This window comes from Parabacteroides sp. FAFU027 (assembly GCF_022808675.1).
Lineage (GTDB): Bacteria > Bacteroidota > Bacteroidia > Bacteroidales > UBA7332 > CAXXIC01.
Map to the genome: position 1 here is coordinate 115,343 of NZ_JAKZKV010000002.1, position 230,686 is coordinate 346,028.

Here is a 230,686-nt window from a genome sequence, read left to right on the forward strand (position 1 = left end):
AGAGGTCAGCAGATTACACAACAAAGCCACTCCACCACCCAGTATCAGACAAAAAGGGAGCAGTTTCTTATGATTTCCCGTTCCCAGTATCAGTCGGGCAATGTGGGGCACCGCCAGCCCCAGAAAAGAGACCGGTCCGCAAAATGCCGTTGTCACCGCGGTAAGCAATCCACTTATCAACAATATAATGATACGGGTCTGTTTGATTCTCACCCCGAGATTCATCGCATAACGTTCACCCATCAACAGGGCATTGAGCGGTTTCATCTGAAGAAGAGCCGCCAGTATTCCCACTGTAATGCAGGGGATATAAAAACTGATTTGCGAACGGGTCACACTCGAAAAGTCCCCCATTCCCCATAGCATATAGAGAAATACGTTTTCCGCTGAAGAGTAGAAATTAATGAAAGTGATAAACGAAGAGACCAGGTAGCTCACCATAATCCCCACAATCAGCAGCATCAGGTTGCTTTTCAGCCGACCGGCCATATAAAGGATAATATTCAGGACGGCAAATGCGCCCGCAAATGCACCGCTGACAATCAGGAAATGTCCACCCAACCCGATACCGGATAGACTACCCATCGTCCCTCCTGTAAGGAAAACAATCAATGCCACCCCCAGATTGGCGCCTGCACTGATGCCCAGAATGGAGGGATCAGCCAGAGGATTCTGGAAAAGTGTCTGTAAAAGTAATCCGCAAACAGCCAATGCCGCTCCGGTAAATAAGGCGGTCAATGCCTGAGGCAGACGTGAATTGAGAATGATATTTTGCCAGGCAGTCTGGTTTATTTCCTGTCCGGAAAGGACACGTAAGACCGAATCTACAGGAATATGCACCGAACCGAATGTCAGGTTCAGGACAAAAAGGACCGCTGTTATCAGGAATATCGCGATGGCCTTTAATCGAAAAGTGCCATTGTTGAATGTAGCTGTTTGCAATGCGAAATTGGATTGAATTTCCTACATAGGGAAAGAAGCGAGAAGATGAAGCAAAGGAGGCACGTCTGGCATCCGGTGGATTTCATGTTCAAACTTTTATCCCGAAAGTTTAAGCTGAATAGGATTCAATCGACAGGTTTTCCGGCTCGCTTCCCTTTAAGCGCCTTCCCGTCGGTTTCGGACAGTGGCTATTTGGCTTAACGGTTTTGAGTAAAGCTTACGGCTGCGGGTACAGCTCCGGCATTTCACCGGATTCCCTTTTCGGATTGAATGTCAAATCAATGAGCTTACGGCTGCAAAGATAACGGTTTATTTTGGAAGATGCTGAAATTAATCTTTTGTCTCAACAACGGCTGACCGGGCAGAAATACCTGTTTCACCAAGCGCTTCAACCGAGAAAAAGTAGGATGTACCTTTATCCAGTCCTCTCATATTGTAGGAGTTGCTATCATAAACAGTGATGCAATTGTAAAGCTTATCAGATGCGGTCCCGTAATAGATATTGTAGCCGTAAGCATCTTGCTGCGCTTTCCAGGAAATCAGGGCATTGCGGCCATCACGAGACTGGCGTTTTACTTTAAATTGCTTTACCTGTGCCGGTATTTTCCCCTGTGCTTTACCAAACACACGTAAGTCCATCAGTGCAAAATTCCCACTGGCGGTATGAATATTCTCTATTTTCAGATACCGGACGGTTGCAGGCCGAAGCAACTCCACATAATCATGAGGCACATCCAGATCATTATTGCTTTTATCAACAATCAGTGACCACTGGTTTCCATCGGCGGAACCAAAGATTTTATACTGGTGATACGTATCCATAGCTTTTCCAAACTGGTTCGCCTTATGTTCGTAGTAATTCACCTGAATGGCATATACCTGTTTCTCTGTTCCTAAATCCATTGCAAACCATTCTCCCGATTGATTTGATTTAGCTGCCCAATAGGTACGCATATTCTCATCGGCGGCCTTTTCCGGAGTGTAAATGCTATCGGAAGAGGATGCCCAGACCTTTTTGTGCAACGAAAGCAACATCCATCCGGCAAAATTTCCCCGTTGATGATCTTCACCCGAAACAGGGGTGACAGTCGGGTAATCACCAAATGCAGTATTGGCATACATAATCCCGTCTCTGTCAAACCCTGACGGATAAAGGCCGATACGACGCTCGAAGGTTTCCCGCAAGGACAACATACAGGTGGCTATATGCCAGTAGTTTCCATGATAGTCCCTGAAAGTACCGCCATGCCCTGCTCCCAGTACAAAACCACCGGGTTTATAGGAAAAGGGATTATGTTTTTGGTAAACAAAAGGCCCCAACGGATTATCGGAAACATAGACACCATCGGCATATACTTTAAATTCTGTGCCGGGCGCCCCATACTGCAAATAGTATTTATTGTTGTATTTGGTCATAAAAGCACCTTCGGTAAAGGGCTTCAATGAAACAGAATCATCGTTGTTCATCCCGAACCGCTCCCATCCATGCTGCTCGGGATGCAGGATATAAAGGTCACGAATAATGCTTTTGGGCCTGAATGTTGCAGGATCGTATTCCACCCCTTTGATCGGAAATTCATTACTCGATCCGTAATAGAGATAGAGTCGTTTATCGTCGTCCCGGAACATGTAAGGATCCCAATGCGGCAATAATGCCGTTTCGGTCAGATGCTTCCACCTTCCTGTCCTGGGATCGGTGGTGTACCATACCGGAAGTTCATTATATGTCGATCCCAACATCACCATAGTATCTCCCATCACCGTTACAGACGGGGCACATTGGTCATCATCGAATGGCTTCCGTTGGAACGCACTACATATATATTGCCATTGGGTAAGATTTTTAGAAACATAATAACCGGATTGATTTGTGCAAAAGAGATAATATTCCCCTTTGTACGGTACAATCAGGGGATCAGCTGTTGAACGACAGGATATTTGTTTTCTGGTCGGGAAATAATACTCAAACAGATAACTTATATTGACCGGATTGCAATAGGTATGAGGATGGTCATTATTGGGATCAAACCATGAAGTAGCAATCGCCGGAGTCCGTTCAATCGGTTTGAGCGGTTGCTCTGATTTGAGTGTTACATCCATCTGTGTCTGATTGTCCTGAAGAGCCAACTCGAGCCACGACTTTCCGGGGTAATAAAATATCAGGGCCTTGTTATGCGGCGCAATGGTTATCGAATAGTTTCCCTGCGAATCTGAGTTTGCCGACACAACATCCCCCTTTATCATTATCCTGACATCTGACAACGCCCGCCCAGCCTCATCGGTAATCCGTCCATTTAAGCGGTAAGTTTGGACTACCGGAATATGATACTCTGAGATTTGCCCCTTTACCGTCTTGGTACTGGGTTCCGTCTGTGCAAAAGACAGATACGGCATTAGCGCAATCAAACATATACTTGCTTTCATGATACTGCATATTTATTGGCTCTATAACGTTTTGTGTGGGTAAATATCTATTCAGCCCTCCTTTAGGGAAAGAATTTCCCTAAAGGATTTCGTGGGATAATTTATGATAAACTCTATCTAAATAATTTTAGCCACGAATGCACGAATTAAAACACAGCATATAACCTTTTGTAGATCAGGCAAAATGGATATCGTAGTTTCACGAATCTTTTTTCATTACTGAAAAAAGAAAAGACACATTCCTTATTCGTGGATTCGTGGCTAAATAATTATGATTGTTTAAGCCTTTAAAATATACCCATACAAACCATTATAGAGCCTATTTATTATTTACATTAACCCGGCCATTATTGACAGAAACTACTTCAACCAGTTAACTTTCGCGACCTTGACATCCCTGGAATTTGTTCCTATCTGAATCTCAAATTCTCCACTTTCCCAGTCGTATTGCAATTCGTTATTGTAAAACTTCAGGTCATCCGGGGTAATATCAAAAGTCACTGTTTTGCTTTCACCCGCTTTGAAGTCTATTTTGCGGAATCCTTTCAGCTCTTTCACCGGTCGGGTATTACTTCCCTCCACATTGCGAATATAAAGCTGCACCACTTCCTCGCCGTCATATTTACCGGTATTGGTAATCGTCACACTGGCTTTCAGCGTTTGATTTCCTCGCAGCTCATTTGCATTTAATGAAATGTCTCCGTATTGAAATGTAGTATAGCTTAATCCGTACCCGAATGGATACAGCGGGGTATTGCATTCATCCAGATAATTGGAACGGAATTTCTCAAACCGGCAATTGTCTCTCGCATCATCACTTAATGGGCGACCAGTATTTTTGTAATTATAGTAAATAGGAATCTGCCCCACGCTTCGTGGAAAAGTGACCGGTAATTTGCCTGACGGATTAACTTTTCCGAATAAAACATCAGAGACTGCATACCCGGCTTCGCTTCCCGGAAACCAGACATTCAGGATCGCATCGGCCAACTCTTTTTCCTGATTCAATACCAACGGCCGACCTGTAAACAGTACCAGAACCACTGGTTTCCCGGTCTTCTTTAACTCTACTAAAAGGTCCCTTTGAGATTGAGGCACATCAATGCGGGTACGCGAGCTGCATTCGCCGCTCATTTCAGAGGACTCACCCAATGCTGCCACAATCACATCGGCCTGCCGGGCCATAGACAATGCCTCTTGCAGAATAAGCTCCTTAGGTCGGTTATCCCGATAGGTGTTTTTCCCAAACATAGCTGAACGAGACTCCAATTCGGCATCATATTCGAAGTTACACCCTTTTGCACTGAGAATCCTCACCTCCTTACCCACCGTTTCCTGCAATCCTTTGAGCAGGGATATTGCTTCTGAGTGCCGGGCAGCCACGCTCCAGGTACCGGGCATATTCTCGGGATTGTTGGCCAGAGGTCCAATCAGGGCAATGGTACCAGACTTCCTGAGCGGAAGTGTTTGCTGCTTATTTTCCATAAGCACCATCGACCGGGCAGCAATGTTTCGGGCGGCTTCACGGTTTGCCAGATTGTATATTTCTCTCTTTCCTCGTTCTGCATCACAATATTTATAGGGATTGTCAAACAGGCCTAATCTGTATTTGGCCTCCAGGACACGACGTACGGCCCGGTCTATTTCAGATTGGGTAACCCTGCCTTCATCCAGCGACTTTTGCAAGGTTGTAAGGAATCCTTCACCCACCATATCCATATCGATTCCGGCATTCAGGGCTCTTGCCGATACCTTTTGTAAATTACCTATTCCATGGGCAATCATCTCATTGATACCTGTATAATCCGTAACAACAAATCCACCAAACCCCCACTGGTTACGAAGGACCTCGGTCTGCAACCAACGGTTTGCCGTAGCCGGGATACCGTCAACTTCGTTGAATGATGCCATCACCGTACCCACGCCGGCATCTACCGCAGCTTTATAAGGTGGAAAATATTCATTGTACATACGCACCCGGCTCATGTCAACCGTATTATAGTCACGTCCGGCTTCGGCTGCTCCATACAGGGCATAATGCTTGACGCAAGCCATCATCGTATTGTTTTGAGCCAGATCATCGCCCTGATACCCATGCACCATAGCTTTGGCAATCTGACTGCCAAGGTAAGCATCTTCGCCCGAGCCTTCGGCGATACGGCCCCAGCGCGGATCACGGGCAATATCAACCATAGGAGAAAATGTCCAGTTGATTCCGTCGGAAGTTGCTTCATTGGCAGCTATCCGGGCCGACTGTTCAATCAGGGTCATATCCCACGAAGAAGCCAGTCCGAGTGGTATTGGGAAATTGGTTACATAACCGTGAATGACATCCATGCCAAAAAGCAGAGGAATCTTCAGTCGGCTCTTTTCGACTGCAACGCGTTGTATGGCCGCAATCTTTTCAACACCCTTGATATTAAAAAGCCCACCGACTTTACTCTCTTCCACTTTTTTGCCGATATCGGAGCTTTGGGCCTGCCCGGTTGTAAAATCCCCGGCAGAAGGCAGGTTTAACTGGCCCAGTTTCTCCGTCAGCGTCATTTGGGAGATTAGATTGGTAATGAACTGATCCATCTTCGGATCGGATTTGAAATAAAGTGATTTGTCAGGCAATGTTGCCAGCAGGTAAGACTGCTTCGTTTGTTTGACTGGCTGTTTCTTATTCTTCGGACTTACGGCCTGCAATTGGTATAATGCACAAAGCATCATGATGGAAACGAAAATCTTTTTCATGGTTCATCAATAGTTTTAAGGTTGGCACCCTATAAGTTGATAATATTATATTCTAATGTAAAAGCTATGTCGTAAAATGAATTCCGGTCATCATCACACCCACATTCCTAGTAACTAAATCCTAATCGGGTCAGTCCAGTTCGGATATCGCTGTTTTGCATAAATAGATTCCAAAGCAAAGCACTCCGGTAATTTTCAATCATCACCACCACAGGCCCCTGGTCAATGGCAAGGTAAGAATCGGCAAACCAGGGCTGGCTCAGGCAAAATGCATCCTTAAAGCCATATTCCCCCCACAACCTATCACCCAGCGTATAGTAGAAAAAATGTAAGGCGCGCATACTTTCTGCAGGCGTGTACGGAAATGATGACAAAGCTGCTGTCGGGGCAATTACTCCCACATCGTTGTTGGGTGACGATGCATTATATCCGTCAGGAACATCACTGGCGGTCAATCCCCAGCAACCGGAGCTGTATCCCCAGTATCCAAGTGGATTATCCACACAATAGAAGTGGTTTATCCTGGAATGAGCCACATTCTGGATCCAATAACCGGCATAGGTATCTGACAAATTTCTCGGATCAAGTCCCAGGAAGGAATAATGGGCAAAAAACAGAGGCCCGCCCCGGTTCTCACCTAACGGCAGGAGGGTATTGTAAAATATTCTTCCGTTACGGATATTTCCATTCTGAGCCCAGCCATTGTCATAAACCGCTTTTGCAATGGGAAAAGTCGGGGAAGAGGCTGCCAGCACATAGGCAATAAGCCCTTCGTTCCAACCGGTAATGGGCATATTCATCGCCCAACCGTAATCCGGAGACCAATGCCAGTAAAGCCGGTTCTGTCCATTTTGCTGAAACCAGGTCCATTCGACATTATGCCACAACTTCTGAATGGTGTCGCACATGTTTTTTTCAGTCTGAGATCCGTTTTTGAAATACTCCCTGACAGTTAGCAATCCCTGCATGAGAAAAGAGGTTTCAATCAGGTCGGCCCCATTATCTTTCGTACTGAATGGCTGTACCTTTCCTGTCGTCCCGTTAAGCCAATGAGGAAATGCTCCGTGAAATTTATCTGCCTTTTCGTTCAGAAATGTCACTATTTGGTTGAGTAAACCGAACCCCTGCCCCCGGGAGATAAATCCCCGCTCAATGGCCACTAGGGTAGCCATCAGGCCAAACCCACTCCCCCCGGTGGTAACTATATCTCCCGATCCCAAACGTTCGCGGGCCAGTCCTGACACCGGATGGGCATAGTTGTAAAAATATTTGTAAGTCTGGCGTTGTACCAGAGACAGTAGAGCATCGTCAGTAATCGTCTCATATTTTGGTGTGCTATCAATACCGGCAACCAGCTTCGCCTGAAAAGACGAAGCAACACTGCCTCCCAGATAATCACCCTTCAATATACTAAAGTCATAGGCAGTAAGAGCTTGCGGCCGTGATTCCGTTGTCAGGATCAGTGTCTTATTGTCAATTCCCCGACGATATGTATAATTATTGCCGAGTGTTCCCGAAAAAGAGACATAACCGGTATTCATTTCCGACAGCTCAATAGCAGACGAAAATACAATCCTGATCACGACAGGAGTGAGAGCAACTCCGGCTACTACTGAGTTATCTGAAATCCTGGCATTATTAATAAACAGGCTGTCAACGTACAATCGTGCCGGTTCCGAAGTTCCATTTTTGCTGCATGACCACCCTATCACAGCCAGAACCCCCAACGTTATGTAAATTAAATTCCGCATTATCTCTGCAATTGAAAACCGGAAGAGGGTTCCATGACCATTCCTCCGGTTTTCATCTTTTGAGTTGGTTACGCCTTTTACTGACCGTTATACATATTGTTTATTTCTGTCTGGGTAAGAGCCCTGTTGAATAATCTTAGATCATCCATTAAGCTGTTGTCAGACAAATGATCCCATCCTGTAAAGCGTGGCGCACCTGACATTATAGAAAGAATATCGCATCCGGTCCAGTCAACTCCGGTAAAACTACCCTGACTGACTACCTGACCATTGATATAGACAGCGCACTTTGTGGCCGAAATCGTAAATGCCAGGTGTATCCAACCGGTGGTAGTCGCCGTATCAACATCAGCAGCACTACCTCCGTCAAACCAGCTGTCTGCGCTACCGCTTCCTACGTTAAGTTTGAAACGCTGCTTTCCGGATGCATTTTCCCGGAAGAAACGGAATCCCGCATTCCTGTTGTTCATCGCTGTCGGGGCTGTCGCGTCTGGCGGACCAATAACCAAAATACCTGCACGGTCTGGCGTTGCATTTAACTTGTACCAGAAAGCGGCACTGAATTCACTTCCGGTCAGACCGGTAGTCGGATAGGTCAGGTAAGCACCGGTCGCTCCGGCATAAGCCTGACCGGTCCGTCCGTCAGCCAAACCCGGTGAGCCTACCATTGTGGCATTTTTACTACTGATCAGCTCTTTGTAATTCCCGTCAAACGGCATATAGAACGTCTCTCCGGTATATTTGGGCACATAAGGAGAGTCATAGGTTATGATATTTTGAATTTCAGCCTGAGAGAGCGCTTTATTGAAAATTCTCAACTCATCATAATAGCTATTATCTGATTTGTGATCCCAGTAAGAGAAGTTGGGTGCTCCTGATGCAATAGACATCATATCACAGTTAGCCCAGCTGATAGCACTTGAAGGCACTGACGTGGCTACCGCTCCGTTGATATAAACTACGCACTGGGTTGACGAAACAGTGAATGCCAGGTGAACCCAATCATTGGTTGGGAGCGTAATTGTTCCGCCATCATTCCAGGTTTCTCCTGTACCGGTACCCACATTGAGTTTAAACCGTTGGGAGGTGGCACTTCCTTCGCGGAAAAAGCGCAATCCGCTGGTTCTGACTTCTCCGGGAGGACTTATCGAGATAATACCAGCACGATCAGGCGAAGAATTGGGTTTATACCAGAAGGCTGCACTAAACTCTGCATTTTTCAGTCCAACTGCCGGAAATGTCAGATAAGAGTCTGTGGCTCCGGCATAAGCATTCAATCCCTTGAACGCGACACCGGCAAATCCCGGATTTCCGACCTTGGTCGCTGTCTGAAAACTAACCCGTTCCATATAATCGCCATCAAAAGGCATATAGAATATCTCTCCGGCAAAGACAGGTGTGTAAGGTGGTTTTTTCTCAAAATTAATTGTCTTATTTGTCACCTTTCCTGTAAGATCAGTGGCTTTTATGGTCAATACATGGACTCCATTGGTCAAATGGTCATAAAGGTATTCTTTCACGGCACGCCGATAGTCTTTAAATCCGCGGTAACCGATAAGTTTCGTTCCATCCATAATCACTGATATGGAATCCAGCTCGATATCATCCGTTACTTCAAACTGGATATTAATCGACGTGATCAGTTCGGGTACTTGTATCTTGGTTCCCTCTGTTGGATATTTCAGGGTAACAACAGGTGCATTTTCGTCAGCCCCGGGAGCAACCGGGGTGATAGGGTCTATGCCCTCATTACACGATGCAATCAGCAATGAGAACAACGCACTGATGGTTATATATCTAAACAATTTCATGGCATCTCATTTTTAAATGATTAAATCAAAACTCACTTTTTCAGAACCGGTAGCAGGTCAACCTGATTCTGTGGATAAGGCAGGAATATCTTGCTTTCGGCAAATGTGCGTCCGTCGTAGCTCAGTTCAGCATATTTACCTAATCTGACCATATCGTAGTAGCGTGTTCCCCACTCCATTGCCAGTTCTGCATATTTTTCATCCATCACCTGAGCATTTGTGACTGTTGACAAAGCCGGCATACCGGCTCTTGTCCTTACCGCATTGACTGCCTGAACGGCAGTCATCGCCGAACTGGATGCTCCTTGGGTTAATGCTTCGGCATGCATAAGCAATATTTCGGCATAACGGATACAGGTGAAATTTTTGTTGGTACCGTAATCGGTACGTCCCGGTGTCAGATCAACGGAAGGCAAATAGTGTTTTCCGCTGGCAAACATTGCCCTGGCATAGTCATTAATCCGGTCACCCGAACGGGTCGTATTTGAAATCCACGACGGAAGTGTAGCATATTTGGCATCTTTCTGAAGTTCGGCAATTCCTCTGTTTGTGAAAAGCACACTGGTTTCGAGACGAACCGTTTCGTTACGGTCAATCATAAACTTGATGTACTTCAGGCTCGGCTCGTAGAATCCCCAGCCATCACTGGCTCCGGTAACCTTAGGAGTCCATCCCTGCGGACCAAAGAAGGCAAACAGGTAACTTTTGACATCACCCGAACTTTTCCCGAAATCGGAATATTGAAGTTCAAGCAGATTTTCGTTATTGAGCTTTCCTTTCAACTTAAAGAGTTCGTAAAAATCCGACTCAAGGCTGAATTTTCCGGAACTAATAATCTGAGATGTTGCATCTGCCACAGTCTGGTATTTTTTCAGTTCAAGATTCGCAAGGGCTTTTATGGCCAATGCTGTATATTTGGTAACACCTCCTTTGATATCGGTCCGTTGGTTAGGGCGCATATCCGGCAGAAGGGGAATCGCCTCATCCATCTGATCAGAGATAAACTGCATGACCTGGTCTTTGCCCGGGGGAGTCGATACCAACAGCTCTGACGGATCAGACGTCTGCGGAGTAAATACAGCACCCCAAACCCGTGACAACTGGAACAACAGGAAAGCCCGAAGCGTCTTGGCTTCAGCAATATACTGATCGGCAAGCGCTTTGTCGGCAGTGCCGGTCGCTTTTGCTTTATACTGATTTATCTGTTCAATCGCAGAGTTGAATGTGAATATATCCTTGTATTCATTTTCCCATACCGAATTATACATCCAATAATCCTTATTGTAATTGTACTTATCTGTTTCGGCAAAATCCTGCTGGTCACCGAGTCCACCGGCATTCACATCATCTCCACGTACCGATATAAGTGGAAACTCTTCCCATCCCCTAACATAGAACTCGGCATAAGAACCTATAAGAGGTAATATCATATTACCGGTATTGGAATAATCGGTCTCTTCGGTAAAAGCCTTATTTTCGGCCGGTTCGTTCAGCAAATGATTACACGCTGTCGAAGTCGTTAACAACAAGACTACCACAGCTATCTTGATATAATTGATACTTTTCATGATTGCTTTGGTGTTTAGAATTTAACATTAAGCCCAATTGTATAAACAGCAGGTATCGGATAGGTTTGCCTGTCGATACCATCCGCCACTTCCGGATTGAATCCGTTATACTTAAACACTGTCAGTGGACGATCGGCCGTCAATGCTATCCGTGTTTCAGGTATCGGTGTACCCATTACTTTCTTGTTTTTGAGTGTGTAAGCCAGTTGTATATTCTGAATCCTGAAGAAGGAACCATCCTCTACAAAATAATTGCTCATCTTTTGATTCCAGCCCCGTCTCAATCCTGAAGAAGAGGGATATTTATTAGATGTACCTTCACCATGCCAACGGTTGATGGCAAGGTCTGCATCCATATTCTGATCATTGGTCCAGATAACCTCCCCACGTTTACGGTTGAGAATCTTATTACCACTTTGGCCCATCATATTAGCCGAAAGTTCGATATTTTTATAGGATACTCCCAGATTGAATCCGTAGGTAAATGAGGGGAAATAAGAACCCAGGATCACCCGGTCATCATCATCTATCTTTCCGTCTTTATTTTGGTCCTTATACTTGAAATCTCCCGGTACCAGTCCGTTTGCCACGGCTATAGGATCGGCCTGTATTTCGGCATTATTTTGATAAACACCTATTACTTCGCGTCCATAAAAAGCTAATAGCGGTTCGCCTACGATAGAGCGTTGACGGAATTCGGCCGATCCACCGTCAATATAGGGCTGTCCGTAAAGGTCCCGCACTTCATTCTTCAGTGTTGCAATATTTGCACCGATATTATACCCGATTCCATTAACCAGTTTGTCATTCCAACCAAGAGCCAGCTCTAGACCCGAGTTTCTGATTACCCCCACATTCTTAATCACAGTTCCACCGATTGCGGGAATAGTAACACTGATTGCAGCATTTTTGGTATCACGGACGTAATAATCGGCATCCACAGATAACCGGTTTTTAAGAAGTTTAGAGGTTATCCCTACATTCGTTTCTTCTGTAAGTTCCCATTTTAGGGATGAAAATGTATTGGCTGTTGTCGTTCCTGAAACCAGGACATTATTTATGGCAGTGGTGACCACCGAAGTAGTCGTTGCCCCGTCGCTGGCCTGAATTTTATCATTTCCCAAACGACCCCATCCGACACGCAACTTGAGGTAATCGATTGTCTTATTATCTTTCAGGAAATCTTCCTGCGATAATACCCAACCGGCACCCACTGTAGGGAAATACCCCCACTTTTGCTGGTATTTAGAGCTTCCGTCTGCTCTTATGGTACCATACAGCAGATATTTATCGCTGAAATTGTAGGATACTCTTCCAAAATAAGACATTCCGTATTGCCGGGTACCTTCATCGCTGACTCCATCTACCGGTTTGGTTTCGGACTGGCTGATATACCAGGCTTGCTCCTGATCAATCGGGAAGTTCAATCCTTTTGCACTAAGCTTGTTATAAGCCTCATCCCTGAATGAGCTTCCGGCCATGGCAGTCAGGTTATGCTCTCCGAATTTATTGGTATAGGTCAATATGTTATCCCATATCTGATTAGAATAAGTCAGTGAATTTTTCACCAGAGTGGCATCTACCCTCTGGAATCCGAGACTGATATAATACGGAAGATCAACATAGCGCTCATCCTGAGAGGTGAAGCTGTGATTATATGTTGATTTGAATGTTAAATGCTTTGGTATCAGGTCTAAGTTTACATAGAAATTGGCCAGCATTTTTTTTGTCTTAATCCGGTTTTCACTAAACCGGAGGGTGGGCATCGGATTCTGTCCGCTTCGATAACCCAGGTCCTGTGCACTGGCAAATTTAACCGGTGTTGCATTTACATTCAACTCATCATAAACCGGCAGAATGGGTACCGCCCAATAAGCGAGACTCCAGGCATCAGATTCTTCATCAAACTTTGTGGCATTACTGAAGATCATGTTACCACCAATGGTAAAGCGGTCAGTCGCTTTGTAATCGATCTTCGAACGAAGATTAAAGCGTTCATACTGGTTCTTCATATCCAGTATCCCCTTCTGAGCAAAGTAATTGGCTCCGACCGAATAAGAGGCTTTCTGGTCTCCTCCGGTAACATTCAGGCTATGATTCTGTATCGGTGCGACACGTAATATTTCTTTATACCAATCCGTGTTTACATCCGGTACATTAGGATTTATACGGCTGCGACCGTATCGCTGCATCGCACTCAGGATATAACCGGCATCAGCTGACGAACCAGACTCAAGCGCCATGGTGGTATATTGTTCTGCATTTGCCATTTTCAACACATTCTGAGCAACCTGCACCCCATAATATCCATCGTATGAAATCTCACTCTTTTGATTGTAGGTACCGGATCTGGTCTCTATCAGCACCACTCCGTTGGCTGCACGGACCCCATAAATTGCTGATGCCGATGCATCCTTCAGCACGGAGATGGAAGCAATGTCTGATGAGTTCAGAAAATCGATGTTATCGAAGAATACACCATCTACTACATACAACGGATTTTCATTTCCTTTTCCGGGATATGACCCTATCCCCCGTACGCGGATAGTTGGAGATCCTCCCGGTGCACCGCTGCTTACGACTTGTAATCCTGCAACTTTTCCCTGTAGTGCCTGCATGGCCTGTCCGGCTGGTGTTTTAATCAGCTCATCGGATTTAATGGTCGAAATTGCTGACGTCAGGTCTTTGACCTTTTGGGTACCATAACCGACCACCAGCACTTCTCCTAAGCCATGAGTTGTACTTTCAAGGAAAACATTGACCACAGAACGGCCGTTTAAAGCCTGCGATACAGAGGTCATTCCCACATACGAAAATACAAGTGTAGCATCCGATGGCACATTAGCCAATGAATAGTTTCCATTGTAATCCGTTACTGTACCTGTCGTAGTGCCTTTCACCACAACAGTCACTCCAATCAACGTCTCTTTAGTTGCGTTGTCTTTCACAGAACCCGATACGGTAATCAGTTTCTGGGCGAATGAAGATATGCAGCCCGCCAATATAATCAGCAAGACTAGCCCAATCCTTTTTTCCATAGTGAACTTGATTTAGGGTATTAGTTTTTGTAGTAAAATCCCAGAGATGAAAGCCCTTTCTTTATTTCATCATTCTGCATAAATAGTTTCCAGAGAAGTTCTGACCGGTAGTTCTCTATCATAACGGCCGTTGGGCCCTGATCGATGGCCAGATAAGAGTGAACGACCTGTTGTCCGTCAACAAGCGAGAGATTAAATGCGTCGTAAAATCCATACGGGCCGAATATCCGGTCCCCGAGTTGCTCATAGAAGTACCGGTAAACCGGCAATACCAGTTCGGGGGTATAGGGTAATGAGGATAAAGCTGCCGTTGGTGATATCGTCCCGTTTTCATCGTTCGTGCCGGGATGGTGGGAGGTATAACCGACCAAAGGATCATCGGAAGAGGTAAATCCCCAGCAATTAGCACCATATTCCTTCCATTTTTTCGGATTATCCAGGGCATAAGCCCGGTGAATAAGGACATGCGCCCGGTTTCTCTCCCAATAGTCGGCATACTTATCCTTAAGTCCTTTCGGGTTTAGTCCGAGGAAAGAATAATGTGTAAAAAACAATGGACCTCCCAGTTCCATACCCAGGGGGAGTCGTATTCCGTAATATGTTTTACCATTAAGGAAATAGTCCGATTTTGTATAACAGGCATGATAAACGTCAGGGCGGATCGGATAGGTTGGGGACGATGCAGCCAGGATATAGGTAATGAGCGTTTCATCAAAGCCCTTAATGCGGTGATTCATCTTCCAGCCCCAGTTTTTAGACCAGTGCCAGTATAGAGAATCGGTATCCCGGGTGTACCAGTTCCACTCTACACTTTTCCAGAGCTTATTGATCCGGTATGATAGATCCTGTTCTTCATCATTGCCCGCTTTAAAATATTGCCGGGCAGTCAGAAGCCCCTGCATTAGAAATGCAGTTTCGACCAGATCTCCGCCGTCATCATAGCGGCTGAAGCTAAACGGAGCAGCCGTGTTACCGTTATACCAATGTGCCCAGGCTCCATGAAAACGTTCGGCCCGTTCAAGGAAAGTTACGATTTGTTGTATCTTCAGGAAAACCTTTTCGCGGGGATAGTAATTTCGTTCGGCTGCAGCTATCAGCGCCATTATTCCAAACCCGGTACCGCCTGTGGTCACAATATCCCCATGAGGATCATTACTCCGTTCCCGGGCCATACCGCAGTCGGGGTGTGACAACTCCATAAAGTAACGGGTAGTATATCGCTGCACCATATCGAGCAATTCACTATCATTCATCCTCCGGGTGGTAGCTTCAACCTGAAACTTCTCAGCATCAGGGTTCGACACCGACATCCCTTTGGGCATAATTCTAAAGAGAAGTTTGCTGTTTTGCTCCTTGTTTTTCAGAAAACAGAGATATTCCTTCCCTGATGTTTCTCCATGCTTTCGGAAATGCTTTCCATCATCAGCCGAAACATAAATTTCATAGATAAAAGCATGAGGATTGTCAATCATTAGCTCAACATGGCTCTGATATCCCCGGGCTTGTAGTTTTCCCGGAATGGCAAACCGCACCTGCCCACATACAACGACCAGAGGGATAACTAATCCCAACAGTAAGTAAAAGTAAAACTTCTTCATAAACTGACTTGTATTTCAAAAGAAACAGAAGCTTAGCTCATGAAGTTGCCACCTGCAATTCTACTTTGAAATGAGCATTTATTCTATTTCTCCAACCAAAAATCCCAGCAAAGCCCCATAGATTAACAAATTACAATACCGGGGCAAAATAGTAAAGACCTAAAAAAGAAACAACACAATCAGAAAGAAATCTTGTACTATAACAACACTCAAATACATATTGTTTTTTTAACGGATTAGGATGATCCGAAAATTCATAACTTAAAGGCTCTTATTTTACAAACCAAAGGCAGTACTTAAACAGATAGTGAGAAGATCGTTACTAGATATTCAGAATAGATTCGGGAAATTAGAAAGAGGAAAAAGTCAAAAAGAGGAGCTGAAATTACACAAAAAAAGCGGCTCCCTTTTTAAAGGAAACCGCCTGTGGGTGGGAGACGGGGCTCGAACCCGCGACCTTCGGAACCACAATCCGACGCTCTAACCAACTGAGCTACAACCACCGTTTTTGCTTTTGCGTTGCAAAGATAAGAAGGTTTTCTTACCCCTGCAAGCAATCAGCCTGTTTTTTTACTTATAAATCTCTTTTTTGCCCGCCAGCAGGGTGTTTTTGAGCAATGACACGATGGTCATCGGTCCTACTCCACCCGGTACAGGAGTGATATATGAGCATTTAGGCGCCACTTCGTCAAACTTCACATCACCGGTCAGTTTGAAGCCCGATTTAGTTTGGGTAGATGGCACACGGGTAGTACCCACGTCGATTACCACGGCTCCTTCTTTCACCATTTCGCCTTTGAGGAATTCAGGCACACCGAGGGCTGCTATGATAATGTCGGCTTTCAGGCACTGCTCTTTCAGGTCAGCCGAATAACTGTGGCAAACCGTTACAGTTGCATTACCCGGATTCGTTTTTTGCATCATCAGGTTAGCCACAGGTTTACCCACGATGTTGCTTCGACCCAATACCACGCAATGTTTACCTTTGGTATCAATATTGTAACGTTTCAGCAACTCCATAATGCCTGCCGGTGTAGCCGAGACGAAACAAGGCAGACCGATAGACATACGTCCCACGTTGATCGGGTGGAAACCGTCCACGTCTTTGCGGTAGTCGATCGCTTCGATTACTTTCTGCTCGTTGATGTGTTTTGGCAAAGGCAACTGAACGATGAATCCGTCAATATCGGGATCGTTGTTCAGCTCATCCACTTTTTGAAGCAATTCCGCTTCTGTGATCGTATCTTCAAAACGAACCAAGGTAGAGTTGAAACCAACCTGTTCGCACGCTTTTACTTTGTGGGCAACGTAAGTCTCGCTTCCGCCGTCGTGACCAACCAGGATAGCTGCCAGGTGAGGAATCTTGCCTCCCGCTGCCTTGATTGCCGCTACCTCTTGTGCAATCTCCTGCTTAACCTGATCTGAAATTGCTTTTCCGTCGATTAATTGCATGTTGTTTGTATTTAAGCTAATAAACCTCCAAGGTTTTAAAAACCTTGGAGGTTTAGCGTTTATTATAAATATTATCGTCTCATTTTACGCATCAAAGCAGGGTTGCTCTGTGCTTTGGTGACCATGTGCATCATCTTGCGGGTTTCCTCAAACTGTTTCAGCAGACGGTTCACCTCCTGAATATCCGTACCGCTACCCTTAGCGATGCGCTGACGGCGGCTTCCATTCAGGATTTGCGGGTTTTCACGCTCTTTCGGAGTCATCGAGTAAATAATGGCCTCCACGCTTTTAAAAGCGTTATCATCGATATCCACGTCTTTTATCGCTTTTCCCACACCCGGAATCATCGAAGCCAGGTCTTTGATGTTACCCATCTTCTTGATCTGTTGGATCTGGCTCAGGAAGTCGTTGAAGTCAAACTGATTCTTTGCAATTTTCTTTTGCAGACGGCGTGCCTCTTCTTCATCGTACTGGTCTTGCGCCCGTTCCACAAGTGAAACGATATCACCCATTCCGAGGATACGGTCAGCCATACGTTCAGGGTGGAATACATCCAGCGCTTCCATCTTCTCTCCGGTACCGACAAACTTGATCGGCTTGTTTACCACATTACGGATAGAAAGCGCAGCACCACCACGGGTATCACCATCAAGCTTGGTCAGCACAACCCCGTCGAAGTCCAGACGGTCGTTAAATTCTTTCGCCGTATTTACGGCATCCTGACCGGTCATGGAGTCAACCACAAACAGGATTTCATCCGGTGTAATCGCCGCTTTCACCGCTGCAATCTCGGTCATCATCTGCTCATCGATTGCCAGACGACCGGCGGTATCGACAATCACCAGGTCATGACCGTTGGCTTTGGCATATTGGATAGCCGCTTTGGCAATCGCCACGGCATCTTTGTTTTCTTCTTCAGCGTAAACCGGAACTTCAATCTGCGCACCCAATACTTTCAACTGCTCAATCGCCGCCGGGCGGTAGATGTCACAAGCCACAAGCAACGGATTTTTGCTGCGTTTTGACTTCAACAATTTCGCCAGTTTACCGGAGAAGGTCGTTTTACCCGAACCCTGAAGACCTGCCATCAGGATCACCGCCGGTTTGCCTTTGATGTTAACGTCTACACTCGTTCCACCCATAAGCATAGCCAACTCATCGTGAACGATCTTGACCAGCATCTGACCGGGTTTCACCGCAGTAAGCACATTCTGTCCGAGCGCCTTTTCTTTTACCGTATCGGTGAATGTTTTGGCAACTTTATAGTTTACGTCGGCATCCAGCAGGGCGCGGCGCACATCTTTCAGCGTTTCGGCAACATTGATTTCGGTGATTTTTCCTTCACCCTTGAGTATTTTAAATGACCGTTCTAGTCTGTCACTCAGATTTTCAAACATAATCGTTTATCAGTTAGTCTATTTTGGAGGGCAAAGGTAAGAAATTTTCGGGAAAAAGAAAGCTTCCCGGACACCATGAAAAACAGGCATCGGGGAAGCTTTTACATATATCATCCAATCCCCCTTTGGAGGATTAAACGGCTCTTTAATATTGCTCTTTCTCGTTCGGGAAGTCTGACGATTTCACATCTTCCACATACTGGCTGACCGCCTTCGTGATGATCTCGGCAAGATTGGCATAACGGCGAAGGAACCGGGGTGAAAAATGCTGTGTTAGTCCCAGCATATCGTGCATCACCAGTACCTGTCCGTCCACACCGCCTCCGGCACCGATACCGATGATCGGAATGGTCAGCTCCTGGGCAACACGGGCAGCCAGATCTGCCGGTATTTTTTCGAGAACGATCGCAAAGCAACCCATCTCTTGCAGCAAACGTGCGTCTTCAATCAGCTTGTTCGCCTCGCTACCATCTTTTGCACGAACGGTATATGTACCGTATTTATTAATGGACTGCGGCATTAACCCCAGGTGTCCCATCACTGGAATACCAGCGCTGAGAATGCGCTCCACAGACTCACGAATCTCTGCTCCACCTTCCAGTTTCACACATTCGGCATGTGTTTCTTTCATGATGCGAATGGCTGATGCCAGCGCCTCTATCGAGTTCCCCTGATAGGTTCCAAAGGGCAAATCCACCACTACTAAAGCACGCTTTACTGCCCGCACTACTGATTTTCCGTGATAGATCATTTGATCCAGCGTCATCGGAAGCGTGGTCACATTTCCCGCCATTACATTGGAGGCAGAATCACCCACCAATATCACGTCCATACCTGCCGCATCAATCAGACGGGCCATTGAGTAGTCATAAGCTGTAAGCATCGAAATCTTTTCGCCTCTCTTCTTCATTTCGATCAGGCGATGGGTGGTCACTTTGCGTGTATCCTCTGCGTAAGTTGACATAGGGTTGCGTGTTTGGTTAAACGGGGGTAAAGGTAGAAATTATCTTGGTGAAAAAACGGGGTATTGAGGAATATTTTCTGTAATGAAAAAATAAGAGCACCTGCATTTCTTTGTAAAACAGACACAGGACACCCGCTCACCCATTGAATATCTGACGACTAACGATTCCGTCGCCAGTTATAGGGATAACACCTATCCCGGGGAATATTATTGACAACAATAGCCACCACAAAAAGAATGAGCACGCCCGACATCACCGGCGATAGTATATAACCGTACCCCAGCGCCTTCACCTTTTCCGTTCCGATATTGGCAATCAGGGCTGTGGCTCCACCGGGGGGATGCATTGTCTTGGTGATCTGCATCGCCACGATGGACAATGAAACCGCCAGGGCTGCTGCCAGCCAGAGTTGACCGGGTACAAGTTTATGAATACTCACCCCGATCACAGCCGAAATCAGATGTCCGAAAATAAGGTTACGCGGTTGAGCCAACGGACTATTGGTTGCACCAAACACCAACACAGCCGATGCGCCGAAGGAGCCAATAAGAAAAACATTATCAACCTGCCCCAACTGCTTCCCCTGGATAAACCCAATCGCAGAAATGCCGATAAACGCTCCGATAAAAGTCCACAGGTGATCGATCGGCTCCAGTATTGTTTGCCGGTAAAACACGTATGAGGTCATCCGGTAAGCTTTTTTGATTCTTCTCTTCATATACAATTTTATTCTAGCAACAATCTTCCGACTCTATCCCGGCAACATCTTATTGCACACGGAATAAAGCCAGAAGATTTATTGTTTATAGCGGCAATCCACTGCGTTTAATAGCAGAAGAGCTAGTGTTAGTTCGATCTCTGATTACCGGCAACTAACCCCACCGGTCATATTTCATTTCTTTTCAATACTCCATCCTCCTTTCAGTCCGAAGATGAACCAGGCTACTGCCACGGTTCCCAATCCAAAGAGGGTATCTCCAAACACACGGAGCCATTTGAATGTCACAATGTCTGGTTGGGTCATAAACTCGGCAGAACGCGCAAACCACAATCCTTTGTTTACACTGGCTATCGTCTGTAGTAATCCGACAGGCAAAACACTGATCAACACCATCGCTGCCAAGCCGAAATTGATGGCCCAGAATCCGAACCGAATCCACTTATCTTTCCAGACTGACTCGGTATCCATATCCCTCAACACGAAAAGCATCAACCCGATACCCAGCATACCATACACACCAAAGAGAGCTGTGTGTCCATGCACAGGAGTGGTATTCAGCCCCTGCATGTAGTAAAGAGCAATCGGCGGATTGATCAGAAACCCAAAAATACCGGCTCCGACCAGATTCCAGAAGGCTACGGAGATAAAGCAATAAATCGGCCATTTGTATTTTCTGATCCAGGTAGAACTCTGACTGATCTTTACATTATCCCAGGCCTCATTCCCCATCAAAACCAGTGGTACCACTTCCAGAGCACTAAATGTGGCACCGATAGCCATGACGGATGTTGGTGTTCCGGAGAAATAGAGGTGGTGAAACGTGCCAAGAATACCTCCTGACAGGAAGATGATCGTTGAAAACAAGACCGATGAGGTTGCTGTATTCACCTTAATCAGCTTCATCCTGACAAAAAGGAAAGAGATAATCACCACGGCAAACACCTCAAAGAAGCCTTCTACCCAAAGGTGAACTACCCACCAGCGCCAGTATTCGGCTATCGCCAGATTGGTTTGACGGCCCCACATCAATCCCGCTCCGTAGAAAGAGGCTATTGCAATGGCCGAAATAAGGAACATTACCAGTAGGCTACGACTCTCATCTTTGCGGCGCAATACCGGCCAGATAGCCCGCCCCATCAATGCCAGCCAGATAAACAGGCCTACAAACAGGAACAATTGCCAGAAACGTCCCAGATCCACATACTCATACCCCTGGTGTCCGAACCAGAAGTTCTGAACAAAGCCCAGTCTCTGCATCACTCCGTACCACTGTCCCAGCAACGACCCGACCACAATGATCAGCAGGGCTATAAACAGTAAGTCAACACCCAGCTTCTGATATTTGGGTTCGTGCCCCGATATCGCCGGCGCGTAATAGAGTCCTGTAGCCAGCCACGAGGTAGCAATCCAGAAAATAGCAATCTGCACGTGCCAGGTGCGGGTGATAGAATAAGGCAGCCATTCGGAGAGGGGAATGCCGTACAAAGCCTGTCCCTCTACCGTATAGTGAGCAGTGACCACACCCAGTACTATCTGTACGACAAACAGTGCGGAAACAATCCAGAAGTATTTCAGTGTCGCTTTCTGTGAAGGAGTCTGCGTCTGATTTCCGACAGGATTTTCCGATAGGATTTCAGACTCTTCCTGACGGTTGCGGGCATAGTACCATACCATAATACCGATACCGGCCAACAGGACAATCACACTAAAACCGGTCCACAGAATTAATGATCCGGTCGGACGGTTACCCACCAGTTCTTCCGATGGCCAGTTATTGGTGTAGGTGATTTCGCGTCCCGGACGATTGGTCACGCATGCCCAGGCAGTCCAGAAAAAGAACGCATTCATTTTGCGCACCCGCTCCGGGTCTTTTAGTTGGTTAACCGGAATAGCATAAGCATCACGCAGCTTATCCATGGCCGGATCATTGGTGAACAGACGACTGTAAAAGTCACTGTTACTGACAATAGCATCAGCCCGAAGATCAGAGATCGTCAGAATTCTAGTTTGGGGATTGTAGCTGTTGGTTCTTAAATCATTCTGAAGCAATACTTTCAATGAGGCTTTCTGGTCTTCCGGAAGCTGGTCGTATTTTTGATTCGCACGCTTCATTGCCAGAGCGTCAAGCATGAACATAGCCTCCTTATGCAACCAATCGGCACTCCAGTCAGGAGCCTGGTATGCACCGTGCCCCCACACCGTTCCGACTTCCTGCCCGCCCATTGATTGCCAGACATTCTGTCCGTCTTTAATATCAGCTCCCGTGAAAAGGGTTTTCCCCGAAGCTGTTACAACCTTTTCGGGAACAGGTGGCGCTTGCCGGTAAATCTCACTACCATAATAGAGTAATACTCCGAATGAAATCACAATCACTGCGATAAATCCAAACCAAAGGTTCTTTGTCTTCATCTTCATTGCTGTTTTTAAGGTTATTAATTATGGGCACAAAAGGCTGTAGCAGAGCCACTAAAAACGGAACAAAATGGTTGCACAAATACCTGCGACCGTTTTGTTTCGTAATTTTAAATGGGTTGACTATTTCAAAGTTATTTCAGGCATGTCAAAGGTACCGGCAAGCCAGGCTTTCGATTTTCGCAATCGAATTTTCGGCGTTATATTCACTATCCAGCTGTTGTTCCACTGCGGCAAACTGCTCCAGCAGCCCAGCCTGCTCTTCTGTGGTAAAGGCCTGGTCAGCCATGCGGAAGAGGATATTATTTTCCTTGCCGATATGGCTTTGCAGCAATTGGGCGTAACCAGCCAGATTCTGGTAGATGTCATTGATCGCACCGCTCTCTCCTCCACGGAGGCGTGCAATACCGTCCGCCATACCCTTAACGTAGTTACGACCCTGCACATGCTCATGCAGCATCACTGCCACCGGCCCCTGCACAGGAGAGAAGCCCTTCTCCCCCATTTTCGGGAAAAGCAGATCTTCTTCTTTCGCATGGTGGAAGCCGTCCGCAAACTTTCGGATCAGGTTTACCACCAGTTCAAAGTCCTCAATATTGGTGCTTTGCTTCATCACCATAGCTGCCATGATATCCGTTAGTCGAAGAATATAGACATGGTCATTTTCAAGATTTTGCGTTGCTGTTGTCATAATTGATCTAATGGATTAAATAACGTGAGTGTATACACAATTCGCAAAGAAAACTACTCAAAAAACAGGGAATATCTTGATAAACAGGCTAACACACTGAAGGGCTGAACTATCATCAGCCCAACGGCAACGTCTTGGTGGGGAAGAGTCATCCGCCACAGCACACGTCCTAAACGGACAATATAACAGATTCGGTTTTTATATTGTTCTTTCAGATCGAAAACTAAGAGATAGCAACTACGAAAAAAAGCCGCTGAACAACAGCCTTCCACACCTGTAGTTGAATTAGAATGGAATGAACGGATAGAAAAAACGCCACTACACCGAAACTATCTTCCAGAATCCACCCCGAAGGGACAAGCACAAATTCCAAACTGCCTAAAAACTGCCGAGGGAGGAGCCCCATCTATAAAAGAGCCAATACCGTACGGCAATCTATGGGCGAGCGAGCGAGTTTTTTTAGGCTATGTTTTTTTGTTACTTTTTTGCGCCAAAAAAGTAAGAAGAGAAAAGCACCACTACGCACTAAACAGAAGTTCAGTCTTACACCTCAGCAAAAAAAGCTAACAGACTCGCACACAACCAACTCCCCTCCTTCGGAGGGGCCGGGGGAGGTCTCTTTACCCTTTCGCCAAAGCCACAGCCTTCGGATACAAAATATTATTCTCCAGATGCACATGGATATGCAGGTCATCCTCAAACTGCTCCAGCAGCTTAAACGTCACCTTATAGGTATTGCAGGCGTCTTCCGGAAGATGATATCCGTGAGTGATATAATTTATCCGGTCCATTGCACCACCGGCAAACTCGTGCTCACCGGTCATTCGGCTGATTTCTGAAATGATAATCGTCTTCGCCTCTGCCGAACCACTCTTCAACGCCTCCTTAATTGCCGGGAAAAGTACTTCCTCCTCATTCTTCAGGTGTTGCTGTAGCTCCTTATTGATTTGAGCAAAGAGATTCATCACCTCATTCAGTTCCGGATGGTTCAGGCCATGCACCACCGCTATTTTCTCTGTGTATTCCACCAGGTCAGGCAATGTGCGCAATACGTACTGGTGGTGCGTATTAACGATATAATCAGCCAGAAAACCCAGGTTCCAGTGTTTAAAGTCATGAGATTCCGATGGCAATGACGATCTTAAAGCTTCCAGTTCGGTACGAAGTTCGTCAATGTTGATCCGTTTGCCCTTGCAGGCCTTTTCCAGGGTCTGGTTTCCACCGCAGCAGAAATCAATACCCGCTTTTTTGAAAATGGCAGCCGCCCTGAAATCATCAGCGACAATCTGTCCTATTGTTACTTTGTTGAATGTTTGAATAGTCATAATCATTCCGTTTTAGAGAGAAAAAAATACTTATAAAAACCTGTTTATATATTCTGATATAACATAGCCGCACTCAAATGAACAGCTATAACAGAATATAAATCACCTAATCCCACCCCGAAGGGACAAACACAAATTCCAAACCGCCGAAAAACTGCCGAGTGAGGAGCCCCATCTGCAAATATCCCTATGCGGTACGGCAATCTATGGGCGAGCGAGCGAGTTTTTTTCGGCTATGTTTTTTGTTACTTTTTTGCGCCAAAAAAGTAAAGAGAAAAGGACAACCGATCGCGTCAATGCAACTGTTACGAGCTCCTCTCAATTATTCAAAAGATAAGTTTTTCAATATACGCCAGCCCTACCAGGTGCGCAACGTTGGCGTTCAGCGGCTTCATCCCGATAGCTATCCGGACGCTTGACCCGCAATCAATACGCCCACAAAATCTATGAATCCAACATCCCCGCTCCTTAAGAGATTACAGAGGTAAACTCAAATTCACCGACCGCCTCTTTCTCCCGATCCCAGTGGCTTTCGGAATCAGGAGTATAGAGAGCATTGGTCAGATACATAAATCAAATCATTACACTTAACCTTTACGCCGGTAAAAGTACAAACATTTCATCAGAAGACAAAAAGGTCTTTTTGTTATTTAACGGATTAATCCTATATTTGTACTCAGATAACGATTTAGCCTATGTTTAATAAGGAAACAGAATACGCTCTGCGCAGCCTTGTATATATACAACACCAAAACTACAAGGAATTGCGCCCGGGAATTGAAGAAATTTCGAAAGAAATAGAAGCACCTAAAGCTTTCACAGCCAAAATACTCCAACGTATGGTACGGATGGGATTCGTCCGGTCAGTCAAAGGCAAAGGTGGCGGATTTGAATTTGACACCAATAAACCGGACCTTTCATTAAAAGAACTGATCATTGCGGTGGAGGGTGACGAAATCTTCTACGGATGCGGTTTCGGACTCTCCTCCTGTAGTTGTGAGAGCCCCTGCCCGCTGCATGAGAAGTACGGTCCTATCCGCGATGCAATCAATAAACTGGTAAGCGAAGAGACGATACAGAGCCTGGCACACAAGAGTATGCCCGGCCTGCGTAACCCTTTAACGGAACTATCAGGAGTATAGTCCAATAGCATCGTTTCCTCAACCCGAAACCGGAAACAGCCCGCCTGCTTTATCTTTTTCTGACTATCTCCATACACGCCACTTTTCTGGCACTGGCACGGATATAACACACAACTTATACTAAGCAAAAAGCCTGCAAATCATAATAATGAAATGCAGGCTTTCTTGTTTTGTCGTTCTGTTATCGTTCAGATTAATTGCTCAGCTGTCCATGATCTCTATCTGCTACATAACTTAATGTAGCCAGCACATCCTCTTCTGTCAATTCCGGATAATCTTCAATAGTCTCTGCAATAGACATCCCCGAAGCCAACCATTCCAATATATCACATACCGTAATCCTCATCCCCCGGATACAAGCTTTTCCCCCTCTTTTTCCCGGCTCTATAGTAATTATATGTTTATAGTCAATCATCGTTTCTGATATTAACAACTAAAAATGAACCCTTTACGAGAGAATAAAAATATGGAAACATGTCACTCAGAGAGAGAGATAAGAAAGTATCTCTGCACAGGCACTCCCTGTTACTTTTGATAAAAAACCACCCCTACTCTTTCAATATGCTGTATCAGGTTTGGGTTTTCAATCTGAAAAAAAACGGATATGTCAAACTTATATGGCAATAATAAATCATCAAGTTCCCCCTCGATGATTTGTAGAATCGTCAGGGTCAGATTTGCCCCTTGTAACGTAAGATCAATATCTGAAGCCGGCTTAAATGTCCCTTTTGCACGAGACCCATATAAAACGGCCCGATCCACTTCAGGATGAAGAGCTAAAACAGCTCTGATACCAGCAATGTCATTCTCGCTCAATCCAAATTCCATGATACATCAAAATAATCGGAGTTGATCGTTTTCCTTTTTTTCCTCCATTTTACGATAAAACTCGACAAATGCAGGATAATACTCTTTTAGAATTTTACCATAAATCTCAGAGGCAACGGACTCATTATAGGTATGGGAGGTTTTATTCCGGCTACCGATCATATCCATCCAAACTTGCCCGTTTACAATCAGTTTCAGCTGGAAGGCTTCCCGTGTAGCATCTCTTGAGCCTCCGACATTAGGATTGCCCTGATATTCGGCATAATCCTTCATGACATTCCATGCCAGCTCATGAGTATATTCAAATCGTTGAATCAAGGCCTCCCTGACCATTTCATCCAGTACGACTTCAATATCGTCATCATCGATAGGGCTATCTTCTGGCATAAAGTTATGACCGATATACTCAACAGCCTGTTTCAGTTTATTCAAGGCTTTTACATAATTGGAAAACCGTTGTTCCCACCTTATATCCTGTTCCATAATTATTTCTGATGAATATTTTCTTTGACGAAGATAAGAAATTTGTTTACATATCCGGGCCATTCGTCATCTTATTCCAGTTCCATTTATTAAGTGTCATGATGAAGCCCACGCTCAGATGGAAAGTATCAAACAACCGTTTTCCTTTAAACTCCTGGGGGAAGGGTTTGACCAATTGCACCTGAAACTTAATATCACCGTTTCCTCCCCGTAGGGTAAGGGCCGGTTCTACCAGCAAATACCGCTTATCGCGGGCAATCTGGATTAACCGGGAGTACTCCTCCATCGCGGTTGGCAGATTCTGACTTACCTTCGAATAATTCAATTTTGAAATGCGGGTGGAAATGGCTATTTCAAAGCTTTTTGACACATACCCCAGATTGGGCTGGAGAAACATCCGCATGGCAGTGATATCCGAGATATAGGTTCCATTCTGGTACTGATTGTGCTGATAATACCCACCCAGTCCGCCGTAAGTCTCAAATACCATCGACTTGCCCACGCGCGAATAAAAACCCAGGGCACCATGAAACGTCGTTCCGCCCGACTCTTCAAAAAGTGCTTTTTCACTACCCATCCCCATCACTCCGACCGAAGCCGACAGGTAATCCAGGATGGAATAAGCCCCCTGCATCTCTGCATTATAGGTACCTTCCCCGCAACCGACCCCTCCTGACACTTTGAGGTCTCCTTTTTGGGTAAACAGCGGTACATTCTGAGTCTCAGCCAGATAATAATAGTGGGTACATCCGCTCTGCATAAGAGCGACACCCAGGGTCAGAATACAAATACAATTCTTCATGGCGTATTTTTTAGAATGACTTCTTACCTGTTCTTCTGGCTTCCTTTGGGAAATACAAGAATAAGACCGGCGCTGATATGGAAGGTATCAAACAGCCTTTTCCCATTCACTCTATTCGGAAGTGTCTTTACAATTTGAATCTGGACTTTCTGGTATTCAGAACCTCCCCGCAGAGTAAGAGCAGGCTCAAAAACAACAAAGTTCTTTCCCATTGCTATTTGTCGCAACCGGTTATACTCATCCGTTCCCGGAGCAGCCCGGTTTTCGACTTTGGTAAAACTCCACTGTGCTATACGGGTAGAAAGAGCGAACTCAAAATTCGGAGCTACATAACCCAGGTTAGGTTGAAAAAAGAGATTCATGGCATTGATATCCGAAATATCATCATACTTACTCAAGGCATAATCCGGATTATACCTGGGATACCTGGAGTATGCACCAATTCCGCCATAGGTTTCAAACACGATGGATTCACTGAATGATTTGTAAAAGCCCAACGCTACGTCAAAAGTCACACCGTCAGGTTGAATAAACTGGTCATTCTTCTTACCGCCCATACCCGAAAAAGCACCTGAAATACTCAAATGATCCAACATCGAATAAGCACATTGTACCTCTCCGACATAATTCTCTTTATCGAGACCGGCACTTGCCAATACTTTGACATCCCCTTTCTGTGTAAACAGAGGCACGCTCTGTGTGGCCGGCATATAGTAATCAAACGCACATCCACTCAGGAGCAAAACAACTCCTAAAGCCCCAATAGCAACATTATTCTTCATGGCAGAAAAGTCCTGTTTTTATTGATTTATCCGTCGCGGAAAGTAGTTGTACAATTATAACAAACAGGAAGATAAATCGGACAAAAAACATTACGCATATCAGGAGTTCCGGCTGATATCCATTCTTTTTCCGTCAATCCGCGGCTATAATATATTTACCGGAAAGGAGTAGTAATAAGTGGAAATCCCCCTATAACGACAACAGCCCACCGCGTATATGCAGTAGGCTGTTGTCATTTGGCGAATGCCGATTATTTTCTCTTTTTCTTTTTCAGTTGCTCAGTAAGGTGGATATTTTCACGGAGATATTCAAAATCCACTCCCAGCTTATCAAACTTGTCGTTGTGCTTGTCAAACTTTTTCAGCTGGTGCTCCAACTGGCCAATCCAGTCATCCGGATGCGGAACCTCTTCTTCCGGTTTCTTAAAGCGCGCATAGATCAGCTTCAGGGTAAAGAACACTACAGGGATAGCAAACATTATGATCAATCCGCTATTGGATTGATTACTAAACCAATTCACTATATTAAGCCACATATCAGATATATTTATGTTATTGTATGGTTGTTTTTCGCGGCAAATATAGCAAGTTATTCGGTTTTGCGAGGGAATTCTTCAACGTAATCTGTCGGGAAAATGCCATTTGGCGGGCATTTCAGCTCGTGGGAACAATATTTAATCCCTAAACGGAAGTTCTTCCTCCTCACCGTTGGGGAGGGTGGGGTTTGTAACCGTTATCTGGTAAGGTGGTGGAGAAGAAGGTCGTCCCGTGGTGGAACTGGCGGTAGGGTAAAATGAATCTCCCCCATGCGATCCCAAACGCAAGGGGGATACTTGAATTGTATATAGATATCATCTATTTAATCTTCACCTGCATTAATTGAGTTAATGACACCGTAAATGGTATTCCAGCTAATTTACGAGGATTTTTTTGTTTTCTCTCAAGGTTTTTATACTCATCTAGTTCTTTAAATTTCCATTCAAATGCACCCAAATCAAGAGTGTTAACTTTCTCGATATCAATTACTAAACACTCTTCCTCATGAGGATCTGGATAACCAAGTTCAGTAAGTCGTCGTTTTGAATAAACATTAGGCCCTTTGCTTATAATTTTAAATACGTCCTTTGCTTTACCATTTCTTCTTAAAATGAGATATTTTGCTTTTACAGTTGTTTCATCTATTATCAGAGAGCCATCTCTATCATTCATTCTAAAATTATATTTTCCTCTATCTTTATACCATTTTAAATGAATATCAGATTTACAATACCCAATTATAACATAGGTTTCATCTGGTATTAAACCTCTGTTTTCACCAATAGTTTCGGGTAAAGATTCTTCTAATTTATTGGGGTTTTTATCCTGATAAATATCGAAGACTTTATAGGCTATTTTTTCTCTTTGCGACGCCCTGTTAATAAAGTGATCAATCACTTCCAAAACAAAAGCCTTCAATTCTTTAATACCATCATCAGTTTTTGAAGGATGAACAGGAAAAGCACCCAAACCGGGAATAATTTCATGAAATCCTTTTTTTCGTAAAGACTTATCTCCAGGGTAAAGGACGTATGCACCGCCAGTTCTGCGAATAGCATCTTTATAAGCATGCATCTTAAGTAGATCAGCATTTTTATAATTACCTTTTCTGTTTTCTTCTTTTTCTTCGTTTAGATAAGACTGCTGAATTACTTCGATTAAGTATTGATATTCTTCGCCTTTGATATTCCCGAGTTCTTCATTGTCAATTTGCTCCCAGAAAAAACTTAAAAGAGATAATTCGTTCTCATTTTTATATTTAGCATATCCTTTCTCTGTTAATAGCTTAGAAATATAAAACCAATCAAATTCGTCTAAATCAGATCTCTGAACGACGCATAATTCAGTTGCGTTATTCTGATACTTTGCTTCATTCACGATCTCTCTTAGGTTTGAGACTTTATACTTTGCATCAAAATGAATATGCACTATAAGCTCTTGCCTTTCCGCTTCACATTCAGAAATACCAAATGGCCAGACAGATAAAGTATAATCCGGTCGCATTGCACCAACCCAACTACCCGGTTCCGGATATTTTCGTCCTCCTGTGAATGGTCGGTTATAACTAAATCGGATATTTAGTTTCCTCGATTTTGAATTATAAACGCCCTCAATCGCTGTATGGTATCCTTGTTTCAACTGCAAATTAAGACCATCATCTGTTGGTTTTATCAAATCATGAACATGCTTAGGATCAATTTGAAAAACCGATTTAAATAAATCCAGTAGTTTAAAAAACAGCCAGTATTCATAAAGGGTAGCAATATCTTTTTTTCCTCCTTGATATACATTCTCACCTCCTTTCCAAACCAACTTTGCTGCCAGGTCAAACATCAGCCAGACTTTTAATATCTCTCTGTAACCTTCTTTTCTTTGCAAAACAGGACTATTTAATTTCAGCGTTGAGGGCCTGGATATTTCTTTAAAAACAGAGTGATGCAAGAACGACTCTAGTTTTATTACAAGTAATCCGGATTCATGATATAGCCTGCTCCCAGGTGCTGACACTCTATTAATGCCTGCACAAAATTGCAAAAAGGTTTCAAGCACATACTTTACAAAACGATTTTCAGGAGTATCAACAGTATCTGATTTTCTAACAGTTGAAATTTTATCAGGTAACGTTTTTAAACCCTGCGATCTTAAATAGGAATTTTCTCGCAATGAATATCTCCTACTTCTGCTTATCAGTTCTCTTATATTACTATTGTTGAAACGATTGATTTTACAAATATCTGTCAACTCAGTAGTCTCTCTCCATCGTGTAACAGGTGCAGAAACAACCCTATGCACAGACTCGGAGAATTCATCTGTAAAAATTATTGATTTTATAAACGCAAACCTCTGATAGAGGGTTTGGTTATCATTTTCATAATCTATCTCAAAATGGTGATAAACCGGAGAATTTGCCTGCATTAGCAAATCAGTACATTTTTCCGTAATCAATGCAAGCATATCACGATAATGGTTCCGATAACCTGTTTTTACCGACTGAACTTCAAACTCAATAAAACCAACCTCTATATCGCTTTTATAAACAGGCAAAGACAAAGTGCCAACATATATATTGGGCGCTATTGTTCCTCGGAATTGTTTTCGTGAATGAGGTTGAACTATCTGGTCTTTTTCGAATGAAAATTCCGGAAAGTTAAATTCATAGTCGTAAGTAAATCCTTCTTTTAACTGATATCGAGCCTCTCCGTATTCTTTTGCATCGTCCTTATCATCAAGAGTATTACCATATCTGGAGTCAATTGTTAAGATTAACCCCTCCTCAATGGCATCAAGGTTTATTTGTAGGCTATCATTCATTTTTATGCTTCTGCATAACTTGTAAATCCGTTTTCGATGACCCTATTATACATAAGAGAAATCTTTTCAAGAGATATTGGATATTTTACTCCATTCTCTTCTTTAAATTCGAATTCATCAACGTTAAAAACCAGACTTTCAACATCACTAATCTTCGTTTCATCAACACAAAATTCACCAAGCTTAATCAAAACCTTTCGAAGCTTATTTCTGGACCCATGTAGTTTTGGAAGCAGCTTCTGCATAATTGCTATATCAATCTTATTATCAACAGAAAGACTTTGATCAATAACACCTAATTGATTAATCAATCTGATAATTTCGGAAGCACTTCTGTATCCAAATTCTGCCCCATTCTTTTTCAACTCATCAAAAAAAACCGCTAATGTGCCTGTGATAGTATTAACCGGCTTTTCGAATTCGGTTATTTTAGACATCTCCAGAAAACTTTCAGCCATTGAAATGCCCTTTGATTTAAGATTAGCCATGTTTAAAGTTTTATATTCTTCCAGAAAAGCCCTAATATCCTTTCCTTTAATACGAAACTCGATAACATTGGCACGGTCAAGCACCTTAGGGCTGAACATATAAGTGGTTTCATCTATATTTACAGTTCCAACAATAAATAAATTATCAGGTAATCGAAGCTTTGAATTGATCCCCTCAATTTCTTTTCCTGTATACAAGGATATTTCTGTTTTTGATTCCATTACACTTAAGAAATCAGCAAAATATCTCTCCACGTGGCTTAGATTCATTTCATCCAAAATCAGGAAATAGGGCAACTTAGAATTTTCTTTTGCTTTTATAATTAAATCTAAAGCTTCAGGTTTAATATATTCATCAGGATTGAGTGCATTTGGGTACCCAAGCAATGGCTCGCGATTGGTCCAGTCAGCTCCTACAGGTAACAGACAGTACTGATCTTCATGTTGACATATCCATTGAGCAAAAGCTTGAACTAATTTAGTTTTCCCAGAACCGGATAATCCTGTAAGAATAACAAAGGGCTTGGAAAGAAGAGAAGAAATGAATCGGGTAATTAATTTATCTTCGTCAGAGAATATTAAACCTGCATTCTTCGCATACTCCGCAAACTCATCACGGCTAAATTTTTCTTTTTTTATATTTTGCATTCCTTGGGGGATTGGAAATGAAAAAGTCTGATTATAAATACTAATAAGATTGTCCAGATCTTCTTTAATTTCCTCTTCATTGATAGCCTCTTGTGTATTATAAACTTTATATACAAATGAATTTCCAAATTTTTCAGGACGCCCCAGGCTCTTCTGAATAAAATATGTTTCAATTGTTATTGAATCACTATTAATACCCCAATGCTTTTTGGGCATTTCTGATTCAGAGACCCCATAAGATAGAATTAACAAGTTGCAATTCTTGTAATATAAAAACACTGGGTAAATTCCATTCTTTACTTTCTGATCATAGCCTAAATAGGCTATCCATGGAACAGGTGTTGCTCGTCCTTTCCCAAAACTTATATCAATATTCAATCCATTATAAGACTTCTTATTTCTATTAATAAACTCGCTAGCCTCCTTAGTAGTCCCTTTTCCTGTAATTTGAGAATTGGCAATTGAGATAAACTCATTGATATTTAGTTGTAATGAATCTTGTTCGGTTGAATTTATATTTTCACAAATAGTATTCCATTTATTTTCCAAAAAACTACCAATGACAATTTGGTCTACGTTATTTATGTAAACAAACCAAACATCCCCTCCGCTTGGCTTAAATCCTGATTCTGCGGACAAATACAATCTTAATTCATTATTATCTTTTTTGGGATAAACAAGATTCAACTTAATTCTTTCCATTTTTGGATATACAAGAAATTCTTTTGAAGCCATTTCGGAATTAGCAGAAGCTTTCCCAATGAGAATATTTTCCGATCCAAAGTAATTCGCCACAACCTCTTTTTCTTCTTCATCAAGGGTTATCTGCGAACTTCTATGCTCATCATTAGTCACAATAGAGTAAGCCCCTTTTTTCGAATTGAATATCTTGTTATGTGTTTCGCTAAATATCATTTGATAATAGTATTAATCTAAATGTTTCATAATCTCTTTTGCTATTGCTTCAATTACTGGCACTGATACAGAATTCCCAAATTGATGATATGCCGCTGCATTACTGTCTGGTAATAAAAACTCTTTCGGAAACCCCTGTAATCTGGCACATTCTAGGGGCGTAAGTTTGCGGGGGTTCTTACCCTCCTGAGGTATAAGGCATTCTTTGCCATCTTTCCCATATCTTGCAACTAATGTCTTAGATGGTTTATTCAGATCTGCCAGATTTGCTGTGAATCCAGTTCCTCTTTCCAGATTTCTTTTTGTTCTGTTGATATGTCCTTCCCAAAGTTTATCTGAGATTGTATATTCGTCTGAAACGTTTTCTTCTAAATAATCTTTTAATCTTTTAGGCTCACCATCGAATTCAGGAAACTTAAATTCAGTAATACTGCTACGAAAACAAACCATATAAAATCTTTGTCTACTTTGTGGAACAAGTTTTTCAGCGTTAATTATCGTACTGAAACATGTATACCCCAAATCTTCCATCGTATTTTTAACTGTTTTAAAAGTATCTCCCTTGTCATGTCGTTGAAAATTCTTTACATTTTCAAGAAAAACTACATCAGGCTGTTTTATCTCTACTATCCGGGCAATATCAAAGAATAAATTTCCTTTTACTTCATCGAGAAACCCATGCACTTGCCCCAAATATGTTCTTGCAGAAACTCCTGCTAAACTAAACGGTTGACATGGAAAACCAGCTGCTAGTACATTATGATCAGGAATAAGTTTATTAAGTTCTTCATCAGACACTTCCGGTCCGGTAAAATGTTTTATATCTCCGAACGGATATTCTCCAAAGTTTTTTTCATATGTATACTTTACAGCATTATCAATTTCCGATGAAAAAACACATTTACCACCTAATTTTTGTAATGCTATTCTAAATCCGCCTATACCTGCAAACAAATCAATAAATTTAAAGGTTGGATTCTCAGGTGGAGGAAATGGAACATCCCATTCAATTTCATTAAAATCGATTTCGTTTAAAATCTTTTCTTCGATTCTTTTAGATATGTAATTGATTGCTTGCTCATTATAGATCTTTAACGAGTCATTTCTGCAGTTATGCAAGTAGTGTGTAATAAATGCATTCTCAGCTATAAACTTCTTGTTTTTATTGATGCTTAAAACCTCTTTTAAATAAGAGTATTTGATCATATTTTTTGATTCAATATTTGTAACCATTTAAACTTTCAACTAATTGCATTAAGGTGTCATTTCTATTGGTAGACTTTATTTCACACTCCCAGATTACAATAACATGATATCCTGCGTCTTTAAGTAGAGTGTGATTTTTCAAATCATTCTCTTTATTCTTTTCGATTTTGTTTTTCCACCACTCTATTCTCGTTTTGGGAAGTCTGAAATATTTGCAGTTTTCGTGACCATGCCAGAAACAACCATTGATAAAAATGACCGTTTTGTATTTGGGTAATACGATATCTGGTTTACCTGGGAGCTTCTTATCATTGAGCCTATACCTGAATCCATTGGCAAACAGGAATTTCCGGACCAATATTTCCGGCTTGGTATCCTTGTTTTTGATACGGCTCATGTTGTAGCTCCGGGTTGCTTTGTCGTGAACATCTGCCATCTGACTTTAATCCTTTTTCGTATCTTCTTTTTCCGCAAACAAGGGGTGATCAAAAAACTCTGCAAGTGTAAGATCAAATGCCTTGGCTATTTTCTCCAGAATTGTAATTGTAGCATTGCGATTTCCTCTTTCTATTCCAGCAATATAACTACGATCCATTTCTGCTTCAAAGGACAGATCCTTCTGAGTAATAGCTCTTTGCTCACGTAATTCTTTGACTCTTCGACCTATTTTTTCTTTCACATTCATAGCATACAAAGCTCACGATTTGTAGACTATATTTCAAAGACTATGAGTAACATATTGTTATATATTGTAAATTTGAGGAAATAAACATTTTCAGATTTGCGCAAATATCCTAACTTGGAAAAGTTTTAATCACGAACAAATTACATCACACGTAATTTTAAAATCACAGTAATGATCAGTGGAGAATATTTAACTGAGAAGATAGAGTTGGAAGATGATTTTCAATGGATAGTAGCATTTGAAATTATGAAATACGTCAAATCCCATTTCGAAAATCCGGGATTAATATCCATCGCACAAAAAATCACCAAGCGATATGCAGGGCACACTGTAGAGACGCAAGATTTTGCGTCTCATTAACAGCATCAATCCCCCCCTGTTTTACATTCACCCCCACACAACAACAAAAAACATGGAACAACAACACACCGATAATATCAGCCCAAAATACCTGTTGCAAATATCAGAACCGCCGGAAGGCTCTCTCTTCTCTATCGCAACAGAAGAATACAAACTAATGAATGCGACTTTTGTAGAAGCGATGATGCGCATAACGCAAATTGTATCAACAGGAGTATTTATGCCCGATGACTTATTATGGTTCAGGGAAACAGAATTGTATTACTATGATCTGAATATTGACTCCTATGAGACAGAGCAACACGGTGATGAGCTGAAGAAACTGATCCTGAAGGCAACGCTGACAGAAGCGTACGAAATGGCCATTCAGTTTTTTGACAATCCGGTCACCAGCTATTGGACGAACAAACTGGAAGAGTACAAAGTCCATTTCATTCGACTGGAAGGGTGTTCCACCTTTATGCTAGAATTCATAGACAAGTTGAAAGCCGAGCTGGAAAATTTCTGCAAAGATTATCAATTCATCGTTTTAAAAGAAGATTTTTTTCCCGTCATGGAATTTCTGAACTTCCATGAAGTGGCAAGTCTGGCTGAGAAAGAGACCGATCTGCAAAAACAGAAACAGATCTATGTAGATGCCATTGTGGAATCCGGGATGGTAGCGCTTAGGATTGAGATGGACGAAGAGGAACAGAAAAAGTATGAGAAATTAATCAGAAAATGCAACAATGCCATTGAGATTATTGACTTCCATCTACAGCACACTCCCCCGGCCCCACTCCAACCGGAAGATATCCCTACTGAAAAATCAAAAAACACGGTGGAATTCACCACCCGTCGCCAGGTGCTCGCCATGTACTACCTGTTGAATGAACTGGACAAATCCACCCACCAGATCGACCGCACTGTCAAGGCCCGGTTTATCGAATTCCTGACCGGAAAGAATTACGACAGTATCTACAAGACATTGTCCGATCCGCTAAAAGGATTGGAAAAAGATAATAATCAGAACGCTATCAAAGATATGGAATACGTCAAATCCCATTTTGAAAACCTGGGATTAAAGACCATCGTCCAGAAAATCACCAAAGATATGCAGGGCACACTGTAGAGACGCAAGATTTTGCGTCTCTTTTTTTCATCCGTACAATTTATTATCCACCTGATTCTGATCCTGCACGATCCAATTTGACATTCATCTGATTTACAACCAAATAAAACCAGGGTAAAATTCCCTTGATCTGGGTTAAGAGACGCATAATCATGCGTCTCTACGCATACCACCTCTAACATTTAGGGATACCCATAGGGATACCTACCCCATTTTCCTCCCCCTACATTTGCATCATCATCAACACGGCGCCGCTCCCGGGCAGCGTCATAAAAAAACGATACGATGCAAACAAAACAACATTTACCAAACCAGACCATCCGGCTGACATTTTGCTACAAAATCGAAGCAGAAACCAACCTGCACTTATCGCGTCCACCTCCACGGACACTCCGGTGATCCTCTAGGGACACTCTAGGGATGCTCTAGGGACGAAATTTCCGGTTTTGATCATTTCCCAAAAAACTTCAATTATCAAAATGACAGACAAACAAATATTTTCAAAACATTTTAATAGCGAATATTATGGCTAAGTTCTTTTCAACCACGTTCGGTGAAATCTCCGGACGTCACGGCAACGCAGTAGCTGCCGTAACCAAAGAGGGTAAATGCATCCTCAAAGTTTTCAGAGCTCCATCCAATCCCAATACGGACAAGCAGCTGGCACAGCGCTCCAAATTCGGGATGGTCAACAGCGAACTCTGTAAGTTACAAAACCTCTTTTCCATAACCTTTGGTTACAAGGAGGGAAAAAGCAGAGCGGTTTCCTTGGCCTTGGCCAATGCTATAACCGGTGATTACCCTGATTACGCCATCGACATCAGCAAGCTGACCTTTTCGGAAGGCAATGTCACCCCGACCGGGTCAACGACGGCTGAAAAAGTAGAAGGTTCTAAGGTGAAGATAACCTGGGACACAACCACCTCCCTGCAAGAAGATGTAATGGACGGGGTAAATCTGATCTTTATGAATTCTGATTCGAAGCTCACCATTCTAAAGCAGAATGTAACCCTTCGCCCCAACGGTTCTTTCGAGGTCGAACTCCCGGCTGTATGGATTGGGGCTGAAATCCATTGCTGGATCTATTTTTCCAATCCGGCAGGAAATACAACCTCCAACAGCCAGTACATCTCGTTGCTACAGCTCTAGTGGGGTATCTTAAGTGGAGGTGCGACTTTGAGTCGCACTTCCACTACCCTTCCGGGTTGTAATAAGCTTCAGTATAGGTTGAGTATAGGTTTACTTTAGGTATATTTTGTACTGAAATGAAATCAATACGGAGGTGACACTGATATAATATAGTCTTTACAAAGAATATATCAAAGTAGTCTTATACCAGTATTATATATGTATTATATCTATATTATTCAATAATCAACTTATACTAAACCTATAATCAACCATAGGGAAACGTAGAGGCTAATATCCGGTAGAATGCTATTCTTTCTCAGACCTGACAGGTTTTGAAAACCTGTCAGGTCTGAATTAAAACCCCGACAACCGATTAAGCAATCCGAACCCCTAAAAACACATTTATTCTCTATGTAACTCTGCAATACTGCTTTATAGTTTTATAAAACCCATTGCTTTTCAACCGGATTCCCCTAATTTTGCAGCAAATCAGACCTAACAGGTTTCAAAAACCTGTTAGGTCTTTAGAATAATCCCCAACATCATGGATACCCAATTAGCCCCTAAAAAAGACTATTGCCTGCCGATGCATACGGCAGAACACATATTAAACCAGACCATGGTGCGCATGTTTGGCTGCACCCGTTCAGTAAACGCGCACATCGAAAAAAAGAAAAGCAAATGCGACTACTACCTGCAGGAAGCTCCGACTGAAACGCAGATGCAGGAGGTGGAGCGCATTGTCAATGAAGAAATCGCCAAACATCACCCCGTCACCATCGAGTTTATGACTAAAGAAGATGCCGCAAAGATTGTCGATCTGAGCAAGCTTCCCGAGGAGTCGGGCGACACCGTTCGCGTGATCAAAGTAGGCGATTACGATGCCTGCGCCTGCATAGGACTGCATGTGGAAAACACCTCCGAAATAGGCACATTCAAGATGCTCAATTACGACTTCGAAGAGGGTCGTTTGCGGCTACGTTTTAAAATCCTGAATCTAAATTAAACTATGTGAATACCAGCGACTTCCCACTTTTTTATTCAAACCAAAACGTTATATTTGTAAAGCCTGAATTACAATCTAAGACCTTAACCCTTTACAATTTTCGTTTTTACCATGAAGTCGCTTTTGCTTGTTCTAATTTCATTCTTTTTGCTCATCCTTTTGATGGCGGCCTGCAACCAGGAACCAACCATAGAAGGCCGATGGATTTTCCAACGTGTTGAAAACGGGAATCTGTCTCCAGCCCTGTCTTACGAATTTCTGAACGGTGATTTACTACAGGGGGAATCCTCCAAATGCTTCACTAATATGTCCTCTATCGGAAAATATACCTTCATGGGCAACATGCTTGAGGTAAAATCACAAACGGGTATCAACATGCGGTTGATCGCCCTGACCGACAACGAAGCGATTTTTGATATAAAAGACAGCACAAACGCAACAGGAAGAGTCGTATATAGCCGTCCGTAAAAGGCTTGCAAACGACATTGCATCTTACTGAATATTACGATATTGATAAAAAACGTTTTCATTCGCCCCTGAATGAAAACGTTTTTTGTTTGGGTGTGATAAATTTCGTTACTTTGCAGCTTAATTCAGACCGATAAAACAATCAGATTTACGACTTGAAGACTTTGGCTTATACACTGAGTCCGATTCACCGAATGCTTTGTTAGAAGCTACTTTTCAGACAAGGCTGTTATGGTTCTTTACCAGTGCCCCTAAATCCCCTGAAGGGGACTTATAGAGCATGCAGGTCATTGTCGGAATCAAAAATTACAGCCTTTTATCGCAGAATATTTCTATTTTCCACTGCTGAAAAAGTCCCCTTTAGGGGATTTAGGGGCGGTAAACTGAAAACATAACAATCCAACTGCCCCCGGGGATTAGGGGGGCTTTAATTCGAAACATAAAACTAAGAAATGGGAAAAGTTTTAATCATTGGCGCCGGCGGTGTCGGCACTGTTGTTGTGCACAAAGTAGCACAAAACCCGGATGTTTTTACTGAAATCATGCTGGCCAGCCGCACCAAATCAAAATGCGACGCCATTGCTGCCGACGTAAAAAAACGTACCGGTGTGGAAATCAAAACCGCACAGGTGGACGCCGACATCGTACCTGAACTGGTTAAACTGTTTAATGAATTCAAACCGGAAATCGTAATCAACGTGGCTCTGCCTTACCAGGATCTTACCATCATGGATGCTTGTCTGGAAGCGGGAGTCAACTACCTCGATACAGCCAACTACGAACCGATCGACGAAGCGAAATTCGAATACAGCTGGCAATGGGCGTACAAAGAGCGCTTTGAGAAAGCCGGCCTGACCGCTATCCTCGGTTGCGGTTTCGACCCGGGCGTATCAGGCGTATATACCGCTTACGCTGCCAAACACCACTTCGACGAAATGCATTACCTCGACATCGTGGACTGCAACGCCGGAGACCACGGTAAAGCGTTTGCTACCAACTTCAACCCGGAAATCAACATCCGCGAGGTGACCCAGAAAGGTCGCTACTGGGAGAATGGCGCATGGGTAACCACTGAGCCGCACGAAATCCACCAGCCGATCAACTATCCGAACATCGGCCCGAAAGAGTCGTATGTGATCTATCACGAAGAGCTGGAGTCGTTGGTGAAAAACTACCCGACCATCAAACGTGCCCGTTTCTGGATGACATTCGGACAGGAGTACCTGACTCATCTGCGCGTGATCCAGAACATCGGTATGGCGAGCATTGAGCCAATTATCTACAACGGTGTGGAGATCGTTCCTATCCAGTTCCTGAAAGCCGTATTGCCTAACCCGGGTGAGCTGGGTGAAAACTACACCGGCGAAACCTCAATCGGTTGCCGCATCAAAGGTATCAAAGACGGTCAGGAAAAAACTTACTACGTGTACAATAACTGTAGCCACCAGGCTGCTTATGACGAAACAGGCGCTCAGGGCGTAAGCTACACTACCGGTGTACCTGCCATGATTGGTGCGATGATGTTCCTCAAAGGCGAATGGCGCAAAGCGGGTGTGTACAACGTGGAAGAGTTTAACCCGGATCCGTTCATGGAGGCATTGAACGTACACGGATTGCCCTGGCATGAAGTACACGGACTTGATCTGGAAGTGTAATCAATCATTTTATCATACGAAAAGCGTCCTTTGGGGCGCTTTTTTTTGTTTGAAACAATCGCTGCATCGCACAATATACAACTTTCCCCTTTCCCGTTCTGCAAACTTTATCTAATTTTGCGCCCTTTACCACACATAAAAAACCAAATCACACACAACAATACATTATGATCAGCAAACATTCCGCCATTTACTCTTTGCTTATTCTGACATTTCTTTTAACCACCGGATGTGCTCACCAAATTGTAAGGAGCGGCTACACGGTCAACAAGTCAGAGTATCGCAACTGTACAATTGAGATCAAAAAAAACGTAATAAAAACAGATAATCTGACTCAGTTGGGAATAATAAAGCTGGGAGATTCGGGTTTTTCTCTAAGCTGCAGTGAAGATGAGGCTATCAAAATACTCAAGAAAGAGGGCTGCGCACTTAACGCTGATCTGATCAATATCACAGAGGAAAAACATCCGGACCTATGGAGTAGCTGCTATCGTTGTACAGCTGTATTCTACAAATACAAAACAGACACTACAACACCTCTTAAAACAGCAACCAAAGATACAATCCTTAAGGCTCCCATTAAAGACGTAGTGCAGGAATCCATTCAAAATCATCAGAAACCGGGACTCTCTAAATCCGCTGTATTTAATAAATTCACACTGGGGACTAACCTGGGTTTCGCTCAAAGACTGGCTCCACTTCCCAAAGACATCTCCGCTATCCAGAAAGATTTCTACAGCACGCTTAAACGGGGACTTCTATACAGCCTGGATGCAACATACTTCTTCAACGAACAATATGGAATCGGGATCAAGCATGCCGGATTTAACTCTTCGAATAGCCTGGACAATGTATCAATGTCTCTGAATAATTACACTACCTATGGAAAACTAAAGGAAGAAACTACAATTTCATTCACAGGCCCTATCCTTACATTTACAAGTATGCGCAGACCTATGATGGGTTATTTTAGTATGTCAGCCGGCCTGGGGTATTTAAAATATACAGAGGGAATTACAATCCTGAACAACAATACCGAAAAAGCATCTCTTAACGGCTCGACACTGGGTACTTACGTTGACCTGGGATACTATTTTCCGCTATCAGAATATTTCTATCTGGGGGCACAGGCTTCGCTTATACAGGGAGCTCTGTATTCTGAGAAACAAACCGACTTCAAAGGATTTACCAAAACTATCAAATTTGAGAATTCTGATTTTGAAAACCTGACACATCTTGACTTATCTGTCGGATTACGTTATTGTTGGTAAGCCCTCCGTAGAGACTAAAACAGCAACAAGAAAGACGGACTACCAACTTTATCAAAAGGGTTCGATAAAATCCAAACAGGCTCTAAAATAGAATCTCACTATAATTTAAAAGCAATTAATTACTCACCGGATATTTACACAAAAAAAACATTTGTATCTTTGCGTAGATATAGAGAACACAATAGCGATTAGCCTATTTCTTTTAAAAGGGAATATTACACGGAATCTTTTACACCATTAAAGTCCAATGTTTCAAGAGCTAAGCAAAAACACCTCCAGCCATTTATCTGATCATATTTTCAATACACTCTTTGACAATATGCCTCTGCCTTTGGTTTTATCAAAGTTGGAAACAGGTGAGATAATCCGGACAAATCGCTTTTTCCGCGAAACTTTTAACCTGGAAGAGAGCGAGGTTGTCAGTAAAACCAGCACGGAACTCGGCATCTGGAAAGATTCAAACCGTGACACCTTTATGCGCCGGTTAATCCGGGAGCAAAATGTGAACGGCTTCGAACTGGATTTTAAAAACCTCAAAGGCGAAGATATCCACACCCTGATCAATGCTACTCTCCTGGAAATGAACGGACAGAAGCTGTTGCTCACAATGGCAATAGATATTACCCACCGAAAGAGAAGCGAAAAAGCATTGCGCTTAAGTGAGGAAAAATTCCGCTCCCTGTTTGAAGACAGTCCGGGCGCCATCGCCATTCTCAATCTTGACACGACCATTGCGGAAGTCAATGATGTATATTGCAGAATCTCAGGCTATAGCAGAGAGGAGCTCATCGGCATGAGCTGGACAGAACAAATCCCCGCTGATGAGCTTGACCGGTTGAAGGAGTATAACCGGAGACGATTAGTAGATCCTCAGGATGCGCCATCCGAATATGAATTAACCTTTTACAATAAAGCCGGCGAACGAAAATACGGCATAATGAATGTATCGTATTTGCCTGACAGTGAAATCATCATCACCACATTCGTGGATATTACTCAACGCAAATATGAAGAAATCAAACTGGAACAACACCGGCTTGAGCTGAAGGAGCATATTGAACAGAAAAACAAAGACCTCACCCTCCGGCTGTTGCAATTAGCTAACACCAACGATGCAGCAGTACGTCTGAGCAAAAAGCTCAAACAACTTCGTCTTAAGATATCAACAGAAGACAATGCTCTCCTCGAAGATATGGACTCGCTTATCCTGGAAATGGAAAAGAACCAACAATCCATTATCTGGAAGAATCTGAATAACCACCTGGATTCTTCCCGCCCTCAATTTTCATCAGTACTCTTAGCAAACCATCCGAATCTCACCCCGGCAGAGATTAAACTTTGCGCACTACTCTCTCTTAACATCAACACCAAGGAGATTGCAATGATCACCAACCAGACCTACGACAGCATCAGGGTTTCGCGTACCCGACTCCGTAAAAAACTGGGGCTGACCAATGAAGACAATCTGGTGGCCTACCTCCTTAGTATTTAGACCCACACTTCTGATTCAGACCTATACCTTCTCATTCTCATTGAAAAAGATTACCCAACTCTTTCTTGCTTCCTTATTGCTTCCCCAAAAACTATTATTTGTAATGATTTCAAATATACCTTTGTAGGGTAATTTAGAGAAGGGATAATTAAGTGAAACATTAAGAGTCCCCAAACTTTTTGCTATTCCAGCAGTGCATTTTTTAGGGTGAATTAAATTTCGGGCAAATACAAAATCAAATAACGACTTTGGTCTATACTTCCGTTTTCAAACAAAAGGATGTATAGCAATTGATGTTTTTATTCGTAAAGAGCATTAAGAGTATCTTGTTCATTCAAATAATTCGATATAATAGTCATCTGGTTTAAACATAACGTTGAGAGATATGAAAAAATTCCTATTACTCTTTCTTTCCTTTTTAGCGATAATCGCTCAGGTGAGGGCTGCATCGGTTACGTTCTCCAAGATTTATCAGGGAACGGGAACCGGTTATAAAATTTCCAGTCCTAATATTGATATTACAACTCCAACTCCGGCGACAACCATTAAATTTACATCTGCCAATCCTGCTGATGTTTTGTTCTCCGGGAATGACGTTGCAGGACAGCTTACCTTCACAAGTGGAGGTTCATATTATGTGTACAACGGTGTTATATCCCGTAAAGTATCAGGTAATCCGGCAAATGCTTGCTATTTCGCCGAAACCACAGCACTGGGCAATAATACAGAAACTGGCAAAGCATTTTTTATTATCTTACCGGGATTTGAAAGTAGTTTTACGAACAACTCTAGTGTCAGTACAAACTCTGCACCAATGTCTGGTGACTTAAATACGATTCAGGCCAGCCAGCAAGCAAATGTAGCACCTGTAATCACCTCTAATGGAGGAGGAACTACTGCCTCAGTTTCTATAACAGAAAACACCACCAGCGTAACAACAGTAACAGCCAGCGATACTGAAAACGGCACATTAACCTACGCGATTTCAGGAGGATCAGATGCTTCAAAATTTACCATAAACTCATCTACGGGGGTATTAACACTTAATACAGCTCCGAACTTTGAAAATCCTATTGATGCCGGGGCAAATAACGTTTATGATGTCCAGGTTACTGCAACAGACCCTCTTGGGGCAACAGACATTCAGGATATAGCAGTTACTGTAACTAACGTAAACGACAACTCTCCTGTATTTACAAGCGCCTCTTCATTTTCGGTTTTACAAGGATCAACAACTGTGGCGACAATACGTTCTACCGATGCTGACGCAGGAGATGCGCTCACTTACTCCATTTCAGGGGGAGCCAATGCGGCACTCTTTAGTATCAACGCATCAACCGGCGCATTGACTTTTAACAGTGCAGCGGTAAACGGCTCCTACATTGTAATTGTGCAAGTATCAGACGGTGTGCATACTACTAATCAAACTATTACTGTAACCGTTTCGGATACAGACACAACGCCCCCTACATTAACAATCACCAATACAGGTGGAGTGCTGGCTACTAACGAGACTTGTACGCTTTATTTCCAGTTTAGCGAACAGGTGCAGAATTTCACACTCAGTGATATTTCTGTAACCGGTGGAACATTAGGTTCTACCTTAACTCAAAGTCCGACAGATCCGACACTCTATACAGTTCAATTTACCAAAAACAGTTCAGCCGTAGCTACGACTGTTAGTGTAGCAGCTGCCAGCTATCAGGATATGAGCAACAACAATGGCCAAGCGGCTTCATTGACACTGAACTATGATGTTGTAGCCCCTTCGGTGCTTTCGATAACGGCAAATGCCTCTATGATCTATAACACCACCCAGATTGTTACATTTACATTCAGTGAAAATCCGGGCAGTACTTTTGCTAAAGAGGATATTTCGGTGACTAACGGGTCTTTTTCAAACCTGCAACAAAGCGGTACGGATCCTACGGTTTGGACGGCGACTCTTCTGGCTACCAGTTCTGTAATTGGCCCCTCCTTTTACGTAAGCGGACAAAGCTATACTGACCTGGCGGGTAATGCCGGAGCAGCTTCAGGCTCAAAATCGATTACACTCGCCGAGCCATCTATTGACCTGAAAAATGACGCAACCAATGACACCGGTACGTCATCATCTGACAACATCACAACAAATAGGAAACCGATTATCACAGGTAACGGACCGGCTGGAGGAACTGCTACTATTTTGGTATTTGACCCCATCACATCGCCTGCAACCATCTATACCTATACATTAACAATACCGACCGGTGATATTTGGTCTTTGGATCTTTCATCAGCCCAGGTAAAATCAGGCACAATCGCTTTTCCGTCAAGCGGTCTATCAGCAGGGAATGTAGGCTTAACAATCACAGTGAGCACAAAAGGTAATAATGATATAAGTGCTTATAGTAGCTTTACGATTGACCTGACCGCGCCAGCAGCTCCAACCGTTACGAATCTAAGCACAAGTAATCAGACTCCAACCATTTCCGGTACAGTTACAATTGCGGCAACAGACGTGTTTTCAGTGACCGTAAACGGAGTTACTTATACATATGGTGGAGGCAACCTGACTTATGAAAATAACTCTCACACATGGGCGTTAACCATTCCTAATGCCAACACATTGGCATTAGGAAGCTATACAGTTACAGCTACATTATCCGATGCTGCCGGAAATACAGCGCAAGGTACCGGTTCAATGGTGATTGGCACCAACTCATGGACTGGAACAGGCTCCTGGGCAACTCCGGCAAACTGGTCAACAGGAATTACGCCTTCTTCAGTCTCTAAGACGGTAGTAACCAGTGGTACTCTGACTATCGATCAGGATGTCACAGTCAGTAGCCTGACTTTGAATTCCGGAGCAAACCTGACTCTTTCATCAGGAAAAAAACTGACAGTTACCGGTGATTTCGTGATTAAAGGAGACGGTTCATTTGTAGATCAGGGAGGCACTCTGGTAGTAACCGGATCAACAAAAGTAATGAAAGGAATGACTCATGGCAGAAACTGGTACATCTCCAGCCCGGTCTCCGCAGCTCAAAGCAGTGTGGTAACCACATTATCGGGAACAAACCATTTGTGGATATACGATGAACCTAATGTTGTCTGGAACGAAATCACAAATACAACTACTCCTTTTGGAGTCATGACCGGATACATCGTAAATACAAGTGTTGCCGACACCGTGGTATTTACCGGTGGTTCATTGAATACAGGCCCCCTTTCATTGACTATTAACCGTACAGAAAACGGCAAAAGCAAACGTGGATTTAACCTGGTGGGTAATCCATATATTTCCAGTGTGGACTGGAGTAAGGCAACTAAAACCAACCTCACATCTACTGTCTGGTATCGTTCAAGAAACATGAGCAGCACATACGTATTTGACACATATAATGCTCTTGCTGGCGTAGGGACGAACAACAACCAATACGGTGCTGTCACAAAATATATCCCACCGATGCAGGCTTTCTGGGTGAGAGTTGATGCAGGGGCTACAACAGGTTCTCTTGGGTTCGACAACTCCATGCGTACTCACAATACAACCAATTTCCTACGTAGTGCTCAGGTAATAGACAATCAGGCAGTCCGGCTACAGGTTACCAATGGAGCTAGCATTGACGAATCCGTGCTGGTCTTCAATTCTAATTTCTCTGACAGTTTCGATGATTCGGACTCTCCGAAAATGACAAATGACAACGCTTCTATCCCAGAAATATGCACAGTGTCAGGAAGTGATCAAATGGTAATCAATTGTATGAACAGCGATTTCACCAGCAAGGAAATACCATTGGGATTCAAGACGGGGAAAGCCGGGTCATTTACAATCAATGCTCCCGAGATTACCAATATCGACCCAAGCACCTCGATTTTCCTGTATGACAAACAATTAAATACAACCCAGGACCTGTCTAACGGTGAATCCTATACGTTCACATCTGCCATTGCAAATACGACCTCACGCTTCTCTATTTTAATGAGTAAGGTAACGACAGGTCTCTCTCAGGTTCGTAATGACCTGGCGGCATCAATATCGGAAGTGAACGGTCAGATAAAGGTGACCATTAAAGATCAGTCTGTTCATAAAGGCGATATCGCAATCTTCAACACCTTAGGTCAACAGCTGACCTCTGTTGCAACTACCGGAGAAACAACGATAGTTGACGCCGCACTGACACCAGGTATCTATCTGATAACCGTTAAAGCAGATGGAAAAACCACAACAAAAAAACTGGCATTTAAATAACAAACCAACAGACGAGATTTCATGGTATTTTTGTAAGCAATACCGATAACTATCGGCAACAAGTTTGACCAACGCAAAAATATTATAGAGAGATAAAAATAATAGATAATAGCCTCAAGCACCCAAAAGCATTATTCACCACCTCAGATTGATTAAGTGGATATTGATAAGGAGATATCAGTGATTGTGGCAACTGATCTGGTGATCGGGCCCGGTGAAGGGCGGAGATGCCAGCAATGAACTCCCCGGACTTCTTCCACAACGCCCCATACAAATCCGACCTCGGATAATTCAAAGAGGATGCCCCCATAGGGCATCCTCTCTTCATACAGCGTGTTCTGCCCATTTGGATAATTTTTAAAGACTAGTTTATTCGCAACTATCCAGCCACATTATTTTGCTAAAAATCAATCAGTTGACAACTTCACACCTAATAAAATTGATCTGAAAATATTGATTTCACACAATGCAACGATCAAAATGACTCAACATGCGCCTTGTTTTGCTACTTATTATGCTATTTAGGCATATAATGCCAATAAAAGCGGCTGAGTAGTTACGTTTATTCTTTATTGCACTCATGTTCTAAGTTTCAATTTCAGAGTAGATTGCAAAGACTTCGAATGTGAGAAAATGAGAGAGGGTATCTTTTGGGGACACCCTCTCTCATTTTCTATAAAGAGCCAGACCAACGTAGGGAATTAAAACTATCGGTCCCCCCCGGAGGGCATATACATTGGCAACAAATAAAAAAAACAGCTAGCATCCAACAACTCTATCCTTTTTTTGTAAATTCGCAACCGCATTTTAAACATTAAAATGCGGTTTATTATCGGCTATTCTTATCAAATTGTGCTCCTCCGAATAAACCATCAAAATCAGTATATAATAGTTAAGCTTTTTATTCAACACATGACTGGCTTATTATTGACTACAATTTCAAATATTAAAGAGATAACAGAAATTGAACAAAGATATTTTTAAGGCCTCTATACTTCGTATGGAAGAAGTTGGTGTATTACACCCCAATATTTGAGATAAATAATTTTATGTGATATAAAAACAATCCTTTTAGTTTTATGCGCAACTTGAAGTATTTAACCTTTTTAGTACCATTTCTATTAATACCCATTTCATCGATAACAGGTCAAACAACAATATTCTCTGAAGATTTTGGCCAACATACGACCAGGGTTACTTGTCCATATACACCAACAGGAAACAACTGCTATGTTTTTGCCGATCCCAATACTCCGGATAACCCGGCAACAACCACACCTTCTAATTACAATGGGAATGAACATATTTATGCCAATGAGATTGAAAACAGCTATTATGCCGTTATCGCTCCGGCAAATATTTACACGACATACGCATCAGGATATTCTAAACAGTATCAGTTGTGGAAAACAAATATCGCTGATCATACAGGTAATACCAACGGAGCTGTAATAGCTGTCAATGCGGGAACAACCTATGCTTCGATATACAAGCGTGCGGTACCCCTTTCGGCAGGCAAGACGTATCGGTTTTCTTTTTGGCTTTATGTTGTAAATCCCTCTGCAAACCTGAATGTTAATATTATAAGCCCATCCGGTAATTCAAAAGTTGCATCCAAATCTGCCACAGGTACTCTATCGTCAGCAAGTAGTGCATGGGTGCAATACTCTGTTGATTTCAACCTTCCGACAGGTTACACAAATGGCACCTATTACCTGGACGTGTCAAACAATCTTATATCTGACGCAGGCAACGACTTTTACATTGACGACCTGCTTTTTCAGGAAGTCACCAACGGCAACTCGCCTGTGACAATTGCCAACCCTGCCCCTGAGCCTATAGCCGGAGCAGACGTAAGCTCCAGTAATACTATCTCTATTTTGACGAATGACAAGTTGTCAAACGGAACAACCACCGCAACAAAATCTAATTCGACTGTAAAATTATTAGTCCCATTAAGAGCAAATGTCTCGACTGATGGGAATACGGTCTATGTACACACTGAAGGAAATTGGGTATATAATAATAACAATGGGACACTAACTTTCACTCCAAACAGCGGATTTACAGGAGATCCTACTCCGATTGAATATACAATCACGGAAAATAGCACATCTTTCACATCTGCCCCGGCAACAGTAACTGTTACTTATACCACACACCCGACCGCCGTGGCTGATACAATCCCTGTCGTTTCCGGGTCAGCAACAACTCTGAATATTCTGGCAAACGATAAAAAATCGAACGGTAATACCCCATCTGCGAGTGAGGTTACAGTCCCTTTAATTGATAAATATGGAATTATTCAAACCGGGTCTTCTATCACCGTAATCGGGGAAGGTACATGGGCTTATGATTCCAATACCGGCACATTAACATTTTCACCAGAATCTGGATTCACCGGCTGTCCAACTCCGATTTCTTATAAAATTACTCAAAGTGGGTATTCATCAGCACCGGTTGTAGTGACGCCATTTGTCTTCTCCGTCGCGGCACAGAGCACCGACAAATCAACTCCGACTATTACCGGATCGGTAACTAAAGCTACTACAGATCAATACTCTGTTGTTGTCAATGGCATCACCTACACATACGGCGATGGCAATCTTACTTACAATAGACCCAACAATACCTGGGCCTTAACGATTCCTTCTGCCAGGGCACTGGATCCAGGCTGCTATACAGTGACGGCAATCTTAGGGAACAATCAGACCACAGGAACCCTGACAATTGTTCCCAACTCGTGGACAGGAACAGGCACCTGGGGTACTTCGGCATACTGGTCAACGCACTCTGCCCCGTCAACAAATTCGACGGTAGTAGTCACTAGCGGTACCCTGACCATTGATCAGGATGTTACGATCAAGGAGCTTACCCTGAACTCCATAGCAAATCTTACGCTTGCAGCAGGGAAAACATTGACCATTAATGGCGATTTCATCGTGAAAGGTGATGGATCTTTCGTGGATCAAGGGGGAACTCTGACTGTAAACGGCACATCAAAAGTGATAAAAGGTATGGTACACGGGAAAAACTGGTATATCTCCAGCCCGCTTTCTGCTGCACAAAGCGGTGTGATAACCTCTCTGTCAGGGACTAATCACCTGTGGAAATATAATGAACCGAATGTAGCCTGGGATGAAATTACAAACGCCACGACTCCTTTTGGAATTATGACTGGCTACATTATAAATACAAGTGCAATTGACACCGTCGTATTTACAGGTGGCACATTTAATACCGGAGCTTATACAATGAACATCTACCGTACGGAGAACGGAAAAGCTAAACGGGGCTTTAACCTGGTCGGTAATCCATACATCTCCAGTATTGACTGGAATAAGGCAACAACGACCAACCTGAACCTGATTCCTACCATCTGGTATCGCGCCAAAAACACGAGCAACAAATATGTATTCGACACTTACAATTCCGGTGTGGGAACGAATAACAACGGTTACGCAGCTGTAACGAATTATATCCCGCCTATGCAGGCTTTCTGGGTTAGAGTACAGGATGGAGCTTCAACTGGTAGTCTTAGCTTCGACAACTCTATGCGTACACATATTACTAACAATTTCTTACGTAGAGCGCAAGAAACAGACAACCAGATACTCCGCTTACAGGTTTCAAACGGTTCGAGCATTGACCAATCCATCCTGGTCTTCAATCCGGAGTATTCCGACAGCTTCGATAGTTCGGACTCGCCTAAAATAACGAACGACAATGCTGCTATTCCGGAAATATACACTGTGGCAGGAAGCGAGCAATTGGTTATTAATTGCATGAACAGCTCTTTCTCCAGCAAGGAAACACCACTGGGATTCAAAACAGGGAAAGCTGGATCATTTACAATCAATGCTCCTGAGATTTCCAACATCGACCCCAACACCTCGATTTTCCTGTATGACAAACAGCTAAATACAACACAGGACTTGTCTAACGGTGAATCTTATACGTTCACATCTGCCATCGCAAATACGACCTCACGCTTCTCTATTTTAATGAGTAAGGTAACGACAGGTCTCTCCCTGGTTCGCAATGACCTGGCTGCATCAATTTCGGAGGAGAACGGCAAGATAAAAGTAACCATCAAAGATCCGTCTGTTCATAAAGGCGATATATCTATTTCCAACATTTTAGGGCAACAGCTGACCTCTGTTGCAACTACCGGAGAAACAACGATAGTTGACGCCGCACTTTCACCCGGTATCTATCTGATAACCGTTAAAGCAGATGGAAAAACCACAACAAAAAAATTGTCATTTAAATAACAAACCAACAAACGAGATTTTATGTTATTTTTGTAAGCAATACCGATCACTATCGGCGAGATGTTTGACCAACGCAAAAAATATTATTGAGAAATGAAAATCATAGATTCAGAAAAGTCAAAAGCGCCAAAAAGGCCTTATTCTCCACCATTGATTGGAGAAGTAAAAATAGATAATGAAATCTCGGTGATTATGGTATCCAATCCGGTAATCGGGCCTGGGGAGGGAAAAGTAATGAACACCCCGGATTTCTTCAACAACGACCCATACAAATCCAACCTCGGATAATTCAGAGCGATAGTACCAAACCGGCATTCTCGCTTTTTTTGTACTGAACATAAAACAGCATACCAAAAAGACGCCTAACGCTTAAGGATTTATAATCAAAATCCCCTGCATTACGGCGTCTTTGCGCTGATACCATTTACTTAAATCTCCACATGAATGCGGAACGAGAAGATATTTACAGGCCCCTGGCGGTCTTTATTATAACCCGGATTCAGTAATAACTGGTAGGTTCCGGTCAGGAAGATATTCTTGCTCAATGCCGCCGAATAGTACAGCTCGGTCAGTTGCTCCCGGCCATAATTCAAATAGCCGTCACCCAGCATGAATCCTTTACCACCTGCTTTCAGATAATCCTGGTGCGGCTTTGATAAGCCGGAATTGACATACGCGATACCGAAGTTATCATCCGGACGGCTCCATTTAATCCCATCAAAAGAAAAACCTGCACTCAGGGTATTATCAATCTCTGTAAATGCCCAGGTCTCAGTCTTGCCGTCATTCCATCCCGCGCGGGCAAAACAGCCGATAAAGTCAGTCAGTTCCTGTTCAGCATTCAGGGTAAAACCGTATTTAATACGTCCATCCTTGTGAGTCTGATCTATATCCGGATTCGTCGGATTTTGCACAAGACTTTCGCGGTAGCTTCCTGCGTGGGTTTTGCTGACAAAGCCCAACACTCTTACAGCTCCGGGACGGTTTATCAGGTTGTATCGGTGTGTGTACTCGATGGACTGGGAGATGGATTTGGCAATATTCCAGTTCATATCCGAACCGTTAGGATCCTTGGGAAGCAAAGATGCTGCATAACGCAACTCATTCGTTGGCGTTACATATTCCAGCACCATACTCGGAGTATAACCGCGTGTATTCGCCGGATAGTCCCATGCGCCATTATCCATCAGAGACCAGGCCATAAACTGAGTACGAGGATCATGGCTGTATTTGTTATCGTCAAAATAATCCGCGATACCAATTTTACCCAACGTCATGGACAAATACTTTTCCGGGGCTTTACCGCCCAGTTGGTTTTGATCGCTCTGCTGATATACCATTTTATCGCTGAGCGCAAATAGCTGACGGTAGAAGAAACGTGCCACATAAAGCTTCGGTGCAGGATCTCCTACCCGGAAAGTCTCGCCATTGGTCGCATCTCCAACACCCAACGCTCCGGTTAACCCGGAACCACCGGCAATCTCGGGATTAAAGAACAATGAAGCGCCTTTCCACAATTTTGCTCCTAAGAAAAAGGTAGATGTCAGGGATGTCTGTGACTCTTTTGTAGGTAAAAGGCTGTTATCACCACTATATTTCACGGAGAACTTCGGCTTGTTTTGACTAATCACCGTCGTTTGCGCATGGAAAGAAAAGAGCTCTTCCTTAAGCGTATCTGCCTGTTGTGCGATCGCAGTTGTAGCACTTAACAACAATGGAAGAATAAAGAGTTTGGGTTGTTTCATATACAAATCGTTTTAGATGAATTACAGGGTTAATTTACCAGTGCAAAATAAGCCTGATTATAAAAAAGCCACAATCCCCAAAAGTAGGGAAATATCATCAAATCCTTCCCTAATTTTGATTACATCTATATAACACAAAAAAGCCCCCGGAAAACTCCGGAGGCTTCTCATTATATTGAAAAAAGAGATTACACTCTGTCAGCGCTACCCAATACGTTTTGGATTTTCGCTTTGTAAAGGTTTTTGAGGTTGTCACGAGCAACACCTAAGTATTTACGTGGGTCAAACTCTTCTGGTTTAGTAGCCAATACTTCGCGTACAGCTGCAGTCATCGCGATACGACCGTCAGAGTCGATGTTGATTTTGCAAACTGCAGAAGAAGCTGCTTTACGCAATTGCTCTTCAGGAATACCTACTGCATCTTTCATTGCACCACCGTATTTGTTGATGATAGCAACCTGATCTTGCGGTACTGAAGAAGCACCGTGAAGTACGATAGGGAATCCAGGAATACGTTTTTCGATTTCTTCAAGGATATCGAAACGCAATGGAGGTGGGATCAGGATACCATCTTCGTTACGGGTACATTGTGCAGGAGTAAATTTGTTAGCTCCGTGAGAAGTACCGATAGAGATAGCCAATGAGTCAACACCGGTTCTTTTTACGAACTCTTCTACCTCTTCAGGTTGAGTATATGTGTGGTGTTCAGCTACTACGTCATCTTCAACACCTGCCAATACACCAAGTTCGCCTTCTACAGTCACACCGTGAGCGTGAGCGTATTCAACTACTTTTTTAGTCAATTCGATGTTTTCTTCGAATGAGTAGTGTGAACCGTCGATCATTACTGAAGAGAAACCTGAATCGATACAGCTTTTGCAAAGCTCGAAGCTGTCACCGTGGTCAAGGTGAAGAGCGATAGGCACTTCGCAACCCAATTCTTTTGCATACTCAACAGCTCCTTGCGCCATGAAACGAAGCAAAGTTGAGTTAGCATATTTACGTGCACCGCTTGAAACCTGAAGGATAACCGGTGATTTAGTTTCTACTGCTGCACTTACAATTGCCTGCAATTGCTCAAGGTTATTGAAGTTGAAAGCAGGAATAGCATATTTGCCTTCAATTGCTTTAGCGAACATTTCTTTAGTGTTCGACAAGCCTAAGTCTTTGTAGCTTACCATTAAATTGAGTTTTTAGAGTTAGAAATAATGTGCCGCAAAGGTAGTCATTTTCATTCTAATAATAAACCTCTTTTATCTTGTAAAATGATAGTTAAGCCGACAACCTGACACTTATTTTTGTGCAAATTGTGATTTTTTCAATCGCAAGGGGGCAAACAATTTCATTTTAAAGCTTGTTTTTTAGCATGCACACTTTATCTCTATTACAGGTAAATGCCCGCAATGGACATCTATGTCTGAGATAATCAAGAATTAAAACAATCGTCCGAGCAGAGGGACGAACCTATTCCTAAACTTTAATAAAAACGATTATGGGTAAAATTTCAGAGGTAGTAAAACCCGGTGTAGTTACCGGTCAGGACCTGCAATTTATTTTCAAAGTAGCTAAAAAACAAGGCTTCGCCATTCCCGCAGTGAATGTAGTTGGTTCATCTACTGTTAATGCGATCATGGAATCAGCGAAACTGGTCAATGCTCCGGTGATGATACAATTCTCAAACGGCGGCGCGGCATACAATGCCGGCAAAGGTCTGAAACTTGAAGGCCAGCAGGCAGCGATACTCGGCGCTATTGCCGGAGCTAAACATATCCACACGCTGGCAGAGGCTTACGGAGTACACGTCATCCTCCACACCGACCATGCAGCAAAGAAACTACTTCCCTGGATTGACGGACTGCTGAATGCCAGCGAAAAGCATTTTGCCGAAACAGGGAAACCATTGTTCAGTTCTCATATGCTGGACCTTTCGGAAGAGCCGATCGAAGAGAACATCGAAATCAGCAAACGTTATCTGGAGCGCATGAGCAAGATGGGCATGACCCTCGAAATCGAGCTGGGCATTACCGGCGGTGAGGAGGATGGTGTGGACAACAGCGGTGTGGATAACAGCCTGCTCTACACCCAGCCGGAAGATGTCTATTACGCATACAAAGAGTTGAGCAAAGTCTCTCCAAACTTTACCATCGCGGCATCATTTGGCAATGTGCATGGAGTGTACAAACCGGGTAACGTGAAACTGTCTCCGATTATCCTGAAAAACTCACAGGATTACATCCGGGAGAAAGAGGGCATTGCAGATGCTCATCCGGTAAGCTTTGTCTTCCACGGTGGTTCGGGTTCGACCCACGAAGAAATCCGTGAGGCCATCAGCTACGGTGTGGTAAAAATGAACATCGACACCGATACCCAATGGGCATACTGGGATGGTGTTCGTGCGTTTGAAGCGGCTAACCGTGGTTACCTGCAAGGCCAGATCGGTAATCCGGAAGGTGACGAGAAACCAAACAAGAAATACTACGACCCTCGCGTCTGGTTACGCAAAGGTGAAGAGTCATTGATTGCCCGACTTAAAGTGGCTTTTGAAGATCTCAATGCTGTAAATAGCATCTGATTTTAGGGAAATAAAAGCGAAGCCGTTTCGGGAAGCTCCGGAGCGGCTTTGTGATAAGTTTAAACAAAAGATCTCCTTATTGAGTTGTCTCTTTTCTGTCCGAAAGCTGTTTTACCAAAAACAACATCCACAATGCAGCTGCCAGACTAACCACCCCATAAACCGGATCAATATGTTCCATCGACTTCTCAATATCTGGGGAAATAACTTTATTGTACGCACTAAAAGTCATCAACACCACCATCGCATTATTAACAACATGGACAATGATGGATGGCCAAAGCGAACGGCTCCACACAGCCAGATAGCCAAGCAAAAGGCCTAACGCCAATCGAGGCAGAAAGGAGTAAAACTCCATGTGGATAAAAGCAAAGACAAATGCCGTAATCCAGACCGCAATATGAACCCGTCTCAGCGAATCAATCATCAGATTCTGAATCACCCCGCGAAAAAGAAGTTCTTCAAAAATACCCGGCAGGAAAGCCATCAACAGGATATTCAGCAATAACACTCCGTATGAATGAGTCTGCATGACCAGATTCATCGTATCGGAGGCTTGTTTTTCACTGCTCTTCATCCATTGCTCCAGTCCGGCCAAAGATTGAGGTAGTACCAGATGACTGTTCCATTCACCCAACAAGGAGATAAATCCCTGACCAAGCACCATTGCCAACAAGGCAAACAAAACAATCCCTCCGGTAGTCGGTTTATTGATTTGCAGAAATGACAATCCCTGACCTGGTTTGTATGTCCGCGCTACCCATAACACCGGAAATCCGAACGTTAGCGGAGTGGAAAGAACAAACATCCATCGTACGTATTCAGCCGTAACTGGCGCCTGATGAAAAAGGATTTCACCAAACGGTGCATTCAGCTTTGCGGCAAAAAAGATGAGCGCAAAAGCAATCAGATATCCGGTAAAAAGGCCGCCCAACATCAGTAAAAACGCCTTCATCGGATTGCCGTTAATGGGTATATATAATTTCATTCGTATGTGAATTATCTAACTTCAATGATATAAGATGCCGTCTGGCATGGCTCTGCTCCTATCTCCCACGGACGCACATATTCAAATTTCAGGGTGTCGATGCCTTTATCTGTCCCTTTAAACTTAAAGGTTTGTGTACCACCGCCACCAACGAAACCATTTTTTGGTTTTCTATCCGGTGTGAAAATATCAGCAACGCTATCAGCCAGCTCCCGTTCGTCACGATGAACTATCACCCAGTGGTAACCCGTGGTAGGATTGGATTTTAAATCAATTTTAAACACTTCGCCCTTGCGGACTATGTAATCGGATGGTGTAGCCTCATGCTTCACCGTTGCCTGACAAGCAGTAAGCAGAGCAACAGCCAATCCGGCAAAAATCAAACTCTTCATTTCAACGTTTTATTCAGGAAAGGAACAATATAGGTCATCGCCGTATCCAGCCAGGGATGGAATAACCAGAAAGTATGCGGGGTATCAGGAATCTGATGCACCTCGTTATAAATTCTCAGTTGGTTCAGTTTATTCACCATGTCATTTTGCCCGGCGTGGAAACGGGCCTGGGCGCTATTGACAAACAGGAACGGAGCGGTGTGCTTATTCACCCGGTGCAAGGCTGATGCCTCATTCCAAAGCGCAGAGTTTTCTTTTGCAGAAACTCCAAACCAGAGCGTTGCAGCAGAGGTTTTACCCGGCTGGTCCTGTCCTTCGCTCGATTCGGGATGCAGGAATGCCAGCACACCGTCCACATCCACGACCGCCTGTACCCGGTCAGAATATTTCTTGTAAAGCTCATTCTGATATTTGGCAAAAGGCTCATTTACACTTCCGATTAATGACGCCAATTGGCCACCGGCAGAAGTACCCATAATTGCCACTTTGTCAGGATTGAGCCCGTATGTTTTCGCATTTGCCCTGACCCATCGTATGGCAGCCTTTACATCCTGAATAGCAGCCGGATATCTGGCCTCCATCGAAAGACGGTATTCCACACAGACTGTAGCAAAACCATTGCGGGAAAGTTCGTATGCCATCGGACGGTCCATATTCTTCTCCCCCGAACGCCAGCCTCCTGCATGGACAATCACCACCACGGGAACCTTTTTACTCACACCTTTAGGCCTGACAAGGTCAAGATGCATCTCCCTTTTTCCATATTTTGCATAGACGACGTCGTTATTTATCTGAAGTTTTTCAGTGTTGCCTACATCTGCCAACGTAATTGCCTGATATTTTTTGCTGTGTTTTTTCCACTCGTTTTGGGCTGAATAGGAACTATCGACGGGAATATCGGGATGCAGGCGATAATGTTGGGCTAAAGCCGGAAAGATCAGTGAAAGCCCGCTAAAAAAAGCCAGGAGAAATCGTTTCATTCGGTACTCAAATTTGAGAACAAAAGTACACAATTTGATTTTTAATGAAAGAGAAATCAGGACAAGAAAAGCTGAGAATAACCACATTCCCGAAAAACGCTCTAATTTTGCAACAAATTCTCACCTGATGCAACCAACAACTAAACAAGTCTGGATAGACAATCTCCGGGCACTGGCTACTATCGGTGTCGTACTCCTTCATTCCTCAGGCGACACGGTGCTTTTATTCGGAAAAATCCCTGCCGGAGACTGGTGGATAGGTGACATCTACAGCGGTGCGGTGCGATACAGCGTGCCCATTTTCATTATGCTTACCGGAGTTTTATTGCTGGGCAAAGAGTATAGCCTCGGGGTCTTTTTCAGAAAAAGATTTACCCGTGTGCTCACGCCATTTCTCTTCTGGAGCCTGATTTACATTGCTTTTGACTTTTGGGATAAGGCAAAAAACGGCGAAAATATCCTGAGCTTCGACAGCCTTGACTACATTCTGGAAAAACTGCAATATGGAGCTTCGTTTCATTTCTGGTACATCTACATGCTTATAGGGCTTTATCTTTTCATCCCTATTCTGGGGAAATGGGCCCGGAATTGCACTGAAAAAGAGATGCTTTATTTCCTTGGCATCTGGCTGTGTGCCGTTGTATTGGAACAACCCTACTTTTCAGATTTCCATATGGAAATCGACATCGCCAACTTCTCGGGACGCATGGGATATCTGGTATTGGGGTATTACCTGGCCAACAAAAGCATTAAACCGAAAACCAATAATATCGTTGCCGCAACCTGCATCATCATTGGTATAGTTATCACGATTATCGGCACAGGTATGATTTCATTTGGAGAAAAGTCATTTAATGAAATGCTGTATGAAAATCTTTCTCCTAATGTGATACTTTTCACCATAGGAGTATTCCTCTTTTTCCGCAAACTGGAAATTACAAATCCTCTTGTCATTAAACTCCGCAATGTTATCAGCAAATACAGCTTCGGAATCTATCTGGTACACATGCTTGTCCTGAGATATCTGGTCGAAATAAATATCCATTGGAATACTGTTCACCCGGGACTGTTAATCCCCGTACTGGCACTGCTTTGCTTAACCATTTCGACTGCAATTATTTATGGTCTGAATAAACTGCCATACGGAAAATATTTTGCGGGATAAAAGCAAAATTCTCACTATCAGCAAAAAAAAGGACAAAACGTTTGCATTTTTAATTCAGACCCTTTACATTTGCAACAAATTCAATCACAAAACGAATATGAATCTTACAGTAGTAAACAAATTTTGGTGGTGGCGCTTACAACTTCAACGGTCGTGAGTCGCTATTTCTTTGTCCAAATTTGCCAACTACTATAAAGCAAAATATAAACAAAAGCCTGTCGCACTCACGACAGGCTTTTTTTATTCCCATTTCTCAAAAAAGAATGATTATCAAAATATACAACATATGAGCTACAACGTAAACGAAGAAGGTTATTATGGCGAATTCGGAGGAGCCTATATCCCCGAAATCCTTTATCAAAATGTAGAGAAATTGCGCAAGTCGTATCTGGAAGTGATGAGCGACCCGACGTTTCAGGAAGAATTCCAGCAACTGTTGCGCGACTATGTAGGCCGCCCTACTCCTCTCTACCTTACCCGCCGTCTTTCAGAAAAATACGGAGCAAAAATCTACCTCAAGCGCGAAGACCTCAACCACACCGGCGCTCACAAAATCAACAACACCATCGGACAAATCCTATTAGCCCGCAGAATGGGTAAAACCCGTATCATTGCTGAGACCGGAGCCGGTCAGCACGGTGTGGCAACAGCTACTGTTTGTGCGTTGATGAACATGGAGTGCGTGGTCTATATGGGAGCGACCGACGTAGCACGCCAGAAACTGAACGTACAAAAGATGGAGATGCTCGGCGCTAAGGTATTCCCGGTACAAAGCGGTAATAAAACGCTGAAAGATGCAACCAACGAAGCGATTCGTGACTGGTGCAGCAACCCTTCGAATACACATTATATTATCGGTTCAACCGTAGGACCACACCCTTACCCTGATATGGTGGCACGTTTCCAATCCATCATCAGCGAGGAAATCAAAAAACAGTTGCTTGAAAAAGAGGGCCGTGATTACCCTGACTACCTCATAGCATGTGTGGGCGGAGGTAGTAACGCTGCCGGAACATATTTCCACTACCTGAGCGATGACCGTGTGAAAATCATCTCGGCAGAAGCTGCTGGTTTGGGTATTGAAACCGGCGAAACTGCTGCCACCATTCACCTCGGTCGTAAAGGGATTATCCACGGTAGCCAAACGTTACTGATGCAAACCGAAGATGGTCAGATTATTGAGCCATATTCGATTTCTGCCGGACTCGACTATCCGGGTATCGGACCCATGCACGCTCACCTTGCTCAAAGCGGTCGCGCCGAAGTTTTGGCCATTACCGACGACGAGGCTATTGACGCAGCATTCGAACTGACAGCTCTGGAAGGTATCATTCCGGCCATCGAATCGTCACACGCACTGGCTGTTTTGGGTAAAAAGAAATTCAAAGTGGATGATGTGGTAGTGATTACACTATCCGGCCGTGGCGACAAGGATATGGAAACATACGTTTCCTTGTTCGAAAGCCGCCAGGGAAAATAAGCAAATTTGAAGATTTGAGAATTTGAAAATGATGCGCCGCATCGCAATCAAAAACTGCTAAAGACAAAAACAATGCAATACAAAATAAACACCCGCTGCCAAACGCTTTTGGCTGACCTTCAGACTCCGGTGAGCCTGTACCTGAAGGTGCGAGACATTTTCCCCGAGTCGGCATTGCTCGAAAGTACTGACTTTCACGTGGTGGACAACCGGTACTCGTTTATCGGCATCAAGCCGCTGGCGAAATTTACCGCTGAAAAGGGAACGGTTTACCAACAATATCCGGATGGAACAATCCAGACTATTTCCTTGTCAGAAGATAATTCACTGCCTGTTTTACTGGAAAATTTCGTACATCAGTTTGACGTAAACTACGAAAATAACCCGACCGGTATTAACGGATTCTTCGGATATACCGGATATGATTCCGTTCAACATTTTGAAAATGTATCGATTAACAAACCGGGCGTAACTCAAAGCGATGCACCGGAGATGGTTTACATTTTCTACAAATACATCATCGTGGTCAACCACTTCAAAAACGAAATGGTGATTGTCGAAAATATTCCTGCCGGTGGCGAAAGCGAAATGGAGGAGCTGGTTTCGATGATTGACAGCCGTAATTTCCCAGTTTATTCGTTTGAAGCGGAAGGTGACATCACCTCTCCTATCACGGATGACGAATATATGGAAATGGTGGACAAAGGCGTGAAACACTGCAAACGCGGCGATGTGTTCCAGATTGTTCTTTCACGCCGTTTTGAGCAAAAATTCAAAGGCGACGATTTCACCGTTTACCGCGCTTTACGTTCGGTAAATCCATCTCCTTACCTCTTCTATTTTGATTTCGGTTCGTTCCGTATCTTCGGTTCTTCTCCTGAAACCCACCTCAAGATGGAAGGCGACAAAGCGACTATCGACCCGATTGCGGGAACATTCCGTCGCACCGGCGACGACCAGAAAGACCAGGAGCTGGCTGAACAATTGCTGAAAGACCCGAAAGAAAACGCCGAGCACGTAATGCTCGTTGACCTGGCCCGTAACGACCTGAGCCGCAACTGTTCGAAGGTTCATGTAGAGTCATACAAAGAAATCCAGTTCTACTCACACGTGATCCACATGGTATCACGCGTATCTGGAACCATTGACGAAGGCGCTAACCGCATCAAGCTTTTTGCCGACACTTTCCCGGCAGGTACTCTTTCAGGAGCGCCGAAAGTTCGTGCGATGCAGCTCATCGACGACATCGAGAAGCATGCGCGTGGTTTCTACGGAGGTTGCATCGGTTACATAGGATTCAACGGTGACTTCAACCAGGCCATTACCATCCGTTCCTTCCTGAGCAAAAACAATACGCTGCACTTCCAGGCTGGAGCGGGTATTGTATCCAAATCAGTTCGTGAAAATGAATTGCAGGAGGTGAATAACAAACTGGGAGCGCTGAATAAGGCGGTGCTGCTGGCTTCAACCATCAAATAAGTAAAAATATATTTGAGTCATGGCTTTTGTATTGGAACAAGTAGTCCCATGGGGTAGAAATCTGGAAGAATACCGGTCGATGTTCTCTCTTTCTAAAGCTGATTTGGATAAAAAGATAATTAGCTTCGGTGACGGTCCGGCGAGCTTCAATGCTGAAATGCACTCCTTAGGCAATCGAATCGTCTCTATTGACCCGATTTATCAGTTTTCTGAAATTCAGCTTAAAACGCAGTTTGTAAAATCCAGGGAAATTGTACTGGAACAGACACGTAATAATACGGAGAACTTTATCTGGAAAAACATCAGAAGCATAGAAGAACTTGAGCACATCCGAAGCGGGGCAATGGACAGATTTCTTGAAGATTATCCATTGGGTAAACAACAAGGTCGATACATTCATCACGAATTGCCGGAGCAATTAAATATTCAGGATTCAACATTCGATATAGGGCTGAGTTCGCATTTTCTGGTCCTTTACGACCAGTTAGGATTAGACTTTCACATCAAATCGATTCAGGAAATGCTCAGGATTTGTAAAGAAATCCGGATATTTCCGTTACTCAATCTGGATGCTAAAAAGTCAACCGTTCTGGATGCTATTCTCGATTTCTTTTCAGAAGAATACGACACACGGATACAACCGGTGGATTACGAGTTCCAGAAAGGTGGAAACGAAATGTTGACTATCAGGAGAAAACAACAGCAATAACTCAAAAGGAAACAGAATTTGTTCGTAAAAATAAAAACATAACAACATGAAGATATTAGTTTTTGATAATTACGATTCATTTACCTACAATCTGGTACATGCGTTGAAGAGCTTCAACATCGCCGAGATTGAGGTATACAGAAATGATAAGATCGCACTCGAAGATGTCGCGAAATACGATAAGATCGTGCTCTCTCCCGGTCCGGGAATACCATCAGAAGCGGGTTTGCTGCTACCATTAATCAAGCAATATGCTCCGACCAAATGCATCCTGGGTATTTGCCTGGGACATCAGGCAATCGGTGAAGCGTTTGGTGGCGAACTGATAAACCTGGAAGATGTTTACCACGGTGTGGCTACAAATGTTGACATTGTCGCGGAAGATATCCTATTCGCAGGTATGTCGAAACAGATTGAGGTAGGTCGTTACCACTCCTGGATTGTGAGCAACAATAATCTGCCGGACTGCTTCGAGGTAACAGCCGTAGATGCAAATGGACAAATCATGGCCATGCACCATAAAGAGTATGACGTGCGCGGGGTACAATTCCATCCGGAATCGGTACTGACTCCGGAAGGATTAAAGATGCTGAAAAACTGGATTGAGGCGTAGGACAACCCCACCCCATCCCTCCCCGAAGGGAAGGGAGTCGAACTCTGCAAATTATTGATTTGCAACAACAATAAATAAACCCATTAACTAAAAGCCCCTCCTTCGGAGGGTCCCGATAACTATCGGGAGGGGAGGTCTCTTTATGAAACAACTACTATACCATCTTTTCGACCATAACACCCTTGACCGCGAACAGGCGCGTCAGGTACTGCTCCGCATGGCGAAAGGGGAATACAATGAAAGTCAGATTGCGGCGTTTATCACCGTCTTTCTGATGCGGAGTATCAGCATCGAAGAGCTTTCGGGCTTCCGCGATGCATTGCTGGAAATGCGTGTGCCGGTTGACCTGGCGGAATACAATGCCGTGGACATCGTCGGCACCGGCGGTGACAACAAAAACACCTTCAACATCTCTACTGCTGCTTGTTTTACAGTTGCAGGAGCCGGTTACAACGTGGTGAAACACGGTAACTACGGTGCAACCTCGGTAAGTGGCGCGTCAAACGTGATTGAACACCACGGTGTGAAATTCACCCAGGATATCGATGTGATGCGCCGTTCGCTGGATGAGTGTCACATGGCTTATCTGCACGCTCCGTTTTTTAACCCGGCAATGAAAACCGTTGCTCCGGTGCGTAAGGCATTGGGGGTACGTACCTTCTTCAATATGCTGGGTCCGTTGGTCAATCCGTCTATGCCTAAACGTCAGGTATTGGGCGTATTCAACCTGAAACTGGCGCGTCTTTACCACTACCTGTACCAACAAACCGATACACAGTTTACCATTGTGAACAGTCTGGACGGTTACGATGAAATCTCGTTGACTGACAATTTCAAAGTAATCAACCGTTCGGGTGAATGTGTCCTTACTCCGGAAGAGCTGGGCTTTACCCGTTGCTCCGAGCCGGATTTATTCGGGGGCGATACAGTGGAAGCTGCAGCTAAAATATTCGACAACGTTCTGGAAAACAAAGCTACCGAAGCACAAATCAATGCGGTGGTCATCAATGCTGCATATTCCATCCAGACCTGTGCGCCTGAAAAGAGCATCGAGGCCTGCATCGCCGAAGCGCGAGAATCGATTGAAAGTGGCAAAGCAAAAGCTGCCTTTAAAAAGTTTGTTGAGATTAATAGTTAAATGAATGCATAGTCGCTGAGTCTCCAGGTATTCCTTTGCATCTTCGCGACTTCGCGTTTAAAACAAAAGAGAATGAACATCTTAGAAAAAATCATAGCCAATAAGCGCATCGAGATTGCGGCACACAAAGAGGTGCAATCTCCTGCCGAATTAGCCAAATTGTGCGAAACGGCCCGCACCTGCTATTCGTTCAAACAAGCACTGACCAGCTCAGAAGTCAGTATCATTGCCGAGTTTAAGCGTAAATCCCCTTCCAAAGGCTTTATCAAGGAAGGTGCGAAAATAGAAGACATCGTGCCCGGATACGCTCAAAACGGAGCGGCAACCATCTCGGTACTGACCGACATGAACTTCTTCGGCGGTGAGTTGAAGGATTTGCAGGAAGCCCGTAGATTGGTAGATTTACTTGGACTGAAAACTCCTCTTCTACGGAAAGATTTTATTGTGGACGAATACCAGATTATGCAAGCCAAAGTGATGGGAGCCGATGTTATCTTGTTGATTGCAGCAGCACTTTCGGTTTTCGAAACCAAGACTCTTGCTAAAGCGGCTCACGCCCTTGGGTTGGAAGTATTGCTTGAAATTCACAATGATGCGGAACTTGGACACATCAACGAATTCGTTGACGTGGTGGGTGTAAACAACCGTAACCTTAGCACTTTCGTCACCGATATCCAGACTTCATTTGACCTGAGTGAAAAGATTCCTCACGGCATCGTGAGAATCTCAGAAAGTGGCATATCAGAGCCTGCAACTGTACGTGAGTTGCGTAATGCTGGTTTTGAAGGCTTCCTGATGGGAGAAAACTTTATGAAACAGGCTGACCCGGCTCAGGCATTGGCTGACTTTATTGCTCAGGTAAAAGTAAAAAGATGAAAATCAAAGTATGCGGGATGAAATATCCCGAAAACATATCGGAAGTCATTGCCCTGAAACCTGATATGATGGGATTTATCTTCTACCCCAAATCACCTCGTTATGCGGAGCCGTTGGATAAGGAGTTTATGCTTTCATTTCCCCGAAACGTGTTGAAAATCGGCGTATTTGTCAATGAAGAACTGGATGATATGCTGGAGGTGGTAAAGAAATACAACCTCAACGGTGTACAACTTCACGGGGCGGAATCGGAAGATATGTGCTACACCTTCAGACAAGCCGGCCTTTTGACTCTGAAAGCCTTTTCCATAGCTGAACCGGCTGATTTTGACAAAACGGAGGATTACGAAGGCACTTGCGACCTTTACGTTTTCGACACTAAAACACCCCAACACGGCGGGTCGGGCAAGAAATTCGACTGGAGTATTCTTTCAGCTTATCAGGGCAATACCCCTTTTCTGCTGAGTGGCGGTATCGGTCCGGATGACGCAGAAGCCATCAAGGCGGTGAATCACCCGATGTTGCGCGGTGTGGACCTCAACAGCCGTTTCGAAACCGAACCGGGGCGCAAGGATGCCTCTCGCTTAGAATCGTTTTTTCAGGAAATCGTAAATTGTAAATGATTAAATAGTAAATCAAAGATATGAATCGCATTGAATCATTATTCCAACAAAAACCGAAAGGAATCTTCTCGGTTTATTTCACTGCCGGATATCCGACATTTGACAGCACACGCGAAGTAATCCGCGAACTAGTAGCTCAGGGTACTGACCTGATTGAAGTGGGAATCCCCTTCTCTGACCCTATGGCAGACGGTCCGGTTATTCAAAAAAGCAGTACTGTTGCTCTTGAAAACGGCATGACGTTGCGCAAACTTTTCGACCAACTGAGAGGCATCCGTGCCGAAATCCACATCCCGCTGGTGATGATGGGTTACCTCAACCCGGTTATGCAGATGGGTATCGAAGAATTCTGCAAAAACTGCCACGAAGTGGGAATCGATGGTGTCATTATCCCAGACCTTCCCTTCAACGACTATATGGCTAATTATAAACCGATTGCCGACAAATACGGCGTGAAGTTTATCATGCTGATTACGCCTGAAACTTCGGAGGAGCGCATCCGCCTGATTGATAAAAACACATCAGGATTCATCTACATGGTTTCATCGGCTTCAACCACCGGAGCTCAAAGCTCATTCGGTGATGAGAAACAAGATTACTTCCGCCGCATTGATGCTATGGGACTGAAGAATCCTCGTCTGATTGGCTTCGGCATTTCCAACAAAGCAACACTGGAGGCCGCTCAATCAAATGCCAGCGGCGCTATCATCGGTAGCGCATTCATCAACTGTATTGCCCAGACCAACAGCGTCAAAGAGGCTGTTTCATTGTTAATGGAGAAGATGAAAAGCTGATTTTGTATTCTCACAAAACATCTATAAAGCAAGAAGAGGATTTCGTTGAAAAACGGGATCCTTTTCTTGCTTTATGACAATAGTTTAATCTGGATTTCGTTAAACATATAATAACAACATAGGCTGCAAAAACTATTTGTAAAACATAAAATAAAGCCCTTACAAAAGTCTTGTTTATTAAATCACACGACTTATATTTGCATTCGCTAAAGCGTTGAAAAAACATACTCTTCTAAATAAGAAAGAGAGTTTTTGCGTTTCAATGCTCTGACAACTGATGATGATGAACCTTTCAATATTTACCTAAACGTAAAATCTTTTAGTACGATGATGACACGCAGAGAATTGAACCAGTACAACATGCAGCAGAAGCTTGCAGCATTCCTAAATCGCAATCTGGATAAGATTAAGGATAATCCGTCTATTATTGCCGGTTTGCACAAATTATCCGTGTATAACTTTGATATTTATGCATTGGAGAACACGCATGCAGGAAATGAAAGTGCCTGGGAAAAAGCGCTTAAGATTAAAAGAATGATTAAAGACTGCCGCATACTGCTGAGTGAATGCATGGATATGCTGATGTTGCCATTCCAGATTACACACCCCGATTTCTACAAAGAATATGTAAACAACCGGGTGGTTGCACACCAAACGCATCATATTCATTCGATGCAGACAGTTGCCGTTTAAGCATATAATATTTTCAGGAGATGCACAAGGCGTCTCCTGGAAACTCTACTGAGTATTTTTTGAATATCTTTCCGGAATTATTGACATGATGAACCTTGCTCTTTGTGTCTCTTTCAGGGCTATACCTACGCTTTTCAATACCTTTTTTCTTCCTCTTCGAATATTCCTAACAACAGAATATAATCCAACGTTTTTTGCGAAAGTATTTTTCCGCTTGTAACGTATTCATTAGTTACAATTATAAAGCAATAAACCGTTTCTATAGTGGCTCTCAGAGGTACTCAACAATGAAAGGGATATCTACGATCATCTGCTCGTAATATCCCTTTCATTATTCTATGTATATTCCGATTATAATTCCCTGATAAAAGCCCAACGGCGTTTATGAACTTTACTCTCAAAGTATTCCCATTGAGCCAGCGCCTTATCGTTGTCAGCCAACATGGGGTTACTTTCGGCATATTTAACACCATGCTTCCGGCAATTCACATGGATATCATTCATGATTATGGAATTGACCCCCTTATTCTGGTAATCGGGCCGGACCCCAATCAGTAGCAGGTCAATTACCGGATTCTTCATTTTTAAGTCCTTCAGCAGGTAAATGAATCCGAACGGAAAGAGTTTTCCCTGCATTTTCTGAAGCGCTTTGGATAAGGAGGGCATTACCACCCCCAATCCGATGAGCTCATCGCTTTCATCTACGACCAGGGTCAGGAAGTCCAGATTCAGCATCGAGATATACATCTTGATGTAATAGTCGATCTGTTTCTCGCTAAGGGGAGTGGAACCGTACAGCGGGCTGTAACACACGTTGATCAGTTCAAAAAACTTCTTGCCATATCCTTCTTTGATCAGTTGTCTGGTACTTGAAAACTTCAGGACGCGCAGGTTGAATTTTTTCGTAACAATGTCAGCTATCCTGTTGAGTTTCTCGTGAAGAGTTTCGGGGATGGTGATTAAATGTTCCAGCCATTCCGCATCTTTGCGGTAGCCGCGCTTTTCCAAATGCACCGGGTAATAAGGATAATTGTAGATGGTGGCCATTGTGCCAAGTTGATCGTAACCCTCTACCAACATGCCTTCCTGATCGAGATCGGTAAAGCCGAGCGGACCATGGATATGAGTCATTCCTTTGGCTTTTACCCACTCTTCGGCGGTTTTGAGCAGCGCGGATGAAACCTCTTCGTCATCAATGAAATCTATAAAGCCGAAGCGGCCGTTCTTTTCATTCCACTTTTCATTCGCCCGATGGTTAATCATCGCCGCAATACGACCGACGATTTTCTCTTCCTTATAGGCCATAAAGCATTGGGCTTCACAAAATTCAAAGGCGGGATTCTTCTTTGGGTCGAGAGTTCCCATTTCGTCCATATAAAGCGGAGGAATGGCGTAAGGGTTATTTTTATAGAGATCAATTCTGAATTTGACAAATTGCTTCAGCTCTTTTTTGCTGTTTACCGGACGTATTTCTAAGGCCATGAATGATTGTTTAAGGTGTAAAAGTAGCCTTTTTGTTCTAATCAAAAAGCATTTTTCTCCTTTTACCGGAAAACAAAAAGCTCCGAAAGCTGGACGAATCCTGACTTAACGGAGCTTTTTACTCTCAAAACAATAAAACTATGTGGTTACATGTCATTGCCGTTCATGATATCGGTATCACCGTTCTCACGCTGTTTGGTTGGTTTCTTCTTCTGTAAGCTCTGGCTTCCGAAGTTGTAGGTCAGGTTGATACCAAACATGCGTCCACCAAACTGGCTGACAGTGTAGTCATTGTAGTTGCTACCCCAGGTACGAACACGGTTTTTGCGAGAGTTGAGCAGGTCACGTACCATCACATTGACGATAAACTTGCGATTGAAGAAGGTCTTGCGCAATCCGGCATCCATATCCCAGCTTGGCAGGCTTTCTCCCTGCACAATGTTACGTTTTGACTGGTATCCGCCGGTCAACTGCCCCATTAATCCCCCCGGCAGTCCCATATTAACCATCATGCGGGCGTTCCAGGCAAAGCTTTCGGTGCCTTTGTAGTAGGTGTCGGCGTAGGTAAATCCGTCCAGCTGATTGTAGAACATATTCAACGTAGAGGTTACGTCAATGAACTTCATGAATCGGTCTTTCAGGATAAACTCGCAACCCGCTGCCTGTGAGTTGGTGATATTCTGCGAGGTGCTGAATTTTACCGACTTATTGTTGATATACTCCACGTAACTCACCGACTGGATTACATCGGAAGTATTGCGGTAGTAGATGGATGATGAAAGCGAATGGTTTTCCCAGGTCTTGATATGGTTCAGTTCCAACGAATTGGAATATTCCGGAGTCAGGTTAGGATTACCGTAACTGATATTTAACGAGTCGGAAACGTTGCGGTACGGATTCATAATGCGACCGTTGGGACGGTTGATACGACGGGTGTAGTTCAACTGCAGCTCGTTGCCATTGCCAAGTGTGTAATTCACAAAAAGACTCGGGTAAATGCCCGGATAAGTCTTGTTGAATGTAGTGGTTGAATCATTATTGTACTTGTCGTAATTCACCGCCGTATTTTTCATCACGTTGTACTCCCCACGCAAGCCGGCCTGATAGCTGAGTTTGCTGATTTTACCCGCATAGGTAATGTAGAGGGAGTTTCTGTTGTCACGTCCTGAATATTCATTGTTTAGCTCATACTGAGGTTTGCGGGTTACGAGTAAGGTTTGCAGCTCCGCGCTGGTCGGGCTGCTTCGTTTGTTGAATTCCCCTTTATAGCCCGCTTCCAGTTTGCTGTTTTCGTTGATCGGGTAGGTATAGTCCATCTGCACTTCCACTTCGCGGCGTTTGTTATCGCTGTTGATCCATTGGGTCAAAACCGGATTTGTAATAGTGTTATGAACGGCATCCATTTGATACATGGTCGAGTTGTTGCCAAAATTCATGCCGTTATACTCTACTGTTGATCGGATTTCGTGTCCCTTCTGGTTGAATTTGTGGGTATAATCAAGCATCGCGTTAAACATGCCGTGGTTACCGTCGCCATCCGAATATCGGCTATATTGATTGTTTAAAACCTCATTCAGATGTGATTCATAAGCGACATTCGAACGGTTATAACGGTCAGAAGTCATAAACATGCCACTTACTCCGATATCATTCTTATCATCCGCATGGTAAGTCACGCCGGCTCGGGAAAACACACCGTAGCCACCCATTTTTGAGTTGTTGTCCGTCACCAGATTGGTGGTGTCACCGTTAGGCTTCCAGGTATTCCGGTTGCCATCCGACCACATTTTAAATTCGTTTTTGCGGAAACCGACATTGGCATAAGCATCCCATTTAGGGCTTGTGTAGTTGATGTTGAATGCGGAGTTGATCCCTTTAAAGGTATCACCACCCACGGAAACACTTCCGTAATATCCGGCTTTGCGGTCTTTTTTCAACACTATGTTGATAATACCGGCAGAGCCATCCGGGCTGAATTTGGAAGAGGGGTTGGTGATCACTTCGATGCGCTCGATGCTTTCTGCCGGCATCTGTTGTAGTATTTGCGCCTGGTTGTCAGCACTCAATCCGGAAGGACGCCCATTGATCCAGATGGTTACGTTTTGATCATTGCGCAGCGATACATTTCCTTCCACATCTACCTGCACTGATGGGATGTTTTTCAGGATTTCAGAAGCAGAAGCTCCTGCTGCAGCCAGATTCTGATCCACGTTGAAGACTTTGCGGTCGATTTCAAAACGCATTTGCGATTTCTGCCCTTCAATTTTCACCTCTTTAAGGTTGTGGGAGTTTTCAGTAAGTGCAATTGAGCCCAGTGTCAGTTCCGGCCGTTTAGCGTCGATGATTATCGGAAGTTCCAGTTGAGAATATCCCACAAACGTGGCTTTCAGCAGATATTTACCCATAGGGATATTCAGAAAATTGAAGTTTCCACCGGATGCAGTTGAAGCTCCTTTTACCATTTTGTTTGTGGTTGCGTTGAAAAGCACAACGTTGACATAGTCCAGTCCGGCTTTTGTCTTGCTGTCCACCAGTTTACCGGTGACACTACCGGCTTGCGCTATTATTGCCAACAGTAATACCAGGCTCAATAGCAAAGATCTCTTTGTTTTCATTCAAATGATTATTCTTAAAATGATAGGTTCACACTTAAAAAACTAATTCCCTGCATTTTGATTTGAAAAAAATGCAGGGAATTGTTTGACGTGATACCTCATATATGGTTTAAAGGATGAGGTTATTTTAGCGTTTTTTGGGGAAATAACAGTTCAGACTATTGATTGAGTTTTTTAATCCGGTTCATCCGTTCCTTTTTCAGTTGTGAAATGTTGATTTTTTGTAAGCGGTAATAGGCTTCCACCGGGATATTCACATGAATTTTCCCTTTATTGAACGGAACGACCCCTTTATAGGAAAATATCAGCTTGTTGTATTTAGTCTCAAAATAGGCGTCGCCCTTCGTGCGGGTCGGACGGGTAAAGCGCAATGGTTTTCCCACTACGGATATTTTCTCCTTAGCCTCGGTGAATCGTTGCGGGCGGATGAAGAAGGTAACACTGGTATCGCCCGGCATAATACCTGAAAGCACCAGTACTCCTTCGGCGCATTTCATGTAGGAAATATTCGATTGCTTGTAAACGGCAATCCGGCAATCGCGGGTTTCCTGCTGGTCTTTTAACCGTTTATCCACTTTCGAAAATTGGAACAGATAGGTCACTTTTCCCTGATAGGCACCGTAAAGATTATCGATGGGTTCCTGTTTACGGAAGCGGTTGCAGCCGGCAAGCACAATCAGCATTAAGGCGGGGATGAGCAGTTTTGTTTTCATAATTCTCAGTAGGTATGGAAATATAGGACAGAAAAACGGCTGCGAAGTTAGCAACTGTTTTGAAAATCACAATCATTCCTTTCGCTCTGAATGAAAAACTCTTTTCATGACAGATTGTTTTCTATGGTATCGGTCAAACATTCAACAACCTTCAACCATGAAAAAAAACGATCATCCGGAATTTGTCGGAATCCCCAAACTGAAGAGAAAACACCACCAACAGATTGTCGAATTTGAACATTGGGCCAGAGCTGAAGACTGGCAGAAATTTCACATCTCGCACTACGATTGGTGGGCCTTCCCTATCGACAAACCGAGTCGGCTCGGTTTTGCCTATACTGTATTTGAGGATGAGATTAATGAGTTAAAACAGGATCCGGTTTTTATGCAGGAACTGGTCTTGGGCGCAGAATTGCTATTGCGTTCATGGGGCTGGGACCTGAAGCGCAGCAGTCACATCGACCATCCACTACCGGATCAGGACTGGCAGAACTGGCCCATCCGCCTGCACAAATGTGCGAGCTCACTCCTGTTATTCGGATTTCAACCGGAGTTTGAGTCGGTGCGGAAGTTTGCGCGGGGACTGATTCACGAGGGCGTAAGCTTTGCTTATTCGGGCAAGGACCTGAGTGAGCTTTTTCGCTGATTTTTCCCGAAAAAGCGTGTTCCGGCTGTGTGGAATATGCCATAATTTGATATATTTGTTACTGAAAATACACCGGACACACAGTGTCTGAGAAATGATATAACCTTAAAAGAAAAATATTATGTTTGGTCTGAGAGAACAGGAAGTCAGGGTCGTTAAGGAGGTTCTGGCAAAATACGATGCAGTGCAGGAAGCCCTGGTATTCGGCACACGCGCAAAAAATGACTGCAAATGCAGTTCAGTGGTGCAAATTGCCATTAAAGGCGAGAATGTCACCCAGTCATTAGCCTATGATATTGCTTATGACCTCAATGAAGAGACGCTGATCCCCTATTGTTTTGAGGTCATTTGCTACAATTTACTCAAGGAGGAACGCCTGAAAGATGCAATAGAACAGGAAGGTATCTCTTTTTATGAGAAGAAATAAAAGAGACTATATCTCACAAAAACGGGACATTCGGCATAAGCGGATGTCCCGTTTTCAGTATTATGGAGCAATGGTACTTGTTTGATTGGAATTGTCAGGCTCCCCGTTGTGAGCAATGGGAGATTGGGCAAAATATTCCCACTTGTTGGCTGGGAATTTTTTAGCGAAAGAGTTCCAGAGAAAAACTCCGGCAGTAATTAGTGTGAGTCCTCCCAGTGAGAATGCGCCCCCATTTAAGAACATAACGGATTTGGTATATTTCTCCATTCCTTTGGTATTGGTATTTAGCCCTAATCCCATAGCTAAGAAATAAGACCCTTCAATCCCAAGTGCTGTTCCACTGACAGTCATTACACCGCTGGATACTTGTGCATAAACAGCTTTTGTTCGAATCAGAATCACATTATCAAGATAGACCGAATCTTTCCCAACAAGAAGCAAAGGATTGTGGCATTGAGCCGAATCACACTTGATGGAGAGGATGCCCTTGTGCGACTTTTTTGAGCCATCCGTCAGCTTGACCATTTTCCCCTCGGGGATAAAGATAATCTTTCCGGTCTTGTAGTTCTTCAGGATAAGCAGGTCATATTGGCTGAATCCTTTTGCAGAAAAGGTAATAAGGATTACAAGTAAAATGGCTTTCATGACAGCATGTAGTGTAAGGATAGGTGGTTTAGGTTTAACTCATTATTGTATAGAACAATATGGGCTATCGAAAGGTTGCTGTCTGAAAACCTCTTTTAATATTACCAGCTGATCTTTACAGATACTTTTTGATTCGGCTTAGTCCATTTCGGAGATTGGTTAAGCAGTTTTTCGATCTCGGATTTGGCTTTCTCACAAGTGAATTTTGAGAACTTATATCCGGATGGTCGTCCGTTATCGTTGATGGTAAATTCAACCGTTACGCTTGATTCCATCTCATCGCAAAGGCCTTTTTCGGCTTTGTTCCTACAATATTCCAGGAACTCTTTTTTACCGAATGAAGTTGAATGGATAGTTCCTTTTTTCAATTTACTTGAACCATAACCGACCACAACTACGTCATTAAACGAATCTCGGTTTTGATTCAGGGTTATAATTTTTTCTTTATCGGGCACAACTGTTATTTCTTTTGAATCATATCCTATGTAATTGGCTGTCAGATTCAACGAATCGCTATCCTTTACGGTTAATGCGAACTTACCGTCTCTATCGGTTATGGCTTGCTTTTTGTCCTTTTTGTCAATTAAATAGGCACCCACCAATGGCGCTCCGGATTCATCTACTACTTTGCCCTTTATGACGACTGGTTTTTCTGCCTGAACTACCGGCGGCATTACCACTACATCATCCGTACCTTTATCGAAGTTGACAGCACCAACAGCAGCAGTGGATTCCATGACCTTATCCTGTGTTACCATCTCCTCCTCTTCATTCACCTGGTCGTCGGGCTTGATGACAGGCGGGGTGAATCGCTTTGTCTGTTTTTGTTGCTCTGCTTCCCTGACGATTTCTTCCGGTTTATTCACAGACGGATGGGAAGGTTTTGCCTTTTGGGTAGTGGCTACGACCGGTGCGTTTTTATCACTGTTTTGGAAAATGAAATAACTGCCCAGCCCAATCAGCAAAAGTACCGTAGCAGCTACCGACCAGTTGATAATCAGTTGTCGGCGTCTCTTCGCAGAAGCCCGGTGCATGATATTTTGTTCCAGTCGCTCCAATGCATCAGCATGGTTGCCCGGGACGGAATCAAAACCATCCAACGCCTCCTGCAGGAACGGGTCGCTCATGGCATCTCGCTCCAGCCGGTGGGCATCCTTGCCCCGCTTGTCGCCCTGTATGTAGTGTTTGATTCTCATCTCAATGATTTAATACTTTGACCATGCAGATTTTGAGGTTCCGCTTCCCGTTCTGGATGTAACTTTTCACTTTATTCAATGCAAATCCGGTCAGTTCAACCACATCGGCATACGAGCACTCCTCGAAGAAGAAATGGACAATGCACCGCTTTTGTTCTTCTGGCAAGGTCTTCAGGCAATAATTGAGCGCGGTTTCTTTTTCGATATTTTCATTGATATCTAATAGATGCTCGAAGTGGTCGGTTTCCACAACCTTCTCGCTAATTTCTTCGAAAGTAAAGGGTTGATGTTTTCGCAGGATTTGCAGGCAATGGTTTTTCGCCACGCTGTAGAGCCACGTTTTGAAGTTCGCAATATCATAGTTACAGACTTTTACCGAAAGCTCTTCGTAAATCTGCATTACGGCATCCTCGGCATCTTCCTGATGTTGCAGGTATTTCAGGCAGAGACCATACACGAGCGGGATATATCGGGAGTAAAGTTGTCCCAACATCACCTGTTCTGACGAATTCCGATAGTGTATCACTAAATCTTCGTCGCTAAGGTCGCTGTATGTATGCCTGATCTTCAAATTAAAGTATGCTGCTTTTGATGAGTTAAAAGCCTAAGTATATCGAAAAATTATAGCCACGAATACACAAATAAAATAGTATCCCCGCTTTTTCAATTTTGAAAAAGGATTTGGGCGAATTCGATTCAATTTATTTTACCAATTAGTTGTATTATTAATTCGTGAATTCGTGGCTCCTATTACACGAATTTTAGATGAGAAAAGTCTTTTCTCATCTAAAACAAAACACAATGCAACCAGTAATCTTCGCCCGATTGAAAATTATTTCCACAAAAATAGAAATTCTTTTATGGAATTTCGGAAGTCGCCGCATCTATTGAGAAAACGATTTCTAATCCATTAAATTCTATAGTATGCAAACGAAAGTAGTAAAGGCAATATCCGTTATTGCTATTTTGTTGTCAGCCGTTTTTGTATTTGCCCAAAGTACAACCGAAAAGTTGGTGGTATCGGGTAGAGTAACTGATGCCCAATCGGGGCGTGCCATTGCCGGTGTGGTAGTGACGGTGAAGGGTACACAAGCCCAGACCCGGACAAATGCAGGTGGTATTTATACCATCTCGGTAAGAAAAGGCAGAATTCTTCTATTTACCAGTCGGGGCTATCAACGAAAAGAGGTTCGGGTAACAAGCACCCGTTGTGATGTAGCCCTGAAACGCAGTATTGCATTGAAGCCGGATGAGCAGGTGAATGAAGAAGAGGAAATGGTCACTCAGGACAGAGTGATGGAATCCACCGCAGCGGTCGGTGCCGTTAACTTTGACAAGGGTACCGATGAAGTAGTAGTGGTCGGTTATGGAACTAAATGCAAACGCTTCTGCCCACCGGTGATAAAAGCCGACGAGCAGGTGAATGACGAGGAATATGCTGCAACACCCGAGAACCGCTTCAAGGATGCAAAACATGAGCCACTTTCCACCTTCTCGCTTGATGTGGATGCCGCAGCTTATGGTAACGCCCGTCGCATGATAAATATGGGACAAAAACCGGAAAAGGCAAGCGTGCGTATCGAGGAGTTTATCAACTATTTCTCCTACAATTATCCCGCACCCAATGGGAATCATCCGGTGAATATCCTGACCGAATCGCAGCCTTGTCCGTGGGCTAAAGACCACCTGTTAGTACGCATCGGAGTAAAGGCGAAAGAGATTCCGTCTGCCAGTTTGCCCGCTTCCAACTTTGTGTTTCTGGTGGATGTGTCCGGTTCGATGGACGAGCCCAACAAGCTGCCGTTGGTCAAATCTTCGCTCAAACTGCTGGCCAATAACCTCCGTGACAAGGACCGGGTTTCGATAGTCGTCTATGCCGGTGCTGCCGGAGTGGTGTTGCCTTCGACATCGGGAGGTGATAAGCAAAAAATCCTCGAATCTTTGAATAACCTTCAAGCCGGTGGCTCCACAGCCGGAGGTGCGGGCATTCAACTGGCTTACGGTATTGCAGAAAAGAACTTCATCAAAGGAGGAAACAACCGTGTGATACTCTGTACCGACGGCGATTTTAACGTGGGAGTTTCGTCAGAAGGCGGACTCGAAAACCTGATTTCGGAAAAACGCCAGTCTGGTATTTATCTGACAGTGTTAGGTTATGGCATGGGCAACTACAAGGATAACAAACTCCAGATACTGGCCCAGAAAGGTAACGGCAATCACGCTTACATCGACAATATTCAGGAGGCCAACCGGGTTCTTGTCAATGAATTCGGCTCAACAATGTATGCCGTGGCCAAGGATGTGAAGATTCAGGTGGAGTTTAATCCGGCGTATGTGAATGCCTATCGCCTGGTGGGTTACGAAAGTCGATTACTTAACAAGGAGGATTTTAACGACGATACCAAGGATGCGGGCGAACTGGGTGCCGGCCACACCGTGACTGCATTTTACGAAATCATCCCCGTGGGAGTGAAGAATAACTACGGTGGCGTGGATGACCTGAAATACCAAAAGTCAACCACCAAACCGACTCAAACCGGTGCGGCCAATAACGAACTGATGACCGTCAAGCTGCGCTACAAACCCATCGACAGCAATACAAGCCAGAAGATGGAACAGCCGGTATTGGTCAGCGATAAAGGCAAAACGATGAGTGAAGATTACGCTTTTGCATCCGCAGTAGCGATGTTTGGCCAGCTGCTGAAAAACTCCGACTTCAAAGGAGATGCGACTTACCAACAGGCCATCGACCTTGCCCGTAAAGGTATGGGTGAAGACCGTCAGGGTTACCGTCACGAGTTTATCCGACTGGTGGAAGCGGTGAAGTCGATGGGGGAATGATTTCAATATATGGATTGAACGCCAGAGTGCTAATATGCAAGGTTTATATATTTTGCATATTAGCACTTTTGTAAATAATAAATGGTGGAATTGTGAATTTCTTATTCGTAGGATGATATTATTCTGTAGAAACCACCCCGCCCACACAGGGTGAAGACCCTCAAAGAAACATCAGAGGTTTTGTAGTCTTTTAAAAGAACCGGATCCACTGATATTTTCAGCTCTCTTCCAGTCAGGTCGCCAATAGTAACGGTTGTTGGAGTCCTCTTTTTCGTTAACATCTTTCTGGTACATATTGAGCCGGATGCCGTCCCAGTTTTCTCCCTGTTGGGACTTGATATAGCTGATAGGAATAGCGACTTCCGTAATATAGCCATCATTGTCAGTAATGCTGACAGCTTGCAACTCTTCCGGTAATGTTTTTCCGAAAGGCTCCTTTCTTTCGAGCTGCATTTCTTGTATTGTCCGCCCCGGCGATATGCCTATCTGAAGAAATTTTGTCCAGGGAGAAAGCCCCCGGTTTAACGACCGTACGGGCTCTTTCCGGGCATCACAAAATATGACAATCCGGTCTCTCTTTTTATATCCGTCTGTGCTATCGAGAGAGACCGATCGATCAAAGACTTTTACGGCTATATAGAGGAATTTATCATCATATTTGAGGTCGAAACGGTATCGCTTGCAGGTGTCTGTTTTACTTGAGTAGCTATATTTCAGGTGATCCCAGTCATTGAGTTTTCCGTCAATAGCTACTTTGTTTGTTGTTTCGCTGAGAGGGTAATTTTCATGGTTGTTGTAATCAAAGCTCTTTATTTTGATAGAAGCTCTGGCTTTCCCACTGCTCATTTGAAGATTTGTTATTCCGGCTGATCTGGGTGAAATAGCTCCGGTTATATTGTCATCCATAAAAGCAATTTCTGTGTTTTCGACAGAATACGCGGGACTAATGGCATTGGTTCTGTATCCGTTTGTGTATTGAAGGTCGAGAAGCAGGCAGGCATTTTCACCAAGTGATTCGATATCGATAGGCTCGGTAGTTGTTTCCAAAACATTTTTAATAGAAGCACTGACGAATGCCGGTTTCTTTTTTCTCAGGAAAAAATAGAGCATATTTCGCATTTGGCTGTTGCATGATGGAATGTCATGGAGTCCCCCATATACATGTGTATATGCTAAGTTCTGATCTTCTTTCCATCCCTTTTCTTTGAGAAAATGAGCCGCCAGTCTGGCTTCATTCCACATATCGGGCATATTAACATCTGAAGACATGATCCAATACCGGGATTTAGATTTCGTGTATTTTTCATTGGCCATTTTTCCGAGCAAAAGTTTATTGTCCCACCACAGAGCCGGACTCATGCATCCTGCCATACCAAAGGTCTCGGGGTGCATCCAGGCCAGCCATGCCGCCGCCAGTCCGCCGTAAGAATGACCCGCAATGCCGGTAAACTTCGCGGCTTTCATGGTTCGGAATGTGGAGTCGATGTGAGGCTTCAGGACCCGGGAAATAAAGCCGTAGTATTTTTCAAGATCGCCGCCCGATTCATCACTCAGTTGACCTTTGGTCGGTGTCAGATCTTTCGTGCGATGACCGTTATCGTGCATGGCTACCAGTATGGCCGGATAGATCAGCCCTTCTTTTAGCAATTCATCATGATAGAAATCGGCAGACATCTTATCCTTGTCATTTTGAGGGCCTGAAAGCACTCTCTTCCCATCGAAGAAGTAGATCACACGGTATCTTTCCTTGCTTTTATAATAATCAGGAGGTAGAACAATCCGGATATTTCTTGTTCCGTCAAAAATGCCATTGTCGGAAAAATTCCTGAGCTCGATCAGCCTGTTTTCTTGTTGGGTATTTAGGGCATTATTGGAAGTTGCTGGAGGTTTTTGTGTGCTGACACTTTTTTTCAGACTTTGAGCATTAGCCGGGTTGGCTATATGGGTAATCTGAATCTTGCTTTGTTGCAATTGGGAAGATAACTGATTCAGATTGAATAGAAGAATAGAGATTAAGAGTGTTTTAATTCTCATGATAGATGTTTTTAAGCAGAGTTTTCTTTACTGTTTAATGGATTTCCAGGTCACAATTTCTTTCTGGTTCATTAATATCAGCCCCGAGGTTTTAATTATCATACTCTAAGGTATCATGGTTGTTTTTCGGATCAGACCAATCCACTTTCTTTGTCGGATCAATGCCGTTGATGTATTTCTCGATATTGGTATAGCCATCACCGTTACAGTCTTTGACAGCATCGGAAGCATCTTTCGGGTTTAATCCGTATTTTATTTCCCATTTATCGGGCATGCCGTCGTTATCGGTATCTTTCGGCGCTTTTGTGCTTTTATATTTCGGATATCCGCCTACCTGGGCAATGTCGGTGATGATTCCCTGTTTATAAGAATCTTTAGGTAATCGACGATTTTTGAACTGAGGTTTTCCATCCTCTTTATATTTATGGTTGTAAACCACCTTTCCGGTCCGAACCTGTTTTATTACACGGATATCTACCGGATCACGTTTGGGGAGTGTGGCTCCGGCATTTGCCAATACATAATCAAATACTTTATCTGATGGAAGAATAGTTATGTGAGGCATCGGAAAAGGCTTGTCCCATTTTATGTCAGCTAAATATTTACCGGCATTGGGTAGATCCTCTATTTGTACGCCTCCATCCCAGTTATCCTGTGTTATATTCGGATAACCCTCCATGATATTGCCGTTGACATAACAGCGGCCGAATACCTTGTCGGGAAGTTTGCTTCGAACAGCATCGGGTCTTAGTATCCGATGGCCAGCCGGTGCATCTTTCGGCGTTTGCGGTCCTGGCTTAAAGTAATTGTTGATGATATTGTACCGGGTGCGAGAGTCTCCACCATCGACGGTTCGTGTTACCCAGTTATATATAACATTGTTTGTGAAATTAAAAGTGTCACACCAGACAACAGTCGGATTACGACCGGTATTACAAGCCCAGAGGTTGCGCATATATGTGCAATTGCGACCTCCTAATGTGCTGCCAAATCCATGATTCCAGGTATCCAGCGCTTCTGAGAATATAGAGTTCTGGATAGTGATATTTACAGAATATTTTTCTTCATTGCGTCTGCTGATGCTGTCGTAATATATATGGTTATATACAGTCATGATTTCGTCCAATCCCCAACTGGCCGATACATGGTCAAAGATGATATTTCCATAGGGTTTGCCTCCAATTGCATTGTCGCGGCGAGCCAGGTTTGTATCGCCACGTCGGAAACGCATGTGACGGATTATGACATCGTGGGTATCTATCCAGAAGGATTCTCCTGCTACGCAAATCCCATCACCCGGAGCGGTTTGTCCGGCTATGGTAATATAGGGGGCTCTCACCATAATCGGGCTTTTTAACCTGATTATGCCTGAGACTTTAAAAACAATTATACGAGCTCCTCCCTGTTCACAGGCATTACGTAATGAGCCGGGGCCATCGTCGGCCAAACTGGAGACTATAATAACACGACCACCACGACCTCCCAGAGTAAACGCGCCACCTCCTTCGGCGCCTGGAAATGCCGGGATTTTAGCTTGCATAAAATCGTCGGGGGAACCGGCCCACGGTACATATGGACGACCGCTTTGGGCCTCTTTTTGGACAATAGGATAAGCAATGTTGTTCCATATAGAATCGGAACGACGGGTAGCAGCCTCCAATATAGCATTTGCTTTTTGCAGATCTTCTTTGGGGACGTCGGGATATTGTGCAAATGCAGACTGTACAACAAGCATAAGTATCAGCAATCCAATAGAACGGATTCTTTTTTTCATAATAGGTATCAGATTTAATGTGTAATAGATTCTTCGGGTCTTGGAATACAAAATTGATATTATTCACAGAAATCCAGGTATAATAATTGTTGGAAAATAGGTTTGTATTACTCTTCGATAATTTGAGTGATGAAAAGAGACCATTTACTTGCTAAAAAATATCCTTCATGAGTTTGTACGGCTGGGGAGACGGTGAAGTCGATGGGGGAATGCTTCGTAATTTGGATAAAGTGAATGAAAAACACACGGTATCTGCATCTGGCAAGGAGCCGGGTGTCTCATTTATTGCCTTCCACAGCTTCATCTTGGGACATCTTACCTTCATTTACACAAGAAACCCGTTATACTCCCACCTTTTACTGCTCCGGCTGATATTTTCCGGAATGAAATGGTAGGTTAAATGAAGTGGAGATAGAATTATATGAGTCTGATCAGAGGTTGTAACTCAGGATTGGAATGTTATTCCCGGTAAATTTGGTGTTTGTTCCTTATTTCTGGGTATCTATATTGTATAAATATATCACCATAATCTGATAGTATAAATATTCAAATATAATTATAGTATCAGATTATGATATATATGAATGCCAAATAGATTAATAATATCAGATTCAGATAATAGAGATAAATTAATATATTTGTATAATCAATATCTGTTTTCATCAATAACTCATATTGCCATGGAGAACAAGACTAAAATCCTATCGCTAGCATTTCAGAAAATGCCAAACGGGACCCATAACGTGTTTATGCATCTTGTAAACGATTTGCTGAAGGATAAAAACTTCCCATCAGCGGGGTATGAAGCCCTGCTCGAATCTTTCAACCTGGCGTTGCAGGCTGAGGATGCTGCAATCGGCGTGCGGCGCAAGAGCGAACTCACTGCAGAACTGGTGAAACTGAACATTCGCAGGGAAGAAATCTACTCGGGACTCTATCACCACTACCAGAGCTCCCTGCTCCACTATGATGACGAGGTGCGCGAGGCAGCGAAACGGATGGAGCCTATCATGATTAGCATTGCTGAAATGCATAGCACCTCCAATATTAAACGCAATGGGCTCATTTATAAGGTTACCTATAACTTGCGTAAGCAGGAGGATACCGTCAGGATATTGGCGCTCTCCGGATGGCTTGACGCGCTGGATGAGGCAAATGCCCGGTTTGACCAGGTTACAACGAAGCGTTTCAGCGAAATGGTTAACAAGGGAAACGGCAATGTCCTTAGCACACGCAAGGTGACCGACGAGGCATACCGGGCGATTGTCGTTCGGGTAAATGCCCAGATTATATTTGACGGTACTGAAACGATTGAAACGTTTGTTCGCCGGCTCAATTATTTAATCACTAAAGAGAAAAAGAGGATTGCCATTCGGGACGGTATCCGGAGGCATAAGAAGGAGAAGGCGAAAGCGAAGATGGATAGTCAGGCAAGTGAAAGTCAGACTGCATAGCCGGTTGCTGATCACGCGTCAAGCGGCATGTAACTGCCTAAAAAGAAAATACCTGACAGGTTTTCAAAACCTGTCAGGTATTTTCTTTTTAGTACGAATGCACATAGCAGGCCACCAGCAGAATAGCCAGCACGAAAGCGATGGCGAGGGGCTTCCAGATTCTCCGGTGTTCGTTGTATTTGGACGGGGGAAAGCCCATTTTGTGATAGACCTCTGCCAGAATGTATCCGCCCACAATGTTGATGGCATACATCCAGCCGCTGGATGGCTTATCAATGACATTCATCACTACACAGGCGGTCGCTGTAAAGAGAATGGAGGTCAGTAATGAGACGTAAGCGGCCTTTTTCTTACCGACATTTTTAAGGTCATGCATCAGCATCACGCCACCAAACAGTGGGGTCATCAGGACTGAAAATCCCCAGATGGTTCTTTTGGAATAGATTTTGGGGATGTTATTGGTTGTTTTTTTCTCCTTTATAGCTGTCATTCGTGTGATTTTTTGGAGCTGCAAAAATAGTAATTTGGAGAGGATAATACCAGAAGAAAATACCTGATAGGTTTTCAAAACCTGTCAGGTATGGGCGACTCAATTAATTAGTTTAAATGTTTTCGTTTGAGTAAATATAGCAAGCAAGAAATAATCCTGTTAGAGCGATAGCTATAATTAGAGGCTTCCATATTTTCTTGTATTCATACTCTTCAGCATTAGGAAAATGCTTTTTAAAGACGACTTCTGAAAGAACCACTCCGCCGATCATATTGCATAAATAGGAGATGGAATTACTCTTTGCTTCTATACTATTCACGACAACAATCGTGAAAAGAGTAAAAGCAAGGGATATCAGTAAGGCCAAATATGCCTGCTTCTTTTTACCAACATCTTTTAGATTTTGCATAAGCAAAACTCCTGCAAAAATCGGTGTCATGAAAATTGAAAATCCCCAAATAGCTCTTTTAGAATAGATGCTGATTTTGTTTTCTGTTGTTTCTTCCGGTGCAAATGCCTCAACGTTTAATTTATCCTCCATGATATGTTTATAAGATTGATTAATGTTTCCTTTCTGCAAATGTAGGTATTTTGTGATAAACGAAAAGAGCTAACAGGTTTTGAAATCCTGTTAGCTCTTTTCAAAATATTATTTCTTAGGCATCACCTTATCCCATCCCGGAGGATTTACCCCCATCAGATTCTTCACAAAGAAGTCGTAACGTTTGTGCTCACCGTAGTCGCCACCCATCGTGTGGTTGGTACCGGGAAGAACGACCAGCTCGAAATCTTTATTCGCCTTGATCAGCGCATTGCACACCTGCATGGTGGAAGCCGGATCCACGTTATCGTCCACTTCACCCACCACCAACATCAGCGGACGGTTGAGGCGGTAAGCATTATCCACATTCGAACATTCGGAGTACTCCTTGCCAATCGGATAACTCATCCACTGTTCGTTCCACCAGATTTTATCCATGCGGTTGTCGTGGCATCCGCAGGAAGAGTAAGCCGCTTTGTAGTGTTCGGGGTGGAAAAGCACAGCGCCCATCGCCTCTTGTCCTCCGGCAGAGGCGCCGAAGATACCGATGCGTGCAGTGTCGACAAACGAATATTTGGTCGCCAGTGCGTTGGTCCAGGCAATGCGGTCGGGGAATCCGGCATCTTTCAGGTTTTTGTAGCAAACCTCTTCGAAGGCTTTCGAGCGGAACGATGTTCCCATCCCGTCCAGTTGGACCATGACGAAGCCCAGCTCTGAAATCGCAGATAAATTGCGGTTATACGAGATAAAGGTCTTCGGTGTATATTGGCTACCCGGACCGGCATAGATATATTCGATGATGGGATATTTTTTGCTTGGGTCAAAGTTGGTCGGGCGGTAAATAATCCCCCAGATGTCGGTCTTTCCGTCACGTCCTTTGGCCACGAAAGGCTCAGGTGCAATCCAGCCCGCTTTGAGCAGTTCGGTGATGTCTGCTTTTTCCAGCGGCATCGCTACTTTGCCATCCTGAGCATCGCGCAGCACAGCCACCGGAGCTTTATTGACCAAAGAATAAACATCTACCAGATATTTCTTGTCTTCCGAAAACCAGGCCTGGTGCATCCCCTCTTCGGGAGTCAGACAGGTAAGCCCCGTTCCGTCAAACTTAATGCGGTAGTAGCGGATCAGGTAAGGGTCTTCATTCGGAACCATACCGTTGGCACTGAAGGTAATCTCACGTTTGGCTTCGTTCACGTCAAGTACCTCGCGCACATACCATTCCCCTTTGGTGATTTGGTTTTTCACCTCACCCGACTGGCGGTCGTAAAGGTAAAGGTGGTTCCAGTTGTCGCGCTCACTCATCCAGATGATCTCATTGGTCTTATCCAGATTCTTGCGGAAGTAACGGTTGTAGTTGACAAAGGTCTTGCTGGTTTCGTTGATGACGGTGCGCACCTTGCCGGTTTCGGCCGACATCTCCAGCACGCGATAAGCCTGATGGCCACGCTGGTTGTATTCGAAGGTCACAGACTTACTATCGGGATTCCAGTCGAAACCGCGCAGGTCAAACTGGCTGTTGAACAGGTCATTCGAAGCCTCAAGCTGTTTGCCATCGGTCACGTCGAAAATATGCGGACATTTCACGGGAAGCGCATCGCCCGGTTTGAAGTAGTCGCGTTTCTGTAATTTTGGCTGGAACTGATCGGCTGGCGACGATTCCACAAAGTAGATGAAATGCTTCTCCGCCGGACGGACTTTCATTGCCGCCACCTTTTTCGAGTCGGGTGACCAGGATATGTAAGCCGAGTAATATTCGCCATTAGAGCCGTCATTGCTCAATGCCTTCTCTTTCCCCGTGGCATTTTCCTTTACATAGACATTGTAGTTTTTGATAAATGCAGTCTGTTTGCCGTCGGGAGATTGTACAGGAGCGCCTTCGCGTTCGTCGTCTCCGGCAGCCCAATAGTTCTGCTTCGGAGGCTCCACTTTGCCCAGGTTCTTCAGCTTATTTGATTTTTGCAAATAGAGCCATTTGGTATCGTTGAAGGTGAATTGCAACGAGTCGGCACCTTTATTTACCTGAAGCGATTGCAGCCATAACTGTTTCGCATCCGCAGTTTTGCCTGAAGCTGTTGAAAGCGCTTTGGCCAGAGCGGTATGGTCAAAAAGCTCTTTGCGGGTTTTCTTTTCGGCGTCGGTGATCACGTACACCTTGCCCTGCGGCGTGTTGCGCACATACCAGAACCGATGCGTACTGGCAATCCATTGCGGGTTTACATCGGAGTAAAATACTTTGTCCTTGAATTTATCCCGGAGGGAAAAGGCACACTGGTAATCTTCTACCGTGCCCTGCGCATAGAGCGTAGCGCCCAGTAACCACACGTTTAGCGATAGCGCTAAGATTTTCTTCATAGCTATTCTTATTGTCTTGTGTATAGAATTTCTTGTTAGCAAAATTAGAGATAAGCCAATATTGAAAGGGGGAATAATCAGTCTAATTGGATGAAAAAAAGTCGCCCAATGAATAGGCGACCTTTCCTCTATAATTAAAATGCGATTATTCTACTTCCCATTCGAAGATTCCTGCGGAGTTCTTCTCCGGCAATTTTACTTCCAGTTTCAGGGCTTTGGTGGTGACGGCTTTGAAGGTCACGTCGTTGCCCATCCCTTTTTCGGTACCGTATTGTGAAGGATTTTCTACCGGCTTCCACTCTCCATTTTTATCCTTGTAGTAGATGGTCCACGACTGAGGGATGCGGCATCCTCCCCATGGAGCGTCGTCAAACCAATATACGGTGGAACGGCTAACTGTTTTTTCTACCGGGAAGTCGTAAGAGATCCATTCTGTTGTGCCTTCCTTCGGCCACCAGTGGTAATAAGGTACTGTGCGGTCGTTTTCATCTTTAGGAACCAATCCGTCATTGATGGCAGAGATGGCTTTTACTTTGTAAGAAGCATCAATTTTGCATTCCGAAGCCAAAGTTGGAGGCATCACCGGACGGGTAGCCCGCAATTCATTAGGCAACCAGACCGCCATTTCACCACTTCCCCGGTGAGCCCACGCATAGTAAGGAATCAGGGTGAGCTTCACGTCTTTTGCCGCGATTTTGCCCTGGGCATCGTAGCTCAGTATCTGCGCATCGGTCTTGATTTCATTGATTCCATAAAGCAAATCAGCTTTATGTTCTACTGTGAATGACGGCTTTTTATTCAGCACTACGTTCAACACGCTGAAGTCGTTATCGGGCCATTCGGCGCAATAAACCAGCGGTCCGCGTTCTACTGCCACTTTACCCTGGTCATCCTGTACCAGTGGATGTGCTTTTACAGTTCGTGGTTCCATATCGAAGTGAACTTCTACTACGTCGCCCTTCTTCCAGCCGCGGTTGATGGTGAAATAACCTTTCTCGATTTTGGAATCAACCGCTTTACCATTTACTTTGATGGTGTATCCCAATGTCTTTTTATCGGAATAGCTGTACAGGTTGCCCGGAACTGCCTGACCTGTTACCCAACCGGGGATACGGATTTTCAGGTTGAGGTTTTGTTTGCCTTTCGGAGCTACCTCGATTTTGATATTTCCATCCCAGGGATAGCTGGTCGATTGTTTCATCTCAACGGTTTTGCCATTGACTTTAACGTCGGAATGGTTTGCCATAAAGAGATTGACATAGATATCATTGTTATTCACCGCGTAAATATATCCCGGTACGGAAGGGATAAAGCGGCAGATGTTTGACGGGCAACAGGCACAACCAAACCAGGGTTGGCGTTGGTGCTGTCCGATGGATTCAAGTGGGTTTGGATAAAAGAATCCTCCGCCATCCAGCGAAACGCCTGAAATCAGGCCGTTGTACAGGGTGCGTTCCAGCACATCGAAATATTTGGCGTCACCGTGCAACAGGAAGAGGCGGTAGTTGAGGTAAACGTTTCCGATAGCCGCACAGGTCTCGCAGTAGGCCGACATATTCGGCAGTTCATAATTACTCCCGAATGCTTCACCATTGTTTGTCGCTCCGATACCACCGGTGATATAGAGTTTCTTGTTGACAATATTACTCCAGATTTTGTCGATGGCGTTGATATAATCTTTGTCTCCGGTCAGTGCCGCTACTTCGGCCATTCCGGTGTACATATAGGCTGCGCGAACAGCATGTCCTACGGCTTCATCCTGTTCGATTACCGGTTTGTGTGATTGGTTGTATTCGGTATGCGTACTGGTTTTTCCTTTGTTGTCAAGGAAGAACTTAGCCAGGTCAAGGTATTTCTTATTCCCAGTTACGACATAGAGTTTCGCCAGTGCCATCTCGGCAATCTGGTGACCGGGAACCACTTTCACCTGACCCGGTTTTTCGCCGATCTCACGCACGGCGCAATCGGCATATTTGATGGCAATGTCCAGAAAGTTCCGTTTACCGGTAGCCTGAAAGTGCGCAATGGCACCTTCGATCATGTGGCCGAGGTTATACAGCTCATGGCTCAGGTCTTCCTCTTTTTCCCAGCGTTTGCTTCCCACCCACTCGTGCGGGTGTTTCGGATTCATGGTGCGGTAGGTGTATAAATAACCGTCTGGCTCCTGCGCTTTGGCTACAATAGCCAGCACACTATCGATATAATGATCCAGTTTTTTATCGGGATAAGTTTGCATCAGGTAGCTTGCCCCTTCAATGGTTTTATATACATCGGTATCGTCGAAGGTAAATCCCTCTTCTTTGTAGCTGTCACTCGGATGGGCAGCTTTGACAAAGTTCTCGTATCGTCCGGTCTCTTCGCATTTGCGGAAAGCCAACGGGATGGTTACCTCGCGGCTGGCTTTGAGGCGCTGTCCCCAGAAAGCATCCGTCACCTTCACTGCTGTAAAGGGCACCGGGGTGATGGGGTAAGTTGCACTCTTTTTTATCTGGGCCTGCGCACCGATGGTGAGACAAAGCAGACCTGTCAATAGGTGTTTTCTCATAGTTATTATTGATGTGTGTTTTGAATGATAGTTTCTGCGTTTAATTCTTTTACAAAGAAATAGTTTCCATCGGATTTACAGGTGGAAATATGTCTCAATAAGGAAGGTATTTTCGCCATCATCTGTAAATTGATATTCAATTATATTGCTGAATAATGACTTTCGGTCCTCTTTTTGGCTCAGTTGACTTCTTCAGCGTCAGCACCTCTTCCTGACTAATAGCCTTATCATACAGCCGGATGTTAGCGATGTAACCGGAAAAGTTTTCCGACGGCTCACCCGATGCTCCGATCAGGATATCTCCTTTTTCCACAAAAAGGGAGATAGGCGACTGGGTATTCAGTTTACCATCGACATAGACATTTTCCAGCATGCCGTCAAAGGTAAGTACAATGTGGTGCCATTTGCCTTTCGCCGGAACTTCCCTGTAGGGCAAATCGACCGCACCGTCACCGTGAGCCACAGCCCCGTAATGACCGGTTCCGTACATCAATGCGGAATAGGAAGATTGCAGCATGTTTTCGCGGGAAGTCCATGTTATCAGACATTCACCCGGTCCGATTTCCTGATTATATACCCAGGCCGAAACGGTATAAGGCGAATTCCAGTCGAGGCTGGCCGGTGCTTTTTTCGAAAGCTTCAGAAAACTTTCCCCATTGAACCCAATGGCTTTGACACTGTCGATCCATTCGACCGAAGGAGCGCCGTTTATTTCAAATTTCCCGCCCAAAGTACCCCGGTTAGGAACCTGAGAATAGAGGGTTCCGTAGTTCAGCGTATTGGCATCAAGATTTACCAACAGGCTTTTGGTACTTGTTGCACCGAGTGCATTCTCTTTCGGTGTGTTCTGAAATGAAGGGACGTCAAATAATTTATCATACACTTTGATATTCCATACTGCAGCCAGCATGCCCGATTTCTCCGTACCGGTTACCGTCAGCCTTACGTAACGGGCTTTCGTATCGTTGTCATCAATCATCGGACTTCCGCAACGGCGGTTATTGATCCGATCGCTGAAGATACTCCAGTTTGTATTGTCAATTGATACCTCGATTTTATATTGGTAGTAGAAGGTCGGATACTCAAACTGAGTCATTACCCGTTTTACGGATTTTACTCTTCCCAGGTCGATGGTCAGCGATTGCGGCATATCGGCAGAGGCGGCTTTCCATAGCGTGCCGTTGTTGTTATCCACTGCGTTTTCAGGTTTGTAGATATAGTCGTAATCACCGTTGCTATAGGCCGTTTTCTTTGAGATCAAAAGGTAGGAAGAGCTGGCATTGACTTTCGCCTGATATGCTAAATCGGAAACTGTAGCCCTATTTTTTCCCTGCAAACTGATGCCTGCATGTGTCGGAACCACCTTCTCAATCGTTTCATCGTCGGAGAATACCAGCTTATCGACACACACCTGTCTGAACTCTCCGTTAGTACTGTGCGGATTGTCATGGCGGTGATAAACAATATAGTAATCGTTTCCTTCTTTGAGAATAGAATGGTGACCGGGGCCATCAATCGTCCCATCATTATTGGTCACGAGTATCGGGCTGTTTTTGCCCGGACGGAACGGTCCTTCGGGGCTGTCGCTCACCGAATAATGTACGGCATAAGAGCTTAACCGGCAATCTCCAGACGAGTACATCAGGAAATATTTCCCATTCCTTTTGATGGGATACGATGCTTCGAAAGCTTTTGGAACCTGCTCAATAGGAATGAAGCCTGCTTTCTGAATGGAAAACATATCCTTCGAATCTATTTTGGCAAATCCTATTCCACCGAAAGAGGTACACCAGGTTCCGAAATAAGAATAGACCGAACCATCGTCATCCACGAGATACTGGGCATCGAGAGCGGGTAGATCTTTCTTTGATGTGCCAGCTGGAATGACCGCTTTCCCTTCATTGATGGGGGTAAATGGTCCCATCGGCGAATCGGAAACATACCCGTAAATGTTGCATCCCGCTTCACAGTTCCCCATAAAATAGTAATATTTGCCGTTGGGCGCCTGGAATACATCGGGAGCCCAACAGTTATTGAGTCCTTCAGGGATTTGAAGTTTCAGTTCGTAGTTATACCAGTTGACGAAGTCTTTACTGATCCACACCTGCGGAGTCCCCGAGGCCAGTTTGATACCGTCGGTAGTGGCGTAGATGTAATAAGTATCACCAAACTTCTTTACTGACGGGTCGGCAAAGTAGCCGGGAAGGAGGGGATTGCCTGTTTTATTGGTTGAGGGCTTCTCCTTCCCGTTGACAGAACAGAATGTTCCACCCAACATAAGGGATAAAGCCAGGAGCTTGATCTTGTTCATATATTTAAATCCAGATTATCGTATTTACCTATTTCGTCCCTACCGGATAATTTGCAATTACGGTTGTCATATAGCTGACCCGGTTGGACAACCACTGATGCAAATGCAAAGTCTCCGTTTGAAAATTCTTGTCAATCGGCCAACGGGAAGCATTACGCACCAATGCTCCGGCGATTGCGTCTCCATAACTTTGGGTAGTTTCCCAATACCCGGTCATGATTTTGTCTTTTATAGCTAGCCATCGGGTTTTGTATTCGCTGACAAATCTCTTGCTTTTAAACAAATCGGTAAAAAAAGAAGGGACTGCATATCCTTTGGTATGATTGACAGGATCTGTTCCCAGTACAAGTTCCGTATAACTGGTGAAATAGTTGTGTCCGGTGTACATGGTCGACCAATCAAAATCGAATCCCGCGTCAAAATCCCACAGCGGACCCATTGTCCAGCGACCATCTTTGTCTTTGTAAAGGTAAATGCTGCGGGGAGCATCTACTTCCACGTTATAAACCAGTTCCTGGATCAGCATATAATCAATAAAAGACGGGATATTTAAGACTTTCTCTACGCTATTGTAATCGGCACTTTTGATTGCTGTTTCCAGTTGAGCAAATTCGGTTCGGATTGTTGTCAACTGCGTCGTCGATGTAATATCCGGACTTTTGACACATACCGGCATTTGATAGACCGATGACCAGAAGTTGTCTCCTGCGTCAGGGCTCAGGTCAGGTCCGTCATCGGCGTCAAGTGAAAGCAAAACGCCGTCATTCGAATCAATTGCCACACGATTACTGCCCAGTTCTACCTGTTCTGTAAACATGTAAAGTCCGATATAGTCTCCATTCAGGGTTACTTCAACATATCTGACATGATTAGTGAATGGCATTCCCAGTCCTTGTCCGGTTGTGAAAACAAAGGTATTCATCAAATGGGTCGGATCCCGATAATTTGCCAGTAAAACCCAATCCTTTTCCGATTTTAAGCCAAGCATTTCAGCCTTATCATTCAGCTTTATCCGGTACGGCTTTTTGGGATACCAGAGCCAGCTTGAATTTCCTCTTCCCCTGATTTTTCCGTTGCCTGAATAATTCCAGCTTTTATTGTCTGATTTTACCGTAATCGAGCAATTGACATAAGTCTCCTTCGAATTCACCGGTGCCGCGTTCTCAGTCGTGATATTAATCTGAGCAACCAATAGACTGTCTGTCTGGAGGGACGTTGTCTGGGCATCCGGTTCGACAGGCTCATTTGATTTGGAACAACTGAAAAGGATTGCCAGTCCCAATATCATCGGTAGAAGGTATGGTTTCATCAATTCCTTTTGTTGATTAGGGTGACACATGAAGCGGCCTGCCTGAGGGATTCATGTGTCTGCCCCGGTTGATTTACTTTTATTTTATTGTCACATTAAAGACAAATGTCACCTGATATTGCTTACTATTCTTAGTGTAAACAAATGCTTCCTTCACGGTGTATTTGTCTCCGGCTTTGCTCTTGCCCGGGTATTGACCGATAGTAAATTCAAAATTGTTGGATGCAAATTCGTTGAATAATCTACTGTCATTGTCTTTTCCCCAGCTGGTTACATTGCCCGAACTGTCGAACCAGAAGCCCAGTCCGTTAGCGGTGGTGTTGTAGTTGAGCGAACCGTTTGACTCGACGGCGGCAAAAGCGATTTTGCCCTCCTGTGGTGTGGCTTTTGCATTGAGCAAGGCACCTGCGATTGCCGAAGGCTGCAGTACTAATGCCTGGGCCACTTTGGCGATGTCCCCGTTCGTGTTCAGATTGACTGTAGTCCCTGAGTAAGCGGCTGCATCAGCGGCAAATGAGAGATTATAGGTCAATGTCAGGTCTTTCGGAGTATCATTTGGATTAATGGTAATATTCCCCAAAAGGTCGGTATTTGTAAATTTAACCGTGTAAGGCCACTGATCATCGTTGCTCTCTTTTTCATCCCATGCACTGGGCAAATAAGATGACGGAGCTCCGAGTACAACAAACCAAAGTTTAACGCAACCTGCCGGAACGGTGAATTCCACATTGGCAGAAGTTTTCCGGTTCATATCGCTATAAACGCGCTGGCCATTGCTCAGTAAGGCTACATAGCCATATCTCCATCCGGCACGAGTGAGTGACGTGCTGTTATATTTGGTCGTTGTCAGCGTTTTTCCCTCTTCGGAATATTGGCCCGGGTCACCGGGTGCCAGAGCTGATCCTGGAGTTAATGCGGTAAAGGCCGTGGAAACAACGGTTCCGGCTGCCGGAACGTTCAGCGGAATAACATTGTAACCGGTTGTTCCCGGACATCTAGCATAAGCCACCTGATAAGTTCCATCGGTCAACTGATAGAATTTGTAGGTATGTTTGCCAATGTAGTTCGCTCCGTTTGAGCGGATGGCATCGAGATCCCAGGTAACGAAACGGGTAGCCGCTTCATACATCTCAGCATTCAACTGATCAACGGTCAGGTTATTCAGGCGCATGTAAGTCTGAATCGGATCTTCAGGACTTTTTGACTCCCTCCAGATTCTTCCGATAAAATCAATACCCCGCTTTTGAGCCCAGTAATAGTGAATAAAATAGCTAGCATAACGCTGCCATTCATGGCAAATGTGACGGTGGTAATTATCGGTATATACGGAAAAATTATAGGAATCAAAAGCCTGAGTAGGATACGATTGGTATGACTGCCATTGAGCGGTTTGTTCCCAGAAAGCATTACCTCCATTACCCCCAAAACCATATCGAAATCCCGTTGTTAAATCATCGGGACTTCCTGACGCGATCGCATCAGCATACACCTGATACTGGAAACTGTGGCCGATCTCATGAGCGATAACAGATCCCACCGGTTTACAGGTTGCCGGATTAACCCACAATCCTCCAATCACATTATCGTAGCCGCCACCGTAAGCTGCCCATTCGGTTTGATACAAGAGGTAGATTTGCATTTTATACTTGTCAAGGTTTGATTTTCCTTTACCGACCTCGGCAAATTTCAGTGTATTGACATTGACAGCATAATATTCTTCCTCTTTTTTCAGCATATCATCCACATCAATCCGCATGGCTTCAGGTACGGTGCTGGCATTAGGATCACTGCCGAAACCCGCTTCCCAGAATACAAAGAAATGCTCGGATTGTTTGCTCCGCACAAACGACCACTTACTGTCGCTACGAAGCACATCCATATTCTTCATTTCCTGAGGCTTGTAGTATTTGTTGTAGTCTTTTACATCAGATGGCTTAAGAATGACCACAGCCCCGGAATCCGTTTTCACTGTGTCTTTTTTAGCCAGAGTGGGCTCATCAACGCCAGTCTTACAACCTACAAAAGTCAGGGAAAAGACTCCTACAAATAAGAACGAAAAGAGAAATGAAAGGCATAAGCCGGGAAATCCCGGCTTATGTGATATTGATTTTAATTTAAATAACCTCATAACCAGTCTGCTATAATTAAGGCGCTGTTACTTTGAAGGTGATATTGAATGCCACGGAACCACCGTTGTATGTGGCAATCAGTTTGGTTGTCACCGTTGAGCCTGCCACTCCATTGTCCGGGTGATTACCTCCGTAGAGATACAACTCGGTCTCGCTGTGTCCGAGGCTGCACCATACCTGGCTGTCAGCCCATCCGGCAGCAGTACCATCCGCTTTAAGCCAGTAGCCCGGAGCGTCTGCTGTATATGTAGGAGCTGTTTCGCTCACGGCTCCCTGATAGAGTTTCAAATCACCGGCAACAATAGCCTGGTGGATCTGGTAAGTGGTCTTTTTGAACGCATCACGTAGTAGTTCCTTGACATCCACTTTTACCATAGCATAGTCGTTGCTGTAAGGCTTGGTCATTTCGATTGTTTTTTCAACAGCTTTAGGATCACCAGCTGGAGCCGTTTCCGGATCCTGGTATGCTTTTACGTTGACCTTGATTTTCAGCATCACGATCTTATTATTAGCCAACATGCCGTATTGGATAGTCACTGATTGTCCGCCTTTCAGGTGTCCGGGGAACTGACCAATTCCGATCATGTTTTCTGAGAGATCCCCATATGAAGAGTAAACGCTGGCATTATCCCCCCAGGCTCCGGCAAAGCCGTTCATGTCGTACCAGAATCCTTTTGGAGGAGCGGTACATTCCTGGTTGTATGAGCCATCTTCGTTAACAGCGATAAATTTCACATCTGCCAGGGAGGTCACGCCTAAATCGGATTTAGCCTGAGTAGCATTGAACTGAACAGAATCCATGTCGTATGTGCTTCTGGCCAGAACATCCATCGTCAGATCCTGTGTGCGAACGACAGGTGCTGTGATTTTTCCGGCCGCTTTAGCGTTGATTGTGATGACAACAGCCACACGTTTTTCGTTGTATTTCAGACATTCGATGATTTTTACCGTTTGTCCGTCCGTTAAATGTGACGGATATTGACCAATGTTGAATTTTCCCTCCTCGGTATTGAACTCAGCAAATACCATGGCTGATTCGCCCCATTTGGTTGTGTTGCCGTCGGCATCCCACCAGTGGCCCCAGGGAGAGTTGGTATTGGTGGCTGTTCCGTTGTCGGCATGAGTAACCCCCTCGATGGCGAAGCCTTTGATTTCGGGAGCACCGGCTGTGCCTTCTATACCGGCTAAAAGTTCTTCATTGGTAATACCAAAAAGTTTGGCAATTCTATCGACATCGATGGCCAGTGCTGCACCATCGTAAGATGTTTTACTGATTGTAACATCCAGCGAATATTCGAGAATCAGATTGGCATTGATATGTGTTCTTTCAGCCTCCCGAATGGAATCCTGCCGGGCTATTTCAGCTTTTTCCTCGTCAGTTAAAAAGTGCAGGCTACTGAAGTCTATGTTGTCCCCGCAACTGGCAAGTCCTGTCATCAACAGTGACAGAAATGCGATATATAAATATATTTTCTTCATGGTGTAAAGCTTGTTTAAGTGACCGGATGTCTGACCGTTTGCGAGGCAAACATCCGGCTTTGAAGTTTATATCTTAATTCGAACTGTTTGAATATCCGGCGTTCTGTTTCAGCGAGATATTCGCATCCAGAGCCGATTTGGGAATCGGGAAATAGTTCCAGTGAGTTTCGGTGGTGGCATCTTTGCAAAACCACGATTTGCCGTTGAATACGTTACGTCCGTCACTCATTTTGAAGCGGATCAGATCCTGACGGCGGTGGTGTTCGCCCACAAACTCCCAAGCCAGATCGTCCAGCAGACCGCCTAACTGGATGTCAGCTCCTCCTTCTGTTGTGCTAATGTATGAGGCGGGATCCCAGTTGGCAAATCCCTCGCTGGTATATTCGCGGTGACCGTAATTGTAGCGGCTTCCCCCTTTCAACTGGGCAACGGTGCGAACGGCTTTTGCCGCAGAGCTGAATGAGCGTTTGCGTACTTCGGTTACCAGATCGGCTGCGACTTGCTCGTCACGACCGAGGCGCAACAGACATTCGGCTTTGATAAACATGGCATCTGCCAGGCGGAAGAAGGCCACATCATTACCGTATGTACCTCCGTCTCCGGCTACGATTTCACTTTTCACAAAACGATACCCCTCCTGCTGGTAAGCTCCCGGATTATCGATAGAGTGAACCTTCAACGAATAGTTTAACACACCTTGTCCCGCCCAGTCGTCGGCAGAGAATGCAATCGGGTCACCGGACTGAGGAATGGTTTTACCACTGGCATCTTTCGTCGCCATGCGTTGTACTCCTCCTGCCCAGGTATATCCAAGGCGGTTGTCGCCCTCTTCGTAACTTTCAATAAACTGAGGTACGGCACAGCTACCATTCCAGGGGGAACCTTCATAACCGTAAGCTGCAGCACCGGCTCCTGGCAAACATTTATTTACCAGATAATTGTGAGATGCGTTCTTTTTGTCAAGAGGTAAAGCAAAGATAACCTCCGGTGAGGTCGAAATATTCTCTTTAAAATTGTCCTGATAATTAGGAGCCAGAGAATAACCTCCGTTTGCAATCACTTCATTTACCTCGGCAAGCGCTTTTTCATAATATTGCGTATCGTTCTTACCGAAATAGGTATTGTAGTTCAGGTAAAGTTTAGCCAATGCCATGCAGGCCGCATAACGGTTAGGATATCCGAATACCTTTTCCGTGCCGAGATCGTCCTTGATCGCATTCAGCTCGCTCACGCAGAAGTTGAAAATCGAATCGGCGTCAACCTGTTTGGGCAGGTAGCCTTTAGGGAGATTCTGGGTGGTTTCCAATGGAACGTTGCGGAAAGCGTCAAGCAGAACATAGTAATTCATCGCACGCAGGAAGCGCATCTGAGCCTGGTTGTTTCCGGTTTTGGGCAATACGTCCAAACATTTGTTGGTGTATCCGATACCCACGTAAGCATAGTGCCACAATCCTTCGATGTGTCCCAGGGTGTAATTCCAGCTGTGTTTGTGCATGTTGACGTAAAGGTCGCCCCAACCGATACCGATTCGTTTCGGAGTCATATAGGTATCGGCGCACTCCTCATTCAGGTCGAAGTAACCGTTCCATCCCCAGTAAAGGAAACGGAACTGGGCATATGCCTCACCCATCATGGAGCCTACCACTCCGGGGTCGTTAACATCAATGGTTTCATCAGTCAGTACATCGTACACATTCTCTTTCAGATCAGTACAGGCGCTGAAGGCCAGAACCGAACTAACCGCAAGGCTAAGTATGGAATATTTTAATAGTTTCATGATATTCAGAGTATTAGAAGTTTACAGAAAGACCTACGGTATAGGAACGAATGGTCGGATATTTGTCACGATCGTCAATACCGGGGGCCTTGAAAAAGTTAGAGACCTCAGGGTCAAGTCCGGAATAACCGGTGATACAGAAGAGGTTCTGACCTGATACATAGATCCTTGGATTCTGGATGTATTTTTTCATAGAAGCCGAGGTTGGAATGGTATATCCCAATGTTGCGCTGGTCAGTTTGATAAAATCACCGTTTTCAATATAGTCACTCCAAACGCCTTGTGACATAGAGTTGGAGAGTTTTACCATTTTTTGTTTCCCGGTAGATTCGTCAATTACCGCAGCACCTGAAGCATCAACTGCACCATACATTTTAGCCGCTGATTTCAAACGGTTATATGCGATAGAGTTGTTTTCGTAGAAGGCGCGCTGAACATTCAGAATCTGGAATCCAAACTGACCTGTAAATTGCAGGCTCAGGTCAAATCCTTTGTAACGGAAGGTGTTGTTCCATCCGGCATATACCTGAGGAAGACCGTTACCCAGGCGTTGACGGTTGGTTTGTTCGTTGTATTTGGTGTCAAACTCTTTGGCTACCCAGCCTCCGTTACCATCGGATACCTGTACCCACACAAATCCATCTTTGCTTACACCGGCTGATTTTAATCCCCAGAAATCTCCCATACGGTGGCCGACTTCCATGCAGTGCGTTGGTACTGAAATCGGATCACTTACGCCTCCTTCTTCTTTAAAATTGTCAGTTTCGTACAAATCATTTGATAAGCTCAACAATTTGTTTTCGTTGTGAGAAAGCGTCAATGTGGTGTTCCATTCAAAATTGCGGGTTCTTACCGGAATGGCATTTATCATTACCTCGATACCGTTGTTGCGCATTTGTCCGACGTTGGCCAGTGTAGTTTCGTACATATTCGGTGGTACTGGAACTGCATAGAAATAAAGCAGATCGACCGTTTTCTTGGTATAAAGATCTACAGAACCGCTCAACCGGGAATTCAAAACAGCCCAGTCGAATCCCAGGTTCCACTCGCGGGTAGTTTCCCATTTCAAATCGGGATTCGGATTTTGAGCCACTTTTAATGAAGGTGTCCATACGCCATCTTTACTTAGGTGCTTACCATACGTGTCGTAGTCGAAGGTTGTCAATGATTGGTAAGAGTCATTTGGAATTACTCCGGTGACACCGTAACCCAAACGGAACTTCGCATTGTTCAACCAGTTAAAGCCTTTCATGAACTTCTCATTACTCATGGTCCATCCCAGAGAGGCCGAAGGGAAATTTCCCCATTGGTAATTGTATCCAAACTTGGAAGAACCTTCATGACGCAGGCTGAACATCGCATTGTAACGATCGTCGTAGCCATAGGTGACGCGACCGAAGAACCCGATCAGCCGATTGTCGTTTTTGTACGAATTCATGCTTGCCGAATGATCCTTATCGGTCAGATAAGTTCCCTGTACCAGATTGTTGTAGAGGTAAGATTCTGATGGAAAATTGGAGTTTCCGGCAGAGAATCCATCATATACATTATATAGGTAGCTATATCCGGCAAGTGCAGAAATACGGTTTTTTTCGATAGTGAAATTGTATTTTGAGGTCAACTCCATATTTTCGCTGCGACCGTTGGATGAGGATTTAGTAGCCGTTCCGCGTATTTTGGTAACGGCATGTGTTTCATCCAGATATTTACTCTGTGAATAAAACTGACCGGTATAGTAATTTTCGGAAGTCGCCTCGTCTTTTTTCAGAGATAACATCAGGTTGGTTTGCCATCCTTTGATCGGTTCAAGAGTGATATTTCCGGTCAGTCGGGCGTAGCTCGAACGGGTATCGCCGATCAGTTCATTCTGGATGGCAACAGGGTTGTAATACTGGAATCTGTCGAACTCTTCATGATAGGTTCCGTCCGCATTGTACACCGGCGATGAAGGATTGCGGATTAACGCCTGGCGATAGACATACGCATTGTCGTTGTTGGCATGCTTGTGAGTACCATAGAGCACATTAACGTTGAACTTCAACATATCATTCAGGGCATATTGGTTCAGGTCAAGCTGAGCTTTCAGGTTTTGGCGGTCGCTTTTTCGCATGATACCTACTTCATCCGTATAGGTGATGTTGGAAGAATAGGATGAGGTTTTAGATCCTCCTTCCAGACTCAGCGAGTGGTTTTGTGTAAAACCGGCTTTGCGGGTGACCGCTTTCAGCCAATCGGTGTCGTATCCATCATACGGGAAGTTGGTCCGGGCGTAGATGATGTCATTGGTATTCATGAAATCAGCAGTCTTGTACCATTCTGACAAAGAGGCATAACTGGTATAGGTAACGCGTGATGGAGTATCGCGTTTCCCTCCTTTGGTGGTAATCAGAATAACACCGTTAGCCCCACGGGTACCATAAATGGCTGCAGCCGATGCATCTTTTAATACGTCGATGGAGGCAACATTCTCGGGAGCTACAGAGGTCAGTGAACCCTCAATACCATCCACCAAAATGAGCGGTGTGACATTCCCATTGATCGTCGTAATACCACGAAGCATGATGCTGGAAGTGGCATTCGGGTCACCCGATGATTTAACGATGCTCAAACCGGCAATCTTACCTTTTACCAGTTCGGCAGCATCACCCACTTTACCCTGGATAAAGTCTTCTGCTTTCACACTGGCAACGGCGCTGGTTACATCACCTTTTTTCTGGGTACCGTAACCGATCACCACCACCTCATCAATGAGTTTGGTATTTTCTCTCAACGTTATACTCAGGTTCTGGGCTTTGCCGGTTACCACTTCCTGGGAGATATATCCCATAAAGGAGAATACCAGAACAGATTTTGGGCTGACCTGAAGCTTGAATTTACCATTGATGTCCGTAATCGTTCCGTTTGTGGAGCCTTTTACCACGATATTTACACCAGGCAGGCTTTCTCCTTTGTCGCTGACAACCCTACCTGTGATCGTCACTGAGTTTTGCTGGCTTACCGTTACTGCTGCGTTTCCGGTGGGAGCAGCCCATATTTGGCTGATACCAACTCCGGAGGTCAGAAGTACACATGCCGCAACTTTTAACAAGCCTTCGCTGAGAAAGCCATTGGAGCTAAAATTTACTTTCATGTTTTTACTGATTTAGGAATTTAAGGTGTTTATTTTGATAAACTCGTTTAGTCTTGTTGTGTCAGTCAGCTAATCCGACAGTTCCGGTTAACCCTATAACCGGGTAACTGCCGAAGAAGCACAAACTAACGATGATGAAAAAGCACAGTATATGTTACCTATTGACTGTCAGTTAACTTTCCACTCCAGTACACCTCCGGATTCGCCTTTTTGAAGTTTGGCTACAATTTTCAGTCCGGTTGTTTTTACGGGGGTAAAGTTTAGTTTGTTGTAGCAATCTTTCAGGGTGGTGTATTTTTCAGCGGTTTGGACCTCTTTCCACTCCTCCCCGTCTTTGTAATAGAGTTTCCAGCTCTCGGGTATTCTGAAATCGCCATCGTAGTGGTCAAGGTCAAGCCAGTACACCTGGACGTTTGACACCGTTTCCGGTTGTTCGAATGCGTATTCGATAGATTCCTCGGATCCTTTCTTCAACCACCAGTAGTGGTAGGGTTTGGAGATGTCGTTTGAGCTTTTAGGTTCCCATTGGTCGTTAAATCCGTAACCGTTAACCGAAGTTGCCTTTGATGCGATAGTAGGTTCGGGAACCGGACGGGCATAGTTTGCAGAAGCCGGAATCCATACCGCCATTTCGTCACTACCGCGGTTGTCCCAGGTAGAGTAAGGGATGGCCATGAATGGAACCTCTTTTTCGGTTAGCTTATCAGCGTTGTCTTTCGCTACTTCGATGGCAGTTCCGCTAAGAGTTCCCACACCGTTCAGCAAATCTTTCTGATAACGGAATTCCATTTTCGCATTTTCAGGAATGTATTTGTTGAAAATATGCTTGTCGCCCTGATCCCAACCTTCAAGGCAATACATAATCGGACCGCGCTCAATGGCCAGTTTACCCTGATCGTCTTTCGCTTCGGGATTAGCCTGAATGCGGCGAACCGGCATCGGCAACTTCAATTCAATCACATCTCCGCTTTTCCAGTTACGGGAAACGACAGCATATCCGTTTTGAGCAGTTGAGGCGATTTTTTTGCCATTTACCCAAATCTGGTAATTAACTCCGGCCTTTTGGGTGAATTTGTAAAGGCCTGATGGAACCGGTTCGTCTTTCGCCCAACCCGGAATGCGAAGTTTGATGGCGAAGTTGCCCGGTTTCAGCGGTTTTACCGAAATCTTCACATCACCGTCCCATGGATACTGGCTGGTTTGGTTCAGTTGTACGGTGTTGGTTGCAGTCTTGATTTTGCTATTGCTTTGTACATAAAGATTTACCAGAATATCATTGGCTTGGGTAGCATAAGCATAGCCCGGAGCAGAAGCCATAAATCGGGTGATATTCCCCGGACAGCAGGCGCATCCAAACCACGGCTGGCGGTCGTGCTGGCCCATTGACTCCAGCGGATTGTCGTAGAAGAATTTATTTCCGCTCAGGGATACGCCGGAGATCACACCGTTGTACAATGCGCGTTCGAGCACGTCGATGTATTTCGCGTCGCCGGTAGCCAGAAACATACGTTCGTTCCAATATACATTGGCGATGGCGGCACAGGTCTCGCAATATGCGGTATGGTTGTACAGTTCATAGTTCGGGCCAAAACCTTCGCCTTGTGCTCTCGAACCTATTCCTCCGGTGATGAACATCTTCTTACTCACCATATTTTCCCAGATACGGGTCAACGCATCGAAATAGGCTTTGTCGTTGGTCAATGCAGCTACGTCAGCTACTCCGGAATAGAGGTATCCTGCTCTCACGGCATGCCCTTTGATTTCGTCCTGTTTCAGGATGGGCATGTGATCCTGACTGTATTCGCTGAGGCGGTGACCATCAGTTCCACGCCCTGTCTCTTCCACGAAATATTTCGCCAGGTCAAGATAGCGTTTGGTTCCGGTCACTTTATAAAGTTTTGCCAATGCCATTTCCACAATCGGGTGGCCTGACGGACGGTGAATCTGTCCTTCATTCGGACCAAAAACCTTACAGATCAGATCGGCATTTTTGATAGCAATATTGAGGAACGTTCTTTTTCCGGTAGCCTGAAAATGGGCGATTGCCGCTTCGTACATGTGTCCGCAATTGTACAGTTCGTGGCTGTTGATCTTTTCCCAGCGGGCGTTTCCCCACCAGCCGGAGAGACGGGTACATTTGTTGGTCACGCAGGTGGTCAGGTAGCCGTCCGGTTCCTGAGCCGCACCTATCAGATTGATTACGCTATCAAGGTATGCATCCAGCTTTTTGTCGTATTTTACAGCTAAAGAATATGAGGCGCCTTCAATGATTTTATACGGGTCAGTATCGTCAAACGAGAAGTCGCCTTTGTGTTCGCCTTTGATTAGTTTTCCGGCTAAGGCGAAATTGTCGAAGCGTCCGTTTTTCTCGCACTCTTTGAATGCGGAAGGAATAGAAACAGTACGGTTGATTTCGATGCGTGGCGCCCAGAAGTTGTCGGTAAAATGCACCTGGGTGAACGGCACCTGTTTAATCGGTTGCGCCGGTTTATTGACAGCTGAAGCGGTGGTAAAGAGTCCCACTGCCGTACAAATAATGATTGAAGAAAGAGTATGTCTCATGGTGAAAAATTAGAATGCGATTGTCTTTGCGACTGCATTGCAAATATACTTTCTGAGCTGGCGAATGGGTAAAACTATCGTCTAAATGAGTAGTAAAATAGTCTATCGGGGATATTTGTTATATTCAGCATAATTGACTATATCACAGCCATATAGCCGCAACAAGTGGATTCTGCTTTCTTATTCTGGATGATTTTTGCAGGGATGATCTTGCTTTTTCCGCTCATGCTGAGTTAGAAATCCACTTACTCCGGATAATGGTTTCGGTTATCAATATTGACGTACGAAGTTTTCATCGGTTTCATATTAGATTCCACAACGAATAACCGATGGTATCATGCATAGCCAGAAGTCTCGGAATGACTTCTGATAGGTCTGTGAAAATCGGTTTGTTTTGCGCAGACTCATTAATAGATTCCTTCGATGTTCTCTTTAGGGTGAGTATAGGTTTACTTTACAGTAAAATAGTGATATCACAGAGATAAAATAGTGATGTAATAGTAATAAAATACTCTTTATAATGACTATTTTATCTCTGTGTTACCTCAGTGTCAAATTATTCTTATTAAAATAAGAACCTAAAGTAGACCTATATACAACCTTTAATCAACCGTAGTACAACCCGGAGAATTTCTGCCATTATTTACTATTGTGCGAATGAGTGGCTTGTTTGTTGAATAGAATTGGACATAGAGACGCTTTGGCGGGTAATTATTATTGAAAAGATTGGTTTTGTGTGGAGGAATTGGTAGGTTTGTGAAGTGCTGTGTATTCATCGGATGACTCAAAGTCATCCGATGAATCAACGATAAAATCCTGGCTGTACTGACCCCGGTTTCTGCTCAGACGGTTTCGCTAATTCCTAATGTAGTACATTTGACGGAACGATGGAGCTTTTTTACGCTAAGGCAAAGCCAGAAGATTTATTTTTATCACGTCGAAAGCAGAGCCTGTCGCCGAACGGGAGCTTGAGCGCAATCAAATAAAACAATGTACTTACAGACAAATTATCAAACGCTTTATGAAATCAAAATTAGTCGTACTTCTTTTTATTTTACCCTTGTTTTTAACTAACTGCAAAGATGAAGAACTCAAAATTCTATCAGGAACAAGCTGGATATCTACAGATTCAAAATATACTCTTATTTTTGAGGATGATGCCAATTGTAAACTTTCCTACTTAGATGAAGTAAATACCCCAATAAATATCTTTTACATTTACACATATGAATACCCTAATTTGAAAATGAATGTTTCAGCTTTAACCGGTTATTCGTCTTATAATGGAACAGTCAAAGGCAGTAAAATAACCTTATCAAGCCAAAACACAACCTACTCCCCAATAAGTCCTAACATTACCTTCGTAAAACAATAGAGAATTAAATTATTTTCTAGTTCAAATTTTTTCAACGCGACAAGCGTTTCGAAGCGCACACCGAACAGCGGCTTCACACCGCTTGTCGGATTTAGAACCTCTCCTGCCGCAAGAATGTAAAGTAACTCTTGGTTCAAGTTTTCAAAACCTGTACTGTACCTAAAATATAAGCAGCTTATAACTGCGACAACAACAAAAAGCCGTTTAACCAGTGATTAAACGGCTTTTGTTATTCCTTCAATCAACTTCTCCAAAGGTTGAAACGCTGGAAATGTTGGCAAATACAACGAACATCTGATAAACGAATCTTGCGGTACTCTATGAGCAAACCGGGGTGCAGTTCAAGTTGATGGTTCTTCTTATAACGGTGTAACTTATAGCCACTATCTCTGGCCGGGTATTTTTACTTTAGCATGACATCCAAATACACCGAATGGCGGCCATAAGTTTCGTAGAATGGTTTAAAAACCACACCATCGATCGTAAATTGCAATTGTTCAGGGTTGCCTGATATTGATTTGCTTATATCGTTTGCATCAAGGGTAATTTTGCGCCAGTCTTTACGAGGGGTAGGTTCCTGTGCTGCCAGTAAAACCGGGCCATAAAACAAACTTGCAATGTTTTGCTGATCCATCACCGGTTCCAGGTAAAAGTGGAAAGGCATACGCAACTCAATTTTATCGCCATCGCTCCATTTACGGCTCAAGGTTAAATAACTTCCCGGCTCGGCGTAAACTTTCTCGGGTTTACCGTTAATCGTTACAAAAAAGCCCTTGGTTGCCCAATGTGGCACGCGCACTTTCAGGTCAAACGTGCCTTTGCCTTTAATCGTTAATAGCGTATGGTCTTCTTTCGGGAAAGCGGTTGTTTGTGTAACGGTGATGTTCTTTTCAGTCCAGTGTAAGGTTGATGGAATAAAAAGGTTTACGTACAAAGCCTGATTGTTAGTGCTTCTGAAATAAATAGAGTTTTGAAATTTGGTATTGCTTTCGAGCGCTGTACCGTTACAACAGGTAAAACCTTTCATGTCGTCGTTTCCAAACTGTTTAACCGAACCCGGTCTGAGAGGTACATGATAGGTATTTGCCGGTGTACTGTCGGCTACCGAAGCCAAAATATGGTTATAAAGCCCGCGTTCGTAATAATCCATTAATTCAGCGTGTTGCTCAAACTGAAAAAGGTCGCTGGACAATTTGAGCAGGTTGTAGGTCGCGCAAGTTTCGTTCTGTCCGCCTTCAGAGAAGCCGTTTTCGTAAAGTGTCGCGGGCTGACTGATATAACATTCGGCATTTGCCGGGTTACGCGCACCGGCAACTCCTCCAATACTGTACATATAATCATTTATTGACATGTACCAGAAATTATCAGCAATATTGAAGTATTCCGGAGCATGTGAGTCACGATACATTTCAAGTGCCCCAATAATTTGAGGAATGTGTTGGTTAGCGTGCAGACCACGGAACGTGTCAACATTTTTGGCCAACCCATGCGAATGTTCAGCATTGCCATAGAAAACCCTGATATTGTCGAACATCTTTGCAACTTCCATATAGCGTGGTTCGTTGGTTAATCTTGACAGTCGGGCCATAGCTTCGTTCATGCCCCCAAACTCGCCTGCTATGTATTTGTTCCACATGCTGATAAGTGTTTGATCAGGAAGCTGGCTTAATCGGGCATAAACCCAGTCGCCCATGCCTTTAACTATTTCCAAAGCCTTTTCGTTACCACTGACTTCATATATATCCATAAGACCGGCCAGTATTTTGTGCAAAGTATAGTAGGGCGCCCAAATCCGGGTATTATCGCCACCATAACTGGCTCCTTTTTCCAACATAATAAACTGATCGGGCGGATAGGCGCTGATAAATCCTTTACCCCAATTCCAGTAATCGGTGCGGATTCCATCCATACTCAAATCGGAGTTGTAACCTGACTTACCCGGCCCCGGAGGCACGGCTTTGGGATCCGGGACACATGCACCACCAGGGATTTGAGGTTGTCCGGATAATTTTGATAATTCGTAGAGGCAATTGACCATGTGCTTCATTTTGTTGGCAAAATTAGCCTGAAGCGATGGATCATAACCGGTACCCGCATAGGCCTGTGCTATCGCACTAAGATAGTGCCCCGTGGCATGACCGCGCAATTTGCAATCCTGGCTATCCCATACACCAAGCGGTTCGGCTCCTTTCGGCTGTTTCTGTCCAAAGGCATTGCGGAACATATAAAGGAAATCATCGGGGTTGGAACCAGCAAGACCTTTCAGGAATTTATCGCGGTTCTCGATAAATTTAGAACTGTGGTTATGACTGTCGGAATTTAATGTTACCTGGCTAAGTTTGAAAGGTTCCAGCGTTCGGCCGGGCTTTGCCATTTCTTTTGCATCTTTAATTATAACTGTAACCCTGGGTTGCAAGTTAGTGCCGGGTACTTTCCCGGAAATGGTATAAGTGCCGGGAGTCAGCACCTGACTGTTATCTGTAGGTGACGGCCATATAACCCTAACTTTTGGTCCATTAAAGTTATTCCGATAAACACCTTTTATGTAACGGGGCAATCGAGGCAGAATTCCTACTACAGTTTCGACCCGAATATCAGGAACGCTTTCGAGGTAAGCATTATACAACTGAGGAGTATTTCCCGGAAAGCCGGGCAAATTGCTGACCTTTTCATCATCAGTCCTGACTGCGCCTTCAGTTTTTAAAGCATTTTGGTAAATTCGCGCCACCTGCATTTCTGTTAATGGAACCCTGTAAAGCCTGAAATCGTGCAAACTGGCATTTAGCCAGATATTCTCCTTCGCAGCTGATTTTCCTATGTAAAGTTTATTTTTGTCGCTTGCTTTATAATCGAAAAGCTGACTTAACTCAACATTTACATTCTTTGTTTCACAAACAAGTTTTCCGTTTAGATACGTACTCAAAGTTTTTGAAGGCACATCAATAACCACGGCTATATGATTCCATTTATTAATGGACAAAGCGGCTGAACTGGCTGTGTAAGTATTTAATTTTGTCGTCACCTGAGCCAGGAAACCTGCTTTTTCCCTCGTCCCAACCGGGGCAACCATAAAATGCGAATTAAAGTCTTTCCCGAAATCGAAAAGAAGCTGACCGCTTTTTGCCGAGCGTAAGAAAACCCAACCGGTAAGACTTAGCGATTCTTCGCCTGATACTGATTTTCCCGGCAAGGTTATAAAAGCCTTTTTATCGCCTGATAGCGAAAGAACATTTCCGAATAGTTCGTCATGGATAAATTTATAATTTGTACCCTGAAGGGTGCCATGTAAGGTGTTTCGTGACAGGTCCTTAACATCTCCGTTAAAAGAATAACGTGAGATTAGGCTGGTTTCGCCAATTCCATCCAGAATTTGATCGCCGTTTTGAGCCCTTATAACCGAAGGAATCAGGCAGAAACTAAGTAATACTGCAAAGTACAGCTTTAATGCTTTCATCATATATTAGATATTAAATAAATGGATAATAAATCACTCCCTGGTCTATATCAACAGGTTTACTCATGCACCTTGTTACTGATCGGAATATCTATTTCTGCAAAATATTTCAGCAACAGGTTGTACATTTCGGGATCGTATTTTTTGAGCTTCTCCCTGCGGTTGATGGAGTTGTGTACACCATTTGGCGTTTCGGAATAGCGGTTGCAATTGAAGAAGGACTGGACTGCTTCTGCAAAATATTCTTCCTTGTTGCTCAAAGCGTAGGTCTTTTCCCATAATCCTTTTTCGATAGCATGTTTCATCACGGTCTCCAATTCGTTGTTGAAATTGGGATTTACCCCAACAATCCCGACCATATGGAAAATATGAGCGAATTCATGAATCAGGATATTTTCACCTTCATATTTATCACCGGAAAGGCAAATCAGATTCTCTTCGCCGCAACTGCAACTGAAGTCATCTTCGGGTGAGCCGCCAAAGCCGCGTGCGCGTTTATTCCAGTATGCAATGCTGTCGGGGCTGTTGCAGATGTGGGCATATTCCGGTAGCTCGCACACCTGTTCATTTGCGCCGATAACCATTACGCGACACCCTTTTCCGATCATATAACGGGCAATGTCTTTCCGCTTCGACAACATTCCCATAATGATTTCGCGGGCTTTGTAAAGCGCCTTGTCACTTACCTGATGTGAGCTGACGACAGGCATTCCTCCCGCGTCGAGGTATTTTTTATAAAAGGGATAGAGGTGAAGCGATTGGGGGACTGCGGTTACTTTATCGCCGTTAAGTTCCGTCAGACGAATGGCAAAACCTCCGCCAGAAGCCAGATGAAGTTTCAATGTGGAATCTGACGTTACGGTGAGGATTTCACGTTGGTAATCTGAAGCCTGTTTGTTGGCATTGATGCCGTCGCTGAATATCTCGGCCTGGTATTTTATACCCTTTTTGAGGAAATCCAGAGTCAATGCAATATCCCGTTCGGTCCAGTTGGTTAATGCACCGACTGTCCATTCTTTATCTTTTCTGCGGGCCGAAACGATGTATTCCCCTAATTTTCCCTGCAAGATTTTCGTTTCATCGGTTACGTTAGGCAGGCTGGCAATGAATGAGGTACATTCCTGTTCCTTTTGGTAAATGGTCGGATTGTCGGCCAGCATGGTCAGCGGTGAATCGAACACAATATAGGTTGCCAGTTGGTGGCAACGGGTTCCCTGACTCAACGGATTGGAGTAAATGGGCTTGAAGTCACTTTTGGTACTGTTGCGCATGGCGCCCGGCGTATAATCGACCGGACCGGCCATCAACCGGATGAATGGGAATGTCACATCGTAGGTTGGCATATCCACCTCCGGTGTACTCCATTTCATCTCCTCCATGCCAAATACACTTTCGAAGTTGATGATATTCGGATAGGTGCGGTTCAGTCCGGTCGGTTTGTAGAAACCATGCAGGTCGAGTGTCAGTTTGTATCTGGCGGTCATTTCGGCAATACGATAGGTCATTTGCACCGCCTTCTGGTCGTCACGATCGAGGAAATCGACTTTAAAGCCTTTGATCCCCATTTCGGAGTACTTTTTACATGCCGCTTCTAACTGGCTGTCCAGTACGTTGAACACCGTCCAGAGGATGATGCCCACGTTTTTACTTTTGGCATACGAAATAAGTTCGGGCAGATTAATCTCCGGAATCACGGTCAGCATATCGCCGCTTGACGGTTTGTACCACCCTTCGTCCAGAATGACATATTCGAGTCCGTTTTGCGATGCAAACTCGATGTAATGCTTGTAGGTTTCGGTATTGATGCCGGCTTTGAAGTTCACGCCGGAAATACCCCAGTCGTTCCACCATTCCCAAGCCGATTTACCGCCTTTTACCCAGGAGAAATCTTTAATGCGGGGGGGAGAAGCCAGTGCATACACCAGATTGTTGACCGGCATTTCGGTATCATTTCGGGTGATGGCTAATACTCTCCACGGAAACTCTCTTGTTCCACTGGTTTGGGCAATGAAGTTGGCTCTTTCGGTCACATACTCCTGTTTCCGCCAAGCGTTTTGTGCCACCTTGGACGGTAGCGGGGCGAATAGTCCTTTGAATCCCGTTTTTCCTTCAGATTGAATAAACATGCCGGGATAATCTTCCAGATCCGACTCGGTGATGGTCAGTTTTTTCCCTTTCAAAAGATCAACGGTGAGAGGCAGGAACGCCGGCAAGGTCTGATTGGTCTGAGTCAGCGGTTTTACCTCGTAGGTGCTTTGGAACGCCATGGCAAACGGATCTTTTTTGCCGGTCGAATGAGGCATATAGCTGGTGTAATCTTTGTCAAAGTTGAATTCCGCCAGCTCGTCTTTGATGCTGATGTTTCCGCCCATTGTCGTGAAGAACCGGTATGCTACTCCTTCGTCATAGGCCCGGAATATCACGCCGTAATTTCCCTTGAAGGTGATTTTTAGTTCGTTGTATTGGGTGGTGAAGGACGCGAAACGGTAGTTTGTGGCGTTGATGGTCTCTTTTGCAGAGCGAGTGGCTACACTTACCTTGTGAGGATTTTTGCCTAATGCAGCTCCGTTTTCCAACGTCATTCCGATAGCTGAGGGAGCCAGGATGATTTGTCCGCCATCCTTCACAGAGTAGGTCAGCTGGTTACCTGTGTTGACTGCTACCCGTAGTTTCCCATCGGGTGATTTGAGGGATAATGTCTCTGCTGATACTGTAGCTGAAATGCCGATGAACAGGCTTATGAGGAATATTTGTAGTCTGGTGTTGTGTGTCATACTTGTGCTGATTATTAGTCAACTGACTTTTTTGTTGCCGCCCCTAAATCCCCTGAAGGGGACTTTTGCAGCAGTAGGTATTTGGAGATATTATGTAATAAAAGGACTATGATTATTCAGATTCTGATAATGTACTGCACTCTCTATAAGTCCCCTTTAGGGGAACCAACGGTCATCGACCGAAGGGAGATAATTAGGGGCGGAAAAAGCAAAGAATCTTGAACCTTTTGTGAGTTTCTATCTTTTCGGAGAAAGCCTTACCATCAATACCCCATGAGCCGGAATGGCCGCTTTGGTGAATGATGCCGTTGTTCCGATATACTTGTGCTTCCACAAGTCGCGAATAGTATATTCTTTTTTGTGAATGTTGACCTGAGTCGCGAAGTAAATAGTCTGCTTTTTCCAGTCATAATTGAGATTCCAGACATTATCGGTACGGTTGAGGAAGCAGACGGCCAGCTCGCCGTTAGCCAATGGTTTAGCCCATATTTCCTGTTCGCCCATGTCCATAAAGCGGCGGGCCTGTTCGCCCAGACTATCCTGGTCCACAGCGATAACTTCTTTGTTTGTCAGAATCTCGTGGCTTGTCTTGTCCATCGAACGAAGATCATTACCCGCCATAAGCGGTGCCGCCAGCATCGCCCACATCGAAAAGTGCGTAATGTATTCATCGTGCGTCATACCGCCGTTGCCTACTTCGAGCATTTCGGCATCGTTCCAGTGACCGGGACCGGCATAAGGATAAAGGTCGGCTAGTACGTCGATAATGTCAAGGACTCCCACACCGCCCCAGTCGAACTTACAGCGGTAGCAATCGCGTATATCGGCCGTAGTACGCCAGAGTTGTCCTACACCTTTGCCCCATTTCCACGGCTGGCTTTCACCCCACTCACAAATACTAAATACAATCGGTCTGCCGCACGCCTTCAGGGCATCGCTCATCGTGCGATAAGCCGCTTCTGCGTTTTGTCCCTCATTGGAACACCAGTCGTATTTGAGATAGTCAACGCCCCATTCCGCATACTGTCGGGCATCCTGAAACTGGTATCCCCGGCTGCCCGGCTTTCCCTGACAGGTGAGTGAACCGGCACAAGAGTAAATCCCCAACTTCAACCCTTTGCTGTGTATGTAATCGGCCAGACTTTTTATTCCATTCGGAAAGTTTTTCGGGTCGGCGATGATGTTTCCTTTTTCGTCACGGCCCACCTGCCAGCAGTCGTCGATAACGATGTATTGGTATCCGGCCTCTTTCATGCCAGAAGAGATCATCGCATCGGCGGTTTCCTTTAACAGGGCTTCGTTGACATTGCATCCGAATTTATTCCAGCTATTCCATCCCATGGGAGGTGTAGCGGCCAGACTCAGAAAAGCGGAGTCCTGTTTGCTCTTTTGTTCGCCGAAGAACATCTGTGCCTTGGCCAGACCGGATAGAAGACAAAAGGCTAATACGAAAATGTGTTTTTTATCCATAGTGTGTTGGGAAAGTGAATAGACTTTGGTTTTTGATTGCGAATTAATAGATTACCCGTCATTGAGGATTGAATAATCGTCTATTTATATAGCAGAATAGTCCAATGCTGATTTTGCTGCATTTAAATACAACCTATTGGATAACAGTGCGATGTGGCTAATTTCTGGACTTTTCTATTGCGAATCTGGAAGATTCTGCCGGTCATTTCTAAATAAAAGTATTAATATTGTATTCTGCTAATTGAATGGACCTGTTACCTAACCAGATATTGAATTCCATGAGAAACAAAACCCTGTTCCTGCTAATCACTCTCATCTCCTTTTGTACAGAATGGATAACGGCCGGTGAGTTCCGTTTCCGTCATTACCGGGCAGAAGATGGACTTTCCTATAATTCGGTCAGAAGCATCCTGCAGGATCGTCAGGGTTTTATGTGGATTGGCACGGAAGACGGACTGAACCGCTTTGATGGATACTCCTTCAAGGAATTCAGAAGTAAACAACTGAATGGAAGCTCCTTAGGAAGCAATTATATCAGTACTTTGCTCGAAGACGAAAAAGGAATCATCTATATCGGCACGGACGAAGGAATTTATACTTACGATCCCGCAACCGAAAAGTTTACCCGTTTAAATGCAAAGACATCCGGTGGGGTTATCATTTCCTCGACAATCAATAATATGGTTCTGGATAAATCCGGAAATCTCTGGGTGGCGACTTACGGACAGGGAATCTTTAGCTACCATCTCTCTACCGGAAAACTACAGCAATACCTTTGGACTTCGCACAACTCCGGGCGAATGAAATCAGACCTGATTAACTGCATTTTTGCCGACCGCGCCAACCGCATATGGGCCGGACAAAAAGGAACGAATACTTCGCTGATGTTGTTTAACGCCAAAACAAACCGGTTTGATATTTTCCCGTTTGCCGTTGAGGGCGATGATTCGTACTCCTCGATCTACCGGATCTATGAAGATTCATACAGAAACCTCTGGTTGGGCACTTGGGATCGGGGTATTTACAAACTGGATAGTAAATTGCACAAAGCTGTAAGCTATCTTTCGCCGAAATCACAGGCCGGGATATTACACGTTCATGAAATGTGTGAATACAGTCCGGGAGAGCTGTTGGTGGGATCGGATGACGGACTGAGCTTATTCAATACCCGCACGTTGAGTCACCGGTTGTTTACCGCAAGAGAGACTGACCCCACTTCGCTTTCCGATAAATTCATTTATCCGATCTATAAGGACCGGGAAGGTGGTCTCTGGGTGGGTACTTACTACGGCGGTGTCAATTATGTTTCCCCTACGAGCGGGATTTTCGAGCGTTACACTCATTCCGGTTTTGTCAATTCGGTGAATGGGAATGTCATTGGCGGATTTACCGAAGATAAAGCCGGAAACATCTGGATTGCGTCGGATGATGGCGGACTCAACCGGCTCGACAAGCAGACCGGTCGTTTTACGGCTTATATGCCAAAGCCCGGTAGCAACAGCATTTCCTATTACAATGTACATGCGCTCTGCTGGGATAATGATAAACTCTGGATTGGTACCTATTCCGGCGGATTGAATGTTTTTGACACCCGTACCGGTCAGTTTGCGCACTACAGAGATGAGTACAACAATCCGAAATCACTTGATGGCAGCAGTATTTATGCCATATTCAAAGACCGCGCCCAACGTATGTGGGTGGCAAGTATGTCCGGCCTGAATCTCTATAACCGTGCGGAGGACAATTTCACCCGGGTGAAGGACCTCGGTGCGACTACCATTGATATCGAGCAGGATGCACAGGGGAGGCTATGGTTTGGAACCTGGGGGAAAGGGGTATTCTGCTTTGACGAACAGAAACGCCAATGGCGCAGTTATCTCAGTCGGCCAGAAGATACGACTTCGCTTCCCGGAAACCAGATCAATTGCATGTTGATGGATCGTAAAGCGAAGCTTTGGGTGGGAACGACCAACGGTCTGTGCCGTTATGATGAAGCGAAGAATCGTTTTATCCGCATTCACCTGAATATTCCGAGCAATACTATCTGTTCGGTGATTGAAGATAATGACCAGTTATGGATCACGACTTCGAAAGGGTTGGTCAGGTACAATCCCAAAACCGGTTTTTGTCAGGTGTTTACCCAAAGTGATGGTTTGCTGAGCGACCAGTTTATTGCGAATTCCGGATTTAAGAGTTCCAACGGTAAAATATACATCGGTACGGCCAATGGCTTCAATGCCTTTTATCCGAATAATATTGCGCAGAACAAATATGTTCCTCCGGTAGCCATTACCCGGCTGGAGATCTTCAATAAAGCTGTTGCAGTCGGAGAAGAGGGACCTTTGCCCAAAGCCATTCAGTCGATGAAGCGGATTGATCTGTCATACAAAGACAATGTGTTCAGTCTCGACTTTGTGGGGTTGAGCTACAACACTCCCGAAAAGAATAAATATGCTTACAAGCTGGAAGGCTTTGACAAAGACTGGAACTATGTGACCAACCAACACAAAGCGACCTATACCAACCTGCCTGCCGGAACCTATACCTTCCGGGTAAAAGCCTGTAACAATGACGGCGTTTGGAATGAAGAAGGCACTTCTCTGGAGATTGTCATCCATCCGCCTTTCTGGCTGACTCCCGTATTCAAGTTGTTCTACGTACTGCTTTTCATCGGACTGATGGTGTGGCTGGCCAAATCGTGGATGAAGCGTACCGAACGGAAGCACAAGGAAAAGATTGACCAACTGAGCCGGGAAAAGGAGGCCGAGCTGTACAATGCGAAGATCAGCTTCTTCACCACTATCGCCCACGAAATACGTACTCCGGTATCGTTGATTATCGGGCCGTTGGAGAAGATTATGGCCACCGCAGCCAATCTCCCGGAGGTGATGCGGAAGGATCTGAATATCATTGACCGCAACAGTCAGCGCCTGCTTTTGCTGGTAAATCAACTGCTCGATTTCCGGAAAGTGGAACAGGGCGTGCTTGCTCTGACTTTTATTCGCCGGAATGTGCCGGAATTGCTGCGCAGTACGTTTGACCGTTTTCATCCGTTGATTGAGCAGAAGGGAATCGAGTTTGTTTACGATTGTCAGAATCCGGATCTGGAGGCCGATATTGATCAGGAAGCATTGACCAAGATTGTCAGCAATCTGCTTTCGAATGCCATGAAGTATGCAAAAGGTAAGATTGTTATGTCCTGCTTCCTTGGGGCGGAGCGTTTTGAAATATTGGTGACAGATGATGGACAGGGCATTCCTGATGCAGAGAAGGAGAAGATCTTCCTGCCTTTCTATCAGGTATCATCGGGCGTGAAACCCGGTACGGGGATTGGCCTTTCGTTGGTGAAAAGTCTTGTCGATGCACACAGCGGACAGATTTCGGTAACCGATGCCTTTCCTGCCGGAACCTGCTTTACCGTCTCGTTGCCGTTGATGAATGATGCGGTCGTATCAGGCGATGTGGTACCAGAAACCTCTACCTTTGATGAACCTGAACTGCACGATGTTTTGCCGACAGATTATATTGATTCGCCCGATTCTAAAACCAAAGAAAAGCCGTTGCTGCTGATCGTGGAAGATAATCCCGAAATGCGTGGCTTCCTGCAGGATAGTTTCTCGTCGGACTATTCCGTAATTACGGCAGAAGATGGTCGCGATGGTCTTGACAAACTAAAAAACAGCGAGGTAAGCCTGATCATTAGTGACCTGATGATGCCAAATATGGATGGGTTGGAGTTTTGCTCGGCACTGCGGTCAAATATCCTGACGAGTCACATTCCTGTGGTGTTGCTTACGGCCAAAACCGACCTCGGCACCAAGATTGATGGAATGAATAGCGGGGCGGATGCTTATGTAGAAAAGCCTTTCTCTATTCGCTTCCTCAAGGCGCAAATCCGCAACCTGATTGAGTCAAGGAAAACCCTTCGCCGCAAATATTCCGAGATGCCTTTTGTGCCGCTCAATACGATTGCGGGGAATAAAGCGGACGAGAACTTCCTCTCTAAGCTGAATGCCCTGATTGAGAATAATATTTCCAATCCGGATTTCTCCGTTGAGTTACTGGCCGAAGAACTTGCGATCAGTCGTTCTGGTCTTTTTGCCAAAATCAAGACGCTTGCCGGCGTTACACCGAATGAACTGATGCAGGTAGTCCGCCTTAAAAAAGCAGCCGAACTTCTTTCGGAAAATAAATACCGCATCAATGAGATTGCTTACATGGTGGGTTTCAACAATCCGTCCTACTTTACCAAATGTTTCCAGAAGCAGTTTGGCGTAAGACCGGGAGAGTTTTTGAATAAGAATTTGGAGTCGTAGGCGTGGCTCTTCTTTTTGCACAAAAAGTCCCAATCATTTATCGGTTGCTGATAATTGATTGGGACTTATCATTTGGAGATATGAATTGGGGCTACATAGAATCTCCTTTTTAGGTCATCTTGCGTCAAAAATATTATAAAAAGATATCTTTTGTTACTTCCCATCTATATGGTCTGTAAATCGTCTTTAATGTCTTGAGCTCTTTAAGGTCAAGTTTATGCCACTCAGGGACAGGAGTTTGTTTTGATTCATTATTCCATTTCGTCAACGACCATCTTTTCGTGAGGAAATTATAGCTGTATTCTTCGAAGTCTAAAGTTGATCTGTTAAAGATAGTATTTTCTGCTCCGATAAGCACAAACTCATTGTTTTGATATCTGAATTTATATGTTGTCTGATTTACATCCCAGCTTCCAATCCAATAAAACAATCTGAACTTAATATTCAGGATCCCTTTTTCGATGTATAATGAGTCAAAAGGATCATCCATTTGAGGAGTATCATGACAAAGTATAAATGTCTCCGATTTCTCTCGAAGTTTGAATCCATTAGTCATTTTGTCCCGAAAAAGAATCAATAGCATTCTGGGCTGTATGGTGACGATTTCATTTATGCCCTCTTCTTCCCTTTTGATTTTGACACTATCCCTGTGCTGAATAACCAATGCACAATCGTTTTGCAGGTCTTTATTCAAATCGCCTTCCGAAATTTTCAATATCTCCCATCCGTTGGGAATAAAATCTGCGATTTTTCTACCTTCCTGTTTGATATTGGGATAAGAAAACGTTTGTCCGGATGCAATTCCGAAGCATAAGAACAACAAGAACGAGACTAAGACTTTCATACAATCCTGATTAATGCCTATTCATTATCTTCTACCCTTTACAATCCTCTCCTTGTAAATCCAGATATGCGACTCCTCATCATGTAAGTCATCCTTTACAGATTGCTTGCTCTCTTCCCCGAGCAACAAACCATCTAAGTATGGGGAAGTCAGGAACCGGTAAATCACTTCCTGTTCGGTTTCGACAAATTGCATCTCACCTTCGAGGGGCAATTTATCGTGATTGGCATTGATCAGGCAAATAATCAACTGACCTTCCAGTTCATTGAACCAGACATGATAGTTCATATCAATGCTCAACGGGCTGTTCAATAGCTGGTTTTGCACCGAAGTTTTGATTCTCGCGAGTGATGCGAGTATTTCTTCAGTAGAAATTTCTTTCGCCACCTCCGAAGTTGTAGTCAGAGTCAGGGTATTATGGTAGATTTCTTTCGCTGTCTGGTCGGTTTTGTCCGTCAGAAACAGGTCGGCCATCTCAAACACCGAAAGATTATTGAAAAGTGTTTGTTTATCAGACATAGCAGGATAGATTTGAGGATAGGAACACTGTAACTGTGATATTTATATCAAATGATTACCTGCAAATTAAAACAATATATTCCGGAATTCTTCATATCGAATTAAGAATATTTGATAAATAAGAGGATTGTGGACTTAGTTGCACTAATTCTCTCAGGAATAAGAGTTTCAGGTATCAAAATGATAGTCAGTTTTTGGGGAATAAATTGCTTTTGCTTGAGAAATCTTCGCCTTTGCTTGACGAAATTCTTTCATTGCTTGATGATATTCCTTCATTGTTTGATGAAAATTCCTGATTGCTTAGCGAAATTCATCAATTGCTTGACGAAAATTCTTCATTGCTTGAGTGCACTTCTTCAATTGCTTGACAATCTTCTTCAATTGTTTGATGAAATTCGTGTATTGTTATTCATATAACCTGTATATTTTTATCAGAATTGATACTTTTGAGGCACAAAAAAACCTGACTTAGGGACATTTTCAGTCAGGTTTTTCGGGCTTACAGGAGCTTTATTGCTTCTTCTACTGTATGTACAGGCAATTGGCACGTCTTGTTATGGCAAACGTAAATCGTTGTTTCTCCATCCGATATTCGATCTTTGAGTAAAGGCAGGTTCTCGCTGTCGCCTCCGGCAAATATCACATTCGGAAGATATCGTTTTTGTAGTTCCAATGCAGTCCCGATGGTATTTTTCCCGGTAATGACCACTTCGCAGGTCGGATGGGTGAGCTTCCCTGCCAGCATCGCCCAGTTGGCATAATAGATTCCACCCTGTAGAAACTGTTCTCCCACGGTAAGCAACATCTCTTGCGCACGCGATGAATATTCCGGCAAGTCATAGAGAGCACCAAGTCTCAACAATACGTGGGCAAATGCCGAGTTTGACGATACGATGACATTGTCGGCAACTTCCATTTTTCGGGTAAACAGGGTATTTGATTCATCGGAGGTGTAATAGAAAAGCGGACTTTCAGCCGATGCGAAATGTTCCAACACCTGTTCTGCCTGATAGCGACTTTGTTCCAGCCAATGGATGTCAAAAGTGACCTGGTAAAGGTCAATCCAGGCCGCAGCCAACAGTGCATAGTCATCAAGAAACGCTTCCACTGTAGCTTCGCCATTTTTATAATTCCGGTAAAGACGACCTTCCCTGAGCATCTTTTCTTCCAGAAAACCTGCCAGCAGTAATGCTTTGTGCAAATATTCTGTTTTGCCCAACGCCTTGTAGGCATCGACGTATCCCGTTAGCACTAACGCATTCCAGGCAGTCAGAATTTTATCATCCGTGGTGGGCCGGATGCGCTTACTCCGTTCATACAGTAGAAACCCGTTTGTGCGCTCCAATAGTTCGTTGAAAGATGCCGGATCAATGCCATTTTCTCTGGCAAAGTCAGATGGCAGGTCATGATAATGCAGGATGTTTTTTCCCTTCTCCCAGTTTCCTTCCTCGAAGATGTGGTAAAAATCAGCCATCAGCCCGGCTGTCTCCGGATCAACAGCATTATCGAACTCCGTTTTTGTCCAGACATAAAATTTCCCCTCTTCGTGTTCGCTGTCTGCGTCGATGGACGAGTAATATCCTCCTTCCGGACTCAACAACTCCCTTTCCAGAAATGCAATGGTTTGTTCCACCACTTTGGCATAGCTTTTCCGATGGCCATTCTGATAAGCGTGGGAATAGAGGCTGATTAGTTGGGCATTGTCATACAGCATTTTTTCGAAATGCGGCACTAACCAATTTTCATCAGTCGAATATCGTGCAAATCCCCCACCTATCTGGTCATAGATTCCACCTCTTTTCATCGCGTTCAGTGTTGTGCGTACTGCCTCCAGAGCCTTTTCATTTCCCGTCTGGGAATGATATTGCAGCATAAATTCCCATCCTACGGGCATCATAAACTTGGGGGCACCTTTCGTTCCTCCCTGCTCAAAATCGACATGTGACAGCATATGGGCAAATGCCTTATCGTAGTCTGCTTTTGACAAGACTGACATCGTATTTTCCGCCATTTCAAAGGGATTCATACTAATTCCGGTTGACAATGAAATGGCAGCATCGACTATCCGCCGGTAATCGGTATGATAGAGATTGGCCAGTTGTTGTAAAAGACTGCTCCATTGCGTTGGATGGAAGTAGGTAGCGGCATAAAAAGGTCTTCCGTCTGGCAACGCAAAGGCATTGAGCGGCCATCCTCCTCTTCCGCTCACCAGTTGTGCCGCTTCCATATAGATTTGGTCAATGTCGGGGCGCTCTTCCCGATCCACTTTGATGCAGACGAAGTGCCTATTCATGATCTCCGCTATCGTTGCATCGGAAAACGACTCATGTGCCATCACATGACACCAGTGACATGCCGCATACCCGATGCTGATGAGTAACGGTTTATTTTCGTTTTTGGCCTTTGCCAGTGCCTCTTCGCCCCATTCGTACCAGTCCACCGGGTTGTTGGCGTGCTGTTGCAGGTAAGGGCTGCGGGCTTTTGATAATCTGTTTAGGTTTTGTGCTTCCATAGACTAAGAAACAATCAGCCAGGGGTTTTGGTTTGTGCAATAAGAATAGACTGTTTTGTTTAGAAAACAATTTCTACCATGAATTTATCTGCTGATAGTATCATCTGATATTATCAGCAGATAAATAACCGGATTGTTTTAATTACATTTGTGAAGTTCAAACCAAATTACAACGCTATGTTATCGGAAGATATCAGATAGAAACAACGCTTTCAGAATTTTGAAAAATCGCTTCATTATCTGGAAGAAGCCTTATCAATTGCAGCTCCTGATATTATTCAGCGTGCCGGATTGATTCAGTTTTTTGAACTCAGTTTCGAATTAGGCTGGAAAGTGTTGAAAGATTATCTGGAAGAACAAGGATTTGCAGATGTCAAATCACCCCGCGCTGCAATTAAGAAGGCTTTCGAAACCGAACTGATTACAGATGGACACACCTGGCTTCAGGCATTGGAAGACCGGAATCTCACAACACAGACATATGATGAAGAGACTGTGTTGGAAGTCGAACATCTGATCCGCAATATTTATTATCCTTTACTGAAAGAGTTAGATACAGAACTTCACCGGAAATTGTAATTATGTTTGGACTTAAAGAATCTGATATCCTGGCAATCCGGGAAATCTTATCCCGTTATCCTGAAGTTGAACATGCTTATGTCTTTGGAAGCCGTGTAAAAGGTAATTATCGTAACGGAAGTGATGTTGATATTGCTCTTAAAGGCGAAACCCTTACTTACAGCATAGTTTCAACGATAAGTTTCTCTCTGAATGAAGAGACTATTATGCCTTATCACTTTGATGTGTTGAATTATCACACTATCAGAAACGAGCAATTAACAGAACACATTGACCGGGTGGGTGTTTGCTTTTATACCAGAGCTGGAAATGAATGATATCACTCATTAACCACACAGATGACACTGATGCTTTGTAACACAGATAATCACGGATTAGAAAAATATGAGTCCATCCGTCTTATCCATCCCATCTGTGTGCCAATCAGTCCGCTATTTCAATCTCCTTCAACCATTTTCCCGGAATTTTCCCATTATTTTTCTACATTTGCACTCTAAATCTTCAAAAGAATTATGTCAGAAAAATTATTTTCAGAACTTCCATATAAAGTGGCCGATATGAGTCTGGCCGATTTCGGAAGAAAAGAGATCGAATTGGCTGAGGTAGAGATGCCCGGCCTGATGGCTTTGCGCGAAAAATTCGGCAAGGAGAAACCATTGAAAGGCGCTCGTATCATGGGATCACTCCACATGACCATCCAGACTGCCGTATTGATCGAAACCCTCGTAGAACTTGGCGCTGAAGTGCGTTGGGTGAGCTGTAATATTTATTCGACTCAGGATCACGCTGCGGCTGCGATCGCTGCTGCCGGTATCCCCGTTTACGCATGGAAAGGTGAAACACTGGAAGAATACTGGTGGTGTACCCTTCAGGCATTGCGTTTCCCGGGCGGTAAAGGTCCTAATGTGATCGTGGACGATGGAGGTGATGCGACCATGATGATTCACGTAGGATATGAAGCTGAGAAAAATGCTGCCATACTGGACAAAGTAGCCGGTGGAGAAGACGAAGCGGAACTTTACAAAATCCTCAAAAACGTTCTCAAAGAAAATAATACCATCTGGTCATCTATGTTGCCGGAAATCCGTGGTGTATCTGAAGAGACTACCACCGGAGTTCACCGCTTGTACCAGATGATGCAGGAAGGCAAACTGTTGTTCCCTGCCTTCAATGTAAATGACTCGGTTACCAAATCAAAATTCGATAACCTGTACGGTTGCCGCGAGTCGTTGGCTGACGGTATCAAGCGCGCTACCGACATTATGCTGGCAGGTAAAGTGGTGGTTGTATGCGGATACGGTGATGTGGGTAAAGGCTGCGCAAACTCTATGCGTTCATACGGTGCCCGCGTAATCGTAACCGAGATTGACCCGATCTGCGCATTGCAGGCTGCTATGGAAGGTTACCGCGTAACTACTGTGGAAGAGGCGCTGGCAGAAGGTGATATCTACGTGACCACTACCGGTAACTGCGACATCATTACCATCGACCACATGGCTAAGATGAAAGACAACGCTATTGTTTGTAACATCGGCCACTTCGACAATGAAATTCAGGTTGAAAAACTGAAACAATATCCGGGAATCAAAGCCCGCAACATCAAACCTCAGGTTGATCAATATTTCTTCCCCGAAGGTCACTCAATTATCCTGTTGGCAGACGGACGCTTAGTGAACCTCGGCTGTGCAACCGGCCACCCATCGTTTGTGATGAGTAACTCGTTTACCAACCAGACTCTGGCTCAGATTGAACTTTTCACCAACAACTATGCAACCGGCGTTTACGTGTTGCCTAAGAAGCTGGATGAAGAGGTGGCTCGCCTGCACCTGGAAAAAATCGGTGTGAAACTGACTACCCTGACTGAAAAACAGGCTGCATACCTGGGCATCTCGGCAGATGGTCCGTACAAACCCGAACATTACCGTTATTAATTTCTGGTAGAAATTGAAAGCAAAGAGACACAAAGATGGTTTTGCATTAAATAAATTGATGCTTTACCTGCTTTGTGTCTCTTTCTTGTTTTCACGGTAGTATAATTTGCTAATCTTCAAATTCTCAAATTTTCAAATTATAATTAATTCCATGAATAAGATTGATTTCAAAAAACTATGGCCTTATCTGGCGGCTATTGTGGTTTTTATGGTGATATCGATCGGCTATTTCGGCTCCGATATTATCGATGGTAAGGTTTTGTTCCAGGGGGATACCCGCCAGGGACTTGCCAACGGTCATGAGATAGGTGAATATTTTGCCAAAAGCGGCGAAGTAACCCGTTGGACCGGAACCGTATTCAGCGGTATGCCTACTTACCAGATGTCTCCCAACTTTGGTTCGGCTAACCTTTTCCGCAACGTGACCCAGTTGCTGATGCTTTATCTTCCATCACCGGCGAGTCTCATTTTCCTGATGCTGATCGGCTTTTTTATTCTGCTGAAATCGTTGCGTGTTCGCACCGATTTATCCGTATTGGGAGCTATTGCCTGGACTTTCTCCTCTTATTTTTTCATTATCATTGAAGCCGGACACATCTGGAAATTTGCCACATTAGCTTATGTACCACCTGTAATCGGTGGCGTGATACTGGCTTATCGAGGACGTTACTGGCTGGGCGGTGTGATTGCTGCTCTGTTTGTGGCTTTGCAGGTATTGTCAAACCACGTGCAGATGTCTTACTACTTTATGTTCGTCATCGCTGCATTGGTGGTTTCTTTCTTTGTGGAAGCCATTCGACAGAAAGAGTTGCCCCGTTTCTTCAAAGCTACCGTTACGTTGCTCATTGCTGCAGTTATCGGTGTTTGTATCAACCTTTCCAACCTGTATCATACCTATGAGTACAGTAAGCAGACGATCCGTGGAAAAGCTGAACTGACACACTCGGCTCCTAAAACTGCTCAGGCTCAAGCTCAGAATCCTGCAAATCCCGCTGGCCAGAATGCCACAACAGCTAATCAGACAGCATCGGGATTAGAGCGTGATTATATCGTACAATGGAGTTATGGTAAAGGTGAGACCTGGTCATTGTTGATTCCAAACGTAAAAGGTGGAGCTACAGGTGCTCTTGGTCAAAATGAAATCGCTAAGGATAAGCTTAATTCACAATATGCAGAAATGCTTTCCCAACAAAACCAATATTGGGGTGACCAGCCGTTTACATCAGGTCCGGTGTATGTCGGTGCATTTGTTTTAGCTTTGTTTATCTTCGGTCTTTTTGTGGTCGAAGGTACGCTTGCTTGGCCATTATTTGTGGTAACAGCCCTCTCTATTTTCCTTTCCTGGGGAAAAAACATGATGTGGTTTACCAATATCTTCCTCGACTACATGCCAATGTACAATAAGTTCCGTGCCGTATCGTCTATTCTGGTAATCGCTGAATTTACGATACCGTTACTGGCTGTATTGGCACTGAAGAAGATTATCGAGAAACCGTCTATCCTTCTTGAAAATAAGAAGGCGACCTATACTTCATTGGGGTTGACTGCCGGTATTTCTTTGATTTTTGCATTGATGCCAACCGTGTTCTTTGATTTTCTGAGTCAGCAAGAGGTGGAAAGCATTTTACCGCAGGTGAATATGAATCCGCAATTGGCACCAGTGGTCGAAAACCTGAAATCGGTGCGAGAAGCTATATTCACAGCAGATGCATGGAGGAGTTTTATCGTCGTATTGGTGGGAGCGGTAATCATGTTCCTGTTTGCGAAAGATAAAATCAAAAGCGGTCTTATGGTGGGTCTTATCGCCCTGCTTTGCCTGATCGATATGGGTGGTGTAAACAAACGTTACCTGAACAGTGAAAAGTTCATGTATCCGCGAGAAATCAGTAATCCTTTCCCGAAAACAGCTGCCGATGAGCAAATCCTTCAGGATAAAGATCCGGATTTCCGTGTTTTCAACATGACGGTTGATCCATTCAATGATGCTACAACTTCTTATTATCACAAATCGGTGGGCGGTTACCATGCTGCTAAATTACGCCGTTATCAGGATATGATTGACTTCCACCTGACTCCGGAGTTCATGCGTATGCAGCATTACAAAACCTTCCAGGATTTTGTGGATAAAAAGGATAGCATCCCTGTATTGAATATGCTGAATACGAAGTATTTTATTCTGGGAACTCAGCAAGGTCAGGTAGCTGTGCCTAATCCGGGAGCGATGGGTAATGCCTGGTTTGTCAGCGAATTGAAGTGGGTGAACAATGCCGATGAGGAGATTGATGCCCTTAACAACTTCAATCCGGTAAAAACAGCTATTGTGGATAAACGATTTGAGAATGTTCTGCCTAAAACCACAGCAGCTCATGACTCAACTTCTACTGTAAAGCTGACCTCTTATGCGCCGAATAAACTGGTATATAAGTCTCATTCAGCAACTCCGGGTGTAGCCGTATTCAGTGAAGTTTACTATCCGGGTTGGAAAGCAACAGTTGATGGCAAAGAGGTGGAAATCGGACGTGTAAACTACATCCTCCGTGCTCTTCAATTGACTGGCGGTGACCACGAGATTGTATTCACATTTATCCCTAAAACTATCACCCTGACTGAAACAGTCGCTTATGCTGCAATGGCTATTTTGCTACTGGGAGTCGTAGGTTATATATTCTTAGGGCGTAAAAAAGAACAAGAGTAAGCTCGTCTATGGATAATATCAAGATCCGGCATTCTTAATTATAGAAATGTCGGATCTTTTTATTTCTGGATGTTCAGATCATTTATTAAGCTATCTCTATGGGCCTTTTCTTCAGAGGCAATAGTTATAAGCACTCCTTTTATATGATCATTGTCAGTTATATTCGCAAGATCAAGATACATTTTGCAGGCCTGTTCTTCTGCTTTGATTGCTTCGTAAATAACCTCATTCAAATCTGACACCTCTTCAGAATGGTAAATCTCAGTTTGATCTAAATCTATTATCAGATTAATTTCCTTATCACCCAAAAGTTCTTGCTCAAGGACATTTGACAGGATTGCTTTATGTCTTATTTCATCTGTGGCAAGTTGCTCCCACAGAGTCCTCTTCTCATAGTTGGTTGTTGATTGCGCTTGCTGTGTATAATATCTTATTGCGTTCTGTTCTTCACTAATGGCGAAGCGGAGAACATCAGAAATTGTATCAAATGTTATTTTTTTCATGAGGTATTTTTTTTGCGGGTTATTATGCTACGCGAACGACCGAATTTGTGATATATTAACCATGATACGGAGAGATTGGTTTCTCAGGCTCAAACTAAATATTTATTTTTGTTTTTTCCAAGTATTCTCAATGGATTTATTCCTAAAAACGAGAATATGGCTTTTATAAGGGTTATTTTTTTTTGAGTAATTTTTGGGGATCACGTTTTAAGCCTTACCGACAAGGGTATAAAATAATAGAGAAGCTGCCCCTTTAATTTAGAGAGATAGATGATAAAAATAGTAGTGTGTGACGAAGAATTGATTTTCGTGAAAATGCTTAAGCAGGAATTAGACAAGTATGGATATGATGTTTCAGTAACAACAGATGGTTATCAGTGCATGGACTTGATCAGAACAAAGATGCCAGATGTGTTGGTGACAGATTTGTTTGTGCCTCGCCTGAATAGTCTTGAACTTATATCAAAGGTCAGAGAGATAAAACAGAATATCGCGATCCTGGTTTATGCTGATATTCGCTCTGAGAAAGTCATTGATCAGGTATTTCGTTTGGGGGTAAAAGATTTCGTTTACAAACCGGTTGATCCTGACCGCCTAATCTGGAGAATCAAAACCATTATTAACCGAAAGTAAATAGAACTATGATTACTCACAGGCGGATGATGGCATCTTCGTTTTTTCTGGCTTTTATTCTTTTCTTTATTCTTGTTATTCGGATTGATGAATGGCTTGTTTCCCCTATCCAATCATCCGGCATAGGTTTTCTGACACCTATTCATTCTCTTTGTAAGAGCTTTATTTCTCAATCTGCTGATTTAAGGGAAGAAAGCGGCTCGATATTTAGATTTTTATTTCCATACCTAATTGTCATGGCTATTTTGAGTAGTATGAGTATTGTACTACTTTTTTTGGCTGTCATAAATATGCGATTGTTCTCTAAGGTTCGCGCTCGGAGACGTCAGAATTATACCGATGAAGTTCAAAAATACATCCTTCAGTATATTGATAACAGAGATAAAATTGCAGTAGCTGAATTAAAAAAACTCCCCCCTAAAATTGTTACTGTACAAATTTTTTTACTCTACAGAAGTATTATCGGCAAGAAGTCCCAACAGCTCATAAGACTATTTTATGAGTTGGATTGTAACAAATTTGTTTTAAAAAAATCAGGGAGTATTTTTTGGAGTAACAGACTTCGGTATTTGCCGATAGCATCAGCCATGCAGATTACAGCTGCCAAAGAATATGCCCGACAAACCATTGATTGCTACATGCCATTAGTACGAAATGAGGCGGAAATGGCCTTTTTTTATCTGGATAAATATCATTCTCTGGATTTTCTGAAAAACTTTAACCGGGTACTTTCAGAATGGCACCAACTGCATATCTACAATCTGATAGTTCGGAAATCTATTCCACCTCCCGACTTTTCTGTTTTTTATACAGAGAAAAATGATTCTGTCGTAGCATTTGCTTTACAAATGACGCGTTTGTTCAGACAAAAAAATAACGCAGATCTGGTGATCCCCTACCTGCGTCATACGAAAGACTTTGTTCGGAAACAGGCCATACTGACTTTGCGGGATTTTGAAATGAACGAAGCTGTTCCCAATTTAATTGACATTTACGGGAAAGAAGAACCCAGACTTAAAATCGAGATTATACGCACACTTGCATTTTTGAGTACAAACGAAGCGATGGAGTTCCTGGTTAATGAAATGGCGAACCCCGATAAAATGATTCGCATTGAAATTATCCAGAGTCTGGATCATCACCTTCGTTCCCAGTTGCTTAATACGATTGAAAACTTTGACGGCCTTGAGGAGATAGTAAGACATATTTCTGACGGACACATTTTGTAATGGCTATGGTAAGTACCTTCCTGGATTCTTTTTTTATCAGTTTTTCGATAGTAATCTATTCCATCTATTTTCTGATGGGATTATTATCGATGTATAAGCTTGTACACTATAATAAGACCAACAAGATGGTGGATTACAGTGTTCTGCTTTCATCGCCCTATGCACCTGGCATCTCCGTTTTGGCTCCGGCATACAATGAGAGTAAAACTATAATTGATAATATCAAAGCCTTGTTAGCCATACAATACGGTGACTTTGAGGTGATAATTATTAATGACGGGAGTAAAGATGATTCTCTGGAAAAAGTAATCCGGGAATACCAGTTAGAGAAAGTTGATTATGTGGTGAATTATCGGATTCCAACCAAACAGATAAGGGGAATTTACCGCTCGACTAACCGGGCTTATCATTTTCTGACGGTTATAGATAAAGAAAACGGAGGTAAGGCTGATTCTCTCAATGCGGGTATAAACATTTCGCGCCACGAGCTATTTGTGGCCATAGATGTAGATTCAGTCCTTATTCCTGATGCATTACTGAAACTGGTAAAGCCTTTCCTTCAAACTGAACATGAACGTGTATTGGCTACGGGAGGCGCTATCCGTGTCGCGAACTCTTGTCATCTTGAAAATGGACACCTGATTGATATTGAGGTTCCCAAAAACTTGTGGGCAAAATTTCAGGTAATTGAATATACCCGCGCTTTCCTTATAGGGCGCATTGCCTTGAGTAAGGTCAATGGATTAATGCTTATTTCGGGAGCTTTAGGCCTTTTCGATAAAGATATTGTGATAAACTGCGGGGGATATAACCGTAACACGGTGGGTGAAGACATGGAACTTATTGTGAGAATGCGAAAATATGCATATGAGCATAAAATCCGCCATCGGGTAGAGTATATTCCGGATCCTTTGTGCTGGACAGAGGTTCCTTCAACCCTAAAGGTTCTCAAACGTCAGCGTAACCGGTGGGCAAGGGGGGTAATGGATACTTTGTATTTTCATAAAGATGTTTTCTTAAACAGGAAACATGGAGTGATGGGGCTCGTAGCGTATCCCTATTATCTGTTTCTTGAATGGATGACGCCGATTCTTGAAAGCATCGGAATAACTTACGTTATATTTCTGTTTATTATTGGCCAGTTAAACTGGAAGTTTTTGTGCCTTTTTTTTGCATTAGGATATCTCTTTTCCGTTGCTTTTTCATGTACTGCTCTTTTATTTGAGGAGATAACTTTTCATCGTTATGATAAAGTCCGGCATCAGCTTAAGCTCTTTTTGATCCCTTTTGTTGAGCCTCTTATTTTTCATCCATTGAATGTTTATTGGTCCATTTTGGGGAACATCTCTTATTTCAAAGGCGAAAAAGGATGGGGAAATATGGAGCGAACCGGATTTTCCTCTAGTAAAAAGAAATCAAACATATAAATAATCGTGATTAAGAAAGATGGTCGGTTTACAGAAGCAATTTTACGTTCTAAACCGATATCTTATACTTAAACAACTTCATATAAAATGGACAGGCACAAGGTTTGCTTCAATACGGATATCCGTTTAAGCGAACCTCAATTGTAACTTCCTCAACAAATAATCTTCTGTAATGAAGTCAAACATTAATCCTCAAATCTCTAAAAATAGTCTGGTTAGCTTACTGGAGAGTTTCTCGACAAATATGGTAATTCTTTTTGTTTTCATTTTAGCACTGAGAATCTATGAATTTACCGGTAGTCGGTTTAATATTGGGCTGAAAGATAACCTTGTACCGGTTTTTAGAACAGCGCTTTGTTTTGATTTGTGTTTTTACTCAACGTTTGGAGTGTTTTTGTTGGTAGCCTCATGTTTGATGAATTATTTTGCTCCAAAGATTTCAAGAATCTTACTTGTTCTAGTCCCTGTTGTTATCAGCGTCTGTCATTTATTGCTTGTAAAATATTTTTCTGTTGCTCTTAATCCGTTAGGAGCAGATGCTTATCATTACTCTTTCGGAGAAATAAAGCAAACTTTAAGCGCAGCCATAAGCGTGTGGGGTATAGCCAGCCTTTTATTGAGTGTCTCTGTGATTATAGCTGCATTTGTTTACATACCCCGTTATAAGCGGGTAACTTCAAACTTCAGCATTGGATTGCCTATTCTCTGTATCCTTTTCTTTTTGTTTGGCATTTCTAAGAGTATGGTTGTAAGCGATTTTGGATCGGAATACAACAATAACTTACTGACCAATAAATCTTCATATTTTTATGCCGCTTCATTTGACTATTTTTTCCATTCAGGGAATAATTCAGACATTAGTCTTGACGCTAAATATTCAGATGGGAAAATCGAAAATGATTTTACATATAAAGATCCCGGGAAATATGCCTTTATGCATGTCGATAGCACAAAAGATGTATTTTCTTCATATATTCGGAAAAGCGAAACGGCTCCCGATTACGTCTTTATTATTGTCGAAGGATTAGGACGTGCTTTTTCAAACGATAATTCTTATTTGCAGAGTTTTACCCCATTCCTTGATTCTTTATCGCGGCACAGTCTTTATTGGGAAAATTGTTTGAGTACTGCAGGGCGTACATTTGAGGCGTTACCTTCTATTTTAGGGTCATTACCTTATGGATCAAACGGGTTTGCCGAATCAGGCAATCAAATGCCATCCCATTTGAGTCTTATGCGAATACTTGCTGACAATGGCTACCAGTCATCATTTTATTATGGCGGAGATTCAAAATTTGACAACATGAATCTATTCCTGAAGCAACAGAAGATCAGTCACATCTATGATCAGTATAATTTTGACAGTTCGTATAAAAAGCTGCCATCAAATTCAACGGCTTCTTCGTGGGGATATGGAGATTCGGAATTATTCAGATTTTACCTCAGTAATCTGGATCAACAACCGAAAAACAAGCCCAGAGTCAGTGTTTTGCTAACGCTTGCGACACACAATCCATTCCTGGTGAACGATCAGAAGCGATATAATGCTCTATTTGAAAAAAGAATACAGGAATTGAAACTTGATGCATCCTCTGTAAAACAGCACAGGGAGTACAAACCACAGTATGCGAGTATCTTGTATGCAGACGACGCATTGCGCTGTTTTTTCAGAAACTATTCATTAAAGCCTTCATTTAAAAATACGATCTTTATCATTACCGGAGATCACCGGATGCCGGATATTCCGCTTAGCACAAAGATTGACAGATATCATGTTCCTTTAATTGTTTATAGTCCGTTATTGAAACAAGCTTCGAAATTTCCGGCAGTAGTTTCTCATCTGGATATTTCCCCTACTATTTTAACTTTTCAAAAAAAGCAGTATCGTATTAAGGCCCCATCTCTTGTGAGTTGGCTGGGAGCCGGACTTGATACCGCGCATTTCTTTAGAAATAGAAACAATTATCCGCTGATGCAGACCAAAGAGGGAGTAAATGAATTCATTTCGGGGGATTATATGTTGAGCGCCGGTAAAGTCTTTAAACTTTCGGAGAATATGGGGCTTAAACCTGTTAAAGATGTAATCCAGTCAGATAAGTTGCAGCGTTTACTCAATCAGTTTATTCTGCGAAATAAAGAAATGATAGATCAAAAAACATTATTACCTGAAAACCTATTGAAGCAATATTGATAGCTTTTCGTTACCAGAAACCGTTGTATTCGCTACTAAACATGTCATTCTATGAATATATTCAGCTATAATCGAAGTAAATATTATGGATTAATCCTCTCCTGTATTGCAATATTCTATTGTTCCGTAGGCTTTGCTCAGCAACAGTTTAATTCAGATGAGCTGTTTCAGCAAGCAAGAGATGCAGCCTTCAACAAAAAAGATTATCCACTTGCTATCAGGTTGTCACGTCAGGCATTGCAATTAAGTCCTCAGTATAACGATATCCGCACTTTTCTGGGACGTATTTATACCTGGAGTGGGAAGATCGATAGTGCAAGGATTGAATTACAGACTGTATTAAAGTTAAATCCTGATTATGAAGACGCAGCTTCGGCCTTAGCTGACCTGGAATACTGGAACGACAATTATACCGATGCTTTAACTTATTGTAATCAGGGGTTGCAATATCATCCGGAGTCCTCAAGCTTGCTGATTAAAAAGATCAAAATACTAAAAGCTGATAAAAAATACATCCAGGCTTATCAAGTGGCTCAGGCAATCCTGCAAAAAGACCCTTCAAATCTGGATGCAAGATCACTAATCGTTGATATTGGTGATGCAGCGGCGCTAAATAAAGTCGGTGTCGGATATGATTTTACGTGGTTTGATAAAGGATATGGAGATTATCTTCACAAATCCCCCTGGCATATATTTAATGTTGATTATACCCGCTTCACATCAATAGGTTCGGTAACAGGCAGGATAAATCGTGGTGAACGGTTCGGAAAGACTGCCTTTCAGGGGGAAATAGATGCGTATCCTCATCTAATGAAGGATTTATATGCATACACTAATATCGGCTTTTCAGACATGACATCGGTATTTCCCCGATTCAGAATGGGAGCTTCTTTGTATGGAATATTGCCCAAAAGTTTTGAAGCTGAATTAGGCTTCCGGCATTTAAAGTTTGGTAGCTCTGCGTGGATCTATGTCGTCGGACTCTCGAAATATTATAGAAACTTTTGGTTCAACGGCCGGGTAACCCTTGTGCCCGACCAAAAGAGTCTTTCTCATTCCTACACCGGAACTATGCGTTATTACTTTGGTGGAACAGATGATTATTTTTACGGAAGTGTGGGGTATGGCCTTTCTCCTGACAACGAAAACGTAGTGCTTGCCTTTAATAAAGAATCCGTTAATCTGGTTTCAAAAAAAGTATCTGTCGGATATAAACGAAGCATCAGGAAGTTAAATATCATATCCGTATCAGCTTCCTGGTTGAATGAGGAATATATTGCCGGACAAAAAGGGAATCAACTGAACATGTCAATTTCTTACCAGAAAAGGTTTTAGTGTAATCTTGATTGAGTAACTACCAGAATTTACAATTACAATACTTAAGCTCAATAATGAACTTCCCATCTATGTATTTACAGATAACGTCCTGACGGTATTACAACTTTTATGGTTTATATCCAATGAGACGGAATATCGTTATTCATGCCAGCCGGGAGGCTGGCTTTTACCAATGACGAAAGCAGAGCTTTCGCCAAACTACCTCCACCAGCCTACAATCAACGAGGGCAGATTTCAAGCCATAAATTCCTGAACATTTTACTTTGGGTAATGTTACAACTTAACACACGCAATAGTCTTATTTACAGAATCTAATCATTTAAATTCAAAGGCCATGAACATTACAGTTTTAGGTACAGGAATGGTTGGTCAGACCGTGTCAAAGCGCCTCGTGGAGTTGGGACATAAAGTGACTATGGGTACCCGCAATCCGGACGCGACTCTTTCCCGGACAGAACCTGACCGGATGACAGGTATCACTTTTTCTGAATGGCACAAGGCAAATCCGCAAGTCTGCCTGGTGACCTTTTCCGAATCGGTAAAAGGAGCGGATTTGATCATAAATGCGACAAGTGGGATTGCTTCACTGGAAGTGTTAGAGCTGGCTGGTGAGGCCGCAATGGATGGAAAAGTATTGCTGGATATTTCGAATCCACTTGATTTTTCTAAAGGGTTGCCCCCCTCTTTGTTTGTTTGCAATACGGATTCATTGGGAGAACAGATCCAGAACCGATTCCCCGGTCTTAAAGTGGTCAAGAGCCTGAATACGATGAATGTATATATTCAAATGAACCCCGGTTTACTTCCCGGTGACCACAATGTCTTTGTGAGTGGAAACGACCAGGAAGCGAAAGCGATGGTGAAGGAACTTTTGATCTCAATTGGCTGGAGAGAACAAACCATAATTGATCTGGGCGATATCACTTCTACCCGGGGAACGGAGATGTTGCTTCCCATCTGGGTGAGATTGTGGAGCACGTTCGGCGATATCAATTTCAACTTTCATATCCAACGGGCTAAATGATTCTATTTCACAGAGAACAGAAGACACAATCCTGACCAGAAATAAAGTTCTAAGATTGGTTATTCCTACACAAGAAAGCAGCTTCAGATATTCACTTTTTGCTGAAACTGCTTTCTTGTTTTTGCTGCAGCGACTCTTGCCAGCCTGGAGGCTGGCTTTTACCAATGACGAAAGCAGAGCTTTCGCCAAACTACCTCCACAAGCCTACGATCAACGAGGGGAAGTTACCAGTAGAATAATTGATTGTCAAATTTAATTTGATAATTGTCATCTTCATCACAATTTAGCTTAATGTGAATTTTACGATGGCCTAACAAGCAATAGGATTCTTTTTTATTCCAAAGATATACCATCTTTTTTCTTGAATCAATCGCATTGATTTCAATTGTTGAGATTTGGGTAAGGTTATTATCGATACAAATTGGTAAGTTATCAACCTTGATTAAGGGACAATATTTTCCCTTATATGCAATAAGTCCCTCAATTCTAATCAATAATTCATAATTATTTAAGTTATAACGTTTATCATTATGGGTTACATAAAACTCAAGAGGCTCATAAACAGTCTTATTACATCTCCCAGAATATTCATTTAAATCCAGGTCCTTTAATGGAAAAGAATAAGCAGAAGGTGCTAAACTTTTTTTTGAATTACAATCTGAAAGAAATATCATAAATAATAATGTAACGACCACCAAACAATATTTATTCATATCATACATATTTCAGGGTTTAAAGATAAAAAGACCTTGAGGAACTCCGTAAGGTGTATCACCCCCTGTTGCCCGTAGCCTATCGAAACCTCCACAAACTCAAAAAACCGCAGTCAGCCGTTCGGCGACAGGCTCCACCTTCGTCGTCAGAAAATCAAGGCCTCCTGGCCTTACCTTAGTGTAAGAATCAACTTCAAAATCCATCAACCTAACACACCAAGCCTTTTGATTTCATGACCGACTTTCAAAAATAACATTTCTTTCCGGAAGAAAACTCAACTACCGATATGAACGAAGGAGCGGGGCACTGAAAAATGCAAGGGAGCCACTGAAAAACGCTCCGGAGTCACTCCGAAATGCGACAGCGGCACTGAAAAATGGATGGTCGGCACTGAAAAATGCGAGAGCGGCACTCCGAAATGCGTGGGAGACACTGAAAAACGCGACAGCGGCACTGAAAAATGCGAGGGAGAGTGACTCCCGGGCATTTTTCAGTGCCGCTATTGGTTAATGGATTGAAGATGGTTTATTTCTTAATCACCTTCGTGGTCGATGTGCCTTCTTTAGCAATCACGCTGATGGTGTACACGCCGGTTACACACTGACCGATGTCGATGCTGAAGCGGGTAACCGATTTATCTTTGGCTAGGACCTGTACAGCCTGTCCGCGGCTGTCATTGACCATTACGATGTAACCTTGGCAAACGGATCGTTGATGGTTACATAGACGATGCCTTTGGTCGGATTCGGATAAAGCGATACACGCTTACTATCGGCTTTCACGTAAGGAACGCCACTGCCGCCTGTGTTCTTCACCCAAACCGTAATCTGGTCAGCCGGAGAATCGGCTTTACCGTCATTGACCACCAGGGTAAAGGTATATTCCGTATCCTTATCCACCATTGGTGCTGTGAAGACCGGTTTAGCCACATTGGTAGCGCTCAGGGTAATACCTGCCGGAGCCGTCCATTTGTAGGTAAATGTATCGCCATCCGGATCACTCACCCGTACCTCCGGATATACCATAAAAAGTTGCGGAACCGTTGGGGCGGAATTGTATTCCGCCCCCTTAGTTACTAATAGGATTTTCAATCCGACAACAAACTATTCCGCTATAAAATTAAGCTTTTTAGCAATGGTTCAAATGTTCTGCTTATTTGTTTTCGGAATTTCAAATTCCTATAATAATGGAAAGGCGGATAACACATCCGCTTTGACCATACATCATTTTTCAACAACGGTTATACATTCGGTGTGACGAAGGCGGGTTTGTAACCCGTACCATCTGTTTTGAGCAGTTTGCAACTGCGATAGCGAAACAAAAGAGGTTCTATGTGTGAAGTTTGCAACTTCAAAAACAGTCACAGACTGTTTAAATAAAAAGCGCGGGTTGCAAACCCGCGCTAAGAGGGGGGGCTGATTTTGTTGTACAGTTTATTTACAGTACCTGATTTTCTATCAACCGCTTTCCATTGTTCTGTCTTTTCAATATTTAGAGGACAATGAAATACTTATTGACTATTCGTATTTCAACGCATCCGCCGGATTGCAAACCGACGCCTTATAGCTTTGCCAGCTTACCGTAAGCACGGTAATGAAAAGCGTAACCAACCCCGCAATCGCAAATATCCACCAACTGATGTCGGTATGGTAGGCGAAATCCTGCAACCATTTATTCATCATCCAATACACGAGCGGACAGGCAATGACGAAGGCAATGGCCGTCCAACGCAGGAAGTTGCGGTTAATAAACAGCATTACTTCCGACACCTGTGCGCCATTGACCTTGCGTATGCCTATCTCCTTCTTCTTCTGGTTGATGTAATGCAGCAACAATCCGTACAGACCGAGACAGGCAATGGATAGCGACAGGATGGTGAGCAGGATATAGAATTTTCCAAAACGTACTTCGGAGAAATACTGTCGGTTAAACAATTCGTCGGCAAAGAAATAGTTAAACGGATCTTCTGGAAAATGCCGTTTATATATCTTCTGCAATTGGGCAACCGCCTCCTGCATGTTCGGGTTATTTACACGAATGGAATAGAATCCAAACTCGTAGGGGTGGTCATTGTTCCAAACCATCGGATAAACAGGCTTGTGCAACCCCTCGTTGTGAAAATCGGCCACCACGCCAATAATTTCGACAGGCTTCCGGTTGTCGCCGGTGGGTACGATTTGTTTGCCTATGGCATCCTGAGCATTGGCAAAACCCAACTTTCGGGCAGAGCTCTCGTTTATCAATATTTTATTGGCATTATTGGCCGGAGTGACGGAAAAATTTTGCCCGGCCAGCAACTTCAACGAATAGGTGTTAATAAAACCATCGTCGGCATTGTTGGTGCAGAAAACCGCGCCCGGCTGAACTCCTGCATCCGGACGGACGAACTCACCCGAGCTCCAACGCGGTTCCTGTCCCGGAACGTTCATGGTCGCAGTTGCAGCGATAAAATGAGGATCGGAAAGCACCTCATTGCGAAACGCAAGGAACTTCGTTCTTCGTCCTTCGCCCTGAATGTTGGTCGATGCCGGACCGCTTAAGATTAGCACGCGGTCGATTTTCATACCCAACTGGTAGTTCTGCATAAAGCGTATCTGCTTAAACACGATAATCGTTCCGCTGATAAAAACAATGGAAATAACCAGTTGCGCTATAACCAGACCTTTCTTGAAACCGCTTTTGCCTTTCACTTCCTTGCGTCCGGTGAACGCTCCCATCCGAAAAATGCTTACCGAAGTATAAATGCTTGAAAACACAATTCCGGAGAGGCACGCAAGCGCCAGAAAGAATGCGATTTTCCCGCCCGGAATATAGGCATGACCAAGCGGCAGGCTGAAAAAATGCGCAAATGGTATCATCAAAACCAGATATAGCCCATACGCCAGAATTACAGCCACAACATTGATAATAAAACTTTCGACAAACGATTGCAGCCAAATATGAAAGCGCGAAGCCCCGATGAGCTTCCGGATCAGGATTTCGTGCGTACGCTTTACCGACTGGGCCGTTGAGAGGTTCACAAAGTTTATCCATGCGATGAGCAAAGTGAGCAGCCCCACAATAAGCAGGTTGACCAGCGATTTGGGATTGGTACCGGCTCCGAACTCGCTCTGCAACCCGCGAAGGAAGTGCAGGTCGGGCAATGGCTGAAGCTTGAAATGAGCGGTTTTTCCCTCCTTTTTCAGGAATGCCATGTGACGGTCCACAAAACCGTTGATACCGGCTTCGGCCTCTGCTGCAGAAACGCCAGGTTTCAGGCGGATATAATTCCACCAGCCCGGCCAGTTCCAGTCACCCTGTTCGCCTATCCACTTATAATACACAAACGTATTGATCGATATAAAATATTCGGCATCGAGGTGCGTGTTCGAAGGCAAATCGGCAAAAACGCCGGTTACCTCCACGGGCATCCCCTCATTCACTTTAATGATTTTACCCACCGGGCTTTCGTTGCCAAAAAGGGCTTTGGCCTTGCTGGCAGACAATACTCCCGTAAGCGGTTTTTTGAAATCGGCCTTGCCCTGCAACATGGTGAGCGGAAAAACCTTCTCAAAACCTGCGTCCACCCAGAGTACGTTCTGGTCGCTATACCCAATCACGCCGTTGCGGATAAGGCAACGTTCAAGGTAAGTGAGCGTGTTAGCTTCTACGCCGGGCAGTTCCTGCTTTAGCGCGAAGTACATCTGTCGGGGAGTCTGGGCGCCTTCGTAGGTACTTACACCATCTTTGGTCATTGACATGTTGATACGATACACCCGCTCGCTGCCGTCAAAAAAACGGTCGTACGATGTTTCGTAAATGAGGTAATGAAGGATAAACAGAAAGGCAGTCAGCCCAATGGTCAGCCCCAGGATATTGATGAGGCTCACGCTCCTGTTTTTCAATAGGCTTCGGAAAGCTGTAATAAAATAGATTCTAAACATGTCAATTAGTTATTTACATTGCCAATGCGGTTTATTATGTACTCAGTTACAATCCTCAATGACCCATTCTTATCGTTTCGTTTGTCGGAGATTGAATTTTTCTACTACTTTGTATAAACACTTATTAAAAAACTCGGAGAACCGCTAGAATCCAATCGTTTTATTATCCAAAACATCCTTGAAAAGAGTAATCCCGGGGAAAACTTGCTTCAATTGCTCTACTTTCTTTGACCATTCCCCATACAGGCTTGGAGGCAAATGCATGACAACGATGTGTCGGGGATTTATTGTCTTTTTCAGGTAATCCAAATCCGTTTTGCCATTATTCAACAGCTCGTAATAGACAAAAGCCACATCTACGGGTTCTTTCCATTGCCCGTTTTTTGCCATGTAATCTTTGAACTGCTCCATTTTCGTATCGCCCGAATGAAAAATCCCGACCCCATCCATATGGATATAAAACCCGATATTTTTCATATATTGCTCTATATCAATACCATCCTCGAAATACGGCATGTGCTTTAGCCCGAGAGCCTTCACCGTTACATCGTCAATCGTAAGCTTGATGCTTTTATTCGTTTCGGGTGTGAGCTCGCAAAATTGTTTTTTCAATTTGACAAACCGAAACTGTTCCCCGTCGATAAATACGAGTGTTGGCTTCGTGGTTATCAGTTTCACCGAAGGGAATTTGCTTAAATAGTCGTTCATCAGTTTCGAATCGGAATGATCCTTGTGATAATGGGTTATAAAGCAAAAGTTTACACTGTCGAACGGAGCTTCCGCATTCATTATTTGACTCAATGTTTCCTTTGTTGGAGTTGCAAAATACCCGTATCCGTCTGTAAACAAAGCATCAATTAATATTTTGTGATGCTTTGTTTTAATCATAAATCCGTCATTCGCAATATAGGTGACATGCAAATCTCTTGTTTTGGTTTGTGAAAATATTGAACCAAAGCCAATAGCCGAAGCCAAAATCAGTACAAAAATCTTTTTCATCCTTTTATCTTGTTTGTATTTTAAATACGACTGCAATATTGTTCGGAATTCTGTTTGGTTTTCGAATTACCAGCGATTCCGGATTTTGCTCCCACGATAGTTTTTCGTTGCTGCCAAGCATTTCAATATTCTTGATTTTTAATGCCCCGCCGTTTTTCGCTAGCGATTTGAGCGAAATATTTTCAGCGGGAACTCCCATCACGGTTGCATAAACCACATTCCCTTTCCGCGCGAAGCGAATATCTTTACTGTTCAATTTAGCATTACCTTCATTGAAACCCTCTACCACCTTCGATCCGGCAGCTTCGACCGAAGGCCCTTCTCCGTACACATTCCATGGGCGTGTATCGAAAATGCTTTCTTTGTTTACATCCATCCAGGCAGCTATGCCATCGAGTATGACCACTTCTTTATCATCAATGGAGCCATCGCCCCGAACAGGAATATTCAGCAACATATTTCCGTTCTTGCTCACAATATCCACCAACATGCGGATGACGGTTGCTGCCGATTTGTAACGGTTCTGTTCGTAAAAAGCCCTGTTGTAATGCCAGTCGCCAATGCAGGTACAGGTTTGCCAGGGGGCGGATTCTATTTTGTTGGTAGCGCCACGTTCCACATCCCAGACCAAACATTTTTTCTGTTCAGCGGTTAGTTTTTTACCAAACAAAACACCTTCGAGCTTACCTTTGTGGGTGGCCATGTTATGGTTATAAAAATGGGTGGCAAGTTTCAGCCCGGCATCGCTTATCTGATACAGCGGCAAACCGTCGTCATCGAAATAAAGCAAATCGGGATTAAACTGGTTGATCAAATCCATTGTCCGGTTATAAAACTTTTCGCAATATTTTTGAGAGGGAATTGACGCCCCATTTTCCCAGTCCCATTGTCTTCTCCATGTTTTAGTTGCTTCATCAAATACTGGCTTCCAAATGCTTTCGATGTTGTCGTTTCCTGCACTCAACGGATGGTTTTGTTCGTAAAGTTCCTGCGGGTCAAGCCCTTCCCACCAAGTTCCCTTGCCATCGGCTTTAGTCAGTTTGCCATCATAGGGAATACCTGCAAATTCTCCTTTTTTATCTGACCACTGAGAAGTTTCGAACCACGTCCACGTATGTGCGGCATGGACACTCAATCCAAACGGAAGCCCCTGGTTTTTAGCCGCTTTTGCCCAGCCGGCAATAATATCCTTTCCGGGGCCTACGCGCAGGGTATTCCATTCCTGATATTTGCTGTTCCACATGTCGAGGTTATCGTGGTGGTTGGCCATGGCAAAAAAGTATTGCGCCCCCACTCGTTTATATAGTGCCACAAGCTTATCGGGTTCCCAATTCTGACCTTTCCAGTTATGAATTACATCTTTAAAACCCACTTTTGAGGGATGCCCATAATGCGTAACAAACCATTTATACTCATCGCTTCCTTCGTTATACATAAATCGGGCAAACCAATCGCCTTGCTCTGCCTGACATGCAGGCCCCCAATGCGCCCAAATCCCAAATTTGGCGTTGCGAAACCACTCCGGAACCTTGTATTGACTGAGCGATTGCCATGTCGGTTCGAATTTGCCCTTAGCAACCGGCTCGCTATCCGTTTGCACGATTATAGGCTTGTTTTCTTGTGCTTGCAGACAAAATGATGACAAAACACAAATAATGCTCAATAATTTAGTTTTCATGATATCGATTCTTAGTTTTATATTACTGATTTCCAATCCATAAACCATTGTTGGCGTTTGTGATTTCATTGTCATCAAAAAGTTTATTGAAAAGGCAGATAATTTATATCCGTAAAATCGACTTTACACCCTTTCCCTGTAGGAGATTGAGCACAGAGTCCAATTTGCAGGCTTTCAGTTTTATTTAACCTAAAGGAACGTATTGGAAGCCATCCTTTCCCTTCTTCTAAATAACTAAGCGTAAATGTATTACCCTTCGTAGATCCTGTAATTCTGAAATAAACCTCGTTATTATTGACAGGCATCGAATTGCAATCGTCGGCAACGTCATTGCAGACAACTGATACAACCCTTGGCTGACCTTTGAAATCGGCCTCAAAACAGAATTTCGCAAAGTGCGTGCTGTCATTGAATATCATCAAGACACCCGCATCCCATTTCGATTTAAAGGCCGGCTTGATTTTTGCCGAAAGTGTAAAACCCGAATCCGGTGTGAATACCAACCTCGGCGACCGGTTCGTTTTAAAACCGCCATCCGGCGATATAAACAGATCGGTGTAAGCCGGCGCAGCAATCTGGATGGAGTTTTCACTCAATACCTTATAGTCCTGCGCCTTATTCTCGAAGTGCATCGTGTAAGGAACAGACGACATTTTAACCTCTTGTGCATGAACGTATGCCGCACAAACCACTGTGAGCAGACATAACAAAAACAGTTTTCTCATAATATGTCATTTTATTTAATTGTATAATTGTATTTTATTTCCTAACCAAGAATTCAAAAAAAGAATAGAACTGATATGAGACTGATATTTGTGATTCTGGCATCGCAGATTATAGATCGATTCGGAAAAAATTCAACGTAGTTGAATTCAAATCCGTTTTCAAATCCGCTATATCAGCGAAAATCAGCGTTCTATTCATATTTGTAAATTTCACACCTGAAAGTTTTTCACTGCATAACGAAATGCTCCAAAACCCGCTGGCTCTCTTCGCTCATAATCTTTCCGTCGAAAAGGTTGATAACGCGGTGTGCAAAGGTGGCGTCGCGGTCGGAGTGCGTAACCATTATGATGGTAGCGCCCTCTTTGTTGAGTTCAGAGAGGAGCTTCATCACTTCGAGTCCGTTTTTCGAGTCGAGGTTACCAGTCGGTTCATCCGCCAGTATCAGTTTTGGGTTAGCCACCACGGCACGGGCAATAGCCACGCGTTGCTGCTGTCCGCCCGAGAGCTGCTGCGGAAAATGGTGCTTGCGGTGGCCAATCTTCATGCGTTCGAGAGCCGCTTCTACCTTCGCCTTGCGTTCTGCCGCCTTCATATTCAGGTAAATAAGAGGAAGTTCTACGTTTTCATAAACGTTCAGCTCGTCGATCAAATTAAAACTCTGGAAAACGAAGCCGATATTCCCTTTGCGGATGTTTGTCCGCTGGCGCTCGCGCATGTTGGCAACCTCGGTGTTGTCGAAAAGGTAACTGCCCGATGAGGGGTTATCCAACATGCCCAGTATGCTGAGCAGGGTCGACTTCCCGCACCCCGATGGCCCCATAATGGCCGTAAACTCGCCCTTTTTTACGTGCAGGCTTACGTTGTCTAACGCTGTGGTTTCCACTTCTTCTGTGCGGAATACACGTGAAAGTTGATTGATTCGGATCATAGTTGTTGTTTTTAGTTTTTAGTTACGAGTTACAAGTTATTAGTTACGAGTAGACGAGCAATCATCCTCTGCGGTTCTCTGCCACAAACTCTGCGACCTCTGCGGTTGATTAAGTTATGAGTTACGAGTAATATTCTCACTCATAGCGGAGTGATTCAATGGGATTGCGAACTGCAATGCAGTAAGTTTGCCATCCCACGGTAAGTAAAGCAATGAAAAAGGTCAATAGGCCGGACAACACAAATACCCACCAGCTAAGTTCGGTTCTGTAAGCAAAATTCTGAAGCCAATGGTCAGTCAGAAACCATGCCACTGGGCTTGCAATGACAAATGCGATGAGTACCCATTTCACCAAATCTTTGTTTAACAAGATCATTACTTCGTCCACCCTTGCACCGTTCACTTTTCTGATGCCGATCTCTTTGGTTCGGCTTTCGGCCGTTAGCCGAGCCATGGCAAAGAGCCCCATACAAGCAATAAAAATGGCCAGTATCGAAAAGAAGGCATACAGGTGTTGAAACTTAATGTCCTCTTCATACTGGGCATTAAAATTATCGTCCAATAAAGAGAGCAAACAGGGTTCTTGCGGATAGATCTGATTCCAGCAGTTCTTAATTTTCTGCATGGTGGTTTTCATATTTTCGGGAGATATTTTAATGCAATAATACCCCACTTCCCTGTTCCATCTCAGACTTTTGAAAAACACTATCGGCTCAATAGCATCCTTCAACGAAAGATGGTGATAGTTGTCCACCACCCCAACGATTCGGTAAGTATTTTTTTGTATGGTAACTAATGAATTAACCGCCGATTGCGGGTTTTGAAAACCCAACTTTACACAAGCCTGTTTGTTGATAATTACTTCGTTGGCATCATAACCGGAAGCAAACGGAAAGTTTGTTCCTGCGAGCATTTTTATCGAGAAAAAGTCAACGAAATTCTGGTCGATACTGATTAACGAGAAGTTGGCTTTTGTGCTCTCTTTGCCAATCAGGCTGACTTCGTTGCTTTTTCTTTCAAAAGCTTTTCCGGGAACCGTTTCAGCCGTAGTAAAGGCTTTAACCTCCGGAATCCGCCTCAGCTCATCCCTGAAAGAAGCCAGCTTTTCCGCACGGGCAGGTTTTTTAATCATGGTCATCGGAGAAAATGAAACCAATGTCTGATCCAGATTTATACCAAGCGACTGGTTTTGCATGAACTGCACTTGTTTAAAAATAAAACCGGTAGCGATAATCAAAAATATGGATGTCGCCAACTGGAATACCACCAGTATTTCTCTCGAAAACAGGCTTCTTCGCCCTAATATTGTTTTTTGCTTGAAGCTAATGGATGGTTGCGGTTTATAAATCTGTAAAAATGGATAAAGAGCTGAAACAAAAGCGCCAATCAATACTAATATGGCGGTTATTCCCCCTAAATACAGAAAGCTTACCTGAGAAATGTCAAATCCGGCAACATGCAATCCGTTCTTAAACAACGAGACAACAATAGCCAAACTGATTGCTCCGGCAACGGCGTGAAGGAGCAATATTTCTATGGCATGCAGCAGCATGACATCCCTTTTTCCTGCCCCTATTACCCGCCGGATATTGTCTTTCGACGCTTGTTTCAAATAATCGGATATCGACAGGTTCATGAAATTAAGCCACGAGATAATCATGATGAGCAATCCTATCACTAGGCAGGCCATCACCCTGAACTTGCTTCCGTTTGTCATGATTTCTCCTTCGAGGTGCGAGTTCAGGTGAATATCGCCCACCGGCTGAAAAATCAGTTTCACCACTTCTCCGGCATCGGTTATATGCTTGATTGCCGGTTTTATGACTTGTGCATACTTCGCTTCCACATTTTTAATGTCGGCATCCGGTTTCAGGCGCATATAGGTATAGCTCCATGCACCTCCCCAGTCTCCGTTAGACTCGCCATTTTTAATCTCCCCGATTTTGCTATCGTCCAATATGCCAGTTTCGTTGTTGAAATTATTCATGTAATAGAAAAGCGATTTCAATTGAATAATCATATCCGCCTGTATATGGCTTTTTGGGGGGAAATCGTCGAATACGGCGCTCACAAAAAACTCCCAGCCCTCGTTAAGCTTGAATTTCTTGTTCAGCGGATTTACGTTTCCGAAAAGCTTTTGAGCCATAGAGCGACTCAATGCAGCGCCGTGAATATCGGAGAAAATATACTTCGGGTTTTCGGATAAAATCGGACGCTGAAACACCTTGAAGAACGAAGTGTCGGAATAAAACATATTGATGTTCTGAAAGCTGTTTTCGCCGGCAAAAACAGTAATTACATCTTTCGCAATATTGGTTGTAGCCTCTATTTCGGGAAGCTGGTTGCGCAACGTTGGGCCTACCGCGCTATAATTCATGGCCGTGTTTTGGGTTATGATACCATTACCCGATTGGGAAAGTGCCACCCTGTACATCCGGTCGTGTGTCGGCCAGGACTGGTCGTAGCTCTCCTCCGACCGAATCCACGATAACAGGAATAAAAAAGCAACCATACTGATGGTAAGCCCCGACAAATTGACAATGGCATTGACCTTATTTTTTAAGATCTTTCGAAAAACAGATTTTAGTAATATGTTCATTTTGCTATTTATTAAATTATATTGCGATAAATCTAATTGTAGATCCGCTCGTAACTTGTAATTCGCAACTACCCCAGCTATTTTAATACCAGCTTATCATTTTTGCCAAACAGGTCGTATCCCGAGGTGACTACTTTTTCTCCCGGACGCAAGCCTTCAAGTACCTCGTAACTGCGCGGATTTTGGCGACCTATGCGGATGTTGCGCTTTACAGCGGTTTTTCCATCGGCTGCCAGCACATAAATCCATTGTCCGCCGGTGGATTGATAAAAGCTTCCCCGGGGAATCATGATGGCTTGCTGGGTTTCGCCCAATTGCAGCCCCACATTATAACTTTGTCCGGCACGAATATTTCCCGGCAATTTTCCGGAGAAGAACAGATCGACCTCAAACCGGCCATCGCGGACTTCGGGGTATACTTTGCCTACCTCCATCTGAAGAGTATCCGTTTCGCGGCTCACATAAGCGGTAAGCCCCTTACGGACACGGTCGATGTAATGCTCGTCGATTTTGGCCTTGATTTTAAAGGACGTAAGCACATTGATCTGGCCTATTCGTTGCCCCACCGAAATCGCTTGCCCTGGTTTGGCATTCAAAAGCGCCAACTGCCCATCTACAGGCGCCTTAACGTTAAGATTCTCCTGCCGCTGATAGATCAGTTCGAGGTTTCGCTGCATACTCGCAAGGTTCTGGCTTATTTTTTCCACCTGATTGCTGCGAAATATCGAGTCCTGAAGGTAGCGTTTCTGCATCAACTTTTCCATTTTTTGAGAAAGTTCGTAATCTTCTTTTGACCGAAGATAATCTTCGCGCGATATAAGTTCGTCGGCATACAACGCTTTATTTTGTTCTGCCTTTCGTTTTTTTTGCTGCACATCGACATCGAGGTTAAGCAGTTCGCGTTGCAGGGTCAGTTTCTGCTGTTCCATGTTGATGCGGGTTTCGCGAAGGAAATTCGATTTCTCTGCCAGTTGGGCTTCGCTTTCGAGAATGCTCAGGTTGAGATTAATATTGGTAAGGCGCAGAATCACATCGCCTTGGCGCACCATGTTTCCCTCTTCGATACAAATCTCTTTCACCGTGCCACTTTCAATGGCATCCAGATACATATACATAATAGGCTCGACAACTCCTACTACCTGTATATAATCCTGAAACATTCCGTTTGTAACCGGATCTATGGTAACCTTATCTTTTTCGATGCGAAAGGTGTCTGATTTGTCGCGAAGAGCCATAAACAATATCAGGCCAATAGTCAGCAAAACCGGAATTGCGATTTTCAGATGTTTCGGTTTTATCCGGCGTTTATCTTCTATTATTCTGTCCATAATCTTGATAGTTTTTTTACTTTTATTAATCCCGAAAGAACTACCACGTCATCATGCTTCCCGTTTGATAAAACCGGAGGTTCGCCTGCATGATATAAGTCTGCATCCGGGTGCGCAAAACCTCGCTCTGTGCCTTAGCCAGATTATTTTTCGACTCGTAGTATTCCATGATGTTTGCCAATCCCTTTTCCCGTTTTTTGCGTACCGCTTCAAAAGCTATTTTTTCGCTTTCGGTTTTCTTCTTTGCTGCCTGATATTCCTTTAAAGCGGCTTCGTAGTCCCGATTCGCCTGCTGTATTTCATAATTCAGTGATTTCAGTCCATCACTCAATCTGTTTTTCGCCTGTTGCAATTCTATCTTTGCGATGTGTACACTGTTTCGGCGGCTAAAACCATCAAACAGGGGAATCCGCAACGAAAGGCCATAGTTTAACCGCCTGTTGCCTTTCAGCTGCTCCGAAAATCCTGCCACATTACCGTTTTCGTTCACAACAGATTGGTAATAACCACTGTACCAACCACCGTAAAGGCTCAGTTGGGGAGAATAGGATGCCCGCTCTATCCGCACACTCCGCCGCGCAGCCTCGTAACGGTTGTTCAGGATTTTTATCTGCGGAAGCACATCGGCAGCGGTATTTAAGAGATTGTCGCCTGTTAATGGAAGGTCGGCCACGGCCTCTTCCGTCAAATCGGATATATGCAAGTCCGAATCTGCCGGAAAGTTCATCAACTTTCGCAACGTAAACTCCGATTTTTGCACTGCATTCCGGCAGCGGAGCAATTGGTATTCGTCGTTTGCCAGCCGGGCTTGCACTTCGTAACGGTCGCTTCCCGCTGCCCGGCCAATTTCTGTCTTTTTCTGTACAGTTTCATACTCTTTTTTCGAGAGCTCATATTGCTCCAACTGTACTTCGGCCAGCCCCAGATTAAGCAGATGGGCTGTATATGCTTCCAAAACACTGTACATCAGCTCATTTTGCTTTTGCTTTAAAGCCTCTTGCTCCGAGCGGAGGTTAAATTGCTCAAAGGCTACACGGTTAACCTGCCTGAAACCATCGAAAAGCAGCATGCTTCCGCTCAGATACCAGTCATTCGAAAACAGGTTATTCACAACATAAGTGTTGGTGGTTGCATCTAACGTCTTTCCATTATTAATTTCATAAGAGGAACCGGTACTAATACGGGGCAAAAAACTTTGCGTGGCATTTTGCATGGTTACGCGCTGCTTATCAACATCAAGCTTACTGTTTTGAAGCACCAAATTATGGCTCAATGCATATTCGGCACATTGGTGATAGGTGAGTGCCTCCTGCGCCCGCATCATCATTGATGTTCCACATAAAATCAATATTACAAACCAATGCTTCATAGATAGTTTACTATTTTATCAAATATCTGGCAAATGTCATGCCAAAACATATATATATTTGACAAACAGCTATTTAAAAGCAGCAAGTATTATTCGGTCTGTCAAAATACTTGACACCCAATTGTCAAATATTTTGACAGACCGAATAACAAATCAAAAAATTTCATAGCTTTGAATTGTCATACATTGCTAAGATTGTTCGAGGACAAAAGGTGCAGCGCACCCAAAATATTTGTAGAATAATTAATCGCAAGAAGACGTTAAGGTGCAGCGCACCGATGATATAACAAAAAAAACTATGAATCCCGGAAAAATCCTTGTTGTCGATGACAATAAAAGTGCGTTAAGCGCGCTCAATATGCTATTGCAATTCGAGTTCAAGACGGTAGTTACCCTCTCGTCGCCCAACCAGATTGTGGCGGAGATGCAGAAAACCGATTTCGACATCGTATTGCTCGACATGAATTTTAAGTCCGGGATAAATACCGGAAACGAAGGGATTTACTGGCTCGATAACATTAAAAAAGCTTATCCCGATGTAGAAGTAATTATGATTACAGCCTATGGTGAGGTAGAGCTGGCCGTAAAAGCGATTAAACACGGCGCAACCGATTTTATATTAAAACCTTGGGAAAACGAAAAGCTGCTGGCGACATTGCATTCGGCCATGCGCCTGCGCTCTTCGGGCAAAGAAATCGCAACATTGAAACAGCGCGAGCAGAGCCTTAAGAATGAATTGAATCCAGAACCGTGCGAACTCTTATGCTCCTCGCCGGTCATGCAACAAGTGTTGCGAACCATCGACAAGGTGGCCCGCACCGACGCCAACGTGCTGATAACCGGAGAGAACGGCACCGGGAAAGAGGTGATTGCCCGGGAGATACATTTACGATCTAACCGCAGTAAAGAGCTGATGGTGACGGTGGACATGGGAGCCGTTCACGAACACCTGTTCGAAAGCGAGCTCTTCGGCCATAAAAAAGGGGCTTTTACCGATGCCCGGGACGACCGCACCGGAAAATTCGTATTGGCCAATCGCGGAACGCTTTTCCTCGATGAGATTGCAAACCTGCCCCTGCCTTCGCAGTCCAAACTGCTGGTCGCGCTGCAAAACCGGGCGATTGTTCCACTTGGCGCCAATCAGCCTGTCCCAATAGACATTCGCCTGATTACGGCCACCAATGCCAATCTCGACGCTTTGGTCGAAAAACAGTTGTTTCGTCAGGATTTGCTTTACCGCATCAATACCATCCGCATCGAGGTGCCGCCCTTGCGCGAACGGGGTGACGACATCGAGCTGCTGGCCGGCTTCTTCCTCAAACGGTTTGCGAAGAAATACCAAAAGCCAAACCTGCGGCTCAACCCGCAGATCATCCGAAAACTGATGAAGTACCCGTGGCCGGGAAACGTACGCGAACTCCAGCACACCATCGAAAAGGCGGTCATTCTTTGCGAAGGCGAAAATCTGTCTCCCGACGATTTCAACCTTCGCTGCCCGGTCGGCACCTCATCGGCTCCCCTTACGCTCGAAGCTTTGGAGCGGCAACTGATTGAAGCGGCCATGGATCGGCATAATGGAAATCTGTCGGCCGCAGCCTCCGAACTGGGCATTTCGCGTCAAACGCTTTACAATAAAATAAGCCGCTATGGACATTAAAGCATTCAACCTCAATATCGTCCTGCGCATCACTTTTGTGGCTCTGCTCGCGGCAGGATTAATCCTTTCCGTTTTTTACAAGCAGGTTTTTGCTGCGGTTATCTGCGCGCTGCTTCTGCTGTGGACGGTTTTCAGCCTGGTTTATTATATAAATGGAGTAAACCGCAAATTGGCCTATTTCTTCGATGCCATCCGAAACGAAGACTCCACGCTGAAGTTTCCCGAAACCATCCGCAATAAAGCCATCAACGACCTGCACCGGAGCCTCAATCGCATCAACAGCTACATCGCCGGTATAAAGCTAAAAAACGAAGAGAACGAGCGCTTCCTCAACGAACTGATGCAAAGTTCGGCCACGGGGCTGATGGCGATTGACGAGAAAGGCTATGTGGAACAGATTAATCAGGCGGCGCTGATGATCATCGGATTGCCACATCTGGTGCATATCGACCTGCTCCGTCAAAAAAACGAACCTCTGTTTAACGTTATCGTACAACTCTCTTCCGGAAAAACCCAAATCCTCAAACTCGCCGATAATAACGGGATCCGCCAGATTTCGATCAAAGCGGCGCAGTTGCGATTTGCCGAACGCCAATACCGCATATTTTCGATGACCGACATCCGCACAGAGCTGGAGGAAAACGAACTCGATACGTGGCAAAAACTCATCAGCGTGCTCACCCACGAGATGATGAACTCGCTGGCTCCCATCACCTCACTGAGCAATACGCTCGGCCGTTTTTTTATCCGCGAAGGGAAAACGGTCACTCCCGAAGGGCTCACTTCGAAGGATATTGAACAAACCATACACGGACTCTCTGTGATTGAAGAACGCGGCAAAGGGCTGCTGCATTTTGTGGATAATTACCGGAAACTGACCCGTATTCCACGTCCGGTTTTTACCCCGATAAATATTGATGGTTGGTTTCACCGTATGACCATGCTGATGAGGCCCCGGCTGGAAGATGGAAAGATTAACTTCAGCATTCAACGCGCCGAGCAGCTTGTCGATTTCCCCGGCGACGAGAAGCTTCTTTCGCAGGTACTTATAAACCTTTTCAACAATGCAATAGATGCCCTCGGCGAAACGTCGGATCGTCGAATTGTATTACATACCACCATTAATCCGCAGGGTAAATTCTGCATTCACCTTACGGATAACGGCCCGGGCATCAGTCCCGACAATCTTGATAAGATTTTCGTACCCTTCTTCACCACAAAAGAAAACGGGTCGGGCATAGGGCTGAGCCTTTCGCGCCAGGTTATGCATTTGCACGGCGGTTTCATTACTGCGCATTCTACTTCTGATAAAACTACCTTTACATTAACCTTTTGAAAGGATGTGTTATTTTCATGGAAGTAAGACAACTGATTAAAAAAACGCCCAGAAGATGAATGAAATGTAAATATGATGAAAGTCCTACAGATGGAATTATGTTTGACAAATTTAGGTTTCCATTGCTACTGGCTTTTTACATCGAATTTGAATGATTTTCCAGTTGGCATCACCTTCAAGCCGGTAAACTTCAGTGCAGTTCCATTTATGTACGGATGTGCCAACAAAAGAATTGAGATTGTAGGTGAGAACAGCCATATCCTTTACAGATTGTACAAGAGGATTGAGCATTTCGTATTTATCGACATGTATTTTGCTACGAATACTTTCGTACAAGTTGGTTACTTTTTCGAGGCCATCAAGACGCTACTCAATAAACGGATCGAAATACACGATATCGTTTGCATAAATGCTCTGAGAGTATCGCCATATACTCGGAGAAATTCATCCCGCTTTTCTCATCCATTGCCCCCTCATCAATTGTTCGGACACTCATTTCGCCACTTTTAAGCGGCGAAATAACGGTGAGCGCCGATTTGTTTGTAGAATAGGGAGTTGCTCTGTATAATAAATACAATCATCCACCAGTCTATCATCATATCGATAAAACCTTTTATATCGTCGGCAAATCTTATCAGGTTGTATAGTTTTATTGTTCAACAGAAATAAATGATTGATATTTGCAATTGAAATAACATGTTGCTAATACCTTAGTTAAGTCAAATAGGGAGTGAATGTATGAAACGTAAAGCAATTATCTATCTCCATCTTTTCACATGGCTTTTTGCGGCTTTTATCAATATAAACAACTTCAATCAACTGGCAAAGCCGGAAATGTTGTTGTCTTATGTAATCAGTTTGCTGTTTCTGTCCATAGGGTTTTACCTGTTCTATTTTTTTATTGTACCGGCATTTCTTCTGAAAAAGAAATTTACCGATTTTTTTATCCTGGCGGCATTGGCTGTACTTATCCTTCCTTTTTTCGGATATACGGCTTTGCTGCTTAACAAAGCCATATTTAATAGATCGTTCGAAAATTTCTACGACATCTATTCATTAAAGATGCATCTCAGTGGAACTGTCGCCATGATTTTTTCGGCTTCGTTCGGATCTTTTTTCAGGGTTATCATCAATTGGTTTGATGCTTTAAACCATAAAGAAATGCTGGAAAAACAAAATCTGGAAAGTGAACTGGCCCTGCTCAAAAGCAAGGTCAATCCTCACTTTCTGTTCAATACCATCAATAATATCGATGTGCTGATTTATCAGGATCCTGACAAAGCCTCCAATGCGCTCCTTAAATTGTCCGAGATTATGCGCTATATGTCTTATGAAACGGTATCGGAATATATTGATCTTTCTAAGGAGATCGGCTATATAGAAAATCTGGTCGAACTTTACCGGCTAAGGATAAAGGATCCGCAACTGATAAAGCTTGATATGCAGGGTGACACTTCAAACCTGAAAATAGCACCTGCTATCTTTATTCCATTTATCGAAAATGCCTTTAAATATTCCACCTTTCAGGGGCCAAATTCCGGTTTCACCATTCGTTTTAAGACAATAGGGAATTGGGTACATTTCGTCATCACCAACTATTTCGAAGAAAAAACGGTCGTGCAAAAATCCCAACAAGGAGGTACTGGTATCATGAATGTAAAGCGACGCCTTGCTATCATCTACCCAGACAGGCATTTGCTGAAAATCACTGAATCACAAGGCCAATTTATGGTTGAACTCAATATCGATACCCATGCCAATTAAATGTATTGCCATTGACGACGAACCCCTTGCTCTTGCCAAAGTAAGGATGTTTGTGGAAAAAACCCCAGGTTTGCAATTGTTGCAAACGTTTGACAATGCGTTGGATGCTATGTTTTTCATTAAACAAAATGTCGTGGATTTAATATTCCTCGACATTCAGATGGAACAGCTTACCGGCATCCAGTTCCTCGAAGCCATTAACCTTGAAGCTCAGGTTATCATTACTTCTGCTTACGAAGAATTTGCGTTGAAAGGATTCGATCTTAATGTGACTGACTACCTGCTTAAGCCCTATTCGTTCGAACGTTTTGTTCAGGCTGTTGATAAAGTGCTGGGAAAATCCCGCTCAAAAGTGGCCGAACCTGTATCGACTTCTCAGGAGTGTATCTTTATCAAAACAGAGTATCGGCTGGAACGGGTTGATCTGAGTGATATTATCTATATTGAAGGGATGAAAGATTACCTGCAGATCGTAACAGATTCGCGTAAAATCATGACTTTGCAAAGCTTTAAAAATATGGAAGAAATGCTTCCATCGTCGAGATTTCAACGCATACACAAGTCTTTTCTGATAGCCATCAATAAAATTGAAAGTATTGAGCATAACCGGGTGAAAATTAACAACCGGCTACTTCCCATAAGCCAGACCTATAGAAGCTCATTTCTCAAAACCATTGAGAATAAATTACCGCCAAAGTATAATCCGGAATAATTTGTAGAAAAGCCTGATTTATTATAACTGATAACTCCTAAAGATTACCCGGGAACACTTGGGCGGGTATTTCATTGTCCATATCCAGGATTGTTTCATTCTGAAAAATATAATCACCCCCTTAAATCTTAAATTATGAACACAAAAAACATCTTCGTTCGCTCTGGTGACTATCTGGCACTGGGATTAATGTTCTTGGCTTCGGTAATACTGAGAGGATTATCGAATTTTAGCTCTGAACTTCCTTGCGGCATTGATGGTATGTATTACCCCTTGCAGGTTCGTCACTTTATGGAAACAGGCGCTCTGGGATTTCAGGATATGCCCCTGACTTTTTGGATTGAAGCCCTGGCTGCTAAGATTATTTTGATTTGCACAACTCTCTCTGCTGACGAATCAGTTATTTTGGCATGCAAACTGACCAATGTTATTTTACCCTCTTTAATTGTTGTCCCAGTATTTTATCTTATTCGGTCATTAATTGAAAATCGGAGCTTTAGCTTCTTCATTCTTGTGCTTCTGGCTTTCTCGGTTTTAAACCCTACTATACTTGTATTGTTGGGGGTTGATTTCCACAAAAACGCATTTGGAATATTATTTCTGTACTCCACCCTTTATTTTTTTCGAAGCTATCTGATAAACAGCAAAGTTTATTTCCTGATGCTTTCTGCTCTTTTTGCACTAATGACAGTTCTCACCCACTTCGGATGTTTTTCAGCTTTACTCATATTCTTCATTCTGCTCATAATGGTTTTTGCTATCGACTATATGAGGAATTTAACGAAAACAGGCAGAATTCAGAGAGAAAGCAGAACAGTCCTATGGGTAACAGGACTTATTGTTGTTGCCCTTCCTTTGCTTGTATTCTACTTTGACACTCAACGTTTCGAGCACATGAGCAATGTGTTGGGAAATTTCCTCTTGTCGCTGAAGAATTCCGTACTTGTTGTTTTAGTGAAAGGCGAACCCTTTTTAAGCGGACCCCGGTTGGCATTTTTTGTTATTCTAAATATTCTGAGTATTTTGTCAGTTGTTGTCTATTTTAGGATACGGAAATGTCTTACCAAAAACGAACGAAAAATCCTATTGGTTATCGTTCTTTGGTACATATGTTTAACAAGCCCTCTGCTTCCTCGTGATATTTATGAGCGATTATTGTTTATTGCGTTAGTCCCCTTGTCTATCATTCTTATATATGCGCTTTATCATCTCCCCCGTAAGACCGCTATGACTACTGCTGTTGTTTTTTCATTGTTTATCCTGCTCACAGTGGCTACCTTGCCCAAACGTTATCCCGTTTTATCCGTGCAACAGCTAAACGAGCTGTCCGATCTCAGCAGATTTATAAAACACCCGGCAAAAACCATTATCATCACCCAACATGGACTGGAGTGGTGGACTGCCTGGACATTACGAACAAAAGTAGGACTACCCTCCGGACTTAAACAAACGGAAATACCCAACTATGCCGATGTGTTTTTTCTGATTCCCTCAAAAGAACAAGATATTTCTATCCCCAAATCATCAAGCCTAATCTCGAATGGTCAGTATTTCAGCTTGTACAAAATCAGTCAAAGCATACCGAAAGAAGAAGAGCAGCTTGTTTCAAATTAATCCTGCACACATTTACTAATTCAGGGCTTTATATACAGACGATTTTACTCCCGTCCCTCCGGATATACCGTAGAAAGTTGCGGAACCGTCAGGGCGGAAACAGCGTTCAGCATAGCTAATTGTATTCCGGCCCCTTAGTTACTAAAAGGATTTATAATCCGACAACCAACTTATTCCGCTATAAAAATAAGCATTTTAGCAACGCATCAAATGTTCTGTCTATTTGTTTTCGGAATGCAATTCCTTATAGCACAGGAAAGGCGGAATGCAATTCCGCCTTAACCATACATCACTATTCTACGGTTTCATATCCGGTGCGACAGGAGCCATAACCTCTTTCTAAAAATGAATTCTTAAAAGAAATGCTATCAGCATTACGTTGGATATGATGAGCTTCTATTAATTCTAGCTGATGTTCAATATTATCAAGAACATCAGCTATTTTCATACTATCTACTGTAATATTCTCAACGAACTCAAACCTAACTGACATATCACCCAATACAAAGTGAAAGAGTTTTAAATTTGATACAAACCCCTGATTCTTCATTAGTTTACATTTTAAAGTTCGTCAAACAGAATTCCCAATTTGTCTTCTACAACAGAGCAAAAGATTAACAGCCAATAAAGCACCTAATTTATATAAAAACGCCAACATATAGAGTAACAATCTAAACTATAAGCCATTAAACAAAAACGGTTGATTCAGACAATCTACAGCTATCTTTCATTTTCTTATAAATCTACCAATCAATCGTAAAAATCATAACAGCAAAAGAGAAATACAGTATCAAGGTTATTACAGTCAACGCAAAATATATCTTAAGTATATTTCGTTCTTTATCTGTGATAGACTTGCTATACTTAAAGGTCTTATATATATAATACATATCCTTGAAACCCGCGAGATTTTCGTATTTATCTGCAGAGTTTCTCTTCATGATGTCTAGGATCTTATTGCGCATTGTAACTAAGTACACATTAAACACGAACATCATCGAGAAAACAATCATTATTATCAACATAATTTCAAACTAAATACAGGGTCAATGTCCATAAGTTGAAAAATAAATAAATTTATCATTGAATTCAGGGAGAGGGGCGGTAATTGTGAATATATGAGGTATGAAAAAGCCCGCGCCTACACCAAGGTTTAGACCGATGCCATTCGTTTCTTTTGATGAAAAAAAGCCGCCACTACTGAGCAATCCTTTAAATATTGGAAGAGTAATACCTTGTCCCTCCGGATATACCGTATAAAATTGCGGAACCGTCGGTGGGATTTGCAATCCCACCTCTTAAATACTATCAGGATTTGTTATCCGACAATCAACTAAACCACCATCACTTTCAGCAATCCCGGACTTCCCGCATAATCAATCGCCGAGCTATACCGGTAATCTTCGGGGCGATTAACCAGTTCAGCCGTAACGGGATTATTGTGGATATAATTCAGCTTCTGATCAAAGTAATCTACCAGAAATATCTCCTGATGATCATTCCCTTCCTGCCAGAATCGATAGTTCTTGATCTTCTTATCGTTACGACCGGAATATTCGAAGCGATTAAGCATCCACTCACGACGACTTTCCTGCGAATCCGTCTGCAAGGTACGAAGAATCTCCTTACTCGTAAACTTCTTGAAATCCCGCATAATATCCGATACCTTGTCATCGCCTTCCGAGCCTACAATCATGTGCAAATGATTCGACATCAACACCCATGCATAAATGATCAATCCCTTTTCAGTCTGGCAATATCGTAATGAATCCATGATGATATGCTTGTATCTTGGTCTGGTGAATATATCTACCCAGTCCACTACCGTGTCGGTAGTAAACCAGACTTCTCCGGTGATTCTGTTGGCTATGTTCATTGGTATTTCTTTTTCAGATTATAAATCTTCATAGTATAAAGAAGGTGGGATTGCAAATCCCACCAACGGTTCCGCAACTTTCTGCGGCTTCATATCCGGTGGGACGGGTGCTATACGCAATCCAATGCTCGCTCACCCTCGCTTGACAGCCTTGTATCAAATTTCTGTGCGTCAGTACGCTAACTTTGCTGATGGCTTCTTTCAGATTCGTCCTCACGGATGACACCCTTGCCATTCGCTAACACTTCCTTTCAACGCGGCATGTACAGGGACTTGCACCCTGCAAGTAGAAGAACCATGCCCGACATACTTACTGGAAAGGCGGATCACAGGTCCGCCTTGACCAACATCACCTTTCTACGGCTTCATATCCGGCGGGACGGGGGCGATACTTTGCAAGCCGGGAGGCTTGCTTTTAGCAATGACGAAGCGAGACGCTTCGCCAAACGACCGCGCTACGGTTTTGGCACGCTACTGGCAACGGGGTGGAACCTTCGCCAAACTGCCTAACGATCTAACTACGGTTATCGCATGCTACTGGCAACAGGGTGTACTGCCACTTGGAGGTCGCTCCTGAGGTAAAGACCCTTCCGGGGTAAGTATGCGCTTGAGTACTCCATTTTCGTAAATATAGCTACCGCAATAATCAGTCTTCGAGGTGAGCGCAATCAGGCTGGTATTTTCAGTCGTTGAGCCAATTAGAATAAACACCTGGGGGGTCGATGTCAGGTAGCGTGCCTGGTGAAATCATCTCTGCTTTAAATTAATTACACCAATAACCTTTAATCCATGATTCAAATCACCATCAGGATCTAGCTTATAAATACCGACTACTATATTCCGATCCGATGTTTCTTTACTTAAACCAACAACCCCATACAGGTCTCTAAGATTATCTACAAAACAAGAATCACCTAACTTCATTATCCAATTATCACCATAGTTATCACTATTGTAAAAAAACTTATTATCTAATCTTATGTCCAGCAATAAAGTCTTATATAAAGAATCTGAGCTATCAAAGACTTCTGATTTATAAAAACAAAGCTTCTCTAACCAGGCATTATCAATTGTCATTTTCAAAGAATCAGAGTTAGTTCTAACTTTTACCGAATACGCCTTAATATATGTTTTATGCACTTTAGACTCCTTTAACGACATGGAAAATTCCCGATCTTTTCGTTCATATCTTGATAAACTACAAGAGAAAATACCTATAAATAATATTGGAATTATAAATTGAAATATACGTCTCATAATAGTTCTATTTAACAGTTATGGCAATATTGGGATTCTGCTGTATCCATGAATTGATTAACATGCTAGCCTCAGACCAAGTCTCAGTCTTATTTTCATCCCCGTTCGGCGACAGGCTCTGCCTTCGTCGTCACAAAATCAAGGCCTCCTGGCCTTACCTTAGTGTAAGAATCCTCTTCAAAATTGATCAACCTCACACACTAGGCCTTTTGATTTCATGACCGACCTTCAAAAATAACATTTCTTTCCGGAAGAAAACTCAACGACCGATAAGAACGGAGGAGCGGGGCACTGAAAAATGCAAGGGAGCCACTGAAAAACGCTCCGGAGTCACTCCGAAATGCGACAGCGGCACTGAAAAATGGATGGTCGGCGCTGAAAAACGCGACAGCGGCACTGAAAAATGCGAGGGAGAGTGACTCCCACGCATTTTTCAGTGCCGCTATTGGATAATTGATTGATGTTGATTTATTCCTTAATCACCTTCGTGGTCGATGTGCCTTCTTTGGCAATCACGCTGATGGTGTAAACGCCGGTTACACACTGACCGATGTCGATGCTGAAGCGGGTGACCGATTTATCTTTGGCAATTACTTGCACGGTCTGTCCGCGGCTGTCATACACCATCACAACGTACCCTTCGGCAAACGGTTCGTTGATGGTGACATAGACGATGCCTTTGGTCGGATTAGGATAGAGGGATACACGCTTACTATCCGCCTTCACGTAAGGAACGCCGCTGCCGCCTGTATTTTTCACCAACACCGTGATCTGGTCAGCCGGAGAATCGGCTTTGCCATCATTAACCACCAGCGTAAAGGTATATTCCGTATCCTTATCAACCATCGGTGCGGTAAAGACCGGTTTAGCCACATTCGCAGCGCTCAGGGTAATGCCTGCCGGAGCCGTCCATTTGTAGGTAAACGTATCGCCATCCGGATCACTGGAGGCCGAGCCATTGAGCGTAACCAATTCGCCTTCGTTGACCGTCTGGTCAGGACCGGCATTGGCCACCGGAGCCTTATTGGGCTGAATGATCCACTCGGCTATCGCACTGACTGCACCCTCTTTTCCGCTCAGGTATTTCCGCAAAGCAGTCAGATCAGCCGTCAGCGTGTAGGTACCGCCCACGCCTTGCACGGCCTGACGGATGCCTTTCACGGCATAGACCTTATCCGAAATCTTCACGATAGAGAGCGGCGCCGTGCTGACAACTATGCCATTGGCTTTCAGGGTCAGGTATTGTTTTAGCTGGTCATCAGCCAACAGTTTATCGGAGAATTCCAGTACTAGCGAATCGGGCTGCAATACCTGCGAAGTCGAAGGCACATTCGTCCATTGGGCCGACAACGCGATATTATCAATCGAAATATCGAGCGTCGTGATGGACTGGTTCGACAAGGTATCGAGACAATAGACTTCGAGCTCCATATTACTACTGTTACTCAGACTCACCGGCAGGATTAACTGACCGGTACCGACATTGGCGGTGTCTTTGAGCAAGGTCAATGTGCCATAGGAATTCTGATACAACTGAATCCTGGATTTCGGTGCATTTACCATCATGATAACTGACAGATTCGGAGTTGCCGTGATGGCGTCCGTAGCGGAATAACCCATATCCGGAGCAATGTGCAGGTTGGTTACGGCAGGAGGAGCCGTCCGGTTGACCGTCCATTTCTGTTCTACCGTACCGGAAGCAACATTACCTGCCGAATCTGCAATACCGTCCATTTTCACTTTCAGGATATAGTTGCCTTCGTAATAGGTCAGTAACCTGAACTGGGTGAAAAGGAAGGTTGTGCTGTTGACCTGCGTCAGATTGAGTTGTGACAACGGTTGTCTTACACCATCTTTCCACAATTCGATGGATGAAAGGCCGAAGCCAATGACCGGTTCGGTAAACCGGACCTCAACCTCTGTAGCGTGTTGGGCATCGAATCCGCCGGTGCTTCTGCGCAGTATCTGTGAAACAGCCGGTGCGTGCGTATCGACTCTCCACTGCACGGATTGCGGCAGTACGCCTGAAACATTGTCCTGAGACTTGATTTTAGTCAAATCGACCGTCAGCTTGTAAGTCGCATCGGCAGACAGGAAGCTGCTCAGTCCGGATATCTTAAACAGTTTGCTTTGCGTATCCATCGTGGTGATGGTAACCGTTCCGGTAATTGGCACGCCATCTTTTGTCCAGGTAAAGCGGTCACCCGTCAGCGTCGAGGTGTTGATTGGCACCGTAAACCGCACAATGAGGTAATCAATAGGTGTACCAACTCCATTAGCGGGCAGTCCGGTAAACTCTACAATCGCCGGTGTATGGGCATATTGCGTCCATCCCACCTTGAATCCCTCTGTACCGGAGACGCCGGAGGTATCTTTGATACCGGCTGCCTGGATGGTCAGTACATAGAATCCGTCACCAATGGTCTTCGTAGTCAGGTCAACGTCAAAGGTGGTCGGACTGGTCTGTGTCACCGTCACCGTATTATCCATGATATTATCGCCGCCCTGCAGTGACAAGTTCATGTCTTCGTAGGTGAATGTAGCCGGATCAATCGGTTTGTTGAAAGTCACTGTAACTGTGGTTACCGGAGTTGTGGTTACAGCCACCGGTATATTGTCCACCTTAATGACTTTCGGCGGGTTCTGTTCTTTCAGGGTAAACAGAAGTTTGTATTTCACCTGTAAAATAGCAGAGAAGTCATCCACGAAATGAAGCATATTTTCATAAACCGGATCCTTACCGTCAGGCAAGGTTACAAAGGTTTGCCAAACGTTATCGAGCGGAATAACCTGGTTGTCAGATTCACGGATAACGCTCACCAGTTTGTACCTGCCGCCGGTCGGATCACTGATCTTCGCATAGTTCCAGCCAAGCAGGAATGGAGTTACGGTCAGTTCTCCTTCATAATTTGTAGCATTGATATTGCCGGTTATTGAAACGGATTTGGCCGGATGCACATCGAGCGTAGTTCCATTTGACAGGTAAATAATATCCGGTGTTTCACTGGCATCCTGGACTTCATTGACCAGGAAATCGTTGATACCGTCTTCCATCGTATAGACGCGGATGCTCTTGATCAATTCGTGAAGCGTTGCCCCGCTCACCAGGCTCAGGTCAGGATTGCCAAAACTATTCAGGTGGGTTAACTTCGTTTCGTAGGAGACAAAGTGACCAAGCAGTGTGCTGGTAAACCACCATTCACCAATGGCCGTGCTCTTTGGCGCAATGTTGCCAAAGTCAATATTGGTAACTTCCAACTGGCGCTCCTGACCATTCAGATTCGAAGCAATCAGAGCAAACTTGATCGCCAGTCCTTTTTCATTATCCACAATCACCGGTTGAGCCGATTCCACTTTTACGCTCTTCGCCGTACCGTAACCGTTATTCTGAATCATCAATGCCAGTTCAGCCGGAACAATCGGCTCGATGGTCGGCGTCAACGGATCATCGCCCAGAATATCCCGCTGCATGAAGTAATGCAGCCAGAGATCCGGACTCGGGTGAACCTCAAGCGTTACCGGATACAATACCCGTGTGACGGTGGTTCCGCTAAACGGATCGAGGTATGAGAACGATCCTCCGAAGGAATAGCTCTTGGCAACAGTCGGTGCGGCGCCCTTTTCAGGGATAAACTGAATGGTCGCGCTACCTTTCTGACCAGCACCCAGTTCCCCTGTTCCGTCTATTCCGGTCAGGATATCGAGCGCTTTGGTATTGATCTGGAAGAGATCATTGGCCAGATTGCCGTTTTCATCCTTCACCTCAAGATTCAGCTTAACCTCTTTCATCGCTGTCGTGGTATTGCCATTCGAAATGGTCAATGTTCCGTCGAAGGCTTCACGTGTCATGGTCAGCTTTTGGGAAATCTGGATTGTGACGGAAGCACAGACGGATTTCCGTCCGCTTTCAATCTGATCCTGAGTAGTGGCCCAGGCATCTGAAAGCATATCGAATATTCCTTCGTAACCACGCTTGTTGGCATAACGGCTGGCGGAATCCAGTTTAGAGATATAGACTTTTAATTTTACTTTGTCAATAATATCAGGATATTCATCATTAGGCGAATAGATCTGCTTATTCCAGGCGATCAGTGAATTATTCCATCTGGAAGTAAACCGGTCAACATCATCAGAGGTAATGTCAGTTCCCTGCATCTTTTGATTGATCCGGGATATGTCTTCCGGCAGGAATGATCTGGTTTGCCGGATAAACGAGTCAACCGCATTGATAAAATCATGAGTATTCACCCTTGAACGCCATTCCCAATTGCCCATTATTTCTCCGGAAATACTATCCAATGCCTCGTAACCATAGATGTAATAAGTCAGGTCCTGCATGGATTGTTTCAGGATTGGAGGCATTTTTTGAAGCGCCGCCACATTCGTCATCGCATTGATATCATCAACCACCATCGCCGATTTTACAAATACAGGAGGATCCTGATAGCATTCCCAGGCAGTCCTGATCAGGCCGTACAAACAACCTATTTCAGATAAGTCAATTACTAACCCTGCTGCGGTCATTGCACAATCAGCGACGTCCTTCAATGCGATATCCATATCTGCCAGACTTAACAGACATCCAATGATACCGGCGCCATTCGTGATAACCGGGCCTAATGCCGGGATGCAGCCAATAGCAGTCAGGCCCAAAGACATCAGACAGTTGTCGCACTCTGCCGTAGGAGCTGTAACCGGGATCGCACTACCGGAAGCACCGGTAGGCCAACCTCCACCACCGCCATAAGAAGGATCACCGACAGGACCACCTCCACCGGGCAGACTGATTGAACCGGTATAAGTACATTCACGTCCGGTAAATGTGATTCCCTTATCGGAGCGGTGCCATTTCTTGTCCGGACCACACTGGAATCCATAGATGGTATAAACGACGTCATGGCAGTTAAGCGCCTCTTCAGTAGATTCCGCAGAGCGTAATCCACTGACCGGATTGGGTGAATAGCCAGCCCGTCGCTTCATCACTACCGGAACCTGAATAGACTGCTGTGCCAGTAAATTCATCGTCGTGAAGTTGGTGACAAACTCATATTCCGGATCATTCGGGAAGTTGAGCTGCACGTCGGTTGCCGTAATCAGGCCTTTATTGGTCAGAGTCACCATGAAAGTATAGGTTTCGTCATTGACCAATTGAGGCATTTCAGATGGCATTTCAATCACAACGACCGGTACAGGCACACTGGTTTCGTACTGCATGATCAGGTCAATCTTGTACTGATCCTGAATCTCCGTAGGCACGACTTCCCAGGTATAAGAGATGGCCTGGAAGCTGAGATAGGCCGTAGCCGTATTTTCCCGTCCCGGGTCAATGGTAACGATATTCTGGTAAGTATCGTGCTTAGTGGCCTCAACGGTCAGGCGGTAATTACCTTCCGGCAGGCTGTCCACTTTAAACAGGCCATCGGCATCGGTAAATCCTTCCGCTAAAATTACCCCGCTGAACGGGTGACGTACTACGACATGCGCTCCACTCAGGTGTGGTGCACTTTCAGTGAAATAGGTGTATTCGTCCACCGCATCCACTTTCAGGCTACCGGTGGCTTCCGATACCGCTTCGAGTTTGTAAGGAATGGATAGCCCCAGGCCATTGGAACAGTTTACCGCAATATTTCCGGTAATCGGAGTATTAAGCGGAACATCCGTAGGTGTCAGCTTCAGGGTTACCTTCACGGTATCCCACGGCAGAATATTCGAAATGGTATCCGCACTGACCAGACTCATATAGGAGACATTCGGCAGAGTAATCCATGTTTTACCCGCTTCGCCCGCGCCACTGTTATAGACCAACAATTCGTAATAACGTGATTTGTCCTTGGTCATGGTGGTGTTGATGCTGACAGGTAGCGCATTCAATTGGGCCTCAACAGCCTGGCAATAGTAATAAGCCGGGAACTGGGTCGAAGCGCCTTCATTGCTTTCAATGGTCAGGTAGATTTTCTTGTAATCTTTGCCCGTTGTGATCTCCGTACCTTTAACTGTAAAGTTGATCAATACTGAACCGGCGCCCGGAAGCGTCTTCACAGTATCGAAGGTCATTGTACATCCCGCAGGCAGGAAGTCCGGTTTCACAATCAGGTTGGTCAGGGCAACATTGCTGCTGTTGTTGATCTGGATAGTACCGGTCAGCGACAGATTCTTCTTCGTTACCCAAATGAGATAGTCGGAAGTCGCCCGTTTCATTCCCAGGATGTCAAATGCATCCTGTTCGGTACTCAATCCTTGTCCGGGATAGCAGGCGCCTACGCTGAAGTGTCCCGCTTCATTGAAAAGAGGCGTAAACTGGATCTGGTATTTACCCTGATCATCGGTCGTTGCCGAAAGCTGACGGCGTGTGCCGTTACAAAGCAGATAGACATCCACATTGACATTCGCAGCCGGTTTGGCATTCAGTTTCGTTGCCGTTCCGTGAATGGTAACCGGGAGGTTTTGCAGGAAAACGGTCTGATCGACAATCGCCGTCGCGCTGTATTCGGGAGCAATCTCGATGGCAAGCGGTTGCGACGTATTATTCGTATAAACCAGTTCGGTAACAATATTATCCGGATTGGCTTTGGCTATGATCTTATAGGTTCCGGTCTTGCCCGGCATTTTCAGGTTAAATACAAACCGGAGCGAATCACCTGTTGGAATACCGTTCGGAGCGGTGTAGTAACCCAGTAAATCATCATTACCATCCACATAATCGTCTTTGGATAAATAGAAATTGACGATGGTTCCCGGAGGTGCATTCAGGTAACCGACATTTTGCAGATAACCGGAAATCTGAATGGAACTGTCCGTCACAGCCTTGCTTTGGCTCAAGGCAACATGGGCAAAGGCGTAATCCGGTTTGTTCAAATCGGTTACGTACAGATAGCAATAACCGGAGGCATAACCGGGTGTGCTTACCTCAAAGGTTACCATCTGATTACCATCCTGAACGCCATCGTTTAATGTACTTATCGGTACAGATACGGAAGTTTGCCCGGCGGTAATAACAGCCGATGTCTGCATACTGACCTCTGTCGGATCATTGTATTTAATCGTTATGGGCAAATCATTTGTCGGAGGTGTATTTCGGGAAATGGTCAGGGTTCCGGCATTTACCTTGCCTTCGTAAAGCGAGGCCGGATTAGCTGAAGCGCTCAGTGACGGACCGTCATTATCGACAACCACCAGATCCTGCTGCACGATGCCGCCATTTTCGGCAGAGGTATTGCAACTACAGGAAGAGAGATAAATGGAACCTTTGATGGTCACTTTCCGGTTGCCATCCACCAGATTATTGTCGATTACGCCGATGTTGAATTTTACTTCGCTTACCCCTTTATTCAGGGAAATGGAGCCCGGCAGAATCAGTGTATTGCTTAGAGACGGAGTCAGATTCACTGTAATCACGCCATCCCCTTTCATCCGTTTAATCACGCCATAGGTGGCATAAATACCGGCAGATTCCTGTACGGTATCCATCAGCAACTTGAATTCCACTTCAGGCAAATCATTATCCGTAATAAATGCGGTGTCTTTGCCCGAAACGTAACCATAGGCGCTTACCGTCAGTATCGCATTGTCGTTCAATTCGGCCACCTGGTCATCGGTCACATACACCGGAACGACTATTGATGCCTGATTAGCCGGTATCTCGGCATGGTTATCAAAGCTCCATTGCGACGGTTTGTCCGTGGACACAGACAGCGTCAAAGGCGAAGAGGTAACCAGGTTCCGCGTGATGGTCAGTTGCAGGTTATCCCCTTCAACTGCCGTTTTCTTACTTAATTTCGCGGTGATGACGGTCGCCTCGTTATCGGTGATTTGCAGTCGGGTTGTATCCCCTCCAAAACCAGATGCAGCCACGGATATGGATACATTCCGCGTGCCATCCACCAGCAAATTATCAATTGCTTTCAGGTAGAAAACGGCAGACGAGTTATTGGCCGGAATGGTCACCGTGGCCGGAATGGTGATTTGTCCGGTCGGAGCAACCGTGACATTCGCCGTCATGTCGGCATCGTACTCCCCGCTTCGGGTCACTATACAACGGACATCATCGGTCGAACTTTCAATCAATGAACCGGTGGCTATTTCGAGGAAAAGCCGCTTGCCAACATTGACATAGTTGGCCGATACCGCCTTGTTATTGGCATCGTTACCGCTATGTTCGATCAGCGTGGAAGAAGGGAAGAGCTCGATCTCAACTTTAGCATCTCCAGAGAAACGAAGGGCTTCCGGCAATTTGAATTTCGCGGTCCGGGTGATGGTCTCTCCTACCGCCAGGTCACGGGTTACCGTGATGTAGGTCGGATTCAGATACGCCCTCACACCCGTAGTCGAAATCAATGAAATCCGTTCCGTCCATCCGCCCAACGCCGCGGCGTTACCGATGTTGCCGACTTTCCAGGTAATCTGCAAAGAGTCACCCGGTGTGGCTGTAGCCGATGCCGCTATATCTTTCACCAGAATATCCGGGAAAGGTTTGAGCTCGACGGTAATCGGATTGATTGCCCTGAGTTGGTTGTTATTTTCGGAAAGCTCGGTCACCGAACCGGAATTATCGGCCCTCACCCACAGGTAATATTTCCCGCTGTATTCGGCCGGAACGCTCACCAGATAGGATTGGGTATAGGTACCATTGACTGCCAGCGGCCCCATGTTGTATTTGGCCACCATGTAGTTCATGCCGGAATTCCCCGTCGAGTCGGTTGACATATAGACGGCATCCGTCCAGAGGCTGCTTCCGGTGGTCGTTTGTCCTATATTTTTAACGGTAAATGTAAGCGTGAAGGCGCTTCCGGATTCCACACTGGCCGGCATCTGCACATCGGTCACTGTCAAATCGGGAATCGGTCGTACCGAGAAGCTTTGCACATCGCTTTCGGCAGTCGAACACTCATTGACGGAAACCAGTTTCCAGTTGAATGTTTTTCCGGGAGCAAGGTTATACAGCCAGGTGCTTGTGCCATAAATATAACTGTAGTACGGGGTTGTCGGCATTGTCGTGCCCTGTTCCCACAAATAGAGACTGTAATATTTGGCATTCAAAGCCGGCTGCCAGTAAAGGTCAACCGTCGAATTGAGGTTTTGCTTGCCGTTTTCCGGCAACAAACCGGTCGCCTTCACACAAGGGTTACACTCAGTGGTGACATTTCCGGAATAGGTCAGGGCAAGCAACGACTCGTTACAAAGTACATTCTGGATGTTCACGGAATTGACGCCACTGTTAATGGCTTTCATATATACTTTACACAAAATCCCCGTACCGGTAATTCCTGTACCGGATGCAAATGAAACCTTTACAAGATTTGCTTGTGCGTTATTCTGAACCGAGATATTATAATCTCCGGTAATGGCAGCTGCTTTAATGCCTTCGAGGCTGCTGTTGAATGCCAGTTCAAAACTACCGGAATAGATCATTGTACCCGGTGCAATTTCAATTTTTATGGGTAAATAAAAACTATCCTGCGGAGATGTATTGGTGGAAATGACACTTAGTTTAACAGCGCGGACGTCAATGTTTCCGTAGGTATAGTTCTTATACCCTTTGCTATCGGTTACGAATGCCCGTGTGGTTCCCGGACCGACAGCAGTAACCAGACCGGCACCCGTGGTTGTCGCCACAGCGGTATTCACAGTTTGGAAAGTATAAGGAGGAGTACCGCTGTAACCGTAAAGTTGCATGGTTTCTCCCACAAACAAGGTTTGGTAGTCGGGATAAATATCCGGTTTGGGGATGGAAGAGCAGTTGATTATCCCGTAATTCAGTGACATGGCCGGTGAGCCTTCGTTCAGATAGCTCACCGATGAAATATTCTGAATGTAGGTATAACCGCCCTGTATTGCCCTGAATCTGAGGTAAAACATATTGCCTTTACCCGACAGGGCCGATGCTCCTGCTCCGGCAATCACCAGGGTACCGGCAGTATTGCTGTTTACCGTAGGGATACTCCAGGATTTCATCACCGTACCCACGGAGTCAATCCCCAGATATTCGAGATAATTGGAGTTATAGTTTAATCCGAATTTGAAGGCATAGATTCCCCGTCCCGTCAGGACCGAATCGGCCCGTACAGCAACGTTGAAGGTATCGTTCTCCACCGGATTTTTACTTGCAACGCTGAATCCGACAGTCTGCGCCGTCAGATTGCTGTACGAAAATAGCTGGACGCAAATTATCCACAGGATAACCGCCAGCGAGTGTTTATGGTTGGTTTTCATCGTAGTAGCATTTTAATGTTATCAATCTTTACCCAAATGCTAAACCGGAAAGTATGGACAAACGGGGTCCATTACTTTCCACGCGGTTTGGCTACTTTATCAGCACCTTTTTATCGGTTGAGATTTCATTAGAATGCAGACGGATGATATATACACCCTGCGGATGTGTACCTATGGCAGACAATGGGATAAAGACATTCTTCATTCCCGGAGCCAGCTCTTTTATCAAGGTTGAATAAACAACTTTACCTGTGATATCAGTCAATTGAACACTCAGGTTATTAACGGATTCCGGCTGGCTAAAGCCGATGCAAACGGCATTTTCCTGTACCGTGATGGTCGGTTCATTGGCTATCGAAGTCGATTGCAATCCGGTAGCGACCTTCAGGCTGTTGACTGTCACCGGAGTAACTGTCGCCAGATTGGTTTCATTGGCCAGGCCGGATGCCAGGTCAATCGTCGATTCGCTGATTTGCGCATTCTTCAGGGCAAATTCAAGATAAATCGGCTCATTCTGCAAATTCAAATCATAGGCAGAGGCCATGGAAACCGCAATCTCTCCGTTGCCGGTATTTTCACTTTTTGCAAATGAGAATTCGGTTGAACATTTACCTGCTTCGATATTTACCAGGCTGATGTGCTCCGGATTAAAGGCAAATTTCAGATCCAGTGACCTTACGTTTAGGCCGGTAGTAAGCTGTACCGGTATGGTAAAGGTTCCTTTTCCGGCATTCAGCATAATATCGCTGAATGAAACGGAGGCGTTATCGGCAATGACAGCGCTTTTGAGTGCGCTCTTTTCAAACCAGTTGATCAGGCCGACATTGTATTGCAGAATCATGGAAGCATCATAAGATGTGACGAATTTGTTTCCACTGACATCGGCTACGCCAATCTGCTTGGGAGTCAATATAATATTGGATACTAAATATTGCAGAATCAACGATGCGTCGTAAGGATTGATGGTGCCATTGATACTGACGTCGCCAAGTTCGGGCTTGACCACCTGAGTGAGGTAAGGTGTAAAGACGACATTATCCGAAACGCGTTCTCCTGTACCGGTAGGATTGGAGGTATGTTTCGGGCCGGTGGCACTGTTCCACCAGCAGTTGGTTGCAGTCACAGTATTCGAAGTGGACAGGTTTTGGACAGCATAACCGCTGTTTGGATCAGTCCCGCTAAAGTCACAATTACTAATGATGGGCAATGAAGTATTGTTACATTTAATTCCGTTATACCCATTTATAAAACGGCAATTCTGAATAGTGGGTGATGCATTATCCATATTAACGGCTGACCTCGAGTTGTAATAGGAGGCATATCTGAAAATGCAGTTTTGCAAAACACAATTGACATCAATGGCCTCGTTGTAGAAATAAATTCCCTGCCAGGCATTATTCCACGGACCATTTGTATCGCCATTGTTGTAGGTATCTCCACCATAGAAATCATCCCGGTCGGAAGTAAATACAATTACGCTATCCACGGTACTTCCACCCACAGCCATCAATCCGTTTCTGACGTCGAGGTAACCATAGTCATTAAATTTGCAGATTACACCCGGATTAATAGTCAGTTTTGCGCCTGTACCCACGGTATAGTTTCGGAAAATGTAAGGTATATTGGTAATGCCGCCAAAGTCCCTTTTGGCGAGAGTTGCATCCTGTGTAAGCGTTTCATCATTTACCCGGATTCCTCTTCCCGTCGTACCTGAGATAGTGTTGCCGACTGTCGATTTCGGATAGGTCAGTAGCGAGGTATTAAACGGATAGGCTATGTTGTTGAATGCACAGTTATCAATAGCCGGCGCACTGTTTCCAACCAACGAAATACCGATCTGGCCGGAATTTTCAAAAGCACAGTTTTTAATTGTCGGAGAAGCATTATTCAACTGTATCGGAGTTGTGGTGGAATACCGGAAAATGGCATGATCGATGGTGCTGGAATCGTTTGAAGCATCATAAAAAACAAAGTAACCTCCGTTACTGTTATAGCCTCCCTGTCCGTTCTGCTGGCTGTCTTTCGGATTGCCATATGCATCATCTTCCACAGTAGTAAATACGACCGGTTTTTCAACTGTCCCCTGTATATTCAGTTTTCCATAAATTTCCCAGCGGCCCGGCCCTTTAAAGGTCAGTCCGGCCGGTATCGTCAACTGGTCATTGACGGTCAGTGTATTATCATACCACAAATAGGTAATCGGATTGTATCCGGCAAAATTGCGAACGGGAACCGTACCGCTAACCGTTCCGGCCCTTAGTTTAATCGCAATATCCGCCACATTGGCCAGGGTATTGTTTCCCGTAAATGTCGGGTTGGCAAACATATCCATATAGAGCGGTTCCCAACCGATATTTTGGATGGCACAATCTTTTATTTCGGGATTGGCATTTCCGAAAATACCGATTCCGCATCGGGCGGAGAAATTGACCTTAACCGAATCAAGGAGTACCCGGCAATCGTAAATGCCTATCGGCGCATAAGTGTACCCGCTATTATAAGCATCTCCACTGTATTTGATTTCACAGTTGCGGAGGATATTTTCAGTATCGCTGGCGGTTCCGGTAAATACCAGTCCCATCCAGTCGTCATTTCCGGGGACAGAACCGGTTCCGTCATTATTGGTGTCTCCCCAGGCTGAGTCATCGCGTATCGAGGTGAATGTGATTTTATCATTTTTTGTACCAATGGCTTTCAGGGCTCCATTGACCCAGATTCCGCTATTCCAGTAACTCTGAAATTTCAGGATTACCCCGGGAGCAATGTTCATTACATTCCCCGGATCAATGGTAATCTGATGTGTCAGGATATAGGGCAAATTGGTATATCCGGCAAAATTCATCTTTTTCAGTGTGGGAGAATCATTTTCCACGCCATCCAGTTCTATCCCGATATATCCTACATTAGTCAACGTATTTCCCGATATATCAGGTGTTCCCGTACTCAACTGGTAGCCGATGGGGTATTGAGGAACATTGATAAAACTGTTGTTGGTTACCTTTGCATTTTTACTAAACCAGACAGCGTTGTAAGTATTTTTGATTTCGCATTTGTTCACCACGTTGGAGTTCTTCACATAAATCCCCCAGTTTCCGGAGTTATAACCGATATAGTTGAACTTCCAGTTTTCCAGTCTCGACTCGGCTGTACTGTACAAGGCTATCCGACCGCCATCGCTGTAGTTGATGGTTTGAGTCCCGTTATTCTGTGAGTCTGCCGGATTGCCATAATTATCATCGGCAATGTGAGTGAAAATGATTGGTTCGAGTGCCGTTCCGATACCGGTTATTACACCGTTTCCTGTTATCATGGAGTTATAGTTACGGCATTTGATCACAACCCCCGGATCTATAGTCAGCGAGGCAGTATCAAGTACGGTCGTAATATCGTAGAGGCAATAGGAGATATTATTTATCCCGATAAAGGATAGCTTTTTCAGTTGGGCTTTATCCGTAACCGAGGTTCCACCACGTAGCCCGATCGCCCTGATTTCAGAACTATTGAATTGAATCGAGTCATTGATAAAAACGGGATTCGCATTCATATCCATCAATACATTGAATACCTCCCCGGCAGTTGTAATTGAAGGTCCCAGATAACAATTAGAGATAACCGGTTTGCTATATCCGTCAATGTGCAGGTTAAAGGCATTCCCTACAAACCGGCAGCTGTCAATGGTCGGTGATGCATTTTCGATTTCCATCGCATTGTACCATTCGTAGTAGTTGTAATTGGCATTGCGGATGATACAATTTCTCAATATACAGGCCGTATCAATGGCACTGTTATGAATATTCATTCCCAGCCAATAGCTGGAAGCTGGTGTCTTTTCAAATATGATCGGTTTATCTTTTGTACCCAAAGCCTTTATTTTACCATACACCTGAATTTCGGTATTGGCAATCTGCAAATCAACACCCGGATCCATTTTCAGGGTTCCGGTTGCACGCACCTGGATACTGTTGTCATTATAGTAGGGATATCCGAAGTTTTTCAGCCAAAACAGCTCATTCACCTCACTGAAATCAATATCGACATAGTCATAGGTATTATTTGAAAAATCGAGATTGGTCCCCGGATTAATCGTTCCCGCTCCGTAATAGGTAATCGGGAAGTTGGTATTTGAAATCTTTGTCTTATCTATGTTTAATGTACCCAGATTACTGATGCGTATTGTCCCGCTCAGGTTACTTATGATACAGCTGTTCAGCGTCATCTGCCCTTTCCGCACATAAAGGTTCGAGGCATATTCCACCGTACAGCTGGTCAGGTTTACATTTCCGGTCTCATAGTATTCGTAAGAGACATAGATCCCGTCATAAAAGCCTTTGGCGGTACTACCATTGGCGGTAAAGGTTGCTCCGGTGGCATTGAGCGTTCCCCTCACATGCAGATAGACTCCGCCGTTAAACTTTACCGTCACTCCTGATTGTACAGTCAGTGTAACTCCGGAATTTACGTCTATACTATTCGTGATGATGTAGGGACTGCCAGCGGTAGTCCAGGTCGTGTTGCTCGCAATGCTCGAGCTTACAGTTGTTTGAGCCAATAGCGCCAGACTATTCATCATTGCGCACAAAAGGAGAAGCGTAAACTTTTTCATGGCAATAGTTATTTGGTTTAGGTTGATTATGTTCAGAGAAATAGTTAAGCTGAAAAATCGTATTGCAGCAGGGTTAGGTTATAAATCAATTTGACAAATAAATCCTTGATGCAAAAGAGAAAGAACCGGACTCAGTAAGTATCGTTGGGGAAAAGCAATTCAGAAAAAAGCCGAAATGGCGCTGTGTGAATTAATAATCCTAACAGAAAAAGGAACAAAGGTGGACGTTTTACACAAACATCAGGTTCAGGTTAATCACTTCAAAGCCTCGCAATGTAAATTCGTTTCATAAAAACACGTAGGCTATAATTAAACAAACTTCCCCCCTTCACTTGTTCATACCCGATTACGATTTTCACCTTTCATAAATATCTTGTCAAAGTACTGAGTATCTACCGTTTTATGTTTGTCAGGATGTCTTAACCATTATTATTCTGAGGAACTTTATTCAAATCCGTAACTTTGCAACGTCTTAATAATTACAAGGAAATGAAGAATATTTGTGCGCTTTTTGATATGGACGGCGTATTACTTGATACGGAGTCACAATACGATATATTCTGGCACTCGATGGGCGAGAAATACGACCTGGGCATCGAGAAGTTTGAGAAGAAAATCAAGGGAACCACACTGGTTTCTATTCTTACAAAATACTTTTCTCACCTGCCGGAGTCGGAGCACGATCTGATCAAACAATCGTTGCTTGACTTTGAAAAAAACATGACCTACTCCGATATTCCGGGTGTGATGAACTTCATCAACGAACTGAAAGAAAACAACATCAAGGTAGGGATGGTGACCAGTTCTGACGATGAGAAACTCTCGGCTGTTTTCAAGCAACGTGCCGGATTCGACAAGATGTTCGACACCATCGTTTCGGCCAACCGCATTACGCAAGGCAAACCTCACCCCATGTGCTACCTGTCGGCTGCTAAGGATCTCGGTATTGATCCGGAGAACTGCTACGTATTCGAAGATGCTCTGTCCGGAATTCAGGCAGGCACTGATGCCGGTATGACTGTCATCGGTCTGGCTACGACCAATCCGGCAGAAGTGATTCAGGATAAGGTTTCCAAAGTTATTCCCCATTTTGAGGATTTCTCTGTGGAAGAGATGAAAGCAATATAACCAATCCGATAACCACTCCTTTATATATTTAGCAAAGCGGCTTCAGCTTGATTCTGAGGTCGCTTTTTCATTTTATTCATAATAAACTGTCGAATCAGTACCTTTTAATGTTGAACCTTGTTTTCCCGGAGACATTTGTCCAAAAACGCCCAATCTTCATGACTTTCGTAAAAAAGCTCTATCTTTGCGCTCCAACTTTGAAAAATATGGCAGTAACTATTCGTCCGGTTAACAGTAAGAGCGAACTTAAACAGTTTGTAAAATTCAGAATTGACCTCTACAAAGAGAATCCCTACGCTATCCCGCCATTGTATATGGATGAAATGGGAACGCTTGACCCAAAGAAAAATCCGGCTTTTGAATTTTGTGAAGCACAATGTTTCCTGGCTTACCGTGATGGTAAAATCGTGGGGCGTATTGCCGCCTTTATTAATCACAAAGCGAATGAGACCTGGAAGGAAAAGAACGGACGATTCGGATTCATTGACTTTATCGACGATGAAGAGGTATCTTCTGCCCTGCTCAAAGCTGCCGAAGATTGGGTAAAAGCCAAAGGGATGAACCACCTGCACGGTCCGCTCGGATTCACCGACTTTGACCAGGAAGGTATGTTGGTGGAAGGTTTCGACCAGTTGGGTACAATGGCCACCATCTACAACTACCCCTATTATCCGCAACACATAGAAAAGCTGGGGTATCGGAAAGACGCCGACTGGGTGGAATTCAAAATCTACATCCCAGACTCGATTCCCGATAAGCACAAACGTATTTCTGAAATCGTGATGAAGAAATACAATCTTCGTATCCTCAAGCATACCAGCCCAAAAAAGCTGATCAAAGAGGGTTACGGAAATAAAATTTTCGAGCTGGTAAATAATTCATACAGCCACCTTTACGGTTTTACACCTTTATCAACCAAACAGATCGACTACTACATCAAGATGTATCTCTCGATGTTGAAGCTGGAATTCCTGACATTGATTGTGGATGAAAATGATGATCTTATTGCCTTTGGTGTGGCTATGCCCTCTCTCTCTAAAGCGCTTCAAAAGGCACAGGGCAAGCTCTTCCCGTTCGGATTTATCCATATCCTTAAAGCGTTGAAAGTGAAAAACCCGATAGTAGATTTGCTATTGATTGCGGTTCGTCCCGACTATCAGAGCAAGGGTGTAAATGCGCTGATGTTTTACGACCTGATCCCTCACTTCAAAAACGCGGGTGTCGTTTATGCCGAAAGTAATCCGGAGCTCGTGGAAAACGAAAAAGTGCAGTCGCAGTGGGAATATTTCAAATTCGAACAACACAAACGCCGTCGCGCCTTTATCAAAGACCTAAAATAAATTGCCAATATAATAAGATGGATTAGCAACATCTGTTATGAAAACGCGGACCACTCGGTTCGCGTTTTTTTGTTATGTGTCACCCCTTGAGTTGGCGATTCACTCCACCAGCAAAAAAGCAAAGCGGGTAATCTCCGTCATCTTATCGCTGAACTCATTAATCTGCATCCCGGTGTTCTTCACAGTTTGGAAAACATCCACCGCCATAGCTTCGGGACTGGGCTTTGCACGGTGCTTATTGTGACAGCCGATGCGATTATGGGAACATTTCTTACACGAATTGCAGCAGGTATGATTGAGCAGGAAGGCTTTTACGAATCCTTTGCGGAACACCATCCGTTCAAGATCAAGCAACCGGGTTGTCATCAGTTCCGACCATTCCGCCTGCTTAAAGTCATTATCTGGGCCAATCTCTTTCCGCAATTTAATGATCAGGCCACTGCTGTATTCATTGAAAAACGCACGGCAATCTTCCACAGAAGGGGTATTTGGCGGACAGGCCCCCAACCCGTAATCGGGACAGCCAAAGGTACACTTCATGCGCACCCATTGTGCAACTACGATTTCTTTTGGATTCATCCAGCAATATTCGGTAAAACCTTGCTGGGAGAGGAGGGTTTGGATTTGGGTGTGGGGCATAAGGATCTTTAATGATTGATATCTATTGTATTGGAATTGCTAGTCAAAAACTCTCTTTGTTTTTCAAAGATACCGTCTCTCCACTTTATCACAATATCCAAAAGCCATTTCACAGTCGAAATATCCTCATTTAATAAAGACAGTCCCTCTAAAATCAAAGTATCCTCATATCTTTCATCTCTTTTTTTAGAATACCTCAAAAGATTCAATTTGTCTAATACTACATTGGTTTTTCGTGTAATGAACCTTCATCATGGCTGTGCTTAAAGTAATTCGCAAGTGCGATTATTAAACGTATCTGATTGATTTCATTTACAATAGGCATTGAGCCTAAATCATAATATTCGTGCTTCTTTGTATATCCTAGAAACTTTGCTTCTAGAAAATCCACACAGCATTTATTGATATAATTCTGAAGACTTAATAAAGCAACTCCATAAATCAACTCTGTTTCTTCTCTGAAAAAATCTCCATCATACCAATTAAACTCATTCAATTTTGATTCAAATATTTTGAGAGAGTTATCAAATCCTTCAAATAAACCTTCTAAGCCTTCAATTCTAATATCCGGTTCAAACCAATAACGAAGTTTTTGTTGTGTTTCCATAGTTGTAGGTATTTTGATTAAGTCTCCTATTCTATTCAAATAAAGATTCTGTAGAATGATGTTCGATTTACAAATATACCCAAACCCATGAGCAAAAACAATCCCTATATTATGCAATATACATTCACCTGACAAAGTGTCTTCCCCTCTGACTCTCATGAAAATCAACCTGACAAAGTTAGAAAAGGCTCCGACACTCATAGAAATCAGTCTGACACTCATAGAAATCGTGTTTACAGTCATCGAAATGATCCTGGCACTCATAGAAAGGGCTCCGACACTCATAGAAATCGGTCTGACAATCATAGAAAGGGCTTTGACAGACATCGAAATCATGTTGACACACATAGAAATCACACCGGCAGAAATGGTGGTTTTCCCTGCTCAAAAAGCACCTATTCCTACCCTTCCCGAGAAAAACAAGACATAATCTCAGATCCTGCTGATAAAGCCCCTCTCCACTCCCGTTTTCATCCCCTTTTTTCCTTGATTTACAGTTGATATTTTTCTTATCTTTGCGTGATTAAAGCGCTACATTCTATGGACGAAATTCTAAACAAGCCTCAAACCGAATATATTGAAGATGATATTAAGACCCTTGACTGGCAGGAGCACATCCGCCGCCGTCCGGGGATGTATATCGGTAAGCTGGGGGACGGTACTTATTCTGACGACGGTATCTATGTATTGTTGAAAGAAGTACTCGACAACTCGGTGGACGAATTCATGATGGGTAACGGTAAAACCATTGACGTTCAGATTGCTGACGGTGTGGTAAAAGTACGTGACTACGGTCGCGGTATTCCCCTCGGAAAGGTCGTTGACGTCTCTTCCAAAATGAATACCGGAGCCAAATACGACTCCAAAGCCTTTAAGAAATCGGTAGGTCTTAACGGGGTCGGTATCAAGGCGGTGAATGCGCTTTCCACCCGTTTCTTCATCAGCAGCCACCGTGAAGGTGAAATGAAAAGCGTGGTGTACACCGCCGGTCAGATTGTGGAGGAGTTTCCATTGGCCTCAACCACCGAAGCCAACGGTACCTACATCGAGTTTGAACCGGACAACACCATTTTCAAAGACTTCAAATACAAGGACGAATATGTGGAAGGATTGTTGAAAAACTACGTCTTCCTCAACTCCGGCCTCACCATCGTCTATAATGGCAAACGCTACTTTTCCAAGAACGGATTGGTCGATTTGCTCAACGAATACATGACTTCCGAACCGTTGTACCCCATCATTCACCTGAAGGGAGAAGATATCGAAGTCGTGATCACCCACGCCAACCAAAACGGCGAAGAGTATTACTCCTTCGTCAACGGTCAGCACACCACCCAGGGCGGTACGCACCTGACAGCCTTCAAGGAGGCGGTATCGCGCACCATCAAGGAGTTTTACAACAAAGGCTTCGAATACGGGGATATCCGCAACGGTCTGGTGGCCGCCATCAGCGTAAAGGTGGAGGAGCCGGTCTTCGAATCACAGACCAAGACCAAGCTGGGCTCCAAAGACATTGGTCCTGATGGCCCTACCGTCGCGAAATTCGTAGGCGATTTCCTTAAAAAGGAGCTGGACAACTTCCTGCACAAAAACGGGGAAACGGCAGACATCTTGCTTCACAAAATCCAGGAGTCGGAGAAAGAGCGCAAGGCCATGGCCGGCATCACCAAGATTGCCCGCGAACGCGCGAAGAAGGCCAACCTTCACAACCGCAAACTCCGCGATTGTCGCTTCCACTTCAATGATGTCAAAGGGGAAAAAGGGGAATACTCCAGCATCTTCATCACCGAGGGAGACTCGGCGAGTGGTTCCATTACCAAAAGCCGGGATGTGGAAACACAGGCGGTATTCAGCTTGAAAGGAAAACCCTTGAACACCTTCGGCCTGACCAAAAAGGTGGTTTACGAGAATGAAGAGTTCAACCTCCTGCAGTCAGCGCTCAATATCGAAGAAGGCCTTGACGGACTCCGCTACAACAAGGTGATTATCGCTACCGATGCCGACGTGGACGGTATGCATATCCGCCTGTTGCTGATTACCTTCTTCCTCAACTTCTTCCCGGAACTGATAAAAAAAGGGCACGTTTACATCCTGCAAACGCCTCTGTTCCGCGTTCGGAATAAAAAAGAGACCTTCTATTGCTACTCCGAAGAAGAGCGACTGAATGCCCTCAGCAAACTGGGTGCGAATCCCGAGATCACCCGATTCAAAGGTTTGGGAGAGATTTCGCCCGATGAGTTTAAACACTTTATCGGACAGGACATGCGTCTCGACCCCGTTTCGTTGAAAAAAGAGGACCTTGTGAAAGAACTTCTCGAGTTCTATATGGGAAAAAACACCATGGAACGACAAAACTTTATTATTGATAATCTGGTTGTAGAAGAAGACGTTGTTTAATAAATCTGCGGAAGCTTTTCCAAAGTTTGAAACTTTGGAAAAGCTTTTACTTTTTTCAACCACAATCCATCATTCATGCCAAAAAAAATTGCAGTTTTCCCGGGCACATTCGACCCTTTCACCACCGGTCACGAAGCTTTGGTTCGCCGGGGATTGACTTTTCTTGATGAAATAATCATTGCCATCGGTGTCAATGAATCGAAAAAGACCTGGCAGTCACTCGATGAACGCCTCAAAACTATTTCCCGAATCTATGCCGACGAGCCTCGCGTAAAAGTAATTCCCTACGACGGACTTACCATTGACTTTGCCGTTGAACATAATGCCAAAATCATCCTCCGTGGTATCCGCTCCACGACCGACCTGGAATACGAAAAGCTAATGGCCGACGTCAATCGCAAGGTTTCCGGTATTGAAACCGTTCTGCTGATTACCGAACCCGAATTTGCCCATATCAGCTCATCAGTCGTTCGCGAACTTCAGCGTTACGGAAAAGACATCAGTCAGTTCCTTCCCTGATTTACACAGACTTTACATAAACAAAATATTTATACCAAGCATGAAACGCACCTTTATCACTCTGGCATTGCTACTCGCCATCTCCATTTGCGGAATGGCTCAATCCCAATCGGCAGCGATGCGCAAACTATCCATGACGGAATATGCCATTCAGAATCTATACGTAGATAAGCTGGACGAGAATAAACTGACCGAAGATGTCATCGAGGCCATACTCAAGAAGCTGGACCCACACTCTTCATACATGAACGTGGAAGAGACAAAGCAAATGAATGAACCCCTCCAGGGAAACTTTGAAGGTGTCGGCATTCAGTTTAATATGCTGAACGATACGTTATTTGTCATCCAGACCATTCCGGGGGGACCATCAGAGAAAGTAGGCATCATGGCCGGTGACCGTATTATTATGGTCAATGACACTTTAGTGGCCGGCGTGAAGATGAAAAACACCGACATCATGAAGCGTCTGCGGGGCAAAAAAGGCTCTATCGCAGCTGTTAAGGTACTTCGCCGCGGAGTGAACGGACTGGTTGAATTCCGCATCGTTCGGGATAAGATACCCATTTACAGCCTGGATGCCTCCTATATGGTGGACAAAAATACCGGTTACATCAAAATCAACAAGTTTGCTGCCACAACCTACGATGAGTTCCTCAAAGCAATGAGAGACCTCAGAAAAAAAGGGATGAAGAATCTTATTCTTGACCTCGAAGACAACGGAGGCGGATACCTGACTGCTGCTACCAACATGGCCGATGAGTTCCTCAAAGACGACCAGTTGATCGTTTACACGCAAGGTTACCACCAGTCAAGAGATGAAAGCATCGCTACAAAAAAAGGTGAATTTGAGACCGGCAAACTGGTGGTGATGATTGATGAAAACACGGCATCGGCCAGTGAGATTGTCAGCGGAGCTATCCAGGATTGGGACCGCGGAGTGATTGTGGGCCGCCGCAGCTTTGGTAAAGGATTGGTTCAGCGCCCCATTCCTCTGCCTGACGGTTCTATGATACGTCTGACAGTGGCACGTTATTATACTCCTTCAGGCCGCTGCATCCAGAAGTCTTATGAAGATGGAATCGATAAGTATAAAAAAGACCTGATTGACCGTTACAACAAAGGCGAACTGGTTCACGCAGACAGCATCCACTTCCCAGATTCACTCAAAGCATTCACCAAAATCAATCGCCGCATTGTATATGGTGGTGGTGGTATTATGCCTGACTACTTTGTGCCAATGGATACTGCACGCTACACCGTATTCTACATCAATCTGGTGGCTAAAGGCATTCTGAACAAATACTGCATCAGCTATTTTGATGACCATCGCAATGAGTTCAAGGAGAAATATCCAACTTTCGAAGCCTTCGACAAAGGATTTAACGTGACCGATGAGATGATTGACCAGTTGCTTACCGAAGCAAAAAAAGACAAGGTTGTTCCCAACGATACCGCTTACGCTAAGAACAAGTTACGCACCGAGGTCGAACTCAAAGCCACACTGACTAAAGATCTGGGCTATACTCCTTCTGACGAAGTGGTTAAATACATGTTGAAAGATATGCAGGCCAAACTTAATGACAAAGCGGAGAAAGACGAAATGATTAAAACCAAGCCGTTGCTCCAGAACCAGATTAAGGCGTTGATTGCCCGCGACCTGTTCGATATGACTGCCTATTTCCGCGTTATCAACAGTGACAGCGACAGCTTTAAGAAAGCAGTGGAAATCATCAACAACGAAAAACAATACAACAAACTGCTGAAGAAATTGTAATTGCACGTAGAGACGCAAGATTTTGCGTCTCTATCCAAATATGCAAAAAAATGAGCCATTCCGTAGTTAGCGGGATGGCTCATTTCTTTTAGTAATCAGAAATATTGTCTCATATAACCTTTACACTACTCCCCCCCATTTTATGTAATTACAATTACACCAAACACCCAAAATAGACTATTTTGTAATTACGTTTACACAAACAACACAAGTCAACCTGTATTGTAAGTATAATTACACAAAACCAAAAAGCGGAAACCTGAGACTCAAACCTCATGTTTCCGCTTTTTCTTTCTAGTAAAGACGTGGCATGCCGCGTCTCTACATTCGTATGTTATCAGAAACTCTGCATATCACACAACCGTTTGTAGTATCCATCCAGTTCAATCAACTCGTCATGGCGGCCACGCTCCACGATTTCACCTTCATGCATTACACAAATCAGATCGGCATTCTTAATCGTGGAAAGACGGTGAGCAATCACTATAGAAGTACGGTTACGCATCAGGTTCTCGATCGCATCTTGCACCAAACGTTCCGATTCGGTATCCAGCGCTGATGTTGCTTCGTCCAAAATCAGGATTGGTGGGTTTTTCAGAATTGCACGCGCAATACTCAGGCGTTGGCGTTGGCCTCCCGAAAGCTTACAGCCACGGTCACCGATGTTGGTTTCGTAACCTTGCTCAGAGGAAACGATAAACTCGTGTGCATTGGCAATCTTCGCAGCCTCGATGACTTGCTCCATAGTTGCATTTTCCACCCCGAAAGCAATGTTATTGAAGAAGGAATCATTAAACAGAATTGCCTCCTGATTCACATTCCCCATCTGCGCTCGCAGGTCATGGATACGATATTGACGGATATCATTTCCATCCAGGTAAATGCCACCCTCCACAACATCGTAGAAACGGGGAATCAAATCCACCATGGTCGATTTCCCTGAACCGGACTGACCTACCAAAGCGATTGATTTACCTTTTGGAATCTCAAGATTGATATTCTTCAAGACCCATTCGCTGTTGTATCTGAAGTACATGTTTCTGAACTCGATTTTTTCAGAAAACTCTTTTAACTCAAGCGGTTGTACCGGATCTTTGATTTCATTTTCCGCCTTCAGGATCTTGTCGATTCGTTCCATCGAAGCCATCCCTTTCTGGATAGAATATGCTGCTTTTGACAGATCTTTGGCCGGATTGATAATGCTATAAAAGATAACCAGATAATAAATAAAGGTAGCAGCATCAATGCTACTGGAATGATTAAGAATCAGCAATCCTCCGAACCAAAGTAAAATCGCAATGGTGATAGTGCCCAGAAATTCACTCATCGGGTGAGCCATGGACTGTCGGCGGTTGATTTTTACCGTCGTTTTACGGAAGAGATTATTCTGGTGGTCAAAACGGATTTTAATTTTCTCTTCAGCATTGAAAGCTTTGATAATACGCAATCCGCCAAGAGTCTCTTCGAGTTGTGCCATCAGTTCGCCCCACTGGTTCTGACCTTCCAGCGATTTACGCTTCAGCTTTTTCCCTACCTGCCCCATGATGTATCCGCTTACCGGCAACAGGGCAAATACGAACAAAGTCAATTGCCAGCTAATTAAAAACATAGTAATCAGGTAAAAGATAATGTAAACCGGGTTTTTGAACACCATGTCAATAGAGCTCATTACCGAGTTTTCCACCTCATTGACGTCTCCACTCATCCGGGCTATAATATCCCCTTTTCGCTCATTCGAAAAGAAACCGATATGCAATCCGGTGATTCGACTAAAAATTGAATTCCGGATATCCCGTACCACACCAGTACGCAACGGAATCATATTGTATAGCGCCATATAGGCTGTCCCGGTTTTCAGTAAAGTCATGAAAATAAGCAGTACTCCAAGCAGCATCAATACATATCCGCCACCGTGTGTTTGCATCATATCGGTAACATAGAAATAGAAGTTGTTGATAAACTTGTCTTTAAACGAGCCGACACTGTCCCAGGCGACAAAATGATATTTGCTTTTATTGATTCCAAACAGGATTTGCAGAATTGGAATAATCAATCCAAAAGAAAAGATACTGAATACAGCCGAAAGGATATTGTTGAAAATATTGAGGAACAAGTACTTTTTATACGGCGGCACCAGCCGGAGCATTACCTTAATAAACTCTTTCATGCGTGGGGTTTACAGTTGTTTAATAGTTTGATTTATCTGTGAAAATCAGTCGCATCAATGTCATCTGTGTCTCTGCTTTATCACATCGAAAAGCCGACAAAATTAGGAAATTAAATCGACTTAGCTAAAGAGGTGACGGATTTAGGATGAGATATAAGATTTATAAACGCAAAGGCGCCAAAGCGCAAGGTTTTTTCCCAATGTAAAAGAGAGAACCTTTGCGTCTTAGCGCCTTGGTATTAAATCAAATATTACAGCTTGGCAAATGCCTGTTCGAGGTCGTCCTTAATATCGTCGATGTGCTCCAAACCGACTGACAGACGAAGCAAATCGGGGAATACACCCGCAGCAGCCTGTTCCTCTTCGCTCATCTGCTGATGGGTTGTGCTTGCCGGATGGGTAATCAGGGTGCGGACATCGCCCACATTCACCAAATGGCTGATCAGGTCGAGACTTTCCACTACACGGATTGTATTTTCCAGACCGCCTTTCACGCGGAAACAAAGCACTGCACCGAAACCATTGGTCAGGTATTTCTTCGCCATATCGTGGTACGGATGGCTTTCCAGTCCGGGGTAACTGACCGAACTCACTTTCGGGTGCTGCTCCAGCCATTTGGCCAGCTCCATAGCATTTTCGCAAATCTTATTTACACGAACGGAAAGTGTCTCCAGTCCCTGAATCAACATAAAGGAATTGAACGGACTGATAGCAGGACCCAAATCACGCAATCCCTCTACACGGGCACGGATGATGTAGGCAATGTTGCCGAATCTTTCCCAGAAAACCAATCCATGATAACCTTCCGACGGCTCGGTGAATTGCGGGAATTTGCCATTGCCCCAGTTGTAGTTGCCGCCATCCACGATGATACCGCCCATGCTGGTCCCGTGACCGCCAATCCATTTGGTAGCCGACTCCACCACGATATTCGCCCCCCATTTTATCGGTTGGGAAAGATAACCGCCGCAACCAAAGGTGTTATCTACAATCAATGGCAGGTCATATTTGCGGGCCAACGCCACCACTTTCTCAAAATCGGGTATGTTGAAATAGGGATTTCCGATGTTTTCGGTATAAAGCGCTTTGGTGTTTTCGTCAATCAGCTTCTCCATCTCTTCAGCGGAGTCGTTTTTGGCGAAACGGGCTTCAATTCCCATCCGTTTGAATGAGACCTTAAACTGGTTAAAAGTTCCACCGTATAAGTAAGGTGAAGAAACGAAGTTATCACCCACCGTCAGGATATTATTCAAAGCAATAAACTGCGCCGAGTGACCCGATGCCACCGCCAGGGCAGCCACACCGCCTTCGAGTGCCGCCATTCGTTGCTCAAACACATCGGTAGTCGGGTTCATCAATCGGGTATAGATGTTGCCGAACTCGTTCAGCTCAAACAAATCCGCTCCATGCTTGGCACTGTTAAAGGTATAAGCTGTAGTTTGGTAAATGGGCACTGCGCGGGAGTTGGTGGTTTTATCCGCTTTCTGATATCCGGCATGTACCTGAAGGGTTTCAAATCTGAATTTCTTTTCTGACATAGTAATGTGTATTTGATGTTGGAATGTTATCGTGAATAGATATCAGATACAAAAATAGGATTAAATTGGGTTGGTTATTCCCCATCGTCCGGTTTTCATCGTTTATATCAGTAGTCCCGAGATTTTAAGTCGCAGACTCACGATAAAGATTAGACACAAAACCGATGGTATGAACACATTCTGATATTTATCATCCCTGTTTCATCGGAATAATTTAGACATTCTACCGCTCCCCTTTCCTATACCTGTCCCTATACTTGAATATAGGTTGATTATAGGTAATTCTAAGGTTATCTCATGGATATCCCATAGATAACCTATATTATATAATTATATGGGATATCTATGGAGAAAATATGAGTAAAGGAAAAGACTATCTATATTAAATCTTATTGAAAGGTATAATCAACCTATAAGCAAACCTTGAAGAAGCCGTTCAATTAATGCCACATTTGAAGAGTAAAAAAGAAAGCGTTCCATTTTAGAATGGAGGCACTCCACCTTAGCCAACCACAAACGATTCGAATGGAGGATATATGCTGATAAGACTGAAAAAGAAGATATGGCCTCCGGTTATCCACTGGTGCCAGATATTGGAATAGAATCGGGAAAGGTAAATGCGACAGGTTAAATGGGGAAGATGAAACAAACCGGAACGAGAAGAATACAGAAGATGCTCTCAGAGGGTAAAACGGTTGTGTTGCTTTTGCGAAATAGTGATTTGATGACTTGAAGTCATCCAGTCACTTACGTCTGTAATATTTTCTATACGGGATAGCATTTACCTTCTTCTGCCAGCACGCCGTTCGGCGAATGGCTCTGCCTTCGTCGTCATAAAATCAAGGCCTCCGGCCTTACTGTTAAGGTAAAAGAATTCCATAACCCTCTGGCTATGCCATCACCCTACTGATGTTGTTTTCGGATCGGAACTCAAAAACAACAAAACTACATGAGTTATCACACTTATTCACACCGCTGAAATAGCAGCGGCTCCAATCTTATTGACTGAAGCCGCCTTCTTTTTTTTTCACTTAGCGATACATTGCCAGCCTGGAGGCTGGCTTTTAGTAATGCCGATAGCAGAGCTATCACCAAACTACTTAACTGCGGTTACACCTTTCGCCGAATCGGGGGAACTATGTTTGACAAATGTATGTTTCCATTGCTCCTGGCTTTTCATATCGCATTTAAGATAAGTACAAAGGAGAAAGGAATGTCAACTTTGGAATTATCTCAAGAATTTGAATTACGCCAAAAAACTTGCTGGGTGTTTAAATGGAAAATACAACAAACTATGACCAGCAGTAAGCTTCATCCAATCAGCGGATTAGTCCATGTGGATTAATTCTACATCGGTGGAGAGGAAGAAGGTAAACGAGGTCGAAGAAGAGGAGACAAAAAGCTCGTTATAGTCGTTTTGGAAATAGTACCAGACGGAGTTGGACATGCTTATGCGCAATGTATCGACAATGCTTCTGCCAATTCATTCAAACCTTTCTTTGAAACATACATTAGCAAAAAGCTACTATCCCAATCTCCAACAAGTAAAATCTGAAAATGGAAAGAGCTTTCAAGATATACATATCCACATTATGAATCTCAAAGGTTGGCTTAGAGGAATTCATCACCATTGTAGCAAAAAAAGGCTTCAAGGATACCTGGATGAGTACCACTTTAGGTACAATAGACGCTCAAATATGGAGAGAATCTTTGATTTACTCATAAAAAGAATGGTCTTAAAGATTCTATACGTTTATAATCAATAAATTAACCAGGGCGGTCTAAACGCTTATACCAATACAACTATTCTCTCCTTTTTATTTGTATTTTCTTATCGCTAACTCAGGTTATTATTCCGTTCGTGCTTCCCGTGGTAAAACGGCCATTGAATCTGTTTTTCCCAATGGGCTTCTCAAATCCATTTTATCCACAGATTGTTGGGTCTCTTACTTCGGGATGAAGGTTGAGAACCATCAAATCTGTACGGCTAATTTGCTGCGTGAACTCATTTACCTTAAAGAGCATTATCCGCAATAAGACTGGGCTTCAAGATTCTCCGCTTTAATAAAAAATCAACCACAAGGTCAGTGGATTCTTCAAATCCCTCTTCGGTGCAAATCTTTTCGCTCAAATACGCTCTATTTGTGAAACGACTAAGAAAAATCGACAACCTCCTTTCTTTGCCTTTTCTGTCGTGGCTGCTAAATATGCGGTTTATTGATAAATAACTATTGTAAATCAACAAAATTTGACCGTCTAGAACCACATTTGATACCTATTTTTGTGATGTATATATTCGCAACCAGAATAGACAAATCGAAAAAACAATGCTTCAATATCGTTTTTGTAAACGTATCGGGTAAAGCGGGATAAATCCAGTTCTTTGTGGAAGTTCATAAAATCAAACTTCAGTTCAAATTGCTGACGAAATCGTTGTTCTCCGTATTTACTATATCGTTCCATCTGAAGGAAATTCACGCGTTGCGGTATCACTAAATAAAGCATAAGAACCTTTATCATAAAATCACTTCTCCATTTATTGAGCTTAAGAGATTTATTTAATGTGCTTGATATAACAGAAGGATATTACTTATGAATCTGAAAGATCACGACTTTAAGTATTGGTGGTGCAATCCTTAAAGATGCTGATTTCAAGGGGATAAGCATCTTTTTTAAACAACTTATTTCACTGTATATCAAATAGACAACAAAAAGCTTAACGAAGTATTGGTTATACATTCAATTCAGTACATTAATATCAACCTTTTTAAATCATTAGATTATGAAAAAAACTTTACTCTTTTTTGGAATGTTGGCATGGGGGGCTATGTCAATGAATGCGCAAATAACAAAAAGCAGCCTTTGGGCTCCGACGTCGGACGCTACCGCCGCCTATCTAAATGGAGGTAATTATAAGAATACCGTTCAGGCAGGGGTTACCATTACGGTTTTGGACAATGGTTTTCCAGACTATAGTAAGACATCTCCCGTGTTCCCTACCGACTACAAGTTTCCGCAGTGGGACCTTCTGTGGCATTTTAACAACCTGAAGGATAATATAAATAACACTGATCCCTCAGACGATGTACTTACTTCTTATTTTAAAATCTCAAATTCTGCTTTTACTGATACCTTATTTTGGGTAGCTAGTGCAACTGACCCGTTGGTGCCTTATAATAAAACAATTGCTTCATCACATTTGCCTACCAGAAATGGAATTTTCTTTGGCGGCGTCGATGCGACAGGAGGAAAACATGCTTTTGGTTTAATAAATGGTAAAGACTGGGGCCGTCTTCAGAGTTACCAAGGAGGAGGAAACGCCGTACTTGTGGAATCTGTGAGCGACTTTATAAGTTTGCTGAATTGGGGTAAAGTGATTAAAGAACGTACTCGTTCCGGATCTGGCACAACTGCTTCCCCATACGTATATGGAACAACTACATATTCAACTAATTTCCTTGTAGCTGATTCTGCATCGGCATTTGGGCTGAAGATAGGTGAAAATAATAACGCACTCGCGTTTTACCCTGGTAAGTTTGACAAAACTGACCTGCGTATGGCTTTTCAATTTGATTCTTCACGTGTAAGTTCCGATATTACATTCAAACTATTGCAAGTAGATAAGGGAACGTCAGGTAAGAACATGACCTATAAAATGGTGGTATCTATTGAGCCGCGGACAAGTACTTATGGATTTATAAATATAGGTGCAAAATTATTTGTTACTCCCACCGGATGCGACAAGACAGATAGTACATTGTTAGGCGAATTAGGACCTAAACGCTATGTTATTGATAATATTTTTGAAGCGCAGGGCGGTGCCAGTGATATGACTGCTGCAACCACCATTAGCGTGCTTGATAAAATTAAAACAAAAAATCCTGCGTTTACGATTGACGATTTCTCAAAGAAACGTATTATTGTTTCAATCATTGGTGTTGCAAGCGAACCAGCAGCACAAGGCACTCACCATCCGATCATTGCCTTGGACGATATACATGTTAGTTATTGGATTGATTGGTATAAATACAAAAACAAAGGTCTCTATACCGGTATCGCTGAAAACGTTATTTCTTCAACTGACATTATCGGTTTAACCGGTCAAATAAAAATTTCCGGCGCACTTGAAGCTGGTGATGTTTATAATATTACAGGACAAAAAGTCGCATCTTTCGGTCGTGACAACCAAGTTATTTCTGTCCCTGCAGGTGTTTATCTTGTAAAAGAACAGGGTCAACCCGCAGTGAAGGTTTGTGTAAAATAATTCATATAAATGCCAAGAAGAGGGTGTCCCATAAGGATGCCCTCTCTTATTATTATCCCAATCGAAGTCATTGTAATCAGCTCGGAAATTAGCAACTTAGAGCATGAGGACAACAAAGAATAAACAAGTCTTTAAAGATTATCCACAGGGTCAAAGCACGCTGTTCCCGAAATCACTGATAAAATAAAAGAAGGGACCCTGTTTGTCTGATCAATACAATAGTTGATCAATTATTATATCCTTAGGTTTAAAAACTGATAAAGGAAGCGGAACAAGCAGTTATCATCTCCGTATGTTGCTTAAAGTGCTCTTTTTGCATACCTGAACAACTCTTACTCTTGTCGCAAAATAGCGACAGCCCTTGAAGAGGATATCCTCTCTATGTGGCTTTCCGGTAATTAAACCCTGGTTCGCCGTAGCCTGCATCAAAATTCACACCAACATCAAGAAACTGCAGTCTGCCGTTCGGCGAATGGCTATGCCTTCGTCGTCATAAAACCAAGGCCTCCGGCTCTACCTTAACGTTAAATATCGACACCAAAATATTTGAATTCCCGAACGACCTTCAAAAATAACCATTCCTTTCCGATTATCCTGCCTCACCACCCACATTATACTTGTGCAATCGCTGACTTATTACTGAAACCACATTCCTGTTTTTATTGTCGCTTACTTACTGCGAACCGGACCTCTGTTTATAATTCGCAGTTCCACTATAAAAATCGAACATAACACGGCAGTCTGAAGACATTTTGCCCACCCTTTCCTATACCTTTCCCTATACTTGAATATAGGTTGATTATAGGTTATCCCATGGATATCTATGGATATCTATGGTGAATGTATGAGTAAAAGAAAGGACTAGCTATATTAAACCTTATTGCAAGTTATAACCAACCTATAAGCAATCCTTGAAGAAACCGTTGAATTAATGCCACATTTGAAGAGTAAAAAAGAAAGCATTCCTTTTTTAGAATGAATGCGCTCCGCATTTGCCAACTGTAAACGATTCGAATGGAGGATGAATGCCGATAAGACTGAAAAGGAAGATATGCCTCCGGTTATTCACTGGTGCCAAATATTGGAATAGAATTGGGAAAGGTAAATACAACAGGGGAAATGGGGACGGCGAAACAGACCGAAACGAGAAGAATACAGAAGATGCTCTCAGAGGGTAAAACGGTTATGTTGCTTTTGCGAAATAGTGATTGGATGACTTGAAGCCATCCAGTCACTTACGTCTGCAATATTTTCTATATGGGATAGCATTTAGCTTCCTCTGCCAGCACCGTTTCGGGGAAAATCGTTTTAGCCTCTTCGAGCAAGACATTCAAGTCATTGTACCGAGCAGAAAAGTGGCCGATGACGAGTTTTTTCACCTGGGCAGCCTGGGCTATTTTTGCAGCCTGTAAAGCGGTGGAGTGCATGGTCTGTTTTGCACGGGCTTTCTCCTTTTCCAGAAAAGTGGCTTCGTGGAAAAGCAAATCGACACCCTCGATAATCGGAACAATGGACTTGTGGTAAGTAGTATCTGAGCAATAAGCATATTTGCGCGTAGGCTCAGCCGGTCGGGTCAGATTATCGTTGGGGATAACCGTTCCATCCTCACGCACGAAGTCAGCGCCATCCTTCAGGCGGTTCATATCTCTTACAGGAACCTGATAAAAGTCGGTCATCTCACGGATAATATGGCGTGGACGGGGTTTCTCTTCGAATAGGAATCCACAAGTAGGCACACGGTGCTTCAGGGGAATGGAATAGACCCGCAGCGAACGTTCTTCCAGAATCAGCTCGTGTTTCTGCGGGGCAATGGGATTGAAGATGACTTTATAGGGAAGCTCGGCACAAAAATAATCGAGCAGCGGACGAAAGACTTTTTCAGCATCGGGATGGGCATGCACCACCAGTTCACCGGTACGGTCCAGCAAGCCGAGCGTAGAGATTAAACCCATCAATCCGAAACAATGATCACCGTGCAAATGTGAGAGAAAAATGTGGCTGAGCCGGCTGAACTTCAGTTGCATCTTGCGCAATTGCGTCTGCGCCCCTTCGCCACAATCTATCATAAAGAGATTATCGCGGAAATTCACCACCTGCGAGGTGGGATTGAAGCGGGTGGTGGGCAAAGCCGAGCCGGTACCCAATATATTGAGGTCAAATTTTTCCATGTGTCAGGATTTTTCAGAAACAATACTGGTAATCTCTCCGTCTGCCAGCAAGGTGGTCAGCGCATCTCCAACGGTCAGTTCGCCAGAAGAACGAACCGCTTTACCCTCTTTCAGGGTAATGGAATAGCCTTTCTTCAAAATGGTTTCAGGGGACGAAAGTCGGATAATCTGCTCAGCCAGATGGAGCTTTTGCTGCTCTTTCTCGATACGGCGATTAATAGCCAATGCAATCTGTTGCTCCAGTTCGGGTAAATGCTTCTGCTGAAGGGTCAGTACATTCTGGGTAAAGAGCGGCAACTGGCTTTCGAAGCGGTTAAGCTTGAGGTGTTCATTTTGCAAATGCCTGCTGGTCGATAACGAGAGGTAATGCGAAAGGTTTTGCAGACGATAGGTTTCGTTCAGGATACGCTGGCTCGCCTTATTCAGGATAAAATCCTGTGCCGAAAGCAAGTCATCCTCCTGCTCCTCCATGCGTGAAAGCAGAAATTCAGCCACCGCGGTAGGCGTCTTCATACGGGTATGCGCCACCATGTCAAGCACCGATTCATCACGATCGTGTCCAATGCCGGTAATCACGGGTAAGGAAAATTCAGCCGCCCGCTTAGCTATGGCATAGCTATCAAAGCAACCCAATTCAGAGACCGCTCCTCCACCGCGGATAATCACCACGGCATCGAAGTGCTCCCGATATTTTTCAATTTTGGAAAATGCAGATAAGATGGATGCCTCGGATTGGGCTCCCTGCATCAGGGCAGGAAAAAGTTTTGGATAAAAAACGAACCCGTGACTGTTTTTCAGAAGCTGGTCGGTAAAGTCACCAAACCCGGCCGCCGTAGCCGAAGAGATCACGGCAATGCGTTGCGTCACATCAGGAAGTTCCAGGGCTTTATTATTTTCAAAAATGCCCTCTTCTTTCAGCCGTTTGATGATCTCCAACCGCTGGCGCATCATGTCACCCACCGTATAGGAGGGATCAATGTCAAGCACCGTCAGACTGGGACCATAGACTTCATGGAAATCGACATTAACTTTTACCATCACCTTAATGCCACTGGTAAAAGGTTGTCCCGTCTCCTCCTCAAAATACGGTTTTATTACCCGGAAGGTATTTGCCCAAATGTTGCCGCGCATTTTAGCAATAATATTACCACTGCGGCTATCCTTCTCTACAAACTCTACATAGCAATGTCCCGGCCCGGAAGTCCGCACCTCACTCAGTTCGGCACGCACCCAGTAACTATCGGGAAAACATTCCCGCAGCGCTAGCTTGATCAGGTTATTTAGTTCGACAAGGGAGAGGATATCGTTCATTTGAGCACTTTAGTCATGAAACGGAAGTTCTTGTTTTCGATGCAGACAATATACATTCCTTTAGGCAGGCGATTGGTATTCAACAATTTTTCCGTTCCGTTAAATTTATCACACAATGCCATTTGCCCCCAGGCAGTATAAAGGTGGGTAGTATAGAGGCTATCACTCAATGGCAGATTCTTAATACAAAGACTTTTAGAGGGTTTAAAAAAGACCTCTATGTTTTCGGACAATACCGGAGGAAGTCCCTGAATGGTACTCAGGTACGCCCCCATGTAATCGGGAACGCCATAACCGTAACGGTTATCGGGCTGTTTAAAGAAAGAAGAGTTTCTACGAATCAGGTCTATAAGTTCTTTATTGGTCAGTTTCGGTAACGCCTGCCACAGGCAAGCAGTCAGTCCCGTAGTCAGCGGAGCCGAGAAAGAGGTTCCGTTAGAAGTGGTCAGCGCACCATTCTGGTCAATCAGGTATGTGCCCTCTCCTACTGCCACCACATCCGGTTTGACACGGTTATCGGCGGTATAGCCCAGCGAACTGAAGGCTGCAATTTGTGACGAACTATTGATAGCTCCAACGGTCAGCACATCGCGTGCATCTGCCGGTGCATTGATTTTTTCCCAGGGCTTATTCCCTTCATTCCCGGCACTGATTACGACCAGTATCCCTTTATCAGCTGCTTTCTGCGCTTCCCGTGAAATAAAGATGGTCTTTCCATCGAGCTGCTCATGGGTATGATTCATCGAAGCCACATCGAACGTGGAATATCCCAGCGAGGTATTAATCAAATCCACACCCACACTATCGGCAAATTCTGCAGCAGCCGCCCAGTAATCCTCCTCCACAGGAAACTCCGAACTTGAATCTTCTGAACGCAGCAACCAGAAGGAGGCTTTGGGAGCCGAGCCTATAAAACGAAATGAATCCACTGCAGCCATGACCGAAAGCACCATTTCGCCATGACGGTCACCGGTGAATAGATTCCCTTCAGGCTGCACAAAGTCTTTTGTGCCTAATATTTGAGTCTTACTGAGGGAAGTAACAGCATTTGCATTCAAAAATCCGGCATCAATCACAGCGATGGTCATACCCTCGCCCCGGTAATTGGCATTGTGCAGAAGATTGCCGTTGCTGATTTTTATCTGTTCAAAACCATAGCCATACTCATCCATGGTGGAAGTAGCCTTTTGCTGGTCTTCAAAGCTCTCGTTTCGGAGTGACAGTTTCTGCGAACCGGTCTGTCCTACCCATACCCACTCTGTCGCAGTCACACAGGGAAGATTGCGGACTAGTTGTATCAGGCTACTGTCATTTGAGGACACAACAACACTGTTCATCCATTTACTTTTGGACACAACTTTTGCTCCCGTTCCCCTGATTTGACTAAGATACAGTTCAGAAACAGGCAAATCGGTTGAGTCAATCGCTATATTCTGCTTGACTCTTCGTTCTATGGACTTTCGGGAAAGAAAACTTTCAGGATTTACAATGCTGAAGAGAGAGCCGTTTTTGTCTTTAAGCCAAACTCTGAACTTATATTCTGTCTGTGAAAATGCAATCAGCGAGAAAAAAATGAAGAGTAGACAAACTCCTTTTTTCATTATCAGGTATAAAAATCAATTGAAAGAAAACTATTTACTCACAAACATAGCATATTTTTTCGTGAAAATCACCTCTTGCGTACACTATTATAACAAACAGTCCGAAACACTGTCTCTATGAAGGGAAATATCTTTGTCAATTCCGGGTTCACTAAAGCGGTACACTTTAATTGGCTAAATACCTGCAATGATATATACAACAACAATAAGCCAACACACGCATCCCGTAATACACTCAGCAACTACCGGACTGACGAAAGTATAAATATAGCAGGGAAACACCTCTATACAGATGGCTTAGTGATTTACAACAATCACACTTATCTGTACCCACCCATCTATCAAATCATTTTGTCATGAAACAAAACATTTCAATTACATTTTGAAAACCCACAGCAACATAAATCTCACACACATTCAACGCATCACTTTTATCCACACAGTAACGCTGAACAAAACAGGAACCAAACATGTTGTATTAACATGTTGCACAACACACCAATATCAACTACATAAAGCGCCAAATATGCCGTAAAACATATTTGTCTGTTTGTGTTTTTTATTTTTTAACCCACCATGTAGTATAAATGTAACAAACACACTTTATCTTTGCAGTGTAATTAGAAAGCAAAGTCAATTACAAACGAAGGCAGATAATCTGCAATCAGTACTTTTAAGTAATGGAAAGCACTGATAAAATGTCAAACTAAAATTTATGATTATGAAACTTACAAAATTGTTCGTAGTGTTAGCCGCTCTCAGTGTAACAGTAGCAGCTAAAAGTGAAGAAAGAGCTGAAAAAGCTTTAGATGTAAAAACTTCTCTTCGGGGAGTGTCAGTAGCAAAAGCTAAATACACGCTGATTAACTTCTGGTCAAACAGTGATGCTGCCTCAAAAGCAAGCGTGGCAAGCCTGGCAAAAGAGCTGAAAAACGCTAAAACCGCTAAAATCGAGATGGTAGCCGTTGCATTTGAACCATTGAAACTGGCTTACGAAACCAGCGATATCGCTAAAGACGATGTGTACGGAGATGCTTACAAAACTTACAAAGTCCGCAAAAGCCTGAGCAACTACCTGGTTGACGCAAGCGGTAAAGTAGTAGCAAGAGACCTTACACCGGAAAGTTTAGCTTTCTATATCAATGAAGTAAAGTAACCTTTAAATCCACATGTATGGAACCTTATAATCAAACAAACACAAAATTAAAGGAGCTGTTCTCAAGAAAATAGATGAACAGCTCTTTTTTTTGCCCTAAAGTCAACGAATTCAAACTTTCCTGCAACATTTCCCCTCCAAACTGCGTCTTCATTTATATCACTTTACCATAAAAATGAAGACCATGAAAAAAATTCTATTTCTCACAATTCTACTCATTACAGGATTACACCTCCAATCCTGCGACAAAAACAGCAACAAGTCAAACCCGACACCGAATATCCGGGAAATGCGTGCCGGTGAGAAAGCGGTTATTTCATCTTCTAACCGGTTTTGCTTCGATTACTTCAAACTGCTATCAGCAGCTAAAAAAGATACCAACGTGACGTTTTCCCCGATTAGCGCACATGCCGCGCTGAGCATGCTGATCAACGGAGCCGACGGAACCACCAAACAGGAAATCAAGGACGCCCTGCGTATATCAACCATGAGCGACCCGGAAATCAATGAATCTTTCAAAAGCCTGAAAGAGTACCTTCTTCAGGTAGATAACAGCGTTACACTGAATATAGCCAATTCCGTCTGGGCCAGACTGGAGCTCCATATCAAAAGCTCTTTTGCCAATACACTCCGAAACTTCTACAGCGCTGAAGTGCAGTCCCTCGATTTTTCAGGTACCGGAGCGGTAAAAACAATCAACAATTGGGTAAGCAACCAGACAAAAGGCAAAATTCCCACCATCATTGACGACCAGAAAATTGCATCGGATGTAGTTATGTATTTGTTGAATGCCGTCTATTTTAAATCAGACTGGAAGACAAAGTTTGATAAAGCAAAAACACAAAAGGCAGGTTTCACTAAAGATGACGGAAGCGTCATTCAGGTGGATATGATGCAGAGCGAAAAGATGGAGGCCTGGATGTATTATGACAACTCGGTACAATTCATCGATATTCCGTTTGGCAATGGAGGATATTCATTCACAGTAATCATGCCAAACGGGGCAAAAACGCTGGATGAATTTATCGGCGAATTCGACAATGATAAACTTCAGACTATCTTAGCGAAAGAACCTGCTGCAAGCAGCGAGCCGCGCTATGTTTCCCTGAAAATGCCGAAGTTTAATTTTTCATTCAACCGTGACATGAATGATCTGCTCAAGACAATGGGCATGAAAAGAGCTTTCACGGACACAGCCGAACTCCCGAGCCTTTTTGAGGAACAACTCCCTTTGTCCGTCTCCAAAGTGAAACAAAAAACATTCGTGCAGATTGATGAAAACGGAGGAGAAGCCGCGGCTGTTACCTCTGTGGAAATCACAGTCACTTCTGTAGGCCCGGGATTTATCACCGTTGACCGACCGTTTTTATTCCTGATCCGGGAAAAGAACAGCAACACAATATTATTCATTGGAAAAGTACATCATCCTGTGTTTCAATAGCCCTTAAAACAACATTGGCCAGCGGAATCCTCTGGCCAATGTTGTTTTTTGAATATGTTTAAAGCTTACTTTTCATATCAATCTCGACAGACACAGTTTTATCGCCACGCAATAAAATCATACGCATCGGCCTTTTCGAGCTCACTTCAAACATTCCTTTTATCTCATTGATATCCGTATCAAAACCTCTCTTTCCATTTACCTCCAGTATGCGGTCTCCTTTTTGCACACCCGCCTTCTCCGCCGGAGAGTTTGCCCACACGTACAATACTTCAGACAATCGCAACAAAGGATCCATCTGCACTAACTCAATGCCGGCAATATTATAGGACCATCCATCACTAAACCTCGCATTCGGTCTGACATACAACGTATTGTCCGGCTCATTGAAAATAAGATTAAACCGGCTCAATATCTGACTCCCAATTGTCCCGTCCCGTTGCGACTCGGTAAAAACATCTGCAATTGAAGTGGAATCCGGGAAAGAGACGACCGGATTAAAGATGACCGCACTGCCAATTTTAATCCGCGGAATACGACCTATAAATCCGGTAATCTCACCATTCAATCCCTGACCGATAAAGCCATGGATCGAGCTCTTCGGCAGGGCAACAGGCGATACACCATAAGCCCGAAACCAGGCCGCCAGTTCAGCCCCGGTATCGACGAGCATCTTTACTGTTTTGGTGTGCCCCGAGGGATCAACCACCTGTATATGCACAAACATTTTCAACCCCTCAACGTCCAATTCCAGCGGTGAATATTTTTTGGGTGCTATGAAGCCTTCATCTTCATAAAACACAATGCGGCGACGGTCATAATTAATCTCCACGACATGCCCCTGAAAAAAATCAGAGCCAATCAATCCGTTTATTTTAGTACCGGTATGCCTGGAAAGATTGAACACATCTTCAGCCAGCACATATAAAGACTGATTTTGCAACCTGATTTTTCCGATATCAATATCATTTCCCGTACTGGTAAAAGCCTGTAACTGATTACCAACACCCAATCCTTTCAGGAACACATTTTGCGAATAATTGAGCGACACACTATCCTTAGCAGTCAGTTCTGTAATCAATGTGGAGCGAATTCCGGAATCCAGAATCAGGTTAAGAGGAGATGATTTATTGATTCTGGCTTTTATTACAATATACGAGCCCACCACTTCGAATGGTATTGAAGCGATTTTTTTGGATTTCCCCGAAATTTCTATTTGCGGAATTAACATCCAGAATGACAGAAGAATCACAGCAAACTTCATCTGTAAATGGATTCATGGTAAATTCTGTATAAATAGAATAGAAATGAGAGTTTGTTTGTTCATTGTCAGCTAATTTCAAATCAATGCAAACGCATCATGAATATACTCCCGGCTTTCGACATTCGCTTTTTACGGACCGCCGATGGAGTCTTACCATAGATTAACAGAGTATCCGATTAAGGAAAAATGATTTGATCTATATTTGTAATGAGCATTAAATGAAAGACACCTCTGATTGAAATAGAATGTTGTTATAAACATATCATTCGACTTGGTGTTTATACCCTATCGAAAATACACACTTTCACAGCATGAAATTTACCCCCGAAAAATACAACATTTCCGACGAGCCGATGAAACCGTTCATCGACCCGGCTGAAATAGAAACATATCTTCAAAACGAAAAGCCGGACAAAAGCCGCGTCAGGGAAATCATCGCCAAATCATTAGCCAAAAACAGACTGACACTGGCAGAAACTGCCGCACTGCTAAATGCCGACGAACCGGATATGATTGAGGAAATCAAGCAAGGCGCCCGCGAACTCAAGCAGCAGATCTACGGAAATCGTATTGTTCTTTTTGCCCCTTTGTATATTGGAAGTAAATGCTCGAATAACTGCTCCTACTGCGGATTCCGCGTTTCAAACAAAGAGACTGTCCGCGTAACGCTGGGCGACCAGGAGATTATCAACGAAATTGAAGCGTTGGAGGATAACGGCCAGAAACGACTAATCCTGGTTTACGGTGAACACAAAGACTACAGTCCTGAATACATCGCCCACACCGTAAAGGTGGCCTACAGTGTCAAAAAAGGCAACGGTGAAATTCGCCGGGTCAATATCAATGCTGCCCCGATGGAGATTGAAGGCTTTATGGTGGTCAAAGAGGCGGGCATTGGTACGTACCAGATTTTCCAGGAAACCTATCATCCCGAAGCTTACAAAATGTACCATATCGGTGGCAAGAAGTCGGACTACAACTACCGCCTGACTTCGCTTGACCGGGCGATGGAAGCCGGGATTGACGATGTGGGAATCGGCGCGCTGTTTGGTCTGTACGACTGGAAATACGAAATTATGGCGCTGGTGCGCCACACCAACCACCTCGAAGCGTGCTATAACGTCGGCCCACACACCATCTCTTTTCCCCGTATCAAAGATGCCAACAACCTGAAGCTGGGTGATAAATATTTCGTTAGCGATGAAGATTTTGCCCGGTTAATTGCTATCTTGCGACTGGCCGTACCCTATACCGGCATGATACTCACGGCCCGCGAACCGGTGGCATTGCGCAATGAGCTCCTGCAATTCGGCGTCTCGCAAATCGATGGCGGCACCAAACTCGAACTGGGCAGCTATGCCTCTGTGGAAGAGATACCTCAAGACCTGCGCCGCGAGCAGTTCCGCATCAACGACAGCCGCTCCCTGGGTGAGATTGTGGAGGAATTACTCGAACAGGATATGCTGCCCTCCTTCTGCACCTCGTGTTATCGTATGGGACGCACGGGAGAGCATTTTATGGAATTCTCCGTTCCGGGATTTATCAAACGCTTCTGTACGCCCAATGCTATCCTGACTCTGGCGGAATACCTCACCGATTATGCCAAACCGGAAATTGCCGAAAAGGGATGGGCGGTGATTCGGAAAAATATGGAATCGCTGGAACCAAAGATGGAGGAGGAGTTGAAAGAAAGACTGGAGCGGATAAAATCGGGAGAACGGGATTTATACTTCTAGAACCTCACCCCTGCCCCCTCCGAAGGAGGGGGAGCAAGACGCAAGCGATGAAAAAAGCTCAATTATTGAACCTTATAAATACACCCGCATCTCTTCCCCCTCCCCTTTGGGGAGGTCCCGAATAACTATCGGGAGGGGTGGGGTCCTTATTGTTATGAAAGGAAAAGACTTAAAACCGCATATCGGCATTTTTGGCCGACGGAATCTGGGCAAAAGCTCATTGATCAACCTGCTCTCGGGCCAGGATGTAGCTATCGTGTCGGAACAGGCAGGTACGACAACCGACCCTGTGAAGAAATCGGTAGAGATTTTCGGAATCGGTCCGGCTATCCTCGTGGACACCGCCGGGATCGACGACGAAGGAACATTGGGAGCAAAACGGGTAGAGCGCACCAAACAAGTACTGCCAACACTTGATGCTGCCTTGGTGGTAATGGCGCATAACTCATTTAACACAGAAGAGATTGAGCTCATTGAACAACTCAACAACTTCAGTGTCCCTTACGTGATTCTGCACCAGAAAAGCGACCTGGAAGAGCTCCAAACCGAGACTCTGAAGAAAATCCGCGCAGTGACTGAAGCTCCGGTCATCGAGACTAACACCATCGACCTCACCATGCGGGACAAAATCATCGAAGCGCTCAAACCGGTCATTCCGACCACTGCATTTGTAAAGCCACAACTGCTCGAAGGTTTGATTAAACCGAAAGATGTGGTGCTGCTGGTGACCCCGATTGACCTCGCGGCACCGGAAGGTCGCATGATTCTGCCTCAGGTGATGGCCCTGCGCGATGTGCTTGACCATGATGCGATTTGCGTGACGGTGAAAGAAACTGAACTGGAGGATTTTCTGAAAACAGGTATCCGTCCGGCATTGGTCATCACAGACAGCCAGGCCTTTGGACTGGTATCCAGGATAGTCCCGAAAGATATTCCGCTAACCGGATTCAGCATTGTCTTTGCCCGGTTTAAAGGTGATTTCGCCAACTTCATGAAAGGAACTGTCAAGCTGTCGCACCTCAACGACGGAGATAAGATCCTCATCCTCGAATCCTGTACCCATCAGGTCACCTGCGATGATATTGGCCGGGTGAAACTTCCGCGCTGGATTCGTGAGTTTTCGAAGAAAAACGTGGAGTTTGATGTTGTTTCCGGAAATGCACCGCTTCCGCAAGACCTGAGCCAATACGCGCTGGTACTGCAATGCGGCGGTTGCATGGTCACCCGTAAACAAATTATCAACCGACTGAAGATGGCTACCGACAAGGGCGTTGCCGTGACCAACTACGGCATGGCCATTGCTTATCTGCACGGTATTTTCGACCGGGTGACGGCTCCATTTGCCCATATCAACGAATAAACAAATAGCCTATTTTCACCACAGAGCTCCACAGAGCAAGACACGGAGAACCACAGAGAAATTAAAATCAACTCTGTGGTTCTCTGTAAAAAACCTCCGTGTCACTCTGTGATAAGGATTCTACCCTATAAAATGATTGAAACAATTCTCCAAAAAGGGACCTTCACCCGCGAGGACCTAATTGAACTCCTCAACGCGGAGGGCGAAGAGCGCCAGCTGCTGCTCCGACGTGCCGCCGAAGTCAAAGAGGCGGAAGTGGGCAACGTGGTCTATCTGCGGGGGCTGATTGAGTTCTCCAACCGATGCGCAAAAAATTGCCTCTACTGCGGCATCCGGTACGACAACAAATCGGTGCATCGCTATTCGGTTTCGGATGAGGAGATTCTGGAAGCGGCGAAATACGCTTACGGGCAGCGGTTCGGCTCCATCGTGTTGCAATCCGGTGAAATCGTCAGCCCTGTATTTACAGAACATGTGGAACGACTTCTACAGGAGATTAAAAAGTTATCCGACGGGGAACTGGGCATTACACTTTCCTGCGGCGAACAGAGTGAAGAGACTTATCGCCGGTGGTTTAAGGCCGGAGCGCACCGTTACCTGTTGCGCATCGAAAGTTCGACGCCGGAGTTATACGCAAAAATTCACCCGAATGATGAAAATCACAGTTATCAACACCGTGTGGATTGTCTGATGTTGCTCAATAAAATCGGCTACCAAGTGGGAACCGGAGTAATGGTGGGGCTGCCATTCCAAACGGTCGAACATCTGGCCAATGATTTGCTCTTTATGCGGGATCTGGACATCGACATGTGCGGTATGGGGCCATACATCGAACATCAGGAGACTCCGCTATATGCCTACAAAGAGACTCTTTGGCCGTTACAAAAGCGTTTTGACATGACGCAAAATATGGTGGCCATCCTCCGCATCATGATGAAGGATATCAACATCGCAGCGACCACCGCATTGCAGGCGATTGATAAGCTGGGAAGGGAAAAAGTGATCCGCACCGGAGCCAACATCATCATGCCCAATATCACTCCCGGCATTTACCGAAATGATTACAAGCTCTATGAAAATAAGCCCTGCACCGATGAAAATGCCGACGATTGCACCCGGTGCATCGAAGTGCGGGTAAAACTGGCGGATAACGAAGTGGGATTTGCCGAATGGGGGGACTCGAAACACTATAAGAAGAAAAAACGGAAGTAAATGTGATTTACTTCCGTTTTTTTGTTGAATCAAACACCTGACAGGTTTTAAAAAACCTGTCAGGTGTAAAACAGCAACTATTCTTCAATAATCTGAAATCCCAGTTTCCCGAGCAGCTCCTTCTCTTTTCCTACAGCCCCTATTACCTGATAAGCTTTAGGTTCGCGACGGAGGTAGTAATTATCGCGGAATGAAACGAACATGCCCGGGTCTTCCTTGAGACGGCGGGAATCGAGTTCGATATCATACGTTTTCAGGATGGCTTCCTCTATGCGGTAATTGACATTTTCACGCAGGTCAATAAGCGGATGAGGCGCAGCTGGAGGAACGATGCTGCTGATATCAATCGGCACATCGAAGAATTCCGATACATTTTCCAACGTAATGCGGGTCGCATTGAGCTTTCCGTCAGTTGAGAATCCTGCAATGTGCGGCGTTGCCAGAATGGCCTCCTTCAGCAATTCGCGGTTAATCTCCGGTTCATTTTCCCAACAATCAATAATAACACCTTCCACCAGGCTACATTTCAGGGCATGCAGCAACGCCGTTTCATCAATAATCCCTCCCCGGGCCGTATTGATGATGTATGGGTGTTTTTTCAACTGGTGGAAGAAATATTCGTTTGCCAAATGAAAGGTCTGGAACTCTCCCGCACGCACCATCGGGGTGTGAAAAGTGATGATGTCCGCTTCATTGGCGATTGTTTCCAAATCGACAAAACCATCCTTGCCCTCTTTGCGGGCACGGGGCGGGTCGTTGAGCAAGACACGCATGCCCAGCGCTTCGCACACACGGGCTACGCGGGTCCCGATATTACCGACACCGATGATACCAATGGTTTTTCCTTCGAGTTTGATGCGGGTCTTAGAAAGATGCATCAGAGTAGCCAGAATGTACTGGGTAACAGAATCGGCATTACATGCCGGAGCATTTTCCCACTCGATGTGATGAGCGGCACAATATTCACGGTCGATGTGGTCGAAACCGATATTGGCCGTACCGATAAACTCCACCGCACTACCTTCGAGCAGTTCACGGTTACACTTGGTGGGGGTTCGAACCAACAAGACGTTGGCATCCTTTATCGTATCGCGGTTAAATCCTTTGGCGGGAAGGTAGGTCACCTCCGCATAATTCTCGATGAGTCCTTTGAGCGCCGGAATTTTGTCATCCGCGGCGATGATGAGTTTCTTCATTATTTTAGGTTTTTATTGACCTCAAACAACGGCCTGTCTCCCCGTCATTCTCTTACCTGTCATGTCATTGTCTATAGATTAAACAAACTCCCTGGGGAGATGTTTTTCGCTTTTTTCAGTAGTTTGAAAAAATGTAGATATTCCCTGTTATCCCTTCTGCGTCAGGCGACCAAAGAGTTCTTCAAGGGTGAATTCCTTTCTTGTCAGAGTGAGGATTACCCATCCTTTTTCGACGGAGGTACGGAACAATGATTCGCGGATATCACTCTCCGCGGTGAGGCGATAGTATTTTCCGGAAACCTTTTCCACATTAATCACATCAGCCAAAGACTCCAGCTCTTCCACCGAAACTTCATTCAGAAACTCCACATCAATGCTCTGACGATTGGCACCGGTACGAAGCAGACGTTCGGTCAGGTCGTCGGCCACGATTTTTCCATCATTGATAATAATGGTGCGCTCGCACATAGCGGCAGCCTCTTGCAGGATGTGCGTGGAGAGGATAACGGTCTTCTCACGGCCCAGTTCGCGGATGAAGTTGCGGATTTCAATCAACTGGTTCGGGTCGAGACCGGTAGTAGGTTCATCCAGGATGAGTACTTCGGGGTCGTGCATCAACGCCTGGGCAAGTCCCACACGCTGTCGGTAACCTTTGGAAAGCTGGCCGATTTTCTTGGTTTGCTCTTTCGTCAGGCCCGTCTGTTCGATCAATTGGTCGATGCGTTGTTTTGCGTCTCCCTTCATTGGATAAAATCCGGCCGCAAACTCTAAATATTCACGCACGTACATATCGGGGTAAAGCGGGTTATTCTCGGGCAAATACCCAATCAGTCGCTTAACGGCCATCGGGTCGGTTGAGACATCTATCCCGCACACTTTAGCAGTACCTTCATCAGCAGCCAGCAGTCCGGTGATGATCTTCATCGTAGTAGATTTACCGGCACCGTTAGGCCCCAGGAAAGCGACCACCTCCCCTTTCGGGATGTCAAATCCGACGGAATGTAAGACCTGACGCTCGTCGTAGCTTTTGGATATATTATTGAGTTGAATGGACATGAATTTTACTTTAATGATTTAAGAAAATGGCACGCGGTTGACACAGATGCGACTGATTGGCACGGATTTTTTTCTCCAATATCGAAAAAGACTTCCGGAGCGAGACTTTCGGGAACCTTCGAAAGCTATCTGCATGCGTGCATTGCAAAACTACACAATGATTTTAAGAAACGGGAAAGTAGAGCAAAGGAAAATAGCAGAGTGAATCAGGTTTTTGTTTACCCCGGAGTTTATTCAATTCACCCCGGTCCAAAATATGGCTCCCCCAACGCAAATTATAGCAGACCCGATACAAAATAAAGTAACCCCGAAGTGAATTAAGGCGGCCCCAACACAAAATATAGCAGCTCTGATCCCAATTAAAGAAAGCGCAAAGCATAATAAAGCAACGTCGATGCGAATAAAAGCTTCACGGGAGTAAAATAAATAGATAACGATGGAATTTACCAACCTGAAAAGACAAAAAAAAGGGCCGCAGTGAAGGGTTATAAAACTGCGGCCCGGAAAACAATCAGCTACGACGGCAATCGCGTGATTGCATAGGGAAAATAGGTCTTTCCTCTAGTTATATGCGCGGAATTCCAATCCCGATACCTGATTGTACTGTACGCTCGATGCGCCAAAGAGCGATTTGATGTAACTTTTTGCCTTGGCAGCCACATCGACCAGCCCGGTTTCATCGGTATAAAGGAGTTGATTCCGTTGTAAGCGGGCATTCTTGAGATTCGCCTCGGAAGAGACCACATCTGAGTTCAATGCTTTCAACCTAGCGAGCAAAGTATTCAAAGCCTCCGTTTTCAGTTCAGCTTCATTGGGGTTAAATCCTGCTGCAACAAGCAGTTTTATCAGTTTGTCAAGGTTGTCAATCCGGTTGTCAAAACTTGTCTGGGCAGCCGAGATTTCATTCACCTCTTTGCCGGCAGCAATCAGGGCCGCTTTTTCTTCATCGGTCAGTTTGGAAGAGGTACGCACACCCCTGATTTTACGGATAACCGCCTTCACACCCTCCACCGTCTGTGGCAAAGCATCAGAGGCTTCGATGGCTCCGGAAAGACGGGAGCACAAGGCGCTTAGCGGATCAAAGGCATTGCGGCGAATATCGGATGCTACCTTATTCGCAGCCTCAGCGGTATTCACCAGCTCGAGTGAGTTCTGCGAAGAGGTCACCAGACCCTGAATCATGGCCGCTTTGAGGGACTCTTTGGATGGATTGTAGGCTTCACCATATCCGAGGATGAAGGTGTGCAGGGTAGCGAAGTTTGCTACGTTCTTAGCATGGCCGGTTTCGGAGGTACTTGACATAGATTTCGGTATTAATTATGAGTAAATGCGAAACACAAAAAGCAACTCGTTCAGAATCGTTTGCAATTATACAACTTATATTTGAATCCACACCATTTCTATTTAACATTTCGGCAAAACTTGCACAAAAAACATACTTTCTCTAATCCTAAAGAGTCAAAACCGGGATATTTTAGCCTATTTTTCATACTCACCCCTACAACTTCAGTTTTCCGGTTTAAAATATTTCATCTTTTTAATAGGACAACCAACGTAGAGTCCTATCTTTGCCGTGAAATAATCAGTCAAAATTCACAAAATCCACGAATACGATGATGAAGTACAAATACATTATTTCATCCAGCTATCGAAAATAAATGAGACTCAAACTCTTATATTAATATCAAAAACGAATATCCATACAATCCCATTTATGAACTTTACTCCGAAACAAAGAATCCTGATTTGCTTTCTTTCCATAACATTTCTCATTCCTGAAACACGAGCTCAGGTTAGCGAAATTATTAAACGGGAAAACCAATCCAATATTTGTATCCCGATTTTCAAACCGAAGCCACCTCTATACTGAAATATCATATCAGTCAGGGATTGCGTCATTCAAGATGAATAGTCTCAAAAGCTTGCTTGAGCGTGAAGTTTTCGACCATTATCCATTATACCGCAACTCGAGGCTATTTCCAATTGGCATTACACATACCATCCAAATCGGAAGAAAAGACCAGAACTGTGCTTATGGGATTGCGCTGGAATTCATCAATACCAGCAGCAAGACTGAACTCGCAACCGACAGCATCGGTGCTCCTACTGAAATCAAACTACACGGATACAATCTGGGATTTTATTACCAAAAAACGGTAAATACACTGATCATCAACGACTGCATGGTCGAATACGGATACCGGATAGACTGTGGACTCACGCGAACTCATATTGACATAAATAATCAACTTGACATTATCGGCGGAGTTTCAAATGATAAGTATGCCAGTAGAGGGTTCTTCGCCGAACCTTCTCTGTTTGTTCGCATACCTTGTAATGACTGGCTGAATATTGATGTAAGAGGAGGATATAACTTCAACGCCAATGGTGATATCGGAAACAAAAACGACACCTCTATCACGCTTTCTTTTAATGGCACGACCCAACATGTCAATTGGAGTGGATGGCGTCTGAAAGCCGGACTTGTCGCTAGTTTTTAAGATATCGAGCACTACCCCTTGATTCCCATCAAGGGGTAAATGGCTATGAATTTGAAACGAAAGGTAATCCCCGATTAGAATTGATGGGTAGAATTACTTCTCCCCTTCCTCAAACGGCCTCCGATAGGTACACCCGTTTTTCCATTCCGAGCAGCCATAGGCTGTTTTCCCCTTGATAATCGTTCCTTTGCCACACAACGGACAAATCTCCGGCTGTGATGTAACGGCAGGAGCCGTTGGAGCAGCAGGTTTTGCGGCTTCTGGTTTTGGTTCGGTTGGTTCTTTCTTTTTGCGAGGCGCTCGCTCTTTCTTCTCTTTCGGGGCTTTCGTTTCCTTTGGCTCTTCAAGCGCAGGAGCTTCCACACTCACCGAACGGTGCGAGGTATCGTATTTTACCTGATTCACCACATCCGTCACCATCGCTTTCAGCTCGTCTATAAACTGGCGGGCTTCAAAGCTGCCTTTTTCTATCTCACGGAGCTTCTTCTCCCAAAGACCGGTCAACTCCACCGATTTAAGCAGCTCCACGTCAATGACCCCAATCAGGTCAATGCCAGTCGGTGTGGCTACCAGATTTTTCTTTTCCTTGCGGATATAGTTGCGTTTAAAGAGCGTTTCGATAATGGCTGCACGGGTGGAAGGCCGGCCAATCCCGTTTTCCTTCAGGGCATCGCGCAATTCATCATCATCCACCTGTTTACCCGCCGTCTCCATCGCACGCAACAGGGTCGCTTCGGTGTAAGGCTTGGGTGGCTGCGTCCATTTCTCCCCTAAGGTAGGTTCGTGCGGACCGCTTTCGCCAATCTCAAACGCCGGCAGGATATTGTCATCGTCTTCGTCTTTCTTTTCGCTCTCCTCTTTTTCATCCGGTTTGTCTTTGGCAAAAACCACACGCCATCCCGGATCGAGAATCTGCTTTCCATTTACCTTAAACTCCACCTTATCCACTTCACCATTGACGGTCGTGGTCGAGATTTTACAGTCGGGGTAAAAGGCAGCAATGAAGCGACGTGCCACTAGGTCAAAGACCTTGCGTTCGTCGTTGGTCAGGTTATTGGGATGCACTCCCGTAGGTATAATAGCGTGGTGGTCGGTCACCTTGCTGTTGTCAAATACTTTCTTTGACTTGGGAATCTTTGCAGCCAAAACCGGAGCAGTCAGCTCTTCATAATCCTTCAGACCACGCAATGTGCCGGGCACTTTGGGGTAAATGTCATCGCTCAGAAAAGTGGTATCCACACGCGGATAGGTGGTCACCTTTTTCTCATAAAGTGACTGAATCAACTTCAATGTCTCATCAGCCGAGAAGCTAAACTTCTTGTTACACTCCACCTGAAGCGAGGTCAGGTCAAAAAGTCGTAGCGGCGCTTCGTTTCCTTTTTTGGTCGTAACGTTGGTTACGGTAAAAGGCGAGTTGCGCACCGTCTCCAGAAACTCCTGTCCCTCTTCCTGCGAAGTAAATTTTCCTTTGGCCGCCGAGAAGGTGGTATTGCGGTAGATGGTTTTCAGTTCCCAGTAAGGCTCTGGCTTGAAGTTCAGGATTTCGAGCTGGCGATTTACAATCAGGGCTAAGGTCGGCGTCTGTACCCGACCGATGGAAAGTACGCTTTTGTTCTTACCATATTTTAGGGTAAATAGGCGCGTCGCATTCATGCCCAGCAACCAGTCGCCGATAGCACGCGAAAGCCCCGCTTCATACAGGCTTTGAAATTCAGCATTCGTGTGCAGCTTTTCAAAACCTTCGCGAATAGCCTCTTCCGTCAGGGAAGAAATCCAGAGGCGGAAAATGGGACAGGAACATTGCGCCTTTTGCAATACCCAGCGCTGTATCAGCTCTCCCTCCTGGCCGGCATCACCACAGTTTATCACCATTTCGGCGTTTTTCACCAATCCTTCGATTATGCGGAATTGTTTTTCGTAACCATCATTAGCAATGACACGGATACCAAAACGGGGAGGCATCATCGGCAAATAGGCCAATGACCACTGCTTCCATTCGGGTAAATATTCGTGGGGCTCCTTCAGCGTACAAAGGTGACCGAATGTCCAGGTGACCTGGTAACCATTCCCTTCGAAGTAGCCATCCTTCTTGGTTTTGGCGCCTAATATCTGGGCGATTTCACGGGCGACACTGGGTTTTTCGGCGATGCACACTTTCATGATTCTGTGGATTTCTGAGCAATTAATGAGTACAAAGATACTCATTCGACCGTTCTCAGAGAAAATTAAGGATAGAGTTATTTTTTCTTCAAATTACAAATAGGCGACTTGTGTAGTGAACATTCTGGTTCGAAATATTGTAACTTTATTTGCTCTGCCCGAACAGGAGCTTAAAAACACCAAGAAACAAACCCATGGACAAGCATTTAATCTATATAAACGAGGCCATCCGGTTGGCGGTCGATAATGTAAGCAACGGTGGCGGCCCATTTGGCGCCGTGATTGTAAAAGATGGCGAGATCATCGCCCGTTCCGCTAATACCGTTACGCAGACCAATGACCCGACAGCCCATGCCGAAGTCAACGCCATCCGTGAAACCTGCCGCCGGTTGGAAACATTTCACCTTGAGGGGTGTGTGATTTATTCCAGCTGCGAACCCTGCCCCATGTGCCTTTCAGCCATCTATTGGGCACGGATAAGCGAGGTATATTATGCAGCTACCCGGGAGGATGCCGCGGAAAGTGGCTTTGACGATTCCCTCATTTACGACGAAATCACCAAACCACCCGGCAAGCGGATTATTTCATTTATCCAAATGAAAGTTGACGAAATGGTAAAACCCTTTCGCATCTGGCAAGAATACGAGGACAAAACCCGTTATTAAGAAACAAATTATACAAGCAATATACACAAATCATTGTATAAATGCGTGTTAGATGTAAATTTTATTCGTTTTGACCTTCGGTTTCATTGTCAGTCGCACTTATTTTGCGTACCTTTGTGCGCTGATAAAATGTAAGTTTTTCGACCTGTTTTGTTCGAAAATATAACGATAGACGCTTTTTGTTTTTCCTTTTGAAAATTTTAAATTCGAAATATAGATTCTTATGGCGGTACACGAAAAAGTAAAAGAGTTGGATAGCGTGGTGATCCGATTCTCCGGTGACTCCGGCGATGGAATGCAGTTGGTGGGTAACATCTTCTCAAATCTGTCGGCCACACTGGGTAACGAAATCTCGACGTTTCCCGATTATCCTGCGGAAATGCGCGCACCACAGGGAACTCTGGGCGGAGTTTCCGGCTTCCAGGTTCAGATTGGTGCTAAAAATGTATATACACCCGGAGACAAAGCCGATGTGTTGATCGCAATGAACCCGGCTGCTCTTAAGGCTAATGCCAAATCTCTCAAGCCACATTCTGTAGTTATCATTGATGAAGATTCATTTACCGATAAAGACCTGAAAAAGGCCGACTTCAAAACCGAAAATCCATTCGAAGAACTGGGATTGACCCAAATCCAGGTTGTCCCAACTCCGATCACCAATCTGGTGAAGCTAAGCCTTGAAGGCCTCGGCGTGGAAGGAAAAGCTGCTCTTCGTTCTAAAAATATGTTCGCACTCGGTCTGGTTTGCTGGTTATTTAACCGCTCCATCGAAAGCGTAACTCCTTTCCTCGAAGCTAAATTCGCTAAAAAACCGGCGGTACTTCAAGCTAACCTGAAAGTATTGAATGACGGTTTCAACTATGGTGCAAATACTCACGCATCAATCTCTACATACCACGTGGAAGTGGCTGAAGAGCAGGAAAAAGGTATCTTCACCGACGTAAACGGAAACAATGCAACCGCTTACGGATTGGTTGCAGCTGCTGAAAAAGCAGGTCTGGAACTTTTTCTTGGCAGCTACCCTATTACTCCGGCAACTGATATTCTTCATGAATTGTCAAAACGCAAAGAACTGGGAGTAAAAACCGTTCAATGCGAAGACGAGATTGCAGCTATCTGTACCGCTATTGGCGCAAGCTTTGCCGGTGATCTGGCCGTAACCACGACTTCAGGACCGGGTCTGGCATTGAAAGGCGAAGCGATCGGTCTGGCTGTAATGGCTGAATTACCGTTGGTGATTATTGACGTACAGCGTGGTGGTCCATCTACCGGCCTTCCTACCAAAACCGAGCAAGCTGACCTGATGCAGGCGCTTTATGGCCGTAACGGTGAAAGCCCTGCAGTAGTAGTTGCCGCTAAGACTCCGACCGACTGTTTCGATATGGCGTTCTACGCTTCAAAAATTGCATTGGAGCACATGACTCCGGTAATCCTGTTGACCGACGGTTTCATCGCAAACGGTTCATCTGCATGGAAAATCCCTAACCTTGATGATTATCCTGCCATCAATCCTCCATACGTTTCCGCCGATATGGCTGAAGGCTGGAAACCTTACAAACGTAACGAAGAAACAATGGTACGCTATTGGGCTAAACCGGGCATTCCGGGATTCGAGCACCGCGTAGGTGGTCTTGAAAAAGATTACGATACGAGCGTCATCTCTACCGATCCGGCTAACCACCAGAAGATGACCAACGCCCGCCAGGCTAAAATCGACAACATCGCGAATTTCATCCCTGCTCTTGAAGTAGAAGGAAATCCGGAAGCTGATGTACTTGTTGTGGGTTGGGGCGGTACTTACGGTCACCTCCACACTGCAGTAGAGAAGATGAACGAAAGCGGCAAGAAAGTAGCATTGGCTCACTTCCAATACATCAATCCACTACCGGCAAACACCGCCGAAGTATTGAAGAAATACAAAAAGATCGTGGTATGCGAGATCAACATGGGTCAATTGGCTGGTCACCTGCGCATGAAAGTGCCGGGAATCCAGTTGGAGCAATTCAACAAGGTACAAGGCCAACCGTTCATGGTAAGCGAATTGGTAGATTGTTTCACTAAACTGATTGAGGAATAATAAACGATGGAAAATAAACAATATACTGCCGGCGATTTTAAGAGCGCCGCAAAAGTAACCTGGTGTCCGGGTTGCGGTGACTTTGCAATCCTTAGTTCACTGCAAAAAGCAATGGCGGAGTTGAAACTTACGCCTGAGAACACGGCTGTTATTTCAGGTATCGGATGTTCTTCACGTCTGCCTTACTTCATGGCGACCTACGGTTTCCACACCATCCACGGACGTGGTTCGGCTATCGCTACCGGCGTAAAAGTGGCTAATCCAGACTTGTCTGTATGGCAAATCACCGGCGACGGCGACTGTCTTGCTATCGGTGGTAACCACTTCATCCACGCAGTACGTCGTAACGTGGACCTGAACATCATCCTGATGAACAACAAGATCTACGGTCTGACCAAAGGACAATACTCTCCTACTACAGAGCGTGGCTACGTGACCAAAACCTCTCCATACGGAACTATCGAAGATCCGTTTGTTCCGGCGGAGCTGACTATGGGTGCACGTGGTAACTTCTTCGCACGCTCGATTGATGTTGACTTGTCGACTACATTCGATTGTATGATCGAAGCAGCCAAACACAAAGGCGCATCAGTAGTGGAAGTCCTTCAGAACTGCGTAATCTTTACCGATGGCGTTCACGACTACTATTCAGATAAAGAGACCCGTCCGGATCGTACCATTCTCCTGAAACACGGTGAGAAAATGATCTTCGGCGCTAACCGCGACAAAGGCCTTGTGCTTGACGGATTGAAACTTAAAGTGGTTACGATCGGCGAAAACGGCATTACCCAGGAAGACATCCTGACTCACGATGCCACCGAAGCGGACAACGCTCTTCACTACAAGCTTGCACTGATGCACAACGAAGGCCTGCCATTGGCTATCGGTGTAATCCGTAATGTTGAAGCCCCTGTTTACGATCAGGAGGTGAAAGCGCAAATCGCAGAGGTACAAGCAAACAAACCTCAACGTAAACTACGCGATTTCTTGCTTAGCGGCGAGACCTGGGAAGTGAAATAATTTCACACAACTCAAATATCAGAAAAGGCGAATACCCCTACGGCGTTCGCCTTTTTCATTTTCTATCCAGAGAAAATGTTTCAAAATCCGGATTCGGAGAAATACAAAAAAACCGGACGCTCTTCACAGAGAATCCGGCATAAACCATTTTTATTCACACAATGTAATGAGTATAGTAACAAGTATCTTTTATCTCACAATCTTGCCCAGCACTTCCAGCAACTGGGGTTTATCTTCGAGGGCGATACGCGCTACGGCGTAAAACTCGCCCATCCATTCATCTAATTGGGCAAAAGCGGCATCCTTCGTATCGGTAGCCGCCTGCGATTCGCCCGACTCACGCAGGAATTCCGCACGAGCTTTTTCCACGACAGCGATTTGTGCCAATCCGGCAGCGACATCCTCTGCGGTCACTTTAAGCCGGCTTATCTTTTGCAATAAAGCAGCATCCTCATTGAGGGTGGTATAGAATTTACGGATCGTTTCAATCCATGAAATGTAAGCCTTGGGCATTGCAGAATCAATGCTTAATTTGCTGCTTGCATCAGTATCTTTAGAGAAAACCACTTTTGCCTTTTTCCGAAGCAGGGAATAGTTTGTATCCAGCTTCTCCTTTTCTGCTTTAAAGATTGAGGAAGCTTGCGTTGATTCATCATCTTCCCGCTTGTTATCATCATAAGCTTTCCGAGTGGCAGAATAAATCTGTTTGCCTTCTCCGATTTTCACCTGGTCATAACCAAATTCTTCGAGTTCGGCTTTGATTTCAGGTTGTGCGTCTGCATTTTCCAGAGATACACGGTATTGCTCGAGAATCTCTGTTTCTGATTTGGTTTGTTTTGTCGCCATGGTGGTAAATTTAGAATATTAGTAATTGACAGTTAAATCCCTTTGATTATGAGTTTATTTCACATATTCCGCGACTAATATAGGGATTTTTTATCAATACAATGCCAAATGAAGAAAATTCTTACATGATACTCCATTAAAAAACAAGTACTGGTGGCTTCCTTAACGCCACTCTTGTGTTCCTTAGCATACTTTGCCCTTTCCTTTACACCGTTTATGCACTCCTTAAGACTGATTGTGCATTCCTTAACGCCCACCATGGCCTCCTTAAGGCCGCTCTTGTGTTCCTTAACATACTTTTCGTTCTCCTCAACGATGCATAGGGTATTTGACATAACCCATTTCCCACTTTAGAGCAACATACCCAATAAATAGAGCGTGAAAAAAGGAATAAGAGTTGATATCCAATGGACAATAAGATATTTCCTCAATATAAAAACCGGATGCCGATGAGACATCCGGTTTGAGATTATTGCGGTTAGCAGATTACGCCATCAATACCGCTTTCGCTTCAGCATCCAGTGCATCGGTCATGAATGGAATACCTGTAACATCTGTCGTTTCGCGATTAGCTGAGATCAGGTCATTGCGAGTCAGTTCGTTGAGATTGAACTTCCGTGCACCGGCCATGAACTGTTGTAATCCTCCAGCCAGCTTGTCGGCATAACCACACATGGCAATGGCTCCAAACGGGATGTGCTTCATCTCTTCAGCACCTACCCTATTTTTTACATTTTCCCACATGGTGAAAATCTCTTCCGGATAAATACCATACTCCGAAACACTTGCCGGCAGCGTATCCCAATGCCCGTTGAGCTGAGCTTTCCGTTCAGGGAAGAAAGTACCTTCAATGTTACTGCCGAGGAATCCGGCAATCATTGGCGCACGACCCAGGCAAACCATCTTGGTATATGGCGCTCCAAGTGAAAGGGCTTTAAACAGATGGTCTTCGCGGGCAAATCCTCCGGCGAACGATATGTCAGGCGGCGTGATGCCTCTGTTTTTCAGGATTTCACAATATTCATAAGCTTTGGCATGAAGTGCAAGCGATGGGATTCCCCAGTGCTGCATCATATTCCACGGGCTCATACCGGTACCGCCACCTGCACCGTCAATGGTCAACAGATCGAGTTTGGCATCTGCGGCAAAACGAATGGCAATAGCCAGATTTTCCATACCATAGGCTCCCGTTTTGAGGGTGATACGTTTAAATCCCAGCTTGCGCAGATAGGCGATGCTGCTCATGAAGTCTTCCCGTACAGCCTCCACGTTATGCTTATTGGTAGCGCCGAGCCGACTGTGGCGGGCGAAAGAACTGATCGCCTTATTTTTGAATGCCTGTATTACGACAGGATCATACGGATCGGGGTCTACGATATAACCACGATCTTTGAGGAACTGGGCATTTTCGAGCTGTTTGACCTGAATCTCACCACCGATATCTTTCGCTCCTTGTCCCCATTTCAGTTCAATGATGACGTTATTCCCATATTTGTCAATCAAATACTCGGCAACACCATTGCGGGTATCTTCCACATTCATCTGAACGATAATCGCTCCGTATCCGTCGTAATAACGCTCGAAATACTGGATACGACGTTCAAGCTCGGGGGCAGATTTTATACGGCCTTTTTCCAATACGGATGCTTTATCCACCCCGACCACATTTTCACCTACCACGATAGGAATTCCGCACAAAGCAGCCCCCACGGCAAAGGAAGGCCAGTAACGGGCAGCGACAAATGTCGAACCCAACGCACCGGTCATGATGGGCATGCGGTTTTTGGTCTTCATCTCCAGGCCAAATTCAGTCTCAAGGCTGATATTTGTAAAAATGCAATCGTCGGGATTGTCGGTCAGATTTGCCGGAATTCCGTTAGAACCGTAGGCATAGCCTTGGATTCGCAGCGCGTGATAACCAACACCTACCGATGTCACATTAGCGGCTCCGGAGGTGATGTAACCGAATTTTCTCGGGTAAAGCATCTTCCGGCCTTCCAGACAGGAGAGCCAGGTTTCACACTTGCCTTTGCAGGCTGAATCACATAACGTACACAAACCTGACTCGCAGGGAATTCCCCGATTGACTGTCCCGAGGGCATCGTTGTTTTTAGTCCATTCAAACATACCTATGCGTTTTTAAGATTGATATTAGATCTATCCGGGGATTTAGACAGCGGATAATTATTTTGGCTAGTTAATACATTTGCAAAATAAACATAAATATCGGATTTACAATGACAATATGATATCAAACATATAATCACAACGAGGTATACCCATACATTTAATATCAAAATGACACTCGCCAGCCATTTAAGGGTATGAAGTTTCAATGCGAATATTGATCAATTAAAAGACAGTAAGGATGAGTGTTTGTTTGCTTGATATTAACCCAAACGAGGATTATTTCAGGCAGAGTTACCCTCTCTATTTGATTATTAACGAAACAATTAGTAAGTTTGTCCGTTCAAATTCTACCACATAAACCCCGTTATTATGTCATTTAGCCAAAAAAGCTATGCAATTTTCGCAGATAGTACGAAGCAATACCACGTTACAGACGATGTGGATGCGGTAATGCAAAACCCTTACGAGTTCCAAACCATCGAATATTTCCTCTATCTCAAAAACTGGATTGATGCCGTACAATGGCACCTTGAAGATATCGTCCGCGACCCGAATATTGATCCTGTCAAAGCATTGGAAATCAAACGTCGCATTGACAAATCGAATCAGGAACGTACCGATTTGGTTGAATTAATCGATAGCTACTTTCTCGACAAATACAAAAACGCCATGCCATTGGCCGATGCGACAATCAACACAGAAAGTCCGGCATGGGCGGTTGACCGTCTTTCGATCCTTGCATTGAAGATTTACCACATGCAGCAAGAGGTGGATCGTCCCGATGCGACTGTGAAGCATATCGCTCAATGTCAGACCAAGCTGAATATCCTGCTTGATCAGCGCGAAGACCTGACTACCGCTATCGACCAATTGTTGGCCGACATCGAAGCCGGTAAAAAATACATGAAGGTGTACAAACAGATGAAGATGTATAATGATCCGGCTCTCAATCCGGTTCTTTACGGTAAAAAGTAATCTTCCACTGATGATATTTCCCCGATAAGCCGATCATCAGGTCGGCTTATTTTTTTCTCCAAACGGTTCCTCAATATTATTTCCAGCTTTAAACATGAAGAAAATTCTGATCATTCGCTTTTCCGCATTAGGAGATGTGGCCATGACCATTCCGATTACCTATTCGTATGCCCGTCAGAATCCCGATGTAGAAATTGTTTTTTTATCAAAACCTTCATTGACGAAGCTGTTCTTCAACGCGCCTAAAAACTTTCGACTCATCACCATCGACGCACAAGGCCGCCACAAAGGCTTTTTCGGGCTGTTCCGGCTATTTCTGGAATTAAAGAAGGAAAAGTTTGATGCGGTTATTGATCTGCACAGCGTATTGCGCAGCCACTTTCTCAGCAGGCTGTTCCGACTGATCGGCGTCAAAACAGCAACTGTACACAAAGGCCGGGCTGAAAAGGAGCGTCTGACCCACAAGCACGACAAGCATTTCCATCAATTGGCTACTTCATTTGATCGTTATCTGAAAACGTTTCATGATGCGGGTATCGACTTCAAGCCTGATTTCGAGTCCATCTTCGAAGACGGAAAAGGCGATTTGACATTGTTGGCTGATTTTCTCCCAGAGAAAAGGGGGAAATGGATCGGGATTGCCCCGTTTGCCAAGCATAAAGGTAAAATCTATCCGCTGGAGAAAATGGAAGAGGTGGTGGGCAAATTAAGTAAAGAGTCGGTGAAAATATTCCTGTTCGGTGGAGGAGAGAGCGAAAAAGTCATTCTGGAAAAATGGGCAGCAACTTACCCTAATACCATTTGCACGATCGGCAAAATCAACATGGAGAAGGAGCTTCACCTGATGAGCCACCTCGACGGTATGATTACGATGGACTCGGGTAATATGCACATGGCATCATTGGTTAACTGTCCGGTGATCTCCATCTGGGGAGCGACTCACCCGTATGCCGGATTCTACGGATGGCAGCAAGCGAAGGAAAATGCTGTTCAGCTAGACCTTTCGTGTCGTCCTTGCTCGGTATTCGGAGATAAACCCTGCCACAGAGGCGATTATGCATGTTTGAATCAGATAACTCCGGATGCAATTGTAGCGCAGGTCAAGCGGCTCTTTTTAAAGAAGTAAAATGAACCCCAAAATAAAAAAGGAGATAAAGTTCGCAATGAGCTTTATCTCCTTTTTTATTTGAGGTTTCCGATTTTTATTTCTCAAGAATTATTTTCCGGACATCCACCAGCTTCTTATTCCTATCAAATATCTGGATGAAGTACGTGCCATCTTCCCCAAGTGCACTGGTATTTATATCGATGTTATTCTGCGTAAAGTTGCTTTTATACACCGCTAACCCTAATGAGTTAATAATTGACAAAGAGCTTTCCTGTAAACCATCAATATCATTAATGCTAATATGGATTACATCATGAGTCGGATTTGGATAAACTTTGATTTCATTGAGTTTAGTAGTATTGGTAGCTGATTTAAGTGAGTTCTTGATGATAAGTGTGTCTGTTACAGCTACTTTAACTGTGTCGTATTTAATGTAGGAACATGGAGAGTCATAATAAAGAGCTTCAACTTCCGTTTTGCTCAAAGCTCTGTTGTAGATTCTAATGTCATCTAATGCTCCTTTGAAATAATGTCCGTCAGAATCGCCATCTCGTCCAAACGCTAATCCATTACTATATTGATAAGGAAAATACAATGCATTATAACCAGTGCCAGTTGATGTTGCTACAAGATTATTATCCAGATAAGTATTTAATGTGTAGCCATCATAGGTCATTGCCCCATGATGCCAGATACTATCATTGCATTTGGTCTGAACAAGGTTACTACAGCTTCCGCCCGTTCCATAAAAACAGAAATTGTGAAATGGCACATCCCCATCACTACTTGTCGCATTCATCACAAACCCATAGCCATTCAAACGATCTCTAATCATTGACATAGTTGATGTTTTGCTATTGGAGATAAACCAGAAGGAAACAGATATGATACTTGGTCTCAGGCCATATCCAATCCAAATATAATCATTTACGCCATCAAAGCTATAAGCTCTATTCGGGTTACCAAATCGGTCTTTAACCAGAGTTGCCCCATAAACTGTTCCGTTAACATTGCTGTTACTTTCATCATTAGCATTTCCATTGAAAGACCAGCATCCGATGAGCCCTTTTATTGGCATTTGTGCCATAGTTGCCATCGTGACAAATAACAAACTACATAGTAAAATCTTTTTCATGTCTCTTATTGTGTTTAATTAATAATAAAACCTCGCATATTTGGCAAAGGTAGCCTTATTTATGATAAATATCATGTATTTGGATTTTGTTTGTTGTGTTTTCACTCATATCATTTTAGAAAATCAGGCTCAAGGGTTATATTTTAAAACCAAATTACGTGCAATATAAATATCGTAACCAGACAATCAACATGAAGGATGACAGTAAAGTAAAGACAAAAAGCAGAATTTTTCCTACCTTTGCGCATTCAAGAAAAAAAGAGAATACGCGATGGAAAAGAAATTCAAAAGAACGCTCATTACCACTGCATTACCTTATGCTAACGGCCCGGTTCACATCGGCCACTTAGCTGGTGTGTATGTGCCTGCAGATATTTATGCCCGTTATTTACGTTTGAAAGGCGAAGAAGTCCTCATGATCGGCGGAAGCGACGAACATGGAGTGCCCATCACCATCAAGGCTAAAAACGAAGGCATTACTCCGCAGGATGTGGTGGACCGTTACCACTCCATCATCAAGAAATCATTCGAAGACCTCGGTATTTCGTTTGATATATATTCCCGTACCACTTCTGACATTCACAAAAAAACGGCTTCCGATTTCTTCAAAAAGCTTTACGATAAAGGCGAATTTATTGAGAAGACTTCGGAGCAATATTACGACGAAGAGGCAAAACAATTCCTCGCCGACCGTTACATCACCGGCATTTGCCCGCATTGTAAAAATGAACGTGCTTACGGTGACCAATGCGAGGCTTGCGGAACTTCCCTGAATGCTACCGACCTGATTAATCCGAAATCAACCATCACCGGTGCCACTCCCGTGATGAAAGAGACCAAGCACTGGTATCTTCCGCTGGATAAGCACGAAGGCTGGTTGCGCCAATGGATTCTCGAAGACCACAAAGAGTGGAAAACCAACGTGTATGGTCAATGCAAATCATGGCTCGATATGGGATTGCAACCCCGTGCCGTGAGCCGTGACCTTGACTGGGGCGTGCCTGTCCCGGTGGAAGGTGCTGAGGGCAAAGTGCTCTACGTGTGGTTTGATGCACCTATCGGATACATCTCCAATACCATCGAGCTTCTTCCTAACGACTGGGAAAAATGGTGGAAGAGCGAAGACTCAAAGATCGTTCACTTCATCGGAAAAGATAATATCGTATTCCACTGCATCGTTTTCCCGGCGATGTTGAAAGCGGATGGCACTTACCAACTGCCTGAAAACGTTCCTTCAAACGAATTCCTCAACCTTGAAGGAGACAAAATATCCACCTCCCGCAACTGGGCGGTATGGCTGCACGAGTACCTCGAAGAGTTTCCGGGCAAACAGGACGTACTTCGTTACGTGCTGACCGCCAACGCTCCCGAAACTAAAGACAATGACTTTACCTGGAAAGACTTTCAGGCCCGCAACAACAATGAGCTTGTAGCTGTCCTTGGTAACTTTGTGAACCGTGCGATGGTGTTGACTCAGAAATATTTTGACTGCAAAGTTCCTGCTTGTGGTGAATTGACTGATTACGACCGCGCAACGTTGGCTGACTTTGCCGATGTGAAAAAATACGTGGAGGATTACCTCAATCAATACCGTTTCCGTGATGCACTGAAAGAGGCGATGAACCTTGCCCGCATTGGTAACAAATACCTGGCGGATACCGAACCGTGGAAGCTGGCGAAAACCGACATGGAGCGCGTGGCTACTATCATGAATATTTCGCTGCAAATCACTGCTAACCTGGCGATTGCTTTCGAACCATTCCTTCCATTTAGTGCGCAGAAAATGCGTGACTTCCTCGGTATGGATAAATTCGATTGGGCTGAACTGGGGCGCACTAACATCCTGGCAACCGGTACTCAATTGCAATCACCGGAATTGTTATTCGAGAAAATCGAAGACAGCGTGGTGGAAGCTCAGGTACAGAAACTGCTCGATACCAAAAAAGCAAACGAAGCGGCCAACTACAAAGCCAATCCGATTCGTGAAAACATCGACTTCGAGGATTTCATGAAACTGGACATCCGTGTGGGAACCGTTTTGGAATGCCAGAAAGTACCAAAAGCAGATAAACTACTTCAGTTCAAAATAAATGACGGACTCGAAACCCGCACCATCGTTTCCGGAATTGCAAAACATTATGCTCCCGAAGATTTGATTGGCAAACAGGTGTGTTTCATCGCTAACCTTGCCCCACGCAAGCTGAAAGGCATCATGTCAGAAGGAATGATTCTTTCGGCTGAAAACCATGACGGCGGATTATCGGTAATCATGCCGAGCCGTGAAGTGAAACCGGGTAGCGAAGTAAAATAATCTTCAAAACAACAATCTATGGGGAAAGAGATGCCGGTACTCAGCGTGCTGATGGTGACCTACAATCGCGAGCAATACATCGATACAGCGCTCAAAAGCGTTTTGCGACAAAAGACCTCCTTTCCCTTTGAAATCATTATCTGTGAAGATTGCAGTACGGACGGGACGTTAGCCATTTGCGAGAAATATGCAATGGCTTATCCCGATATTATCCGTTTGTTGGTCAATGAAAAAAACCTCGGGTATCAGCGAAACAACCTGAAATGCCTCTCGGCTGCCCGCGGAAAATATATCGCCGTGTGCGACCCTGATGACTACTGGATTTGCAAGGATAAATTGCAGATCCAGTATGATATCATGGAAAAGAATCCTCAATATTCGCTTTGCTTCCACCGCGTGTTGAATTACTACGAAAACGACGGAAGCAAGAGTCTCTCCAACGGTACTGAACGTAAGGGAACTTATACTCAGCTCGATTTATCCAAAAAGAACTTTATCGCCAACGTCTCCTGCTTTTTCAGGAACAACTACTTTGAGTTACCTGAAGGAATCGAACAGGTGGTGAGCGTCGATTATGTCTTCAGTATGCTGTCTGCTTCGAAAGGCGACCTCTATTATATTCCGAAGGTGATGGCGCTTTACCGCAAAAGTGAAAGTAGTATCTTCGTAGGTAAAGACCGAAGTAAGGCATTATTAATGTCACTCAATGTAAGGAAGTTTATCATCAACCTTTTTCCTGAAAATAAAGAGGTAGTGGATAATCTGAAGATGGCATCTGCCGCTATTCTTTATAACCTGTGGAAACTCCATAAAAGCGAAAACGAAACTCAGAAAGCTGATGAAGTCTGGCGTGAACTGGCCTCTGAATATCCGGTGTGGATACAACAGCGACTAATTTCCAGTGAATCCATCGCGATAAAACCATTATTGAAGGCTCAGGTTTTCAGATTACTATCGTTGATTCGCAAACAACTATCCAAATTTTACCCACTACCCATCATTCGATGACAGAACATTCTCTTAAACGAAAATCAGCTATTGCTATAGCCTGGAATTTCTTCGATAAAGTTGGCTCTCAACTTATATTTATCGTAATCGGACTTGTTGTTACACGTATTCTTTCCCAAAAGGAATACGGATTAATAGGATTGCTTGGGATTTTCATTGCTTTATCGAGTGCTCTCATTGACAGCGGGTTTGTCTCCGCTTTGATCCGGAAGAAGGATGCATCCGAACTGGATTATAATACGGTATTCTACTTCAATATCGGAGTGAGTTCATTCTTGTACGCGGTATTGTTTTGTTGTGCGCCGCTGATTGCCAATTTCTATAATCAACCGCAACTGGTCATACTAGCCCGGGTTGTTTTCCTTTCATTGATTATTAACTCCCTGGGGCTTGTGCAAGGGGCTCAGATGACTAAGAATGTTCGATTTAAGCAGTTGTCTGTGATCAATCTAACATCGCTGCTGCTGTCGAGTATTTTATCGCTAATTTTTGCAGTTAAAGGGCTTGGTGTATGGGCTTTGGTTGTGCAATCGGTTGGGAATGCGACTTTCCGTGTATCGTTGTTATGGGTTGTAAGTAAATGGCGTCCTTCCCGACTATTTAGTTTTGAAGCTTTGAAGGCGCAGTTGAAATATGGCATGGAGATGTCGGCTGCCAGCTTGTTGACCAACCTGTTTCAGTTCCTGTACGGACAGTTGATCGGTCGTTTTTTCCCGCTTACTGTTATGGGAAATTATACACAGGCGAGTAAGTACAGTGACATGCCCACAAGCATCCTTTCTACGACTCTAAGCAATAGTATGTTTCCCATTTACAGCCAGATCAAGGATGACCCTGAACGGTTGAAACGCGCTTTTCAGAAAACCATCCGTTTGACTTCTTTTCTGGCTTTTCCATTATTGTTTGGATTAGCTATTGTGGGTCCTGGTGTACTTGAGTTGTTGATTTCAAAAAAATGGGAAGGGGCTTTTGTCTATTTTCAGCTTCTATGTCTGGCTGGAATTCCGACGATTTTCATTAATTCTAATCAGTATTTCGTGATGATTGGGGAACGTGTGACCGAATTCATCTATATTGAAATTACAAAGATTGTAATTTTGCTTATAGTCTTCTTTTCTACTGTTCAATATGGTATTATGGCTTCCATTATCGGACTGGTTTGTATGCGATATATTATTTACCTGTTTAACGTTATCATTCTGGGGAATAAAGCCAAATACAAGTGGTACGAACAATGGCGGGATATGGCTCCGTATGTTTTTCTGTCATTGGTAATGGTTGGCATTATGTATGGACTGAAGTTTGTTATTGCACAAAAATTGCTACTTCTTATCGTTCAGATTTTTATCGGAGCGGCATTTTACCTGGGCATCAATAAAATCCTCAAGTCGAAGATACTGGACGATGTAATTGCACTATTCCGTAAGTAAGATATGAAACAGCGAAATGAACTGATTGATGTAATCAAGGGTTTTGCCATTCTGCTGGTGGTGTTGGGGCATGCGGTGCAGTATAACGTGAAGGCTTTCGATCAGCATATTCTTTTCAGGGTGATTTACTCCTTTCACATGCCGTTGTTTATGTTTATCAGCGGGTTCGTGGCGTGTGGCACTTTTGATGGAAGCTTTCAGGTCCTTCGCAAACGTTTTAACTCTCTTATCATTCCCTTCTTTTCCTGGCTGGCCATCACTGATTTGTTGGGGTTGCTTTTTAACTACCTTCATTATCAGGATCCTATTATCTCGTATCATTCGCCAATTGCTGTGATACTTTCACCCAGCAATGGCGGTCTTTGGTTTCTCTGGATTCTGTTCCAAAACTACCTTATTTTGTTTCTGGCACTCCGGATTAAGTTTATACGGGAAGAATGGTGCATCTTGTTGCTGGGGATTTTAATCTTTGTTTTGTCCGAATATTTCCGTAAAATTCCGGTTATTCATGGCTTAAGAAATTCCGGATGGTATCTGATTTTCTTTTCGCTAGGATATATGTTGAACCGATATAAAGAACAGACATTGCCATTCCTACGGAAAACATTTCCTTTGATTCTTTTATTATTTGTATTGACTGTATCTGTTTGGTACAGGGCAAAGACACCGAAAGTAATATTCTCCTTTCCTCTATATCTTCGAAGCTATATCTATTACATCTATCTGTTTCTTGTGCCAATAACAGGGGTATTCTCCGTGTGGTTTATACTTGAAAAGATGATACAAATTAAGCTGCTGAAACTATTGTTTTCTCAACTTGGAGTGATTTCCCTGGCCATTTATGCCATTCATTATTACTTTATTTCGTTGGGAATAGCTATTTTCCAGTTTCATGTTGATCTGAAAATCTATATTGTTTCTATATTTGCGCTCACGGCTGCAATTTTCACGCAAAAGCTCCTTGCAAAGAGCAAACTGCTTGCGTTTTTGTTGCTTGGACGTAAATTAGCCAAATCGAACCATTAAACACACATGGACAAAATATTATTTATCAAAAAGAAAATTGAGAGCCTGGCCTTTAAAGCAAAAACCCTGGGTTTCGGATATATGTGCGATGACTCGTTGAATTCATTGCGACGCAAAATGAATCTTTACTTTGCTCTTTTTCCAAAAGAGAAAGAAAAATATAAGGCCGAGTTAGATTTTATCAATGCTCCCGGACAAAAGCGTGTCAGCTATTCGACGGTATTTCCTTATTCCTTTTCTGAAAAATATGACTATAATCAGGTTGAAGTCTTCAAAGACCAGGAGTTGAATCTTTTTTATGTGATCCATAATGGAAAGAAACTCTATTTCAACCACAATTTCAAAAACGAAACAGCCGTAAAGTATAACTATGCTTTCCTGATGGCTGAGCAAGACAAGGAGTCAACCCATTGTTATCTGGATGATACTTTTCAGATTAAAGAAGGGGATGTAATACTTGATATCGGGGCAGCTGAAGGCAACTTTTCGCTGGATGCAGTGGAAAAGGCAAAGGAGATCTATATCTTCGAAGCGAATGAGGCATGGAAAGAGGCTCTGGAAGCGACTTTCGCCCCCTGGAAGGACAAAGTGCATATTTACTATAAGTTCGTTTCCAATATCGACAATGAACAATGTCTCCGGATTGATACCTTATTGAAGGAGAAGCCGGTTGATTTTATGAAAATCGATGTGGAAGGAGCCGAAACAATGATTCTCGAAGGAGCCGAAGAAACTATTAGAAATAATAAAGCCTTGAAGCTGGCGATCTGTACTTACCATCAACAGAAGGATGTGGACTTTCTTTCCTCTCTATTGCATCAAATGAATTTCTCAACCTGCCTTTCGGACGGTTATATGCTATTCATTTACCGGAAACTGGCTCCGCCTTATTTCCGGAAAGGACTTATTCGTGCAACAAAAAAACAATAAGAGATTATGATATCAATCTGTATTCCCGTCTATGAAATGAAAGGCAAAGGAGTGGAGCATCTCAAGCAGCTCCTCGACAGCCTTTGCAATCAGAGTTACCGCCGGTTTGAAGTGGTCATATCAGATGACAGTAAGAGTAATGAAATCAAGAATTTTCTTGATGCGGCAGACTACAAACTCGATATCCATTACCTGAAAAATGAGTCAGATCAAAAATCGGCCTCCGCTAATATCAACAATGCAATTCGTCACGCGAAACACCCGATTATCAAACCAATCTTTCAGGATGACTGGATCATTAATGACAGGATGCTGGCTAAAATCATGGGAGCGAAGGGTAAATGGGGAGCTATGGGATGGAAACAATCGGATAAACCGAAAGAGCATTTGCCCAAATGGACCAAAAACATCCTGATTGGTGTCAACAAGATCGGTTGTCCAACCGGTATTTTCTTCGAAAAACGGGATGATCTGCTCTTTGACGAGAATCTGGTCAACCTGATGGATGTGGATCTCTACTACCGCTTGTATCAGGCCTATGGTGTCCCTTATTACATCAACGAAGCCTGTTTTGTGTCACGCGTGTGGGACGGATCGGTTTCAAAAACTCAGGTGAATTCAGATTTGCACTATAACGAACTCCGTTATCTGGAGGAAAAGTTCAACCGGAATGATCTGGTCAAGAAGTTTGACCAGCGGGTAAGGCTATTGAAGATCAGGAAGACGTTGGTGGACATCAAACGAGCTATATTCCGGGCGTAATTTGGGAGATTTCATCCGGGACGAACCTTGTCCCAAGTCGGACAGCTTTCGTCCCAGGTAGGACAAGACCTGTCCCAGTTAGGACGAACGTCGTCCCAAGTAGGACGGAGTCTGTCCCAAGTAGGACAATAGTTGTCCCAGATAGGACAAGGCTTGTCCCAAGTAGGACGGACTTCGTCCCAGTTGGGACAACCCTTGTCCCGGCTATTTCTTAAGGATATGATACAGGTCTCGCTTCGCCTTGCGGAGAATGGCGAATGTTTGAAGATAAACCGGCATACGGTTTGGCACTTTTATCCATCCCTCCGGAATCAGGTCCGAAGCATCCATATTCTTTGTGGAAATACCAAACCAGGGATCCGGAACGAGCACTTTTTTTTCCAGATTGGGATTCAACCAGGCTCCCCACCAGCTGAAGGAACTGTTGCTGATGATATTATTCTTGCATAGCGATTGCAGGTAAAGGTCCACCACGGCTGACTCATTTTCGGCAAAATAGAAATTCTCTCCTTTGAACTGCTTTTTACACCACTCTATATCGTTGCTGACCAACAAAAATGGCTTCTTTTTACCAATCATACGGATGGCCCGACGAAAATAACCCATCGAACAAATGGGATGCACATCGATATTCTTCAAATAATCCCCCCGCCGTATGTGGATGGAAGTAACATCCTGAGCGAGAATCTTGCCGTATTTGTCCAAAATATATTTCTTCGTCTTTTCATCAATGGCAAATAGCTCCCTGACTAATTGCTTATCA

Annotated in this window: 160 protein-coding genes, 1 tRNA gene, 4 pseudogenes and 1 riboswitch (2 of these 166 cut by a window edge); of the genes and pseudogenes, 72 read left to right on the top strand and 93 right to left on the bottom strand. The window is 44.1% G+C overall.

Going from position 1 to position 230,686, the window contains the following annotated elements; all coding sequences use genetic code 11:
• The 16 genes from MLE17_RS03750 to ric all read right to left on the bottom strand — a co-directional run.
• A protein-coding gene (locus MLE17_RS03750) for an iron ABC transporter permease (protein WP_243347198.1) crosses the window boundary here: on the bottom strand, positions 1-942 show its 5' portion. Its footprint begins 111 nt before the window's first position; the window shows 942 of its 1,053 coding nt (coding positions 1-942); the start codon lies at positions 940-942; its stop codon lies off the left edge, out of view.
• Between the two features lie 113 nt (positions 943-1,055).
• Positions 1,056-1,240, bottom strand: a riboswitch (cobalamin riboswitch).
• Between the two features lie 32 nt (positions 1,241-1,272).
• Positions 1,273-3,366 (bottom strand): family 43 glycosylhydrolase, encoded by a 2,094-nt coding sequence (locus MLE17_RS03755; protein WP_243347200.1) that lies wholly within the window; start codon positions 3,364-3,366, stop codon positions 1,273-1,275.
• A gap of 360 nt (positions 3,367-3,726) precedes the next feature.
• Positions 3,727-6,075: a beta-glucosidase BglX gene (gene bglX, locus MLE17_RS03760; protein WP_410795597.1), complete on the bottom strand. Its 2,349-nt coding sequence runs from the start codon at positions 6,073-6,075 to the stop codon at positions 3,727-3,729.
• 134 nt (positions 6,076-6,209) lie between these two features.
• Complete coding sequence (locus MLE17_RS03765) at positions 6,210-7,853, bottom strand: glucoamylase family protein (RefSeq protein ID WP_243347204.1); 1,644 nt, start codon at positions 7,851-7,853, stop codon at positions 6,210-6,212.
• A gap of 77 nt (positions 7,854-7,930) precedes the next feature.
• A complete protein-coding gene (locus tag MLE17_RS03770; protein WP_243347205.1) occupies positions 7,931-9,664 on the bottom strand; it encodes a LamG domain-containing protein in 1,734 nt (577 codons plus the stop codon).
• Between the two features lie 32 nt (positions 9,665-9,696).
• Complete coding sequence (locus MLE17_RS03775; protein ID WP_243347207.1) at positions 9,697-11,232, bottom strand: RagB/SusD family nutrient uptake outer membrane protein; 1,536 nt, start codon at positions 11,230-11,232, stop codon at positions 9,697-9,699.
• A 14-nt stretch (positions 11,233-11,246) separates the two neighbouring features.
• Complete coding sequence (locus MLE17_RS03780) at positions 11,247-14,270, bottom strand: SusC/RagA family TonB-linked outer membrane protein (protein WP_243347210.1); 3,024 nt, start codon at positions 14,268-14,270, stop codon at positions 11,247-11,249.
• Between the two features lie 20 nt (positions 14,271-14,290).
• Positions 14,291-15,868 (bottom strand): glucoamylase family protein, encoded by a 1,578-nt coding sequence (locus MLE17_RS03785; RefSeq protein WP_243347212.1) that lies wholly within the window; start codon positions 15,866-15,868, stop codon positions 14,291-14,293.
• 428 nt (positions 15,869-16,296) lie between these two features.
• Positions 16,297-16,372: transfer RNA gene (locus tag MLE17_RS03790), tRNA-His, on the bottom strand.
• A 66-nt stretch (positions 16,373-16,438) separates the two neighbouring features.
• The gene (folD, locus tag MLE17_RS03795) at positions 16,439-17,320 is read right to left on the bottom strand and encodes a bifunctional methylenetetrahydrofolate dehydrogenase/methenyltetrahydrofolate cyclohydrolase FolD (protein ID WP_243347216.1); all 882 of its coding nucleotides are present in this window, start codon (positions 17,318-17,320) and stop codon (positions 16,439-16,441) included.
• Between the two features lie 71 nt (positions 17,321-17,391).
• A complete protein-coding gene (gene ffh / locus MLE17_RS03800) occupies positions 17,392-18,717 on the bottom strand; it encodes a signal recognition particle protein (RefSeq protein WP_243347217.1) in 1,326 nt (441 codons plus the stop codon).
• A gap of 145 nt (positions 18,718-18,862) precedes the next feature.
• Entirely contained in the window at positions 18,863-19,681 is an 819-nt protein-coding gene (gene panB, locus MLE17_RS03805; protein ID WP_243347218.1) for a 3-methyl-2-oxobutanoate hydroxymethyltransferase, read from the bottom strand.
• Positions 19,682-19,839: 158 nt separating this feature from the next.
• Positions 19,840-20,400, bottom strand: a complete 561-nt coding sequence (locus MLE17_RS03810; RefSeq protein ID WP_243347219.1) for an HPP family protein — start codon at positions 20,398-20,400, stop codon at positions 19,840-19,842.
• Positions 20,401-20,574: 174 nt separating this feature from the next.
• Positions 20,575-22,812: a nitric-oxide reductase large subunit gene (locus MLE17_RS03815; RefSeq protein WP_243347220.1), complete on the bottom strand. Its 2,238-nt coding sequence runs from the start codon at positions 22,810-22,812 to the stop codon at positions 20,575-20,577.
• 151 nt (positions 22,813-22,963) lie between these two features.
• Positions 22,964-23,506 carry a hemerythrin domain-containing protein gene (locus tag MLE17_RS03820; protein ID WP_243347221.1) on the bottom strand — a complete coding sequence of 181 codons (543 nt, stop codon included), beginning with the start codon at positions 23,504-23,506 and terminating at the stop codon, positions 22,964-22,966.
• Positions 23,507-24,126: 620 nt separating this feature from the next.
• Positions 24,127-24,831, bottom strand: a complete 705-nt coding sequence (gene ric / locus MLE17_RS03825) for an iron-sulfur cluster repair di-iron protein (RefSeq protein WP_243347222.1) — start codon at positions 24,829-24,831, stop codon at positions 24,127-24,129.
• 695 nt (positions 24,832-25,526) lie between these two features.
• On the opposite strand from ric, the gene MLE17_RS03830 reads away from it, so the two are divergent.
• Positions 25,527-25,973 carry an RrF2 family transcriptional regulator gene (locus tag MLE17_RS03830; protein WP_243347223.1) on the top strand — a complete coding sequence of 149 codons (447 nt, stop codon included), beginning with the start codon at positions 25,527-25,529 and terminating at the stop codon, positions 25,971-25,973.
• Between the two features lie 193 nt (positions 25,974-26,166).
• Here MLE17_RS03830 and MLE17_RS03835 read toward each other — a convergent pair whose 3' ends face one another.
• The 11 genes from MLE17_RS03835 to MLE17_RS03885 all read right to left on the bottom strand — a co-directional run bounded on the left by MLE17_RS03835 (position 26,167) and on the right by MLE17_RS03885 (position 36,158).
• Positions 26,167-26,385 (bottom strand): DUF433 domain-containing protein, encoded by a 219-nt coding sequence (locus tag MLE17_RS03835; RefSeq protein ID WP_410795598.1) that lies wholly within the window; start codon positions 26,383-26,385, stop codon positions 26,167-26,169.
• 113 nt (positions 26,386-26,498) lie between these two features.
• On the bottom strand, positions 26,499-26,801 hold the full coding sequence (locus MLE17_RS03840; RefSeq protein WP_243347227.1) for a nucleotidyltransferase domain-containing protein: 303 nt from the start codon (positions 26,799-26,801) through the stop codon (positions 26,499-26,501).
• Positions 26,802-26,807: 6 nt separating this feature from the next.
• Complete coding sequence (locus tag MLE17_RS03845) at positions 26,808-27,284, bottom strand: nucleotidyltransferase substrate binding protein (protein ID WP_243347228.1); 477 nt, start codon at positions 27,282-27,284, stop codon at positions 26,808-26,810.
• A gap of 46 nt (positions 27,285-27,330) precedes the next feature.
• Entirely contained in the window at positions 27,331-28,086 is a 756-nt protein-coding gene (locus tag MLE17_RS03850) for a hypothetical protein (RefSeq protein WP_243347229.1), read from the bottom strand.
• Positions 28,087-28,109: 23 nt separating this feature from the next.
• Complete coding sequence (locus MLE17_RS03855; protein WP_243347230.1) at positions 28,110-28,868, bottom strand: hypothetical protein; 759 nt, start codon at positions 28,866-28,868, stop codon at positions 28,110-28,112.
• 251 nt (positions 28,869-29,119) lie between these two features.
• Positions 29,120-29,404: a hypothetical protein gene (locus MLE17_RS03860; protein ID WP_243347231.1), complete on the bottom strand. Its 285-nt coding sequence runs from the start codon at positions 29,402-29,404 to the stop codon at positions 29,120-29,122.
• 319 nt (positions 29,405-29,723) lie between these two features.
• On the bottom strand, positions 29,724-32,216 hold the full coding sequence (locus MLE17_RS03865) for a DUF2357 domain-containing protein (protein ID WP_243347233.1): 2,493 nt from the start codon (positions 32,214-32,216) through the stop codon (positions 29,724-29,726).
• Between the two features lie 2 nt (positions 32,217-32,218).
• The gene (locus MLE17_RS03870; protein WP_243347235.1) at positions 32,219-34,267 is read right to left on the bottom strand and encodes an MrcB family domain-containing protein; all 2,049 of its coding nucleotides are present in this window, start codon (positions 34,265-34,267) and stop codon (positions 32,219-32,221) included.
• A gap of 12 nt (positions 34,268-34,279) precedes the next feature.
• Positions 34,280-35,500, bottom strand: coding sequence for a DNA cytosine methyltransferase (locus tag MLE17_RS03875; RefSeq protein WP_243347236.1), 1,221 nt, complete (start codon positions 35,498-35,500; stop codon positions 34,280-34,282).
• A complete protein-coding gene (locus MLE17_RS03880; RefSeq protein WP_243347238.1) occupies positions 35,484-35,909 on the bottom strand; it encodes a very short patch repair endonuclease in 426 nt (141 codons plus the stop codon). Before MLE17_RS03880 ends, MLE17_RS03875 begins: the two co-directional genes overlap by 17 nt.
• A 6-nt stretch (positions 35,910-35,915) precedes the next feature.
• Entirely contained in the window at positions 35,916-36,158 is a 243-nt protein-coding gene (locus tag MLE17_RS03885; RefSeq protein ID WP_243347240.1) for a helix-turn-helix domain-containing protein, read from the bottom strand.
• Between the two features lie 412 nt (positions 36,159-36,570).
• Between MLE17_RS03885 and MLE17_RS03890 the strand changes: the two genes are divergently transcribed.
• From MLE17_RS03890 to MLE17_RS03935, 10 genes are all read left to right on the top strand, one after another.
• A complete protein-coding gene (locus tag MLE17_RS03890; protein ID WP_243347242.1) occupies positions 36,571-37,629 on the top strand; it encodes a hypothetical protein in 1,059 nt (352 codons plus the stop codon).
• A 525-nt stretch (positions 37,630-38,154) separates the two neighbouring features.
• On the top strand, positions 38,155-38,778 hold the full coding sequence (locus MLE17_RS03895; protein WP_243347244.1) for a DUF6266 family protein: 624 nt from the start codon (positions 38,155-38,157) through the stop codon (positions 38,776-38,778).
• 526 nt (positions 38,779-39,304) lie between these two features.
• A complete protein-coding gene (locus tag MLE17_RS03900; protein ID WP_243347247.1) occupies positions 39,305-39,766 on the top strand; it encodes a hypothetical protein in 462 nt (153 codons plus the stop codon).
• 147 nt (positions 39,767-39,913) lie between these two features.
• Positions 39,914-40,234 carry a hypothetical protein gene (locus MLE17_RS03905; RefSeq protein WP_243347249.1) on the top strand — a complete coding sequence of 107 codons (321 nt, stop codon included), beginning with the start codon at positions 39,914-39,916 and terminating at the stop codon, positions 40,232-40,234.
• 452 nt (positions 40,235-40,686) lie between these two features.
• Positions 40,687-41,889, top strand: a complete 1,203-nt coding sequence (locus MLE17_RS03910) for a saccharopine dehydrogenase family protein (protein ID WP_243347251.1) — start codon at positions 40,687-40,689, stop codon at positions 41,887-41,889.
• A gap of 167 nt (positions 41,890-42,056) precedes the next feature.
• A complete protein-coding gene (locus MLE17_RS03915) occupies positions 42,057-43,160 on the top strand; it encodes an autotransporter outer membrane beta-barrel domain-containing protein (RefSeq protein WP_243347252.1) in 1,104 nt (367 codons plus the stop codon).
• Between the two features lie 247 nt (positions 43,161-43,407).
• Complete coding sequence (locus tag MLE17_RS03920) at positions 43,408-44,652, top strand: PAS domain S-box protein (protein ID WP_243347254.1); 1,245 nt, start codon at positions 43,408-43,410, stop codon at positions 44,650-44,652.
• A 385-nt stretch (positions 44,653-45,037) separates the two neighbouring features.
• Positions 45,038-48,886: a beta strand repeat-containing protein gene (locus MLE17_RS03925; protein WP_243347256.1), complete on the top strand. Its 3,849-nt coding sequence runs from the start codon at positions 45,038-45,040 to the stop codon at positions 48,884-48,886.
• 1,079 nt (positions 48,887-49,965) lie between these two features.
• A complete protein-coding gene (locus MLE17_RS03930) occupies positions 49,966-53,160 on the top strand; it encodes a T9SS type A sorting domain-containing protein (protein ID WP_243347257.1) in 3,195 nt (1,064 codons plus the stop codon).
• A 93-nt stretch (positions 53,161-53,253) separates the two neighbouring features.
• Positions 53,254-53,448 carry a hypothetical protein gene (locus MLE17_RS03935; RefSeq protein WP_243347259.1) on the top strand — a complete coding sequence of 65 codons (195 nt, stop codon included), beginning with the start codon at positions 53,254-53,256 and terminating at the stop codon, positions 53,446-53,448.
• Between the two features lie 140 nt (positions 53,449-53,588).
• On the opposite strand, the gene MLE17_RS03940 is transcribed toward MLE17_RS03935, so the two are convergent.
• Both MLE17_RS03940 and MLE17_RS03945 read right to left on the bottom strand, forming a co-directional pair.
• Positions 53,589-54,905 carry a carbohydrate porin gene (locus tag MLE17_RS03940; RefSeq protein WP_243347261.1) on the bottom strand — a complete coding sequence of 439 codons (1,317 nt, stop codon included), beginning with the start codon at positions 54,903-54,905 and terminating at the stop codon, positions 53,589-53,591.
• A gap of 188 nt (positions 54,906-55,093) precedes the next feature.
• Entirely contained in the window at positions 55,094-56,086 is a 993-nt protein-coding gene (locus MLE17_RS03945; protein ID WP_243347262.1) for a class II fructose-bisphosphate aldolase, read from the bottom strand.
• Positions 56,087-56,397: 311 nt separating this feature from the next.
• Here MLE17_RS03945 and fbaA point away from each other — a divergent pair, with 311 nt between their 5' ends.
• A complete protein-coding gene (gene fbaA / locus MLE17_RS03950; RefSeq protein WP_243347265.1) occupies positions 56,398-57,477 on the top strand; it encodes a class II fructose-bisphosphate aldolase in 1,080 nt (359 codons plus the stop codon).
• 76 nt (positions 57,478-57,553) lie between these two features.
• Here the strand turns inward: fbaA and MLE17_RS03955 are convergent, their stop codons facing one another.
• The 3 genes from MLE17_RS03955 to MLE17_RS03965 are packed head-to-tail and all read right to left on the bottom strand — an operon-like array spanning position 57,554 to position 59,837.
• Positions 57,554-58,465 (bottom strand): CPBP family intramembrane glutamic endopeptidase, encoded by a 912-nt coding sequence (locus MLE17_RS03955; protein ID WP_243347267.1) that lies wholly within the window; start codon positions 58,463-58,465, stop codon positions 57,554-57,556.
• 11 nt (positions 58,466-58,476) lie between these two features.
• A complete protein-coding gene (locus tag MLE17_RS03960) occupies positions 58,477-58,857 on the bottom strand; it encodes a protease inhibitor I42 family protein (protein WP_243347269.1) in 381 nt (126 codons plus the stop codon).
• The gene (locus tag MLE17_RS03965; protein WP_243347271.1) at positions 58,854-59,837 is read right to left on the bottom strand and encodes an alpha/beta hydrolase; all 984 of its coding nucleotides are present in this window, start codon (positions 59,835-59,837) and stop codon (positions 58,854-58,856) included. The genes MLE17_RS03960 and MLE17_RS03965 overlap by 4 nt, the downstream gene beginning before the upstream one ends.
• Positions 59,838-59,964: 127 nt before the next feature.
• Between MLE17_RS03965 and MLE17_RS03970 the strand changes: the two genes are divergently transcribed.
• From MLE17_RS03970 to MLE17_RS04015, 10 genes are all read left to right on the top strand, one after another.
• The gene (locus MLE17_RS03970) at positions 59,965-61,002 is read left to right on the top strand and encodes an acyltransferase (RefSeq protein WP_243347273.1); all 1,038 of its coding nucleotides are present in this window, start codon (positions 59,965-59,967) and stop codon (positions 61,000-61,002) included.
• Between the two features lie 286 nt (positions 61,003-61,288).
• Positions 61,289-62,482, top strand: a complete 1,194-nt coding sequence (trpB, locus tag MLE17_RS03975; protein WP_243347274.1) for a tryptophan synthase subunit beta — start codon at positions 61,289-61,291, stop codon at positions 62,480-62,482.
• Positions 62,483-62,554: 72 nt separating this feature from the next.
• Positions 62,555-63,961, top strand: coding sequence for an anthranilate synthase component I family protein (locus MLE17_RS03980; RefSeq protein ID WP_243347275.1), 1,407 nt, complete (start codon positions 62,555-62,557; stop codon positions 63,959-63,961).
• 19 nt (positions 63,962-63,980) lie between these two features.
• On the top strand, positions 63,981-64,670 hold the full coding sequence (locus tag MLE17_RS03985; protein ID WP_243347278.1) for a hypothetical protein: 690 nt from the start codon (positions 63,981-63,983) through the stop codon (positions 64,668-64,670).
• Between the two features lie 46 nt (positions 64,671-64,716).
• Positions 64,717-65,283, top strand: a complete 567-nt coding sequence (locus tag MLE17_RS03990; protein ID WP_243347280.1) for an anthranilate synthase component II — start codon at positions 64,717-64,719, stop codon at positions 65,281-65,283.
• A gap of 142 nt (positions 65,284-65,425) precedes the next feature.
• Positions 65,426-66,421 carry an anthranilate phosphoribosyltransferase gene (gene trpD / locus MLE17_RS03995; protein ID WP_243347286.1) on the top strand — a complete coding sequence of 332 codons (996 nt, stop codon included), beginning with the start codon at positions 65,426-65,428 and terminating at the stop codon, positions 66,419-66,421.
• Positions 66,422-66,493: 72 nt separating this feature from the next.
• Positions 66,494-67,297 carry an indole-3-glycerol phosphate synthase TrpC gene (trpC, locus tag MLE17_RS04000; RefSeq protein WP_243347287.1) on the top strand — a complete coding sequence of 268 codons (804 nt, stop codon included), beginning with the start codon at positions 66,494-66,496 and terminating at the stop codon, positions 67,295-67,297.
• A complete protein-coding gene (locus MLE17_RS04005; RefSeq protein WP_243347288.1) occupies positions 67,294-67,920 on the top strand; it encodes a phosphoribosylanthranilate isomerase in 627 nt (208 codons plus the stop codon). Before trpC ends, MLE17_RS04005 begins: the two co-directional genes overlap by 4 nt.
• Before the next feature lie 20 nt (positions 67,921-67,940).
• Positions 67,941-68,714 (top strand): tryptophan synthase subunit alpha, encoded by a 774-nt coding sequence (gene trpA / locus MLE17_RS04010; RefSeq protein WP_243347290.1) that lies wholly within the window; start codon positions 67,941-67,943, stop codon positions 68,712-68,714.
• A gap of 327 nt (positions 68,715-69,041) precedes the next feature.
• Positions 69,042-69,407, top strand: a complete 366-nt coding sequence (locus tag MLE17_RS04015; protein ID WP_243347291.1) for a hypothetical protein — start codon at positions 69,042-69,044, stop codon at positions 69,405-69,407.
• A gap of 351 nt (positions 69,408-69,758) precedes the next feature.
• Here MLE17_RS04015 and MLE17_RS04020 read toward each other — a convergent pair whose 3' ends face one another.
• The 3 genes from MLE17_RS04020 to MLE17_RS04030 form a co-directional block, all read right to left on the bottom strand.
• Positions 69,759-70,889 (bottom strand): N-acetyltransferase, encoded by a 1,131-nt coding sequence (locus MLE17_RS04020; RefSeq protein ID WP_243347292.1) that lies wholly within the window; start codon positions 70,887-70,889, stop codon positions 69,759-69,761.
• A 146-nt stretch (positions 70,890-71,035) separates the two neighbouring features.
• Positions 71,036-73,504 carry an outer membrane beta-barrel family protein gene (locus MLE17_RS04025; protein WP_243347293.1) on the bottom strand — a complete coding sequence of 823 codons (2,469 nt, stop codon included), beginning with the start codon at positions 73,502-73,504 and terminating at the stop codon, positions 71,036-71,038.
• 158 nt (positions 73,505-73,662) lie between these two features.
• A complete protein-coding gene (locus MLE17_RS04030; RefSeq protein ID WP_243347295.1) occupies positions 73,663-74,217 on the bottom strand; it encodes a hypothetical protein in 555 nt (184 codons plus the stop codon).
• Between the two features lie 157 nt (positions 74,218-74,374).
• Between MLE17_RS04030 and MLE17_RS04035 the strand changes: the two genes are divergently transcribed.
• Both MLE17_RS04035 and MLE17_RS04040 read left to right on the top strand, forming a co-directional pair.
• On the top strand, positions 74,375-74,863 hold the full coding sequence (locus MLE17_RS04035) for a hypothetical protein (protein ID WP_243347296.1): 489 nt from the start codon (positions 74,375-74,377) through the stop codon (positions 74,861-74,863).
• 121 nt (positions 74,864-74,984) lie between these two features.
• A complete protein-coding gene (locus tag MLE17_RS04040; RefSeq protein WP_243347297.1) occupies positions 74,985-75,290 on the top strand; it encodes a nucleotidyltransferase domain-containing protein in 306 nt (101 codons plus the stop codon).
• 60 nt (positions 75,291-75,350) lie between these two features.
• On the opposite strand, the gene MLE17_RS04045 is transcribed toward MLE17_RS04040, so the two are convergent.
• The 3 genes from MLE17_RS04045 to MLE17_RS04055 all read right to left on the bottom strand — a co-directional run bounded on the left by MLE17_RS04045 (position 75,351) and on the right by MLE17_RS04055 (position 77,702).
• Positions 75,351-75,935, bottom strand: a complete 585-nt coding sequence (locus tag MLE17_RS04045; protein WP_243347298.1) for a hypothetical protein — start codon at positions 75,933-75,935, stop codon at positions 75,351-75,353.
• 101 nt (positions 75,936-76,036) lie between these two features.
• Positions 76,037-77,131: a carboxypeptidase-like regulatory domain-containing protein gene (locus tag MLE17_RS04050; protein WP_243347299.1), complete on the bottom strand. Its 1,095-nt coding sequence runs from the start codon at positions 77,129-77,131 to the stop codon at positions 76,037-76,039.
• 1 nt (position 77,132) lies between these two features.
• A complete protein-coding gene (locus MLE17_RS04055) occupies positions 77,133-77,702 on the bottom strand; it encodes an RNA polymerase sigma factor (RefSeq protein ID WP_243347301.1) in 570 nt (189 codons plus the stop codon).
• Positions 77,703-78,055: 353 nt separating this feature from the next.
• On the opposite strand from MLE17_RS04055, the gene MLE17_RS04060 reads away from it, so the two are divergent.
• The gene (locus tag MLE17_RS04060) at positions 78,056-79,972 is read left to right on the top strand and encodes a vWA domain-containing protein (protein WP_243347303.1); all 1,917 of its coding nucleotides are present in this window, start codon (positions 78,056-78,058) and stop codon (positions 79,970-79,972) included.
• A 171-nt stretch (positions 79,973-80,143) separates the two neighbouring features.
• Here the strand turns inward: MLE17_RS04060 and MLE17_RS04065 are convergent, their stop codons facing one another.
• Positions 80,144-82,006: an alpha/beta hydrolase-fold protein gene (locus MLE17_RS04065; RefSeq protein ID WP_243347305.1), complete on the bottom strand. Its 1,863-nt coding sequence runs from the start codon at positions 82,004-82,006 to the stop codon at positions 80,144-80,146.
• Positions 82,007-82,097: 91 nt separating this feature from the next.
• Positions 82,098-83,780, bottom strand: coding sequence for a thrombospondin type 3 repeat-containing protein (locus tag MLE17_RS04070; protein ID WP_243347306.1), 1,683 nt, complete (start codon positions 83,778-83,780; stop codon positions 82,098-82,100).
• A gap of 167 nt (positions 83,781-83,947) precedes the next feature.
• On the opposite strand from MLE17_RS04070, the gene MLE17_RS04075 reads away from it, so the two are divergent.
• Both MLE17_RS04075 and MLE17_RS04080 read left to right on the top strand, forming a co-directional pair.
• Positions 83,948-84,175 (top strand): hypothetical protein, encoded by a 228-nt coding sequence (locus tag MLE17_RS04075; RefSeq protein ID WP_243347307.1) that lies wholly within the window; start codon positions 83,948-83,950, stop codon positions 84,173-84,175.
• A 285-nt stretch (positions 84,176-84,460) separates the two neighbouring features.
• The gene (locus MLE17_RS04080) at positions 84,461-85,234 is read left to right on the top strand and encodes a DUF6261 family protein (RefSeq protein WP_243347308.1); all 774 of its coding nucleotides are present in this window, start codon (positions 84,461-84,463) and stop codon (positions 85,232-85,234) included.
• Between the two features lie 88 nt (positions 85,235-85,322).
• Here MLE17_RS04080 and MLE17_RS04085 read toward each other — a convergent pair whose 3' ends face one another.
• The 11 genes from MLE17_RS04085 to MLE17_RS04135 all read right to left on the bottom strand — a co-directional run bounded on the left by MLE17_RS04085 (position 85,323) and on the right by MLE17_RS04135 (position 105,859).
• On the bottom strand, positions 85,323-85,724 hold the full coding sequence (locus MLE17_RS04085) for a hypothetical protein (RefSeq protein ID WP_243347309.1): 402 nt from the start codon (positions 85,722-85,724) through the stop codon (positions 85,323-85,325).
• 112 nt (positions 85,725-85,836) lie between these two features.
• Complete coding sequence (locus MLE17_RS04090) at positions 85,837-86,265, bottom strand: hypothetical protein (RefSeq protein WP_243347310.1); 429 nt, start codon at positions 86,263-86,265, stop codon at positions 85,837-85,839.
• 108 nt (positions 86,266-86,373) lie between these two features.
• Positions 86,374-88,617, bottom strand: coding sequence for a S9 family peptidase (locus tag MLE17_RS04095; protein ID WP_243347312.1), 2,244 nt, complete (start codon positions 88,615-88,617; stop codon positions 86,374-86,376).
• 145 nt (positions 88,618-88,762) lie between these two features.
• Positions 88,763-91,162, bottom strand: a complete 2,400-nt coding sequence (locus tag MLE17_RS04100) for a glycoside hydrolase family 127 protein (protein WP_243347314.1) — start codon at positions 91,160-91,162, stop codon at positions 88,763-88,765.
• 136 nt (positions 91,163-91,298) lie between these two features.
• The gene (locus tag MLE17_RS04105) at positions 91,299-93,473 is read right to left on the bottom strand and encodes a family 43 glycosylhydrolase (protein WP_243347315.1); all 2,175 of its coding nucleotides are present in this window, start codon (positions 93,471-93,473) and stop codon (positions 91,299-91,301) included.
• A gap of 28 nt (positions 93,474-93,501) precedes the next feature.
• Positions 93,502-94,782 (bottom strand): CotH kinase family protein, encoded by a 1,281-nt coding sequence (locus tag MLE17_RS04110; protein ID WP_243347316.1) that lies wholly within the window; start codon positions 94,780-94,782, stop codon positions 93,502-93,504.
• Positions 94,783-94,861: 79 nt separating this feature from the next.
• Positions 94,862-96,910 carry a DUF4859 domain-containing protein gene (locus tag MLE17_RS04115; protein ID WP_243347317.1) on the bottom strand — a complete coding sequence of 683 codons (2,049 nt, stop codon included), beginning with the start codon at positions 96,908-96,910 and terminating at the stop codon, positions 94,862-94,864.
• 16 nt (positions 96,911-96,926) lie between these two features.
• Positions 96,927-98,390: a DUF4859 domain-containing protein gene (locus MLE17_RS04120; protein ID WP_243347318.1), complete on the bottom strand. Its 1,464-nt coding sequence runs from the start codon at positions 98,388-98,390 to the stop codon at positions 96,927-96,929.
• A gap of 73 nt (positions 98,391-98,463) precedes the next feature.
• Positions 98,464-100,167, bottom strand: coding sequence for a RagB/SusD family nutrient uptake outer membrane protein (locus tag MLE17_RS04125; RefSeq protein ID WP_243347329.1), 1,704 nt, complete (start codon positions 100,165-100,167; stop codon positions 98,464-98,466).
• 13 nt (positions 100,168-100,180) lie between these two features.
• Positions 100,181-103,297: a SusC/RagA family TonB-linked outer membrane protein gene (locus MLE17_RS04130; protein WP_243347332.1), complete on the bottom strand. Its 3,117-nt coding sequence runs from the start codon at positions 103,295-103,297 to the stop codon at positions 100,181-100,183.
• 168 nt (positions 103,298-103,465) lie between these two features.
• On the bottom strand, positions 103,466-105,859 hold the full coding sequence (locus MLE17_RS04135; RefSeq protein ID WP_243347335.1) for a glycoside hydrolase family 127 protein: 2,394 nt from the start codon (positions 105,857-105,859) through the stop codon (positions 103,466-103,468).
• Positions 105,860-106,880: 1,021 nt separating this feature from the next.
• Here MLE17_RS04135 and MLE17_RS04140 point away from each other — a divergent pair.
• Positions 106,881-107,234, top strand: a complete 354-nt coding sequence (locus tag MLE17_RS04140) for a hypothetical protein (protein WP_243347336.1) — start codon at positions 106,881-106,883, stop codon at positions 107,232-107,234.
• Between the two features lie 403 nt (positions 107,235-107,637).
• On the opposite strand, the gene MLE17_RS04145 is transcribed toward MLE17_RS04140, so the two are convergent.
• The 3 genes from MLE17_RS04145 to MLE17_RS04155 form a co-directional block, all read right to left on the bottom strand.
• Positions 107,638-110,691 carry a beta-L-arabinofuranosidase domain-containing protein gene (locus MLE17_RS04145; protein WP_243347339.1) on the bottom strand — a complete coding sequence of 1,018 codons (3,054 nt, stop codon included), beginning with the start codon at positions 110,689-110,691 and terminating at the stop codon, positions 107,638-107,640.
• A gap of 56 nt (positions 110,692-110,747) precedes the next feature.
• Positions 110,748-113,462, bottom strand: a complete 2,715-nt coding sequence (locus MLE17_RS04150; protein WP_243347341.1) for a glycoside hydrolase family 97 catalytic domain-containing protein — start codon at positions 113,460-113,462, stop codon at positions 110,748-110,750.
• Positions 113,463-113,699: 237 nt separating this feature from the next.
• Positions 113,700-114,932, bottom strand: a complete 1,233-nt coding sequence (locus MLE17_RS04155; RefSeq protein ID WP_243347343.1) for a glycoside hydrolase family 27 protein — start codon at positions 114,930-114,932, stop codon at positions 113,700-113,702.
• Between the two features lie 278 nt (positions 114,933-115,210).
• Here MLE17_RS04155 and MLE17_RS04160 point away from each other — a divergent pair, with 278 nt between their 5' ends.
• Positions 115,211-119,248 carry a hybrid sensor histidine kinase/response regulator transcription factor gene (locus MLE17_RS04160; RefSeq protein WP_243347344.1) on the top strand — a complete coding sequence of 1,346 codons (4,038 nt, stop codon included), beginning with the start codon at positions 115,211-115,213 and terminating at the stop codon, positions 119,246-119,248.
• Between the two features lie 133 nt (positions 119,249-119,381).
• Here the strand turns inward: MLE17_RS04160 and MLE17_RS04165 are convergent, their stop codons facing one another.
• From MLE17_RS04165 to MLE17_RS04175, 3 genes are all read right to left on the bottom strand, one after another.
• The gene (locus MLE17_RS04165) at positions 119,382-120,092 is read right to left on the bottom strand and encodes a hypothetical protein (RefSeq protein ID WP_243347345.1); all 711 of its coding nucleotides are present in this window, start codon (positions 120,090-120,092) and stop codon (positions 119,382-119,384) included.
• A 24-nt stretch (positions 120,093-120,116) separates the two neighbouring features.
• Positions 120,117-120,611 carry a hypothetical protein gene (locus tag MLE17_RS04170; RefSeq protein WP_243347347.1) on the bottom strand — a complete coding sequence of 165 codons (495 nt, stop codon included), beginning with the start codon at positions 120,609-120,611 and terminating at the stop codon, positions 120,117-120,119.
• 499 nt (positions 120,612-121,110) lie between these two features.
• Positions 121,111-123,123 carry a thioredoxin domain-containing protein gene (locus MLE17_RS04175; RefSeq protein ID WP_243347348.1) on the bottom strand — a complete coding sequence of 671 codons (2,013 nt, stop codon included), beginning with the start codon at positions 123,121-123,123 and terminating at the stop codon, positions 121,111-121,113.
• Positions 123,124-123,339: 216 nt separating this feature from the next.
• On the opposite strand from MLE17_RS04175, the pseudogene MLE17_RS04180 reads away from it, so the two are divergent.
• From MLE17_RS04180 to MLE17_RS04195, 4 genes and pseudogenes are all read left to right on the top strand, one after another.
• Positions 123,340-123,702: pseudogene (locus tag MLE17_RS04180) on the top strand (nucleotidyltransferase substrate binding protein); the annotation flags it as partial.
• Between the two features lie 2 nt (positions 123,703-123,704).
• A complete protein-coding gene (locus MLE17_RS04185; RefSeq protein WP_243347350.1) occupies positions 123,705-124,019 on the top strand; it encodes a nucleotidyltransferase domain-containing protein in 315 nt (104 codons plus the stop codon).
• A 195-nt stretch (positions 124,020-124,214) separates the two neighbouring features.
• A complete protein-coding gene (gene ahcY, locus MLE17_RS04190; protein WP_243347351.1) occupies positions 124,215-125,633 on the top strand; it encodes an adenosylhomocysteinase in 1,419 nt (472 codons plus the stop codon).
• A 151-nt stretch (positions 125,634-125,784) separates the two neighbouring features.
• Positions 125,785-128,328: a YfhO family protein gene (locus MLE17_RS04195; RefSeq protein ID WP_243347352.1), complete on the top strand. Its 2,544-nt coding sequence runs from the start codon at positions 125,785-125,787 to the stop codon at positions 128,326-128,328.
• A 59-nt stretch (positions 128,329-128,387) separates the two neighbouring features.
• On the opposite strand, the gene MLE17_RS04200 is transcribed toward MLE17_RS04195, so the two are convergent.
• On the bottom strand, positions 128,388-128,831 hold the full coding sequence (locus tag MLE17_RS04200) for a ferritin family protein (protein WP_243347353.1): 444 nt from the start codon (positions 128,829-128,831) through the stop codon (positions 128,388-128,390).
• 270 nt (positions 128,832-129,101) lie between these two features.
• Between MLE17_RS04200 and MLE17_RS04205 the strand changes: the two genes are divergently transcribed.
• The 6 genes from MLE17_RS04205 to MLE17_RS04230 all read left to right on the top strand — a co-directional run bounded on the left by MLE17_RS04205 (position 129,102) and on the right by MLE17_RS04230 (position 136,673).
• Complete coding sequence (locus MLE17_RS04205; protein ID WP_243347354.1) at positions 129,102-129,464, top strand: response regulator; 363 nt, start codon at positions 129,102-129,104, stop codon at positions 129,462-129,464.
• A gap of 8 nt (positions 129,465-129,472) precedes the next feature.
• Entirely contained in the window at positions 129,473-130,693 is a 1,221-nt protein-coding gene (locus MLE17_RS04210; protein WP_243347355.1) for a HEAT repeat domain-containing protein, read from the top strand.
• A gap of 5 nt (positions 130,694-130,698) precedes the next feature.
• A complete protein-coding gene (locus MLE17_RS04215; RefSeq protein WP_243347357.1) occupies positions 130,699-132,120 on the top strand; it encodes a glycosyltransferase family 2 protein in 1,422 nt (473 codons plus the stop codon).
• 172 nt (positions 132,121-132,292) lie between these two features.
• Positions 132,293-134,311, top strand: coding sequence for an LTA synthase family protein (locus MLE17_RS04220; RefSeq protein WP_243347358.1), 2,019 nt, complete (start codon positions 132,293-132,295; stop codon positions 134,309-134,311).
• Positions 134,312-134,362: 51 nt separating this feature from the next.
• The gene (locus MLE17_RS04225) at positions 134,363-135,646 is read left to right on the top strand and encodes a YaiO family outer membrane beta-barrel protein (protein WP_243347360.1); all 1,284 of its coding nucleotides are present in this window, start codon (positions 134,363-134,365) and stop codon (positions 135,644-135,646) included.
• Between the two features lie 337 nt (positions 135,647-135,983).
• Positions 135,984-136,673, top strand: coding sequence for an NADPH-dependent F420 reductase (locus tag MLE17_RS04230; protein WP_243347362.1), 690 nt, complete (start codon positions 135,984-135,986; stop codon positions 136,671-136,673).
• A 224-nt stretch (positions 136,674-136,897) separates the two neighbouring features.
• Here the strand turns inward: MLE17_RS04230 and MLE17_RS04235 are convergent, their stop codons facing one another.
• From MLE17_RS04235 to MLE17_RS04285, 11 genes are all read right to left on the bottom strand, one after another.
• The gene (locus MLE17_RS04235; protein WP_243347364.1) at positions 136,898-137,395 is read right to left on the bottom strand and encodes a hypothetical protein; all 498 of its coding nucleotides are present in this window, start codon (positions 137,393-137,395) and stop codon (positions 136,898-136,900) included.
• Positions 137,396-137,912: 517 nt separating this feature from the next.
• The gene (locus MLE17_RS04240; RefSeq protein WP_243347368.1) at positions 137,913-138,071 is read right to left on the bottom strand and encodes a T9SS type A sorting domain-containing protein; all 159 of its coding nucleotides are present in this window, start codon (positions 138,069-138,071) and stop codon (positions 137,913-137,915) included.
• Positions 138,071-138,478, bottom strand: coding sequence for a PKD domain-containing protein (locus MLE17_RS04245; RefSeq protein ID WP_243347369.1), 408 nt, complete (start codon positions 138,476-138,478; stop codon positions 138,071-138,073). Before MLE17_RS04245 ends, MLE17_RS04240 begins: the two co-directional genes overlap by 1 nt.
• 426 nt (positions 138,479-138,904) lie before the next feature.
• Entirely contained in the window at positions 138,905-141,310 is a 2,406-nt protein-coding gene (locus tag MLE17_RS04250) for an ABC transporter permease (protein ID WP_243347370.1), read from the bottom strand.
• Between the two features lie 144 nt (positions 141,311-141,454).
• Entirely contained in the window at positions 141,455-142,309 is an 855-nt protein-coding gene (locus MLE17_RS04255) for an MBL fold metallo-hydrolase (RefSeq protein WP_243347371.1), read from the bottom strand.
• 4 nt (positions 142,310-142,313) lie between these two features.
• Complete coding sequence (locus MLE17_RS04260) at positions 142,314-143,987, bottom strand: alpha-L-fucosidase (RefSeq protein ID WP_243347373.1); 1,674 nt, start codon at positions 143,985-143,987, stop codon at positions 142,314-142,316.
• 83 nt (positions 143,988-144,070) lie between these two features.
• Complete coding sequence (locus MLE17_RS04265; RefSeq protein WP_243347375.1) at positions 144,071-144,712, bottom strand: DUF1349 domain-containing protein; 642 nt, start codon at positions 144,710-144,712, stop codon at positions 144,071-144,073.
• Between the two features lie 227 nt (positions 144,713-144,939).
• Complete coding sequence (locus MLE17_RS04270; protein WP_243347377.1) at positions 144,940-145,641, bottom strand: ABC transporter ATP-binding protein; 702 nt, start codon at positions 145,639-145,641, stop codon at positions 144,940-144,942.
• Positions 145,642-145,777: 136 nt separating this feature from the next.
• A complete protein-coding gene (locus MLE17_RS04275) occupies positions 145,778-148,240 on the bottom strand; it encodes an ABC transporter permease (protein WP_243347379.1) in 2,463 nt (820 codons plus the stop codon).
• A 77-nt stretch (positions 148,241-148,317) separates the two neighbouring features.
• Positions 148,318-149,568 (bottom strand): efflux RND transporter periplasmic adaptor subunit, encoded by a 1,251-nt coding sequence (locus tag MLE17_RS04280; RefSeq protein ID WP_243347380.1) that lies wholly within the window; start codon positions 149,566-149,568, stop codon positions 148,318-148,320.
• A 40-nt stretch (positions 149,569-149,608) separates the two neighbouring features.
• On the bottom strand, positions 149,609-150,937 hold the full coding sequence (locus tag MLE17_RS04285; protein ID WP_243347382.1) for a TolC family protein: 1,329 nt from the start codon (positions 150,935-150,937) through the stop codon (positions 149,609-149,611).
• Between the two features lie 298 nt (positions 150,938-151,235).
• Between MLE17_RS04285 and MLE17_RS04290 the strand changes: the two genes are divergently transcribed.
• From MLE17_RS04290 to MLE17_RS04300, 3 genes and pseudogenes are all read left to right on the top strand, one after another.
• Positions 151,236-152,594, top strand: coding sequence for a sigma-54-dependent transcriptional regulator (locus MLE17_RS04290; protein WP_243347391.1), 1,359 nt, complete (start codon positions 151,236-151,238; stop codon positions 152,592-152,594).
• The gene (locus MLE17_RS04295; RefSeq protein ID WP_243347393.1) at positions 152,584-153,930 is read left to right on the top strand and encodes a sensor histidine kinase; all 1,347 of its coding nucleotides are present in this window, start codon (positions 152,584-152,586) and stop codon (positions 153,928-153,930) included. Before MLE17_RS04290 ends, MLE17_RS04295 begins: the two co-directional genes overlap by 11 nt.
• Positions 153,931-153,992: 62 nt before the next feature.
• A pseudogene (locus tag MLE17_RS04300) lies at positions 153,993-154,082 on the top strand (IS1595 family transposase); the annotation flags it as partial.
• Here MLE17_RS04300 and MLE17_RS04305 read toward each other — a convergent pair.
• Positions 154,042-154,266, bottom strand: coding sequence for a hypothetical protein (locus MLE17_RS04305; protein WP_243347712.1), 225 nt, complete (start codon positions 154,264-154,266; stop codon positions 154,042-154,044). The pseudogene MLE17_RS04300 and the gene MLE17_RS04305 sit on opposite strands and share 41 nt — an antisense overlap.
• Before the next feature lie 402 nt (positions 154,267-154,668).
• Here MLE17_RS04305 and MLE17_RS04310 point away from each other — a divergent pair, with 402 nt between their 5' ends.
• From MLE17_RS04310 to MLE17_RS04320, 3 genes are all read left to right on the top strand, one after another.
• Positions 154,669-155,694, top strand: a complete 1,026-nt coding sequence (locus tag MLE17_RS04310) for a sensor histidine kinase (RefSeq protein WP_243347394.1) — start codon at positions 154,669-154,671, stop codon at positions 155,692-155,694.
• The gene (locus MLE17_RS04315) at positions 155,684-156,406 is read left to right on the top strand and encodes a LytR/AlgR family response regulator transcription factor (RefSeq protein ID WP_243347395.1); all 723 of its coding nucleotides are present in this window, start codon (positions 155,684-155,686) and stop codon (positions 156,404-156,406) included. Before MLE17_RS04310 ends, MLE17_RS04315 begins: the two co-directional genes overlap by 11 nt.
• Before the next feature lie 135 nt (positions 156,407-156,541).
• Positions 156,542-158,020 (top strand): hypothetical protein, encoded by a 1,479-nt coding sequence (locus tag MLE17_RS04320; RefSeq protein ID WP_243347397.1) that lies wholly within the window; start codon positions 156,542-156,544, stop codon positions 158,018-158,020.
• A gap of 292 nt (positions 158,021-158,312) precedes the next feature.
• Here MLE17_RS04320 and MLE17_RS04325 read toward each other — a convergent pair whose 3' ends face one another.
• The gene (locus MLE17_RS04325; protein WP_243347399.1) at positions 158,313-158,570 is read right to left on the bottom strand and encodes a hypothetical protein; all 258 of its coding nucleotides are present in this window, start codon (positions 158,568-158,570) and stop codon (positions 158,313-158,315) included.
• Positions 158,571-159,353: 783 nt separating this feature from the next.
• Entirely contained in the window at positions 159,354-159,896 is a 543-nt protein-coding gene (locus MLE17_RS04330) for an REP-associated tyrosine transposase (protein ID WP_243347402.1), read from the bottom strand.
• A 421-nt stretch (positions 159,897-160,317) separates the two neighbouring features.
• Between MLE17_RS04330 and MLE17_RS04335 the strand changes: the two genes are divergently transcribed.
• Complete coding sequence (locus MLE17_RS04335; protein ID WP_243347403.1) at positions 160,318-160,473, top strand: hypothetical protein; 156 nt, start codon at positions 160,318-160,320, stop codon at positions 160,471-160,473.
• A 170-nt stretch (positions 160,474-160,643) separates the two neighbouring features.
• Here the strand turns inward: MLE17_RS04335 and MLE17_RS04340 are convergent, their stop codons facing one another.
• The 3 genes from MLE17_RS04340 to MLE17_RS04350 all read right to left on the bottom strand — a co-directional run bounded on the left by MLE17_RS04340 (position 160,644) and on the right by MLE17_RS04350 (position 175,965).
• Positions 160,644-161,153 (bottom strand): hypothetical protein, encoded by a 510-nt coding sequence (locus tag MLE17_RS04340; RefSeq protein WP_243347405.1) that lies wholly within the window; start codon positions 161,151-161,153, stop codon positions 160,644-160,646.
• A gap of 468 nt (positions 161,154-161,621) precedes the next feature.
• The gene (locus tag MLE17_RS04345) at positions 161,622-171,362 is read right to left on the bottom strand and encodes a CARDB domain-containing protein (protein ID WP_243347407.1); all 9,741 of its coding nucleotides are present in this window, start codon (positions 171,360-171,362) and stop codon (positions 161,622-161,624) included.
• A gap of 91 nt (positions 171,363-171,453) precedes the next feature.
• The gene (locus MLE17_RS04350) at positions 171,454-175,965 is read right to left on the bottom strand and encodes a right-handed parallel beta-helix repeat-containing protein (protein ID WP_243347408.1); all 4,512 of its coding nucleotides are present in this window, start codon (positions 175,963-175,965) and stop codon (positions 171,454-171,456) included.
• Positions 175,966-176,454: 489 nt separating this feature from the next.
• On the opposite strand from MLE17_RS04350, the gene MLE17_RS04355 reads away from it, so the two are divergent.
• On the top strand, positions 176,455-177,093 hold the full coding sequence (locus MLE17_RS04355; RefSeq protein WP_243347409.1) for an HAD family hydrolase: 639 nt from the start codon (positions 176,455-176,457) through the stop codon (positions 177,091-177,093).
• A 206-nt stretch (positions 177,094-177,299) separates the two neighbouring features.
• Positions 177,300-178,433, top strand: coding sequence for a GNAT family N-acetyltransferase (locus tag MLE17_RS04360; RefSeq protein ID WP_243347709.1), 1,134 nt, complete (start codon positions 177,300-177,302; stop codon positions 178,431-178,433).
• A gap of 99 nt (positions 178,434-178,532) precedes the next feature.
• On the opposite strand, the gene MLE17_RS04365 is transcribed toward MLE17_RS04360, so the two are convergent.
• Both MLE17_RS04365 and MLE17_RS04370 read right to left on the bottom strand, forming a co-directional pair.
• Entirely contained in the window at positions 178,533-179,072 is a 540-nt protein-coding gene (locus MLE17_RS04365) for a DUF2284 domain-containing protein (RefSeq protein WP_243347410.1), read from the bottom strand.
• A 220-nt stretch (positions 179,073-179,292) separates the two neighbouring features.
• Complete coding sequence (locus tag MLE17_RS04370) at positions 179,293-179,679, bottom strand: hypothetical protein (protein ID WP_243347412.1); 387 nt, start codon at positions 179,677-179,679, stop codon at positions 179,293-179,295.
• A gap of 157 nt (positions 179,680-179,836) precedes the next feature.
• On the opposite strand from MLE17_RS04370, the gene MLE17_RS04375 reads away from it, so the two are divergent.
• From MLE17_RS04375 to MLE17_RS04390, 4 genes are all read left to right on the top strand, one after another.
• Positions 179,837-180,109: a hypothetical protein gene (locus MLE17_RS04375; protein ID WP_243347413.1), complete on the top strand. Its 273-nt coding sequence runs from the start codon at positions 179,837-179,839 to the stop codon at positions 180,107-180,109.
• Positions 180,110-180,219: 110 nt separating this feature from the next.
• Positions 180,220-182,076: a DNA topoisomerase IV subunit B gene (locus tag MLE17_RS04380; RefSeq protein ID WP_243347414.1), complete on the top strand. Its 1,857-nt coding sequence runs from the start codon at positions 180,220-180,222 to the stop codon at positions 182,074-182,076.
• 75 nt (positions 182,077-182,151) lie between these two features.
• The gene (coaD, locus tag MLE17_RS04385; RefSeq protein ID WP_243347415.1) at positions 182,152-182,595 is read left to right on the top strand and encodes a pantetheine-phosphate adenylyltransferase; all 444 of its coding nucleotides are present in this window, start codon (positions 182,152-182,154) and stop codon (positions 182,593-182,595) included.
• A gap of 40 nt (positions 182,596-182,635) precedes the next feature.
• Complete coding sequence (locus MLE17_RS04390; RefSeq protein ID WP_243347416.1) at positions 182,636-184,369, top strand: S41 family peptidase; 1,734 nt, start codon at positions 182,636-182,638, stop codon at positions 184,367-184,369.
• A gap of 337 nt (positions 184,370-184,706) precedes the next feature.
• Here MLE17_RS04390 and MLE17_RS04395 read toward each other — a convergent pair whose 3' ends face one another.
• Positions 184,707-186,536: an ABC transporter ATP-binding protein gene (locus MLE17_RS04395; RefSeq protein WP_243347418.1), complete on the bottom strand. Its 1,830-nt coding sequence runs from the start codon at positions 186,534-186,536 to the stop codon at positions 184,707-184,709.
• A gap of 251 nt (positions 186,537-186,787) precedes the next feature.
• Positions 186,788-188,074: an O-acetylhomoserine aminocarboxypropyltransferase/cysteine synthase family protein gene (locus tag MLE17_RS04400; protein ID WP_243347419.1), complete on the bottom strand. Its 1,287-nt coding sequence runs from the start codon at positions 188,072-188,074 to the stop codon at positions 186,788-186,790.
• Between the two features lie 1,105 nt (positions 188,075-189,179).
• On the opposite strand from MLE17_RS04400, the pseudogene MLE17_RS04405 reads away from it, so the two are divergent.
• Positions 189,180-189,840: pseudogene (locus MLE17_RS04405) on the top strand (transposase); the annotation flags it as partial.
• A 490-nt stretch (positions 189,841-190,330) separates the two neighbouring features.
• On the opposite strand, the gene MLE17_RS04410 reads toward MLE17_RS04405, so the two are convergent.
• Positions 190,331-190,537, bottom strand: a complete 207-nt coding sequence (locus MLE17_RS04410) for a hypothetical protein (RefSeq protein ID WP_243347420.1) — start codon at positions 190,535-190,537, stop codon at positions 190,331-190,333.
• Between the two features lie 319 nt (positions 190,538-190,856).
• Between MLE17_RS04410 and MLE17_RS04415 the strand changes: the two genes are divergently transcribed.
• Positions 190,857-192,338: a DUF6383 domain-containing protein gene (locus MLE17_RS04415; protein ID WP_243347421.1), complete on the top strand. Its 1,482-nt coding sequence runs from the start codon at positions 190,857-190,859 to the stop codon at positions 192,336-192,338.
• Positions 192,339-193,591: 1,253 nt separating this feature from the next.
• On the opposite strand, the gene MLE17_RS04420 is transcribed toward MLE17_RS04415, so the two are convergent.
• The 3 genes and pseudogenes from MLE17_RS04420 to MLE17_RS04430 all read right to left on the bottom strand — a co-directional run.
• Positions 193,592-194,506, bottom strand: a complete 915-nt coding sequence (locus MLE17_RS04420) for a ribonuclease Z (protein WP_243347423.1) — start codon at positions 194,504-194,506, stop codon at positions 193,592-193,594.
• A 3-nt stretch (positions 194,507-194,509) separates the two neighbouring features.
• Entirely contained in the window at positions 194,510-195,817 is a 1,308-nt protein-coding gene (gene xseA / locus MLE17_RS04425; protein WP_243347425.1) for an exodeoxyribonuclease VII large subunit, read from the bottom strand.
• Positions 195,818-196,074: 257 nt separating this feature from the next.
• Positions 196,075-197,418 (bottom strand): annotated as a pseudogene (locus MLE17_RS04430) (S8 family peptidase); the annotation flags it as partial.
• A gap of 117 nt (positions 197,419-197,535) precedes the next feature.
• Between MLE17_RS04430 and MLE17_RS04435 the strand changes: the two are divergent.
• The 3 genes from MLE17_RS04435 to MLE17_RS04445 all read left to right on the top strand — a co-directional run bounded on the left by MLE17_RS04435 (position 197,536) and on the right by MLE17_RS04445 (position 200,015).
• Complete coding sequence (locus tag MLE17_RS04435) at positions 197,536-197,778, top strand: hypothetical protein (RefSeq protein WP_243347428.1); 243 nt, start codon at positions 197,536-197,538, stop codon at positions 197,776-197,778.
• 361 nt (positions 197,779-198,139) lie between these two features.
• Positions 198,140-198,574 carry a hypothetical protein gene (locus MLE17_RS04440; RefSeq protein WP_243347429.1) on the top strand — a complete coding sequence of 145 codons (435 nt, stop codon included), beginning with the start codon at positions 198,140-198,142 and terminating at the stop codon, positions 198,572-198,574.
• A 184-nt stretch (positions 198,575-198,758) separates the two neighbouring features.
• The gene (locus tag MLE17_RS04445) at positions 198,759-200,015 is read left to right on the top strand and encodes a serpin family protein (RefSeq protein ID WP_243347430.1); all 1,257 of its coding nucleotides are present in this window, start codon (positions 198,759-198,761) and stop codon (positions 200,013-200,015) included.
• Positions 200,016-200,073: 58 nt separating this feature from the next.
• On the opposite strand, the gene MLE17_RS04450 is transcribed toward MLE17_RS04445, so the two are convergent.
• The gene (locus tag MLE17_RS04450) at positions 200,074-201,279 is read right to left on the bottom strand and encodes an aspartyl protease family protein (RefSeq protein WP_243347431.1); all 1,206 of its coding nucleotides are present in this window, start codon (positions 201,277-201,279) and stop codon (positions 200,074-200,076) included.
• Between the two features lie 311 nt (positions 201,280-201,590).
• Between MLE17_RS04450 and hydG the strand changes: the two genes are divergently transcribed.
• The 3 genes from hydG to hydE all read left to right on the top strand — a co-directional run bounded on the left by hydG (position 201,591) and on the right by hydE (position 205,587).
• Complete coding sequence (gene hydG, locus MLE17_RS04455; protein WP_243347434.1) at positions 201,591-203,015, top strand: [FeFe] hydrogenase H-cluster radical SAM maturase HydG; 1,425 nt, start codon at positions 201,591-201,593, stop codon at positions 203,013-203,015.
• 154 nt (positions 203,016-203,169) lie between these two features.
• Positions 203,170-204,375 carry a [FeFe] hydrogenase H-cluster maturation GTPase HydF gene (gene hydF, locus MLE17_RS04460; protein WP_243347435.1) on the top strand — a complete coding sequence of 402 codons (1,206 nt, stop codon included), beginning with the start codon at positions 203,170-203,172 and terminating at the stop codon, positions 204,373-204,375.
• Positions 204,376-204,507: 132 nt separating this feature from the next.
• On the top strand, positions 204,508-205,587 hold the full coding sequence (gene hydE / locus MLE17_RS04465; protein ID WP_243347436.1) for a [FeFe] hydrogenase H-cluster radical SAM maturase HydE: 1,080 nt from the start codon (positions 204,508-204,510) through the stop codon (positions 205,585-205,587).
• A 77-nt stretch (positions 205,588-205,664) separates the two neighbouring features.
• On the opposite strand, the gene MLE17_RS04470 is transcribed toward hydE, so the two are convergent.
• The 3 genes from MLE17_RS04470 to MLE17_RS04480 form a co-directional block, all read right to left on the bottom strand.
• Entirely contained in the window at positions 205,665-206,783 is a 1,119-nt protein-coding gene (locus MLE17_RS04470; RefSeq protein ID WP_243347437.1) for a DUF3410 domain-containing protein, read from the bottom strand.
• Between the two features lie 147 nt (positions 206,784-206,930).
• A complete protein-coding gene (locus MLE17_RS04475; protein WP_243347439.1) occupies positions 206,931-207,839 on the bottom strand; it encodes an ATP-binding cassette domain-containing protein in 909 nt (302 codons plus the stop codon).
• A 561-nt stretch (positions 207,840-208,400) separates the two neighbouring features.
• Entirely contained in the window at positions 208,401-209,141 is a 741-nt protein-coding gene (locus MLE17_RS04480) for a hypothetical protein (protein ID WP_243347440.1), read from the bottom strand.
• 602 nt (positions 209,142-209,743) lie between these two features.
• Between MLE17_RS04480 and MLE17_RS04485 the strand changes: the two genes are divergently transcribed.
• A complete protein-coding gene (locus MLE17_RS04485) occupies positions 209,744-210,340 on the top strand; it encodes a hypothetical protein (protein ID WP_243347441.1) in 597 nt (198 codons plus the stop codon).
• 93 nt (positions 210,341-210,433) lie between these two features.
• Here the strand turns inward: MLE17_RS04485 and MLE17_RS04490 are convergent, their stop codons facing one another.
• Entirely contained in the window at positions 210,434-212,500 is a 2,067-nt protein-coding gene (locus MLE17_RS04490; protein ID WP_243347442.1) for a DNA topoisomerase 3, read from the bottom strand.
• A gap of 194 nt (positions 212,501-212,694) precedes the next feature.
• Here MLE17_RS04490 and MLE17_RS04495 point away from each other — a divergent pair, with 194 nt between their 5' ends.
• From MLE17_RS04495 to MLE17_RS04505, 3 genes are all read left to right on the top strand, one after another.
• Positions 212,695-213,165 (top strand): nucleoside deaminase, encoded by a 471-nt coding sequence (locus tag MLE17_RS04495; protein ID WP_243347446.1) that lies wholly within the window; start codon positions 212,695-212,697, stop codon positions 213,163-213,165.
• A gap of 223 nt (positions 213,166-213,388) precedes the next feature.
• On the top strand, positions 213,389-215,242 hold the full coding sequence (locus MLE17_RS04500; RefSeq protein WP_243347450.1) for a 2-oxoacid:acceptor oxidoreductase subunit alpha: 1,854 nt from the start codon (positions 213,389-213,391) through the stop codon (positions 215,240-215,242).
• A 6-nt stretch (positions 215,243-215,248) separates the two neighbouring features.
• On the top strand, positions 215,249-216,262 hold the full coding sequence (locus MLE17_RS04505; protein WP_243347451.1) for a 2-oxoacid:ferredoxin oxidoreductase subunit beta: 1,014 nt from the start codon (positions 215,249-215,251) through the stop codon (positions 216,260-216,262).
• A 189-nt stretch (positions 216,263-216,451) separates the two neighbouring features.
• Here MLE17_RS04505 and MLE17_RS04510 read toward each other — a convergent pair whose 3' ends face one another.
• The 3 genes from MLE17_RS04510 to MLE17_RS04520 form a co-directional block, all read right to left on the bottom strand.
• Positions 216,452-217,108 carry a hypothetical protein gene (locus MLE17_RS04510; RefSeq protein WP_243347455.1) on the bottom strand — a complete coding sequence of 219 codons (657 nt, stop codon included), beginning with the start codon at positions 217,106-217,108 and terminating at the stop codon, positions 216,452-216,454.
• Between the two features lie 74 nt (positions 217,109-217,182).
• Entirely contained in the window at positions 217,183-217,443 is a 261-nt protein-coding gene (locus MLE17_RS04515) for a hypothetical protein (RefSeq protein ID WP_243347456.1), read from the bottom strand.
• 151 nt (positions 217,444-217,594) lie between these two features.
• The gene (locus MLE17_RS04520; RefSeq protein ID WP_243347459.1) at positions 217,595-219,235 is read right to left on the bottom strand and encodes a glutamate synthase-related protein; all 1,641 of its coding nucleotides are present in this window, start codon (positions 219,233-219,235) and stop codon (positions 217,595-217,597) included.
• 372 nt (positions 219,236-219,607) lie between these two features.
• Here MLE17_RS04520 and MLE17_RS04525 point away from each other — a divergent pair, with 372 nt between their 5' ends.
• Positions 219,608-220,213 (top strand): DUF4254 domain-containing protein, encoded by a 606-nt coding sequence (locus MLE17_RS04525; protein ID WP_243347461.1) that lies wholly within the window; start codon positions 219,608-219,610, stop codon positions 220,211-220,213.
• Positions 220,214-220,307: 94 nt separating this feature from the next.
• The gene (locus MLE17_RS04530) at positions 220,308-221,339 is read left to right on the top strand and encodes a glycosyltransferase family 9 protein (protein ID WP_243347463.1); all 1,032 of its coding nucleotides are present in this window, start codon (positions 220,308-220,310) and stop codon (positions 221,337-221,339) included.
• A gap of 76 nt (positions 221,340-221,415) precedes the next feature.
• On the opposite strand, the gene MLE17_RS04535 is transcribed toward MLE17_RS04530, so the two are convergent.
• Positions 221,416-222,456: a LamG-like jellyroll fold domain-containing protein gene (locus MLE17_RS04535; RefSeq protein ID WP_243347464.1), complete on the bottom strand. Its 1,041-nt coding sequence runs from the start codon at positions 222,454-222,456 to the stop codon at positions 221,416-221,418.
• A gap of 271 nt (positions 222,457-222,727) precedes the next feature.
• Here MLE17_RS04535 and metG point away from each other — a divergent pair, with 271 nt between their 5' ends.
• Genes metG through MLE17_RS04565 form a run of 6 tightly spaced genes read left to right on the top strand, consistent with a single transcriptional unit; the run spans position 222,728 to position 229,923 of the window.
• Positions 222,728-224,767, top strand: coding sequence for a methionine--tRNA ligase (gene metG / locus MLE17_RS04540; RefSeq protein ID WP_243347466.1), 2,040 nt, complete (start codon positions 222,728-222,730; stop codon positions 224,765-224,767).
• An 18-nt stretch (positions 224,768-224,785) separates the two neighbouring features.
• Positions 224,786-225,775: a glycosyltransferase gene (locus MLE17_RS04545; protein ID WP_243347467.1), complete on the top strand. Its 990-nt coding sequence runs from the start codon at positions 224,786-224,788 to the stop codon at positions 225,773-225,775.
• Complete coding sequence (locus tag MLE17_RS04550; RefSeq protein WP_243347470.1) at positions 225,772-227,205, top strand: lipopolysaccharide biosynthesis protein; 1,434 nt, start codon at positions 225,772-225,774, stop codon at positions 227,203-227,205. The genes MLE17_RS04545 and MLE17_RS04550 overlap by 4 nt, the downstream gene beginning before the upstream one ends.
• A gap of 3 nt (positions 227,206-227,208) precedes the next feature.
• On the top strand, positions 227,209-228,231 hold the full coding sequence (locus tag MLE17_RS04555) for an acyltransferase family protein (protein WP_243347472.1): 1,023 nt from the start codon (positions 227,209-227,211) through the stop codon (positions 228,229-228,231).
• Positions 228,232-228,237: 6 nt separating this feature from the next.
• Positions 228,238-229,161 carry an FkbM family methyltransferase gene (locus tag MLE17_RS04560; protein WP_243347474.1) on the top strand — a complete coding sequence of 308 codons (924 nt, stop codon included), beginning with the start codon at positions 228,238-228,240 and terminating at the stop codon, positions 229,159-229,161.
• Positions 229,162-229,167: 6 nt separating this feature from the next.
• The gene (locus tag MLE17_RS04565; protein WP_243347476.1) at positions 229,168-229,923 is read left to right on the top strand and encodes a glycosyltransferase family 2 protein; all 756 of its coding nucleotides are present in this window, start codon (positions 229,168-229,170) and stop codon (positions 229,921-229,923) included.
• A gap of 204 nt (positions 229,924-230,127) precedes the next feature.
• On the opposite strand, the gene MLE17_RS04570 is transcribed toward MLE17_RS04565, so the two are convergent.
• Positions 230,128-230,686, bottom strand: partial view of an alpha-1,2-fucosyltransferase gene (locus tag MLE17_RS04570; protein ID WP_243347477.1) — the 3' portion only. Its footprint extends 308 nt past the window's final position; only the last 559 of its 867 coding nucleotides appear in the window; its start codon lies beyond the right edge, outside the window — the gene reads right to left on this strand; its stop codon occupies positions 230,128-230,130.

Coding starts and splice junctions, on each gene's coding strand:
- MLE17_RS04255 (WP_243347371.1), bottom strand. CDS start 142,309: ATGAAAAAGATTTTTGTACTGATTTTGGCTTCGGCTATTGGCTTTGGT.
- MLE17_RS04525 (WP_243347461.1), top strand. CDS start 219,608: ATGTCATTTAGCCAAAAAAGCTATGCAATTTTCGCAGATAGTACGAAG.
- hydF (WP_243347435.1), top strand. CDS start 203,170: ATGAAAGGAAAAGACTTAAAACCGCATATCGGCATTTTTGGCCGACGG.
- MLE17_RS04555 (WP_243347472.1), top strand. CDS start 227,209: ATGAAACAGCGAAATGAACTGATTGATGTAATCAAGGGTTTTGCCATT.
- MLE17_RS04435 (WP_243347428.1), top strand. CDS start 197,536: ATGAAGGGAAATATCTTTGTCAATTCCGGGTTCACTAAAGCGGTACAC.
- MLE17_RS03970 (WP_243347273.1), top strand. CDS start 59,965: ATGCAACCAACAACTAAACAAGTCTGGATAGACAATCTCCGGGCACTG.
- metG (WP_243347466.1), top strand. CDS start 222,728: ATGGAAAAGAAATTCAAAAGAACGCTCATTACCACTGCATTACCTTAT.
- MLE17_RS03880 (WP_243347238.1), bottom strand. CDS start 35,909: ATGGCAGATGTTCACGACAAAGCAACCCGGAGCTACAACATGAGCCGT.
- MLE17_RS04310 (WP_243347394.1), top strand. CDS start 154,669: ATGAAACGTAAAGCAATTATCTATCTCCATCTTTTCACATGGCTTTTT.
- MLE17_RS04270 (WP_243347377.1), bottom strand. CDS start 145,641: ATGATCCGAATCAATCAACTTTCACGTGTATTCCGCACAGAAGAAGTG.
- MLE17_RS04230 (WP_243347362.1), top strand. CDS start 135,984: ATGAACATTACAGTTTTAGGTACAGGAATGGTTGGTCAGACCGTGTCA.
- MLE17_RS04510 (WP_243347455.1), bottom strand. CDS start 217,108: ATGGCGACAAAACAAACCAAATCAGAAACAGAGATTCTCGAGCAATAC.
- MLE17_RS04210 (WP_243347355.1), top strand. CDS start 129,473: ATGATTACTCACAGGCGGATGATGGCATCTTCGTTTTTTCTGGCTTTT.
- MLE17_RS04150 (WP_243347341.1), bottom strand. CDS start 113,462: ATGACACACAACACCAGACTACAAATATTCCTCATAAGCCTGTTCATC.
- MLE17_RS03765 (WP_243347204.1), bottom strand. CDS start 7,853: ATGCGGAATTTAATTTACATAACGTTGGGGGTTCTGGCTGTGATAGGG.
- MLE17_RS03770 (WP_243347205.1), bottom strand. CDS start 9,664: ATGAAATTGTTTAGATATATAACCATCAGTGCGTTGTTCTCATTGCTG.
- MLE17_RS03930 (WP_243347257.1), top strand. CDS start 49,966: ATGCGCAACTTGAAGTATTTAACCTTTTTAGTACCATTTCTATTAATA.
- MLE17_RS04440 (WP_243347429.1), top strand. CDS start 198,140: ATGAAACTTACAAAATTGTTCGTAGTGTTAGCCGCTCTCAGTGTAACA.
- MLE17_RS04380 (WP_243347414.1), top strand. CDS start 180,220: ATGGACGAAATTCTAAACAAGCCTCAAACCGAATATATTGAAGATGAT.
- MLE17_RS03755 (WP_243347200.1), bottom strand. CDS start 3,366: ATGAAAGCAAGTATATGTTTGATTGCGCTAATGCCGTATCTGTCTTTT.
- MLE17_RS04090 (WP_243347310.1), bottom strand. CDS start 86,265: ATGGAGGATAAATTAAACGTTGAGGCATTTGCACCGGAAGAAACAACA.
- MLE17_RS04220 (WP_243347358.1), top strand. CDS start 132,293: ATGAAGTCAAACATTAATCCTCAAATCTCTAAAAATAGTCTGGTTAGC.
- MLE17_RS03955 (WP_243347267.1), bottom strand. CDS start 58,465: ATGAAATTATATATACCCATTAACGGCAATCCGATGAAGGCGTTTTTA.
- MLE17_RS04545 (WP_243347467.1), top strand. CDS start 224,786: ATGGGGAAAGAGATGCCGGTACTCAGCGTGCTGATGGTGACCTACAAT.
- MLE17_RS04550 (WP_243347470.1), top strand. CDS start 225,772: ATGACAGAACATTCTCTTAAACGAAAATCAGCTATTGCTATAGCCTGG.
- MLE17_RS04125 (WP_243347329.1), bottom strand. CDS start 100,167: ATGAAACTATTAAAATATTCCATACTTAGCCTTGCGGTTAGTTCGGTT.
- MLE17_RS04565 (WP_243347476.1), top strand. CDS start 229,168: ATGATATCAATCTGTATTCCCGTCTATGAAATGAAAGGCAAAGGAGTG.
- MLE17_RS04485 (WP_243347441.1), top strand. CDS start 209,744: ATGAATAGTCTCAAAAGCTTGCTTGAGCGTGAAGTTTTCGACCATTAT.
- MLE17_RS03840 (WP_243347227.1), bottom strand. CDS start 26,801: ATGGAATTTGGATTGAGCGAGAATGACATTGCTGGTATCAGAGCTGTT.
- MLE17_RS04165 (WP_243347345.1), bottom strand. CDS start 120,092: ATGAAAGTCTTAGTCTCGTTCTTGTTGTTCTTATGCTTCGGAATTGCA.
- MLE17_RS03865 (WP_243347233.1), bottom strand. CDS start 32,216: ATGAATGATAGCCTACAAATAAACCTTGATGCCATTGAGGAGGGGTTA.
- MLE17_RS04395 (WP_243347418.1), bottom strand. CDS start 186,536: ATGAAAGAGTTTATTAAGGTAATGCTCCGGCTGGTGCCGCCGTATAAA.
- MLE17_RS03935 (WP_243347259.1), top strand. CDS start 53,254: ATGAAAATCATAGATTCAGAAAAGTCAAAAGCGCCAAAAAGGCCTTAT.
- MLE17_RS03965 (WP_243347271.1), bottom strand. CDS start 59,837: ATGAAACGATTTCTCCTGGCTTTTTTTAGCGGGCTTTCACTGATCTTT.
- MLE17_RS04065 (WP_243347305.1), bottom strand. CDS start 82,006: ATGAGAATTAAAACACTCTTAATCTCTATTCTTCTATTCAATCTGAAT.
- MLE17_RS04530 (WP_243347463.1), top strand. CDS start 220,308: ATGAAGAAAATTCTGATCATTCGCTTTTCCGCATTAGGAGATGTGGCC.
- MLE17_RS04050 (WP_243347299.1), bottom strand. CDS start 77,131: ATGAGAATCAAACACTACATACAGGGCGACAAGCGGGGCAAGGATGCC.
- MLE17_RS04145 (WP_243347339.1), bottom strand. CDS start 110,691: ATGATGAAAGCATTAAAGCTGTACTTTGCAGTATTACTTAGTTTCTGC.
- MLE17_RS04365 (WP_243347410.1), bottom strand. CDS start 179,072: ATGCCCCACACCCAAATCCAAACCCTCCTCTCCCAGCAAGGTTTTACC.
- MLE17_RS04005 (WP_243347288.1), top strand. CDS start 67,294: ATGAAAATCAAAGTATGCGGGATGAAATATCCCGAAAACATATCGGAA.
- MLE17_RS04080 (WP_243347308.1), top strand. CDS start 84,461: ATGGAGAACAAGACTAAAATCCTATCGCTAGCATTTCAGAAAATGCCA.
- MLE17_RS03785 (WP_243347212.1), bottom strand. CDS start 15,868: ATGAAGAAGTTTTACTTTTACTTACTGTTGGGATTAGTTATCCCTCTG.
- MLE17_RS03920 (WP_243347254.1), top strand. CDS start 43,408: ATGTTTCAAGAGCTAAGCAAAAACACCTCCAGCCATTTATCTGATCAT.
- MLE17_RS03820 (WP_243347221.1), bottom strand. CDS start 23,506: ATGACAACAGCAACGCAAAATCTTGAAAATGACCATGTCTATATTCTT.
- MLE17_RS04390 (WP_243347416.1), top strand. CDS start 182,636: ATGAAACGCACCTTTATCACTCTGGCATTGCTACTCGCCATCTCCATT.
- MLE17_RS04315 (WP_243347395.1), top strand. CDS start 155,684: ATGCCAATTAAATGTATTGCCATTGACGACGAACCCCTTGCTCTTGCC.
- MLE17_RS03910 (WP_243347251.1), top strand. CDS start 40,687: ATGGGAAAAGTTTTAATCATTGGCGCCGGCGGTGTCGGCACTGTTGTT.
- MLE17_RS03815 (WP_243347220.1), bottom strand. CDS start 22,812: ATGAAGACAAAGAACCTTTGGTTTGGATTTATCGCAGTGATTGTGATT.
- fbaA (WP_243347265.1), top strand. CDS start 56,398: ATGGGTAAAATTTCAGAGGTAGTAAAACCCGGTGTAGTTACCGGTCAG.
- MLE17_RS04140 (WP_243347336.1), top strand. CDS start 106,881: ATGAAATCAAAATTAGTCGTACTTCTTTTTATTTTACCCTTGTTTTTA.
- trpB (WP_243347274.1), top strand. CDS start 61,289: ATGAGCTACAACGTAAACGAAGAAGGTTATTATGGCGAATTCGGAGGA.
- MLE17_RS03780 (WP_243347210.1), bottom strand. CDS start 14,270: ATGGAAAAAAGGATTGGGCTAGTCTTGCTGATTATATTGGCGGGCTGC.
- MLE17_RS04280 (WP_243347380.1), bottom strand. CDS start 149,568: ATGGACAGAATAATAGAAGATAAACGCCGGATAAAACCGAAACATCTG.
- MLE17_RS04020 (WP_243347292.1), bottom strand. CDS start 70,889: ATGGCCTTAGAAATACGTCCGGTAAACAGCAAAAAAGAGCTGAAGCAA.
- MLE17_RS04515 (WP_243347456.1), bottom strand. CDS start 217,443: ATGTCAAATACCCTATGCATCGTTGAGGAGAACGAAAAGTATGTTAAG.
- MLE17_RS04070 (WP_243347306.1), bottom strand. CDS start 83,780: ATGAAAAAAAGAATCCGTTCTATTGGATTGCTGATACTTATGCTTGTT.
- MLE17_RS03850 (WP_243347229.1), bottom strand. CDS start 28,086: ATGAAGAATTGTATTTGTATTCTGACCCTGGGTGTCGCTCTTATGCAG.
- MLE17_RS03960 (WP_243347269.1), bottom strand. CDS start 58,857: ATGAAGAGTTTGATTTTTGCCGGATTGGCTGTTGCTCTGCTTACTGCT.
- MLE17_RS04115 (WP_243347317.1), bottom strand. CDS start 96,910: ATGAGGTTATTTAAATTAAAATCAATATCACATAAGCCGGGATTTCCC.
- MLE17_RS04320 (WP_243347397.1), top strand. CDS start 156,542: ATGAACACAAAAAACATCTTCGTTCGCTCTGGTGACTATCTGGCACTG.
- MLE17_RS03985 (WP_243347278.1), top strand. CDS start 63,981: ATGGCTTTTGTATTGGAACAAGTAGTCCCATGGGGTAGAAATCTGGAA.
- MLE17_RS04480 (WP_243347440.1), bottom strand. CDS start 209,141: ATGTCAAGTACCTCCGAAACCGGCCATGCTAAGAACGTAGCAAACTTC.
- MLE17_RS04330 (WP_243347402.1), bottom strand. CDS start 159,896: ATGAACATAGCCAACAGAATCACCGGAGAAGTCTGGTTTACTACCGAC.
- MLE17_RS04370 (WP_243347412.1), bottom strand. CDS start 179,679: ATGGAAACACAACAAAAACTTCGTTATTGGTTTGAACCGGATATTAGA.
- MLE17_RS04215 (WP_243347357.1), top strand. CDS start 130,699: ATGGTAAGTACCTTCCTGGATTCTTTTTTTATCAGTTTTTCGATAGTA.
- MLE17_RS04135 (WP_243347335.1), bottom strand. CDS start 105,859: ATGAGACATACTCTTTCTTCAATCATTATTTGTACGGCAGTGGGACTC.
- trpA (WP_243347290.1), top strand. CDS start 67,941: ATGAATCGCATTGAATCATTATTCCAACAAAAACCGAAAGGAATCTTC.
- MLE17_RS04250 (WP_243347370.1), bottom strand. CDS start 141,310: ATGTTTAGAATCTATTTTATTACAGCTTTCCGAAGCCTATTGAAAAAC.
- MLE17_RS04505 (WP_243347451.1), top strand. CDS start 215,249: ATGGAAAATAAACAATATACTGCCGGCGATTTTAAGAGCGCCGCAAAA.
- MLE17_RS04155 (WP_243347343.1), bottom strand. CDS start 114,932: ATGGATAAAAAACACATTTTCGTATTAGCCTTTTGTCTTCTATCCGGT.
- trpC (WP_243347287.1), top strand. CDS start 66,494: ATGAACATCTTAGAAAAAATCATAGCCAATAAGCGCATCGAGATTGCG.
- MLE17_RS04030 (WP_243347295.1), bottom strand. CDS start 74,217: ATGAAAACAAAACTGCTCATCCCCGCCTTAATGCTGATTGTGCTTGCC.
- MLE17_RS04015 (WP_243347291.1), top strand. CDS start 69,042: ATGATGACACGCAGAGAATTGAACCAGTACAACATGCAGCAGAAGCTT.
- bglX (WP_410795597.1), bottom strand. CDS start 6,075: ATGCTTTGTGCATTATACCAATTGCAGGCCGTAAGTCCGAAGAATAAG.
- MLE17_RS04325 (WP_243347399.1), bottom strand. CDS start 158,570: ATGAAGAATCAGGGGTTTGTATCAAATTTAAAACTCTTTCACTTTGTA.
- MLE17_RS04285 (WP_243347382.1), bottom strand. CDS start 150,937: ATGAAGCATTGGTTTGTAATATTGATTTTATGTGGAACATCAATGATG.
- MLE17_RS04160 (WP_243347344.1), top strand. CDS start 115,211: ATGAGAAACAAAACCCTGTTCCTGCTAATCACTCTCATCTCCTTTTGT.
- MLE17_RS04225 (WP_243347360.1), top strand. CDS start 134,363: ATGAATATATTCAGCTATAATCGAAGTAAATATTATGGATTAATCCTC.
- MLE17_RS04100 (WP_243347314.1), bottom strand. CDS start 91,162: ATGAGAAAACACCTATTGACAGGTCTGCTTTGTCTCACCATCGGTGCG.
- hydG (WP_243347434.1), top strand. CDS start 201,591: ATGAAATTTACCCCCGAAAAATACAACATTTCCGACGAGCCGATGAAA.
- MLE17_RS04040 (WP_243347297.1), top strand. CDS start 74,985: ATGTTTGGTCTGAGAGAACAGGAAGTCAGGGTCGTTAAGGAGGTTCTG.
- MLE17_RS03875 (WP_243347236.1), bottom strand. CDS start 35,500: ATGGTTACAAATATTGAATCAAAAAATATGATCAAATACTCTTATTTA.
- MLE17_RS03855 (WP_243347230.1), bottom strand. CDS start 28,868: ATGAAGAATAATGTTGCTATTGGGGCTTTAGGAGTTGTTTTGCTCCTG.
- ric (WP_243347222.1), bottom strand. CDS start 24,831: ATGACTATTCAAACATTCAACAAAGTAACAATAGGACAGATTGTCGCT.
- MLE17_RS04110 (WP_243347316.1), bottom strand. CDS start 94,782: ATGAAACCATACCTTCTACCGATGATATTGGGACTGGCAATCCTTTTC.
- MLE17_RS04240 (WP_243347368.1), bottom strand. CDS start 138,071: ATGGTCAATGACAGCCGCGGACAGGCTGTACAGGTCCTAGCCAAAGAT.
- ffh (WP_243347217.1), bottom strand. CDS start 18,717: ATGTTTGAAAATCTGAGTGACAGACTAGAACGGTCATTTAAAATACTC.
- MLE17_RS03915 (WP_243347252.1), top strand. CDS start 42,057: ATGATCAGCAAACATTCCGCCATTTACTCTTTGCTTATTCTGACATTT.
- MLE17_RS04170 (WP_243347347.1), bottom strand. CDS start 120,611: ATGTCTGATAAACAAACACTTTTCAATAATCTTTCGGTGTTTGAGATG.
- folD (WP_243347216.1), bottom strand. CDS start 17,320: ATGCAATTAATCGACGGAAAAGCAATTTCAGATCAGGTTAAGCAGGAG.
- MLE17_RS03945 (WP_243347262.1), bottom strand. CDS start 56,086: ATGGTAAGCTACAAAGACTTAGGCTTGTCGAACACTAAAGAAATGTTC.
- MLE17_RS04025 (WP_243347293.1), bottom strand. CDS start 73,504: ATGAAAACAAAGAGATCTTTGCTATTGAGCCTGGTATTACTGTTGGCA.
- MLE17_RS04175 (WP_243347348.1), bottom strand. CDS start 123,123: ATGGAAGCACAAAACCTAAACAGATTATCAAAAGCCCGCAGCCCTTAC.
- ahcY (WP_243347351.1), top strand. CDS start 124,215: ATGTCAGAAAAATTATTTTCAGAACTTCCATATAAAGTGGCCGATATG.
- MLE17_RS04085 (WP_243347309.1), bottom strand. CDS start 85,724: ATGACAGCTATAAAGGAGAAAAAAACAACCAATAACATCCCCAAAATC.
- MLE17_RS04375 (WP_243347413.1), top strand. CDS start 179,837: ATGAAAATCAACCTGACAAAGTTAGAAAAGGCTCCGACACTCATAGAA.
- MLE17_RS04195 (WP_243347352.1), top strand. CDS start 125,785: ATGAATAAGATTGATTTCAAAAAACTATGGCCTTATCTGGCGGCTATT.
- MLE17_RS04560 (WP_243347474.1), top strand. CDS start 228,238: ATGGACAAAATATTATTTATCAAAAAGAAAATTGAGAGCCTGGCCTTT.
- MLE17_RS03900 (WP_243347247.1), top strand. CDS start 39,305: ATGGATACCCAATTAGCCCCTAAAAAAGACTATTGCCTGCCGATGCAT.
- trpD (WP_243347286.1), top strand. CDS start 65,426: ATGAAACAACTACTATACCATCTTTTCGACCATAACACCCTTGACCGC.
- MLE17_RS03830 (WP_243347223.1), top strand. CDS start 25,527: ATGTTTAATAAGGAAACAGAATACGCTCTGCGCAGCCTTGTATATATA.
- MLE17_RS04360 (WP_243347709.1), top strand. CDS start 177,300: ATGGCAGTAACTATTCGTCCGGTTAACAGTAAGAGCGAACTTAAACAG.
- MLE17_RS03775 (WP_243347207.1), bottom strand. CDS start 11,232: ATGAAAAGTATCAATTATATCAAGATAGCTGTGGTAGTCTTGTTGTTA.
- MLE17_RS03895 (WP_243347244.1), top strand. CDS start 38,155: ATGGCTAAGTTCTTTTCAACCACGTTCGGTGAAATCTCCGGACGTCAC.
- MLE17_RS03925 (WP_243347256.1), top strand. CDS start 45,038: ATGAAAAAATTCCTATTACTCTTTCTTTCCTTTTTAGCGATAATCGCT.
- MLE17_RS03890 (WP_243347242.1), top strand. CDS start 36,571: ATGGAACAACAACACACCGATAATATCAGCCCAAAATACCTGTTGCAA.
- MLE17_RS04445 (WP_243347430.1), top strand. CDS start 198,759: ATGAAAAAAATTCTATTTCTCACAATTCTACTCATTACAGGATTACAC.
- MLE17_RS04500 (WP_243347450.1), top strand. CDS start 213,389: ATGGCGGTACACGAAAAAGTAAAAGAGTTGGATAGCGTGGTGATCCGA.
- MLE17_RS04345 (WP_243347407.1), bottom strand. CDS start 171,362: ATGAAAACCAACCATAAACACTCGCTGGCGGTTATCCTGTGGATAATT.
- MLE17_RS04475 (WP_243347439.1), bottom strand. CDS start 207,839: ATGTCCATTCAACTCAATAATATATCCAAAAGCTACGACGAGCGTCAG.
- MLE17_RS04105 (WP_243347315.1), bottom strand. CDS start 93,473: ATGAACAAGATCAAGCTCCTGGCTTTATCCCTTATGTTGGGTGGAACA.
- MLE17_RS04130 (WP_243347332.1), bottom strand. CDS start 103,297: ATGAAAGTAAATTTTAGCTCCAATGGCTTTCTCAGCGAAGGCTTGTTA.
- MLE17_RS04410 (WP_243347420.1), bottom strand. CDS start 190,537: ATGGAACGATATAGTAAATACGGAGAACAACGATTTCGTCAGCAATTT.
- MLE17_RS04120 (WP_243347318.1), bottom strand. CDS start 98,390: ATGAAGAAAATATATTTATATATCGCATTTCTGTCACTGTTGATGACA.
- MLE17_RS04035 (WP_243347296.1), top strand. CDS start 74,375: ATGAAAAAAAACGATCATCCGGAATTTGTCGGAATCCCCAAACTGAAG.
- MLE17_RS04355 (WP_243347409.1), top strand. CDS start 176,455: ATGAAGAATATTTGTGCGCTTTTTGATATGGACGGCGTATTACTTGAT.
- MLE17_RS04340 (WP_243347405.1), bottom strand. CDS start 161,153: ATGAGACGTATATTTCAATTTATAATTCCAATATTATTTATAGGTATT.
- xseA (WP_243347425.1), bottom strand. CDS start 195,817: ATGAACGATATCCTCTCCCTTGTCGAACTAAATAACCTGATCAAGCTA.
- MLE17_RS04060 (WP_243347303.1), top strand. CDS start 78,056: ATGCAAACGAAAGTAGTAAAGGCAATATCCGTTATTGCTATTTTGTTG.
- MLE17_RS04205 (WP_243347354.1), top strand. CDS start 129,102: ATGATAAAAATAGTAGTGTGTGACGAAGAATTGATTTTCGTGAAAATG.
- MLE17_RS04260 (WP_243347373.1), bottom strand. CDS start 143,987: ATGAAAACTAAATTATTGAGCATTATTTGTGTTTTGTCATCATTTTGT.
- MLE17_RS03980 (WP_243347275.1), top strand. CDS start 62,555: ATGCAATACAAAATAAACACCCGCTGCCAAACGCTTTTGGCTGACCTT.
- MLE17_RS04350 (WP_243347408.1), bottom strand. CDS start 175,965: ATGAAAAAGTTTACGCTTCTCCTTTTGTGCGCAATGATGAATAGTCTG.
- MLE17_RS04075 (WP_243347307.1), top strand. CDS start 83,948: ATGAGTTTGTACGGCTGGGGAGACGGTGAAGTCGATGGGGGAATGCTT.
- MLE17_RS04235 (WP_243347364.1), bottom strand. CDS start 137,395: ATGTATGATATGAATAAATATTGTTTGGTGGTCGTTACATTATTATTT.
- MLE17_RS04400 (WP_243347419.1), bottom strand. CDS start 188,074: ATGTCAGAAAAGAAATTCAGATTTGAAACCCTTCAGGTACATGCCGGA.
- MLE17_RS04495 (WP_243347446.1), top strand. CDS start 212,695: ATGGACAAGCATTTAATCTATATAAACGAGGCCATCCGGTTGGCGGTC.
- MLE17_RS04265 (WP_243347375.1), bottom strand. CDS start 144,712: ATGAGAAAACTGTTTTTGTTATGTCTGCTCACAGTGGTTTGTGCGGCA.
- MLE17_RS04200 (WP_243347353.1), bottom strand. CDS start 128,831: ATGAAAAAAATAACATTTGATACAATTTCTGATGTTCTCCGCTTCGCC.
- MLE17_RS03810 (WP_243347219.1), bottom strand. CDS start 20,400: ATGAAGAGAAGAATCAAAAAAGCTTACCGGATGACCTCATACGTGTTT.
- MLE17_RS04290 (WP_243347391.1), top strand. CDS start 151,236: ATGAATCCCGGAAAAATCCTTGTTGTCGATGACAATAAAAGTGCGTTA.
- MLE17_RS04335 (WP_243347403.1), top strand. CDS start 160,318: ATGACGAAGCGAGACGCTTCGCCAAACGACCGCGCTACGGTTTTGGCA.
- MLE17_RS03845 (WP_243347228.1), bottom strand. CDS start 27,284: ATGGAACAGGATATAAGGTGGGAACAACGGTTTTCCAATTATGTAAAA.
- MLE17_RS03940 (WP_243347261.1), bottom strand. CDS start 54,905: ATGAAACAACCCAAACTCTTTATTCTTCCATTGTTGTTAAGTGCTACA.
- MLE17_RS03885 (WP_243347240.1), bottom strand. CDS start 36,158: ATGAATGTGAAAGAAAAAATAGGTCGAAGAGTCAAAGAATTACGTGAG.
- MLE17_RS04045 (WP_243347298.1), bottom strand. CDS start 75,935: ATGAAAGCCATTTTACTTGTAATCCTTATTACCTTTTCTGCAAAAGGA.
- MLE17_RS04520 (WP_243347459.1), bottom strand. CDS start 219,235: ATGTTTGAATGGACTAAAAACAACGATGCCCTCGGGACAGTCAATCGG.
- MLE17_RS04470 (WP_243347437.1), bottom strand. CDS start 206,783: ATGAAGAAACTCATCATCGCCGCGGATGACAAAATTCCGGCGCTCAAA.
- MLE17_RS03860 (WP_243347231.1), bottom strand. CDS start 29,404: ATGTGGCTTAATATAGTGAATTGGTTTAGTAATCAATCCAATAGCGGA.
- MLE17_RS04415 (WP_243347421.1), top strand. CDS start 190,857: ATGAAAAAAACTTTACTCTTTTTTGGAATGTTGGCATGGGGGGCTATG.
- MLE17_RS04275 (WP_243347379.1), bottom strand. CDS start 148,240: ATGAACATATTACTAAAATCTGTTTTTCGAAAGATCTTAAAAAATAAG.
- MLE17_RS04420 (WP_243347423.1), bottom strand. CDS start 194,506: ATGGAAAAATTTGACCTCAATATATTGGGTACCGGCTCGGCTTTGCCC.
- MLE17_RS03870 (WP_243347235.1), bottom strand. CDS start 34,267: ATGATATTTAGCGAAACACATAACAAGATATTCAATTCGAAAAAAGGG.
- hydE (WP_243347436.1), top strand. CDS start 204,508: ATGATTGAAACAATTCTCCAAAAAGGGACCTTCACCCGCGAGGACCTA.
- MLE17_RS04450 (WP_243347431.1), bottom strand. CDS start 201,279: ATGAAGTTTGCTGTGATTCTTCTGTCATTCTGGATGTTAATTCCGCAA.
- MLE17_RS04185 (WP_243347350.1), top strand. CDS start 123,705: ATGTTTGGACTTAAAGAATCTGATATCCTGGCAATCCGGGAAATCTTA.
- coaD (WP_243347415.1), top strand. CDS start 182,152: ATGCCAAAAAAAATTGCAGTTTTCCCGGGCACATTCGACCCTTTCACC.
- MLE17_RS04295 (WP_243347393.1), top strand. CDS start 152,584: ATGGACATTAAAGCATTCAACCTCAATATCGTCCTGCGCATCACTTTT.
- panB (WP_243347218.1), bottom strand. CDS start 19,681: ATGTCAACTTACGCAGAGGATACACGCAAAGTGACCACCCATCGCCTG.
- MLE17_RS04095 (WP_243347312.1), bottom strand. CDS start 88,617: ATGAAGAAAATCTTAGCGCTATCGCTAAACGTGTGGTTACTGGGCGCT.
- MLE17_RS04490 (WP_243347442.1), bottom strand. CDS start 212,500: ATGAAAGTGTGCATCGCCGAAAAACCCAGTGTCGCCCGTGAAATCGCC.
- MLE17_RS03990 (WP_243347280.1), top strand. CDS start 64,717: ATGAAGATATTAGTTTTTGATAATTACGATTCATTTACCTACAATCTG.
- MLE17_RS04535 (WP_243347464.1), bottom strand. CDS start 222,456: ATGAAAAAGATTTTACTATGTAGTTTGTTATTTGTCACGATGGCAACT.